Origin of the sequence: Pseudomonas sp. A2 (assembly GCF_023100865.1) — a bacterium.
GTDB classification, from domain to species: Bacteria; Pseudomonadota; Gammaproteobacteria; order Pseudomonadales; family Pseudomonadaceae; genus Aquipseudomonas; species Aquipseudomonas asiatica.
Window position 1 is genome coordinate 2,115,280 of sequence record NZ_CP039127.1, and the last position, 225,458, is coordinate 2,340,737.

General features: G+C 63.1%; 207 protein-coding genes, 7 tRNA genes, 3 rRNA genes and 1 pseudogene (2 of these 218 only partly in view). 143 read left to right on the forward strand and 75 right to left on the reverse strand.

The features are described 5' to 3' along the window. The 32 genes from E5221_RS09850 to E5221_RS10005 form a co-directional block, all read left to right on the forward strand. Nucleotides 1-750: the final stretch of a bifunctional DNA primase/polymerase gene (locus E5221_RS09850; RefSeq protein ID WP_247847263.1), read on the forward strand. It extends 2,019 nt beyond the left edge of the window; the window shows 750 of its 2,769 coding nt (coding positions 2,020-2,769); the start codon falls outside the window, past its left edge; it ends in the stop codon at nt 748-750. Beyond that, nucleotides 747-1,079: a hypothetical protein gene (locus tag E5221_RS09855; protein ID WP_247847265.1), complete on the forward strand. Its 333-nt coding sequence runs from the start codon at nt 747-749 to the stop codon at nt 1,077-1,079. The genes E5221_RS09850 and E5221_RS09855 overlap by 4 nt, the downstream gene beginning before the upstream one ends. After that, entirely contained in the window at nt 1,076-1,624 is a 549-nt protein-coding gene (locus E5221_RS09860; protein WP_247847267.1) for a hypothetical protein, read from the forward strand. The genes E5221_RS09855 and E5221_RS09860 overlap by 4 nt, the downstream gene beginning before the upstream one ends. 207 nt (nt 1,625-1,831) lie before the next feature. Further along, a complete protein-coding gene (locus E5221_RS09865) occupies nt 1,832-2,179 on the forward strand; it encodes a phage holin family protein (protein WP_125854740.1) in 348 nt (115 codons plus the stop codon). A gap of 160 nt (nt 2,180-2,339) precedes the next feature. Next, entirely contained in the window at nt 2,340-2,921 is a 582-nt protein-coding gene (locus E5221_RS09870; protein ID WP_196183247.1) for a terminase small subunit, read from the forward strand. Between the two features lie 4 nt (nt 2,922-2,925). After that, nucleotides 2,926-4,959 (forward strand): phage terminase large subunit family protein, encoded by a 2,034-nt coding sequence (locus E5221_RS09875; RefSeq protein ID WP_247847269.1) that lies wholly within the window; start codon nt 2,926-2,928, stop codon nt 4,957-4,959. Nucleotide 4,960: 1 nt separating this feature from the next. After that, nucleotides 4,961-5,167, forward strand: a complete 207-nt coding sequence (locus E5221_RS09880; RefSeq protein WP_021785548.1) for a hypothetical protein — start codon at nt 4,961-4,963, stop codon at nt 5,165-5,167. Further along, entirely contained in the window at nt 5,164-6,657 is a 1,494-nt protein-coding gene (locus tag E5221_RS09885; protein ID WP_196183249.1) for a phage portal protein, read from the forward strand. The genes E5221_RS09880 and E5221_RS09885 overlap by 4 nt, the downstream gene beginning before the upstream one ends. Next, complete coding sequence (locus tag E5221_RS09890) at nt 6,654-7,811, forward strand: head maturation protease, ClpP-related (RefSeq protein WP_196183250.1); 1,158 nt, start codon at nt 6,654-6,656, stop codon at nt 7,809-7,811. The genes E5221_RS09885 and E5221_RS09890 overlap by 4 nt, the downstream gene beginning before the upstream one ends. A 2-nt stretch (nt 7,812-7,813) precedes the next feature. Next, the gene (locus E5221_RS09895) at nt 7,814-8,161 is read left to right on the forward strand and encodes a head decoration protein (protein WP_019096806.1); all 348 of its coding nucleotides are present in this window, start codon (nt 7,814-7,816) and stop codon (nt 8,159-8,161) included. A 62-nt stretch (nt 8,162-8,223) separates the two neighbouring features. Further along, nucleotides 8,224-9,219, forward strand: a complete 996-nt coding sequence (locus E5221_RS09900) for a major capsid protein (protein WP_196183251.1) — start codon at nt 8,224-8,226, stop codon at nt 9,217-9,219. A gap of 2 nt (nt 9,220-9,221) precedes the next feature. After that, nucleotides 9,222-9,536 carry a hypothetical protein gene (locus E5221_RS09905; protein WP_196183252.1) on the forward strand — a complete coding sequence of 105 codons (315 nt, stop codon included), beginning with the start codon at nt 9,222-9,224 and terminating at the stop codon, nt 9,534-9,536. Continuing rightward, complete coding sequence (locus E5221_RS09910) at nt 9,533-10,195, forward strand: hypothetical protein (RefSeq protein ID WP_196183253.1); 663 nt, start codon at nt 9,533-9,535, stop codon at nt 10,193-10,195. The genes E5221_RS09905 and E5221_RS09910 overlap by 4 nt, the downstream gene beginning before the upstream one ends. Next, on the forward strand, nt 10,188-10,709 hold the full coding sequence (locus tag E5221_RS09915) for a hypothetical protein (protein WP_196183254.1): 522 nt from the start codon (nt 10,188-10,190) through the stop codon (nt 10,707-10,709). The genes E5221_RS09910 and E5221_RS09915 overlap by 8 nt, the downstream gene beginning before the upstream one ends. After that, a complete protein-coding gene (locus E5221_RS09920; protein ID WP_247847270.1) occupies nt 10,706-11,266 on the forward strand; it encodes a phage baseplate assembly protein V in 561 nt (186 codons plus the stop codon). The genes E5221_RS09915 and E5221_RS09920 overlap by 4 nt, the downstream gene beginning before the upstream one ends. 7 nt (nt 11,267-11,273) lie before the next feature. Then, nucleotides 11,274-11,576 carry a hypothetical protein gene (locus tag E5221_RS09925; protein ID WP_196183870.1) on the forward strand — a complete coding sequence of 101 codons (303 nt, stop codon included), beginning with the start codon at nt 11,274-11,276 and terminating at the stop codon, nt 11,574-11,576. A gap of 57 nt (nt 11,577-11,633) precedes the next feature. After that, the gene (locus E5221_RS09930; RefSeq protein WP_247847271.1) at nt 11,634-11,843 is read left to right on the forward strand and encodes a hypothetical protein; all 210 of its coding nucleotides are present in this window, start codon (nt 11,634-11,636) and stop codon (nt 11,841-11,843) included. Nucleotides 11,844-11,847: 4 nt separating this feature from the next. After that, nucleotides 11,848-12,174 carry a GPW/gp25 family protein gene (locus E5221_RS09935; RefSeq protein ID WP_108480868.1) on the forward strand — a complete coding sequence of 109 codons (327 nt, stop codon included), beginning with the start codon at nt 11,848-11,850 and terminating at the stop codon, nt 12,172-12,174. Then, entirely contained in the window at nt 12,171-13,151 is a 981-nt protein-coding gene (locus E5221_RS09940) for a baseplate J/gp47 family protein (protein ID WP_196183872.1), read from the forward strand. The genes E5221_RS09935 and E5221_RS09940 overlap by 4 nt, the downstream gene beginning before the upstream one ends. Continuing rightward, nucleotides 13,148-13,870, forward strand: a complete 723-nt coding sequence (locus E5221_RS09945; RefSeq protein WP_247847273.1) for a phage tail protein I — start codon at nt 13,148-13,150, stop codon at nt 13,868-13,870. The genes E5221_RS09940 and E5221_RS09945 overlap by 4 nt, the downstream gene beginning before the upstream one ends. Further along, nucleotides 13,867-14,553: a phage tail protein gene (locus E5221_RS09950; RefSeq protein ID WP_196183864.1), complete on the forward strand. Its 687-nt coding sequence runs from the start codon at nt 13,867-13,869 to the stop codon at nt 14,551-14,553. Before E5221_RS09945 ends, E5221_RS09950 begins: the two co-directional genes overlap by 4 nt. A gap of 7 nt (nt 14,554-14,560) precedes the next feature. Beyond that, nucleotides 14,561-15,298 (forward strand): hypothetical protein, encoded by a 738-nt coding sequence (locus E5221_RS09955; protein ID WP_215520934.1) that lies wholly within the window; start codon nt 14,561-14,563, stop codon nt 15,296-15,298. Between the two features lie 9 nt (nt 15,299-15,307). Beyond that, on the forward strand, nt 15,308-15,772 hold the full coding sequence (locus E5221_RS09960; protein WP_196183862.1) for a hypothetical protein: 465 nt from the start codon (nt 15,308-15,310) through the stop codon (nt 15,770-15,772). Between the two features lie 91 nt (nt 15,773-15,863). Further along, nucleotides 15,864-17,042, forward strand: coding sequence for a phage tail sheath family protein (locus E5221_RS09965; protein WP_196183861.1), 1,179 nt, complete (start codon nt 15,864-15,866; stop codon nt 17,040-17,042). A 12-nt stretch (nt 17,043-17,054) separates the two neighbouring features. Further along, nucleotides 17,055-17,564: a phage major tail tube protein gene (locus tag E5221_RS09970; protein WP_196183860.1), complete on the forward strand. Its 510-nt coding sequence runs from the start codon at nt 17,055-17,057 to the stop codon at nt 17,562-17,564. A 34-nt stretch (nt 17,565-17,598) separates the two neighbouring features. Further along, on the forward strand, nt 17,599-17,898 hold the full coding sequence (locus tag E5221_RS09975) for a phage tail assembly protein (protein WP_196183859.1): 300 nt from the start codon (nt 17,599-17,601) through the stop codon (nt 17,896-17,898). Nucleotides 17,899-18,022: 124 nt separating this feature from the next. After that, the gene (locus tag E5221_RS09980) at nt 18,023-21,103 is read left to right on the forward strand and encodes a phage tail tape measure protein (protein WP_247847731.1); all 3,081 of its coding nucleotides are present in this window, start codon (nt 18,023-18,025) and stop codon (nt 21,101-21,103) included. A gap of 9 nt (nt 21,104-21,112) precedes the next feature. After that, nucleotides 21,113-21,958 (forward strand): phage tail protein, encoded by an 846-nt coding sequence (locus E5221_RS09985; protein ID WP_196183541.1) that lies wholly within the window; start codon nt 21,113-21,115, stop codon nt 21,956-21,958. Beyond that, nucleotides 21,933-22,139, forward strand: coding sequence for a tail protein X (locus E5221_RS09990; protein WP_181381590.1), 207 nt, complete (start codon nt 21,933-21,935; stop codon nt 22,137-22,139). The genes E5221_RS09985 and E5221_RS09990 overlap by 26 nt, the downstream gene beginning before the upstream one ends. Nucleotides 22,140-22,199: 60 nt before the next feature. Beyond that, nucleotides 22,200-23,252, forward strand: coding sequence for a contractile injection system protein, VgrG/Pvc8 family (locus tag E5221_RS09995; RefSeq protein ID WP_196183540.1), 1,053 nt, complete (start codon nt 22,200-22,202; stop codon nt 23,250-23,252). Between the two features lie 18 nt (nt 23,253-23,270). After that, the gene (locus tag E5221_RS10000) at nt 23,271-23,822 is read left to right on the forward strand and encodes a glycoside hydrolase family 19 protein (RefSeq protein ID WP_196183539.1); all 552 of its coding nucleotides are present in this window, start codon (nt 23,271-23,273) and stop codon (nt 23,820-23,822) included. Beyond that, complete coding sequence (locus E5221_RS10005; RefSeq protein WP_196183538.1) at nt 23,819-24,379, forward strand: lysis system i-spanin subunit Rz; 561 nt, start codon at nt 23,819-23,821, stop codon at nt 24,377-24,379. The genes E5221_RS10000 and E5221_RS10005 overlap by 4 nt, the downstream gene beginning before the upstream one ends. 140 nt (nt 24,380-24,519) lie before the next feature. Here the strand turns inward: E5221_RS10005 and E5221_RS10010 are convergent, their stop codons facing one another. Continuing rightward, on the reverse strand, nt 24,520-25,686 hold the full coding sequence (locus tag E5221_RS10010; RefSeq protein WP_230385889.1) for a PAS domain S-box protein: 1,167 nt from the start codon (nt 25,684-25,686) through the stop codon (nt 24,520-24,522). 313 nt (nt 25,687-25,999) lie between these two features. Between E5221_RS10010 and E5221_RS10015 the strand changes: the two genes are divergently transcribed. Next, nucleotides 26,000-26,248, forward strand: a complete 249-nt coding sequence (locus E5221_RS10015; protein WP_196183537.1) for a hypothetical protein — start codon at nt 26,000-26,002, stop codon at nt 26,246-26,248. A 1,072-nt stretch (nt 26,249-27,320) separates the two neighbouring features. Here E5221_RS10015 and E5221_RS10020 read toward each other — a convergent pair. Further along, nucleotides 27,321-27,548 (reverse strand): DUF6555 family protein, encoded by a 228-nt coding sequence (locus E5221_RS10020; RefSeq protein WP_196183536.1) that lies wholly within the window; start codon nt 27,546-27,548, stop codon nt 27,321-27,323. A gap of 151 nt (nt 27,549-27,699) precedes the next feature. Between E5221_RS10020 and E5221_RS10025 the strand changes: the two genes are divergently transcribed. Next, nucleotides 27,700-28,041, forward strand: a complete 342-nt coding sequence (locus E5221_RS10025; RefSeq protein WP_196183542.1) for a hypothetical protein — start codon at nt 27,700-27,702, stop codon at nt 28,039-28,041. A 440-nt stretch (nt 28,042-28,481) separates the two neighbouring features. Continuing rightward, nucleotides 28,482-28,940, forward strand: a complete 459-nt coding sequence (locus E5221_RS10030) for a GNAT family N-acetyltransferase (protein ID WP_196183535.1) — start codon at nt 28,482-28,484, stop codon at nt 28,938-28,940. Nucleotides 28,941-29,885: 945 nt separating this feature from the next. Here the strand turns inward: E5221_RS10030 and E5221_RS10035 are convergent. Beyond that, entirely contained in the window at nt 29,886-30,755 is an 870-nt protein-coding gene (locus tag E5221_RS10035; protein ID WP_247847275.1) for an AraC family transcriptional regulator, read from the reverse strand. A 405-nt stretch (nt 30,756-31,160) separates the two neighbouring features. Here E5221_RS10035 and E5221_RS10040 point away from each other — a divergent pair, with 405 nt between their 5' ends. Continuing rightward, nucleotides 31,161-32,198, forward strand: coding sequence for a sterol desaturase family protein (locus tag E5221_RS10040; RefSeq protein WP_247847277.1), 1,038 nt, complete (start codon nt 31,161-31,163; stop codon nt 32,196-32,198). A 33-nt stretch (nt 32,199-32,231) separates the two neighbouring features. Here the strand turns inward: E5221_RS10040 and puuE are convergent, their stop codons facing one another. From puuE to E5221_RS10065, 5 genes are all read right to left on the reverse strand, one after another. After that, on the reverse strand, nt 32,232-33,125 hold the full coding sequence (puuE, locus tag E5221_RS10045) for an allantoinase PuuE (RefSeq protein ID WP_247847279.1): 894 nt from the start codon (nt 33,123-33,125) through the stop codon (nt 32,232-32,234). Next, nucleotides 33,125-33,997, reverse strand: a complete 873-nt coding sequence (locus E5221_RS10050; protein ID WP_139657595.1) for a GNAT family N-acetyltransferase — start codon at nt 33,995-33,997, stop codon at nt 33,125-33,127. Before E5221_RS10050 ends, puuE begins: the two co-directional genes overlap by 1 nt. 183 nt (nt 33,998-34,180) lie before the next feature. After that, a complete protein-coding gene (locus E5221_RS10055; protein WP_247847281.1) occupies nt 34,181-35,098 on the reverse strand; it encodes an amidohydrolase family protein in 918 nt (305 codons plus the stop codon). An 88-nt stretch (nt 35,099-35,186) separates the two neighbouring features. Continuing rightward, nucleotides 35,187-36,515 (reverse strand): MFS transporter, encoded by a 1,329-nt coding sequence (locus E5221_RS10060; protein WP_013971792.1) that lies wholly within the window; start codon nt 36,513-36,515, stop codon nt 35,187-35,189. A 78-nt stretch (nt 36,516-36,593) separates the two neighbouring features. Next, on the reverse strand, nt 36,594-37,571 hold the full coding sequence (locus E5221_RS10065; RefSeq protein ID WP_024086593.1) for a hydroxyacid dehydrogenase: 978 nt from the start codon (nt 37,569-37,571) through the stop codon (nt 36,594-36,596). A 235-nt stretch (nt 37,572-37,806) separates the two neighbouring features. Between E5221_RS10065 and E5221_RS10070 the strand changes: the two genes are divergently transcribed. Further along, nucleotides 37,807-38,484, forward strand: a complete 678-nt coding sequence (locus E5221_RS10070) for an RraA family protein (RefSeq protein WP_013971794.1) — start codon at nt 37,807-37,809, stop codon at nt 38,482-38,484. Between the two features lie 132 nt (nt 38,485-38,616). Then, nucleotides 38,617-39,798, forward strand: a complete 1,182-nt coding sequence (locus E5221_RS10075; protein ID WP_003256273.1) for an MFS transporter — start codon at nt 38,617-38,619, stop codon at nt 39,796-39,798. 4 nt (nt 39,799-39,802) lie between these two features. On the opposite strand, the gene E5221_RS10080 is transcribed toward E5221_RS10075, so the two are convergent. Next, nucleotides 39,803-41,137: an MFS transporter gene (locus E5221_RS10080; RefSeq protein WP_013971796.1), complete on the reverse strand. Its 1,335-nt coding sequence runs from the start codon at nt 41,135-41,137 to the stop codon at nt 39,803-39,805. 46 nt (nt 41,138-41,183) lie between these two features. Continuing rightward, entirely contained in the window at nt 41,184-42,104 is a 921-nt protein-coding gene (locus E5221_RS10085; RefSeq protein ID WP_247847284.1) for an SMP-30/gluconolactonase/LRE family protein, read from the reverse strand. 233 nt (nt 42,105-42,337) lie between these two features. Here E5221_RS10085 and E5221_RS10090 point away from each other — a divergent pair, with 233 nt between their 5' ends. The 6 genes from E5221_RS10090 to E5221_RS10115 all read left to right on the forward strand — a co-directional run bounded on the left by E5221_RS10090 (nt 42,338) and on the right by E5221_RS10115 (nt 50,275). Further along, complete coding sequence (locus tag E5221_RS10090) at nt 42,338-43,654, forward strand: OprD family porin (protein ID WP_182329991.1); 1,317 nt, start codon at nt 42,338-42,340, stop codon at nt 43,652-43,654. 247 nt (nt 43,655-43,901) lie between these two features. Further along, nucleotides 43,902-44,618 (forward strand): helix-turn-helix domain-containing protein, encoded by a 717-nt coding sequence (locus tag E5221_RS10095; protein WP_123084557.1) that lies wholly within the window; start codon nt 43,902-43,904, stop codon nt 44,616-44,618. Between the two features lie 533 nt (nt 44,619-45,151). Next, the gene (locus E5221_RS10100; protein WP_013971800.1) at nt 45,152-45,634 is read left to right on the forward strand and encodes a formate dehydrogenase subunit gamma; all 483 of its coding nucleotides are present in this window, start codon (nt 45,152-45,154) and stop codon (nt 45,632-45,634) included. Next, the gene (locus tag E5221_RS10105) at nt 45,628-47,196 is read left to right on the forward strand and encodes a formate dehydrogenase beta subunit (RefSeq protein ID WP_236222863.1); all 1,569 of its coding nucleotides are present in this window, start codon (nt 45,628-45,630) and stop codon (nt 47,194-47,196) included. Before E5221_RS10100 ends, E5221_RS10105 begins: the two co-directional genes overlap by 7 nt. Further along, the gene (gene fdhF, locus E5221_RS10110; protein WP_015269627.1) at nt 47,193-50,075 is read left to right on the forward strand and encodes a formate dehydrogenase subunit alpha; all 2,883 of its coding nucleotides are present in this window, start codon (nt 47,193-47,195) and stop codon (nt 50,073-50,075) included. The genes E5221_RS10105 and fdhF overlap by 4 nt, the downstream gene beginning before the upstream one ends. Next, nucleotides 50,072-50,275 carry a formate dehydrogenase subunit delta gene (locus E5221_RS10115; protein WP_013971803.1) on the forward strand — a complete coding sequence of 68 codons (204 nt, stop codon included), beginning with the start codon at nt 50,072-50,074 and terminating at the stop codon, nt 50,273-50,275. Before fdhF ends, E5221_RS10115 begins: the two co-directional genes overlap by 4 nt. Nucleotides 50,276-50,590: 315 nt before the next feature. Here the strand turns inward: E5221_RS10115 and E5221_RS10120 are convergent, their stop codons facing one another. Beyond that, entirely contained in the window at nt 50,591-51,454 is an 864-nt protein-coding gene (locus E5221_RS10120; RefSeq protein WP_182329997.1) for a universal stress protein, read from the reverse strand. A 154-nt stretch (nt 51,455-51,608) separates the two neighbouring features. Here E5221_RS10120 and miaE point away from each other — a divergent pair, with 154 nt between their 5' ends. After that, on the forward strand, nt 51,609-52,226 hold the full coding sequence (miaE, locus tag E5221_RS10125) for a tRNA isopentenyl-2-thiomethyl-A-37 hydroxylase MiaE (protein ID WP_013971805.1): 618 nt from the start codon (nt 51,609-51,611) through the stop codon (nt 52,224-52,226). A 22-nt stretch (nt 52,227-52,248) separates the two neighbouring features. Here miaE and E5221_RS10130 read toward each other — a convergent pair whose 3' ends face one another. Continuing rightward, on the reverse strand, nt 52,249-52,569 hold the full coding sequence (locus tag E5221_RS10130) for a DUF883 family protein (protein WP_003256286.1): 321 nt from the start codon (nt 52,567-52,569) through the stop codon (nt 52,249-52,251). Between the two features lie 129 nt (nt 52,570-52,698). On the opposite strand from E5221_RS10130, the gene E5221_RS10135 reads away from it, so the two are divergent. After that, a complete protein-coding gene (locus E5221_RS10135) occupies nt 52,699-52,962 on the forward strand; it encodes a hypothetical protein (protein WP_003256287.1) in 264 nt (87 codons plus the stop codon). Nucleotides 52,963-52,980: 18 nt separating this feature from the next. On the opposite strand, the gene E5221_RS10140 is transcribed toward E5221_RS10135, so the two are convergent. After that, nucleotides 52,981-53,463: an LEA type 2 family protein gene (locus tag E5221_RS10140; RefSeq protein ID WP_013971807.1), complete on the reverse strand. Its 483-nt coding sequence runs from the start codon at nt 53,461-53,463 to the stop codon at nt 52,981-52,983. A 135-nt stretch (nt 53,464-53,598) separates the two neighbouring features. On the opposite strand from E5221_RS10140, the gene E5221_RS10145 reads away from it, so the two are divergent. Beyond that, nucleotides 53,599-54,720, forward strand: coding sequence for a sigma-70 family RNA polymerase sigma factor (locus tag E5221_RS10145; protein ID WP_013971808.1), 1,122 nt, complete (start codon nt 53,599-53,601; stop codon nt 54,718-54,720). 213 nt (nt 54,721-54,933) lie between these two features. Further along, nucleotides 54,934-57,360 (forward strand): TonB-dependent receptor, encoded by a 2,427-nt coding sequence (locus E5221_RS10150; protein WP_247847732.1) that lies wholly within the window; start codon nt 54,934-54,936, stop codon nt 57,358-57,360. Between the two features lie 196 nt (nt 57,361-57,556). Here E5221_RS10150 and E5221_RS10155 read toward each other — a convergent pair whose 3' ends face one another. Further along, nucleotides 57,557-58,447, reverse strand: coding sequence for a LysR family transcriptional regulator (locus E5221_RS10155; RefSeq protein ID WP_023661939.1), 891 nt, complete (start codon nt 58,445-58,447; stop codon nt 57,557-57,559). A gap of 102 nt (nt 58,448-58,549) precedes the next feature. Between E5221_RS10155 and E5221_RS10160 the strand changes: the two genes are divergently transcribed. The 6 genes from E5221_RS10160 to E5221_RS10185 all read left to right on the forward strand — a co-directional run bounded on the left by E5221_RS10160 (nt 58,550) and on the right by E5221_RS10185 (nt 64,150). Beyond that, nucleotides 58,550-59,629, forward strand: coding sequence for an extracellular solute-binding protein (locus tag E5221_RS10160; RefSeq protein ID WP_039614158.1), 1,080 nt, complete (start codon nt 58,550-58,552; stop codon nt 59,627-59,629). Between the two features lie 25 nt (nt 59,630-59,654). Continuing rightward, a complete protein-coding gene (gene speB / locus E5221_RS10165) occupies nt 59,655-60,620 on the forward strand; it encodes an agmatinase (RefSeq protein ID WP_247847286.1) in 966 nt (321 codons plus the stop codon). Between the two features lie 208 nt (nt 60,621-60,828). After that, nucleotides 60,829-61,146, forward strand: a complete 318-nt coding sequence (locus E5221_RS10170) for a hypothetical protein (RefSeq protein ID WP_003256290.1) — start codon at nt 60,829-60,831, stop codon at nt 61,144-61,146. Nucleotides 61,147-61,169: 23 nt separating this feature from the next. Beyond that, nucleotides 61,170-62,318 carry a PQQ-dependent sugar dehydrogenase gene (locus tag E5221_RS10175; RefSeq protein ID WP_247847289.1) on the forward strand — a complete coding sequence of 383 codons (1,149 nt, stop codon included), beginning with the start codon at nt 61,170-61,172 and terminating at the stop codon, nt 62,316-62,318. Between the two features lie 129 nt (nt 62,319-62,447). Continuing rightward, entirely contained in the window at nt 62,448-63,554 is a 1,107-nt protein-coding gene (gene zapE / locus E5221_RS10180) for a cell division protein ZapE (protein ID WP_061551507.1), read from the forward strand. 14 nt (nt 63,555-63,568) lie between these two features. Further along, nucleotides 63,569-64,150 carry a DinB family protein gene (locus E5221_RS10185; RefSeq protein ID WP_061551508.1) on the forward strand — a complete coding sequence of 194 codons (582 nt, stop codon included), beginning with the start codon at nt 63,569-63,571 and terminating at the stop codon, nt 64,148-64,150. Between the two features lie 128 nt (nt 64,151-64,278). On the opposite strand, the gene E5221_RS10190 is transcribed toward E5221_RS10185, so the two are convergent. The 4 genes from E5221_RS10190 to E5221_RS10205 form a co-directional block, all read right to left on the reverse strand. After that, nucleotides 64,279-65,277, reverse strand: coding sequence for an alpha/beta hydrolase (locus E5221_RS10190; RefSeq protein WP_247847292.1), 999 nt, complete (start codon nt 65,275-65,277; stop codon nt 64,279-64,281). Nucleotides 65,278-65,352: 75 nt separating this feature from the next. After that, nucleotides 65,353-65,790, reverse strand: coding sequence for a YqaA family protein (locus E5221_RS10195; RefSeq protein ID WP_039614164.1), 438 nt, complete (start codon nt 65,788-65,790; stop codon nt 65,353-65,355). Continuing rightward, a complete protein-coding gene (locus E5221_RS10200; protein WP_015269641.1) occupies nt 65,790-66,218 on the reverse strand; it encodes a DUF411 domain-containing protein in 429 nt (142 codons plus the stop codon). Before E5221_RS10200 ends, E5221_RS10195 begins: the two co-directional genes overlap by 1 nt. Before the next feature lie 14 nt (nt 66,219-66,232). Further along, complete coding sequence (locus E5221_RS10205) at nt 66,233-66,463, reverse strand: hypothetical protein (RefSeq protein ID WP_061551510.1); 231 nt, start codon at nt 66,461-66,463, stop codon at nt 66,233-66,235. 24 nt (nt 66,464-66,487) lie between these two features. On the opposite strand from E5221_RS10205, the gene E5221_RS10210 reads away from it, so the two are divergent. After that, nucleotides 66,488-67,138, forward strand: coding sequence for a hypothetical protein (locus E5221_RS10210; protein WP_247847295.1), 651 nt, complete (start codon nt 66,488-66,490; stop codon nt 67,136-67,138). Nucleotides 67,139-67,147: 9 nt separating this feature from the next. Here E5221_RS10210 and yegQ read toward each other — a convergent pair whose 3' ends face one another. Further along, entirely contained in the window at nt 67,148-68,467 is a 1,320-nt protein-coding gene (gene yegQ, locus E5221_RS10215; RefSeq protein WP_039614166.1) for a tRNA 5-hydroxyuridine modification protein YegQ, read from the reverse strand. Between the two features lie 133 nt (nt 68,468-68,600). Here yegQ and E5221_RS10220 point away from each other — a divergent pair, with 133 nt between their 5' ends. Further along, on the forward strand, nt 68,601-69,665 hold the full coding sequence (locus E5221_RS10220; protein WP_123084544.1) for an AI-2E family transporter: 1,065 nt from the start codon (nt 68,601-68,603) through the stop codon (nt 69,663-69,665). A gap of 170 nt (nt 69,666-69,835) precedes the next feature. On the opposite strand, the gene phnX is transcribed toward E5221_RS10220, so the two are convergent. After that, nucleotides 69,836-70,663 carry a phosphonoacetaldehyde hydrolase gene (phnX, locus tag E5221_RS10225; protein ID WP_015269646.1) on the reverse strand — a complete coding sequence of 276 codons (828 nt, stop codon included), beginning with the start codon at nt 70,661-70,663 and terminating at the stop codon, nt 69,836-69,838. Between the two features lie 34 nt (nt 70,664-70,697). Next, nucleotides 70,698-71,804: a 2-aminoethylphosphonate--pyruvate transaminase gene (locus E5221_RS10230; RefSeq protein WP_247847297.1), complete on the reverse strand. Its 1,107-nt coding sequence runs from the start codon at nt 71,802-71,804 to the stop codon at nt 70,698-70,700. 112 nt (nt 71,805-71,916) lie between these two features. Here E5221_RS10230 and E5221_RS10235 point away from each other — a divergent pair, with 112 nt between their 5' ends. From E5221_RS10235 to E5221_RS10300, 14 genes are all read left to right on the forward strand, one after another. Further along, nucleotides 71,917-72,780, forward strand: a complete 864-nt coding sequence (locus tag E5221_RS10235) for a LysR substrate-binding domain-containing protein (RefSeq protein ID WP_015269648.1) — start codon at nt 71,917-71,919, stop codon at nt 72,778-72,780. A gap of 57 nt (nt 72,781-72,837) precedes the next feature. Then, complete coding sequence (locus E5221_RS10240; protein ID WP_247847300.1) at nt 72,838-73,860, forward strand: AraC family transcriptional regulator; 1,023 nt, start codon at nt 72,838-72,840, stop codon at nt 73,858-73,860. A gap of 78 nt (nt 73,861-73,938) precedes the next feature. After that, a complete protein-coding gene (locus E5221_RS10245) occupies nt 73,939-78,447 on the forward strand; it encodes an NEL-type E3 ubiquitin ligase domain-containing protein (protein ID WP_247847302.1) in 4,509 nt (1,502 codons plus the stop codon). Nucleotides 78,448-78,567: 120 nt separating this feature from the next. Next, nucleotides 78,568-82,998, forward strand: a complete 4,431-nt coding sequence (locus E5221_RS10250; protein ID WP_247847304.1) for a DUF6543 domain-containing protein — start codon at nt 78,568-78,570, stop codon at nt 82,996-82,998. A 122-nt stretch (nt 82,999-83,120) separates the two neighbouring features. Further along, nucleotides 83,121-84,767 carry an acyl-CoA synthetase gene (locus E5221_RS10255; RefSeq protein WP_247847306.1) on the forward strand — a complete coding sequence of 549 codons (1,647 nt, stop codon included), beginning with the start codon at nt 83,121-83,123 and terminating at the stop codon, nt 84,765-84,767. 13 nt (nt 84,768-84,780) lie between these two features. After that, complete coding sequence (locus tag E5221_RS10260) at nt 84,781-85,548, forward strand: SDR family NAD(P)-dependent oxidoreductase (RefSeq protein WP_013971831.1); 768 nt, start codon at nt 84,781-84,783, stop codon at nt 85,546-85,548. An 11-nt stretch (nt 85,549-85,559) separates the two neighbouring features. Continuing rightward, complete coding sequence (locus E5221_RS10265; protein ID WP_247847309.1) at nt 85,560-86,753, forward strand: acetyl-CoA C-acyltransferase; 1,194 nt, start codon at nt 85,560-85,562, stop codon at nt 86,751-86,753. A gap of 8 nt (nt 86,754-86,761) precedes the next feature. Continuing rightward, nucleotides 86,762-87,889, forward strand: coding sequence for an acyl-CoA dehydrogenase (locus E5221_RS10270; RefSeq protein WP_247847311.1), 1,128 nt, complete (start codon nt 86,762-86,764; stop codon nt 87,887-87,889). A gap of 13 nt (nt 87,890-87,902) precedes the next feature. Then, nucleotides 87,903-88,676: an enoyl-CoA hydratase gene (locus E5221_RS10275; RefSeq protein WP_023662690.1), complete on the forward strand. Its 774-nt coding sequence runs from the start codon at nt 87,903-87,905 to the stop codon at nt 88,674-88,676. A 669-nt stretch (nt 88,677-89,345) separates the two neighbouring features. After that, nucleotides 89,346-89,687 carry a hypothetical protein gene (locus E5221_RS10280; RefSeq protein ID WP_247847313.1) on the forward strand — a complete coding sequence of 114 codons (342 nt, stop codon included), beginning with the start codon at nt 89,346-89,348 and terminating at the stop codon, nt 89,685-89,687. An 8-nt stretch (nt 89,688-89,695) separates the two neighbouring features. After that, nucleotides 89,696-90,100, forward strand: coding sequence for a TraR/DksA C4-type zinc finger protein (locus E5221_RS10285; RefSeq protein WP_003259022.1), 405 nt, complete (start codon nt 89,696-89,698; stop codon nt 90,098-90,100). A gap of 178 nt (nt 90,101-90,278) precedes the next feature. Next, nucleotides 90,279-90,470, forward strand: a complete 192-nt coding sequence (locus tag E5221_RS10290) for a hypothetical protein (RefSeq protein ID WP_015269656.1) — start codon at nt 90,279-90,281, stop codon at nt 90,468-90,470. 409 nt (nt 90,471-90,879) lie between these two features. Next, entirely contained in the window at nt 90,880-91,350 is a 471-nt protein-coding gene (locus E5221_RS10295) for a hypothetical protein (protein ID WP_003259020.1), read from the forward strand. Then, nucleotides 91,347-91,559 carry a hypothetical protein gene (locus E5221_RS10300; RefSeq protein WP_003259019.1) on the forward strand — a complete coding sequence of 71 codons (213 nt, stop codon included), beginning with the start codon at nt 91,347-91,349 and terminating at the stop codon, nt 91,557-91,559. The genes E5221_RS10295 and E5221_RS10300 overlap by 4 nt, the downstream gene beginning before the upstream one ends. Before the next feature lie 12 nt (nt 91,560-91,571). Here the strand turns inward: E5221_RS10300 and E5221_RS10305 are convergent, their stop codons facing one another. The 7 genes from E5221_RS10305 to E5221_RS10335 form a co-directional block, all read right to left on the reverse strand. Then, nucleotides 91,572-91,937 (reverse strand): Na+/H+ antiporter subunit G, encoded by a 366-nt coding sequence (locus E5221_RS10305; protein WP_003259017.1) that lies wholly within the window; start codon nt 91,935-91,937, stop codon nt 91,572-91,574. Beyond that, on the reverse strand, nt 91,934-92,212 hold the full coding sequence (locus tag E5221_RS10310; protein ID WP_003259015.1) for a K+/H+ antiporter subunit F: 279 nt from the start codon (nt 92,210-92,212) through the stop codon (nt 91,934-91,936). Before E5221_RS10310 ends, E5221_RS10305 begins: the two co-directional genes overlap by 4 nt. Further along, complete coding sequence (locus E5221_RS10315) at nt 92,209-92,697, reverse strand: Na+/H+ antiporter subunit E (RefSeq protein ID WP_003259013.1); 489 nt, start codon at nt 92,695-92,697, stop codon at nt 92,209-92,211. The genes E5221_RS10310 and E5221_RS10315 overlap by 4 nt, the downstream gene beginning before the upstream one ends. Continuing rightward, complete coding sequence (locus tag E5221_RS10320; RefSeq protein ID WP_061551522.1) at nt 92,694-94,373, reverse strand: monovalent cation/H+ antiporter subunit D; 1,680 nt, start codon at nt 94,371-94,373, stop codon at nt 92,694-92,696. The genes E5221_RS10315 and E5221_RS10320 overlap by 4 nt, the downstream gene beginning before the upstream one ends. Further along, nucleotides 94,370-94,714: a Na+/H+ antiporter subunit C gene (locus E5221_RS10325; protein WP_013971840.1), complete on the reverse strand. Its 345-nt coding sequence runs from the start codon at nt 94,712-94,714 to the stop codon at nt 94,370-94,372. Before E5221_RS10325 ends, E5221_RS10320 begins: the two co-directional genes overlap by 4 nt. Then, on the reverse strand, nt 94,714-97,629 hold the full coding sequence (locus tag E5221_RS10330) for a monovalent cation/H+ antiporter subunit A (RefSeq protein ID WP_061551523.1): 2,916 nt from the start codon (nt 97,627-97,629) through the stop codon (nt 94,714-94,716). The genes E5221_RS10325 and E5221_RS10330 overlap by 1 nt, the downstream gene beginning before the upstream one ends. Before the next feature lie 150 nt (nt 97,630-97,779). Continuing rightward, nucleotides 97,780-98,730, reverse strand: a complete 951-nt coding sequence (locus E5221_RS10335; RefSeq protein ID WP_039615305.1) for a DMT family transporter — start codon at nt 98,728-98,730, stop codon at nt 97,780-97,782. A gap of 83 nt (nt 98,731-98,813) precedes the next feature. Between E5221_RS10335 and E5221_RS10340 the strand changes: the two genes are divergently transcribed. Continuing rightward, nucleotides 98,814-99,377 (forward strand): XRE family transcriptional regulator, encoded by a 564-nt coding sequence (locus E5221_RS10340; RefSeq protein WP_247847315.1) that lies wholly within the window; start codon nt 98,814-98,816, stop codon nt 99,375-99,377. Between the two features lie 142 nt (nt 99,378-99,519). Here E5221_RS10340 and E5221_RS10345 read toward each other — a convergent pair whose 3' ends face one another. Next, the gene (locus E5221_RS10345; RefSeq protein ID WP_061551526.1) at nt 99,520-100,068 is read right to left on the reverse strand and encodes a cysteine hydrolase family protein; all 549 of its coding nucleotides are present in this window, start codon (nt 100,066-100,068) and stop codon (nt 99,520-99,522) included. An 82-nt stretch (nt 100,069-100,150) separates the two neighbouring features. On the opposite strand from E5221_RS10345, the gene E5221_RS10350 reads away from it, so the two are divergent. Continuing rightward, nucleotides 100,151-101,134, forward strand: a complete 984-nt coding sequence (locus E5221_RS10350) for a helix-turn-helix domain-containing protein (RefSeq protein WP_247847317.1) — start codon at nt 100,151-100,153, stop codon at nt 101,132-101,134. A 106-nt stretch (nt 101,135-101,240) separates the two neighbouring features. Then, the gene (locus E5221_RS10355; protein WP_039615301.1) at nt 101,241-101,621 is read left to right on the forward strand and encodes an antibiotic biosynthesis monooxygenase; all 381 of its coding nucleotides are present in this window, start codon (nt 101,241-101,243) and stop codon (nt 101,619-101,621) included. Here the strand turns inward: E5221_RS10355 and E5221_RS10360 are convergent. After that, nucleotides 101,600-102,370: an alpha/beta fold hydrolase gene (locus E5221_RS10360; protein WP_075044261.1), complete on the reverse strand. Its 771-nt coding sequence runs from the start codon at nt 102,368-102,370 to the stop codon at nt 101,600-101,602. The two genes, E5221_RS10355 and E5221_RS10360, sit on opposite strands and share 22 nt — an antisense overlap. Continuing rightward, entirely contained in the window at nt 102,354-103,472 is a 1,119-nt protein-coding gene (locus tag E5221_RS10365; protein WP_247847319.1) for a DUF3182 family protein, read from the reverse strand. The genes E5221_RS10360 and E5221_RS10365 overlap by 17 nt, the downstream gene beginning before the upstream one ends. 220 nt (nt 103,473-103,692) lie before the next feature. Here E5221_RS10365 and E5221_RS10370 point away from each other — a divergent pair, with 220 nt between their 5' ends. Continuing rightward, a complete protein-coding gene (locus E5221_RS10370; protein ID WP_247847321.1) occupies nt 103,693-105,501 on the forward strand; it encodes an aminopeptidase P family protein in 1,809 nt (602 codons plus the stop codon). Nucleotides 105,502-105,542: 41 nt separating this feature from the next. On the opposite strand, the gene E5221_RS10375 is transcribed toward E5221_RS10370, so the two are convergent. Together E5221_RS10375 and rhtA are read right to left on the reverse strand one after the other, a co-directional pair. Further along, the gene (locus tag E5221_RS10375; protein ID WP_003259745.1) at nt 105,543-105,824 is read right to left on the reverse strand and encodes a hypothetical protein; all 282 of its coding nucleotides are present in this window, start codon (nt 105,822-105,824) and stop codon (nt 105,543-105,545) included. 190 nt (nt 105,825-106,014) lie between these two features. Next, entirely contained in the window at nt 106,015-106,902 is an 888-nt protein-coding gene (gene rhtA, locus E5221_RS10380) for a threonine/homoserine exporter RhtA (RefSeq protein ID WP_015269668.1), read from the reverse strand. A 794-nt stretch (nt 106,903-107,696) separates the two neighbouring features. Here rhtA and E5221_RS10385 point away from each other — a divergent pair. From E5221_RS10385 to E5221_RS10410, 6 genes are all read left to right on the forward strand, one after another. Beyond that, nucleotides 107,697-109,233, forward strand: a 16S ribosomal RNA gene (locus E5221_RS10385). 85 nt (nt 109,234-109,318) lie between these two features. Further along, a tRNA-Ile gene (locus E5221_RS10390) sits at nt 109,319-109,395 on the forward strand. 24 nt (nt 109,396-109,419) lie between these two features. After that, a tRNA-Ala gene (locus tag E5221_RS10395) sits at nt 109,420-109,495 on the forward strand. Nucleotides 109,496-109,738: 243 nt separating this feature from the next. After that, nucleotides 109,739-112,630: ribosomal RNA gene (locus E5221_RS10400) — 23S ribosomal RNA — on the forward strand. 131 nt (nt 112,631-112,761) lie between these two features. Further along, nucleotides 112,762-112,877, forward strand: a 5S ribosomal RNA gene (gene rrf, locus E5221_RS10405). The 16S, 23S and 5S rRNA genes sit together here with 2 tRNA genes alongside, the layout of an rRNA operon. A 194-nt stretch (nt 112,878-113,071) precedes the next feature. Next, nucleotides 113,072-114,880, forward strand: a complete 1,809-nt coding sequence (locus E5221_RS10410) for an ABC transporter ATP-binding protein/permease (RefSeq protein ID WP_247847324.1) — start codon at nt 113,072-113,074, stop codon at nt 114,878-114,880. Here E5221_RS10410 and E5221_RS10415 read toward each other — a convergent pair. Next, nucleotides 114,877-116,106, reverse strand: coding sequence for an MFS transporter (locus E5221_RS10415; RefSeq protein WP_247847327.1), 1,230 nt, complete (start codon nt 116,104-116,106; stop codon nt 114,877-114,879). The two genes, E5221_RS10410 and E5221_RS10415, sit on opposite strands and share 4 nt — an antisense overlap. 299 nt (nt 116,107-116,405) lie before the next feature. Here E5221_RS10415 and E5221_RS10420 point away from each other — a divergent pair, with 299 nt between their 5' ends. Further along, complete coding sequence (locus E5221_RS10420; RefSeq protein ID WP_061551438.1) at nt 116,406-118,640, forward strand: TonB-dependent siderophore receptor; 2,235 nt, start codon at nt 116,406-116,408, stop codon at nt 118,638-118,640. Between the two features lie 130 nt (nt 118,641-118,770). Continuing rightward, nucleotides 118,771-119,310, forward strand: coding sequence for a histidine phosphatase family protein (locus E5221_RS10425; protein WP_182330188.1), 540 nt, complete (start codon nt 118,771-118,773; stop codon nt 119,308-119,310). A gap of 3 nt (nt 119,311-119,313) precedes the next feature. Here the strand turns inward: E5221_RS10425 and E5221_RS10430 are convergent, their stop codons facing one another. Both E5221_RS10430 and E5221_RS10435 read right to left on the reverse strand, forming a co-directional pair. Then, a complete protein-coding gene (locus E5221_RS10430; protein WP_013971855.1) occupies nt 119,314-120,099 on the reverse strand; it encodes a sulfite exporter TauE/SafE family protein in 786 nt (261 codons plus the stop codon). A 217-nt stretch (nt 120,100-120,316) separates the two neighbouring features. Beyond that, nucleotides 120,317-120,910, reverse strand: coding sequence for an XRE family transcriptional regulator (locus tag E5221_RS10435; protein ID WP_182330186.1), 594 nt, complete (start codon nt 120,908-120,910; stop codon nt 120,317-120,319). A gap of 98 nt (nt 120,911-121,008) precedes the next feature. Between E5221_RS10435 and E5221_RS10440 the strand changes: the two genes are divergently transcribed. The 3 genes from E5221_RS10440 to E5221_RS10450 all read left to right on the forward strand — a co-directional run bounded on the left by E5221_RS10440 (nt 121,009) and on the right by E5221_RS10450 (nt 123,750). Beyond that, entirely contained in the window at nt 121,009-122,145 is a 1,137-nt protein-coding gene (locus E5221_RS10440; RefSeq protein WP_247847329.1) for an FAD-dependent oxidoreductase, read from the forward strand. Between the two features lie 12 nt (nt 122,146-122,157). Continuing rightward, nucleotides 122,158-122,535, forward strand: coding sequence for a RidA family protein (locus E5221_RS10445; RefSeq protein WP_061551434.1), 378 nt, complete (start codon nt 122,158-122,160; stop codon nt 122,533-122,535). Nucleotides 122,536-122,685: 150 nt separating this feature from the next. Beyond that, a complete protein-coding gene (locus tag E5221_RS10450) occupies nt 122,686-123,750 on the forward strand; it encodes a hypothetical protein (protein ID WP_247847331.1) in 1,065 nt (354 codons plus the stop codon). A 113-nt stretch (nt 123,751-123,863) separates the two neighbouring features. Here E5221_RS10450 and mcpA read toward each other — a convergent pair whose 3' ends face one another. After that, nucleotides 123,864-125,750 carry a methyl-accepting chemotaxis protein McpA gene (gene mcpA / locus E5221_RS10455; protein WP_013971860.1) on the reverse strand — a complete coding sequence of 629 codons (1,887 nt, stop codon included), beginning with the start codon at nt 125,748-125,750 and terminating at the stop codon, nt 123,864-123,866. Between the two features lie 142 nt (nt 125,751-125,892). Beyond that, a complete protein-coding gene (locus tag E5221_RS10460) occupies nt 125,893-126,771 on the reverse strand; it encodes a LysR family transcriptional regulator (RefSeq protein WP_061551432.1) in 879 nt (292 codons plus the stop codon). Between the two features lie 101 nt (nt 126,772-126,872). Here E5221_RS10460 and E5221_RS10465 point away from each other — a divergent pair, with 101 nt between their 5' ends. Continuing rightward, entirely contained in the window at nt 126,873-127,301 is a 429-nt protein-coding gene (locus E5221_RS10465) for a PACE efflux transporter (protein WP_247847333.1), read from the forward strand. Between the two features lie 122 nt (nt 127,302-127,423). Here E5221_RS10465 and E5221_RS10470 read toward each other — a convergent pair whose 3' ends face one another. From E5221_RS10470 to E5221_RS10490, 5 genes are all read right to left on the reverse strand, one after another. Then, nucleotides 127,424-128,485 carry a hypothetical protein gene (locus E5221_RS10470; RefSeq protein ID WP_013971863.1) on the reverse strand — a complete coding sequence of 354 codons (1,062 nt, stop codon included), beginning with the start codon at nt 128,483-128,485 and terminating at the stop codon, nt 127,424-127,426. Nucleotides 128,486-128,674: 189 nt separating this feature from the next. Then, entirely contained in the window at nt 128,675-129,343 is a 669-nt protein-coding gene (locus E5221_RS10475; RefSeq protein WP_247847336.1) for a GntR family transcriptional regulator, read from the reverse strand. A 16-nt stretch (nt 129,344-129,359) separates the two neighbouring features. Further along, complete coding sequence (locus E5221_RS10480; protein WP_015269682.1) at nt 129,360-130,064, reverse strand: FCD domain-containing protein; 705 nt, start codon at nt 130,062-130,064, stop codon at nt 129,360-129,362. Nucleotides 130,065-130,108: 44 nt separating this feature from the next. Beyond that, nucleotides 130,109-131,419 carry a C4-dicarboxylate transporter DctA gene (locus tag E5221_RS10485; protein WP_013971866.1) on the reverse strand — a complete coding sequence of 437 codons (1,311 nt, stop codon included), beginning with the start codon at nt 131,417-131,419 and terminating at the stop codon, nt 130,109-130,111. Nucleotides 131,420-131,694: 275 nt separating this feature from the next. Beyond that, nucleotides 131,695-131,868, reverse strand: coding sequence for a hypothetical protein (locus E5221_RS10490; protein ID WP_156485969.1), 174 nt, complete (start codon nt 131,866-131,868; stop codon nt 131,695-131,697). Nucleotides 131,869-131,923: 55 nt separating this feature from the next. Here E5221_RS10490 and E5221_RS10495 point away from each other — a divergent pair, with 55 nt between their 5' ends. Next, on the forward strand, nt 131,924-133,489 hold the full coding sequence (locus tag E5221_RS10495; protein ID WP_247847339.1) for a PAS domain-containing methyl-accepting chemotaxis protein: 1,566 nt from the start codon (nt 131,924-131,926) through the stop codon (nt 133,487-133,489). A 13-nt stretch (nt 133,490-133,502) separates the two neighbouring features. After that, nucleotides 133,503-135,188 (forward strand): GGDEF and EAL domain-containing protein, encoded by a 1,686-nt coding sequence (locus tag E5221_RS10500; RefSeq protein WP_247847341.1) that lies wholly within the window; start codon nt 133,503-133,505, stop codon nt 135,186-135,188. A 3-nt stretch (nt 135,189-135,191) separates the two neighbouring features. On the opposite strand, the gene E5221_RS10505 is transcribed toward E5221_RS10500, so the two are convergent. From E5221_RS10505 to E5221_RS10515, 3 genes are all read right to left on the reverse strand, one after another. Continuing rightward, the gene (locus E5221_RS10505; RefSeq protein ID WP_247847343.1) at nt 135,192-135,671 is read right to left on the reverse strand and encodes an Lrp/AsnC family transcriptional regulator; all 480 of its coding nucleotides are present in this window, start codon (nt 135,669-135,671) and stop codon (nt 135,192-135,194) included. Nucleotides 135,672-135,833: 162 nt separating this feature from the next. Next, nucleotides 135,834-136,898: an ornithine cyclodeaminase gene (locus tag E5221_RS10510; RefSeq protein ID WP_182330180.1), complete on the reverse strand. Its 1,065-nt coding sequence runs from the start codon at nt 136,896-136,898 to the stop codon at nt 135,834-135,836. A 220-nt stretch (nt 136,899-137,118) separates the two neighbouring features. Then, nucleotides 137,119-138,867 carry a sigma-54-dependent Fis family transcriptional regulator gene (locus E5221_RS10515; protein ID WP_247847345.1) on the reverse strand — a complete coding sequence of 583 codons (1,749 nt, stop codon included), beginning with the start codon at nt 138,865-138,867 and terminating at the stop codon, nt 137,119-137,121. A 224-nt stretch (nt 138,868-139,091) separates the two neighbouring features. On the opposite strand from E5221_RS10515, the gene E5221_RS10520 reads away from it, so the two are divergent. The 6 genes from E5221_RS10520 to E5221_RS10545 are packed head-to-tail and all read left to right on the forward strand — an operon-like array spanning nt 139,092 to nt 145,023. Beyond that, nucleotides 139,092-140,186, forward strand: a complete 1,095-nt coding sequence (locus E5221_RS10520) for an ABC transporter ATP-binding protein (protein WP_015269689.1) — start codon at nt 139,092-139,094, stop codon at nt 140,184-140,186. Beyond that, nucleotides 140,186-141,295 carry an ABC transporter ATP-binding protein gene (locus tag E5221_RS10525; RefSeq protein WP_061551423.1) on the forward strand — a complete coding sequence of 370 codons (1,110 nt, stop codon included), beginning with the start codon at nt 140,186-140,188 and terminating at the stop codon, nt 141,293-141,295. Before E5221_RS10520 ends, E5221_RS10525 begins: the two co-directional genes overlap by 1 nt. Beyond that, on the forward strand, nt 141,292-142,155 hold the full coding sequence (locus E5221_RS10530) for a sugar ABC transporter permease (RefSeq protein ID WP_039614302.1): 864 nt from the start codon (nt 141,292-141,294) through the stop codon (nt 142,153-142,155). Before E5221_RS10525 ends, E5221_RS10530 begins: the two co-directional genes overlap by 4 nt. Before the next feature lie 3 nt (nt 142,156-142,158). After that, nucleotides 142,159-142,959 carry a carbohydrate ABC transporter permease gene (locus E5221_RS10535; protein WP_247847347.1) on the forward strand — a complete coding sequence of 267 codons (801 nt, stop codon included), beginning with the start codon at nt 142,159-142,161 and terminating at the stop codon, nt 142,957-142,959. A gap of 12 nt (nt 142,960-142,971) precedes the next feature. Beyond that, nucleotides 142,972-143,244, forward strand: coding sequence for a DUF2160 domain-containing protein (locus E5221_RS10540; RefSeq protein WP_013971877.1), 273 nt, complete (start codon nt 142,972-142,974; stop codon nt 143,242-143,244). Between the two features lie 39 nt (nt 143,245-143,283). Beyond that, complete coding sequence (locus tag E5221_RS10545) at nt 143,284-145,023, forward strand: ABC transporter substrate-binding protein (protein WP_247847349.1); 1,740 nt, start codon at nt 143,284-143,286, stop codon at nt 145,021-145,023. A 186-nt stretch (nt 145,024-145,209) separates the two neighbouring features. Here E5221_RS10545 and folD read toward each other — a convergent pair whose 3' ends face one another. Next, nucleotides 145,210-146,064 (reverse strand): bifunctional methylenetetrahydrofolate dehydrogenase/methenyltetrahydrofolate cyclohydrolase FolD, encoded by an 855-nt coding sequence (gene folD / locus E5221_RS10550; RefSeq protein ID WP_013971879.1) that lies wholly within the window; start codon nt 146,062-146,064, stop codon nt 145,210-145,212. Between the two features lie 272 nt (nt 146,065-146,336). Here folD and E5221_RS10555 point away from each other — a divergent pair. From E5221_RS10555 to E5221_RS10605, 11 genes are all read left to right on the forward strand, one after another. After that, nucleotides 146,337-146,413, forward strand: a tRNA-Arg gene (locus E5221_RS10555). Between the two features lie 42 nt (nt 146,414-146,455). Then, a tRNA-His gene (locus E5221_RS10560) sits at nt 146,456-146,531 on the forward strand. A 52-nt stretch (nt 146,532-146,583) separates the two neighbouring features. Further along, nucleotides 146,584-146,668 (forward strand) — tRNA-Leu (locus tag E5221_RS10565). Nucleotides 146,669-146,712: 44 nt separating this feature from the next. Further along, nucleotides 146,713-146,788: transfer RNA gene (locus tag E5221_RS10570), tRNA-His, on the forward strand. A gap of 238 nt (nt 146,789-147,026) precedes the next feature. Further along, nucleotides 147,027-147,326 carry a DUF6388 family protein gene (locus E5221_RS10575; protein ID WP_247847352.1) on the forward strand — a complete coding sequence of 100 codons (300 nt, stop codon included), beginning with the start codon at nt 147,027-147,029 and terminating at the stop codon, nt 147,324-147,326. Between the two features lie 247 nt (nt 147,327-147,573). Continuing rightward, nucleotides 147,574-148,887: a trigger factor gene (gene tig, locus E5221_RS10580; protein ID WP_015269696.1), complete on the forward strand. Its 1,314-nt coding sequence runs from the start codon at nt 147,574-147,576 to the stop codon at nt 148,885-148,887. A 91-nt stretch (nt 148,888-148,978) separates the two neighbouring features. Beyond that, nucleotides 148,979-149,620 (forward strand): ATP-dependent Clp endopeptidase proteolytic subunit ClpP, encoded by a 642-nt coding sequence (clpP, locus tag E5221_RS10585; protein ID WP_003259400.1) that lies wholly within the window; start codon nt 148,979-148,981, stop codon nt 149,618-149,620. Between the two features lie 108 nt (nt 149,621-149,728). Then, the gene (gene clpX / locus E5221_RS10590; RefSeq protein WP_013971882.1) at nt 149,729-151,012 is read left to right on the forward strand and encodes an ATP-dependent Clp protease ATP-binding subunit ClpX; all 1,284 of its coding nucleotides are present in this window, start codon (nt 149,729-149,731) and stop codon (nt 151,010-151,012) included. 163 nt (nt 151,013-151,175) lie between these two features. Next, nucleotides 151,176-153,572, forward strand: a complete 2,397-nt coding sequence (gene lon / locus E5221_RS10595) for an endopeptidase La (protein ID WP_015269697.1) — start codon at nt 151,176-151,178, stop codon at nt 153,570-153,572. Between the two features lie 152 nt (nt 153,573-153,724). Next, nucleotides 153,725-153,997: an HU family DNA-binding protein gene (locus E5221_RS10600; protein ID WP_003259401.1), complete on the forward strand. Its 273-nt coding sequence runs from the start codon at nt 153,725-153,727 to the stop codon at nt 153,995-153,997. A 183-nt stretch (nt 153,998-154,180) separates the two neighbouring features. After that, nucleotides 154,181-156,052 carry a SurA N-terminal domain-containing protein gene (locus E5221_RS10605; RefSeq protein ID WP_013971884.1) on the forward strand — a complete coding sequence of 624 codons (1,872 nt, stop codon included), beginning with the start codon at nt 154,181-154,183 and terminating at the stop codon, nt 156,050-156,052. Between the two features lie 237 nt (nt 156,053-156,289). Here E5221_RS10605 and E5221_RS10610 read toward each other — a convergent pair whose 3' ends face one another. Next, nucleotides 156,290-157,330: a patatin-like phospholipase family protein gene (locus E5221_RS10610; protein WP_061551441.1), complete on the reverse strand. Its 1,041-nt coding sequence runs from the start codon at nt 157,328-157,330 to the stop codon at nt 156,290-156,292. A gap of 178 nt (nt 157,331-157,508) precedes the next feature. Between E5221_RS10610 and E5221_RS10615 the strand changes: the two genes are divergently transcribed. The 3 genes from E5221_RS10615 (at nt 157,509) to E5221_RS10625 (ending at nt 159,459) form a co-directional block, all read left to right on the forward strand. Next, the gene (locus E5221_RS10615; protein ID WP_003259403.1) at nt 157,509-157,787 is read left to right on the forward strand and encodes a hypothetical protein; all 279 of its coding nucleotides are present in this window, start codon (nt 157,509-157,511) and stop codon (nt 157,785-157,787) included. Nucleotides 157,788-157,804: 17 nt separating this feature from the next. Continuing rightward, nucleotides 157,805-158,584 carry a CHAD domain-containing protein gene (locus E5221_RS10620; RefSeq protein ID WP_013971887.1) on the forward strand — a complete coding sequence of 260 codons (780 nt, stop codon included), beginning with the start codon at nt 157,805-157,807 and terminating at the stop codon, nt 158,582-158,584. Nucleotides 158,585-158,661: 77 nt separating this feature from the next. Then, nucleotides 158,662-159,459, forward strand: coding sequence for a thioesterase family protein (locus E5221_RS10625; RefSeq protein WP_247847354.1), 798 nt, complete (start codon nt 158,662-158,664; stop codon nt 159,457-159,459). Nucleotides 159,460-159,627: 168 nt separating this feature from the next. On the opposite strand, the gene E5221_RS10630 is transcribed toward E5221_RS10625, so the two are convergent. From E5221_RS10630 to E5221_RS10640, 3 genes are all read right to left on the reverse strand, one after another. Next, the gene (locus E5221_RS10630; protein WP_015269702.1) at nt 159,628-159,996 is read right to left on the reverse strand and encodes an Mpo1-like protein; all 369 of its coding nucleotides are present in this window, start codon (nt 159,994-159,996) and stop codon (nt 159,628-159,630) included. A gap of 75 nt (nt 159,997-160,071) precedes the next feature. After that, nucleotides 160,072-161,550, reverse strand: coding sequence for a methyl-accepting chemotaxis protein (locus E5221_RS10635; protein WP_182330175.1), 1,479 nt, complete (start codon nt 161,548-161,550; stop codon nt 160,072-160,074). A gap of 218 nt (nt 161,551-161,768) precedes the next feature. Further along, nucleotides 161,769-162,566: a TatD family hydrolase gene (locus E5221_RS10640; protein ID WP_015269703.1), complete on the reverse strand. Its 798-nt coding sequence runs from the start codon at nt 162,564-162,566 to the stop codon at nt 161,769-161,771. Between the two features lie 155 nt (nt 162,567-162,721). Here E5221_RS10640 and E5221_RS10645 point away from each other — a divergent pair, with 155 nt between their 5' ends. From E5221_RS10645 to greB, 4 genes are all read left to right on the forward strand, one after another. Further along, complete coding sequence (locus E5221_RS10645) at nt 162,722-164,128, forward strand: transglycosylase SLT domain-containing protein (protein ID WP_247847357.1); 1,407 nt, start codon at nt 162,722-162,724, stop codon at nt 164,126-164,128. Nucleotides 164,129-164,242: 114 nt separating this feature from the next. After that, nucleotides 164,243-164,680, forward strand: a complete 438-nt coding sequence (locus E5221_RS10650) for a DoxX family protein (protein ID WP_015269705.1) — start codon at nt 164,243-164,245, stop codon at nt 164,678-164,680. A gap of 223 nt (nt 164,681-164,903) precedes the next feature. Continuing rightward, nucleotides 164,904-165,212 carry a hypothetical protein gene (locus tag E5221_RS10655; RefSeq protein WP_023661930.1) on the forward strand — a complete coding sequence of 103 codons (309 nt, stop codon included), beginning with the start codon at nt 164,904-164,906 and terminating at the stop codon, nt 165,210-165,212. An 11-nt stretch (nt 165,213-165,223) separates the two neighbouring features. Next, nucleotides 165,224-165,697 carry a transcription elongation factor GreB gene (gene greB, locus E5221_RS10660; protein WP_247847359.1) on the forward strand — a complete coding sequence of 158 codons (474 nt, stop codon included), beginning with the start codon at nt 165,224-165,226 and terminating at the stop codon, nt 165,695-165,697. A gap of 126 nt (nt 165,698-165,823) precedes the next feature. Here the strand turns inward: greB and E5221_RS10665 are convergent, their stop codons facing one another. Then, entirely contained in the window at nt 165,824-168,331 is a 2,508-nt protein-coding gene (locus E5221_RS10665; protein ID WP_247847362.1) for an FtsX-like permease family protein, read from the reverse strand. Beyond that, nucleotides 168,331-169,014, reverse strand: coding sequence for an ABC transporter ATP-binding protein (locus E5221_RS10670; RefSeq protein WP_003259775.1), 684 nt, complete (start codon nt 169,012-169,014; stop codon nt 168,331-168,333). The genes E5221_RS10665 and E5221_RS10670 overlap by 1 nt, the downstream gene beginning before the upstream one ends. A gap of 10 nt (nt 169,015-169,024) precedes the next feature. Between E5221_RS10670 and E5221_RS10675 the strand changes: the two genes are divergently transcribed. From E5221_RS10675 to E5221_RS10685, 3 genes are all read left to right on the forward strand, one after another. After that, nucleotides 169,025-169,630, forward strand: a complete 606-nt coding sequence (locus tag E5221_RS10675) for an arylesterase (protein WP_015269709.1) — start codon at nt 169,025-169,027, stop codon at nt 169,628-169,630. A gap of 58 nt (nt 169,631-169,688) precedes the next feature. Continuing rightward, nucleotides 169,689-169,979 carry a hypothetical protein gene (locus E5221_RS10680; protein ID WP_013971899.1) on the forward strand — a complete coding sequence of 97 codons (291 nt, stop codon included), beginning with the start codon at nt 169,689-169,691 and terminating at the stop codon, nt 169,977-169,979. Between the two features lie 111 nt (nt 169,980-170,090). Further along, the gene (locus E5221_RS10685; protein WP_003259779.1) at nt 170,091-171,068 is read left to right on the forward strand and encodes a L,D-transpeptidase family protein; all 978 of its coding nucleotides are present in this window, start codon (nt 170,091-170,093) and stop codon (nt 171,066-171,068) included. Nucleotides 171,069-171,200: 132 nt separating this feature from the next. Here the strand turns inward: E5221_RS10685 and oprI are convergent, their stop codons facing one another. Beyond that, nucleotides 171,201-171,452 (reverse strand): outer membrane lipoprotei OprI, encoded by a 252-nt coding sequence (gene oprI, locus E5221_RS10690; RefSeq protein WP_003259780.1) that lies wholly within the window; start codon nt 171,450-171,452, stop codon nt 171,201-171,203. 510 nt (nt 171,453-171,962) lie between these two features. Between oprI and E5221_RS10695 the strand changes: the two genes are divergently transcribed. Then, nucleotides 171,963-172,244, forward strand: coding sequence for a GNAT family N-acetyltransferase (locus tag E5221_RS10695; protein ID WP_003259781.1), 282 nt, complete (start codon nt 171,963-171,965; stop codon nt 172,242-172,244). A gap of 134 nt (nt 172,245-172,378) precedes the next feature. Here the strand turns inward: E5221_RS10695 and E5221_RS10700 are convergent, their stop codons facing one another. Beyond that, the gene (locus tag E5221_RS10700; RefSeq protein WP_013971901.1) at nt 172,379-173,455 is read right to left on the reverse strand and encodes a 3-deoxy-7-phosphoheptulonate synthase; all 1,077 of its coding nucleotides are present in this window, start codon (nt 173,453-173,455) and stop codon (nt 172,379-172,381) included. 231 nt (nt 173,456-173,686) lie between these two features. Here E5221_RS10700 and E5221_RS10705 point away from each other — a divergent pair, with 231 nt between their 5' ends. The 3 genes from E5221_RS10705 (at nt 173,687) to cysB (ending at nt 176,360) form a co-directional block, all read left to right on the forward strand. Next, nucleotides 173,687-174,634: a putative 2-dehydropantoate 2-reductase gene (locus tag E5221_RS10705; protein ID WP_247847363.1), complete on the forward strand. Its 948-nt coding sequence runs from the start codon at nt 173,687-173,689 to the stop codon at nt 174,632-174,634. Between the two features lie 124 nt (nt 174,635-174,758). Further along, complete coding sequence (locus E5221_RS10710) at nt 174,759-175,256, forward strand: universal stress protein (protein ID WP_013971903.1); 498 nt, start codon at nt 174,759-174,761, stop codon at nt 175,254-175,256. Between the two features lie 129 nt (nt 175,257-175,385). Continuing rightward, nucleotides 175,386-176,360, forward strand: coding sequence for an HTH-type transcriptional regulator CysB (gene cysB / locus E5221_RS10715; protein ID WP_013971904.1), 975 nt, complete (start codon nt 175,386-175,388; stop codon nt 176,358-176,360). A gap of 39 nt (nt 176,361-176,399) precedes the next feature. Here cysB and E5221_RS10720 read toward each other — a convergent pair whose 3' ends face one another. The 5 genes from E5221_RS10720 to E5221_RS10740 form a co-directional block, all read right to left on the reverse strand. After that, nucleotides 176,400-177,134: a phosphoadenylyl-sulfate reductase gene (locus E5221_RS10720; RefSeq protein ID WP_015269712.1), complete on the reverse strand. Its 735-nt coding sequence runs from the start codon at nt 177,132-177,134 to the stop codon at nt 176,400-176,402. Nucleotides 177,135-177,300: 166 nt separating this feature from the next. Further along, nucleotides 177,301-178,644: an aminodeoxychorismate synthase component I gene (gene pabB, locus E5221_RS10725; protein ID WP_061551411.1), complete on the reverse strand. Its 1,344-nt coding sequence runs from the start codon at nt 178,642-178,644 to the stop codon at nt 177,301-177,303. A gap of 211 nt (nt 178,645-178,855) precedes the next feature. Beyond that, on the reverse strand, nt 178,856-179,836 hold the full coding sequence (locus E5221_RS10730) for an alpha-L-glutamate ligase-like protein (RefSeq protein ID WP_013971907.1): 981 nt from the start codon (nt 179,834-179,836) through the stop codon (nt 178,856-178,858). After that, a complete protein-coding gene (locus tag E5221_RS10735; protein ID WP_013971908.1) occupies nt 179,836-181,371 on the reverse strand; it encodes an inactive transglutaminase family protein in 1,536 nt (511 codons plus the stop codon). Before E5221_RS10735 ends, E5221_RS10730 begins: the two co-directional genes overlap by 1 nt. 5 nt (nt 181,372-181,376) lie before the next feature. Beyond that, nucleotides 181,377-181,913: an ATP-dependent zinc protease gene (locus E5221_RS10740; protein ID WP_023662146.1), complete on the reverse strand. Its 537-nt coding sequence runs from the start codon at nt 181,911-181,913 to the stop codon at nt 181,377-181,379. A 329-nt stretch (nt 181,914-182,242) separates the two neighbouring features. On the opposite strand from E5221_RS10740, the gene E5221_RS10745 reads away from it, so the two are divergent. The 6 genes from E5221_RS10745 to prpD all read left to right on the forward strand — a co-directional run bounded on the left by E5221_RS10745 (nt 182,243) and on the right by prpD (nt 190,900). Further along, nucleotides 182,243-182,959: a GntR family transcriptional regulator gene (locus E5221_RS10745; protein WP_013971909.1), complete on the forward strand. Its 717-nt coding sequence runs from the start codon at nt 182,243-182,245 to the stop codon at nt 182,957-182,959. Further along, nucleotides 182,956-183,846: a methylisocitrate lyase gene (gene prpB / locus E5221_RS10750; RefSeq protein ID WP_003259689.1), complete on the forward strand. Its 891-nt coding sequence runs from the start codon at nt 182,956-182,958 to the stop codon at nt 183,844-183,846. The genes E5221_RS10745 and prpB overlap by 4 nt, the downstream gene beginning before the upstream one ends. Nucleotides 183,847-184,013: 167 nt before the next feature. Then, nucleotides 184,014-185,141, forward strand: a complete 1,128-nt coding sequence (gene prpC, locus E5221_RS10755) for a 2-methylcitrate synthase (RefSeq protein ID WP_013971911.1) — start codon at nt 184,014-184,016, stop codon at nt 185,139-185,141. A 191-nt stretch (nt 185,142-185,332) separates the two neighbouring features. Continuing rightward, a complete protein-coding gene (acnD, locus tag E5221_RS10760; protein ID WP_015269715.1) occupies nt 185,333-187,921 on the forward strand; it encodes a Fe/S-dependent 2-methylisocitrate dehydratase AcnD in 2,589 nt (862 codons plus the stop codon). Between the two features lie 133 nt (nt 187,922-188,054). Then, the gene (gene prpF / locus E5221_RS10765) at nt 188,055-189,245 is read left to right on the forward strand and encodes a 2-methylaconitate cis-trans isomerase PrpF (RefSeq protein WP_039614060.1); all 1,191 of its coding nucleotides are present in this window, start codon (nt 188,055-188,057) and stop codon (nt 189,243-189,245) included. Between the two features lie 170 nt (nt 189,246-189,415). After that, nucleotides 189,416-190,900 carry a 2-methylcitrate dehydratase gene (prpD, locus tag E5221_RS10770; protein WP_247847365.1) on the forward strand — a complete coding sequence of 495 codons (1,485 nt, stop codon included), beginning with the start codon at nt 189,416-189,418 and terminating at the stop codon, nt 190,898-190,900. A gap of 208 nt (nt 190,901-191,108) precedes the next feature. Here prpD and acnB read toward each other — a convergent pair whose 3' ends face one another. Beyond that, the gene (gene acnB / locus E5221_RS10775; RefSeq protein WP_023661205.1) at nt 191,109-193,718 is read right to left on the reverse strand and encodes a bifunctional aconitate hydratase 2/2-methylisocitrate dehydratase; all 2,610 of its coding nucleotides are present in this window, start codon (nt 193,716-193,718) and stop codon (nt 191,109-191,111) included. A 406-nt stretch (nt 193,719-194,124) separates the two neighbouring features. Here acnB and E5221_RS10780 point away from each other — a divergent pair, with 406 nt between their 5' ends. Continuing rightward, entirely contained in the window at nt 194,125-194,604 is a 480-nt protein-coding gene (locus E5221_RS10780; protein ID WP_182328817.1) for a DUF1289 domain-containing protein, read from the forward strand. A gap of 68 nt (nt 194,605-194,672) precedes the next feature. Here the strand turns inward: E5221_RS10780 and queD are convergent, their stop codons facing one another. Together queD and E5221_RS10790 are read right to left on the reverse strand one after the other, a co-directional pair. Continuing rightward, nucleotides 194,673-195,029 carry a 6-carboxytetrahydropterin synthase QueD gene (gene queD, locus E5221_RS10785; protein WP_015269720.1) on the reverse strand — a complete coding sequence of 119 codons (357 nt, stop codon included), beginning with the start codon at nt 195,027-195,029 and terminating at the stop codon, nt 194,673-194,675. Between the two features lie 53 nt (nt 195,030-195,082). Continuing rightward, a complete protein-coding gene (locus tag E5221_RS10790) occupies nt 195,083-196,162 on the reverse strand; it encodes a patatin-like phospholipase family protein (RefSeq protein ID WP_015269721.1) in 1,080 nt (359 codons plus the stop codon). Between the two features lie 278 nt (nt 196,163-196,440). On the opposite strand from E5221_RS10790, the gene E5221_RS10795 reads away from it, so the two are divergent. The 5 genes from E5221_RS10795 to E5221_RS10815 all read left to right on the forward strand — a co-directional run bounded on the left by E5221_RS10795 (nt 196,441) and on the right by E5221_RS10815 (nt 200,825). Beyond that, entirely contained in the window at nt 196,441-196,752 is a 312-nt protein-coding gene (locus tag E5221_RS10795; RefSeq protein WP_003256549.1) for a PepSY domain-containing protein, read from the forward strand. Beyond that, nucleotides 196,752-197,066 carry a PepSY domain-containing protein gene (locus tag E5221_RS10800; protein ID WP_013971918.1) on the forward strand — a complete coding sequence of 105 codons (315 nt, stop codon included), beginning with the start codon at nt 196,752-196,754 and terminating at the stop codon, nt 197,064-197,066. Before E5221_RS10795 ends, E5221_RS10800 begins: the two co-directional genes overlap by 1 nt. Continuing rightward, nucleotides 197,067-197,735, forward strand: a complete 669-nt coding sequence (locus E5221_RS10805) for a response regulator transcription factor (protein WP_013971919.1) — start codon at nt 197,067-197,069, stop codon at nt 197,733-197,735. It abuts the gene before it with no gap. Beyond that, nucleotides 197,732-199,051, forward strand: a complete 1,320-nt coding sequence (locus E5221_RS10810) for a sensor histidine kinase (protein WP_013971920.1) — start codon at nt 197,732-197,734, stop codon at nt 199,049-199,051. The genes E5221_RS10805 and E5221_RS10810 overlap by 4 nt, the downstream gene beginning before the upstream one ends. 619 nt (nt 199,052-199,670) lie before the next feature. Then, nucleotides 199,671-200,825: an HPP family protein gene (locus tag E5221_RS10815; protein WP_013971921.1), complete on the forward strand. Its 1,155-nt coding sequence runs from the start codon at nt 199,671-199,673 to the stop codon at nt 200,823-200,825. Here E5221_RS10815 and E5221_RS10820 read toward each other — a convergent pair. Then, nucleotides 200,799-201,665: a LysR family transcriptional regulator gene (locus E5221_RS10820; RefSeq protein WP_047932629.1), complete on the reverse strand. Its 867-nt coding sequence runs from the start codon at nt 201,663-201,665 to the stop codon at nt 200,799-200,801. The two genes, E5221_RS10815 and E5221_RS10820, sit on opposite strands and share 27 nt — an antisense overlap. A gap of 180 nt (nt 201,666-201,845) precedes the next feature. On the opposite strand from E5221_RS10820, the gene E5221_RS10825 reads away from it, so the two are divergent. After that, the gene (locus tag E5221_RS10825) at nt 201,846-203,735 is read left to right on the forward strand and encodes a propionyl-CoA synthetase (RefSeq protein ID WP_096010186.1); all 1,890 of its coding nucleotides are present in this window, start codon (nt 201,846-201,848) and stop codon (nt 203,733-203,735) included. A 112-nt stretch (nt 203,736-203,847) separates the two neighbouring features. Here E5221_RS10825 and zapE (E5221_RS10830) read toward each other — a convergent pair whose 3' ends face one another. Further along, a complete protein-coding gene (gene zapE / locus E5221_RS10830; RefSeq protein ID WP_015269727.1) occupies nt 203,848-204,918 on the reverse strand; it encodes a cell division protein ZapE in 1,071 nt (356 codons plus the stop codon). A 158-nt stretch (nt 204,919-205,076) separates the two neighbouring features. Here zapE (E5221_RS10830) and E5221_RS10835 point away from each other — a divergent pair, with 158 nt between their 5' ends. Next, entirely contained in the window at nt 205,077-205,502 is a 426-nt protein-coding gene (locus E5221_RS10835) for a DUF1810 domain-containing protein (RefSeq protein ID WP_003256418.1), read from the forward strand. Between the two features lies 1 nt (nt 205,503). Here the strand turns inward: E5221_RS10835 and E5221_RS10840 are convergent, their stop codons facing one another. Then, the gene (locus E5221_RS10840; RefSeq protein WP_013971925.1) at nt 205,504-205,746 is read right to left on the reverse strand and encodes a DUF465 domain-containing protein; all 243 of its coding nucleotides are present in this window, start codon (nt 205,744-205,746) and stop codon (nt 205,504-205,506) included. A 260-nt stretch (nt 205,747-206,006) separates the two neighbouring features. On the opposite strand from E5221_RS10840, the gene E5221_RS10845 reads away from it, so the two are divergent. Then, nucleotides 206,007-206,081, forward strand: a tRNA-Gln gene (locus E5221_RS10845). Nucleotides 206,082-206,174: 93 nt separating this feature from the next. Here the strand turns inward: E5221_RS10845 and E5221_RS10850 are convergent. From E5221_RS10850 to E5221_RS10860, 3 genes are read right to left on the reverse strand one after another with little or no spacing between them, the layout of a single operon-like run. Then, nucleotides 206,175-208,562 (reverse strand): hybrid sensor histidine kinase/response regulator, encoded by a 2,388-nt coding sequence (locus tag E5221_RS10850; RefSeq protein WP_247847367.1) that lies wholly within the window; start codon nt 208,560-208,562, stop codon nt 206,175-206,177. 13 nt (nt 208,563-208,575) lie between these two features. Beyond that, nucleotides 208,576-209,037 carry a response regulator gene (locus E5221_RS10855; protein ID WP_013971927.1) on the reverse strand — a complete coding sequence of 154 codons (462 nt, stop codon included), beginning with the start codon at nt 209,035-209,037 and terminating at the stop codon, nt 208,576-208,578. Between the two features lie 15 nt (nt 209,038-209,052). After that, on the reverse strand, nt 209,053-211,302 hold the full coding sequence (locus E5221_RS10860; protein ID WP_247847370.1) for an ATP-binding protein: 2,250 nt from the start codon (nt 211,300-211,302) through the stop codon (nt 209,053-209,055). Nucleotides 211,303-211,563: 261 nt separating this feature from the next. On the opposite strand from E5221_RS10860, the gene E5221_RS10865 reads away from it, so the two are divergent. The 7 genes from E5221_RS10865 to E5221_RS10895 all read left to right on the forward strand — a co-directional run bounded on the left by E5221_RS10865 (nt 211,564) and on the right by E5221_RS10895 (nt 217,892). Next, the gene (locus E5221_RS10865) at nt 211,564-212,091 is read left to right on the forward strand and encodes a spore coat U domain-containing protein (RefSeq protein ID WP_247847372.1); all 528 of its coding nucleotides are present in this window, start codon (nt 211,564-211,566) and stop codon (nt 212,089-212,091) included. Nucleotides 212,092-212,121: 30 nt separating this feature from the next. Continuing rightward, a complete protein-coding gene (locus tag E5221_RS10870; protein WP_003256412.1) occupies nt 212,122-212,658 on the forward strand; it encodes a spore coat U domain-containing protein in 537 nt (178 codons plus the stop codon). Nucleotides 212,659-212,676: 18 nt separating this feature from the next. Beyond that, entirely contained in the window at nt 212,677-213,207 is a 531-nt protein-coding gene (locus E5221_RS10875; RefSeq protein ID WP_182328638.1) for a spore coat U domain-containing protein, read from the forward strand. Between the two features lie 3 nt (nt 213,208-213,210). Next, complete coding sequence (locus E5221_RS10880) at nt 213,211-213,714, forward strand: spore coat U domain-containing protein (protein WP_015269734.1); 504 nt, start codon at nt 213,211-213,213, stop codon at nt 213,712-213,714. Between the two features lie 39 nt (nt 213,715-213,753). Further along, the gene (locus E5221_RS10885) at nt 213,754-214,530 is read left to right on the forward strand and encodes a molecular chaperone (RefSeq protein ID WP_247847374.1); all 777 of its coding nucleotides are present in this window, start codon (nt 213,754-213,756) and stop codon (nt 214,528-214,530) included. A gap of 99 nt (nt 214,531-214,629) precedes the next feature. Beyond that, nucleotides 214,630-216,927, forward strand: a complete 2,298-nt coding sequence (locus E5221_RS10890; RefSeq protein ID WP_247847733.1) for a fimbria/pilus outer membrane usher protein — start codon at nt 214,630-214,632, stop codon at nt 216,925-216,927. Continuing rightward, on the forward strand, nt 216,924-217,892 hold the full coding sequence (locus E5221_RS10895) for a spore coat U domain-containing protein (RefSeq protein WP_061550525.1): 969 nt from the start codon (nt 216,924-216,926) through the stop codon (nt 217,890-217,892). Before E5221_RS10890 ends, E5221_RS10895 begins: the two co-directional genes overlap by 4 nt. Before the next feature lie 193 nt (nt 217,893-218,085). On the opposite strand, the gene E5221_RS10900 is transcribed toward E5221_RS10895, so the two are convergent. The 5 genes from E5221_RS10900 to E5221_RS10920 all read right to left on the reverse strand — a co-directional run bounded on the left by E5221_RS10900 (nt 218,086) and on the right by E5221_RS10920 (nt 222,662). Beyond that, on the reverse strand, nt 218,086-219,234 hold the full coding sequence (locus tag E5221_RS10900; protein ID WP_061550524.1) for a M14-type cytosolic carboxypeptidase: 1,149 nt from the start codon (nt 219,232-219,234) through the stop codon (nt 218,086-218,088). Nucleotides 219,235-219,343: 109 nt separating this feature from the next. Next, nucleotides 219,344-220,117, reverse strand: a complete 774-nt coding sequence (locus E5221_RS10905) for a helix-turn-helix transcriptional regulator (protein WP_003256408.1) — start codon at nt 220,115-220,117, stop codon at nt 219,344-219,346. 36 nt (nt 220,118-220,153) lie between these two features. Continuing rightward, nucleotides 220,154-221,386 carry an MFS transporter gene (locus tag E5221_RS10910; protein WP_039614079.1) on the reverse strand — a complete coding sequence of 411 codons (1,233 nt, stop codon included), beginning with the start codon at nt 221,384-221,386 and terminating at the stop codon, nt 220,154-220,156. Between the two features lie 270 nt (nt 221,387-221,656). Next, nucleotides 221,657-221,890, reverse strand: coding sequence for a hypothetical protein (locus tag E5221_RS10915; RefSeq protein WP_013971936.1), 234 nt, complete (start codon nt 221,888-221,890; stop codon nt 221,657-221,659). Next, complete coding sequence (locus E5221_RS10920) at nt 221,880-222,662, reverse strand: VacJ family lipoprotein (protein WP_247847377.1); 783 nt, start codon at nt 222,660-222,662, stop codon at nt 221,880-221,882. Before E5221_RS10920 ends, E5221_RS10915 begins: the two co-directional genes overlap by 11 nt. Before the next feature lie 168 nt (nt 222,663-222,830). Between E5221_RS10920 and E5221_RS10925 the strand changes: the two genes are divergently transcribed. Both E5221_RS10925 and E5221_RS10930 read left to right on the forward strand, forming a co-directional pair. Further along, nucleotides 222,831-223,541: a response regulator gene (locus E5221_RS10925; RefSeq protein WP_061550521.1), complete on the forward strand. Its 711-nt coding sequence runs from the start codon at nt 222,831-222,833 to the stop codon at nt 223,539-223,541. Continuing rightward, nucleotides 223,538-224,893, forward strand: a complete 1,356-nt coding sequence (locus tag E5221_RS10930; RefSeq protein WP_247847379.1) for an ATP-binding protein — start codon at nt 223,538-223,540, stop codon at nt 224,891-224,893. Before E5221_RS10925 ends, E5221_RS10930 begins: the two co-directional genes overlap by 4 nt. A gap of 319 nt (nt 224,894-225,212) precedes the next feature. Here the strand turns inward: E5221_RS10930 and E5221_RS10935 are convergent. Beyond that, nucleotides 225,213-225,458: pseudogene (locus tag E5221_RS10935) on the reverse strand (LLM class flavin-dependent oxidoreductase) (its annotated part continues 3 nt past the right edge of the window); the annotation flags it as partial.

Below are 225,458 nucleotides of genomic sequence, written 5' to 3' on the forward strand. Positions count from 1 at the left end.
GTGTTTGAAGAGGTGGTGAGCCGTGACCAGCGCTACAACCAGGTAGGCAAGATCAAGCACATGATCACCGGCAAGACGGTGCGCATGGAATCCAAGTTCATCAACGGCTGGGAAGAATCCAACCACATGAACTCGGCGTTCTTGAGCAACGAGATCATGCCGTGGCCGATCAGTGAAGACGACCGCCGGATGCTAGTGATGTGGCCAATGGAGACTCTGCCCGCCGAAAGGCAAAAGGCTATCGCCCGAGAGTTGGCCAACGGTGGGGTGGCGGCCTTGTACGGGTGGCTGCTCGATGTCGACCTTGGGGGTTTCAACCAGCGCACGCGTCCGCCAAAAACTGAAGCCCGCCAGAGGCTTGTTGAGCTGAGTCGCACGGCTTGGCAGACCTTCTTCTACCTCTGGCGAAACGGCGAGTTGGGGCACGGTCTATGGGGCTGCTGCCTGACTTCCGATGTGTACGCCATGTTCCTTGAGTGGTGCTCCCACAACAAAGAGAACTCCATGAGCCACACGAAGTTCTCGCTGATGTTAAGCGCGAAGGTGGAGAAGACACGCCCTATCCCCTGGACTGATGGCAGTTCTCGCCGATTTGCGGCGTTCTTTGTGCCCAGCGAGGGTGATCCTTCCCTGCCCCCATCCATGAAGTCGGCCGAGCTGGGCAAGACCGTTGTCGAGTGGCGTGCCCGAGCAAAGCTGGCGGGCTGGAGCGTGGACAGTTGGGACCACATCAAGAGGCTTGCGGCATGACTCTGCCATTAAGTGTGTTGGGTGTGTTGGGTTTGTGTTGGGTTGGTTTCGGTAAGCCAACACACATTCAGGCCCCGGAATCTGTGGCGTTGGGGGGATGTGTGTTGGGTGTGTTGGGTTTGGGCGCACGCGCGCGCGCGCGATTTTTTTTAATCGCTGAAATCGAAGGGGGAAGAAATCTCTATGCGAACCCTGAAAAACCCAACACACCCAACACACTCAACACAGTTACTTCCAATCCATTGAATTCATTGAGTTCTGAGTGTGTTGGGTTTGTGTTGGGTTTGCCAAATGCGTGTTGGGTACTGGCCGGGGAGGGCTGGCGATGACGAAGGACCAAGGATTGCGCCTACAGGGGCAGGTGGATCACGCGCTGCACCGCATCGATATGGCGGCACTTATCGACCAGTCCGAACGCCTGCGTCTGGTTGCCGAGCTGATGAAGCATTGGGGAGAGCGGCGTGGACAGCTTGGGCTGGATGCCAGCTTGGGCAGTCAAATGGGCAGCATTATGGAATGGAAGGGGGCTGCACCGCGCGGAGGCTCATCCGGTTCGCGAATTTTGGTCGGCGGTGCAGGCCTTGATCACGCGGCAGCAGAGGTTGACGCGGCAGTGGTCCAGCTGGAGCGGCGTGATCCGCGCGGGGCTACGCTGGCCAAGCTGGCCCAACTGCGCTACCTGCATGGGGTCACGGTGCGCGAGCAGATGCGTGAGGTTGGGCTGGCTGAGGACGCCGACCGCACCTACCGAAACTGGGTTAAGGCCCTTCACCTGCAGGTGTTTGCCATCCTGGCCGCCCGCGCTGGCCGCGTCCGCCAGCAGACCGTTCGTCGGGTGAATATGCGACTTGCGTGCGACATTGATGAGACATAGCCACCACATGGCGACGAACCGAAAATAGGCCCTTTTCGGTTTTTCCGGTGGCATGTAAAAAGGCGCCACGATATCAAAAGTGCGCTTAGGCGCTTCCCCCACAAGCACTGTGCTGTGCAAGCCGCTCCGAATTGTCGGCGCACCGAGAACCCTGCCAACTGGCGGGGTTTTCTTTTTCCGGCGCCGTGCTTTGCCAATGAGGCTTACATGAACAGCGAGCAACAAACGTTAGCCGAACTGCCGATCTGGATGGTGATCGTGCTGTCCCTGGTCGGCGGTGTTTCGGGAGAGATGTGGCGGGCGGACATGGCGGGCGCTCGCGGTTGGGGGCTGATTCGCCGGTTGGCGTTGCGCTCTGGTGCCTGCGTGACCTGCGGTCTTTCGACCAACATGCTGCTGTACGCCCTCGGCGTTTCGGTATGGGCGGCAGCAGCTGTTGGTTGCTTGGCTGCGATGGCCGGCGCCGATGTCGCGATCAACCTCTACATGCGCTGGGCCGCCAAGCGGCTGGGGCTGGAGCAGGCGCCGCCTCAGGCCGGCGAGCCGGGGCAATGACCCGGCCGGCAGCCCCGGCGGGGCGGGGGACCCTGGCGATATGGCAGGGGTACGGGACGGGAAACCCGCGGCTCTTCGTTAGCGGGAGGTTCACCAGCTTAGTGAACTGCGGTGAACTGGTTAACCCCTTGAATCCATTGGGTGAACTGGACTTTTGAGCATGATCTACCTGACCAAATCGGAGTTCGCCGCCCGACGCGGATGGTCGAAATCCTACGTTTCCAAACTGGCCAGCCAGGACCGCTTGGTACTCGCGGACGACGGCAGGGTCGATGTTGTGGCCACTGAGGCGCTACTGGCCGAGTCAGCCGATCCCAGCAAGGCAGCCGTCGCGGCCCGGCATGAAGAAAACCGGGTGGAGCGGGATGTGCGCAGCCACCTTCAACCAGGAGGCGAGACACCTGCGGTGCAGCCAGTGGTCCAGCAGCCAGGCAAGGGGCTGGACTTCCAGAAGGCAAGGGCGCATCGCGAGTTCTACCTTGCCCAGCTTGCCGAGGCGGAGTTCAACAAAGTTCAGGGAAACCTGGTCGAGCGCAAGGCGGTAGAAGACGCCGCCTTCGCAGCTGGCCGTACGCTCCGAGACCTGATGTTCGGTCTTGCTCCGCAGCTCGCTGCCGAGCTGGCGGGCATGAGCGATTCCTGGGAAATCGAAAAACGCCTGACGGGCGCCTTCCGCCAAGTCTTCGAAGACGCGGCCAAGATGAGCGGCGCCGATCTCAATCAAGCCATGACACAGAGCTGACCTTATGCCCACCGGATACGCGGACGGTGCCAAGGCGTACCGCGAAGCGTATGGCCGGGGGCTAACGCCCGACCCTGAATTGTGGGTTGATGAATGGGCTGACGAGTACATGCGGATCCCGCGTGATACCGGTGCAGCCGAACCCGGCAAATACCGCACAGCACGGACGCCGTATGCCCGTGAACCCATGCGCTGCCTCTCGCCAGCGCACCCCTGCAAGCGCGTCATTACGATGGTCGCCTCGCAGCTGATGAAAACGCAGATCGCCCTGAACTGGATTGGGGCGCTGATCCACATGGCACCCTCCAACATCCTGACGTTGCTGCCCAGCCTGGCCCTGGCCAAGCGGGTGTCGGCCCGGATCGGTAAGACGATCGCCGCAACGCCTGAATTGAAGGCGCGTGTGGCGGCTTCACGATCCCGTGATGCCCGCAACACGATGGATACCAAAGAGTTCGAGGGCGGCACGCTGTACGCGACCACCGCTGGCTCGGCCTCCAACCTGGCCGAGCTTGCTGCGCGCTACATCTACGGCGATGAGATTGACCGCTGGGACGTTGACGTGGATGAAGAAGGTGACCCCGTCGATCTTGCCGAGACGCGGGGCAGTACCTTTGGACGCAATGCCAAGTTTTACTTCTCCAGCTCGCCGACCATCAAGGGCGCCTCACGCATCGCCGATCTGTTCGAAACCAGCGACCAGCGTTATTACTACGTGCCCTGTCCAACCTGCGGTCACATGCAGGTGTTGGAGTGGGAGAGTCTGCTGTACTCCGCTGATTTCCAGACCGTCCACTACAAGTGTTCTTCACCCGATTGCGATGTACTGATCGAAGAGCACCACAAGGGTGAGATGCTAGCCCAAGGGGAATGGCGCTCGCACGCCCGGGGCGATGGCGAAACTGTGGGTTTCCACCTCAACGCCCTCTACGCGCCGCTCGGTTGGACCTCATGGGCTGACCTGGCCAAGCAATTCGAGAAGGCCAAGCGCGCCCAAGACCGGGGCGACCTTGAACCCATGCAGGTGTTCTACAACACCCGTTTGGCGAAGGTATGGGACAGCGCGGTAGAGCAGACCAAGGCCGAAGTCCTGCAGGCCCGAGCGTTGCAGGAGAACTATGTGCTCGGCACCGTGACCGTTGGCGTGCTGGTACTGACCTGTTCCGTCGACGTGCAGGCAAACCGTCTGGAGGTGATGATCATTGGCTGGGGCGCTGGGATGGAGCGCTGGATCGTTGACTTCAAAGTCATCCCAGGTGATCCCGCAGATCAGCGTACCTGGGAGCTTCTGGATGACCTGTTGAAAGTGCGATACCGCCATCCTTGCGGTGTCTCCCTGGGCATCCTGGCTACGGGTATCGACTCCGGTGGTCATCACACCCACGAGGTCTACCAGTTCTGCCGCGTGCGCCGTTGGCGCAACGTCTTCGCGTTGAAAGGCGCAAGCAAGCCTGGGCGCCCCGTCATTGCGCAGCGCCCCTCCCTGGTTGATGTCACATGGCGAGGGCAGACCGAACGCAACGGCGCCGAGTTGTGGATGGTTGGTACCGACACGGCCAAAGACTGGATTTACAACCGTTACAGCTTCGAGTCGGGGCCTGGTGCTGTGCACTTCGCCAAGGACCTGCCGGACGAGTTCTTCCAGCAATGCGTGGCAGAACGCAAGATTGCCCGCTACGTGAAAGGGTACAAGCGAATCGAATGGGTCAAAGGCAAGGCCGACCGCAACGAAGCGCTGGATCTTCAGGTGTACAACCTGGCCATGGCGTACTACCTCGGCTTGCATCGTTACGGCGAGCAGGATTGGGAGAAGCTACGCCAGGCCCTGGCCCAAGCGAACCTGTTTGATGAGCCGACCCCTGCGAAGCCTCCGGCCATTGAGCAAGAAGACGACGACGCCGATACCGAAGTCGAGTCGCAAGCCCCGGCTCAGTCTCCAGCCCGGCCGGTCCCACGGCCCACGCCAACGCCGCCTTGCCCGGCACCTCAACCAATGCAACGCCGCAGCTCTAGCAGCGGCTATCTGAAGAGACGCTGACATGGCATACACCCAGGCACACCTTGCGGCTGTCGAAGGTGCGATTGCCCGTGGCGAACGTATCGTTCGCTACAGCGACCGCACCGTCGAGTATCGGACGGTGGATGAACTCATCAAGGCTCGCGATCTGATCCGCACCGAGCTGGCCCAGGCAGCTGGCCGACGCTCACGCGTGGTTCGGCTCTACCACGGAGGTAAGGGCTTGTGAGCGGCCGCTACATCTCCACGCGCTCAGGCCTGCTGGTACCGGAGCGCATCAAGGCCAGCTATGAGGGCGCCGCCGAAGGGCGGCGGTCCTCTAACTGGGATGCCCCTGATACGGGGCCAAACAGCCTGATCATGCCCGCGTTGCGCGGCCTGCGTTCGCGCTCGCGGGCAGCGGTGCGCAACGACCCGTATGCGGCCAACATCATCGACAAACGGGTCAGCAACCTGATCGGTACCGGCATCACGCCTCAACCGCGCTTGCTCGACAAGGCGCTGCGCAAGGCCATGCAGGTGCTGTGGGAGGATTGGGTGGACGAATCGGATGCGGATGAGCGCACCGACTTCTACGGCCAGCAGGCGCTGGTAGCACGGACGGTCGAGCAATCAGGTGAGTGTTTCGTCCGCTTGCGGCCGCGCCGGCTGGAGGATGGGCTGGCGGTTCCACTGCAGGTGCAGTGCCTTGCACCTGAATTCGTCCCGCACGACAAGTTCGAAGTGACGCGGTCCGGCAACGTCATCCGCGCCGGGATCGAGTTCAACAGCATCGGACGACGCGTTGCGTACTGGTGCTACCGCAATCACCCAAGCGACAAGGCCTCGCTCAATGCCGGCTACAACCCTCTGGTGAGGGTCCCGGCCGAACAAATGTTGCACATCTTCGAGCCCTTGGAACCCGGCCAGTTGCGCGGTGTGCCTCGGCTCGCGCCGATCCTGAAGCGCCTGCGCAGCCTGGACAACTACGACGACGCGGTGCTGTTTCGCCAGGAAGTGGCGAACCTGTTCGCCGGTTTCGTTCGCAAGCCCGCGCCGGAAGGGCCAGGGCATCCGCCGATGGACATGCTGACCGGCGCACCGGTTGTCCATGACCGAGATGCGTTCACGCCGATGGTGGCATTGGAGCCCGGCACCATGCAGGAACTCGGGCCGGGGGAACAGGTGGAATTCTCCGACCCGCCCGATGGCGGCAACAACTACCCCGACTTCATGCGGCAGCAACTGATGGCTGCAGCCGCTGGCGCAGGTCTGCCTTACGAGCTGATGACCGGCGACATGCGCGATGTGAACGACCGAGCGATTCGTGTGGTGCTCACTGAGTTTCGCCGCCGGCTGGAGCAGTTGCAGTTCCAAGTTTACGTCCACCAGTTGTGTCGTCCTGTGCGAGCCGCATGGATGGACATGGCTGTGCTGGCCGGGGCGTTAGAACTGGAGGACTACGTCCTGCGGCGGCGTGAGTACTTGCGCACGCGGTGGGTACCACAGGGCTGGGCCTACATCCATCCCGTTCAAGACGTTCAGTCGCGGATGCTCGAGGTGGGGGCGGGTTTCGCCTCGCGCACGGAGATGTGCCTTCGCTCTGGTACGGACGCGGAAGTCGTGGACGAAGAGAACGCCGCAGATATCGCCCGGGCCAAGGACCTGGGCCTCAACTACAGCAGCTTGTCGGCCATCAAGGATGAGCCGGATGAGCCCGACGAGAAGGGGAAAACATGAAACCGTTGATGCCGTTCCGCATCTTCAACAAGGCCAAGCCCATGCCGCAGGTCGAGGATGGGCACTGGTACAAGATCGCTGCAGCCGCCGAGGGCGAGGCCGGGGCCAAGGTGATCGAAGTCTATGTCTACGGCGAGATTGGCGCCTGGGGCATCACTGCGAACCAGTTCATTCAAGACCTCAAGGCGGTGGACGATGGCGTTTCGGAAGTGGTGGTGGCCTTCAATACCAACGGGGGTGATCTGTTCGAAGGCCTCGCGATTCACAATGCACTCAGCCGGCTGGGTGAACGCTGCACCGGCCGGGTCGATGCCCTGGCGGCCAGTGCTGGCAGCGTGGCGGTATGTGGTGCGCACCGCGTGGTGATGGCATCGAATGCCATGCTGATGATCCACAACCCCTACACCTGGGTAGGCGGCGATGCCGAGGACCTTCGGCGCGTGGCGGATGTTCTCGACCAGGCGCTCGAGGCCATGATCGCTGCTTACAAGGCCAAGGCGCCGAATGTCGATGACGCTGAACTGCGGCGTCTGGTCGATGCGGAAACCTGGCTCACTGCCCAAGAGGCCGTGGACCTTGGCTTGGCCGACGAGATCGGCAACGGCATCAAGGTCCAGGCTTGCTTGGGGCAGGGGGCCACTCTGGCGCGGTACCGGAATACCCCTCAGGCGTTGTTGGATCAGCTCCAGGCCAGCCAGGCCGAGTCAGAAACCCCGAGCGAGCCCGCTCCGGTTGATGAGCCCCCAGGGCCCAGCACGACTAACTCGACGGCGTTGGCATTGATGATCACCCAGGCTTGTGCGAAAGCGGGCATCAGCAACCTGGTCGAACCGCTGATCGCATCGACCAAGCTGGCCGACGAAGCCACGGTCCAGGCAGCGTTGACTCGTGCCAAAGCCGTGCGAGACCTCTGCGTAGCGGCGCGCTTGCCCGAGATGGCGGTCGAATATGTCGGCGCTGGCCTGGACGCGACCGTGGTTCGGGCGCGGCTGTTCGACAAGTTGGTCGGCTCGGGCAAGGGCTTCGAGATCGACAACACCCTTCCGCCGGCTGCCGATGAGCCTGAGACAGTCCAGGCGAAGCTTCCAAACCCCAGCAACATTTGGTCTGCGCGACGGCAGGCCGCTCAACAACGCACCGGCAAAGGAGCCTAAGCATGAGCAAAACCTATGTGGAACCGGTGCATGCCGGTGAATTCCTGCTGTCTGAGGGCGCAGGAAAGATCTCCCGCGAAGTCATCGAGCTAGCCCCTGGTGCTGCCTTGGTCGCCGGTCAGCTTCTCGGTCAGCTCACGGCCTCCGGCCAATTCGCTCCGTACAATCCCGAGGCTGCAGACGGTAGCGAGACGGCCAAGTGCATCTTGTTTGCGTCCGTTGGTGAATCCGACGTAGCCCGGCGCGGACGCGCGGTAGTACGCCTGGCCGAGGTGAGCGAGGGGCTGCTGACTGGCCTCGACCTTGATGCCGAGAAAGCCCTGGCCGCGCAATTCATCATCGTTCGCTAATAGCGAGCCCACCCTTTTTCAGCCCCGCCTAGTGCGGGGTTTTGCATTTCTGGAGGGCCTTCATGGCTGACATCGATATTTTTGAAGACAACGCTTTCTCGGTTCCCGCGCTCACTGCGGCGATCAACGAGCAGCCATTCGTGCCAGGGCGCCTGGCTGAATTGGGGCTGTTCGAGGAAGAGGGCGTGACCACGGTGACCGTCCAGGTCGAGAAGGACGGCGACACTCTGGCCTTGGTGCCAGCGGGCGAGCGGGGTACTTCAGGGCTGGTGGTCAACGGTAGCAAGCGGATCCTGCTGCCATTCAATACCGTTCACCTGCCCGAGCGCTTCGCCATCAAGGCGGACGAGATCCAGGGCATCCGCGCATTCGGTGAGCAAACTGAGCTGCAGGCGGTTCAGGATGTGGTCAACAAGCGCCTGGCGAAGGCTCGGCGGCAACTGGATGCCACGCATGAATTCCATCGCATGGGCGCGCTCAACGGCCACGTGCTGGATGCGGACGGCAAGACAGTTTTGCTGAATATCTACGCCCGCTTCGATCTTGATCCCATCGAGATCCCGATGGAGCTGACCAACCCGGACACCAATGTCCGGGTGAAGTGCGTGGATGCACTGGATGCGCAGGAAGATGCCTTGGGCGCCGCTACCACCAGTGGCGTTCGGGCTTTCTGCGGGAAGAACTTCTGGCGAGCGCTGATCGGGCACAAGAGCGTCGCAAAAACCTACGAGGGCACCCAGTACGCTGCGGCGTTGCGGGCTGACGGTCGCGAAACTTTCGAGTTCGGCGGTATCACCTGGGAGCGCTACCGGGGCAAGGTTGGCGGCATCGCCTTCGTCGCGGACGATGAGGCGCGGCTGGTTCCAGAAGGTGTACCCGGCCTGTGCATCACTCGCTTCGCGCCGGCTGACTACATGGACACGGTCAACACCGAAGGCCTGCCGTACTACAGCCAGTTGGAAATGATGCCGTTCAAGAAGGGTGTGGCCGGTGAAGCCCAGTCGAACCCGCTGCACCTGGTGACCCGTCCTCGCGCCATTCTCCGCTTGAAGCTCTGACCATGGGCTTCCGGGACCTGATAACTGACGTTGACGCCACGGTGTTCGAGATCCTGGGCGACACCGTGCTGATCGAGGGGCGCGAGGTGCTGGGCATGTTCTCAGCCCCTTGGTTGCAGCCCAAGCTCGGCCAGATAAGGACCGCGTTGCGTGAACCCCACCTGGTCATCCGCGTGCAGGACAACGTTGGCATCGAGGTGAAGCACAAGGTGTTCTTCGATGTGCCTCAGGAGGATGGCGGCGGCAATTATCTCATCACTGGCATTGAGCCGGGTGGCGATGGGCTGGTGACGCTCATTCTGAGGAAATCGTTATGAGTGTTGGTAGCTACTACAAGCAGTCGGCCTCCAGTGGAATGATCTCGCTGAGGATCGATCCGCAGGATGTGAAGGGCTTTCAGGACTTCATACGGTCGGTCCCCAAAGCTGTTGCTGCGGCGCAGCGTCGAGCCATCAACAAGGTGTTGCGCTGGCTTCGGACGCACATTGCTCGCGATGTCGGGCGTCAAGAGCGCATCGCGATTGCCGCAGTGCGACAGCGACTCAAGGCGTTCCCTGTCTCCAGCAATGGGCAGGGCCGGCTGTGGTTCGGCATCAACCCCATTGAAGCCAGTCGGGCTGGCCGGCCACGACAAACCCGCTCGGGCGTGTCGGTGGCCGGGCGGCGTTATGAGGGGGCCTTCTTCAAGCGTGTCTACGGCGGCAGCCCGGACATCTGGATCCGTACAGCCAGCAAGCACTTCGACGCGAGCGACTACCCCGACAGCGAGGTGTCAGGCGGTGGTGGCCGCCGGTCTGGTTGGATCTCTGAGAACGACAGCCGCTTCCCCTTGGCCAAGGCGAAAATCTCGCTTAATGACGCCCGGGCGCACTTCGAGGCCTGGACCAATCGAGCGCACGAACGCCTGCAGTTAGTGATGGAGCAGGAAATGAACTTCGAGCTGCAGAGGTATTTGCGGAGAGCGGGCAATGGATGACGATCCGATCCCCCTTGGCCAGGTGTATACCGCCATTGAGGAACATATCAAGGCGGCGATCCCTGGCCTGGCCTACGTCGGGACCATGCCGGAGAGCATCAGGGTTATCCCGCCGCCGGCAGTGGTGCTCGAGCTGGCTGGGTTCGAGGCTGCAGATAAGGACCCAGGCACCGGTGAAGTCGCGATGGAGGCGCGCTTCGAGGCCCGCGTGATCGTTGGCCAAGAGGAGACGAACTGTCTGCAGGTAGCGGCATTCGTCGCTGCGCAGTTGGCGGTGTTGTTGCGAATGCAGTCCTGGGGCTTGCCCGTTGAGTTTGCCGAGTTTGTGCGGGCGGAACGTGACTGGACGCGGCCTGAGCTGGATGGTTATGCCGTATGGGTCGTCGAATGGGTGCAGGTCATCTATCTAGGGACCGAGGAGTGGCCGTGGGAGAACCAACCGCCGGGCTCTCTGGTGTTCGCCTTCGACCCCGACAGCGAGCATAACTACCAGGCGCCGGAGGACATGGCATGAGCTATGTAACTGGGCAACACGACCGCATTTTGGCCGGCCTGGTTATTCCTTGCTATGTGGTGGGCGTCGACCTCGGGGCCGCCCGGGTGCGCGTCTCCGACGGCGGCGACTGGACCAGCGCCTGGGTGCGCTGGCATGCCTTGGCCGCCGGCAAGGCTCGCCACTGGCGTGCGCCAAGCTTGGGCGAGCAGGGCGTGCTGGTCAGCCCGAGCGGTGAGCCGGCACAGGGCACATTCGTGCCGGGCCTATACGGCAACGCCGGCGCGCCACCGGATAACCGCGACCATGTCGAGGTGTGGCGGTTCGATGATGGCGGCTCGCTGGTCTACGACTGGCAGGTCAAGAGCTACACCATCACGCTCCCCAGCGGCACGGCCAAGGTCAAGGTTGGCGGCAGCGAGGTGGTCGTTACGGATAACGCGATTGACGCCAAGTCCGGCGCGGTCACCATCACCGGCCCCGTCACCATCAACGGCACGTTACTCGTAACGGGCGATATCAATGGTGGCGGCCGAATCATCGACACGGCCGGTAACACGGCCAATCACGAGCACTGATAACGTCATGAGCCAACTTGAAACGCTGCCGGCGAAGCCTGACCGCTTCACGGTGGCCAAGCTGATCGAGCAGCAGATTGACCAGGTGTATGACCGCTTTCGGATGCGTCAAGCCTGGGAGCGCGTAATGGCCAACATCGAGCCGGCCGAAATGGCCGAGGGTATGTGTATGGCCCTTTCGCGCGGCGGTTTCACGCGTAAACAGGCGGCGCCGCAGGTCACGCTGAATATATCGGGCAACGTCGATCCCGAGGTGCTGGCCAGCGCGCTCAAGAGCGCGCTGAACGGTGGCCGGGCGGCGACCCTGTAACCCCACCATCCACCCCTAAAGCCCGCTTTTGCGGGCTTTGTCATTTCTGGAGGGCCTATGGCTACCAAGAAACCCACGGACGCCGAGCCCCGCACGCCGGCGTTGGTGACCTACCGCGACACCGTTTTCACTTCCCGCGTACTGATCGTGGGTGAGCGGCAGCTGAATGTGGCCGCTGGCAAGCTGCAGGTCGACGAGGTCGACGCCGAGGCGCTGGCCTACCTGGAAGCGCACGCCGACTTCGAGCGCCTGCCGCCGGCGGAGTAAGGCCATGATCGGGCTGGATCGTCGCACCGGGCAGCCGCTTTCCGGCGTGGCCCACCTGAAACAGTCCATTGAGGACATTCTGACCACGCCTGTCGGTAGCCGGCGCATGCGGCCGGAGTACGGTAGCCACCTGCGCCGTTACGTCGACCTGCCGGTTAACGAAGGCTGGAAAAGTGCAGTCCAGGCTGAGGTGGCGCGCGCCCTGGGGCGCTGGGAGCCGCGCTTGAAACTGGAGCGTGTGCGCGTGGTGGCAGTGGTCGGCGGGCAAATCACGCTGTCGCTGTCTGGTGCCTATCTCGGCGACGGCGTTGTACTTGAGGTGAGTGCATGATTGACCTGTCTTTGCTTCCCCCGCCTGATGTGGTGGAAACCCTGGAGTTCGAGACGCTGTATCAGGAGGTGCTAGGCATCTTCCGCGATCATATGGGCGATCAATGGACCGCGCTTCTGGAGTCCGATCCGGTGGTCAAGCTGATCGAGACCATGGCCTACCGCGAGTTGTTGATGCGTGCTCGAGTCAATGATGCGGCCAAAGCTAGTCTCCTGGCCTATGCCAAGCGCGCCGACCTGGATAACCGCGCGGCCGACTACGGCGTGCAACGGCTGACCATTCGGGCAGCTGATCCTGACGCGGTGCCGCCGGTGGAAGCGGTCATGGAGGGTGACAATGAGCTGCGTTACCGCACGCGGTTGTCGCTTGAGGCGTTATCGGTCGCAGGCAGCAGTGGGGGGTATGAATACCACGCCCTGAGTTCGTCGGCTGACCTGGCGCACGTTTCCGTCGATTCACCCCGTTTTTCCGGGGTGGCGGTAAGTGATGCGGTTAGGGCGCAGTTACCGGCCGGGGCCATCGTGGTGGTGTGTGACTACGCTGCCGGCCTGGACAGCCCGCTGCCTGGCGACGTATCGCTGACTGTTCTGGCGGCGCCGAACAGCACTACCCCCTCGGCGCAGTTGGTGGCCGGGGCTCTGGCCGCTTTGTCGGCGGAGGATGTGCGGCCGGTGACCGACCGCCCGCGTGTCCAGGCCGCGATCCCCACTGACTTTATGGTGGAGGCAGTGCTTTGGGTGGAAAACGGGCCAGACCCTAACGTTGTCCTAGCGGCAGCGCGGGCCAGCTTGGATGCCACCATTGCCGAGGCCCGGCGTCTCGCGGGTCAGTTGCCGCTTTCGGCGGTCTATGCCGCATTACACGTAGCGGGAATCAACCGTGTGGATCTGGTCAAGCCGGTGGAAGGGGTGGTGTGTGACAAGCGGCATTATCCGCGCGCTACGTCGATTACCCTGACCGCGAAGGTGGTTAAGTGAGCCTGCTGCCGCATAACGCCACGCTCCTTGAGCGAGCGCTGGAGGCGGCCAGCGAGCTGGGGGTAGACCCGGGGGTCATCCGGGGAGTGGCGGACTCGGCGCGCTGCCCGCCTAGTTTCCTGCCGTGGCTGGGCTGGGCACTCAAGGTCGAGGGCTGGGAGGCGGCGGATGCTGAGGAGCAGCAGCGCGACCTGATCCGCGAGGCAATCCCAGTGCACAAGACCAAGGGTACCGTTGGCGCGATCCGGCGGGTGCTCAAGGCTGTGCGGGTTAACGCCGAGTTCAAGGAGTGGCACCAGATTCCGAATGCCGCGCCGTACACCTTTCAGATCACCGCGTGGGCGAACGATAACCGGGGCGGCGAAGGCTCGGTTATCTCGCCGCTACTGGCTGATCGGTTGCGTGCCTTGGTCGATGCGGCAAAGAACGAGCGCAGCCACTACGAGTTTCGCCTGGGGGCGCGCTTCGACGGCGGTTTCGTCCTCGCCAATGCCGCGCAATCGCGCACGGTGCAGCGCCGAACGATGGAGCCGGCGGCGGTTCCGCTCGATCCCTCGGCGCAAATCCTGTTGCTGGCCAACGCCGCCAACGTGCTCGGTGTTAACCGGCGTACCGCCGAAGCACAGGGCGTTCCAATCAATGCTGAATCGGGCCTTGTTACTGCTAACGCAGTGCGGGGCTACGTCGTCGTGCGCGGCACGATGGAGGCTGTTTTATGAGTACCCCGTTACAACCCGTCATCACCAAGGCCGGCTTGGCGGCGATTTTCAGTGCAAGTAATGCAGGTTTTGCCGCTGAGATCACGCACATCGTCGTCGGCACTGGCTACTACACGCCCAGCAACGAACAGAAAACCCTGCGCAATCAGGTGGCCAAGTACCCGATTGCCGGCGGCGAGAAGCTGACCAGCACGTTGTTGCACCTGACCGCCGTTGCGGATGGTGCAGCCGCCTTTTGGGTCCGTGAAATCGGCTTTCTGCTGAGCGACGGCACCTTGCTGGCCGTGTGGTCGCACCCCACTGAGGCGCTGGCCTACAAGCCCGCTGGCGACCAGCTGCTGCTGGCCTACGACCTATCGCTGGCTGCATTGCCGGCCAATAGCGTCACGATCAACACCACGGCGGCCGGGCTCAACCTGACCTTGGCCGAGCCACTGGCGGCGATGGCATCCGCGCTGATGGGGGAACAGCTGCGCAACGTGCTGCAGCAAGACCAAATCAGCGAGTTAATGCAGGTCCAGCGCATCATGCTTGCACGATTGGGGCATCTGCAGACCCGCATCGAGCAGGCCGAACAAACCCATGCAGCGGACCACGACGGCCTGCTGAGCATGGGTATTGCCGCTACTGACTCCATTATCTCGACCCAAACACAACTGACAAAACACCTGTACGGAGCGTGACAAGACTATGAGTCTCGAAACTGAAATTGCTGCACTTACCGCGACCGCCAAGTCGCTGATCGACTATTTCAATCTCAAGAAAAGCGACATTGATAAAGCAGTGGCCGCTGCGGTTGCTGCCGTGCCCGCCATGGAGCGGACCTGGTACATCAACCAGGTGACCGGCAGCGACGATAATGCCGGTACCATCGCAGCGCCGTTTGCTTCCATCGACAAGGCCATCGCTAGCACGCCTTCCGGGGGCACCTGCAACATTCGTTTGATGTCCGACTACATACACACCAAGAGCACAGTAGTTTCGGTACGCAATTTACTGATTGCCAGCGATGTAACAGGAGTGAAGCGAAAATTCAGCCTGACTTATCAGATGGGCAGTGATGCGCAGTACTTTTTGTCTGGCTTCGCCATGTCGAGTTCGGCAACTGTCGCGTTCCTGGATGTACTTCAAGTCATGCCAAGTCCGGCGGGGCTTAACCCCGCACCAAGCGGTACCGCCAACATCATGTTCAGGTCTTTCAGCCTGCAGATTGCAGCGCTTTACGCAATCAAGTACGCATCATGCGAGATGCAAATGCCGGCCGATTTCGTGGGCTATCTGGCCCTGCAGCACACCAACGGGCTGGTACTGCAGGTGGTTTCCTCTAGCTTCCCCTCGGGCTTTGCAGGCCGCTATGCCTATGGCGTTCCGGCCGGTGCGCTATCGAAGGATTACCCGAACATCATGACCAATCTGAGTACTCTGTAAGGAATCGTTATGCAAAAGTTTAACCTGTCTGTCGACATGGGCGGCGGCATCATTCTGCAGGGCTACCTCTACGAGGAGCTGCCATTGGCGGCGGCTGTGAAAGCGGCGGCGCTGCAGATCGACCAAAGCGCTGACCAGGCGCGAACCAGCATTATCGGTGGCTCGCTGCGCGTGGTTGAGTATGAAATGGCCGAGCAGCAGGCCGCCGCGTTCAAGGCCGCCGACTTCCAAGGTGAGGTACCGGCCATGGTGCAGGCCGTGGTCGACGCGGAAGGCGTAGAGGCTCAGGAGGCCGCCGAATCGATGCTGGCCGAGGCCGAGGCCTGGCGCGGTGCGCTGTGCGAAATCCGCGCCATTCGCTTGAAGGGAAAGGCCCAGGTGCTCAAGGCGAACAGTCATGCCGAGGCCGAGGGTCTGGCAGACGCGGCGATTGCAGCGATTCGTGACAGTATCGCCGGCATCATCAAAGCCTGAGCCTGTTTCGTCCCCTTGAGCGCCCCGATTATCGGGGCGTTTTCGTTTCTGTAGGGCCGCCTAGTGCGGCCCTTTCTTTTGGAGCTATTCCATGGCTGGATTCTTTCACGGCGTTACCGTCACGAACGTCGACAACGGCGCGCGCACTATCTCCTTGCCGTCGACCTCCATCATTGGCCTGGTCGACACCTTCACCCCGGGGCCTGGTGCGGATAGCACCCCAACCGCCAAGGCGAACGACCTGGTTCTTATCACCAGCGAGCGTGAGGCCATCGCCGCCTTTGGTGCTGGCTCGGCCATTGCCAAGGCCTGTCAGGCGATCTACACCCGCGCCAAGGCGGTGATCGTCGCCTGTGGCGTGACCAAGGTTGAGGATGCGGCCGCGCAGACTTCAGCGATCATCGGCGGCGTGCTGGCCGACGGCACCCGTACGGGTCTGCAGGCGCTGCTCGATGGTAAAAGCCGTTTCAACGCTCAGCCGCGGCTGTTGGTGACCCCTAAGCACAGTGCCACCCTGGCGGTGGGCACGGCGCTGGTCGCCCTGGCTGACAAGCTGCGCGGTATCGCCATCATCGACGGTCCTGGCACTACCGACGAGGCCGCCCAGGCCTACGCTGCCGAGTTCGGCGCCAAGCGCGCGTTCATGGTCGACCCAGGCGTCAAGTACTGGGATACCACCGATTCCGCCACGGTGGATGCGCCAGCCTCGGCCTGGGTGGCCGGCCTGTTCGCCTGGACCGATGCCGAATACGGTTTTTGGGCCTCGCCGTCGAACAAGGAATTTGCCGGCATCACCGGCACCACCCGTTCGGTGGAGTTCTTGGACGGCGACGAGACTTGCCGGGCCAACCTGCTCAACAACGCCAATATCACCACCATCATCCGCGATGACGGCTACCGCCTGTGGGGCAACCGCACCCTGTCGAGTGATCCTAAGTGGGCCTTCGTCACGCGCGTGCGGACCATGGATATCGTCATGGACGCGATCCTGTATGGCCACAAGTGGGCGGTCGACCGTTCGATCACCTCGACTTACATCAGGGATGTGACCGAAGGCCTGCAGGCGTTCATGCGCGACCTCAAGAACCAGGGCGCAATCATCAACTTCGAGGTCTATGCGGACACCGAGCTGAACACCACCAGCCAGCTGGAGCAGGGCAAGGTGTACTGGAACATCCGCTTCACCGATGTGCCGCCGGCGGAAAACCCGAATTTCCGCGTCGAAATCACCAACCAATTCCTGACCGAAGTTCTCGACTCGGCTGCATAAGGAGCGCTTTACATGGCAATGATTCCCGAAACCCTGGCCAACCTGAACCTGTTCGTGGATGGAATCAGCTTCCAAGGCGATGTGCCCAGCCTGACCCTGCCCAAGCTCACCCTCAAGATGGAGGAGCATCGCCCCGGCGGTATGGATATGCCGGTGGAGATGGACCAGGGCATGGAAAAGCAGGAGGCCAGCTTCACCACCACCGGCGTGCGCCGCGAGTCGTTGAAGTTCTTCGGTCTGGCCGATGGTACCGCCTTCAATGGCGTGTTCCGGGGCGCCTTCAAGGGCCTCAAGGGCAAGATCAATCCGGTGATCGTCAGCCTGCGCGGTAGCCTCAAAGAGGTCGACATGGGCGACTGGAAGGCCGGCGACAAGGCCGAGATCAAGCACGCCGTCAGCCTGACCTACTACAAGCTGGAGGTCGACGGCCGCACGGTTTACGAGATCGACGCGCTGGGCATGCGCCGCGTTATTGAAGGCGTTGACCAGCTGGCCGAGCAGCGCGCTGCGCTCGGCCTGTAATCCAACCTCCCCACGAATTCAAGGAAGCACCCGCATGACCACCAAGAAAACCCCAGCCTGGCTGAGCCTGTCGGCCGACCGCGTTACCGTAACGCTGAGCAAGCCAACCGAACTGAACGGCGTGACGGTCGACACCGTCAGCCTGCGCTCGCCAACCGTGCGCGACATTCGTGTGGCGCAGCAGGGCGCCGGCGACGATGACGAGCAGCGCGAGCTGAACCTGTTCGCTTCGCTGGCCGAGGTCAGCGCCAAGGACCTGGAGGGCATGGCCCTCAAAGACTACACCCGCCTGCAGACCGCATATTTTCGCCTGGTGCAAGACGACGTCGTTTGATGCGGTCACGCAGAAGCGGCTGGCCAAGCGGCTGGCCGCCGAGCTGAATTTCTCGGCCGCAGAGATATCCGGCATGTCCTTTGCGGACATGCTGTGGTGGCTCACCGACTGAGTAGGGGGGTAGCTGATGGCTAAGATGAAGATTGCCCTGGAGATCGGCGGTTCCGTCGCTTCGTCGGTCGGTGCTGCGTTCAAGGACATCCAAGGCCGTATCCAGAAGCTCGAGCAGACGAGCAACAAGGCCAAGGTGCTCAAGGGCACCATTGGCGACACCATGAAGCTGCAGGCCGAGTGGAAGCGGGCGCATGACACCGGCGCCGCCGGCGCTGACAAGCTGCTGCGTAAGCTCCACGGCAATCTGGAGTCACTGCGTAAGCAGGGCGTGGAGGTCGGCCGGCTAAGCCGTGAGTATCAGCGCCTGGCACGGGAGGCGAAGGGTGCCGACTTGCAGCTAAAGGGGCATCAACAGATCAATGCGGGCAAGTCGGGGCTCAGGTCCAACGCAGCGGCGGCCGCCGTGGGCGTGGGCCTGGCGGCCGTGCCGACCAAGATCAGCGCCGACTATCAGGCGATCATCCGCGACATTGCGATCAAGGCCGATGCGGTCAACAAGCCCGAGGAGGTGCAGCTCAGCCGCACCGTGATTCAGACGGCCAAAGACACCGGCATGGGCCGCAATGATGTGGCCGACCTGATCAACCAGCTGGTCGGCGCCGGCATGGAGCTGGAAAAGGCCATGGCCTATGCGCCGACGGCGGCCAAGTTCGCCGTCGGCCAAGGCGCCTCGGGCGTCGACACGGCCAGCATGATCATGGCGCTGCAGCAAAACGCCAAGATCAGCGACCCCAAGGTCATGGAGCAGGCCCTGGAGGCCATCGCCTACCAAGGCCAGGCGGGCAGCTTCGAGGCCAGCGACATGGCCAAGTGGTTCCCGCAATTGCTCGCCGGCATGGAAAAGAACGGCATCACCGGCATGGACTCGGTTTCATCGCTGGGCGCCATGCTGCAGGTGCAGATGAAGACCGCCGGCAGTTCGGATGAAGCGGCGAACAACTTCAAGAACTGGATGGAGAAAATCGGTTCCAGCGATGTGGTCAAGGCCTACAAGGATGCAGGTATCGACTACCAGGCCTCGCTGAATACCGGCCTGCAGAAGGGCATGAACGTTATCGAGTCCTCCATGGCCTTGGCCATGAAGTACGTCGAAGCGACAGACCCGGCGAAAGCCAAGAAGATGAAAGAGGCCCAGGCCAACATCGACAAGGAAGTTGACCCGGAAAAGGCCAAGGCGGCGCTGGAGGCGCTGGAAAAGACCCTGCGCACCGGTGACCTGTTCGCCGACATGCAGGTCAAGGCGGCGCTGACCGCCTATGCGCAAAACCGGGGCCTGTATGCCGACCTGAAAGCCGACTCGCAGAAGGCGACGGGCATTCTGGATAAGAACCTGGCCGAGCGCCGCGAAACATCGTCCCAGCAATGGGCCGAGACGGCCCAGGCGGTCGACGATGCCATGCGCAGCATTGGCGATGCCATCCGCCCGGCCACCGACATGGCGGCGAAGGGGCTGACGGCGGTTGCCCAGGGCATCACCACGCTGTCGGACAAGTTCCCGGCGGTGATCATGGGGCTGGCTGGATTGGCGGCGGGCATCAGCGGGTTGCTGGCGGTCCGCAGCGGCGCCAGGGTTGCGCGGGGCGCGTTCAACGTCGCGCGCGGCCGCGCCTGGAGCGCTCGACGCGGCGGCAAACTTGATGAGGCCCCGGCTGAGGCGGCGCTACCCAAGACCGGCAACCGCGTGCTCGATGCCGGCGTGGGCGTGCTGGGCAAGGTGTTTGGCGCACCGGCCAGCAATGACCCGGCCCCAGGCGTCGGCAGCGAGCCGCAGCGCGTGTTCGTGGTCAATGCCGACGCTATCGGCCGGTTTCGCGGTAGCGTGGCTAATTCGGGCCCTGCAGAGGCTGGTAGCCGTCGTGCGCGTCGTCGCCGCAGGCGCCGCGCCGGGACCATGGCCGATGTGCGCCGCGCGCCGGGTGCGTCAGTGCCAGCGGCTAAGGCGCCTGCAGTTCATCTGCCGGCGGCCGGTGCGTCGGCGCTTGCTGGTGCAACGGAGGCGGCCGGTGAAGCGAACAAGCTGGGGCGGATGGTGCGCAGCGTGCGCGGCATCACCCGAGCCGCTGGCAAGCTGCCGGGTGGCAAGCTGATTGACGCGGTACCGGGCGCGCTCGATGTGGCGTTGAACGCCGAAACCCAGGACGAAAAGGCCGAGGGTTACGGCGGGGTGGCGGGCGGCATGGCCGGCGCCATGGCGGGTGCGGCCGCTGGTGCAGCGATTGGCTCGGTTGTGCCAATCCTTGGCACCGCTGTGGGTGGTGCCATTGGTGCAGCCCTCGGTGGCCTCGGCGGTGAGTCCGTCGGCGGCTGGCTGGGCAAGAAATGGTTCGGTGAGGAAAAGCCCGAGTCGGAACAGGTGGCAAGCGCCGAACCAGCGGCACCGGTGGTCAAGGAGTCCGCGCCTGTGCCGGCCCTGCCGGTTGCGGGCGTGATGCCGGCACCGGTGGTCAAGGACCTGGCGCCGGCGGCGGTCATCACCCGGCCGGCCGCGCCGTCCAAGCCAGTCGATCAGATGACTGACGCCGAAGTCGAGCAGGCCTATGCCAAGCTGCCGAAGTTCGCCCAGCGCGACCTGTTCGACGGCGTGGGTGGGTTCGGCGGTACCGGCGCGGGCCTGGGTGAGGACTTCGCCCCGACCTTGACGCTGGATGCCAAGCCCGCCAAGCCGCGACCTGAGCCGCCACCGGTGGATCAGATGCAAGCGCTTGGCATGGCTGTGCGCGAGCTGCAGAAGGTGCCGCAGCTGCCGCCGTCGATTGCCCCGGTGGTTTCGCAGGTGGTCAAGGGTGGCGGTGAGCCTGGCGCCATGGGTGATGTGGTGCGTTCCCTGGTGGCCTCGGTGCAGCCGCCGGCGGTGGCCCTCCCGGCGGCCGCCAAGGCCGTGGAGAAAGCCAAGGCAGAGCCGGCGAAGGTTGACCAGTCGTTTACCTTTGCGCCGACCATGCCCATCACCGTGCATGGTGATGTGAAAGACCCCAACCAGATCGTGCGCGAAGCCGAGCAGGCGCTGCGTGTGATGTTTGAAGGGTTCCAGCGCGAGGTGGCGGCCCGCCAGGCCTCGGTTAGCTTGTTTGATGCGGCAGATGTCGCTTAAGGAGGTGCCATGGCCTACATGGAGCTGATGGGCTCGACGCTGTCGTCACTGGTGGCGGCTGGCCAGGCCGGCCGTACCAGCCTCGACGGCATGCTGGGCCCGCTGAATGGGGCCGTCCGTGACATGACGGGCGCCGCCTCAGAGCTGGAAAGCCTGCCGATTGTTGGCCCGATGGTTGGCGAAAAGCTGCAGCGCACCATGCGGCAGATCAACGCGGCCCAGTCCGCAGTGGGGCAGGTGGCGGCGAAGTACAACAAGGCCGTTTCGGCGGCCTCCCAGGTGGAGCAGCGCCTGGGCACGCTCAAGGAGCAGGCGGCCAAGGCAGGGGCGGCGATCAACCGCATGGCCGGGAAGCTCAGCCCAAGCCTGGGCAACATCTTCCCGAGCAGTGTGCTCGGCACCGACATGACGCCGGCGGCCGAGGCGGTGAAGCCGTTCCCGCATCTGCTGATCATCCAGCCGCAAGACCCGAAGCTCAAGCCCTACTACTTCAACCTGGACACGGCCGCGTTTGACGAGCTGACGCGCAAGACCGCGTTCCGCTGGGCCGGGCAGGAGCGCCTGACGCGTGAGATTGCGCAGCAGGCGGTGGGGCAGGGTGAGGACAAGCTGACGATCAAGGGGGCGATCTTCCCGCTGTTCCGGGGCGGTATCGGCCAGCTGAACGAATTGCGCAGCATCGGCCGGCGCCTGCAGCCCCTGACCCTGACCACGGGTTACGGCGAGGTGCTGGGTACCTGGTGTCTATTGAGCGTGGACGAGGAGCAAGGGGCGCTGCTGCCCGGCGGCATCCCGCGCAAGCAGGGCTTTAACCTGGAGTTTGTCGCCTATGGCAATGACATGCAGAACGTCTGAGGGCGACCTGCTCGACAGCCTGTGCCACGCCTACTACGGCACCCTGGTGGGTACCGTCGAGGCGGTGCTACAGGCCAATCAGGGCCTGGCCGAGGAGGCGCAGCCGTATCGCGCCGGCGTGCTGATCTACCTGCCCGACCTGACAGTGGCCGAAACCGAGCAAGTCACCTTGTGGGATTGATCCCGCGTTACGCGTAACGAGCCCCGCCCTGTGCGGGGTTTTTCTTTTCTGGAGTAGCCCATGAAGCCCGTTTTTCAAATCGTCGCGGATGGCAAGGACATTACCGCGCTGATCAATGACCGCCTGTTGCTGCTGCGCACCTCGGACAAGCCCGGCATGGAGTCGGACGAATTCGAGCTGCGCATTGACGACCGCGCCCAGGCCGTCACGCTGCCCTCGCGCGGGGCCAAGATCGAGGTCTTTCTAGGCTACGGCGCGCAGGCCATGGTGCGTCTGGGTAGTTACACCGTGGACGAGGTCGAGGTGACTGGCCCGCCGGATACCATCACCTTGCGCGGCAAGGCCAGCGACATGCGCGGCAGTGGCAAGACCACCCGCAGCGGCAGCTGGGAGGACGTGGCGCTGGCCAAGATCGTCAGCGACGTTGCTGCCCGCAATGGCTGGGAGCCGGGCTGTACGGTGCAAACCAAGGTGCCACGCGTCGACCAGCGCAACGAATCCGACTTCAATTTCATCACGCGCCTGGCCAAGCAATACGACTGCACCGCCAAGGTGGCCAGCGGCAAGCTGGTGGTCCTACCGCGCCAGGGCGGGCAGAGCGCGAGCGGCAAGGCAATCAGTACCGTCACCATCAACCGCGCCGATGCGAGCCGCTATTCGTTCCGCCTAGGCGACCGCAGCACGCAGAAGGCGGTGAAGACCCAGCACCAGGACAAGGCCACCGGCAAGTTGAACGTGGTGGAGCTGGGCAACGACGACGCCCCCGCCGGCCTGCCGGGCGTGCACACCGACCGCCATATCTACCCCAACAAGAGCGCCGCCGAGCAGGCCGCCAAGGCGCGGCTGGCCGCGTTCAACCGCAGCACCGCCGCCGTGCGCCTGGAAATGGTCGGGCGTACCGACCTATTTGCCGAACGGACCATCAGCGCCCAGGGCTTTAAGAACGGGCTCGATGGCGAGTACCTGGTGGAGAGCGTCGAGCAGGTGTTTACCGCTTCGGGCTGGACCACCACCGTCGAATGCAATGGCGGCAAGAAGGGCAAGGCCACCGCCAAAGGCATGAAGAAAAAAGAAACCCAACCATTGCGCACGGTGGATGTTTCCCCGGCGTGACCCTTACGGAGATAAGCAATGTCGATCACCGAAAAACAGCTGCAGCAAATCCTCCCCAACGCCGGCCGCCAAGCCGGCGTTTTTGTTCCCGGCCTCAACGCCACCATGGGCAAGTTCGCCATTATCACTCGCCTGCGTATGGCTGCGTTCCTGGCCCAGATAGGGCATGAGTCGGGCCAGCTGCAGTACGTGCGTGAACTCGGCAATGACAGGTACCTATCGAGGTATGACACCGGGCGTCTGGCCCAACGTCTGGGTAACACGCCTGACGCCGATGGGGATGGCAAGCTCTTTCGAGGGCGTGGCCTCATACAGGTAACAGGCCGTTTCAACTACGAAGCCTGCAGCAAGGCTCTGTTCGGTGACAGCCGTCTGCTCAATACACCGGAGCTGCTCGAGCATCCAATCTATGCATCGATGTCGGCCGGCTGGTTTTGGCAGAAGGAGGGGCTGAACAGCCTGGCCGACAAGGGCGACATGCTGGCCATCACGAAGCGGATCAACGGCGGTACAAACGGCCTGGATGATCGCATGGCCATCTACAAGCGAGCCCTTGAGGTGCTGCAGTGACCGCCTGGGGAGGTCGCCTGATCGCCCTGGCGACCTTGGCGCTCGCTTGTGCCATCGGTGCCCGGGCAGCGTGGGTATGGCAGGTGAACGCCTATGGGAAGCAGCTCGCCGAGCAGGCTGACGACTACCGCAACCAACTGGCGGAGAAGGATCGCCTGCACAGCCGTGAACGTGAGGAGGCCGCTGCAGCTGCGCTCAACCAACTGGCAGAGCAGCAGGATGCGCGCCGCGTCCTGAAGGCTCGCCTGCAGGAACAGAACAGAACGTACTGGAAGGATATGAACGATGCTCAACAAGCTCAGGCTCGTCTGCGTGACCGGCTTGCTACCGCTGATCTGCGGCTGTCAGTCCTTGTCGATGCTGGAGCCCTTGCCGCCCAGGGTTGTGACAGTGGGGTGCGAGAAGCCACCAGCACCGGAGGCGTGGTACATGGAACCGTACGCGCCCAACTTGACCGAGCGCATGCTCAACAAATTGTCGCCATCACCGACGAAGGCGACCGGGGACTGATCGCGCTTCGGGCCTGCCAAGCTTACGTGAGGGAAATCACAAAATGAATCGAGAGGAGCGGCTGAAAAAGGCTCGCAACCATGCGATGCTTGCCGCTCTGAACAATACGTTCGCGAAACAGACGTACAAACAGTTATAATCCGATATTTGTGATGCCGCCATTCTAGAAGATTAAATTGTTTGTCTATCAGTCTCCTGCCCCGTTTCTCGATAACGAGCTGTTATCGATCGCTGGGAGATAAAGTCGTATGGTTGTTCCTCGGCCTAGCGTGCTCTCAGCCCGAATAGCACCATTGCTCTGTTTAGCGAATCCGTATGCTTGGCTGAGACCTAGCCCAGTGCCTTTGCCGAAGGGCTTGGTTGTAAAAAACGGCTCGAATATCCGTGAGATCACCTTAGAATCGATACCTTCACCATTGTCGTTAACTTCAAAACAAACGAACTTTCCGTGCAGATCCTCCACTGCATCGTTTAGCTCCACTGTCTTCACTGACGCGCGAATCAGCCCCCCGCTGTGAACAACATCCCGGGCATTAATTAGTAAATTGAGAAGCACCATTTCCAGCTGCGTGGCATCCACTTCGATACTTGGCAGATGAGATTCGACGTCCTCTTCCAGAGTGATCCCGGAAGGTAGCCCATGCCTAAACATGCCTAATGCGGACGCCAACAGCTTTTCGGGGCGATGTGCTGAGAGAGTCATCTGCCGATGGCGTGCAAAGCCAAGAAGCTGCTGAGTCATTTCGGTACCCCGCTGGCCTGTCTCGAGTATGAGTCCCAGCATACGCTTTACTCGGGCCTGATCTTTACTAGCCATAGCCAAGTTTGCAGCATTGACGATGATAGCTAATAGATTGTTGAAATCGTGAGCTAGCCCGCCTGAGAGCTGACCAAGCGCTTCCAGTTTCTGGGCCTGGAAAAGCTGGGCGCGGACGGAGTCGAGCTGCAGCGCTGCCTCGCGCCGATCGGTAATATCGCGGGTGACTTTCGCGAGCCCGATTATTTGTCCTTGTTCATCACGGATTACATCAAGCGCTGCCAAAGCCCAAAACTGGGACCCATCCTTTCGTAAACGCCAGCCCTCATCTTGTGCTACACCGTGCTCCAAAGCTTGATCGAGCAAGCGATCAGGTCGTCCCTCGGCTCTGTCCTGCGGCGTAAAAAAAAGGGAAAAATGGCGGCCGATCACTTCTGAGGCTTTGTAGCCTTTGATCCGCTCAGCACCGGGATTCCACGACACGATCTGGCCAGAAGGGTCCAGCATGTAAATCGCGTAATCTACGACTGATTGGACCAATTGTTCATAGCGGCTGGCAGGCATAGATGATGGTTCGTCTGTAACAACTGGATTCATACATCCTCACGCATGTCGGTAGAGCCAGGAATATTCAGCCTCAGATCTCGCCAGCTTACTTCAGGTCAAAGCCGATTATACTGGAATTCATGCTATCTATGGTCTCGGAAATCTTGTACAAAAAATCGTCTTCGTATAACTTTTTCCGGTTGCGATCCTACCCTGTTGGGCTATAGTGTTATGTTAGACTAGGAAGCTGTAATTTACGTCTGAATATGAGATTGCGTTGTCCAGTGAGATTAAGGATAAATCTCTTGTTGCGTTTCGCTTGATATGCAGGCGCAGTAGATAGAATCTTTATTTCGGGGGGCAAATGAAAACTCCTTTGATTTATCAAAATGATCTGGTTAAGTTGCGTTTGATGGATGCTCTCGAAGCGATTAGAGCTCATCGAGATGCAAGGGCTGGCGGGGCGCCTAGTGAAGAAATTGAACGACTTCGCCGGTTAGCAGATTCGTTATATAATGCCGTCTTAGACTGCCAGCTCTTAGTTGCGGAAAGCCAGAAGGAAAATTTAGACTATCAGTTCTTGATTGCTGAGAGTCCACAAGAAAAAAACTAGCACCAGTATTTACTGGGGCAACGATAGATCCTGTCCGGTTCGCTGTGATTATGCTGAGGGCTTCAGTGAATTATGTTTTAAAGCCAAGGAGTTCGGCCATGTTACGACTTAGTGAGTCTATCGTGCATGGCTTAGAGATGAAGCGAGCATTGTCGGGAAGCGCTTCGGAAGACAAGGTGGTATGGCCTGAGATGATGATAACTGGGAGCAAAGGATAGTGCGACCAGATAACGTTAGCCAGTTCTAAGCCGTCTATCTGCCCTGGCATCTGCACCCACTCGACTACCTGTTTATGTCTAAGCTATTGATGCAACACCCAGCCGTTATGAGACTAGGGGCAGCGGGGCGCTTGCGGAAATACACGAGGCTCAGTACCAGGGGTTCGGAACACCGATTGCGCTCGGTAGCTGAAACATCGGGGGAGAACCCGCATCCGTTAAACGAGCCGCAGTTCGGCTGGATAAGGATAGCGGCATAGTTCACCGGACTGGTGGAGGTGTTTTCAATTCCATCACATACTTACAACATCCAGCATTTTGGTGAGGTGCTTATGACCTGTCCTGTTTGTGGTGGAGATGCTGTGGTGCGCCGAATTGGTACTGGAGGCCTGCACATATATTGCAAGCGGTGTGGTGGCTTTTTCAGAATTAGCAGCACGCTTGAGGCTCTTATGAAGGGGAGGAATATAAATACCCCTGCTGCGCAGCGAGTTTTGTCTCAGCGTCGTGAAGCCCTTAAGACAGCAGGAATTGATGATGACGGCCCTAAGGACTTGGAACCAACGCTCTATGGAGGTGATTGTTCTACAGTGCTGATTCCTGTTTGATGAGTCTACAGCCGGGGTTTCACCTCAATCATCACAAGGCCGATGTGACGGGTGAATTAGTGGTCATGAACCGGCGTCCATTCTCGTTAGGCGGTTTTGTTCTAAATGATAGCTACATAGTGGCTGAAATCGTCAGCTTAGAAGCGCTCACGGCAATTGGTGTACGTGTCAAAAAATCTTCTGTGGTTGGCTAGGGCTGAGTCATCCCAGGTCCCCGTTAGGCTTGTGGCTTTCTCGACTTTGCATTCAAGAGGAGCGCCTCCACCTAACGTTGGTGATGCCATAGCGCTCCGCTAGGGGCCGGCTAACTTTCTTGATCTTCTTGTCACCGCCAAAGCGCGGAATAATACCCACCCCGGCATCGCAGCTGGCCCAATGCCAAGCCTCTTCGTTAGTCATTTTGGGATGCCGAATCATAAACGAGCGCGCCGTATTGTGCAGTGAGTACTCGATGACGTAGATCGGATCTGACATGCTTGAGTCCTAGGTGCATGGGTTGAACTACGTCCTAGATTGCTGCAAAAATGCTTGGATTGCCATGTCCCTGTGAAAACCGGTCTAATCTTCAAGAACCGTTTCGTTCCATCTCGGCGACGAATAAAATTGACTGGAGGGAATAATGGGCATGTGGCGGCGAGGTGATGTGTTTTGGCGCTGGGCAGACCCGAAGCTTCACCATAGGACGCACGATGAAATCCTAGAGAACGGATGTGCTATTGATGTTCAGGTGCGGTTGTCGCGTACCGGTGACACCCAGATTTTTATTGGTATCTACGCCCGCGAAGGACAATGTTTGCATGAGGAGAGCCACGATCGGCTGCCCGGAAAAACTATGAGCCGGGCCTTGGTATGGGGCGTGACCAAGGCTCGGGAGATGGTTCCCGTGCTCGGTGTGGGCGCCCCTCTACCATTGGCGGACGTGACCGCCGCGCCGAAGACGCAGCCAAACCGCGTCGGCGAGGCGTGAGTAAACGCATCAACCACAGTAGAGGACCTAAAAGCCCAAGCGCAACACGCCGCTGATATCCAACACCTGCGAACCCAGTGGCCACAGGTGTTGGCAAATATACCCCCCCGTGCCAAGCCGCTCTTTGGAGCGCCTGCTGATCAACCTGATGGAAAACCCCACTAATGCGCGATCGTTCGAAAGTGGCCTCGCCATAGGCTACACCTTCGCCGCCCAGCAATCGTTAGCAATCCTAATGATGCTCGATATAGACAGTGGTGACAGGCACCTGTCGACCCCAAGCAGATATTGGGAGTGTTTGAGCGGAATTACAATTTAAAACATTCGGTCGTTTGACATCACGAACCGGTTAGACGAATGTGGGGATTGAACTGGATGTCAGCTATTGCAGGCATTTCATATCCTTTGAATTATAAATCCGTCAATACAGTGATAAATTCATGGCTAACCTGACCTATCGTCCTGCCCACCCGGATGACGCCTCCCTGTGTATCAAAATCCGAGGGTTGACGCGAGAAAATGCATTCTCATCAGAGGAACTGCATGCGCTAGGCATTACCACCGAATCTTGGAGCACTGGCATCCGAGACGGCAGTTGCCCTGGCTTCGTAGCGTGTGAAGATGGCCGGATGATTGGCTACTGCTTTGGAGATCGGGATACCGGCGAGATCGTTGTTCTAGCCCTTCTTCCTTCGTACGAGGGGCTGGGAATCGGCAAAACGCTGCTTACGATGATGGTGGATCAACTCAAAAATCAAGGGCTTCCTCGCGTGTTCTTGGCTTGTTCCAGCGATCCGAACGTTAGGTCTTATGGATTCTATCGACATCTGGGGTGGAGCCCAACAGGGGAAAGGGATGACTCTGGAGATGACATTCTCGAACTAAAATTAAGTAATTGAATGATATCGATAGTTCTAAGATTAAACGGAGTGCGGAGCCTAGGCTTGGAATTCCCACCAGGCTTGCATGAGCGACCGCTATATTGGATCGCTAACGGGCTTCTCCTTAAGCACTGCTTACAAGTCTGCTGGGAAATTAAGCTAGGCTACTGTAAACCGAAGGCAGCGCTCAAATATCGGTGAGAAATCAGTGCGCTGCAGATTGCGCTGGGCAGGTGAAGCTGCTTTTCTGGCTCATCCCCGCAAGCGTTCGATCTCTGTCAAGATGGCTTCCTCGCGGGTATTCAATGCTATTAGAGCAGCCGTGACATTATCGTGGACATGGATAGAGCCACGTTAACCCAGAGCGAAAGCTCTTCTAGGGCTGCTCTGGTAGCAGCTTGGTTCAGTATTAGCAGCTCCATTAGTGTCTGCAGAGATAGCGGCTTGCTCGTCCATGCAGGTCTCGTGGGCCGGTTGCAAGGGCTCAGGCGAGGATAGCCTGTATTAGGGACTGCAGCGGCTTGTCGAGCGTGTCGGAATCACTTTCTCAGGTGAGCTTGGCTTACGCCCCTTTGGGCTTGCAGTCGCTGGAGCGTCAGCGAATGGTACAAAAATGGTACTAGCGCTTTCTGTGCGGGCTAACTGGCGCGCAATTTGGGCCTTTCAGGAAGAATGTGCCCAATCCATCATGGGTGCAACGCTGAAGCGACGGGAAGGCTCAGGGCGCGTGTTTGCTGGGTTAGAGCCTGGGTTTGTGGTCATATCGTTCAACGTGTCTTGTACCAAATTCAGCAGTTTCGAAGGTGTTTGTAGCAATCCGGTTGCGCGCCCTGGCAAAAGTCGACGGCAAGTGCTCGGTGACAGCCAGGGCAGGCAGCTAGTTTACCAAGAGAGCCGGGCATCCGTCTGGACTCGATCTATGCGCGGCCCTGCAGCCTTCTCCCAGATTAGCCACCAGCCAACTTACTTGAGCGGCACGTAGATATCCGTTTGCCATTGCTCCAGCGGCGTTTCCGGATACACGCTCAAGTAGTGAAAGAACAACGGATGATCCCGCAGTTCCTCGTCGCTCGAAGGCAGCCAGTCCCGATAAAGCGGATAGATGGTTTCGCCAATGTAGTCAGGCGAGCCGGTATGCCGGATCACGGCGCAGCGGCCCGCCGGGATGAAGCGTTCGTGCACGCCGAAATCGTTGGGCTGCACGGCTTCGCATATCTCGCCACACACGGCGAAGCGAAAGGCGTGCGCCGGGGTGGTGTCGGGGTTGTCGTAGGGGATGCCGAAGGTTCGGCAGCTGGCCACCGGTGACTGGCCGCTTTGAATGCGCCATTGGCGAAAACGCGCGACGCTTTCACTGACCAGGCCGGGCGCCCCTTGATGTTCGAGCGCGGCCACATGGGTTTTGGCGAAATCCACGATGCGGATCTGCATGGTGATACTCCTTGAAAGATGAGGAACAACGAAAACCGCACTCCAGGCCTGCCAGTTCGGGGCCTTGGCGAATACGCTCGGCGCCACGCCAAAAGCACGCTTGAAAGCCCTGGAAAAGGCTTCGGGGCTTTCGAAGCCGGCGCCGAAAGCTGCTTCCAGTACGGAGATGGCAGGCGAGGCGACCAGTTGGTGCGCCGCGCGTCGAAGCCTCATCAGTTGCACATACCGTGAAACCGGAACGCCCATGTATGCCGTGAACTGCCGATGGAAATGAAATGCCGAGAAGTGCGCGACGCGGCTCAGGGCATTTACCGACAGGTCACCTTCGAGGTGGCTGTTGATGTAGGCAAGCACGGCTTCGAACCGTTTCGCGTAGGTCGCTTTGTGCTGTGAATCAGTCAACGAACGGAATCTCCGGGAGGTGCGGTGAGCGCTAGCATCCGTTGTTCAGCCATGCAGGCGCCTAGCCGGGATTGCTGTATCGGGGATTGTCTTGACCGTGCCGTGGATGGCACCGGTGCTTTCGGTGTTCGCAGGGGAGGGCAGCAGGGTGAATGCGGTCGCTGGCCTTTCGTGCAAGGGGAAGCACCAGCGTAACCGGCCTGGCATGATCGGTCGACTGGGCGAAGCGGGTCGTTCACGCTGATCAATGAACTCCGAGCCTCGCCAGCGCACTCCGCCGCCCACTTTCAACTGCGGCAGTGCCGGCAGGCGGGAGCTGGTGAGGCAGCACCAGGCCTGCATAAAACCACTGGAGTAAATCAATCTGATTTACAATTGCGTCCCTTTTGCCGAGGCTGACGTTTCGTGGATGCCCTGTCGCTTGTCTTTGAGCACCTGACCGAGTGGGTAATTACGCCCGTTACCGACCAGTTTCTCGGCATTTTCAATATGAACGGCCGTTTCGGGGCCTTGTTCTTTTGCATCTCCTATGGCGCAGCCTACGGCCTGTTCCGTTTCAGGAAGCGGCGCGGCCTGAGCGACGCCCAGTCGTTCTGGCAATTCATCGGCGGCGCCCGGGTACATCTGCATCCCTCGGCGCTGCTGGACTACCGCTACTACTTCGTGCGGGGCATCCTCAAGGTTGCACTGGTGCTGCCCGTCGTCCATCTGGTCGACCCTTACATCCTGCGCTCCGGCGATTACCTGGCCTTTTTCAGCAACCTCTGGGGCGCGCGCCCGCGCCTGGGCGAGAACCTTGCACTGTCCCTGCTCTACGGGTTGGGGGTGTTCCTGCTCAAGGACTTCATCCATTACTGGGCGCACCGGGCCTTTCACTCCCGCTGGCTCTGGGCCTTTCACAAGGTCCATCATTCGGCGCCCGTGCTGGTGCCGGCGACAGCGAGCCGGGTGCATTTCGTGGAAAAGATCGTCGAGAAACTGAGCACCGGCATTGGCATCGGCTTCTACGCCGGATGCTTCGGGTACCTCTGCGGCGGTGAAGTCAGCCGCTACACCCTGTTCGGCGTGACCTACCTGGTGTTCATCTTCAACAGCCTGGCGGCCAACCTGCGGCATAGCCATGTCTGGCTGTCGTTCGGCCCGCAGCTGGAACACGTGTTGAACAGCCCGGCCCAGCACCAGATCCATCACAGTGACGCCCCGCGCCATTTCAACCGGAACTTCGGCACCAACCTGTCCCTCTGGGACTGGATGTTCGGCACGCTCTATGTCACTACATCAACGCCCGAAAGCATCCGCTTCGGCACCGGTGAGCAGGACCACCAGCGTTACCTGACGGTCTATAGCCTGATCGTCACGCCCTTTGTCGAAACCGGCCGTAAGGTCCTGATGAAATGCCAGCGCAAGGCTGTGCTCGGCGCGTCCGGCAGGGCAGGCCGTTAGCTGATCCCGTGTTTGTTGCGAACGACTGACCGCTCAGGCGGGGAACTGGGCTATCCAGTGCCTGGCAATCTCTTCGCGCCGGCAGACCCACACCTCGTTGTGGCCCTGCACGTAATCGAGAAAGCGCGCCAGCGCCATCGCCCGACCAGGATGGCCGCTGATCCGTCCATGCAGGCCAACGCTCATCATCTTCGGGTGGTGCGCGCCCTCCTGCCACAACAGGTCGAAAGCATCCTTCAGCAGCCGGAAGAAGTCTTCACCGCAGGCGAAACCATTGGGCAGCAGATAGCGGGCGTCGTTGTTGACCAGTGTGTACGGAACCACCAGGTGGGCGGGCGAGCCTGGGAGCCAATAGGGCAGATCATCGTTGTAGGCATCCGAGCTATAGAGAAACCCACCTTCCTCACGCAACAGGCGGCGGGTGTTCTGGCTGACCCTTCCTGTATACCAACCTACGGGGCGTTTACCGCAGACCTGCTCGATCACCTCGATGGTGAGGCGGATATGGCGCCGCTCCTGGTCTTCAGGCATGTCGCGATAGTCCAGCCAACGGTAGCCATGCCCGGCAATCTCATGCCCGGCAGCGCAGAGCGCATGGCCAACCGCCGGGGTCAGTTCCAGTGCTCGGCCAACGGCAAAGGCGGTCAGCGGCAGGCCCCTGGCGCCGAACAGCTCCAGAATGCGCCACACACCTGCACGCGATCCGTATTCGTACATGCCCTCGACGCTCAGGTCCGGTTCCCCCACACGCGGCGGGCGGCCGGGTAGCTCATGAAGCCAGGCCTCCGACTGTGCGTCGCCATTGAGCATGCATGACTCCGCACCCTCTTCGATGTTGAGTACGAACTGGACCGCGACGCGCGCCCCACCGGGCCATCGCGGGTGGGGTGGGTTGCCGCCATAACCGATCAGGTTGCGAGCGGACATCAGCCCAGCTCGAAGGTCGTGACGGCGAACACACGTTCGTGTGCGATCGCCGGAGGAGGGCCGAGGTACATGCGTGCGCAGCCGAAAACCTCGATCATGCCCTGTTGGCGCACAAGCGCCATCGCTGCGGGGTTGTTTTCTGGTGCATCCAGGAATAGCGGGCAACCTTGCGCAAATTCTGCCAGGTGTGCGTAGAGGGCATTGGCTGCCAGGGCGTCATCGGCGAACAGGGGGCCGATCTTGTAGCCTTCCCGGCAGCGCCTTGCCACGCCATAGCCGCTAAGCCTGCCCTCGCGGCGGCAACCCACGGCGAGTGCATCGGCCTGGGCTATCCACCCGCTCAGGAAGGCTGCGCGCGGGGCAGGGAAGCAGGTGCGGTCGTAATCGACCACCTCATCGAACGGGAAGGTGGCCAACGGAACGATGTCCTGGTTGTCTACCTGCGAAGGCGCCGGGCGTTCGGTGGCCTTGGCACGAAAACGCATGTTGCGATGGGAGAAGACGAACCCACCCTTGGCGTAGTAGTCCTGCATTGCGAACACGCCGTCCATGCCAATGCTCGCGCCTGGGCGCAGGCGGGCGAGGAGTCGCTCGCGGCGTGCGTGCCAGAGGGTATTGCCCAGGCCTTGACCGCGATACTCAGGCCGGACGATGAAAAAGCCCATGAAACCGAATTCGCCGTTGTAGGAAGTGATGGCACCGCCACCGATCAATTCACCGCCCCAGGACGCTGCAATGAAGGCGGCAGGGTCCGTGGCCCAGAACAGCTCGGCATCGTGAACGCCGGGATTCCAACCCTCACGGGCAGCCCAATCGACGAGCTCGTCCAGTTCGGGACGGGTCATGTTGCGTATGACCAGCTGATTCGACACCGCGAAGTTCTCCCAGTCGCTAACAGGGCGGATGGCTCATCGCCACTCGGAACCCTTTGGGTATAGCTTTAACGCGAGTATTGATCGAGGCCGTTACGACGCCTGCAGGGCATGTTCATCGCGATAGATCTGAGTAGTTTCGTCATTCGTCCGATGCGGGCGACCTTTCGGTTTGGCAGGTGATCAGAAGTCGTAAAGCTGGGCGGGGTTGTCGCGCAAGATCAGGGTCTGGGTTTGCTCCTTTGGTGCCCAGCGCATCAGCAGGTCAAGGATCTGCGCGTCGTCGGGTTTCTGCTCGGCGGCAAGCGTCGGGTGCGGCCAGTCGCTACCCCATAGCATGCGATCAGGGCGATGGCTGATCAGTGCGCTGGCGACTCGGCCGACGTCCTCGAACAGCGGTGCTCCGATTTTCGAGCGAAGATAAGGTGCCGACAGCTTGATCCATGCCCGGTCGGTGTCCAGCAACCGCACCAGTGCGGCGAAAGCCGGCGACTTCAGCGCGTCTGGCTGCGGCACATGGCCCATGTGGTCGATAACGATCTTGCCTGGCAAGGCCAGCAAGCGCGGGGCAACCTCGGGCAGCAGCGGCCCGGGAGCGACCTGTACGTTCCAGCCCAGTTCGCCGACCCGCGCGGCCAGGCTTTCTAGCCCATCGAGCACCTGGCTGCCAACGCTCAGGTTGAAGCGGATACCACGCACTCCTGCCTGGTGCAGTTCGGCAAGCTCTGCGTCGGTAATCGCATTGGACACAACCGCCACACCCCGGGCATCGCCGCGGCTGCGCAACAAGCCATCGAGCATCACCCGGTTATCGGTGCCGTAGGTCGATGGCGTGACGATGACCATGCGGCGGATGCCCAGGCGCTGCTGCAGTTTGCGGTAATCCTCCAGCGAGGCATCCGCCGGCAGCAGGGTAGCTCCGGGTGCGGCCGGGATACGGCTGTCGTAGAGGTGCATGTGGCAGTCGATGCTGCCTGCGGGCGGCGTCAGGCGCGGGTGCGCATCGCCCTTGCTGAAGGGCACGTCGGCCATGGCGCCCATGGAGGCGACAGCACCCAGTGCACCGGTGGCCTGCAAGAATTGACGACGAGACAACGTCATGGATATTCCTCGTTTATTGTTGTTGTGAAATGACGATGCCCACGTTCCTGAGGCAGGAAAGCGGGCATCGAAGTACGGCTTTTGCGGCTTATTTCGCGCTGAGGGCGCTGGCTGCCTCAGCTTGCTCGCGCTGGCGCTTGCGGCCAATCACCAGTACCGCGAGCCCGGCCACGGTGCACAGCGCGGCCAGCGGCATCAGCGCCAAGGAGTAGCTGCCGGTGGCATCGTGAATGGCGCCATAGGCATTGACCATGATGCCTCCGCCAATCAGGTTGGCCATGGCGCCCACGGCTGCCAGCCCCGCAGCAGCAGTCGAGGAAGACAGCCAACCCGACACCAGCGCCCAGAACGGCCCTTTCATCGAGTAGGCGCCCACCAGGACCATGGTCAGCATCACTACCGTTGCCGGCAGGGACGAGGTGAACAAGGTCATCAGCAGGCCTGCTGCAATCAGCAGCATGGTCATTGCGGTGTGCCAGCGACGCTCGCCGGTACGGTCGGAACTGCGGCCCCAGATGATCATCAGCACCGAGGCGATGCCGTAAGGGATGGCGTTCACCAGGCCGATTTCCATGGCGCTGAGGCCAAAGGTTTTCAGCAACTGCGGGGCCCACACGCTCATGGTGCTGCCAGCGGCAGAAGCGCCCGAGTAGATCAGTGCCAGCACCCAGATGTCTTTGTGGCGCAGCAGCTTCCACAGCGAGATATGGCCGATGGCGGTCTTTTTCGAGGCTTCATCAGCCAGGCGCTTGGTGAGCCAGCCGCGTTGCTCGTCACTCAGCCACTTGGCCTGCTCGGGGCGGTCGGTAAGCACGAACAGGCAGGCGATGCCCAGCAGTACGGCTGGAATGCCTTCGAGAATGAACAGCCAATGCCAGCCACGCATGCCCATCCAGCCATCCAGGTTCAGCAGCAGGCCCGACAGTGGCGAACCAATGAAGTTGGCGGCAGGGATCGCCACCATGAACAGCGCCACCATGCGCGCGCGGTAGGCAGACGGCAGCCAGTAGGTGAGGTACAGCAGCACGCCCGGGAAGAAACCGGCCTCGGCAGCACCCAGCAGAAAGCGCATCACGTACAGTGAATTGGCACCCTGAACAAACGCCGTGCCTGCCGAGATCAGGCCCCAGGTGATCATGATGCGGGCTATCCAGATGCGTGCCCCGTAGCGTTGCATGGCCAGGTTGCTGGGCACTTCGACCAGGAAGTAGGCAAAGAAGAACAGGCTGCTGGCGAAGCCGAACACCTTGGCCGTGAGCTGCAGGTCCTCGTTCATCTGCAGGGAAGCCATGCCGATATTGCCGCGATCGATGATCGCGATCAGGTAGCAGACGATCAGAAAGGGCAGCAGTCGCCAGGCGATACGGCGCATGGTGCTGCGTTCGAGTTCATCCGGCAGCGATGTTGCTGAAGTCATGGTGCTCTCCAATTGTTTTTTTTCTGGAGTGACGCGTGTGAACGTGCCCCGCTCACGAGAGGCACGCGAGGGGTGCGATCAGCTGGCGAAGAGGTGGCGGTTGACCACGCAACGCGGGTCCAGAGCATTGCCCGCCCACACATCGAGAACCTGCTTCAGCGCTACCAGGCCTACCCGTTCGCGGGCCTCGGTGGTGTTGGCGCCGACATGCGGCGTGGCGACCAGTGTCGGCAGGCCCCACAGCGGGCTGTCGGCAGGTGGCGGCTCGGGGCTGAAGGTATCCAGGCCGGCACCGGCGATGCGGCGTTCGCTGAGCGCTTTTACCAGGGCGTTGGTGTCGATCAGCTCACCACGGGCAGTGTTGATCAGGATGGCGCCTGGGCGCATGCGCTCGAGCTGGGCAGCGCCAATCAGGTTGTGGTTGGTCTCGGTCAGCGGGCAGTGCAGGCTGATGATATCGCTTTCAGCCAGCAGGCGATCGAAATCCTCTTCGCGCTCGACGTGCGGGCGCTCCGGCAGTTGCTTGAGGTAGGGGTCGAACACCTTGACCTTCATGCGCAGTGGCGCCACCAGGTCCATGAGGATGCTGCCGATCGAGCCCAGACCGATAAGCCCCAGGGTTTTGCCCGACAGCTCCATGCCGTTGGCCGAGGATTTGTCCCAATGCCCGTCACGCATGCGCGCATCCAGCAGTGCGGTTTGACGTGCCACGCTGAACATCAGGGCGAAGGCCAGCTCGGCCACCGACTGGGCATTGGCGCCCAGGGCGATCGATACCGGGATGCTGCGGTCGGCGGCGGCCTGGAGATCGATGGTGTTGTAGCCCACGCCGTGCTTGGCGATCACTTTCAGATTGGCTGAAGCGTCGATCATGGCGCGGGTCAGTTTGCCCTGGCGGACCACGATGGCATCGGGCTGTTCAGCGCGAATGATCGCTTCCAGTTCTTCGGCGGGCAGGTAGGGCGTAGTGGGGACGACTCTGACGCCCTGTTCGGCGGCAAGGTTCATGGCCTCGGCAGCAAGCTCAGGGCCGGTCAGCAGAATGGTACGGGACATCGTGGATACCTTGTTCTTGTCTGGGAGCGGTTCGGGCGCAGTCTGCCGCTCATCTGCGGCAATGGGATAAACCCTATCATAATGAAACGCTGTTGCAAGAAAATTAAGATGCTCGTCGATAGCAAGCAAAAATAGCCGACAAAAATCGATTGCCACGACTTTAATGAAATGACATTCTAAAAACAGATTCGGCAGTGGCCGATGACATCGAATAACACCAAGAGAGGTATGTCACATGAGCATTGGCTTCCAAGTGCTTGAGCGCGCACGTAAAGTCGGTGATGAGTGGGTTGCACGTTATCGTGAGGTTCCGGTTGCCAACGTCAGCGATTCGATGAACCGGATGACTGCAGGTGGTGCCCGCCTGCGCCCCATGCATCGCGAAGGTGTGCTGTGTGGCCCGGCCTTGACAGTCAAGGCGCGCCCAGGTGACAACCTCATGCTGCATTACGCGATCGATATCGCTCAGCCTGGCGATGTGATCGTGGTCGATGCCGGTGGCGATCTGACCAACGCCCTGATCGGTGAAATGATGGTGGCCTACGCGGTCAAGCGTGGCTTGGCCGGTATCGTCATCAACGGCGCCATTCGCGATGCAGCCAACATCGGTGCGGGTGACTTCCCGTTGTTCGCTGCTGGCGTTTCGCACCGTGGCCCATACAAGGACGGCCCGGGCGAGATCAACGTGCCGATTGCCATTGATGGTATGGTGATCGAGCCAGGCGACCTGGTGATCGGTGATGACGATGGCCTGCTGTGCGTGCCTTACGACCACGTCGCCGAGGTCTATGCTCGCGCCACCGCCAAGCACACTGCCGAAACCGCACAGATGGAACACATTGCCCAAGGCACCAACGACCGTTCCTGGGTCCTGGAGTCCTTGAAGAAGAAAGGCTGCCTGCTGCCAGGCTGATCCAGCATGCGCTGCGCACCTTGCGATGGGGTGTGCAGCGGCTGTTGGGTCGGTGTCGGTCGCGGGTTCTATTGAGGATTCGCAGACTTGTCCGATTCATCGTCACCGCATCGCAAGCGTTGGCCCGCCGCCGTGCGGGCGCTCGCTCATCGCAACTTTCAGATCTATTTCGCAGGCCAGGGTGTTTCCACTCTGGGCAAGTGGGTTCAGCAGGTTGCATTGGCCTGGCTGGCCTATCATCTGACCGGTTCTGCCGTACTGCTGGGGCTGATCACCTTCCTTTCGCTCGCGCCGCAATTGCTCATCGGCCCGTTGGCAGGAGCGTGGATCGATCGGCATGACAAACGCCGGTTGCTGATCATCGTGCAGCTTATCCTGATCGCGCAGTCGCTCGTGCTGGCGCTTGCAACCTGGCGCAACTGGATCGATGGTCCGTTCATTGCTGCCATGGCATTGCTGCTTGGCTTGCTCAATGCCTTGGAAACTCCTCTGCGCCAAGCGCTGATCGGCAGTTTTGTCGACGACCCGGCCGACCTGCCGAACGCGCTGGTGCTCAATGCCATGTTGATCAATGCCGCACGGTTCGTCGGCCCGCCATTGGCCGGTGGGCTCATTGCCCTGGCCGGCGAGGCGGCCTGCTTCGCCCTTACTGCCGTGGCTTTCATGGCCTTGCTGGGTGGCTTGCTGAAAGTGCGCGGTACTGCCGGCCCAAAGGCCAGTGGCTCAACCGCGCAAGTGTTTCGCGAAGGGGTGTTGTATCTGTGGCAAACGCGCAACGTTCGCCAGTTGCTGGTCAACGTGATCATGGTCAACTTGTTGGCATCCTGCTACGCGGCACTGCTGCCGATCCTGGCCAGGGCCGTGTTCGCTGGCGATGCGCGAGTGCTTGGATGGTTGTGGGGGGCGGCAGGCGCGGGCGCGTTCGTGGCCACGCTGGTGCTGGCGGTTGGCGGTGCAATGCCTCGCCTGCGGCAGTTCACCGATGCTGGAGCACTGCTATGCGCGGTTGCGCTGATCGGTTTGTGGATGGCGGGTGCGCTGCCACTGGCGTTGCTGGCGCTGGGCGTTCTGGGTTTCGGCATCACCCTGAGCAATGTCAGTACCAACATGCAGCTGCAAAGTGGCGCACCCAGCCATTTGCGTGGCCGGGTGATCGCTTTCTATATTGCCATGCGCTTCGGCTTCGAAGCTTTGGGCGGCATGGCGGCGGGGCTGATCGCGGCCCGCTGGGGAGCGCCGGCGACCTTGGGGGTCGCCGGAGGGTTCCTGGTGATCGGGCTGTTGGGTCAATACGGCATGCGTCGTCGCAGCTGAGCGGTCAGATTGTCTGGCCTTGGCCGTGAGGCGTCTGCTGCTTGGCGGGGTCGCCCAGCCAAAGCATCAGGCAGGTGCCGACCAGCAGGATCGATGCAACGGCAAAGAACGGCATGCTGAAGCTATGAGTGGCGTCCTTGATCAGGCCGATCAGGAACGGGCCTGTGAAGCCGCCCAGGTTGCCGATCGAGACGATCATCGCCAGGCCGCCAGCGGCGGCGCGACCGGTCAGGAAGGTCGAAGGTATCGCCCAGAACGTGGCCTGGAATGACAGGATGCTCGCCACCGCCACGCACAGGCTGGCGATCTTCAACACCGGCTGGTCAAGCAGGGCGGCGGCCACCAGGGCCACGGCGGCCAAGGCCAATGCACTGACCACATAGGGCAGGCGGTGACGGCTACGGTTGGCCAGCCGTGCCCACATCGTCATCGCCAGTGCCCCGAGCAGGTAGGGCAGGGCGACCACCAGGCCCACCACACCGCTATCGATGCCCAGGCCTTTGATGATCTGTGGCAGCCACATGCCTATGCCAATCGAGCCGACGATGCAGCAAAAGTTGATGGCCGCCAGGGTGAACACCTTGGGGTTGGTCAAAGCTGCGCGCAGCGTATTGCCATGAGATGCACCGATGGCCTGTTGTTCTTGGGACAGGCGCTGGTCAAGCCAGGCTTTCTCTCGCGGGTTGAGCCATTTTGCCTTGGCCGGTGTATCGACCAGCACGAAGAGGCAAGCGATGCCAAGCAGCACGGCCGGCATCGACTCGGTGACCAGCAGCAGTTGCCAGTTCTTCAGGCCCAAGACGCCGTGCTGTTCCATCAGCCAGCCGGACAGGGGCGAGCCGACGATGTTGGCCGCAGGAATGCCCAGCAGGAAGGCGGCAGTGGCTTTCGCCCGCCATTTGCCGGGGAACCAGTAGGTGAAGTACAGGTATACGCCGGGCGTGAAGCCCGCTTCGGCAAGCCCAAGCAAAAAGCGCGCAATGCTGAAACTGATTGGCCCGGTGGCGAACGCGGTGGCCATGGAGATCAGCCCCCAGGTGATCATGATGCGCGCAATCCACACCCGTGCGCCGAAGCGCTGCATTAGCAGGTTGCTGGGGATCTCGAACATGAAGTAGCCGAAGAAGAACAGGCCGGCCGCCCAGCCGAACATCGTCGCGGTAAGGCCCAGGTCCTGGTTCATGCTGATGGCGGCGAAGCCGACATTGGTGCGGTCGAGGTAGCTGATCACGTAGCAGATGAAGATGAACGGCACCAGGCGCCACAGCACGCGGCGCATCAGGCGTTCGCCCTCGGCGTCGCTGAGCGGCGCCTGGGCAGCGGGGGTTTCGTGGGTCATGTCGTCACTCTTTTGTAATTGTTGTGTGCCCTGACAGGGGGCTGGTTCAGCTGTGGGAATACATTGGCAGCCCAGGCGCAGTGGTGCGCACCTGCAGAATGCTGCCGGTTTCGGATTCGGTGATGAACAGGGTTTGCCCGTCATTGCCGCCGAAGGCCAGGTTGGTGTTGCTGATGCCTGCGCAGGAGACGATGCGCTGCAATGGCTCAGCGACTTTCGACAGCTTCCATACCGAGCCGAAACCGGTATGGGCGATGTACAGGTTGCTCTGCGCATCGAGGGCCAGGCCGTCGGGCCCGCCCAGGCCACCATGCAGCTGGGCGAAAACGCCCACCTTGCCGATGATCGAGCCGTTGCCCAACGGGATGCGCCAGATCTGTTGCGCGCGTGTCACTGCCACCAGCAGATGATTGAGGTGCGGGTCGTAGACGATGCCATTGGGGCTGGGGATGGTGCCAAGCAGGCAAGTCAGGTTGCCGCTGGCGTCGAGCTTGTACACGCGACCGCTGGCATCCTGCAGCCCGGTCTGGCCTTGGTCTGTGAAATACAGGTCACCGTTGGGTGCAAACACCAGGTCGTTGACGCCTTTGAAGCCTTCCGAACCAGCTGAGTCCAGCAGTGCTTCGATAGCACCGGTATCTGGGTCGAGCAGCATGATCCCGCGCTTGTAGTCGGTGATGAAGATGCGTCCGTCCTGGTGAATCTTCAGGCCGTTCGGCCAGCCATCGTACTGACACACCAGTTCCCATTCGCCCTGCGGCGAGATGCGGAAAATTCGCCCGTTGGGAATGTCGGTCACGTAAAGCCGGCCTTGACGATCGAATGACGGGCCTTCGAGGAACGAGTCGATGGCGCGGCCCTGGCGGTTGGCATTGGCCCAGGCGGTCGGGCGCGGGTCGCGGAAGCGGTCGGGCAGGCGGGTGAATACCGTGGTCTCCACGGTCGGCGGGGCAGCAAAGAAGCTCATGGGTGCTCCTGTAGGGCCGGGGACGCCTGGGCGTCCGATTGTTGTTTTGATGTATTTAATGCAATGGCGTTGCAAAAATAAAACAAAATCGGCCGAATGGTGAAGCTGTTTTTGCGGTGATTCCTGTTTTTAGGGTTTTCTGGCGCTGCCTGTTGACGGGGCTGCGATAATCTGCCTCCATATAAAGAAATGCCGTTTCAAAATAATAACAATGATCCTTTGGAGTCTCTTGCTTGAAATCCCTACCTTCCATCTGCCGCATTGCCTTGGCAGCAGGCGGCAGCGTCATAGGCTTGTCTGCCCAGGCCGACCTGATCGGTGACAGCCACGCGAACTTGTCGATGCGCAATTTCTACTTCAACAGCGATAACCGCGACGGCACGGCGCAGCCCTCCAGAACCGAGGAGTGGGCGCAAGGCTTTCTGCTCGACCTGCGCTCCGGTTATACCGACGGTGTGGTTGGTTTCGGCGTGGACGCCACGGCCATGCTGGGCCTTACGCTGGACAGCGGCAGAGGGCGGCATCAGGGCGGTAGCATGATTCCTTCCGATGGCGATGGCGCAGCTGACCGCTGGAGCAGCGCCGGTGCCACCGCCAAGATGAAGATGAGCCAGACCGAGCTGCGCGTGGGGCAGCTGATGCCCAGGTTGCCGATACTGGTGGCCTCTGATGGCCGGTTGCTGCCGCAAACCTTCCAGGGCGTGCAATTGCAGTCCAGTGACATCGATAACCTCACGCTCATCGGCGGGGCGCTGAACCGCGCCAGGGGCCGGGCTTCGACCGACCTTACCGGCATGGCCGTAAACGGCGGCACTCAGGAGAGTGACCGTTTCAACTTTGTCGGTGCCGACTACCGCGCCACCAAAACGCTGCTGCTGCAGTATTACGCCGGGCAACTCGAAGACTACTATCTGCAGCAGTTCACCGGCCTCAATCACACCCTGGCGTTGACCGATGACAGCTCGTTGACCACTGACCTGCGCTATTTCCGAACCCGTGCGGACGGTGCCAACGGCAGTAGCTCAGGGCGTAGCCAGGGCTATACCGTTGGTGGATACACCAAAGGTAGCGACGGGGAAATCGACAACGACCTGTGGACTGCGGCGTTCACCTATCGTTTGCGGGGCCACTCGCTGACCCTGGGTTATCAGCGTGTTTCCGACGATAGCAACTTCGTGCAGATCAACCAGGGATCGATCGACAAGGGGGCTGGTGGCAGCAGCCTGTATCTGTGGACGGACAAGATGCTGCTCAGCTTCACGCGCGCTGGTGAGCGTACCGGGTTTGCCCAGTACGGCTATGACTTTGCTGCCAACGGCATACCTGGGCTGAAGGCTTCGGTGATCTATTTGAAAGGCGACCACATCCAGGCAGCCGCAGGCGCCGAACAGTCGGAGTGGGAGCGAGACTTCTCGCTGGACTACGTGATCCAGGGCGGCACGTTCAAAGGGCTTGGCGTGGCCTGGCGCAACGGCAAATCGCACAGCGAGGCAGCGCGCAATGGTGACCAGAACCGCCTGATCATCAACTACACCCTGCCGCTGTTCTGAGCATCGGCCAGCGCAGCGAACAGGGCCGCATCGGCTGTAAGGTTCGCTGATTGCCAGGTCTGCGAATATTTGCCCCATACGATAGCGATCAACCTCTAGCCAGCAGGCGCAGATATATTGCCCTGCTGGCTTTTTTACCTTGCACGCACAGCGCATGCTACGTTGGCGGTGGCCGACCGTTGTCGGATAATGAGGTTTTTCCGCCCTTGCGTACAATCGAGGGCTTCGATCCTGTGAGGTTTTGCAAATGGTGAAAGCGCGGCCGCGTCCAGCGGTAAATGGTGTGGCATCGGCAGACCGTGTTTTGACCGTGCTGACCGCGTTTCAGATAGGCGACTCTGCGCTGAGCCTGGTTCAGCTGGTTGAACGTACCGGCCTCATCAAAAGCACGATCATGCGCTTGATGGTGTCCCTGGAAAACCATGGCTTCATCACGCGCATGGCTGACGGGCGTTATCAGCTAGCCAGTGAAGTCATGCGCTTGAACACGGTCTATCAAGAGGCACTGGACCTCGAAAGGCATGTGATGCCACGTTTGCACGATTTGGCTGAAAAGTCGGGTGAGACCGCCTCCTTCTATGTGCGCCACGGTGCATATCGGATGTGCCAGTACCGTGTTAACTCTTCCCATCGACTTCGCCTCAATCTTCAACCCGGCGACATGCGGCCGATGGATGAAGCGGCGGGGGCTCAGGCGTTGCGCGCGCCGTATCACATCGGTATTGCATTGCAAAAACCCTACTACTCGAAGGGAGCCACCGACCCGCATGCCGCTTCAATGGCGCTGCCCATCTACGGAGCGCAGCAGGAACTGATGGGAGCTCTTGTCATTTCAGGACCAGCAAGCCGTTTGACTGAGGAATATGCCGAAAGCCTCAAGCTCATGTTCTTCGAGGCGGCACGTGATCTGATGCGAAGCCTGGGCTTCAAGCCTGCGTCATTGGAGGCCGAACCGGTCCAGTAAGCGCGCCTCATGGGCCCGGCTTGCGGTGTCTTTGTCGAGCAGCCTGGCTGATTGAGGCGGCCAGGCACTGATTGACAAAGCCGTGCAGCGTTAAGCCGCGCGCAGTCATTTGTAGGAGCAGCCTTGTGCTGCGAAGAGGCCGGTACTGGCAATCCATATCTGTTGCCCGTATCGGCCTCTTCGCAGCACAAGGCTGCTCCTACAAACGATGCGCCAGGCGAGCGATCGTTGTTCTCTGCGCGGCAGCGCAGCCCAAAGGGGTGGGCCGTCTCCTGCAAGAGCAGCCAGTATAAGCATGGAAAACAACCCGCGTCGGTTTCAGGACGCGCCTGGTCGTTCGCACGCAACCCCCCGGCGCCACAAGTGCCATGCTTGCAGGATGCCTCGGACCAGTGCGCGCAGACGTACGGCCGCAGGCAAGGAGGCCGCTGGCTCCACGCAACCGTGACGTGGCCGGCGCGCCGCAGCAGAACACGCCGGATACCTGCCCTCACAACAATTCAGGCAGGGTCCGTGATGCCGAGGTCCGCTGTATGCCTGATGAATTGCTCCACCTGCCTGTGATCCAACGCATTCTGGCCCGTGACAAGGATACCCCCGGCGCGCTGTTGCCGATCCTGCATGCCATCCAGCACGACATCGGCTACATCCCCGATGCCGCTGTCGCCGAAATTGCCCATGCCCTGAACCTCAGCCTGGCCGAGGTGCGTGGGGTGATCAGCTTCTACCACGATTTCCGCACCACGCCACCGGCGCGCCACACCCTGCGCCTGTGCCGCGCCGAGTCGTGCCAGAGCCGGGGCGCCGAGGCGCTGGCCGCGCAACTGCGCGAACAGCTGGCGCTGGACGACCACGGCACCAGCGCCGACGGCGCCATCAGCCTGCGCCCGGTGTACTGCCTGGGCGCCTGTGCCTGCTCGCCAGCGCTGGAACTGGACGGCCAGGTGCATGCGCGCCTTACCCCGGAGCGCCTGCGCGCGCTGGTCAACGCTTGCCGGGAGGACGCAGCATGCTGAAGCTGTATATCCCCTGCGATTCGGTAGCCCGTGCCGTGGGCGCCGACCAGGTTGCCGATGCATTGCAGCGTGAGGCCGAGCGCCGCCAGCTGCCGCTGGATATCCAGCGCACCAGCTCCCGCGGGCTGTATTGGCTGGAGCCGCTGCTGGAGTGCGACAGCGCGCAAGGGCGCCTGGGTTTCGGCCCGGTCACCCCGGAAGACGTGCCGTCCTTGCTCGACGCCTTTACCGGTGAGCCCGGTGAACCTGGTGGCCACTCGCTGGCCCTGGGGCCGGTCGAGGACATCCCTTACCTCAAGACCCAGCAGCGCCTGTTGTTCGCCCGCGCCGGCATCACCCGCCCGTTGTCGCTGGACGACTACCGTGCCCATGGCGGTTTCGCCGGCCTTGAAGCGGCCGTGGCCCTGGACGGTGCCGAGGTGGTCGCCGCCGTGCTCGATTCCGGCCTGCGCGGCCGCGGCGGTGCGGCGTTCCCGGCCGGCATCAAATGGCGCACCGTGCGTGACGCCGGGGCCGGGCAGAAGTACGTGGTGTGCAACGCCGACGAGGGTGACTCCGGTACCTTCGCCGACCGCATGCTGATGGAAGGCGACCCGTTCCTGCTGATCGAAGGCATGATCATTGCCGGCCTCGCCGTGGGTGCCGACAAGGGCTACATCTATGTGCGCTCGGAATACCCCGACGCCATCCGCGTGCTTGACCAGGCCTTCGCCATCGCCCGTGACGCCGGCTATCTCGGCAGCAACGTGGCCGGCAGCGGCCAGGCCTTCGACCTGGAAGTGCGGGTCGGCGCCGGCGCCTATATCTGCGGCGAAGAAACCGCGCTGCTCGAATCCATCGAAGGCAAGCGCGGCATCGTTCGCGCCAAGCCTCCGCTACCCGCGCTGCAGGGCCTGTTCGGCCTGCCGACGCTGGTGCACAACGTACTCACCCTGGCCTCGGTACCCGTCATCATGGCCAAGGGCGCGGCGTTCTATCGCGACTTCGGCATGGGCCGCTCGCTGGGCACCATGCCGTTCCAGCTGGCCGGCAACATCCGTCAGGGCGGCTTGGTGGAGCGTGCCTTCGGCCTGACCCTGCGCGAGCTGGTGGAAGGCTATGGCGGCGGCACGGCCAGCGGCCGGCCGCTGAAGGCCGCGCAGGTGGGTGGCCCGCTCGGTGCCTGGGTACCGCCCAGCCACTTCGATACGCCGCTGGACTACGAAGCCTTTGCCGCCATGGGCGCGATGCTCGGCCACGGTGGTGTGGTAGTGGCCGACGACACCCTGAACATGGCCAGCATGGCGCGCTTCGCCTTGCAGTTCTGTGCCGAGGAGTCCTGTGGCAAATGCACCCCGTGCCGCATCGGTTCGACCCGGGGCATGGAAGTGGTCGACCGGCTGATCGCCACCAGCGACATGACCGAACGGCATGACCAGGCCCTGTTGCTGCGCGACCTGTGCGACACCATGCAATACGGCTCGCTGTGCGCCATGGGCGGCATGACCGCCTATCCGGTGGCCAGCGCGCTGAAGTACTTCCCCGCCGATTTCGGGCTGACCCACACGGAGGCCGCGCAGTGATCAATTTCTTCGACCCCGCTTCTGATAAAAGCAGCGACCTCGGCACCCCGGCCCGTGACAGCGAGGTACAGGTCAGCCTGAGCATCGATGGCCGCGCCATCACTGTGCCCGCCGGTACTTCGGTGATGCGTGCCGCGGCCATGCTCGGCACCAGCATCCCCAAACTGTGTGCCACCGACAGCCTCGAAGCCTTTGGCTCGTGCCGCATGTGCATGGTGGAAATCGAAGGCATGCGCGGTTATCCGGCCTCCTGCACCACCCCGGTCAGCGAAGGCATGGTGGTGCACACCGAAACCCCGCGCCTGGCAGGCCTGCGCCGTAATGTTATGGAGCTGTACATCTCCGACCACCCGCTGGACTGCCTGACCTGTTCGGCCAACGGCAACTGCGAGCTGCAGACCGTGGCCGGCCAGGTGGGCCTGCGCGAGGTGCGCTATGGCTACGACGGCGCCAACCACCTGGCCGAGAAAAAGGATGTATCCAACCCGTATTTCGACTACGAGCCGAGCAAGTGCATCGTCTGCAGCCGCTGCGTGCGTGCCTGCGAGGACATCCAGGGCACCTTCGCCCTGACCATCACCGGGCGCGGTTTCGAATCGCGGGTGGCGGCGGCGGGTGGTGAAAACTTCCTCGCCTCCGAGTGCGTGTCTTGCGGCGCCTGCGTGCAGGCCTGCCCGACCGCGACCCTGACCGAAAAGAGCCTGGTACAGCTGGGCCAACCCGAGCGTGCGGTCATCACCACCTGCGCCTATTGCGGCGTCGGCTGCTCGTTCCGCGCCGAAGTGAAGGGCGACCAGCTGGTGCGCATGGTCCCGGACAAGAACGGCGGCGCCAACCACGGCCACGCCTGCGTCAAGGGCCGCTTCGCCTGGGGTTACGCCACCCACCCGGACCGCATCACCAAGCCAATGATCCGCAAGCGCCTGGAAGACCCATGGCAGGAAGTCAGCTGGGACGAGGCGGTGACCTACGCCGCCAGCGAGTTCCGCCGCATCCAGCTGAAGTACGGTCGCGATTCCATCGGCGGTATCACCTCCAGCCGCTGCACCAACGAAGAAGCCTATCTGGTGCAGAAACTGGTGCGCACGGCGTTCGGCAACAACAACGTCGACACCTGCGCGCGGGTATGCCATTCGCCCACCGGCTATGGCCTGAAGCAGACCCTGGGTGAGTCGGCCGGTACACAAAGCTTCGACTCGGTGATGCAGGCCGACGTGGTGCTGGTGATCGGCGCCAACCCCACCGACGCCCACCCGGTATTCGGCTCGCAGCTCAAGCGCCGCCTGCGCCAGGGCGCGCGGCTGATCGTGATCGACCCACGGCGCATCGACCTGGTCGACTCGCCGCACGCCCGCGCCGAGCTGCACCTGCAACTGCGCCCCGGTACCAACGTGGCCATGCTCAACGCCCTGGCCCACGTGATCGTCACCGAAGGCCTGCTGGCCCAGCGCTTCATCGATGCCCGCTGCGAAACCGAAGATTTCGCCCGCTGGCGCGACTTCGTCAGCCTGGCGGAAAACGCCCCCGAAGTGCTTGGCCCGGTCTGCGGCGTGCCTGCCGAGCAGATCCGCGCCGCCGCCCGGCTGTACGCCACCGGCGGCAACGCGGCGATCTACTACGGCCTGGGTGTGACCGAGCACAGCCAGGGCAGCACCGCGGTGATGGGCATCGCCAACCTGGCCATGGCCACCGGCAACATCGGCCGTGAAGGGGTAGGGGTGAACCCGCTGCGCGGGCAGAACAACGTGCAAGGCTCGTGCGACATGGGCTCGTTCCCCCACGAACTGCCCGGCTACCGGCACATTTCCAACGAAGTTGTGCGCGCCGAGTTCGAGCAGGCCTGGGGCGTGACCCTGCAGCCTGACCCGGGCCTGCGCATCCCCAACATGTTCGAGGCTGCGCTGGACGGCAGTTTCAAGGCCCTTTACTGCCAGGGCGAGGACATTGCCCAGAGCGACCCCAACACCCAGCACGTCACTGCGGCCCTGCTGGCCATGGAGTGCGTGGTGGTGCAGGACATCTTCCTCAACGAAACAGCCAAGTTCGCCCATGTGTTCCTGCCGGGCAGCTCGTTCCTGGAGAAGGACGGTACCTTCACCAATGCCGAGCGGCGTATTTCGCGGGTGCGCAAGGTCATGGAGCCGCTGGCCGGGAAGGCCGACTGGGAGGCGACCATAGCCCTGGCCAATGCCTTGGGCTACCCGATGAGCTACCGTCACCCGTCCGAGATCATGGACGAGATCGCCCGCCTTACGCCTACCTTCCACCGCGTCAGCTACGCCGAGATCGACCGCCACGGCAGCCTGCAGTGGCCGTGCAACGACGCAGCGCCGGATGGCACGCCGACCATGCACATCGACCAGTTCGTACGTGGTAAGGGGCGCTTCATGCTCACCGGCTACGTGCCCACCGAGGAGAAGGTCAACAACCGCTACCCGCTGCTGCTGACCACCGGGCGCATTCTCAGCCAGTACAACGTCGGCGCCCAGACCCGGCGTACCGGCAACGTCGCCTGGCATGACGCCGACCGCCTGGAAATCCACCCGACCGACGCCGAAAGCCGTGGCATCCAGGATGGCGACTGGGTCGGCATCGGCAGCCGCGCCGGGCAGACGGTGCTGCGCGCCAAGGTCAGCACGCGGGTGGCGCCGGGTGTGGTGTACACCACCTTCCACTTCCCAGAGTCGGGGGCCAACGTGATTACCACCGACAACTCCGACTGGGCCACCAACTGCCCTGAGTACAAGGTGACGGCGGTGGAGGTGGTGAAAGTGTTCCAGCCGTCGCAGTGGCAGAAGCGCTACCAGGACTTCAGTGACGAGCAGCGGCGGTTGTTGAAGGAGCGTCGTATTGCCGAGAAAACCGAGGTGCGCCGATGAGCAGTGAGAATCTGGTCAAGATGGCCAACCAGATTGCCCATTACTTCGACAGCGAGCCAGACCGGGCGCTGGCGGTGCAGGGGATACGGCAGCATCTGCAGAGCTTCTGGACGCCAGCGATGCGCCGGCAACTGGCGGAATGGGCCGAGGCCAATGCAGGGGAGGGGCTGGACCCGAAGGTGCAGGAAGCGTTGGCCTAGCGTTTGGTGTCGAATGGGGCTGCTGCGCAGCCCATCGCCGGCAAGCCAGCTCCCACAGGTACTGCACATGACTCATTGGTTCAGCGAGGCTCTGTAGGAGCAGCCTTGTGCTGCGAAGAGGCCGGTACTGACAAAGCCTGTCTATGGCTTGTACCGGCCTCTTCGCAGCACAAGGCTGCTCCTACAAAGGACGCTTCAAACGAGCGATATTTGTTTTCTGCCCTACAGCGCAGATCAAAAGGGCTGGGCAATCTCCCACAGGTACTGTCGATGTGGGAGCTGGCTTGCCGGCGATAGGGCCCTGGCAGATTGAACTCAGCCGCGGGCCAGTTCCGCCAGATGGGCAATTGCCTCCTCGCTCTTGAGCACCAGCACATCCCCCTCCAGCGAATCCAGCACCACCTCCGCGGTATTACCAATCAACGCCCCGGAAATCCCCGTGCGGCACACCGTGCCGATCACCGTTACCACGGCATCGAGCTTCTTCTCGGTATGCGGAATCAGCACATCCGCCGGCCCTTCGGCCACATGCAGGCACTCATCGCTGATGCCGTACTCGGCCTGGAACGCCTTGCAAGCCTCGCGGTAGCGCTTCTCGATGGTCTCGCTCAGTTGGTACGCCGGGTCCGATGCCGACAGCATCGGCGACGGATGAGCGCTGATGACATGAAGCTCGCCCTTGGCCAGCCCGGCAATGGCATAACCATGGTCGATGATGCTGGCATGCAGGCGGCGGTGGTCCTCGTCCTGGTTGCCCACGTCCACCGCGGCCAGAATCTTGCCGCCGGTCCACGGCCGCTCGCTCTTGACCATCAGCACGGCACACGGGCATTGGCGCAGCAGCTTCCAGTCGCTGGGGGTGAGCAGGGCCTTTTTCAGCGGGTTGTCCGGGCGGTGTTCCTTGATCACCAGCTCGCAGCCCTCGGCCTGCTGCACGTAGATGATGGTGTCGTGCAGGTTGTCGCGCCAGGCCTCCTCATGGGTGACGCTGTCGTACCCGTCATCATGCAGCTGGCTGCTCAGCAGGCTCAGCAGCGCGCTGTGGTCATGCCTTTTGTCGCACATCAGCAGGTGCAGGCGGGCGCCGGTGACGCCGGCGATCAGCTTGGCCCGGGTCAGTGCCCGGCTGTGGGCGTGCTCGGGGTCGAGGACGACGAGGATGCTGCGGACGGCTTGCATGGGCGTTAACTCCCTTCAAAGGTGGCGACCAATGCCTGACTATAGTCGGCGCTTCCCCCGCTGGCGCTTGATGTACATCAAGCATAGTCACTGGCGCCGCCCGCCGCCGCCGGTATAATCGCCGGCCCTGCCAGTTCTTTGTGGTTGCACGCTCATGTCCCTGATCCCCGAAATCGACGCCTTTCTTGGTTGCCCGACACCAGACGCCTGGATCGAAGCGGCGCTCGCCGACCAGGAAACCCTGCTGATCGACCACAAGAACTGCGAGTTCAAGGCTGCCAGCACCGCCCTGAGCCTGATCGCCAAGTACAACACCCACCTCGACCTGATCAACATGATGTCGCGCCTGGCCCGCGAGGAGCTGGTGCACCACGAGCAGGTGCTGCGCCTGATGAAGCGTCGTGGCGTGCCGCTGCGCCCGGTGTCGGCGGGGCGATATGCGTCGGGGCTGCGGCGGCTGGTGCGCGCCCACGAGCCGGTCAAGCTGGTGGATACGCTGGTGGTGGGGGCGTTCATCGAGGCGCGCAGCTGCGAGCGCTTTGCCGCGTTGGTACCGCATCTGGACGAGGAACTGGGCCGCTTCTACCACGGCCTGCTGAAGAGCGAAGCGCGCCATTATCAGGGTTATCTGAAACTGGCGCACAACTATGGCGAAGAGGCAGACATTGCCCGCCGGGTGGACCTGGTGCGTGCAGCGGAGGTGGAGCTGATCCAGTCACCGGACCAGGAGCTGCGCTTCCACAGCGGTATCCCGATGGCGCAGGCCGCCTGATTCGCACCAGGCGGCCCAGGCGTCAGTGACGGCGGCCCAGCAGCAGGCCGACCACCAGCCCGAGGCCAGCGGAAATGGCCACGGTCTGCCACGGGTGGCCACCGATATAGTCCTGGGTAGCGTCCATCACCGGTTGCGCCTTGCTGCGTACCTTGTCGGCGGCATTGCGCGCCTGGCGTAGCTTGAGGCTTACCTGCGCACGCAGGGTTTCCGCCTCGTCACCCACAAGGGCGGCGCTGTCGTTCAGCAGTTTTTCCGACTCTTCGATCAGCGCCTGCAGTTCGCTGAATACCTGGTCCTTGATCTGATCGCTGTCGGTCAGCGGGGCGTTTTTCCGGGCCATGAACTCGTCCTCGTCGATGGTGTGGCTTGAACAATGGATGCCGGCGCGTCGGGAAAGTTGCGGCGGCTTTGGGCTGTTGCAGTACCTGGGTGTAAGATAGCGGCCATTTTCAAACCTGCAGGTACCTTCATGAGTTTCAATCTGGCCAACATGAGCTTCGAGGAACGGGCGCAGATCGAGGCAGAGAAGGCCCGGCTGTTCGAGCTGTGGCAGAACAACCTGGGCAAGGCCAAGGGCGAAGCGGCACGGTTAATCGCCGAGAAACCACGGCGCAAAGGCAAATGGGCCGAGTGGGTGCGCGCCGAGCTGGATGGCATGTCGCCGCCCGAATACGCCAACATGGTGCGCAGCGAAGTCAACAAGCTGATGGCCGCAGCCAGCGCCAGCCGCTGATCACACCCCGCCAGGCGCCTACCAGTAGGCGCCCTTGGGCAGGTCCAGCTTGCCCTCGTCGGTAAAGCGCACGGTCCCCAGCAGCCCGCCGGCCAGCTTGCCGCGCAGCACATAGGGCAGGCCTTGCAGCGAGTCCACCTGGCCCAGCCCATAGGCCTGGCGCAGGAAGGAAAACGCCGTGATGCTCACCGGCACCACGATCACCGCTTCGCCATAACGGCCGATGTGCCCCTGCTGGTCGCTCACCCCGGCAGCCAGAGGCTGGCCGTTCACCTCCAGGTTCAGGGCGATGCCGTTGTAGTCGATCGGCGCCTCGTTGGGGTTTTGTACCCGCATCTTCACCGCCATGCGCAGTTCCAGCTCCTGCCCGGGCAGCGGCTCGATACCGATCACGCTGATATTGACCGGGTCGCGTGCCTGGAACAGCGCACAGGCCCCCAGGCCGCAGGCCAGCAGCAGGACCAGGAACAGGCGGGCGTAGCGGTGCAGACGGGCAGCCATGGGGTGCGACCTTGCCAGAGTGGGCGAATGGGCAGTGTGGCAAATACGCGTCGGCGTTGAAAGTCACCGTCCAGATGAAAGATACTGTTTCTCATTAACGCCCGATAACTTCTCCTACTGGCCGTTCCCGAACCCATGCTGACTTCTCCCGCGCCGGGCCTGCTGGCAAGCTTCCAGGAGCACTACGACGACCTGCTTCAGTTCCTGACCCGGCGCATGAGCGACCGTCAGCGCGCTGCCGATGTCGCGCAGGAAACCTACCTGAAGCTGGTCAACATCGACCAGCAGGCGGTGCCGGTGCTGCACGCGCGCAGTTTCATCTTCCGCGTGGCCGGCAACCTGGCGATCGATGCCTTGCGCCGCGAGCAGCGCATTGCCGCTAGCCACGACGACAGCGAGCGGGCAGGTGAGGTCGCCTGCCCGGCGCCGGCCCCGGAGGCGGCCTTGCTGGCCCGGGAGCGCTTGCAGATCCTCGACCAGGCGCTGCTGCAGCTGTCCGACAATGCCCGCCAGGCGCTGTTGCTCAACCGCGTCGACGGCCTGACCCAGGCGCAGATCGCGCAGCGCCTGGGGGTTTCCGAAAGCATGGTGGCGAAATACATCGGCCAGGCCCTGCGCCATTGCCGCAACTGGCTCAAACAGGCGGGGGTGGCTGCTGCACTGGTGTTGGCCGTTGGTGTGGCGGGTTGGCAGAAGGCGCCAATGCTGCTGGCGGATTACCACACCGGGGTAGGTGAGCGACAGGTGATTACGTTGGCAGATGGCACGCGGGTGACGCTGAACAGTGCCACAGCCCTGAGCGTGGTGTTCAGCGACCGTGAGCGGCGGGTGGTGCTGGAATCTGGTGAGGCCTTGTTCGAGACAGCCGATGATTCACGGCCCTTTGTGGTCGATACGGCCGGTGAGCGGGTGCAGGGGAGTGCGGCCACCTTCAGCGTGCGTCGTGATGGCCGCGTGGTATTGGCCCATGGCGAAGCCAAGGTTGGCGAGCATGAACTGGCAGTAGCGGCCGATGCCGGTACGCAGATGGCCTGGCAGCGCGGCAAGCTGATCTTCAACGGCAAGCCGCTGGGGCAGGTGCTGGCGGAGCTCGAGCGTTACCGGCATGGGCGGATCGTGTTGTCCGATAGCAAGCTGGCGGCGATGCAGGTCAGCGGGGTGTTCGACCTCGATGAGCCGGAGGCCCTGTTGCGGACCCTTGAGCAGCGCTATGGGCTGAAGGTGACCTACCTGCCGTGGTTGGCCGTGGTTCATTGATTCGCCTGTGCCGGCCTCTTCGCAGCACAAGGCTGCTCCTACAGCGAACTGCGATCCCTGTAGGAGCAGCCTTGTGCTGCGAAGAGGCCGGCACAGAAATAAAAATATTTTCCATTTGGCACTGCAAGTTCCTGCAATCCAGATCGTCGTAGTGGGACTGATCAGCAACCAATTCTCATTTACGACTTGTCAGGAAGCTCATTCGTGCCTCTGATGCTCAAGCCCTTGCACCGCCGCCGCGGTCCGCTTCACCATGCCCTGATGTCCTGCAGTGCCCTGGCCATGCTGGTCGGCCCGCTGCAGGCGTTTGCCTCGACCGCCACCGAACAGGCCCAGACTCAGGCCCGCCAGGTCCAGCTCGACCTGCCGGCCCAGCCGCTGGACCACGCCCTGACCACGTTCGCCGACCAGGCCGGCCTGCACCTGCTGTACACCACCGGCGACGTCGCCGGCCAATCCAGCCCGGCCTTGCAGGGCAGCTACAGCATCGAGCAGGCCCTGCAGCAGTTGCTGTCCGGCAGCGGCATGAGCTGGCACTTCAGCGATGCCCGCACGGTGACCCTGCGCAAGGCCGACGCTGCGCCGCAGGCGGTCATTCTCAAGCCGATCGAGGTCAGCGTGGCCTCGCGCACCAGCACTGCGATCAGTGAAATCCCCGGCACCGTGTGGGTGGTCGACCAGCAGCAGTTGCGCGAGCAGATCGACAGCGGCGTCAGTTTGAAGGAAGCCATCGGCAAGCTGGTGCCAGGCCTCGACCTGGCGCCGGAAGGCCGTACCAACTACGGCCAGAACATGCGCGGGCGCAATGTGCTGGTGATGATCGACGGGGTCAGCCAGAACAGCTCGCGCGGCCTGTCACGCCAGTTCGACAGCATTTCGCCGTTCAACGTCGAGCGCGTCGAAGTGCTGTCTGGCGCCAGTGCCATCTACGGTGGTGGCGCCACCGGCGGCATCATCAACATCGTGACCAAGAAGGGCGAACCCGGCCCGGCGCGTTTCGAGACCCAGCTCGGTGCCAGCAGCGGCTTCAACAACAGCGACGACCTGGCCACCCGCTTCGCCCAGTCGATCAGTGGCGGCAACGAACGGTTCAACGCCCGCCTGGGGGTTTCCGGCGAGCAGAACGAAGCCTTCTACGACGGCGCCGGCGACCAGATCTTCATCGACAACACCCAGACCGACCTGCAATACAACCGCACCATCGACGTGCTCGGCACCTTGGGGATGCAACTGAACGACCAGCAGAGCCTCGACCTGCTGGCCCAGTACTATGACTCGGGCAACCATGGCAGTACCGGTATCTACTTCCCCAACCTGAATTACAACGCCCCGTCCGACCTGGAAGACGCCGAACTGCGTAGCGGCTACTCGTCGGACCTGGAGCCGCGCACCCGGCGCCTGCTGCTGAACGCCAACTACCACCACACCGACGTGCTGGGGCAGGACTTCTACCTGCAGGCCTCGTACCGCAAGGAAGACGACAACTTCTACCCGTTCCCGTACTACAACCGCGCCACGCCCACCGGCTCGCGCGGGGTGTACTTCGCCGCCTCGCAGCAGAACTTCGAAGTCACCAGCCTCAAGGGCCTGTTCGCCAAGCAGTGGGACGCGCTGAAGCTGACCTACGGCGTCGACCTGGACCGCGAGCGCTTCAATGCCGAGCAGACCACCTTCAACGCCCAGACGTCGTCCGAGTCGGGTGGCCTGGAGCTGGAAAAGGAAAGCAAGGCCGCGCGCTACCCCAGCTACCGGGTCGATGGCGTGTCGGTGTACGCGCAGCTGGACTGGCATGCCACCGAGAACCTTACCTTGTCCGGCGGCGCCCGGCGCCAGCAGATGGATGTGGACGTCAGCGACTTCAAGGGTGTGCCGGGTGGCAGCAACGATTACCAGGTCAACCTGTTCAACGTCGGTGCCATCTACGACTTCAAGAATGGCCACCAGGTATGGACCAACTACGGCGAAGGCTTCGACCTGCCCGACCCGGCCAAGTACTACGGCAAGCCCGGTCTGAGCGTGGCCGACAACCCGCTGGCCGGCATCAAGAGCCGCCAGGTGGAACTGGGCTGGCGCTATGCCGACCTGGACTGGGATGCCCAGGCGGCGCTGTACTACATCTGGTCGGACAAGATCATCAACGTCGACTCGCAGACGCTGACCATCAATGTGGAAGACCAGAAAAGCCGCGACTTTGGTTTTGAGGGCGCGCTGACCCGGCACTTCCAGACCGGCTGGGAAACCGGTGGCACCCTGCACCTGACCCGCTCCGAGGAGGAGGATGTCGATGGCGGCTGGATCAAGCGCGATGCCCGCTATGCCTCGTTGTCCAAGGCTACCGCGTTCGTCGGCTGGAAGGGCGATGGCCGCAGTGCGCGGCTACAGGCCAACCATGCCTTCAGCCTGAAGGACGATGCCGACCACGAGATCGACGGCTACACCACCTTCGACCTGCTGGGCAGCCAGGATACCGGCTTCGGCACCTTCAGCGCCGGCATCCAGAACCTGCTGGACAAGCAATACAGCACGGTCTGGGGGCAGCGTGCGACGCTGTTCTACTCGCCGACCTACGGGCCGGCGTACCTGTATGACTACCAGGGGCGCGGGCGCACCTACACGCTGACCTGGAGCATGGCTTACTGAGCCTGCGCGGTTCTGTGGGAGCGGCCTTGTGTCGCGAAAGGGGTGCGAAGCGCCCCCAGGATTTCGGCTCTGCAGCACATATTACTGGGGCCGCTTTGCGGCCCTTTCGCGACACAAGGCCGCTCCTACAGAGACCGCACATGCCTGGGGAAGTCGCGGTCCCTGTAGGAGCGGGTTTACCCGCGAAGAGGCCAGGTCAGGCAAACGACGCCAGCAAATCCTGCGCAAACGCCTGCTGTGCCTCGCCAACTGCTTGCGCCCGGTGCCTGGCCAGGGTAAACGGCACCACAAAGTCCAACCCCGGGTCCAGCGCCCACAACAGCCCCTCAGCCTCCCAAGCTTGCGCACAATGACATGGCAGATAGCCAATATGCCGCCCCGACAGAATGAACGTCAGCACGCTCTCGATCTGCTCCGCCACCGCCATGCTGCGCTGGCTCTGGAACGGCTCGCCGCCCTTGAGAAACCGGTACGGATGGCGCACCTGGTCCATCGCCAGCAACCGCTCCCGGCCAACGCCAGCCTCACCGAACAGCACATGGCCCTTGCCGCAATACAGCCGTTGCCGCTCCTGGAACAGCGGCTGGTAGTCGAAGGCTGCCTGGTTGCCGGAAAAGTAGCTGATGGCGTAATCCAGCCGCTGCTCCAGCAACAAGCGCTCCAGCTCTGCCGGTGGCGCACTGATCAGCTCCAGCTGCACCGCTTCCTCGCGCCTGCGAAACGCCGCAATGGCCGCCGCCAGCTTCAGGCTCACCGCCTTGTCCTGGCTCTCCGCCATGCCTATGCGCACGGTCCCCAGCAGCCGCCCGGCAACGCCATTGGCCTGCTGGCGAAACTGTTCGATGTTCAGCAATAGCCCACGGGCGGCGTCCAGCAACAACGCGCCCTTTTCCGTCAGGTGAAAGCCACCTTTGCCGCGGCTGCACAAGCGGTAGCCCAGCCGCGCTTCCAGCTGCGCCATGCGCTGGCTGATGGTGGGCTGGCTCAGGCCCAGCACGCCTTGCGCGGCGCTGAAACCACCGGCCTCGACTACAGTGACGAACAGCCGCAGCAGGTGCAGATCGGGGTCGTGCACTTGTCCGAGCATTACATTGCTCCTGATGAATGTCAGCTTTGAAAACTTGCCATTCCTGCAATGTAACCCGGCTGGCATGCTCGCGGCATCCACCCATTTGCCGAGGTGTCCGCCATGCGTCGATCGTTGTGCCTGCTGTCCCTGGTCCTGGCCTTGCCGCTGCAGGCCGAAGAAAAGGTCGTCAACCTCTACAGCTGGGCCGACTATGTCGCCCCGCAAACCCTCCAGCGCTTCGAGCAGGAAACCGGCTACAAGGTGCGCTACGACACCTTCGACACCACCGAAGTGCTGGAAACCAAGCTGCTGACCGGTGGTAGCGGCTATGACGTGGTGGTGCCGTCGTCAACCGTACTGGCCCGGGCGCTCAAGGCAAATGCCCTGCAGCCGTTCGATCCCCAGGCCATGCCCGGCTATGCCAACCTCGACAAGGACCTGCTGGCCAAGCTCGCCGAGGCCGACCCCGGCAACCGCCATGCCGTGCCCTACACCTGGGGCACCCTGGGCCTGGGGGTGAATGTGGAAGCGGTGCGCCAGCGCCTCGGGGATGTACCGCTGGACAGCCTCGACCTGCTGTTCAAGCCCGAGTACGCCAGCCGGCTGAAGGACTGCGGCATCGCCATGCCCGACTCGCCCCAGGAGGTGATCGGCGTGGCCCTGAACTACCTGGGCAAGGACCCTTACAGCCAGGACAAGGACGACCTGGCCGCCGCGCAGAACCTGCTGAGCCAGCTGCAGCCGTCGATCAGCTACGTCGCCAATGGCCGGCAGATCAGCGACCTGGCCAACGGCAGCGTGTGCCTGGCGCTGACCTACAACGGCGATGCGGCGATGGCCGCCGACCAGGCGCGTCGCGCTGGCAAACCATTCGAGCTGATCTACCGCATCCCCCGCGAAGGCACGCTGGTGTGGCAGGACAACCTGGTCATTCCCAAGGACGCTCCGCACCCCGAGGCCGCGCGGGCGTTCATCGCCTTCATGCTCAAACCCGAGTCGGTCGCCGCGCTGACCAACACGCTGTTCTTCGCCAACGCCAACCAGGCGGCCACGCCGCTGGTGGACGAAGCAGTGCGCAACGACCCGGACATCTACCCGTCGGCCGCGGTGCGCCAGCGCCTGTATGCCGACCGCAGCATGGCCCTGGCCGACCTGCGCCAGCGCAACCGCCTGTGGACCGCGTTCCGCAGCCGCCAGTAACCGATAACGACAAAGGAACCCGACCGTGGAGCAAGCCGCAAACAACGACCAGGCCCTGACCCGCGACAGCCTGTATGGCACCGCTACGGAAAGTACCTACGCCGGCATTACCAGTTTCTCTCGCCGCCGCTACAGCCGCGACCTGCGTGGTGTCGATGTGGTGGTCAGTGGTGTGCCGTTCGATACTGCCACCAGCAACCGCCCCGGTGCGCGCTTCGGCCCGCGGGCGATCCGCGCCGCCTCGGTGCAGCAGGCCTGGGCCCGGCACTGGCCGTGGGCGTTCGACCCGTTCGACCACCTGGCGGTGATCGACTATGGCGATTGCGCCTTCGACAGCGGCACCCCGCAGTCGGTACCGGACAGTATCGAGACCCATGCCACGCATATTCTGGAAGCAGGCTGCGCCATGCTCACCCTGGGTGGCGACCACTTCATCAGCTACCCGCTGCTCAAGGCCCATGCCCGCCGCCATGGCCCGCTGGCGCTGATCCACTTCGATGCGCACAGCGACACCTGGCCGGACGAGGAAGGCAAGCGCATCGACCACGGCACCATGTTCTGGCATGCCGCCCGCGAAGGCCTGGTGGACCCGGCCAGCTCGGTGCAGATCGGCCTGCGTACCACCAATGAAGACAGCCAGGGCTTTGCCATCCTCGACGCCCGGCAGGTGCACCGGCAGGGCACCGAGGCGGTGATTGCGGCGATTCGCCAGCGGGTGGGCGAGCGGCCGGTTTACCTGACCTTCGATATCGACTGCCTCGACCCGGCGTATGCGCCCGGTACCGGCACGCCGGTATGCGGCGGGCTGAGCACGGTGCAGGCGCTGGAGATCCTTGGCGGGCTGCGCGGCATCAACCTGGTGGGCATGGACCTGGTGGAGGTGGCGCCAGCCTATGACCATGCTGACATCACCGCGCTGGCCGGGGCGACCCTGGCGATGGAAATGCTGTGCCTGTATGCGGCGCGGCACAAGGTGGACAAGGGTCAGTAACCTGGGGCCGCTTTGCGGCCCATTCGCAGCACAAGGCTGCTCCTACAGGGAGCGGCCTTGTGTCGCGATGGGCTGCAAAGCAGCCCTCAAGGCCCATACTGAAACATCAGGAATCATCTCCACCCGCATTCACACTTTTGCCGCGAACCCTTCGCGCCTTAGGCTATCAAACCCACCAGGCGCGGCATTTTCGTACAGGAGGTGAAGCATGACCCCGACCTTGCCCATCCTGGCCCTCGGCCTGGTGCTGTGCCTGCCCGCGCAAGCGGCCCCCGAGCCGCCCTTGCAACTCGCCGCCGGCAACAACAACCCCTACAACAGCCCGATCCAGCGCGCCAACCCCAACAGCCGCCAGGGCAGCATGCCGGCCACGCCTCCCGTGCGCGGCCCGTCCACCGACCCGTACCAGCGCACGCCCACCCTGGACAACCGCGGCATCGGCAATGGCGACAACCTGCGCCGCCAGCAACAAACCCCGAACCTGGAGCCCAGCCGACCACCGCGCGACAACCCGCGCGCGCCATGAGCGCCCTACGAAAGGAATCCTGCATGCTTCGAGCACCCTGGCTTGTAACCCTGACCGCCGCCGCAATCCTGCCCCTGCTGGCGCAGGCGGCGGCCGAACAGCAGTTCCGCAGTGAGGAAGGCACCTTGACCGTCAGCACCCTGGCCGATGGCCTGCGCAACCCTTGGGCCCTGGCGTTCCTGCCGGGCGGCAAGGACATGCTGGTCACCGAGCGTGCCGGCAACTTGCGGGTGGTCAATGCCGAAGGCAAGGTCGGCCCGCCGATCAGCGGTGTACCCAAGGTCTGGGCCGAGGGCCAGGGCGGCTTGCTGGATGTGGTGCTGTCGCCGGAGTTCGCCAAGGACCGCACCGTCTACCTGTCCTACGCCGAAGAGGGCAGTGACGGCAAGGCCGGTACGGCGGTCGGCCGTGGCCAGTTGTCCCAGGACCGCGCCCGGCTGGAAAACTTCAACGTCATCTTCCGCCAGCAGCCCAAACTGTCGGAGGGCAACCACTTTGGCTCGCGCCTGGTGTTCGACCGCGACGGCTACCTGTTCATCGCCCTCGGTGAAAACAACCAGCGCCCTACTGCCCAAGACTTGGACAAGCTGCAAGGCAAGATCGTGCGTATCTTGCCGGACGGCGAAGTGCCCAGGGACAACCCCTTCGTCGGCAAGGACAATGTGCGGCCGGAGATCTGGTCGTTCGGCCACCGCAACCAGCAAGGCGCCGCACTCAACCCCTGGACCGGCAAGCTGTGGACCCACGAGCATGGCCCGCGCGGCGGCGACGAGATCAACATTCCCGAACCCGGCAAGAACTATGGCTGGCCGATTGCGACCCACGGCATCAACTACTCGCTGCTGCCGATCCCCGAGGCCAAGGGCAAGCATGTACAGGGTATGGTCGACCCGCACCATGTATGGGAGAAGTCGCCGGGAATCAGCGGCATGGCGTTCTACGACAGCCCTAGGTTCAAGGCCTGGGACCACAACCTGTTCATTGGCGCGCTGGCTACCCAGGAGCTGATCCGCCTGCAACTGGATGGCGACAAGGTGGTGCATGAAGAGCGTTTGCTGGGTGAGCTGAAGGCGCGTATCCGCGATGTGCGGGTGGGGCCGGATGGCTACCTGTATGTGCTGACCGATGACAAGGACGGCGCGCTGCTGAAAGTTGGATTGGGAGATAGCTGAGCCAAAGTCACATGCACCGGCCTCATCGCCGGCAAGCCAGCTCCCACAGGGATAGCGCATGGCTTGGGGCCAATGCGGTCGAGGTGGGAGCTGGCTTGCCGGTGATGAGGCCGGTGCAGATAATGCCGCATGGCTATCGATCCCCATTCCCTCTACCAGCAGGCCCTGACTACCCAGGGCTATGTCGCCGACCCCGCCCAGGCCCGCGCCGTCGAGGCGTTGCAGGCCTGTTTCCAGGCCGTCGAACAGGGCCGCCCCACCCAGGGTATCTACCTCTGGGGCCCGGTCGGCCGCGGCAAGACCTGGCTGATGGACCAGTTCCACCGCTGCCTGCGGGTACCCAGCCGGCGCCAGCACTTCCATCACTTCATGGCCTGGGTCCACCAGCGCCTGTTCCAGCTCAACGGCACCGCCGACCCGCTGCTGGCGCTGGCCGGGGAACTGGCCGGGCAGATTCGCGTGCTGTGCTTCGACGAGCTGTTCGTCAACGACATCGGTGACGCGATCATCCTCGGCCGCCTGTTCCAGGTACTGTTCGACCAAGGCGTGGTGATTGTCGCCACCTCCAACCAGCCACCCGAGCAGCTGTACCGTGACGGTTTCAACCGCGAGCGGTTCCTGCCGGCCATCGCCGCCATCCAGCGGCACATGCAGGTGCTGCCGGTAGCCGGCGAGCAGGACCACCGCCTGCACCCCGGCGCCGAGCGCCAGCGTTACTGGGTGGCGCAAGCGGGGCAGGCCAGCCAGCTGGGCGAGGTGTTCCGCCAGCTCAGCCCCGGCGACGAAGGCCACGATCAGCCCTTGGCGATCGGCTCCCGGCAGGTGCAGGTGGTGCGGCGCAGCGCGCAGGCCATCTGGTGCCGTTTCACCGACCTGTGCGAACAGCCGCTGGCGGCCATGGAGTTCATGGCCCTGTGCGACCGGTTCCCGGCCATCCTGGTGTCGGGCATTCCGGCGCTGGGGGGTGAACAGCGGGCCGGGCGTATTGCCCGGGGCACCGAGGATGCTGCGGCGCGGGTGGTGGCGGGCGACCGCGAGCTGCCGGCGCTGTCGCCCAAGGACGACGCGGTGCGCCGCTTCATAGCCCTGGTCGACGAATGCTACGACCGCCGGGTGGCGTTGTACCTGGAGGCACAGGTGCCGCTGGATGCCCTCTACACTCAAGGGTATCTGGCGTTCCCGTACCAACGGACCCTGAGCCGGCTACGGGAGATGCAACTGCAACGCTTCGCCTGAAAAGGAGCCGAACCATGGAGCCGCTGTCGCATCATCTGCTGACCCAGGCCTACAACAATGGCTGGGCCAACCACCGTCTGTACAAGGCCTGCCTGCAACTGACCCAGGACGAATTCGTCGCCCCCCGCTGCAGTTTTTTCCCGTCGATCAAGGCCACCCTCAACCACCTGCTGACGGTGGACTGGTTCTACCTGCACATGCTCGAGTGCGAGCAGCGTGGCGAGCAGCCCGACGCCGACGGCGAGCGCTTCTTCGACCCCGAACAGCCGTTTGCCACCTGCACCGACCTGCACGCCGAACAGGCCCAGGCCGATCACCGGCTGATCGCCTATTGCCGGGGCCTGCGCGATGGTGAGCTGGCGCGCTATGTGAGCATCGTGCGCCCCGAGCGGGTACAGCGCGAGCAACGGCTGCGGTTGTTGGCGCACCTGTTCGAGCACCAGATACATCATCGTGGGCAGGTGCATGCGATGCTCAGTGATACGGCAGTGAGGCCGCCGCAGCTGGATGAGTTTTTCTGCGAGGAAGAGGCGGGGTTGCGGGCGGCGGACTTTGCCGAGCTGGGCTGGACCGAGGAGCAGGTCTGGAAAGTGTAGGGGGCTGCTTTGCAGCCCTTCGCGGGCTCGCCCGCTCCCACAGGTACTGCACAGGTTTTGGCAGCTGTGCACTACCCGTGGGAGCGGGCGAGCCCGCGAAGGGCCGCAAAGCGGCCCCCAATTTAGATCTAGCGCCCTAACCACTCGACCAGCGTACGGTTGAACCGCACCGGCTCCTCGATCTGCGGCGCATTCCCCATGCCTTCAAAGGTAATCAGCTCACCCTTGGGGATCAGCTTGGCCACCTGCGGCCCCAGCACTGCATACTTGCCCAGCTTCGCTTTCACCTCCGGCGGCGCGATATCACTGCCGATGGCCGTGGTGTCCTGGTCACCTATCAGCAGCAGGGTGGGCATCTGCAGGTCCTTGAACTCGTGGTACACCGGCTGGGTGAAGATCATGTCGTAGATCAGCGCCGAGTTCCACGCCACTGCTTCATGCCCCGGCCCCTTGTTCAGGCCCACCAGCATCTGCACCCAGCGCTCGTACTCCGGCTTCCAGCGCCCGGCGTAGTAGGTCTTGCGCTCATACTCGCGCACGCCTTCGGCATCCAGCTTGAGCTCGCGCGCATACCACTGGTCCACCGTGCGGTAGGGCACGCCCAGGGCTTTCCAGTCTTCCAGGCCGATGGGGTTGACCATCGCCAGGCGCTCCACCTGCTGCGGGTACATCAGCGCATAGCGGGTGGCGAGCATGCCGCCGGTGGAGTGGCCGAGCACGATGCTTTGCTTCACGCCCAGCTGTTCGAGCAGGGCATGGGTGTTGCTCGCCAGCTGCTGGAAGCTGTACTGGTAATGCGCCGGCTTGCTGGAGCTGCAGAAGCCGACCTGGTCGGGGGCGATGATCCGGTAGCCAGCCTTGCTCAGGGCGTCGATGGTGGTTTCCCAAGTGGCGGCGCAGAAGTTCTTGCCATGCATCAGCACCACGCTGTGGCCGTTGGCCTGGCCCTGGGCGGGCACGTCCATGTAGCCCATCTGCAGGGCCTGGCCCTGGGACTTGAAGTCGAAATGCTTGAGCGGATGCGGGTAGCTGAAGCCCTCCAGCTGGGGGCCGTAGGTGGGCGATTCGGCGGCGATGGCCGAACTGCCGGCGAGGCAGGCCAGGGCCAGGGCGGTTGCGCGCAGCATGGGGGCACTCCGTGTAGGGCCATGTAGGAAGGGGCGACTGTAGCAGTCAGTGGACCACGCGGAACGTGAAAGGTGTTACCAGGCGTGAAACCAGCCCAGGGTAATCATCGCCAGCACCCCATAGCGGCCGGCCTTGGCCAGGGTCACCAGCAGCAGGAAGCGCCAGAACGGCTCACGCATGATGCCGGCGATCAGTGTAAGCGGGTCGCCGATCACCGGCATCCAGCTGAGCAGCAGCGACCATTGCCCCCAGCGCTGGTAGCGCTGTTGCGCGCGCTCCAGTTGAGCAGGGTTGAACGGGAACCAGCGCTTGTCACGCAGGTGCTCGATGGCCCGCCCCAGCACCCAGTTGACCACCGAGCCCAGCACATTGCCCAGGGTCGCCACCAGCAGCAGGGTGGCCCAGGCCTCGGGCTGGCGCAGCAAAAGGCCGACCAGCACGGCCTCCGATTGCAGCGGTAGCAGGGTAGCGGCGCCGAAGGCGCTGAGGAACAGCGCCCACAGGCTGAGCATCAGTAGTTGGCGACCACGGTGTCCTTGCCGTCCTGGGTCACGCCGATGACCTGGTAGGCATCCTTGTGGTCACCCATTTCCATACCGGGCGAGCCCATGGGCATGCCCGGCACGGCCAGGCCCTTGAGGTCGTTGCGCTTGGCCAGCAGGCGCACCTGCTCGGCCGGAACATGGCCTTCGACGAACTTGCCGTCGATCACCCCGGTATGGCACGACGCCAGGCGTGGCGCCACGCCCAGGCGTTGCTTCACCTCGCTCATGTTCGGCTCGACATGGTCGTTGACGGTGAAGCCGTTGTCGCGCAGGTGGCTGATCCAGGCCTTGCAGCAGCCACAGTTGGGGTCACGGTAGACGTCGATGGTCTCGGCAGCCTGGGCCAGGCCGGTGATGGCCAGCAGGCCCAGGGGCAGCAGGTGTTTACGCAGCATCATGAAACACTCCTTCAAAAATGTGGGCGGATACCGGCGACCAGGCCTGTGGCTTGCTCGCGCCCGGTGTCGTTGCGGCCCCAGGGGCGGTCCGGTATCCAGCGGTTGGCCAGCAGCATAGCGCAAGCGGCCTTCAGGCGCAGCGCGGCCTGTTGCCCTTCACCAGCGTTGCCAGGCAGCCAGTCTACCTGCCAGGTACTGGTTCCGGATGCCGGCCTGTCATCACGCTGGCTAACGTGCGGCACACCTATCTGAGAGCCTGCTTGATCATGACCCTACCACTGGACTGCCTGTTGTACTCCAAGACCAATCTGATCGGCATCGGACCAAACCTGTCCGAAGAGGAACGCCTGGACGTGCAAACGTTGCTGGACCATGCCGATGAGTTCGCAAGCCGCTTTCTCGACCGGGACGAGCTATGGAAAAGCTGGCTCGACCGCTTCCGCAATCGCCTGGAGAAACATGGTTGCGTAAGGACGGCCGCCCTGGAGTTACCGCCCCAGGTCATCAGGGGCCATGACGATTTCGATATCAGGCTCGAGCCCATCGGCACAGGCAGCACACCGACGCTGTTGGCCCAACTGGCGCGCGCATCCATGCAGGAACTGCGAATCAGTGCACACGCCAGCAAGTTCCTGCAGTCTGGTTGGCAGAACGACGTCGCCTCTTCGTTTCTGATCACACCCTGCCATAAGGATGAGGAGGGCCAGATCCATCTGGCGGTCTACTCGTTTCGCTTCAATGGCACCGTGGAGATGCGCGACTTCGGATTCTGGAGCGAGACCCAGCGTGACATCGTCGTGTGGAACACCGGCATTGTTTATCGTTTTGACGTGGAACGTTTTGCCGGTTTCCGTCAGCAGATTCGTAAAGAGTTGGGCGACCGACGGCTTGGTGCCGTTACCAGGATTGACCTCTAGCCACCTCGCTCAAGCTGGCAGGTCACGCATCAACAGGCCATATGCCAACGGCACCTGCTCGGGGACAGGAAGGTAGATGGTGTGGCCATCGCCTGGAGCGACCTGAAGCGGTTGCTGCTGGCCGTTGCTCATGTGCTCGAGATCGAAGTGGTAGTTGCCGCGCGGGGTCATCAGTTCCAGGTGGTCGCCCACGGCGAAGCGATTCTTCACCTTGACCTCGGCCAGGCCGTCGACGCGTGCCCCGGTCAGCTCGCCGACGAACTGCTGGCGCTCGGACACCGAGTTACCGCGCTGGTAGTTCTGGTATTCGTCGTGCACATGGCGGCGCAAGAAGCCTTCGGTGTAACCGCGTTGGGCCAGGGATTCGAGGTTGTCCATCAGCGAGCGGTCGAATGGTCGCCCGGCCACCGCATCGTCGATCGCCTGGCGGTACGACTGCACGGCGCGGGCGCAGTAGAAGTGCGATTTGGTACGGCCTTCGATCTTCAGCGAGTGCACGCCCATGGCGGCCAGGCGCCCGACGTGCTGTATGGCGCGCAGGTCCTTGGCATTCATGATGTAGGTGCCGTGCTCGTCTTCGAACGCCGGCATTTCGGTGCCGGGGCGGTTGCTTTCCTGCAGCAGGAATACCTGCTCGGTCGGTGCCCCCAGACCCAGGGTCGGCTGCACTTCGCGCACGATGTCGCCGGTGGCGTTCTCGGTGGCCGGTGTGGCGTCGTACTTCCAGCGGCAGGCGTTGGTGCAGGTGCCCTGGTTGGCATCGCGCTTGTTGAGGTAACCCGACAGCAGGCAACGGCCGGAGTAGGCCATGCACAGGGCACCGTGGACAAACACCTCCAGCTCCATGCCCGGCACCTGCTGGCGGATTTCCTCGATCTCTTCGAGCGACAGTTCGCGCGACAGGATTACCCGGCTCAGGCCCAGTTGCTGCCAGAATTGCACGCTGGCCCAGTTGACCGTGTTGGCCTGCACCGACAGGTGCACCGGCATCTGCGGAAAATGCTGGCGTACCAGCATGATCAGGCCTGGGTCGGACATGATCAGCGCGTCCGGTGCCATCTCGATCACCGGCGCCAGGTCCTTGAGGAAGGTCTTGAGCTTGGCATTGTGCGGGGCAATGTTGACCACCACGTAGAAGCGTTTGCCCAAGGCATGCGCCTCCTGGATGCCCAGGGCCAGGTTGGCATGGTCGAACTCGTTGTTGCGCACCCGCAAGCTGTAGCGTGGCTGGCCGGCGTAGACCGCGTCGGCGCCATAGGCGAAGGCGTAGCGCATGGTCTTGAGGGTGCCGGCGGGGGCCAGCAGTTCGGGCTTGGCGATAGGGGTCATGTGCGCACCGGAGCAAAAGGCGCGGATGCTAGGGCTGGCAGATACGGCGCGTATTGATTTGCATCAAGGAAATGGCAGCACTTTTGCCAAGGCGCGGTGCACTAATAACGCATAAGCCATGCGAGGAGCCGCGATGAACCAGACCGCCCTGCAGAACAAAGCCCTGGCAGTACTGCTGGCGCTGGTGACCATTGCCTTCATCTGGATCCTGCTGCCGTACTACGGTGCGATCTTCTGGGCGGTGATACTCGGCATCCTGTTCGCCCCGCTGCAGCGCCACCTGCTGCTGCGTTTCGGCCGAAGGCGCAACCTGGCTGCGGCGGCCACCTTGCTGGTGTGCCTGCTGGTGGCGATCCTGCCGGTGATCATCACCAGCGCGCTGCTGGTGCAGGAGGGAGCCGCCCTGTACCAGCGCATCGAGCACGGGGAGCTGGATATTGCCGGTTATGTCGAACGCGGCAAGGAGATGCTTCCGGCGTTTGCCCAGCAGGGCCTGGACAGCATGGGCATGGGCAACCTCGACGGGCTACGCGACAAGATCAGCAAGTGGGCCACCCAGGGCAGTCAGGTGCTGGCCAGCCAGGCGTTCAACTTTGGGCAGGGCACGTTCGAGTTCGTGATCAGCTTCGGCATCATGATGTACCTGTTGTTCTTCTTCCTGCGCGAAGGCGCGGAGGTCGCCCGCCAGGTGCGTCTGGCAGTGCCGCTGCCCGAACACCAGAAGCGCCGTTTGCAACTGAAGTTCAACCGTGTGGTGCGGGCGACGGTAAAAGGCAACGTGCTGGTGGCCATTACCCAGGGGGCGCTGGGCGGTTTCATTTTCTGGGTGCTGGATATCCCGAGTGCGCTGGTATGGGCGGTGCTGATGGCGTTTCTGTCGCTGTTGCCGGCGGTGGGGGCGGGGATCGTGTGGGCACCGGTGGCGGCGTATTTCCTGCTGACCGGTGCGATTTTGTCGGGGGTGATACTGACCGCGTTCGGTGTGCTGGTGATCGGTCTGGTGGACAACTTGTTGCGGCCGATCCTGGTGGGCAAGGACACGCGCATGCCGGACTACCTGATTTTGGTGTCGACGCTGGGCGGGCTGGCGGTGTTCGGGCTCAACGGCTTCGTGATCGGGCCGTTGATCGCGGCGCTGTTCGTGTCGAGCTGGGCGATCTTCGCGGCAACCAAACCCCGGGTGCAGTTGCCGGAGTAGCACTTGTTCGATAAAGGCCTGCCGATACGGCGATTCTTGTAGGAGCGGCCTTGTGTCGCGATCGGGCTGCGCCGCAGCCCCAGCAAATTTCGCATTGACGCAGCAACCCTGGGGCTGCGGCGCAGCCCGATCGCGACACAAGGCCGCTCCTACATCTATCGCGCAAACGTTCAGGATGTTTGCGGCATCTCACCCTTGGCCAGGCGCCGGTTGATGTCGGCGATCACTTCGGGCAGTTCGTTGATGGTGTCGATCAGGTAGTGCGGGCGGGAGCCGGCGAACAGGGCGTGGATGCGCTGGCGCTCGCTTTCCAGCTTCTCGGCGCTCAGCGCGCGGTAGCCTTCCCAGGTCAGCCCCAGGGCATTGCCCGAGCACACCAGGGCCACGGTCCACATGCCGGCACGGCGGCCTTCGAGAATGCCCGGCACGGTATCGTCGACCTTCACGCACGCCGCCACGTCGTCGATACCCAGCGCGATCACGTTGGCCAGGGCCTGGGCCGGCCATGGGCGGCCGTTCGGGGTTTCGTCGGTGGCCACCACATGGTCGGCCACGTAGCCGTTCTGCGCAGCCAGCTCCACCACCTTGTCCATCACCACCTTCGGGTAGCCCGAACAAGAGCCGATCTTCAGGCCGTCCTGGCGCAGCCCGGTGAGAGTGTCCAGGGCGCCGGGGATCAGCGCCGAGTGCACGGCGATCTTCTCGATCTGCAGCGGCATGAAGCGGTTGTAGATGGCGGTGACATCATCGTCGGTCGGGGTACGGCCGAACACCTTGCGGTAGCGCTCGGCAATTTCCGGCACATCGCACAGGGTGCGGATGTGGTCCCACTTGCCCATGCCCATCGGGCCACGGGCTTCTTCGATGGACACCTGCACATCGAATTCGGCAAAGGCTTCGACAAAGATCTGGGTCGGGGCGAAGGAGCCGAAGTCGACCACGGTGCCGGCCCAGTCGAGGATGGCGGCTTGCAGCTGGGTAGGGTTGCTGTAGTTCATGTGCGCTTGTTCCTGAAATTGGGTGGGCAAAGGGTCAGATGTCCAGCACTTCCATTTCCCGCAGCACCTCGGCCACGGCATTCACGGCGGCCTGCATGCCATCCGCTCCGACAACGCCGATGCAGCCGACACGGAAGGTTTCCACCTGGGTCAGCTTGCCCGGGTAGAGGATGAAGCCCTTGGCCTTGACCCGCTCGTAGAAGTCCTTGAACTGGTAGCGGGGATCGTTCGGTGCGTGGAAGGTGACGATGATCGGCGCCTGGATCTCGGCGGGCAGAAAGCTGCGCAGGCCGATGGCGGCCATGCCGTCGAGCAGGGTCTTGCAGTTGTCGGCATAGCGCCGGTGGCGTGCCGGCAGGCCTCCCTCCTCGTTGTATTGCTGCAGCGCTTCGTGCAGGGCAGCGACCACGTGGGTCGGCGGGGTGAAGCGCCATTGGCCGGTCTTGGCCATGTAGGTGTGCTGGTCGTGCAGGTCCATGGCCAGCGAGTGGGCGTTGCCTTCGGCAGCGGCCAGGGCGGTTTTCTCGGCAAACACGAAGCCCATGCCAGGTACCCCTTCCAGGCATTTGCCGGAGGCGGCGATCAGCGCCTCGAAGGGGATGGCGCGGGCATCGATCGGCAGTGCGCCGAACGAGCTCATGGCGTCGATGATCAGGCGCTTGCCGTGGCCTTTGACCACTTGGGCGATCTCGGGCAGCGGGTTGAGGATACCGGTGCTGGTTTCGCAGTGGATCAGCGCGACATGGGTGATGGCCGGGTCGGCGGCCAGCAGGCGGTCGACGTCGGCGGCGGTGGTCGGCTGGTCTTCGGCGGTTTCGAAGGTGCTGTAGGCACGGCCCAGCACTTTGCAGATCTTCGCCAGGCGCTGGCCATAGGCGCCATTGATCAGCACCAGGACCTTGCCGTCACGCGGCACCAGGGTGCCGATGGCCGCTTCCACGGCGAAGGTGCCGCTGCCTTGCAGGGGCACGCAGTGGTGGCTGGCGCTGCCGTCGATGATGGCCAGCAGTTGCTCGCAGACACTGACAGTCAGTTGGTTGAAGTCGCGGTCCCAGGAGCCCCAGTCCACCAGCATGGCTTGGCGGGTGCGGATTGATGTGGTCAGGGGACCGGGGGTCAGCAGAATCGGGGCGTTGCTCATTCCGTTATTCCTCACAAGCGGTGGGCTGAAACTACGGGGCCTAGGTTGCAATTGGCGCTGTCATCAATCAAATTGTTTGTTGTTATCCGAGCTATAAGTAAGGCCGATAAATATGAACCTGTTCCAGTTGCGTGCCTTCGATGCCGTGGCCCGTGAGGGCAGCTTCACCCGTGCCGCCGCACGCCTGTTCATCAGCCAGCCGGCAGTGACCGGGCACGTGAAGGCGCTGGAGGAGCACTACCAGATCACCTTGCTGCGGCGTACCGCGCGGCGGGTTGAGTTGACCGAAGAGGGCACCCGCCTGGCAGCCATCACCCGCGCCATGTTCGGGCTGGCCGAAGAGGCGCAGGCCATGCTCGAGGCTAATCGCCAATTGCTGACCGGGCGCCTGGAGGTGGCGGCCGATGGCCCGCACCGGGTCATGCCGATGCTGGCGCTGCTGCGCGAGCGCTACCCGGGCATTACCGTCAACCTGCGCTTGGGCAATGCCCAGGAAACTTTGGCGGCATTGCTCAGCGAGCATGCCGACGTGGCCGTGCTGACCGAGATCGAGCCGCGCAAAGGCCTGCATCTGCAGAACCTGTGCGAGTCGCGGTTGTGCGCCTTGCTGCCGGCGGGGCATGCCTGGGCCAGCGGCGAAGGTGATTTGCCGCTGGCCGAGCTGCACCAGCAGATCATGGTGTTGCGCGAGCCCAGCTCCACCACCCGGCGCACCTTCGATAAGGCCTGCAGCAAGGCCGCTGTGCAACCTCGGGTGCTGCTGGAGCTGGATAGCCGCGAGGCGGTGACCGAAGCGGTGGCCTCGGAGCTGGGCATTGGCGTGGTGTCGTCCACCGAAGTGGCCAATGACCCGCGGGTAGTGGCACGGCCGCTGGCCGGTGACGGCCTGGTCAACCAGCACCTGATCGGCTGCCTGGAGCGCCGCCGTGAGCTGCGCCTGATCCAGGCGTTCCTCGGTCTGGCGGCTGGGCTGTGATGGCTGTTTTCAATCGGGCGGCCTAAGATGGCCGGCATTGAGCCGACAGGACCGTTGATGAGCGAGAAAGACACCATTTCCATGCAGCTGGTACGCGAGGCGCTGTTGCAGACCTGCCCCGCTGGCGAGCCCGATATCGGCTTGCTGGCCCGGGCGGGTATCGCCGTCGAACAGCTGCACCTGCCTGCGGCGCGAGTCAGCGCCGAGTCCTATGCCCGGCTCTGGCGCCTGCTGGCGCGGCGCTGCAACGATGAGTTCTTCGCCATGGACCCGCGCGGTCTGCGCAGCGGCAGCCTGGCGTTCATGTGCCGTGCCAGCATGGGCCAGCCGACCCTGGGCGTTGGCCTGGAAACCGCGCTGGCGTTTCTGTCACTGATGCTTGAAGACCTGCAGCCAAGCCTGGTGCGCCAGCAGGGCCTGGCCGAAATCGTCATCAACGAACCGCGTGATACCCCGCGCCGCGCTTTCACCTATTTCACCTTCTGGATGATCGTGCACGGTGTGACCTGCTGGCTGGCCGGGCGACGTATCCCGATCCTGGCCATCGATCTGCGCTGTGCCGAACCGCCTTTCTGCGATGACTACCGGGTGATGTTTTCGGAAAACCTGCAGTTCGAGCGCCCGCGCACGCGCATGATCATCGCTGCTGAATGCCTCGACCTGCCGCTGCGGCGCAGTGAGGAGGAACTGCAGCGCTTTCTGGCCGAGGCACCGGGCAATATCCTGGTCAAGTACCGTGACCCGGCCAGCCTGGGGCGGCGCATTCGCACCGACTTGCTGCGCCTGGACCCGGGGCAGTGGCCCGATGGCGACAGCCTGGCACGGCAGTTGTGCCTGTCGCCCTCTACCCTGCGCCGGCGGTTGGCCGAAGAGGGGCAGAATTACCAAGGGTTGAAGGACAGTGTGCGGCGTGAGCTGGCGATTGCCTGGCTGAGCCAGGAAGACGCAGCCATGAGCGAAATCGCCGAACGCCTGGGTTTTGCCGACAGCAGTTCGTTCTACAAGGCGTTTCGCAAGTGGTTCGGCTGCAACCCCGGGCATTATCGAGCGCTGGTCCTCAAGCGCGGTAGTGGTGGCTAAGGGACCACGCCTTCCCAATGCCGGTCGCCACCGCTGGCGAGCATCGTGACAAGTCGATCACTGACCAGGAAATCGACGATGTCTCAACCTGCCTTGCACCCCAAGTTGCTTCACCCCGCCGAAGATTTCATCGCGCAAAGCTTGCCCGCCTGGTTGAAGGCGGCCAAGCCCAAGCAGCTTGCCAGGCTGCAACTGCGTTTCAATGCCTATCTTGCGAGTCAGCGGCAGATGGCAGGGTTCGCCGACCGCCTGCAGCCTCTGGACCGTTTTGCCAAGCAACTGTTCGAGCCTGCCTTGCGTCAGGACAGCCAGCTGAAGCTGCAGGTTGACCTGGACAAGCTGGTGTGGCGCGAAACACGCGCACGGCTGGATGTGAGAACCGGCTTGATCCCTGATTATCAACCGTACTTCGTGCGCATGCCGGCCTTGCAAAAGCTGTTGCAGAACTTCAAGGCCAACGAGTCCTTCTTCCTCGGCACCGCCTTGACCCTCCCGGGAGCCCACCAGGACGAGCAGGTGGTGAGCGAAGACATCGACCGGATTGTCAGCCTGTGCCGCCAGGTGGATGTCGGCAGCGCCTACCAGCGGCACCTGGCGCAGGTATTGACCCCTGACTATGAAAAAGCCCTGACCACCGACCGGCGCCTGGAACTGGCCGTGGCGGTCGAGATCGCGGCCATCAAGCAGCAGCTGGATCCGCAAGACCTGCTGCTGCTGCGTGTCGCGTGCAAGGATGAACACGCCGTGATCAAGGGGCCGCTGCAGCTGGAGATCGGTGCGCTTCAGGTCCTTGGCTGCCGGGTGGATGGCGCGCTGGCGGTTGAATTGATCGAGCAGTCCCGCCACCAGTCCACGTTTCCCTTCGGGGTACCTGGGCGCTTGAAAAGAGTGATCCTGTATACCCCTGACGATCAGGCGCAACCCCTGCGCGCGTTTACCAACTGGGATGAGGCGAACCGTGTCCTGGCCACGGCGATGGGCAACCGGGACTTTCGGCAGGCATTCGTGGGGCGCATTGCCTTGGGTGATCGCGCCACTTGTGAGCAGGCCCTGGCCACCCGCTTGCAGGATGCACAACCTGACCTGGAACCCCGCAGGGTGTTGGAAGCGGGGGACGGTTTTGCGTCGATGGCCGCCTGGCACATGCAGCGAATCAAGGCCGATGCACGTTTCCTTGCGGTGCCCACCGCCCAGGCCGATGACGCGGCTTCGGAGCAGCGCCTTGACGAGCTCAAAGGCGCCGGCCTGGTATTGCTGAACCTGGCAGGCCTGTTCGTGCCGGTCATCGGGGCTTTGCTGCTGGCGGACCTTGCCAGGCAACTGTTGACCGAAACTTTCGAGGGCGTGCGTGACTGGCAGTTGGGCCATCAGCATGAGGCCTTGGAGCATATGCTTCAGGTGGCCTTCAGCGTGGCAACTACCGGTGCGGTGGTTGTCGGTGTCCACCTGGCCCGCAGTGCATTCGTCGAAACACTGGAGCCGGTTATCACCGAAGATGGCCGGCAACGGCTTTGGCGCAATGAGCTGGCGCCTTACCAGGACACTACGCCACCTCTACAGCTGACGGAGCTCGACAACGGCTTGCTCGCCGAGGGTGAGCGCCATTGGTGGCGGTTGAATGGAGCTTTGTATCGGGTAAGGCAAACCGTCAATGGCGCTTGGCGCTTGCTGCATGCCGAAGGTGAGGCAGCGTTCGGGCCGGTGCTGGAACGCTGCTCTGCGCGTGGCTGGCGGCTGGCTTATGAGCGGCCACTGGAATGGCAGGGCGCCGCGCTGTTGCTCGGGCGGCTTTGGCCGGCTGCGGCCGCGATGGATGCTGTGCGGGTGGAGCAGGTGCTGAAAGTCGCGGATGTCGACGAGGCCTACCTGCGTGGCCTGCTGGTGGAGCGGCGAGCGATGCCAGTGCAGCTGCGCGATACCTTGCAGCGCTTTGCCGTGGACGCGCGCGCGCAAGCCTTTTTCAGCCAGCTGGAAGCGGGGGAGGCCGATACCGATTCCGACTTGTGGCAATGGTGCATCGAAAGGCTGCAGCTGCAGGATGAAACCGTCGAAGAACAGACGCTGTCGATCGGTGACGCGGCAGTCGAGTTGCGTGAGGCGATGCTCGAGCATTTCTCCAGGCTTTACCTGGCCGACGACCCGCTGCTGAGATTGATTCAGCGAGACTTCCCGACGCTGCCAGAGGCCTATGCCCTCGATGTGCTGGAGCATGCCACCGAGGCTGTGCGCTTGCGCATGCAGGCAGAGTCTCGCCTGCCGCTGGTGTTGGCCGAGCAGGCGCGGGTGGCCCTGCAGTTGGCGCGCCTGACCCGCATGCGCGAAGCGTTGTACCTGCAAGGCAGCTACCGGCCGGAAGTGGTGGCGCTGGCCTTTGCCCTGCTGCGTCGGCATGGCCCCGGCGCTGCCGGGTTCAACCTGGTGTTGCGTCGTGACCCGTATGCTGGGGCGGCGATGGAACGGCTGTTCGCCGAGACCGACCTTGAGCAGGACGTGGTGCTGGTCAGGCGGGAAGGGCGCTTCCAGCTCTACAACGACAGAGGCTTGCCGGATGAGCGCGAGGTCGCCGCCCCCGAGGGGCTGTTCGAGGTGCTGGCCGCTTGCCTGCCCGTGGAATACCGGGTGCGACAGGGTTGGAATGGCACCGATGCGCCGACCAGAATCCGCGAGCAGATGCAGGCCTGGCTACCCGGTGACCGGCAGGCCCTGCTGCGCCTGCTCGGCTGGCGGGAGGCAAGGCCCATGGCATCGCCCATGCAGCGTTTGGCCGATGGCCGAGCGGGCTATCCACTGGGTGGCTGCCAGTCGTGCATCGGCTCGCCGGAGCGTGTGGTGCGGCAGCGGGTGCGCGCCTTGTACCCCGGTATCGGGGATGTCGGCGTCGATCGCTATGTCCAGAGCCTGTTGGACATGCGCGGGGGCCTGTTCGAGAACCTGCTGCGTGTCGAGCAGGAATACCGCCGCCTGGATGACAGCTTGCTGGCTTGGGTTGCAGAGGTGGCGGGCAGCGCCAGCCGCGCACGCCGACGCGTCGCAGATTCGTTGCGGCGTGCCTGGCAGATGCGCAGCGACCGCGCCGTCGGCGCTATCGGCAACGATGCGGTGCTCAGCCTGAGCATCGTCGCCGTACCGGTGGGCAGCCTGCCCGTGTTGCCGGTCGGGACGGACTTCTCGCACGTGTCGGAATTGACCCTGTCGGCGCTCGGTCTGGATGCCATCCCGTCGGGGTTCCTCGCCTGCTTCCCCGATCTGCTGTGCCTGGACATGAGTGACAACGCCTTGCGCGCGCTACCTGCGGGGCTGGAGCGGTTGACCGCTTTGCGCCAGTTGCTGATGCCGCGCAACCGTATTCGTATCTCGGAGCCGCAGGCCAATGTGCTGACTGGCCTGGCGCTCTTGCGTTCGCTGGACCTGAGTGACAACCCGCTCGGCGACATCAGGCTACAGTTCGAGCGGTTGCCCAGCCTGCGGATCCTGCGTTTGAACCGCGTGCAGATGACGGCGCTGCCCCGGGGCCTGGAGTGGTGTGGCCTGTTGGTGTTCGCCGACCTTCGCAACAACCAGATAGCCGAGTTGCCGGCAGCCTTGTTTCAGGCCCCGTTGCAGTTGCGCCGTGCCATGCACCTGGAGGGCAATGCGCTGTCAGTGCAGGATCTCGATCGCCTTTATGCCGTCGAACGCCTGTTGGCCACGCCCCGCCCGCAAAGGCACGCCCCGGCCCGGGAACAATGGCTGCAGACCCTGGACCCAGCGGCGCGGCAGGAGCAGCAAGGGAAATGGGATGCGCTGAATGCCGAGCCCGGCAGCCTGGCTTTCTTCGAGCTGCTCAGGCAACTGACGACCACGGCCGAATTCAGCAAGGCGCCGGCCGAACTCGGGTTCAGGGTATGGGCAATGCTGGATGCCGCCCATGCCGATACCACCACGCGCATGGCGCTGTTTGACCTGGCAGCGGAGCCCACCACCTGTGTGGACAGCGTTTCAACCGTGTTCAGCCGCCTCGAGGTGCGCATGTATGTCGAGCAGGTCACCCGCGGCGGCGACCCGATTTCGACTCGCGCGGCACGCCTGCAGTTGGCCAAGCGGCTGTTTCGCGTGCACTGGGTAGAGAAAATCGCCCGACGCGAAATCGACGCCCGCTACCAGGACGGACGTTGGAGCCGCGGGAACCATGATGAAGAGGAGGTGGAGGTCAATCTTGCCTACCTCAGCGGCTTGGCCCAGCGCCTGGACCTGTTGGGCCAACCTCGCCACATGCAGTTTGGCAGGCTGGCCAACGTGTCGTCGCTGCAACTGGAGGAGGCCTTCAAGGAAGTGCTGGAGGTGGAGGCGGGCGAGCAACGGGTCGTGTTCATAAGCGAGCGTGATTTCTGGTTGCCGGTACTGCGGGCAGAGCATGCGGACGACTTCGAAACCCTGGAAACGCAATTCTCCCTGCGACTGGAAATTCTGGACGAGCAAAGGGAGACCTTGACCAGTGACGAGTACTGGAACCTGAGCAACGCCCTGCGCGATGAGCGCGAGCAGGCCCTGGCCAGCCTTGCCCAGCGCCTTACGCGCGAAGCGTTCATGGTGCCAGAGGCAAAGTGACGGCGCTTCACGGGTGGTACGCAGTGTGCCGCCCTGCTTCTACCGCAGGGGTTCCCTCTGCGCAAGCGCCGGCAGGTTGCACACCATGCGTGGCTTTCGACAGTCATCCAGGGACCTGCCATGACCCGCGAACCACACGCCCCACAGCCCGCCTCTGCGTCTTCCAGCCACTTGCACGACGGTTTTATCGGTGACCGGTTGCCTGCCTGGCTCAAACAGGCCACGCAAAGCCAGATACGCACCTTGCGCGAAAGCCTGGAAGCCCATCATGCCACCCAGGCCCGGTTGCGCGGGATCACCCTGGCGCTGCCGTCACCACAGCAGTTCGCCGAACGGCAATTCGCCGGTTTATTGCGCGAGCCGCTGCCGGGCGACGTAGCGTTCTGGCAGTTGGAGTGGCTGGAGGTTTCCCATCGTTTCTCGTCCACGCTCGGCGCTGAGCCGCCATTTCCTACGTACGGGCAACGGCGTGAAAACGGCTTGCTCCGCCTGATGCGCAACTTTGCCGCCAGCAACGATTTCTACCTGGGAACCGGGTTGGTCGCGCCTGGGCAGGAACGGGTACTTTCCCGAGGCAGCGATGAACTGGTCGAGGCTTGCCGCAAACTCGATGCCGGGCGCTTGTATCAGCAGGAGCTGGACCGGACATTCGATGCCACGGCTAAGCGCGTCCTGTGTGAAGACAAGCGCTCCGGGCTGCGCCTGGCCGTGCAGGTTGCCGCTCTGAAAGGCGAGGTCACCGAACCGGTCAGGGAGGCATTGCATGCCCTGGTGGATAAACCCGCAGATCGGCGATCCGCCAGCCTCACGGGCCACCCGGGCCTGCTCGAAGCCCTCGGTTGCCCAGTGGCGGATGGTGTGTGGATTCAACTTCGAGACACGCATGGGCAAACGCAGGGCGGCGTGCTCTACCTGCCCAGCGACCCGGTAAAGGCGCTGCGACACTTCGACAGCCATGCCTCGATCAACCGCGCGCTGGTGGCCGAGCTGCGTCATGAACCCTATCGCCAGGCGTTCAGCCAGTTGATCGGCCTGGATCAGCGTGCCAGGTTCATGCACAAGCTGCAGGCCCGCCTGGCGGATGACCAGCCGGACCTGGAGCTCGATGGCAGCGTGCCACAGCATGACATTTTCCAGGCGCTGGCTGCGCAGCAGACAAACCGGGTGAAGCTGGATGGCCGCCTGTTGCTGGTGCCGACTGCCGACGCCGATGAAGCCGCGTCGCGCGAACGGCATGAGGCGTGGAAGGCCGCCGGCCTTGATGTGCTCAATCTCGCGGGCCTGTTCATTCCGGTGGTGGGTGGCTTGCTGCTTGGGCAACTGGTGGCCCAGACCCTCTCGGAGGTTTTCGAGGGCGTGCAGGACTGGTCGCGAGGCCATCAGCACGAGGCGCTGGAGCACATGCTGGGCGTTGCCGAGATACTGGCGGGCACCGCCGCGACGGTGGACGGCGTCACCTTCGTGCGCAGCGCGTTCGTCGCGGCGCTGGAGCCGGTAAGGCTCGCCAATGGGGCGGGGCGCTTGTGGGCCGGTGACTTGGCGGTCTTTGCCTCGACACCTGGAACGGTCACCTTGGGCGCGGACGGTGCCTATGCCGATGGAGGGCGCCGCTGGATAAAGGCCGACGGAGTCTTCTACGAGGTTCACCGGCCTGACCCCGATGGTCCCTGGCGTCTGCGCCATCCCGGTCGCGAAGAGGCGTATGGCCCGGTCGTACTGCACAATGGCGAACGTGGCTGGCGCCTGATGCACGATGAGCCGCAGCGCTGGCGCGACCCTGCGAAGATGCTCGACACCCTTTGGCCGCGCAATCAACCTTTCGATAGCCAGCAGGCGCAGCAGATCTTGCGCATGGCCGGCATCGATGAGGACGAGCTGCGCGGCCTGCTGGTGGAAAACCGGCGAACGCCTGCCACCTTGCGGGAAACCCTCAGGGCATTCGATGCCGATGCTCGGATCGACACATTCTTTCGCGATCTGGAGCGCGACACTGTCTCCGATCAGGATTTGCAGCTGCTGGCATGGTGCGAGGCCCGACCGGGCAGTAAAAAAGGGCGTGCCGCAGTGCTTGCGGACCGACCAAGGTCAAGCGACCTGCTGTTCGCTCGGCTGACACGCCTGCCAGAATCGGCGGAGCCTTTGCTCAAGCCGCTGATGGCGCTGGGGTTGCCTGAACCCTATGCGCGCGATCTGGCCGATGGGGCAAGTCACGAGGCCCGTCAGCAGTTCGTCAACAGTGGGCAGCTGTCGCACAGGTTGGCCATCCAGGCCAGGTCATTGTGCTCGGTGGCGAAGGTGAGCAGGGCGATGGCAGGGCTTTATCTGCCGAGCGCGTATAGCGATGAAACGGGAATGCTGGTGTTGGCATTGCTGAATGTCGAGGCCATGGATGCGTTCAGCCTGGCATTGAGAAAAGCTGTTTCCGATGCCGTGGAGCTGAAGCGCATCGGTTCGGTTGCTGACGTGGTCGACCAGCGGGTGCTGGTGCGTGAGCAAGGGGTTTTTGCCCTGTACGACGGGCGAGGCCGAAAACTCGCGATGCAGCCACCTGCGTCCTCGGACGTTTTCCAGGCCGTGCTGGCCGCGCTCAAGTCGCGCAACCTGCTGGGGCGGTTGGGCCTGGCCGAGAACGCCAATGCCGAGCGCCTGCGCGAAAAACTCATGGCGCACCTGGGTACCCACGGGGAAATCGCGCGCATGCTGGGCTGGGCGCCGACGGAACGCTGGTTCAACCCCGGGCAGCGTCTTGCCGATGGCCGCGTCGGCTACCTGCTCAGCGGGCGCGCGGCGCTGCCCACCACGCCCAGGGAACAACTGCGTGCAGGCCTCAGGCGATTCTTCCCTGGGCTGGGCGATTCGCTGGAAACGCAAGTTGATCGCTGGCTGCTACAGAATGTGCCGGTCGCCGATGCGCTCATGGCGCTGCAGGATGATTACGAGCAGTTGAACCGCGCGCTCAATCGCTGGGTGTCCGCTGCGCTGGGTGACACATCGCGGGCGCGGCGTCAGTTGTTCGCCGAACGAATGCTGCGTGCCTGGCAGGCGCTTGGCGACCAAGTGGAGGTCGACAGTGACGGCAAGCGCCAGGGGTTGCGCCTGGTCCTGAATGACTTGCCAACCGATTCGTTGCCGGTCATGCCTGCACCTATCGATTTCTATCACGTAACCACCCTGGTACTGAGCGAGACGACCATCGGGGTGGTGAACGAGGAGTTTCTGCGGGCATTCACCTACCTGCAGGAGCTGGACCTGAGCCACAACCAGCTGTTGCGCTGCCCGCGCGGGCTTGGCTACCTGACCAACCTGCGCCGGTTGCGCCTGGGGCATAACCGCATTCGCCTGGATGCCCATGCCATCGAAGCACTGAACGGGTTGCCGCTGCTCAGCCACCTCGACCTGAGCTACAACAGCCCACTGGGGGTATACGAAATGCGCTTCCATCACCTGCCTCATCTGATCGAGCTGAATTTGCGCCGCTGCGGGCTCAGCGAGTGGCCCAGAGGGCTCGAGCTGTGTGGCTTCCTGCAACGAGCCGACCTGCGAGACAATTTCCTGCGGGGTGTGCCTGACGGCGTGCTGGCCATGCCGCTGGAGTTTCGCCAGCGCATCCTGGTCGATGGCAACCGCCTGAGCATGGCCGATTACGGCAAGCTCTATGCCTTGGAGCCGCTGCTGGAGGACCCGGAGGAAGAGATCGGCCGAGCCTGGTGGGTCGGTTCCGACTCCGCCAGCCACGGGCGTGGTGAGCTTTGGGACCGGCTGAGCACCCGCGACGAAAATGCCCGCCTGTTCGATCTGCTGGAGCTTCTGCAAGGCCTGGCGGACTACAGCTGGCCCAAGGCTTATCTGTTGCGCATGGGCTGGCAGTGCCTGTCGATGATGGAGACAGACGCCGAATTCGCTCGCCAGGTGCAACTGGCGGCAGCCGGTGCGGTAAAGGATGACAACGGTGCCATCGAACTGTTCAGCCGACTGTTGCGTCTGCATGCCGAGCGCGACGCGGCAGGCGATGGTGCTCAGACCCATGGTCCGAGGTTGCTGGCGTTGGGGCGCGCCTTGCACCGCCTGGACCGCCTTGACGAGTATGTCGAAGCCGAGCGGCAAAACCTCGAAGGCTTCGCTGAGCCTGCAGTACTGGCGACGTTGGCGATGCGCTACAGGGTGCGCTTGCGCACCAGGCTCAGGTTGCCGTTCCAGCCTGCCAGAATGCGCATCAGGGCGGCAGCCGTCGGGTTGAGCGAGCATCGGCTGCAGGCGGCAGAGGCAGCCGTGGGAAGGGCGGACGTTCTCGATGATGTAGTGGCCGACCTGTGCACGCGCGCGTTCTGGCAGCGCTTTGTGCAACAGCACTTTGCGCAGCCGTTCAACGACCTGGAGCAACTCGCCGGTGAGCAGCGGGCGGCACTGGCGGTACGGCGCGATGAACTGGGGGAGGCACAGTATCTGAACCAGGCACAGGCACTGGATGCGCAGCTGCAGGCCGATCGGCTGGCGTTGCAACAGCAGCTGACCCGGCACTACGTGATCAGCCTGGAGCGCGCACCGGGCTGATGGCCACCGGCCAAACCGGTCATCCAGTTTGACAACTTAGGCCATTGCCGCGACGCCAACGCGGCGCGAACATCGTCGGACCGATGGTTCAACTCCAAAAACAAGAAACCAGGAGTCCGACGATGCGCGATTACACCGAGGCCGCTCGTGCGTTCGACCATGGCCAGGCCGCTGCGGCGGCGCTGCATGGCAACCTCGAAGCCCTCAATGCCTGTGTCGAATGTTGCGATCGCCATGCCGGTGAGGGCAAGACCGCACTGGTTTGGGAAGACCGCGAGGGCAACAGCGAGCGGTTGAGCTTCGATCAGTTGCAAACACTGGCGGCCCGTTTCGCCAATGTGCTCCAAGCGCAAGGCGTTGGTGCGGGTGACCGGGTCGCCGGGCTGATGCCGCGCACCCCCCAACTGCTGGTCACCATCCTCGCCACCTGGCGCCTCGGGGCGGTGTACCAGCCACTGTTCACCGCGTTCGGCCCCAAGGCCATCGAACATCGTCTGGAGCAGTCCCACGCCCGCGTGGTCGTTACCGACAGCCACAACCGCGCCAAGCTGGACGATGTGCACGCCTGCCCGACCATCATCACCGTCAATGCCCGCAGTGGCGAGCTGGACTTCCAGCAGTGCCTGGACAATGCCGCAGACAAATGCGAGCCGGTCATGCGCTCGGGCAACGACCCGTTCCTGCTGATGTTCACCTCCGGCACCACCGGCCCGGCCAAACCGCTGGAAGTGCCGCTGCGTGCCATCGTCGCGTTCCAGGGCTACATGCGCGATGCCATCGACCTGCGCCCCGAGGACAACTTCTGGAACCTGGCCGACCCGGGCTGGGCCTATGGCCTGTATTACGCGGTCACCGGCCCGCTGTCGCTGGGCCATGCCACCACCTTCTACGATGGCCCGTTCAGTGTTGAAAGCTGCGCACGGGTGATCGACAAGCTGGGCATCACCAACCTGGCCGGCTCGCCCACCGCGTACCGCCTGCTGATTGCCGCCGGGGATGACTTCTCGGCACCGATCAAGGGCCGCCTGCGGGTGGTCAGCAGTGCCGGCGAACCGCTCAACCCGGAAGTGATTCGCTGGTTTGCCGACGAACTGGGCGTGACCATCCACGACCACTACGGGCAGACCGAGCTGGGCATGGTGCTGTGCAACCACCATGGCCTGCAGCACCCGGTACACCTCGGCTCGGCCGGCTTTGCCATCCCCGGCCACCGCATCGTGGTGCTGGACGAGCAGGGCAACGAACTGCCCGCCGGCCAGCCGGGCATCCTCGCGGTCGACCGCGAGCAGTCGCCGCTGTGCTGGTTCGCGGGCTATCACGGCCTGCCGACCAAAGCCTTCGTCGGCAAGTACTACCTCAGCGGCGACACCGTCGAACTGAACCAGGACGGCAGCATCAGCTTCGTCGGCCGCAGCGACGATGTGATCACCACCTCCGGCTACCGGGTCGGCCCGTTCGACGTGGAGAGTGCACTGATCGAGCACCCGGCGGTGATCGAAGCGGCGGTGATCGGCAAACCGGACCCGGAGCGCACCGAGCTGATCAAGGCCTTCGTGGTATTAGCCAGCGGTTACCAGGGCAGCGCCGAGCTTGAAGAGGCTTTGCGCCAGCACGTGCGCCAGCGCCTGTACGCCCATGCCTACCCAAGGGAAATCGAATTCGTCAGCGAGCTGCCCAAGACCCCGAGCGGCAAGCTGCAACGCTTCATCCTGCGCAACCAGGAAGTCGCCAAACAACAAGCGCAACAGGCCACCCCTGCCAGCGCCTGAAAGGAAACCGATCATGCAAATAGCCAACAAACACTTCATCGTCAGCGGCGCCGCCTCCGGGCTGGGTGCTGCCACCGCGCAGATGCTGGTCGAGGCCGGCGCCAAGGTCATGCTGGTCGACCTCAATGCCCAGGCCGTCGAAGCCAAGGCCCGCGAACTCGGCGAAAACGCCCGTTTCGCGGTGGCCGACATCAGCGACGAGCAGGCCGCCCAGGCGGCGGTCGATGCGGCCGTCAGCGCCTTTGGCAGCCTGCACGGGCTGGTCAACTGCGCCGGCATCGTCGGTGCCGAGAAAGTGCTGGGCAAACAGGGCCCGCATGGCCTGGCCAGCTTTGCCAAGGTCATCAACGTCAACCTCATCGGCAGCTTCAACCTGCTGCGCCTGGCCGCCGCGGCCATGGCCGAAGGGGCGGCCGATGAGGGTGGCGAGCGCGGGGTGATCATCAACACCGCCTCCATCGCCGCCTATGACGGCCAGATCGGCCAGGCGGCCTACGCTGCTTCCAAGGGCGCCATCGCCAGCCTGACCCTGCCGACCGCCCGCGAACTGGCGCGCTTCGGCATCCGTGTGATGACCATCGCCCCGGGCATCTTCGAAACGCCGATGATGGCCGGCATGACCGAGGAAGTACGCGCCTCGCTGGCCGCCGGCGTGCCATTCCCTCCGCGCCTGGGTCGCCCGCAGGAATATGCCGCGCTGGCCCGCCACATCATCGAGAACAGCATGCTCAACGGTGAGGTTATCCGCCTCGACGGCGCACTGCGCATGGCTGCCAAGTAAGGAGAGCGAACATGACCCTCGCCAATGACCCGATCGTTATCGTCAGCGCCGTGCGCACGCCCATGGGCGGCCTGCAGGGCGACCTCAAGAGCCTGACCGCGCCGCAGCTGGGCAGCGCCGCCATCCGTGGTGCCGTGGAGCGTGCCGGCATCGATGCTGCCAGTGTCGAGCAGGTGCTGTTCGGCTGCGTACTGCCGGCTGGCCAGGGCCAGGCACCGGCGCGCCAGGCCGCGCTGGGCGCCGGGCTGGACAAGCACACCACCTGCACCACCTTGAACAAGATGTGCGGTTCGGGCATGCAGGCGGCGATCATGGCCCATGACCTGCTGCTGGCCGGTACCGCCGATGTGGTGGTGGCCGGTGGCATGGAAAGCATGACCAACGCACCGTATTTGCTGGACAAGGCCCGTGGCGGCTACCGCATGGGCCACGGCAGAATCATCGACCACATGTTCATGGACGGCCTGGAAGACGCCTACGACAAGGGCCGCCTGATGGGCACCTTTGCCGAAGACTGCGCCCAGGCCGATGCCTTCAGCCGCGAAGCCCAGGACCAGTTCGCCATCGCCTCGCTGACCCGCGCCCAGGACGCTATCAAGAGTGGTCGCTTTGCTGCCGAGATCGTGCCGGTCGAGGTTACCGAGGGCAAGGAGAAGCGCGTCATCAAGGACGACGAACAACCGCCCAAGGCGCGCCTGGACAAGATCCCGCAGCTCAAGCCGGCCTTCCGCGAAGGCGGCACGGTGACCGCCGCCAACTCCAGCTCGATTTCCGACGGTGCTGCGGCGCTGGTGCTGATGCGCCGCTCCGAAGCCGACAAGCGCGGCCTCAAGCCGCTGGCGGTGATCCACGGCCACGCCGCCTTTGCCGACACCCCGGCACTGTTCCCGACCGCGCCGATCGGTGCCATCGACAAGCTGATGAAACGCACCGGCTGGAACCTGGCCGAGGTCGACCTGTTCGAGATCAACGAGGCCTTCGCCGTGGTCACCCTGGCGGCCATGAAGCACCTCGACCTGCCGCACGACAAGGTCAATATCCATGGCGGCGCCTGCGCCCTCGGCCACCCGATCGGCGCTTCCGGCGCGCGCATCCTGGTGACCCTGCTGTCGGCCCTGCGCCAGAACAACCTGCGCCGTGGCGTGGCGGCCATCTGCATTGGCGGTGGCGAGGCCACGGCCATGGCTGTCGAATGCCTGTACTGAGGTGAACCATGCTGGTAACTGACGAGCAACAACAGATCGCCGACGCGGTACGCGCCTTTGCCCAGGAGCGCCTGAAGCCGTTTGCCGAGCAATGGGACAAGGAACACCGCTTCCCCAAGGAGGCCATCGACGAGATGGCCGAGCTGGGCCTGTTCGGCATGCTGGTGCCGGAGCAGTGGGGCGGCAGCGACACCGGCTACGTGGCCTATGCCATGGCCCTGGAGGAAATCGCCGCCGGTGACGGCGCCTGCTCGACCATCATGAGCGTGCACAACTCGGTGGGCTGTGTGCCGATCCTGCGTTTTGGCAGCGAGCAGCAGAAAGAACAGTTCCTCACCCCGTTGGCCAGCGGTGCGATGCTCGGCGCCTTCGCCCTGACCGAACCGCAGGCAGGCTCCGACGCCAGCAGCCTGAAGACCCGTGCGCGTCTGGATGGCGACCACTACGTGCTCAATGGCAGCAAGCAGTTCATCACCTCCGGGCAGAACGCCGGGGTGGTGATCGTGTTTGCCGTGACCGACCCGGACGCCGGCAAACGCGGGATCAGTGCTTTCATCGTGCCCACCGATTCGCCGGGCTACCAGGTGGCGCGGGTTGAGGACAAGCTCGGCCAGCACGCCTCCGACACCTGCCAGATCGTTTTCGACAATGTGCGCGTGCCGGTGGCCAACCGCCTGGGCGCCGAAGGCGAGGGCTACAAGATCGCCCTGGCCAACCTCGAAGGCGGCCGCATCGGCATCGCCTCGCAGGCGGTGGGCATGGCCCGCGCGGCGTTCGAAGTGGCGCGTGACTACGCCAACGAGCGGCAGAGCTTCGGCAAGGCGCTGATCGAGCACCAGGCGGTGGCCTTCCGCCTGGCCGACATGGCGACGAAGATTGCCGTGGCCCGGCAGATGGTGCTGCACGCTGCCGCGCTGCGCGATGCCGGGCGCCCGGCGCTGGTGGAAGCGTCGATGGCCAAGCTGTTTGCCTCGGAAATGGCCGAAAAGGTCTGTTCGGATGCCTTGCAGACCCTGGGCGGTTATGGCTATCTGAGCGACTTCTCGCTGGAGCGGATTTACCGCGACGTTCGGGTTTGCCAGATCTACGAAGGCACCAGCGACATTCAGCGCATGGTCATTGCGCGCAATCTTTGAAGGAGCAGACTGCATGGCATTCGAAACTATCCTGTTGGATATCCACGGCAAGGTCGGCCTGATTACCCTCAACCGCCCGCAGGCGCTGAATGCGCTGAACGCACAGATCGTCGGCGAGATCAACCAGGCCCTGGACCAGCTCGAGCGCGATCCGAACATCGGCTGCGTGGTGCTGACCGGTTCCGCCAAGGCCTTTGCCGCTGGTGCCGACATCAAGGAAATGGCCGAGCTGCAATACCCGCAAATCTACGTTGACGACCTGTTCAGCGATTCCGACCGCATTGCCAACCGGCGCAAGCCGATCATTGCCGCGGTGTCCGGTTTTGCCCTGGGCGGTGGCTGCGAGCTGGCGATGATGTGTGACTTCATCCTGGCGGCGGACAATGCCAAGTTTGGCCAGCCGGAAATCAACCTTGGCGTGCTGCCGGGCATGGGCGGCACCCAGCGCCTGACCCGCGCGGTGGGCAAGGCCAAGGCCATGGAACTTTGCCTGACCGGTCGCCTGATGGGGGCTGAGGAAGCGGAGCGTGCCGGGTTGGTGGCGCGTATCGTGCCGCAGGCTGAGCTGGTGGAAGAGGCGCTGAAGGTGGCCGCGACCATTGCCAGCAAGTCGATTCCGGTGAGCATGATGGTCAAGGAGAGCGTCAACCGTGCGTTCGAAGTGACCCTCAGCGAAGGTGTGCGCTTCGAGCGGCGGGTGTTCCATGCGGCGTTTGCTACCGAAGACCAGAAAGAGGGGATGGCTGCGTTCATTGCCAAGCGCGAGGCGCAGTTCAAGGATCGTTGATTGGAATCGGCATTGCCGTTGCTTTTGCTTTTGCTTTTGCTTTGCTTCTAAGCGCACGGTAGCTCAGGCGCCGCCGATTGCGACTTCAGGAGGCCGAGCGAAGGGACTGCGGAGGGAGGTGACGGGCATGGATGCCCGTCAAGCGCTGAGGCCCCATGGATGGGGCCTGCAGCGCGTACTCCCGGGAGCAGGCCCGTAGCGAGGGGACCCCGGAGCGAAGCGTAGGGGCCGGATGATGGGAGCCAGCGTTTTTTGGTTACTTTTTGTCGCGTTTGACAAAAAGTGACCCGCCGTAAGGGCGGAAAGGTGATTAAGCGCCACCTTCGAAAATGAATGTTGACCTTGTTGTTGATGCCCACGCTTGAAAGCGAAGAGCGAAGAGCGAAGAGCGAAGAGCGAAGAGCGAAGAGCGAAGAGCGAAGAGCGAAGAGCGGAAACGTACTGGTCTTGATCTCGCGCATAGTCCATTTACGATGGCGACGCTTACTCACCTTTTCGCCCTTACGGCGAGTCACTTTTTGTCAAACGCGACAAAAAGTAACCAAAAAACGCTGCGCTCCCATCATCCGGCCCCTCCGCTACGCTACGGGGTTCCCTCGCTCCGGTCTTGCTCCCGGGAGGACGCGCTGCAGGCCCCATCCATGGGGCCTCAGCGCTTGACGGGCATCCATGCCCGTCACCTCCCTCCGCAAAACCTCTGCTCGGCCTCCTGAAGTCGCGAAGATCAAGATCAAGATCAAGATCAAGATCAAGATCAAGATCAAGATCAAGATCAAGATCAAGAGCCAGAGCCAGAGCCAGAGCCAGAGCCAGAGCCAGAGCAGAGGGCGCCGACTGGCGGAATGTGGGCACCGGAAGCAAATTCGCACCCAATTGCAGTTGCTCCACGCGACGTGGCGCCTTAGACTGCCGCCCCCTGTAAAAGAGTGCCGGTTGGCGCTTGAAGAATTCTGCTGCCGATGCCGAGGCGTCGGCGGCACCCGAATCGCCCAAATGCACATTTTTTCATAGAGAAATCGATGACCAAGGAACAGTTGCTGGCCATGTCGGCCGATGACTACATGAACGCTGACCAGCTGGCTTTCTTCGCTGGCCTGCTGCAGGCGATGAAAGTCGAAACCCATGAACGCATCGAGCTGAGCCGTGCCACCATCGAAGGCCTGGACACCCCGTCGGACCCTGCCGACGTGGCTTCGGTCGAAGAAGAGCGTAGCTGGCTGGTGAATGCCATCGACCGCGACCAGCGCCTGCTGCCGCAGCTGGAAATGGCCCTGGACCGTATTGCCGACGAAAGCTTCGGCTGGTGTGATGACAGCGGTGAACCAATCGGCCTGAAGCGTCTGCTGATCAGCCCGACCACCAAGTACTGCATCGAAGCCCAGGAGCGCCACGAGCAGCTCGACCGCCACCAGCGCCAGGTGTAACCCCGCGCGGTGTGCCAAGCCCCACGGAGCGATCCCTGGGGCTTTTTGCGTTTCTTGTCGGCGGCGGTTTTGTTGCCCTGCACGTAACACTGCTGTACCGGGATGCGCTGTTTCAGCGCCGTAAGCAGGCGTATCATCACTTTATCGTTAGGGTGCTAATTAAATTCCGGAGGGAATGATGAATAGCCGGGTCGATGTAGCCGTGATGATTGGTTCTGGTGTGCCAGCCTCGATGCGGGCGCTGGGTAAACGTATCTGCTGGGTGGTGCTGGTCAATGGCGAACGCCGTGGTACCGCATTTGCCACCCGTGAAGAGGCCTTGGAGTGCCAGGCGGCCTGGCAGCAGTTGAAGAAGGGCCTGGCTGCCTGAGCGCCGTGAGTGCTGCCGGCAAGCGAAGGGGTGTTGTTCAGGGCGTTCGCTTGTAAGAAATGTACTTTGCCTCTCGACGAATTTCGGTGTTTTCGTGCATATTCTTTCCCCAGTAATGCGCTGATGGATTGCAGGGCCCGTTCTTACGTGCGCTCTGGCATTGCCTGTCGCATTTTTTCTGGCGGTTTTGCTGTCAGACATTGCGCTTCCCGAATCGGGAATATGCCGAAAGCCTGTATTTGAGGCCAGATCTGGCAAGCCAGGGTAAAGATTCCCGCACGCTGCATCGCCAGCGGGCGCAGACATTTCGCATATCGCTTTATTACTCTTTTCGCCTATCGATAAGAAATGGCCGTGCCTCACCGAGCTTTGGGTGAGGGCGGGTTGTAACCGGTTGAGGATTACTTCATTGGCAGTCAGCACTCTTGATACCCATGCGTTGTTCGCCTTGGGCGACTTGCGCGGTAAATTGGCCCAGCTGTTCCAGGGCCGCTTTGTCTATGTTACGGAACAGAGTCCCGAAGGCCTGTACATGGCCGAAATCGACACCGAAAGCGCATTGGTCGTCGATGACAAGCAGCGTTTGGAACTGAAGGTCGGCGACCACTTTCGCGCCGCCGTGCTGCCCAGCCGCGAAGGCGGCAAACTGGAAATGCGCTTTCGCGAAATCAAGTTGAACGTATATGGCGTGGGCGACTATGCCTTCGTGTCGGTGCCTGAAGGCGAGGGCATCGTATTCCGTGAAGGCCACGGTGTGATGCTGGTATTCGCCGCACAGCAACAAGTGCAGGAAGGCCTGGGCAAGTTGCTCAAGGCGGTGACCGGCAAGGTTGCCAAATGGCGCAAGGGTGAGCTGACCACCTTCAAGGCCAGTGAATGACCCACAGTGACGACGCGCCTGCCACGCGTGCCGAGTTCCATCGGCAGCACCAGGCGGATGCCGTGGCCGAGGCCGAGCGTTTGCTGGCCAGGCGCGAAGAACTGCAAGGCGCCTGGTTGAACTGGGTGGCAGGGGAATTGTATCGCCTCGGCCCGCCGCCTTATGCGGCCATGGTCCGGCGCGAGTTGCAGCGCCTGGCCCAAGGGTGAGGCGGCGACCTGTCAGTTGCCTCGATCGCGGCCGCTGCTGACTTCCTCAGGGACCGGCTCTTTCGCCATGCGCTTGCGGAACAGCGCCGCCCGGGCCAGCAACAGTGTGGTCACCGGCACGGTGATCGACAGCAGGATCGGAATCAGCCAGGCGTGCAGCACCGGGGCTTCCTTGAGCCAGGAAAAGTAGATGATCGAAGCCAGTGCCACGCACCAGGCACCAATGGTCGAAGCCAGTGCCGGCGGGTGCATGCGCTGGAAGTAGTCCTTCAGCCGCAACAGGCCCACGGCACCGATCAGGGCGAACAGGCTGCCGGTCAGCAGCAGCGCGGCAGTGACCAGCTCCAGCCAGAAGGGGAGTTGCAGGGTTTCAGTCATTCGATCACCTCACCGCGCAGCAGGAACTTGGCCAGGGCAAACGAGCCAACGAAACCGAACAGCGCAATCAGCAGGGCACCTTCGAAGTAGGTGTCACTGGCATAACGGATTCCCAGCACCAGCATGGTCAGCATCGCCAGGATGTACAGGTAGTCCAGCGCCAGCACCCGGTCCTGGGCGGACGGGCCGCGGAACAGCCGGATAAGTGCCAGGGCCATGGCCAGGGCGAAGATGAACAGGCTGGCGAGGACAGCATTGGCGAGCAGGCCTGTCATTGGAAAATCTCCATCAGCGGGCGTTCGTAGGTGTCCTTGAAGTGCTGGATGAAGGCCGCCTCATCGTCCAGGTCGAACACATGCAGCAGCAACACGCTGCGGTCCAGCGCCAGCTCGGACCAGACCGTGCCGGGCACTACCGTGGTAATCATCGATAACGCCGCCAGGCCATGTGGGTCGTGCAGGGCCAGCGGGATGTGCACGAAGGCCGAACGCGGCGGCTGCTTGCCGGCGCGCAGCACGCCACGGGCAACCAGCAGATTGGACATGATCACATCGATGCCGACCCGGCCAATCAGCCGGGCGATGGCCAGCGGCCGTCGCACATGGGCATGCTGCGGGCGCAGCGGTGCCATCAGCAGCGGCGCAAGCACGCCGAGCGCGGCAGCCAGCAGCAGGTTGCCGGGGCTGACTGATAGGTTCAGCAACAGCCACAGGCCGAACAGCGAAACCGATAACAGCGGTGCCGGGAACAGTCGATTCATGGCTGCACCTGTACGTCGAGCGAGGTGGGGCCAGGAATCGGCCGGGCGGCCATCACGGCTTGGATATAGGTGTCGGGGGCCTGCAGGCTGGCGGCGGTGTCCTGGGTGTAGCGCAGCAGCGGCTCGGCCCTGAAGCTGAGGATGAAGCACAGGCCGAGCAGGATGACGATGGGCAAGCATTCATAGCGGCGCAGCACCGGCGATGGGCGCTCTTCAGGCTTCCAGAAGCGCTGGATGCCGACGCGGCCGAAGGCGATCAGCGAGGCCATGCCAGACAGGACCAGCAACGCCACCAGGCCCCAACCCGCCATGCCCAGCGGCTGCTCGGCAGGCACGCCCAGCCCTTGCGGGTTGAACAGCGCGCTGATCAGGTTGAGCTTGCCGACAAAGCCCGACAGCGGCGGCATGCCGATGATCAACAGGGCGCAGGCGATGAAGCTGAGGCCGAGGAAGGCCATGGTCCACGGGATGATCTGGCCGATCACCACCTTCTGTTCATCGTCGAGGTTGATGCCCTTGGGCGGGTGCAGTGATTCCAGTGGTGGCGGCATGGCGTCTTCTTCGTCGTCCAGCGGTGCTTCGTTGGCCGAGCGCGAACGTTCGACCAGTTCGGCGAGCAGGAATAGCGCGCACAGCGCCAGGGTCGAATTGACCAGATAGAACAACGCCGCGCCGGTCAGCGCCGATTGCGCAAAACCGACGGCGCCGAGCAGGGTGCCGGCTGAAACCAGGATGCTGAGGGCGGCCATGCGCTCCAGGCGCTGCGCGGCCATGATCGACACTGCCGCCACCGCCAGGGTGACCAGGCCACCGTACACCAGCCATTCACCACCGAAGTGCGCCGAGGCCCCGGCCTGCCCCGAGAACAGCAGAGTCCACAGGCGCAGCACGGCATACAGGCCGACCTTGGTCATGATGGCGAACAGCGCTGCCACCGGCGCGCTGGCCGAGGCATAGGCCGGTACCAGCCAGAAGTTCAGCGGCCAGATGCCGGCCTTGACCAGGAAGGCCATGGCCAGGATCGCCGCGCCAGCGTGCAGCAGGCCACGGTCGGCCTCCGGCACCAACGGAATCTTCAGCGCCAGGTCGGCCATGTTCAGGGTGCCGGTCACGCCATACAGCATCGCTGCGCCGATCAGGAACAGCGACGAGGCGAACAGGTTGATGGCAATGTAGTGCAGGCCGGCACGCACCCGGGCGCGGCCCGAGCCATGCAGCAGCAGGCCATAGGAAGCGGCCAGCAGCACCTCGAAGAACACGAACAGGTTGAACAGGTCGGCGGTGAGGAAGGCGCCGTACAGGCCCATCAGCTGGATCTGGAACAGTGCGTGGAAGCTGGCCCCGGCACCGTCCCAGCGAGCGCGGGCAAACAGCAGGGCACTGAAACCGATGATGCCGGTGAGGGTCAGCAGCAGGGCCGACAGGTGGTCTACCACCAGCACGATGCCGAACGGTGCCGGCCAGTTGCCCGGCAGGTAGACACCGATCGATTCCGCCTGGCCCTGGGTGCGCACCCACAGCAGCAGGCTGACCGCGATGGCCAGGCCGGCAAAGGTCGACAGCAGGTTCAGCCAGGCCTTTGTTTGCCGGTGTTTCTCGCCCAGCAGCAACATCAATGCCGCGGTAACCAAGGGCAGCAGGATGGGCGCGATGATCAATTGGCTCATGCCACTCATTCGTCACGCTCCCGGCCATCCACGTGGTCGGTACCGGTCAGGCCGCGCGAGGCCAGCAACACCACCAGGAACAGCGCGGTCATGGCGAAGCTGATGACGATGGCGGTGAGCACCAGGGCCTGCGGCAGCGGGTCGGTGTAGTGCAGCAGGTCCTGGGGCACGCCGTCCTTGATGATCGGTTCCTTGCCGATGAACAGGCTGCCCATGCTGAAGATGAACAGGTTGACCCCGTACGACAGCAGGCAGAGGCCCATGATCACCTGGTAGGTTCGCGGGCGCAGGATAAGCCACACTCCCGAAGCGGCCAGCACGCCGATGGCAACTGCAATCACTTCTTCCATCAGGCGGCTCCTGCTTGGCTGGTTTTCGCCGGGTTACCCGGGCGGTAGGCGCGCACCGACTGGTGCGCCAGGGCGGTAAGGATCAGCAGGGTCGAGCCGACCACCACAGTGAACACCCCGACATCGAAGAACAGCGCGCTGGCCACGTGCACATCGCCGAGCAACGGCAGGTGCAGGTGGGCGGTATGGGTGGTGAGGAACGGGTAGCCCAGCAGCATGGCGCCCGCGCCGGTCAGGGTTGCGCACAGCAGCCCGGTGCCCATCCAGCGCAGCGGGCGCAGGCTCATCTGCGCCTCGACCCACTGGGTGCCGGCCACCATGTACTGCAGAATGAACGCCACCGACATCACCAGGCCCGCAACAAAGCCGCCACCGGGCTGGTTGTGGCCACGCATGAACAGGTACATCGACACCAGCAGGGCGATCGGCAGCAGCAGGCGCACCAGCACCGCGGGCACCATCATGAAGCCCAGGGCGGTGTCGGTGGCATGCCGTGGGTTGATCAGGTCGGTGACCACGTCGGGTGCCAGCTGACGCTGTTGCGCCGGCAGTTGCATGCTTTCCTTGGGCGGGCGGAAGCGCCGCAGCAGGGCGAACACGGTCAGCGCCACAGCCACCAGTACGGTGATTTCACCGAGGGTATCGAAGCCACGGAAGTCGACCAGCATGACATTGACGACGTTGGTGCCACCGCCCTGGGGGAGTGCCCGGCTCAGGTAGAACGAGGAAATGTCGTTCGGCGTCGGCCGGGTCAGCATGGCGTAGGACAGCACGGCCATACCGCCACCTACCAGCACCGCCAGCAGCAGGTCGCGCAGGCGACGCATGCGCGCACGCTCCTGGCTGCCCGGCAGCGGCGATACGCCTTCGATCCGCCGCGGCAGCCAGCGCAGGCCGAGCAGGATCAGCACGGTGGTGACCACTTCCACTACCAGCTGTGTCAGGGCCAGATCGGGCGCGGAGAACCAGACGAAGGTGATGCAGGTCATCAGGCCGCAGACGCTGACCATGATCAACGCCGCCAAACGGTGATACTTGGCCTGGTAGGCAGCGCCGATGGCGCAGGCGATGGCGATCAGCCACAGCGCGACAAACACGCCCGAACCTGGAATCTTCGGCCGGTCGCCCCAGCTGAGACCACTGTAGAGCATGGGGGTGAGGCCGGCGAGGAAGGCGGCGAGCACCAGCATGAACAGCTGCGATTGCAGGCGGCGGCTGGTGAGCAGGCGCTCGATGCGCCGCGCCAGCAGCATTAGCTGCACCTGGCCGTGTTCGAACAGGCGCTTGCCATTGAAGCGTTCGATCACCGGTGGGTAGGGGAAGCGGCCAAGGCGCAGCTGCTTGCGCAGCAGCAGGTAAAGCACGATACCGCCGCTCATGGCCACCAGGCTCATGATCAGCGGCGCGTTCCAGCCATGCCAGATGGCCAGGCTGTATTCCGGTAGGGTGCCGCCCACCACAGGCAGGGCGGCGGCGGCCAGCAGCGGGCCGACCGACTGGGCAGGGAAGATGCCCACCACCAGGCAGGTAAGCACCAGCAATTCGACCGGCGCACGCATCCAGCGTGGCGGTTCGTGTGGGGTGTGCGGGAGGTCCTGCGCAGTGGGGCCGAAGAACACATCGACGGTGAAGCGCAGGGCATAGGCCACGCTGAAGGTGCCGGCCAGGGTGGCGACCACCGGCAACGTGGCCTCGACCCAGGCAGTGGAGCTGATGAACACCGTTTCGGCGAAGAACATTTCCTTGGACAGGAAACCGTTCATCAACGGCACGCCGGCCATCGAGGCGCTGGCCACCATGGCCAGGGTGGCGGTGTATGGCACCAGGCGTATCAGCCCGCTGAGGCGGCGGATGTCACGGGTACCGCTTTCGTGGTCGATAATGCCGGCGGCCATGAACAACGAGGCCTTGAAGGTGGCGTGGTTGAGAATGTGGAACACCGCCGCGACCGCGGCCAGCGGGCTGTTCAGGCCCAGCAGCAGGGTAATCAGGCCCAGGTGGCTGATGGTCGAGTACGCCAGCAGGCCCTTGAGGTCGTTCTGGAACATGGCGGCGAAGGCGCCGAGCAGCAGGGTGAGGGCGCCGGCACCGCCGACGATCCAGAACCACTCTTCGCTGCCCGACAGCACCGGCCACAGGCGCGCCAGCAGGAACACCCCGGCCTTGACCATGGTCGCCGAGTGCAGATAAGCCGATACCGGGGTGGGCGCTGCCATGGCATGGGGCAGCCAGAACTGGAAGGGGAACTGTGCGCTCTTGCTCAGGGCGCCGATAAGGATCAGCGGCAGCAGCACCGGGTACAGCGCATGCTGGCGAATGGTGTTGCCGGCAGCCAGGACCTTGTCCAGATCGTAGCTGCCGACCACATGGCCGAGCAGCAGTGCACCCACCAGCAGGCACAAGCCGCCCGCGCCCGTGACCATCAGCGCCATGTAGGCGCCGCGGCGGGCGTCGGCACGGTGGTGCCAGTAGCCAATCAGCAGGAACGAGAACAGGCTGGTGAGTTCCCAGAAGAACACTAGCTGGATCAGGTTGCCGGAGATCACCAGGCCGAGCATGGCGCCCATGAAGGCGAGGAAGAAGGCGAAGAAGCGCGGCACCGGGTCTTGTGGCGACATGTAATAGCGGGCGTACAGCGACACCAGCGTACCGATGCCCAGCACCAGCAGCGAGAACAGCCAGGCGAAGCCGTCCATGCGCAGCACCAGGTTCAACCCCAGGCTGGGCAGCCAGAGGAACTCTTCGCGAATCACGCCACCGTGGGCAACCTGAGGGTACAGCAGTGCTACCTGGACAGTGCCGACCAGGGCCACGAGCCCGGCGAGAATGGACTCCGCGTTACGTGCGTTGTGCGGCAGCACGGCTGCCAGGCAACTGCCCACGAACGGCAGAAGCAATAGCACTATCAATGACATAGCGTTCTATTCTGGAGAAGTTTGCAAAGAATCATACGTGCCGAGGGGTTGATCACCAACACGCAAGCTGTCGCAGAATCCTACAAACAGGCTGTGACAAGCTGTTTTTTTATAACAGATTCTTACAAAGCATAGCCGCAGTTGGCGGCTTTACAGGCCAGCCTGGCGTTCACCTTCATCCGTCACTTCCCGCGCTTCGGCCACCTCGCGCGGGCGGCGCACCTTGAGTTCGCTGACCACCACCGCGATCACGATCAGCAGGCCGCCGAGCAGTGCCACGCCCGGCAGGCGCTCACCGGCGATGCGCCCGACGATCCCGGCCCATACTGGTTCGCCGGCATAGATGAGGGTGGCGCGGGTGGGCGAGACCGACTTCTGCGCCCAGTTCATGGCTACCTGGATCACCGCGCTCATGGCGCCCAGGCCCACGGCACTGGTCAGCAGCAGCCAGGAAAAATCGGGTATGCGCTCCTGCGTCGGCACGATCATCAGGAACGCCAGCAGCGAGGCGGTCGCCAGCTGTACCACGGTGACCCGGCGCACATCGACCTGCCCGGCGTAGCGGCTGATCAGGATGATTTCGCCGGCAATGGCCACGGCGCTGACCAGGGTTACCAGCTCGCCTTCGCTGAAGTGCAGGCTGCCACCCTCCGGGCCGGCCAGCAGCATCAGGCCGATGAACGCCAGGCCGATACCGATGCTGGGCATAAGGCCGGGGCGCCGGCCCAGCACCAGCCATTGCAGCAGCGGCACGAACGGCACGTACAGCGCGGTGATGAACGCCGACTGGCTGCTACTGATGGTTTGCAGGCCCATGGTCTGCAGGCCGTAGCCGAGCATGATCGACACGCCGATCAGCATGCCGGCCTTCAGTTCGGTGAAGGTCAGCCCTGGCAGCGCCCGCGCCGAGACCACCCCGACGAACAGCGCGGCTGCAGCGAAGCGCAGGCCGACGAAGAACATCGGGCCGCTGACGCTCATCACGTTGTGCACCAGCAGGAAGGTGCCGCCCCACAGCATGGTGATGAACACCAGCACCAATTCGGCCTTGCTCAGGCGAAAGGCAATGGCAGGGGTCGGTTTGCTGCTGGGCTGGCTCATGGTCTTGCGCACTCGGAAGGGGCGGCGCACAATCGCCGCAAAGTGGGCAGTATACTGCGCAATACCGACCAGTGAGCAATATAGTGCACAAAGATTCCTCGCACCGGGCATCGGTGCTGCAACATGTCAGCCTCAATGTACGCAGCCTGCGCAACGCCGCGGGTATGAGCCAGACGGCGTTGGCGGAGCGTTCCGGGGTCAGCCGGCGCATGCTGGTGGCGATTGAGGCGGGCGAGAAGAATGTCAGCCTGACTACGCTTGACCTGATTGCCGAGGCCTTGGGCGTGGCTTTCAGTACTCTGATCCAGGCACCTGACCAGCGCGACCCCGGGCGTATCGAAGAGTTGGCCTGGGCCGGCGAGCACCCGCAGAGCCGGGCGGTGCTGTTGGGCAGCAGCGCGGCGCGGCGCGAGGTGGAACTATGGGAATGGACCCTGGCACCGGGCGAGTGCTATTCCAGCGAGGCTGATGCCGAAGGCTGGAGCGAGCAGATCTATGTGGCGCAAGGGCAACTGACGCTGATTATCGAAGGGGTCGAGCATCGCCTGCAGGTCGGACAGTTCCATGTGTTTCCCAGTAACTGCCGGTATGCCTATCGCAACGATGGGGCGGTGGCGGTGCGGTTTGTGCGCAATGTGGTGATTTGATCGAGAGGTGTTGCTGCCTCCAGGGCCTCATCGCCGGCAAGCCAGCTCCCACAGGTTCGCCACTGGCTCTGAGCCTGAAGGTGGACCTGTGGGAGCCGGCTTGCCGGCGATGAGGCCCGTATGGGCAACCCAAGGTTCGCGGTCAGTCTCCTATCAACTCATCGGTCCTGACCACCTTGGCATAGGCAAACGCCAATGCTGCCATCACCGAATCATGCACCTGCGCCGCCGGCACCCGCTTGCCATCGAACTCCAGTGGCAGCGTGGCACAGGCGTCGTGCGCCACGGTCACTTCGTAACCCAGGTCGGCCGCGGCCCGGGTGGCGGCGTCGATGCACATGTGGCTCATGCTGCCGACGATGGTCAGGGCCTCGACGCCATGCCGGTCCAGCGTGTGCTCAAGGTCGGTACCGAGGAAGGCGTTGACCTTGTGCTTGAGCACCACCGGCTCACCGGCTTGAGGCTCGACCTTGGCATGGATCGCCGCACCCTGCGAGCCTGGCGCGAAGAACGGCGCATCGGCGCTTTCGAACTCATGCCGCACATGTACCACCAAGTCGCCCCGTTGACGCGCCGCCGCCAACAGGCGGGCAGCATTGTCGGCCGCCTGGTCGGCACCATCGAGGGTCCATTTACCGCCCGGGAAGTAGTCGTTCTGGATGTCGATGATGATCAGCGCCTGCTTGCTCATGCTGCCTCCTGTGGCAGTAGTCGTTGGATGTCGTTAGTTATAGGCTGTGTGCACTGACCTGAGGATTGGCGCGAACGACACTATGCAGGCAAAAACTGACAACCCCGCCAGCCTGGACATCGGCCTGCTGCTGTACCCCGGCGCGCAGCGTGCTGCCGTGCATGGGCTGGCCGACCTGTTCCTGGTGGCCAACCGGGTGGTTGCCGAACTGGGGGCCGTCGAGTTGCCATCGGTGCGTATCAGCTTTTGGCAGGCAGACGAGGCGGGGCAGTTGCAGCCTGCCCCTGAGAGCCCGCCTGCCGCCGCGGTCGATCTGCGGGTGCTGATCATTCCGCCAAGCCTGGAGTCGGCACCGCAGGGTGAGCTGCTTGAGCGCCATCGAGCGTCGTTGTGCCAGTTGCACGGGCACGGCACGGTGCTGGCATCGGTGTGCATCGGGGTGTTCTTCATCGCCGCCAGTGGTCTGCTCGACGGGCGCCCGGCCTGTACACACTGGAACTACGTGCATTCGCTTGCCCAGCGTTTTCCCAAGGTACGGGTCGAGGCCCAGCAGCCGTTGCTGGACGATGGCGACATCGTCACCTCGGCCGGGCTGATGGCCTGGACCGACCTGGGCTTGCGCTTGCTGGAGCGCTTCATGGGCGCGACGGTGGCGCGGGAAACTGCCCGCTACCTGGCGGTCGACCCGGTCGCGGCGCCACTGCCCGGTGCAGTGTTCAACCCACGCCTGGACCATGGTGATGAAGCAGTGCTGAAAGTGCAGCACTGGTTGCAGGGCAACGGTGGGCAGGATGCCGACCTGGCCAGCATGGCCGCATGCGCGGGGCTGGAGGAACGCACTTTCCTGCGGCGTTTTCGTGCTGCCACGGGGCTACGGCCGACCGAGTACTGCCAGCAGGTGAGGGTGGGGCGTGCGTGCCGCTTGCTGGAGTTCACCCGGCGCAATGTCGAGCAGATCGCCTGGGGCGTCGGTTACCAGGACCCGGGTGCGTTTCGCAAGGTGTTTCAGCGCATCACCGGCCTGACCCCGAGTGATTATCGGCGGCGCTTCGCGGTATTGGGTTAGGGCGCGGGGGCGTTGCCGGTGCGGAAAACCGCTTGACCTTGACATAACTTGAGGTTTTACCCTGCTCTGCATCGCGCTGTAGGCGTCCGTCACCAGGAGACCGTTCATGACGGCAACATCCCATGCCCTGTGGTTTACCCAGATGATCGAATTTGAAGTGCCTGGCAAGTTCCAGCAGGCGTTGGCCCAGGCGCTGGTGGCGCGCAGCGAAGAGCTGGCCGCGCGTTGCGAGGGGCTGCAGGGCGTCAGTATTCAGGCCAGCGAAGATGGCAGCCGGGTGCTGCAGTACCTGCAATGGCAGTCCCGCCAGGCGTGGGCAGCTGCGGCCGTATATTTCGTCGGGGAACCTTTCCTCGACCTGCTTGGCCAGTACCAGGCGCGTGGCGTCAACTTTGCTGCCTACCAGACCCTGCGTAGCCTGGTGCGCGGCGCCGATGGCGGCCTGCATTGCCAGGTGGGCGAGCCTCAGGCATACCAGGGCGCGTAGTGCGGGTAGCGGTCCAGGCGGGCGCCAACGACCATTTCGCTGACCCATGCCGCCAGGATCGAACTGTAGGCTTTCTGGCTCTCTTCGCTGGACAACGCGTGGTCGGCACCGTCGACGATGCGGTGGGTGAGCGAATGGGCGCTGACGAATGCCGAGCGGTAGCTCATCAAGGTGCTGTGCGGCACATAGTCGTCCTGCTCGGACTCCACCAGCAGTACATCGCCACCGAACTCGGCACAGGCTGCCAGTGCGCGGTTGTCCGCCGGGCCGAGCGGGCGCTGGCGGTAGGCGTTCAACCGTTGCCGGTCGAGGGTTTGCTTGGGGAGGTTCCATTCGTCGTCCCAGTACATCGCGGGTACCCGCAGGGCCAGCCATTTGACCGGCCGCTCGCGGGTCAGCAGGGTGGCCAGGTAGCCGCCATAGCTGCTGCCGATGATGGCGATGGCACTGGTGTCGACGGCCGGGTGGCTTACCAACCGGTCGTAGGCCACCAGCAGGTCGGTCAGGTTCTGTTCGCGGGTTACCGTCAGCCGTTGGCTTTCGGTTTTTTCGTGGCCGCGCAGGTCGAAGGTCATGCATACGCAGCCCAGCCCGGTGATATGCCGGGCGCGGGCCAGGTCGCGTTGCTGGCTGCCACCCCAGCCGTGGACGAAGAGAATGCCCGGCATCTTGCTGCCGGGGCTGACCAAGGTGCCGACGATGCTGTCATCCTCGACCTGGAGTTCAACGGTTTCACTTTGAATGGTCATGTTCGCGAATCCGCGCAAATTTGCTGAGTTGTCCGAGTTCACTGTCGTTTCCTTGGTAAAAGAGGGTGGCGTCAGTGGGAAGTTCGGGGGTGCCGAACACTTCATGGGTGGAGGCACGCACCCGTTGCAATGCCGGGTCGTCGGCGAACGCCTGCAAGGCCAGCAGTTCGGCACTGCTGGCACCGCCCAGGCGCCAGGATTGCTCGAGTACGCCGCTGCGCAGGTGGCCCTGTGGGTTCACGCCGCGGGCAATGTCGTAGTTGCGCCGCGAGGCGATGAAGCCGGGGAAGTGCTGCTCGGCGGCCTGTTCGTAGGCCATCGCCTGATTGATGGCCAGGCGCAGCGCCTCATCCAGCGGCAGTTGCAGCAGTGCCTGGTAGTCACCGCGTACCACTACCAGGTCGGAGCCGCCATACACTTCCGTGCCCTGATGGTCGCGGGTAAGTTGCTGGGTGCCGTGATAGCTGCAGGTCAGGCCGGCGACACGTACCTGGCCAACGCTGAATGTTTGCACTTCGCTCAGGTCTTCCTCGAGCACCAACCCCCATAGCGCAAGGTCCTGGTCATCCATGCCGGCCAGCAGCGGTTCCAGCTCATCCGCCGTGGTTATGACCTGTTGCCCACGGCCTGCGCAGGCCAGTACCGGCTTGATTCGCAACGGGCCGTCCGTCAGTAACAGCTGTGCGGCGGTCCGTGCATCGGCCTTGCTGAATACGGTGTAGCCGCGCAGCAGGGCATCGCAGGCTTGCCGTGCGAAGGCATCGGTCCAGCCCGGCGGGAAACTGGCCCCGGCCGGCAGCGGGTGGGAAATCGCCTTGGTCGCCATGTAGGGGTGTGCGACCAGGCCACCGAAAAGGTCCTGTTCGCTGCAGATGCCGAGGGCGGCATGGCGTTCGGGTTCGACCAGGGTTTCGGTGGGCAGGTAGTAGTAGCCGTCGGTGGCGCTTGGTGGCTGGCTGGGTTGCACGTGCGGGCAACCCAGAAGGCGGGCCAGGCCATCGGCAAGCTTCAGGTGCACGGCATGCTCGTGGTCGGGGGTGTGCGCGCGGGTGTCGAGCAGCACCACGCCGCTTTTAGGGGCGCAGGCGTTGGGCATGGTCATTTGCCTGTGTGCAATGAATGTACTGAGTGTGAAGCCGGTGCTTTGTGGAAGTTCAGCGGAACTTGATCGGTGGTTCTGGCCCGTCTGTAGGAAATGTCCGGTATGCGCAGGGCGTCACGGGCAATGCATGCCGTGTGTCGGTCGCCAAGATTGCAGGGCTTCGGCGGCTGTTCCATTATCGGCACACTGGATAAACCGTGATGTAGCCGCAGGAGAGCGCATGAACGTTCAGATCACCCTTGGGCAAAGCGTGCCGCAGCGTTTGGCGCTGGTTCGCCAAGCCATGGCCGCAGAGGGCATCGATGCCTTGCTGGTACCTTCGGCCGACCCCCATCTTTCCGAATATCTGCCTGGTTACTGGCAAGGGCGCCAGTGGCTTTCGGGTTTCCATGGCTCGGTCGGCACGCTGGTCGTCACAGCTGGCTTTGCCGGGTTGTGGGTCGATAGCCGCTACTGGGAACAGGCGGAACACGAGCTGGCGGGCAGTGGCATCGAGCTGATGAAGCTGCTGCCGGGCAAGCCTGGTGCGCTGGAATGGCTGGGCGATCACATCGAGCCCAACGGCAGCGTGGCGGTAGATGGTGCGGTCATGGCGCTGGCTTCGGCGCGCCAACTGAGCGATCGGCTGAAGGCGCGCGGGGCGCGATTGGTGACTGACAAGGACCTGCTGGGCCAGGTCTGGGAAGGGCGCCCGGCGCTGCCAGGCAACCCGGTCTACCAGCATTTGCCGCCGCACGCCACGGTGAACCGTGCGGAAAAACTGGCGCAGTTGCGCCAGAGCGTGCAGGCCAAGGGGGCCGATTGGCATTTCATCGCCACCCTGGATGACATCGCCTGGCTGTTCAATCTGCGCGGTAGCGATGTTTCCTACAATCCGGTGTTCGTGGCCTTTGCCCTGATCAGCCAGCAGCAGGCCATCCTGTTCGTCGGCCAGGACAAGCTCGACGAACATCTACGCAAGGTGCTTGCGGCCGACGGTATCGAAGTGCGTGGCTACGCCGAAGCAGGCAAGGCCCTTGCCGCCATGCCGGCCGGCAGCCGATTGCTGGTCGACCCGGCCCGGGTGACCTGCGGCCTGCTGGATAACCTGCCGGCCGAGGTGGAGCTGGTCGAGGGCCTCAACCCCAGCACCTTGAGCAAGTCGTGCAAGGGTGATGAGGAACTGGTGCACATCCGGCAGGTGATGGAGCAGGATGGCGCGGCCCTGTGCGAATTCTTCGCCTGGCTCGAGGCCAACCTTGGTCGTGAGCTGGTTACCGAGCTGACGATCGACGAGCAGTTGAGTGCCGCCCGTGCCCGCCGCCCAGGCTTCGTGTCGTTGAGCTTCTCGACCATTGCCGCCTTCAACGGCAATGGCGCGATGCCGCATTACCGCGCCACGGAACAGTCGCACGCGGTCATCGAGGGCGATGGTCTGCTGCTGATCGATTCGGGCGGGCAGTACCTGGGGGGCACCACCGACATCACGCGCATGGTGCCGGTGGGCAACCCGAGCCTTGCACAGAAGCAGGATTGCACACGCGTGCTCAAAGGCATGATCGCCCTGTCGCGTGCCACCTTCCCGCGGGGCGTGCTATCGCCGTTGCTCGACGCCATTGCCCGGGCACCGATCTGGGCTGACCAAGTGGATTACGGCCACGGCACCGGGCATGGTGTGGGCTACTTCATGAACGTGCACGAGGGGCCGCAGGTAATTGCCTACCAGGCGGCACCCACGCCGCAGACCGCGATGCAAGTGGGCATGATCAGCTCGATCGAGCCGGGTACGTACCGCCCAGGGCAGTGGGGAGTGCGCATCGAGAACCTGGTGGTCAATCGCGAGGTCGGCAAGAGCGCCTTCGGCGACTTCCTGAACTTCGAGACCCTGACGCTATGCCCGATCGATACCCGCTGCCTGGTGCCCGAGTTGTTGTTCAGGGAAGAACTGGACTGGTTGAATGGCTATCACGCCAGAGTACGCGAGCGTCTGGCGCCGTTGCTCAAGGATGACGCGCTGGCCTGGCTGGAGGCGCGCACCGCGCCCTTGTAAGGTGGCAAATGAAAAGGGCAGCTTGCGAGCTGCCCTTTTTTCTACTTGCAGATGACGATCATGCTGCGGCTGGTGTAACCCGCCGGGTTGATGCCGAACAAGTAGTCACCGGGTTCTTCATCGCTATCGCCCGAGCGTGCAATGACCCGGTATCCGCGCGTGCTGCAGGAGCTTGCGGCCTTGCTGTAGCAGTTGTCCCACGAGGAAGACAGGCCGGAGCAATTGATATGCAGGCCTTTCTTGCCCTTTTTGACCTCGGTCTTGGCTGTGGCGGCACATCCAGCAATAGCCAAGATGGCCAGGATGAGCAAAATACGTTTCATTCCTGTCCTTAAATGCAGGGCGGATCAGCTGCCTGGCCCTGTCGTTATCGCTTTGGTTCTTCCTGAAATTTCCCCAGCGTCCGTGTTCGGTCCAGTAGATAGCGTAAAGATGATGATTCTGTGACAGCTTAATCAGCGAGACGGGTCGCTACAATCACTAATCCTGTCTCAAATGAAAATATTTCTCATATCAGTCAGTGGCAACGACCGGGCTGGGTTCCTTGCGCATGGACAGGGTGGTGCCGACAGACGCGGTGATGATCGCCAGAATAGCCAGCCACTGGGTAATCGTCAGTACCTCGCCCAGGAACAGCAGGCCGGACAATGCGCCGAATGCTGGCTCGATACTCATGAGGGTGCCGAAGGTGCGTGCCGGGATACGCGTGAGGGCAACCATTTCCAGGCTGTAGGGCAGGGCGGTGGACAACACCGCGACGCCTAGCGCCATGGGGATCAGGGCGGGTGTGAGCAATGCGCTGCCGGCGTGGGCGATACCGATGGGGGCAACGAACAGCGCGGCCACCACTACGCCCAGTGCGGCACTCTGGATACCATGCTCGGCCCCGGCACGTTGCCCGAACAGGATGTACAGCGCCCAGCATACGCCAGCGCCCAGGGCATAGGCAGCGCCGACCGGGTCGAGGGCCTGCCCGCCATGGCCGGCCGGCAGCAACAGCAGCAGGCCGACGATGGCCAGGGCAATCCACAGGAAGTCGATCGGCCGGCGCGAGGAGAAGATTGCCACGGCCAGCGGGCCGGTGAATTCCAGTGCCACGGCAATGCCGATCGGTACCGTTTGCAGGGCCATATAGAAGAGGAAGTTCATGCCGCCCAGCGCCATGCCGTAGATGATGACGTTGCGCAGGGTATTGCGGGTCATGCGCACACGCCAAGGGCGCAGGATAAGCAGCATGATGATGCTGGCGAAGATCAGGCGCAGGGTGGTGGTGCCTTGCGCGCCGATGATGGGGAACATGCTTTTGGCCAGGGAGGCGCCGGACTGTATCGATGCCATGGCGATGAGCAGCAGGCCGATCGGGAAGAGGGTAGCGGCCAGGCTGCGGGGCTGGGTGTTCATTTCTGCGCGACGATCCTTGAGCGGGATTGGGGTGAGCAATATAGTGCGCAAATACGGTGGGTGGGGGCAAGGTGCCCGGCGTTGTTATTTCGGTGCCTGTGAGATCGAGCGCCGCCCGCGCGGCGCTTCGCGGGACAAGCCCGCTCCCACATTTGTTGCAACGTGCCGAACCTGTAAGGTCATGTTTGCCAGCCATGGCGGGGCAGCTGGATTTCTGGATTGGCATTGCTGCCGTCCACCTGCTCAAGTCCTGCGCCAGGGCTGACAACGCCTTTCTCATAGGCATGGCCACGTTGCAACAAATGTGGGAGCGGGCTTGTCCCGCGAAGCGCCGCGCGGGCGGCGCTCGATCTCACAGGCGCTGCTGGGCTCGCGGCGAGCACCATGCGGCCCTGATGCAGTCTTTTTCAAAAAGATTCTAAATTATTGAAATTAAAGGTTGACCTCCTGAAACATCGCCCTATAATGCGCACCACTCCAACGCGGTAGCGAAGCAAAGCCAGCCACCATGTTGAGTCAAGTGTTTGAAGCTAAACGAGTTTCTCGCAAAAAACTTCAAAATAAACGCTTGACAGCAAATGAGGGAAGCGTAGAATGCGCGCCTCGGTTGAGACGAAAAGCTCTTAACCAAACGCTCTTTAACAAATCGAATCAAGCAATTCGTGTGGGTGCTTGTGAGTACGGACTGATAGTCACAAAGATTATCAGCATCACAAGTGGCCATGCGAGAAATCACATAGTCATTTGAGATTGCTGAGCCAAGTTTAGGGTTTCTTAAAAACCCAAGCAGTATTGAACTGAAGAGTTTGATCATGGCTCAGATTGAACGCTGGCGGCAGGCCTAACACATGCAAGTCGAGCGGATGACGGGAGCTTGCTCCTTGATTCAGCGGCGGACGGGTGAGTAATGCCTAGGAATCTGCCTGGTAGTGGGGGACAACGTTTCGAAAGGAACGCTAATACCGCATACGTCCTACGGGAGAAAGCAGGGGACCTTCGGGCCTTGCGCTATCAGATGAGCCTAGGTCGGATTAGCTAGTTGGTGAGGTAATGGCTCACCAAGGCGACGATCCGTAACTGGTCTGAGAGGATGATCAGTCACACTGGAACTGAGACACGGTCCAGACTCCTACGGGAGGCAGCAGTGGGGAATATTGGACAATGGGCGAAAGCCTGATCCAGCCATGCCGCGTGTGTGAAGAAGGTCTTCGGATTGTAAAGCACTTTAAGTTGGGAGGAAGGGCAGTAAGTTAATACCTTGCTGTTTTGACGTTACCGACAGAATAAGCACCGGCTAACTCTGTGCCAGCAGCCGCGGTAATACAGAGGGTGCAAGCGTTAATCGGAATTACTGGGCGTAAAGCGCGCGTAGGTGGTTCGTTAAGTTGGATGTGAAAGCCCCGGGCTCAACCTGGGAACTGCATCCAAAACTGGCGAGCTAGAGTACGGTAGAGGGTGGTGGAATTTCCTGTGTAGCGGTGAAATGCGTAGATATAGGAAGGAACACCAGTGGCGAAGGCGACCACCTGGACTGATACTGACACTGAGGTGCGAAAGCGTGGGGAGCAAACAGGATTAGATACCCTGGTAGTCCACGCCGTAAACGATGTCAACTAGCCGTTGGAATCCTTGAGATTTTAGTGGCGCAGCTAACGCATTAAGTTGACCGCCTGGGGAGTACGGCCGCAAGGTTAAAACTCAAATGAATTGACGGGGGCCCGCACAAGCGGTGGAGCATGTGGTTTAATTCGAAGCAACGCGAAGAACCTTACCAGGCCTTGACATGCAGAGAACTTTCCAGAGATGGATTGGTGCCTTCGGGAGCTCTGACACAGGTGCTGCATGGCTGTCGTCAGCTCGTGTCGTGAGATGTTGGGTTAAGTCCCGTAACGAGCGCAACCCTTGTCCTTAGTTACCAGCACGTTATGGTGGGAACTCTAAGGAGACTGCCGGTGACAAACCGGAGGAAGGTGGGGATGACGTCAAGTCATCATGGCCCTTACGGCCTGGGCTACACACGTGCTACAATGGTCGGTACAGAGGGTTGCCAAGCCGCGAGGTGGAGCTAATCTCACAAAACCGATCGTAGTCCGGATCGCAGTCTGCAACTCGACTGCGTGAAGTCGGAATCGCTAGTAATCGCGAATCAGAATGTCGCGGTGAATACGTTCCCGGGCCTTGTACACACCGCCCGTCACACCATGGGAGTGGGTTGCACCAGAAGTAGCTAGTCTAACCTTCGGGAGGACGGTTACCACGGTGTGATTCATGACTGGGGTGAAGTCGTAACAAGGTAGCCGTAGGGGAACCTGCGGCTGGATCACCTCCTTAATCGACGACATCAGCCTGCTGATGAGCTCCCACACGAATTGCTTGATTCATTGTAAAAGACGATGCTGTAACGCGACCCTGTTATAGGTCTGTAGCTCAGTTGGTTAGAGCGCACCCCTGATAAGGGTGAGGTCGGCAGTTCAAATCTGCCCAGACCTACCATTACATGGTTCAGCCGTAGAATACGGGGCCATAGCTCAGCTGGGAGAGCGCCTGCCTTGCACGCAGGAGGTCAGCGGTTCGATCCCGCTTGGCTCCACCACTTTCGCCGTAGGCAGTAGCTTGTCAGAACTTAGAAATGAACATTCAGTTCGAATGTTGATTTCTGACTTTTGTCAGATCGTTCTTTAAAAATTCAGATATGTGATAGATATAGACTGATGACCAGTTTCACTGCTGGTTAATCAGGCTAAGGTAAAATTTGTGAGTTCTGCTCGAAAGAGCAACATGCGAATTTTCGGCGAATGTCGTCTTCACAGTATAACCAGATTGCTTGGGGTTATATGGTCAAGTGAAGAAGCGCATACGGTGGATGCCTTGGCAGTCAGAGGCGATGAAAGACGTGGTAGCCTGCGATAAGCTTTGGGGAGTCGGCAAACAGACTGTGATCCAGAGATCTCTGAATGGGGGAACCCACTCAGCACAAGCTGAGTATCTTGTACTGAATACATAGGTGCAAGAGGCGAACCAGGGGAACTGAAACATCTAAGTACCCTGAGGAAAAGAAATCAACCGAGATTCCCTTAGTAGTGGCGAGCGAACGGGGACCAGCCCTTAAGTTGATTTGAGATTAGTGGAACGCTCTGGAAAGTGCGGCCATAGTGGGTGATAGCCCCGTACACGAAAATCTCTTGTCAATGAAATCGAGTAGGACGGAGCACGAGAAACTTTGTCTGAATATGGGGGGACCATCCTCCAAGGCTAAATACTACTGACTGACCGATAGTGAACCAGTACCGTGAGGGAAAGGCGAAAAGAACCCCGGAGAGGGGAGTGAAATAGAACCTGAAACCGTATGCGTACAAGCAGTGGGAGCCTACTTTGTTAGGTGACTGCGTACCTTTTGTATAATGGGTCAGCGACTTATATTCAGTGGCGAGCTTAACCGAATAGGGGAGGCGTAGCGAAAGCGAGTCTTAATAGGGCGTTTAGTCGCTGGGTATAGACCCGAAACCGGGCGATCTATCCATGGGCAGGTTGAAGGTTAGGTAACACTGACTGGAGGACCGAACCGACTACCGTTGAAAAGTTAGCGGATGACCTGTGGATCGGAGTGAAAGGCTAATCAAGCTCGGAGATAGCTGGTTCTCCTCGAAAGCTATTTAGGTAGCGCCTCATGTATCACTCCAGGGGGTAGAGCACTGTTTCGGCTAGGGGGTCATCCCGACTTACCAAACCGATGCAAACTCCGAATACCTGGAAGTGCCGAGCATGGGAGACACACGGCGGGTGCTAACGTCCGTCGTGAAAAGGGAAACAACCCAGACCGTCAGCTAAGGTCCCAAAGTCATGGTTAAGTGGGAAACGATGTGGGAAGGCTTAGACAGCTAGGAGGTTGGCTTAGAAGCAGCCACCCTTTAAAGAAAGCGTAATAGCTCACTAGTCGAGTCGGCCTGCGCGGAAGATGTAACGGGGCTCAAACCATGCACCGAAGCTACGGGTGTCATCTTTGATGACGCGGTAGAGGAGCGTTCTGTAAGCCTGTGAAGGTGAGTTGAGAAGCTTGCTGGAGGTATCAGAAGTGCGAATGCTGACATGAGTAACGACAATGCGAGTGAAAAACTCGCACGCCGAAAGACCAAGGTTTCCTGCGCAACGTTAATCGACGCAGGGTTAGTCGGTCCCTAAGGCGAGGCTGAAAAGCGTAGTCGATGGAAAACAGGTTAATATTCCTGTACTTCCAGTTATTGCGATGGAGGGACGGAGAAGGTTAGGCCAGCCTGGCGTTGGTTGTCCAGGTTTAAGGTGGTAGGCTGAAATCTTAGGCAAATCCGGGATTTCAAGGCCGAGAGCTGATGACGAGTTGCCTCTAGGCGACGAAGTGGTTGATACCATGCTTCCAAGAAAAGCTCCTAAGCTTCAGATAACTGGGAACCGTACCCCAAACCGACACAGGTGGTTAGGTAGAGAATACCAAGGCGCTTGAGAGAACTCGGGTGAAGGAACTAGGCAAAATGGCACCGTAACTTCGGGAGAAGGTGCGCCGGCGAGGGTGAAGGACTTGCTCCGTAAGCCCATGCCGGTCGAAGATACCAGGCCGCTGCGACTGTTTATTAAAAACACAGCACTCTGCAAACACGAAAGTGGACGTATAGGGTGTGACGCCTGCCCGGTGCCGGAAGGTTAATTGATGGGGTTAGCGCAAGCGAAGCTCTTGATCGAAGCCCCGGTAAACGGCGGCCGTAACTATAACGGTCCTAAGGTAGCGAAATTCCTTGTCGGGTAAGTTCCGACCTGCACGAATGGCGTAACGATGGCGGCGCTGTCTCCACCCGAGACTCAGTGAAATTGAAATCGCTGTGAAGATGCAGTGTATCCGCGGCTAGACGGAAAGACCCCGTGAACCTTTACTATAGCTTTGCACTGGACTTTGAATTTGCTTGTGTAGGATAGGTGGGAGGCTTTGAAGTGGGGACGCCAGTTCTCATGGAGCCATCCTTGAAATACCACCCTGGCAACTTTGAGGTTCTAACTCAGGTCCGTTATCCGGATCGAGGACAGTGTATGGTGGGTAGTTTGACTGGGGCGGTCTCCTCCCAAAGAGTAACGGAGGAGTACGAAGGTGCGCTCAGACCGGTCGGAAATCGGTCGTAGAGTATAAAGGCAAAAGCGCGCTTGACTGCGAGACAAACACGTCGAGCAGGTACGAAAGTAGGTCTTAGTGATCCGGTGGTTCTGTATGGAAGGGCCATCGCTCAACGGATAAAAGGTACTCCGGGGATAACAGGCTGATACCGCCCAAGAGTTCATATCGACGGCGGTGTTTGGCACCTCGATGTCGGCTCATCACATCCTGGGGCTGAAGCCGGTCCCAAGGGTATGGCTGTTCGCCATTTAAAGTGGTACGCGAGCTGGGTTTAGAACGTCGTGAGACAGTTCGGTCCCTATCTGCCGTGGACGTTTGAGATTTGAGAGGGGCTGCTCCTAGTACGAGAGGACCGGAGTGGACGAACCTCTGGTGTTCCGGTTGTCACGCCAGTGGCATTGCCGGGTAGCTATGTTCGGAAGAGATAACCGCTGAAAGCATCTAAGCGGGAAACTTGCCTCAAGATGAGATCTCACTGGGATCTTGAATCCCCTGAAGGGCCGTCGAAGACTACGACGTTGATAGGTTGGGTGTGTAAGCGCTGTGAGGCGTTGAGCTAACCAATACTAATTGCCCGTGAGGCTTGACCATATAACACCCAAGCAATTTGCTAGCGCAGATTGCGGTGGTGAAGACGAAACAACCGAAAGTTCGCAACATCACAAATATCGCATATCCGAATTCGCTGGGCTGTCCATCTGGACATTCTGGCAACAGAATTTCTTGACGACCATAGAGCATTGGAACCACCTGATCCCATCCCGAACTCAGTAGTGAAACGATGCATCGCCGATGGTAGTGTGGGGTTTCCCCATGTGAGAGTAGGTCATCGTCAAGATTCATTTCGCAAAACCCCTATCTGCACATGCAGGTAGGGGTTTTGTCTTTCTGGCCAATAAGCCCCAGACCTGTACAACGCTCCCACAGGGGCCCGCGTAGCTCCGAAAGCAATCATGAAATGTGCGTCATTTATGCCTGACGAATCACAGGTCAATGCTACGCTCGCGGAAATACTCAGCACGGATACCCATCATGGAAATGAACTGGCACCAGGCCTTGCAAGAGAGCCTGAGCTGGCTGGCAATCGCCTCGTTCATCACCCTTGTCTGCTTCATAGCAGCCGCCACACTGGCCGTACGTTGTACGCGCTGGGGCAGCCAGTTCTGGCAGCTTGCCGGGCCCTATTTCAGTTTCAGACGCAGTTGGCGACCGTTACTGGTGTTCGCCCTGCTGCTGGTTCTGACGCTATTCTCGGTGCGTCTGAACGTGCTGTTCTCATTCTGGTACAACGGCTTCTACAGCGCCTTGCAGGGCCTTGACCAAGCCGCTTTCTGGTACCTGCTCGGTGTCTTTGCAGTATTGGCCACCATCCATGTGCTGCGTTCGCTGTTCACCTTCTATGTAAGCCAGGCGTTCAGCATCCAATGGCGAGTCTGGCTGACCGAGCGCCTGACCCACGACTGGATGCACGGCGATGCCTACTACCGTGGCCAGTTCCTCGCCGAACCCGTGGACAACCCTGACCAACGTATCGAACTGGACGTCAACGCCTTTGTCAGCAACTCGGTGACCCTCGCCCTGGGCGCAGTCAGTGCGCTGGTTTCGCTGGTGGCGTTCACCGGCATCCTCTGGGGGCTGTCGGCGCCGCTGGCCGTTGCCGGTGTGGAGATTCCCCGGGCTATGGTGTTTGCGGTGTACCTTTACGTCATCGTCGCCACCTGGATCGCCTTCCGTCTCGGGCGGCCGCTGATCCGCCTGAACTTCCTCAACGAAAAGCTCACCGCCAACTTCCGTTACGCGCTGATGCGTCTGCGCGAAAATGCCGAGAACATCGCTTTCTACCAGGGCGCGCAGGTCGAGCGGGGCACGTTGCTGGGTCGCTTTGGTGCCTTGATCGTGAATGCCTGGGCGCTGGTGTTCCGGAACCTGAAATTCAGCGGTTTCAACCTGGGCGTGAGCCAGGTCGCAGTGGTGTTCCCCTTCATTCTGCAGGCACCGCGCTTCTTCAGCGGGGCGATCAAGCTGGGCGACGTCATGCAGACCTCCCAGGCTTTTGGCCAGGTGCAGGATTCGTTGTCGTTCTTCCGCGAGTCGTATGATGCGTTTGCCCAGTACCGGGCCACCCTCGATCGTCTGACCGGCTTCCTCGATGCCAATGAGCAGGCGAGCGCTTTGCCGCGCGTCATCACCGAGGACCAGGAGCATGCCTTGGCGATCAGCCGCCTGCAGGTGCTACGCCCGGACGGGCATGCCCTTATCACCGACCTGGACCTTGATCTGCATGCCGGCCAGGCGCTGTTGATCAAGGGGCCGTCGGGCAGCGGTAAAACCACGCTGCTGCGTGCGCTGGCGGGACTCTGGCCGTACGCCGAGGGTGAGGTCAGGCGCCCGCTGGGCCACCAGGCGCTGTTCTTGTCGCAGCGGCCGTACCTGCCGCTGGGCGATCTGCGCACGGTCATCGCCTACCCGGTGGCCAGCAGACCTGAGGATGAAACGCGGATGCAGCAGGCCTTGCGCCAGGTCAACCTGGCCCACTTGGCCGAGCGACTGGAAGTCCGCTGTGACTGGTCACACATTCTCTCGGTTGGTGAGCAGCAGCGCCTCGCATTTGCCCGGGTGCTATTCAACCGGCCGCAAGTGGTGTTCCTTGACGAGTCCACTTCGGCCATGGACGAAGGGCTCGAGCATGCCCTGTATTCTCTGCTGCGTACGGAAATGCCGGGGGCATTGCTGGTCAGTGTCGGGCACCGCAGTACACTGGCAGGTTTCCATACCCACCGGCTGGAGGTGGATGGACATGGCGGCTGGTCGCTACTGGAGCAGCAGCCAGCGCTGGCCTAGTTTGGATTGCCGGTGATCGGGGCCGGCCTGAGCAATACGACCCCGATCAGGGTGCCGCCGGCACACGCTGCGCCAAGCAGGAATGTCGCCTTGAAGCCGACTCCGTCCCACAACAGCCCGGCCACCACGCTCGCCACGAGCAGCGCCACGCCGGTCAGCAGGTTGAACAGGCCGAAGGCTGTACCGCGCAACTCCGCGGGGGCGCTGTCGGCGATCATGGCGGCAAAGATGCCTTGGCTGAACCCCAGGTGCAGGCCCCAGGCAGCCACCCCCATGGCCAGCCCGGTCCAGCCCGGCAGCAGGGCCAGCAGCAGGTCTGCGGCGACCAGCAGCCCCAGCCCGATCATCAGCACGCCGCGGCGGCCTACGCGGTCCGACAGCATTCCCGCTGGGTAGGCCGACAGCGAGTACACCATGGCCATGAGCACCAGCACTGCCGGCGCCCACAGCGGCGCCAGGCCCATGTCCTGCGCGCGCAGCAGTAGAAACGCCTCGCTGAAGCGGGCGAGGGTGAACAGTGTGGCCAGGCCGATCAGCCGCCAGTAGGCCGGGCCCAGGCGTGCCAATTCGAGCAGGGCCAGCGGTGAGCGCACTGGCCGGGTGGTGGCCGGCGTTTCAGGTTCGCGCACGAAGGCGATGAGGATGTACACCGCCACGAACGCCGGAAGCACCGCCACCCAGAACACCGTCTGGAAATGGCTCGCGGTCAGCCACATCAGCACGATCGCCAGCAACGGCCCAAGGAAGGCGCCCACGGTATCCAGCGCCTGGCGCAGGCCGAAGGCTGCACCACGAAGTTCTGCGGGCGTGACGTCGGCCACCAGTGCATCGCGCGGCGCCCCACGAATGCCTTTGCCGACCCGGTCGACGAAGCGTGCTGCGGTTAACCACCCCAGCCCGGAGGCCATGGGGAACACCGGCTTGGTCAACGCACCCAGGCCATAGCCCAGCACCGTAAGCAGCTTGCGCTTGCCCAGCCGGTCGCTGAGGGCGCCGGAAAACACCTTGGTGATCGAAGCGGTCGCTTCGGCAACACCTTCGATAAAGCCCACCGCCACTACCGAGGTGCCAAGCACGGTGACCATGTACAGCGGCAGCAGGGCGTGAATCATTTCCGAGGAAATGTCCATGAACATCGATACGAAGCCCAACGCCCAGACGCTGCGAGGGATCTTCGACAGGGACCTGGTGGCGTTCATGGCGTGGCTTTCTTCGTGGCTGCGCATCAGGAGGCTCGGCAGAGGGCTACGTTCGAAACTGTAGGAGCCGTCACGCAGGATGCAAATCGGACAGGTGTATGCAAGCATCAGCGCGAATAGCCGGGCTGCGCCGGCAACGCTGTCGTGTCAGCAAAGTTCCGTTACAAACATGTAAACTTCGTAAATAAGATTTAAACTCAGTTGCGAATCTCTATATTTACCATCCCTGTTGGCCACCAAACTGTGTTTGCGAGGCCGGTGGGCGAGGGCTCCCGGTTTCCGACAGGGATGTGCCGTTTCGCTCATGAATCGCAGGAGATGTACCCATGCAGTGCAAGACTTCACCCAAAAGCCTGGCCCTGGCGTTTGTCGCGCTGGCGTCATCGGCCATGGTGGTCACCGCGGCCCAGGCCGAAGAACAGCGTACGGGTGAGGTGCTGGAGATGCCGGTCGCCGACAACGCGCTGGTGATCCAGGACACCCTGGTCACCGCCGAGCGCGAGGCACGCCAGGCCTTGGGTACGTCGATCATCACCGCCGAAGACATCAAGCGCCACCCGCCGGCCAATGACCTGTCCGACATCATCCGCCGCGAGCCCGGGGTCAACCTGACCGGCAACAGCGCCAGCGGCGCGCGTGGCAACAACCGGCAGATCGACCTGCGCGGCATGGGCCCGGAAAACACCCTGATCCTCATCGACGGCAAGCCATCCAGCGCACGCAATGCCGTGCGCTATGGCTGGAACGGCGACCGCGATACCCGCGGTGAAACCAACTGGGTACCGGCAGAAGCGGTCGAGCGCATCGAGATCCTGCGTGGCCCGGCGGCCGCACGTTACGGCTCCGGCGCAATGGGCGGGGTGGTCAATATCATCACCAAACGGCCCACCGATGAACTCAAGGGCAGCGTCAGCCTGTACACCCAGCTGCCGGAAGACAGCGCCGAGGGCGCCAGCCGCCGGGCCAACTTCAACCTGGGCGGCGGCCTGACCGACAACCTCGGCTTCCGCCTGTACGGCGGTCTGGCCAAGACCGATGCCGACGACCTGGACATCAACGCCGGGCATGCAACCAGTGCGCTGGTGGCGGGCCGCGAAGGCGTGCGCAACAAGGACATCAATGGCCTGCTGAGCTGGAAGCTGAACGACGAGCACCGCCTCGAGGCCAGTGCCGGCTATAGCCGCCAGGGCAATATCTTTGCCGGCGACACCATGAACAGCAACGGCGGTGGTGACGTCGAGTTCGTGTCCAGCTTGTACGGCCACGAAACCAATGTGATGCAGCGCAGTACCTACGACCTGACCCACCTGGGCGATTTCACCTGGGGTACAAGCAAGACCGTGCTGGCCTACGAGTACGTGCGCAACTGGCGTCTAAACGAGGGCCTGGCAGGCCGTACCGAAGGTGCTCCCAATGCTGAAGGCGCCGCCATGTCGCGCCTGCGCAACACGCGCCTGAGCAGCGAAGTGAACCTGCCATTCGCCATGGGCAGCGCCGAGCATGTGCTGACCCTGGGCGGCGAGTACCTGTACGAAACGCTCAATGATCAGGGCTCGCTGCGCCCACAAAGCTCGGACCCCACGGGTAATGACGGGCTCGTCGGTTTCGACCGCAGCAGCTCGAAGACGACCGCCCGCAGCTATGCGCTGTTCGTCGAGGACAACATCATTGTCGGCGACACCACCATTACCCCGGGCCTGCGTTTCGACCACCACGAAACGTTTGGCGACAACTTCAGCCCCAGCCTGAACCTGTCGCACAAGCTGACCGAAGCACTGTCGGTCAAAGGCGGTATCGCGCGCGCCTACAAGACCCCGAACCTGTACCAGTCCAACCCCAACTATTTGCTGTACAGCCGCGGCAATGGTTGCAGCGTGCAGCAGACCAACAACGGTGGCTGCTACCTGCAGGGCAACGCCGACCTCAAGCCCGAGATCAGCGTCAACAAGGAAATCGGCCTGATGTACGACCGGGGTACCTGGCGCACCAGTGCCACCTACTTTCGCAACGACTACAAGAACAAGATCGTCGGTGATACCGATGTGTTGTACACCATCGGCACCGGCAGCCGCGTGACCCAATGGGACAACGCCGGCAAGGCGCGGGTGGAGGGTATCGAAGGCAACCTGTTCATCGAGCTGACCCCGGCCCTGGACTGGAACACCAACCTGACCTGGATGCTCGACAACGACAACCGCGAGACCGGCGAGCCGCTGTCGGTGATCCCGGAATACACCGTCAACACCACCCTCGACTGGCGCGCCACCGAGAAGCTGTCGTTCCAGGTGGCGGGTACCTATTTCGGCAAGCAGAAGTCGCCGACCTTCAACGACCGCACCCAGCAAAGCTACGACAAGGCCGCGCAACAGGATGTGGAAGCCTACGGCCTGGTGGACGTGAGCGCCGGGTACAAGTTCAACGCCAACTACGACGTGCGGGTGGGGGTGAACAACGTGTTCGACAAGCAGATCCTGCGTGGTGGCAACGCCAGTACTTCGGGCGCCAATACCTATAACCAGCCAGGCAGGGCGGTGTTCGCTGCGCTGAATATCACCTTCTGACATCGGGGTGCTGTACGGCCCATTCACCGGCAAACCGGGAAACACTGGCGCAGGCGGTGCCATATTTGTTGCGGCAAAAAGTGCCGCAGCATGCTAAACCTTGCGCCTCAACCCGCCATGAGAAAATCCGGTGAAAGCCGTCCGCCTGACGCTGATCTGCCATGCCCTGACCCAAGCCCAGAAGTCCGGGCGACTGCACCATGCCGAAGACGGCATTCTTCCACTGGGCCAACAGCCTTTCGCCGACCTTGCCGGTGTGCCGGTGCTGACTGCACCAGAGCGGCGAGCCTGCGAGACAGCGGCGTGGTTTTCTGGGCCGGTGCAGGTCGAGCCGGCATTGGCCGATTGCGACCTGGGGCGTTGGCAAGGGCTGACACTGAAGCAACTGCAGGCCGAGCAATCGCAGGCGTTGACCGAATGGCTTCAGAACCCGGCCAGTGATGTTCACGGCGGCGAGTCGTTCGCCGTGCTTTGCCAGCGTATCGCCGCCTGGCTGGCGGCCTTCGACAGGCCTGGTGAATGGCTGGCAGTTACCCACCCGATGGTGATGCGCGCCGTGCTTGTACAAGTACTTGGCTGCCCGATGAGCGCCAGCCAGCGGGTCGACGTGTTGCCCCTGTCGCGTCTGGAGCTGAGCTTTACCGGGCAGTGGCGCCTGCGCCTGGGCTGAAGGTCAGAACGCCAGCTTGTAGCCAATCAGCAACAGCATCGCCGCCAGGCACGGGCGCAGCACGCGGTCGGAAATCCGCCCGGTGAGGTGGCTGCCCAGGTAGATGCCTGGCAGCGAGCCCAGCAGCAGGTAACCCAGCAGCGACCAGTCCATGTTGCCCATCCCCGCATGGCCCAGCCCTGCCACCAGGGTCAGCGGCACCGCGTGGGCGATTTCGGTACCGACCAGGCGGCGGGTGACCAGGAACGGGTACAGCAGGAACAGCGCCACGGTACCCAGTGCGCCAGCGCCGATGGAAGTAAGGGTGACCATCACCCCCAGCACCACGCCGGTAAGCACGGTAAGGGTATTCAGGCTGCGGTCGCTGAGGTGATAGTGGTCACCGGCATGGCGACTGGCGAAGGCCTGCAGACGCGATTTGAACAGGATGGCCAGCGCGGTCAGGATCAGGACCACCGCCAGGCCTTGCTTGATGACGGCGTTGAGCGCCGATGTGTCGGTGTGCAGGGTGCTGAGGAACCACAGGGTCAGCGCCGCGGCGGGCACGCTACCCAGGCTGAGCAGGCCGGTGATCTTCCAGTCGACGTTCTTGTTGCGCGCATGCACCCAGACGCCACTGGCCTTGGTGATGGCGGCATAGAGCAGGTCGGTACCGACGGCCGTTGCCGGGCTGATGCCGAACCACAACAGGATCGGGGTCATCAGCGAGCCGCCACCGACGCCGGTCATGCCGACGATGAAACCCACGACCAGGCCTGCAATGGTGAAACCGAAAGAACCTACATCCATACGCTACTCGACCGCCCAACTTTGCCCGTTATCGGATGCAGCCAGCATATAGATTTTTTTATAGCCAAATAGACTTGTTCGTTATTAGGTTATAACCAGGTGCTGCCTGCCAGGGCTCTATCAAGCCGGCTCCCACACCCACCGCATCAACCTCAAGACCTGTGCCTACCTGTGGGAGCTGGCTTGCCGGCGATAGGCCCTGGCAGGCAGCACCGGGTCAGCGATCAGTCATCACCACCATCACATGCGCATCTGCGCCATCCTCACTTTCCGACAGGTAGATATGTCCCACCTGGCTGTCGAAATACGCCGTCTCCTGCGGCCCGATGCTCACCGCTTCCCCGGTTTCGAACTCGATACGAACGCGCCCGCTCAGTACCAGCGCGAACTCTTGGCCCGGGTGGCGGATAAAATCGTCGAACTCGCCACGTTCACGGGCAATGATGCGGGCATAGGCGGGTGTCATGCGCCGTTCAGGGAAGTCGCCGGCAATCGGGTGATAGTCATAGGTGCCGGTCGAGTAGCCAGCCGCCGCTGGCAGTGAATCGACCACCACCGTCACCGGCACTGGTGCGGTTACCGTGCCGCTGGCGCGCAACAGCTGGGCAATGTCGACGTTCAGCGCCCGGGCGGCGGCGGCGAGTTTTTCGTAGCTGACCGAGACCTGCGCCAGCTCCATCTTTGACAAGGTGGACAGCGGGACGCCACTGGCTTCGGACAATTGCTTGAGTGTCATCTGGCGCGCCTTGCGCACCTGGCGCAGGCGCTGGCCGACTACGGCACGGTCCAGCAAGGGTAGGGCAGCGGGCATTCGGGGGTCTCGGCATGCGGCGTTGGTCGGGCATCTTACCTTGGACCCTTGCGTATTCGTAAATTCTCATATATGAAAATTACCTAGCAGGAGCGTGCATGATCCCGACCTACGACACCCTCATCATCGGCGCGGGCATCGCTGGTGCATCCCTCGGTTATCGCCTGGCCGGCCGACAGAAGGTGCTGCTGCTCGAGCGCGAGGCGCAGCCTGGCTACCATTCCACCGGGCGTTCGGCAGCCATGTTCATGGAGGCCTACGGCACTCCGCAGATACAGGCGCTGACCCGTGCCAGCCGGGCCTTCTACGAAGCACCACCGCAAGGGTTCTGCCAGCACCCGCTGCTGGAACCGCGCGGCTGCCTGTACGTCGCCAGCCTGGAACAGCGCACGCTGCTCGAGCAGACCCACGCACAGAACCTGGCCAACGGCACCGAAGTCAGCCTGCTCGACCGCGACGCAGCCCTGGCCCTGGTACCGAGCCTGCGTGCCGAGAGCCTGGCCGGCGCGGTGCTTGAAGCGGGCGCAATGGACCTGGACGTACATGCCCTGCACCAGGGCTTCTTGCGCGGCTATCGCGCCGCTGGCGGTGAATTGCGCTGTAACGCCGAGCTGATCCAGGCCTGGTACCTGGATGACCTGTGGCAGGTGCAGTTGGGCGATGGCAGCCGGGTACAGACGCGCCAGCTGGTAAATGCCGCTGGCGCTTGGGCCGACCGAGTGGCCGAGCAGTGCGGGGTGGCGCGCATCGGCCTGCAACCCTGCCGGCGCAGTGCCTTCACTTTCCCCGGCCCGGCAGACCAGGATTTCGCCCGCTGGCCGGCGGTGATCGGCGTAGACGAAAGCTTCTACTTCAAGCCCGACGCCGGCCAGCTGTTGGGGTCGCCGGCCAATGCCGACCCGGTCGAACCCCAGGACGCCGCGCCCGAGGAGCTCGACGTGGCTTTGGGCATCTACAACATCGAAGCCATGACCACCCTGTCGATCCGCCGGCCGAGCCACACCTGGGCCGGGCTGCGTTCGTTCGTCGCCGACGGCGACCTGGTGATCGGTTTCGATGTGCACGCGCCAGCGTTCTTCTGGCTGGCGGCACAAGGTGGCTATGGCATCCAGTCGGCTGCGGGCGCCTCGCGCCTGGCTGCCGACCTGCTGCTGGGCCTGCCCCTGTGTCCCGGCCTTGTCAGCCAAGGGGTGGTGCCCGAGCGCCTGTCCCCGGCCCGTTTCCAGCAACCCTGAAAGGAGCATCCCATGAGCAATGATATCCAGCGTTTCCCCAGCAGCCTGCCGTTCCCGTTCTCCCGAGCGGTGAAAGCCGGCGGCTTCCTGTTCCTCTCCGGCCAGGTGCCGATGAGTGCTGGCGGTGAAGTGGTGCGCGGCGACATCCAGACCCAGACCCGCGCCGCCTGCGAGCGTATCGCCGAAAGCCTGGCGGCCTGCGGCGCGCGTTTCGACCAGGTAGTCAAGGCCACGGTGTGGCTCTCGGACATGAGCCACTTCGGCGGCTTCAACGAGGTGTACAAGGAATTCTTCGGCGCAGCGCTACCGGTGCGTTCGACCGTGGCCTCGGCATTGGCGCTGGGGGTGGATGTGGAGATCGAAGTGCAGGCGTTCGTCGGCGACGCCTGAGCGCTTCTGTAGGAGCAGCCTTGCGCTGCGAAGAGGCCAGTAAAACCCATGCATTTGCAACAGTCATACCGGCCTCTTCGCAGCGCAAGGCTGCTCCTACAAAAAGTATGCGGTGGCAGTGAGACAACAACAATAAATCCAGAGGTTCACATGCAAGAGCAGCTGAAGATTGCCGGCGCGTTTGTCGGCGTGATCGTGGGGGCGGGGTTCGCTTCGGGGCGGGAACTGTTGTTGTTCTTTGTCGATTTCGGTGTGTGGGGGCTGGTCGGTGCGCTGGTCAGCGCAGCCTTGTTCACCTTCCTCGGCATGGCCCTGGCGGGGCTGGGCAATCGCCAGCAGGCCACTTCGCACAAGGATGTGATCCAGGCCATCTGCGGCCGTCACCTGGGCCTGTTCGTCGACTGGCTGATCACCTTTTTCATGTTTGCCGTCACCGTGGTCATGCTGGCCGGTGGTGGTGCCTTGCTGGAGCAGCAGTTCGGTATCCCGGCGCTGGCCGGCAGCGTGCTGGTGACGCTGGTTGTGGTGGGCATCGTGTGCCTGGATGTGCGCAGGGTGATCCTCGCCATTGGTGCCATCACGCCGTTGCTGATCCTGGTGGCCTCGGCGATTGCGTTGTACGCCGTGTTCAGCCGGGGACAGAGCTTCGCCCAGCTCGACCAGCTGGCCAGCCAGCAACAGGCGGGCGCCCGTCACTGGCTGCTGGGGGCGTTCCTGTACGTGTCATACAACATCGTTGCCGGCGCGCCGATCCTGGCCATCCTGGGTGGGTCGGCCAAGGGCGAGCGAACCGCGGTATGGGGTGGGCTGCTTGGTGGCGCCGCACTGGGTGGGCTGATGCTGGTGATGAGTGCCGGGCTGTTGTCGCGCCTGGACAGCGTGGCTGAACTGCCGATGCCGATGCTGTCGATCGCCAACGAAGTATCGCCACTGCTGGGGCTGGTGATGTGCCTGATTATCTTCGGCATGATCGTCAACACTGCGGTGGGTACGTTGTTCTCGTTTCTCTCGCGGCTGATGCCGGCGGGTACGGTGAGGTTTCGCTGGGGCTCGGTGGTGACCGGCGTGGCGGCGTTCGGATGCAGCCTGGTGGGGTTCATCAGCCTGGTGGGTGAGGTGTACCCACTGTTCGGCTACCTGGGTTTCGTGCTGATGGCGGCGGTGCTGCTGGCCTGGGTCCGGCGGAGCAAAGTGGTTAAAGCGGCGGTGGCGTAGGGGGCTGCTGCGCAGCCCGATCGCGGCACAAGGCCGCTCCCACAAGGATCGCATGGCACCTGTGGGAGCGGCCTTGCGTCGCGATTGGGGCGCAGAGCGCCCCCCCTGGGCCATCAGATCCTGAAGCTGCCTACCAGCTGCTTCAGGCGCCCGGCCTGCTGGGCCAGTTGGTCACAATGGCGCAGGGTCTCGTTGAGGTTCTCCACCCCTTGCTGGTTCAGGGCGTTGATCTGGGTGATGTCCAGGTTGAGGCTCTCGACCACGGCGGTCTGTTCTTCGGTAGCAGTAGCCACCGACTGGTTCATGCCATCGATCTCGCCAATACGCTGGGTCACGCTGGCCAGGCGCTCGCCGGCCTGGTTGGCCACCTGCACGGTCTGCTCGCTGGAAACCTGGCTGGTGTTCATGGTGTGCACCGCTTCGCGCGAGCCTACCTGCAGGCTGGTGATCATGCGGTGGATTTCTTCCGCCGATTCCTGGGTGCGGTGCGCCAGGTTGCGTACCTCGTCGGCAACCACGGCAAAGCCACGGCCGGCCTCACCGGCACGGGCCGCTTCGATGGCGGCGTTCAGCGCCAGCAGGTTGGTCTGCTGCGAGATGCCCTTGATCACGTCGAGGATCTTGCCGATTTCGTCAGTGCTGGCGTTGAGCGTTTCGATTTGCGCGCAGGACTCGCTGATGCGCTGCGACAGGGCGGTCATGGCGCTGATCGCTTCTTCGACCACTTCACGGCCACCGTGGGCCTGCTCGCTGGCACCGCTGGCATGCTGCGAGGCATCGGCGGCGTTGCGGGCGATCTCCTGGGTGGCAGCACCCAGCTCGTTGATCGCTGCGGCCACGCTGTTGGTGCGCATGCTTTGCTCTTCGGAACCGATGATCGACGCATTGGAGGCATTGACCACCTTCTCCGACAGGTCGTGCACCAGGCGGGTTGCCGAGGACACTTCGCTGATCGAGGCATGAATGCGCTCGACGAAGCGGTTGAACGAAGTGGCCAGTTCGCCGAACTCGTCCTTGTTCTGCACGGTCAGGCGGCGGGTAAGGTCACCTTCGCCCTCGGCGATGTCGCGCATGGCGCGGCCCATGGTGGTCAGCGGGCTCATCAGTATCGGGATCAGCAGGCCGAGCAGGCCGGCGATGGCAGCCACCGCAATCAGCATCGCGATGATCGCCGAGGTGCGGAACTGGCTGAGCGCAGCGTAGGCCTTGTCCTTGTCGATCGACAGGCCGATGTACCACTGTGCCGAAGGCAGGCCGGCCACCGGGGCGAAGGAAATGATGCGGTCCTGGCCATTGAGGGTGACATCCTGCATGCCGGCGGCGACTCGCAGGTTGCTGCCGGGGTAGATGTCCTTGAGGTTCTTCATCACCTGGTCTTTGTCGGGGCTGACGATCACCTGGCCATTGCTGTCGGCCAGGAAGGCGTGGCCGATGCCGCCGAAATCGACTGAGTTGATGATCTCGACCAGGGTGTCGAGGGTGACGTCACCGCCGACCACGCCGATCAGCTCGCCATTGTTCTTGCTTTTCACTGGCGTGGCGATGGTTACCATCAGGCCGCCGACAGCCCCCTGGTACGGGGCAGTCAGCACGGTCTGCCCGGCGCTGGCCGCGGCGCCGTACCACGGGCGCTGACGTGGGTCGTAACCGGCGGGCATCTGCGCATTGGGGCGTTGGGTGAACGCACCGGTGGCCTGGCCCAGGTAAGTGAACAGGAAATTACGCGTATAGGATGGCTGCTCGATCAGTCCTTCCAGGGTATCGCCAGCGCCTTGCTGGGCGATGTCCTGGGCCAGGTTTTCCAGCACCAGGATGCGCCCGCTCATCCAGTTCTGCACACTACTGGCGGTCAGTGCGCCCGACTGCTGCACCGAAGCTTCGATGTTCTGGCGGATGGTATTGCGTTGCAGGTAGTCGTTGTAGAGCGTGAACAGGGCAAATGCCAGGACCACGACACCGCAGGCGCTGAGCAGGATCTTGTGGCGAAATTTCAGGTTCATGTTTCGAGACCTTGGGCCAATGAGGGGAGGGCGCAGCGCGCTCATGACGCATTGCGGAACCTATCGTTCGGGATATCGGCTCAAGGGGTAAAAGATTGAAGTGCTTACAGAAATTTCTTACGGTCATTTCGACGGACGGTATTCACTGGCTACACAACTGCTCGATCAACAGGCGTGCAGCCTGCTGCAACGGTTGTTGCTTGCGCCAGAAGATGTGTACCGGCAACTGCAGCTCGTTGCGGGTGTTGCGAAAATCCAGGCGCACCAGGCGCCCGCTGGCCAGGAGTGGCGCGACCCTCGACAGCGGCAAGTCGCCCCAGCCCAGGCCGGCCTCGACCATCTGCAGGGCGAGGTCGAAGCTGTCGGTTGACCAGTGCGTGGCGCCTATCAACGGGCGTGGGTCTGTCAGCGGAAGATCATGGCTACGCACCAGGATCTGGCGCACTCGGGTCAGGTCTTCGAGGTAGTGGATACGCCCCTCGCGCAAGGCCGGGTGAGCGGGGGACAGTGTGGCCACCAGCGATTCCATGCCGATGTGCTGGAAGCCGCGACGGGCATCGACCTGCAACCCGGCAAAAGCCACGCAGAGGTCGGCGCGGCCACTGTCCAGCAGGTGTACGGCCTCTTCCTGTGGGGCGCTGAGCAGGGCGATGTCCAGCAGCGGGTGCCGCTCACCCAGGTGAGCGATGGCCGCCAGCAGCGGGCGGTGGTCGATGTCCGGCACCACGGCCAGGGTCAGGCTGCTCTCCAGCCCCTGGGAAAGTTCCAGGGCATGCACCTGCAGCAGCCCCAGTTGTTCGGCGATCAACCGGGCATGAGGTTCCAGCGCCTTGGCCTCGGCGGAGGGGCGGACTTCCCGTGGGCCGCGCTCGAACAGGGTGTAGCCCAGTTCTGCCTCGAGGTTGCCGATGGCCATGCTCACGGCCGAAGGCACCCGCTGCAGGGCCCGCGCAGCGGCGGAAAACGAACCGCGGTCGAGCACGGCGAGAAACAGCTGGATATTGTCGCTGGAAAAGTTCATGGCAGCCTCCTGTCAGAAGATCTGACAGCTGCTGACTTTTGCTGTCAAGCACGACGAAGCATGATCGCGCCCCATCGCTTTGTCATCGGAGGTAATCCCGGGTGCAGGGACTCAAACGCAAACTCGTCTACATGACTTTCTATGAACTGATCGGGCTGTGCATGTCGACCCTCGGGCTGGCCTACCTGTCGGACACCCAGGCATCGCATACCGGGCCTCTGGCGGTGATGATCACTACCATCGCCATGCTCTGGAACCTGATCTACAACACCCTGTTCGAGTGGTGGGAAAGCCGCCAGGCAAAGCGCGGGCGCAGTGTGGCACGGCGGGTGGCGCATGCCATCGGCTTCCAGCTGACCCTGGTGGTGTACCTGATCCCGCTGATTGCCTGGTGGCTGGAAATGACATTGCTGGAGGCGTTGCTGGTGGACATGGCGTTCATCGTGCTGGTGCCGTGCTACACCTTTGCCTACAACTGGGCGTTCGACCGGATCTTTGGCTTGCCCAGCTCAGCCTTGGCAGCAGCCTGATTCAACCTGTTCCGGCCTCTTCGCAGCACAAGGCTGCTCCTACAGCGACCGCACAACCTTCAGGCGGGAGCGGTCCCTGTAGGAGCAGCCTTGTGCTGCGAAAAGGCCGACACAGTCAACCACTAAGGCGGCAGACGAATGATCAAAGGCTCCTGCTGCTGCTTCACCTGCTGCTCAACCGGTTGTTCCTCCGTCCTCGGTGCACTGGCCAGCAAGCTGTCCTCGACCTGCCCCGAAAGGTAGTACACCCCCGACATGGCCCCGCTCTGGCGGTTCTCCATCAGCTCCTGCCATTCCTGGTTCAGCGCCACGTTGAGGATCACCCGCAACTGCTCGACCATCTGCGGGTGTTCGCGGTCATGGGTCATGACCCCATAGCCGGCCGCCGCAATCGAAATCATCGCCCCCGCCACTTTGCCCACTGCCGACGCCACGGCACTGGCGATGCCGCGCGGAGCCAGGGTGGCGCCGAGCTTTTCGCTGGCCTGGTTGGCCACCGAGTTCAGCCCGACATCGGTCTTGCCCGGGCCTTTGCTGGCCTGCTGGTGCAGATGCTGGCGCATGGCTTGCCAGGCAGGTTGCTGGGCCAGCGACTTGGCCCGCAGCAGCTGGTAAAGGCTGGCATTGCGCGCATCCGGTGGCCCCAGGGCGATGGCGGGAATGCGGTTGAGGCGTTGGCTGAACTGCTCGGGGGGAGCGTTGTAGCGGCTGATGATGGCCGGCAGCTGCTGGCCGAGCAGTTGCAGGTACAGCTCGCTGGCGCGGTCGCGAATGCCTTCGGGGTTGATCTGCTCGGCCACCGGTTCGATCACCCGCTTGTGGTACTGCTCCTGCAGGTACAGCGCCAGGCGCTTTTCCGCCGGCTCCCGGCCTTCACCGCTGTCGATCTTGTACCAGGCCACCTTGAGGGTCAGCCACTGCTGGGTCCAGTAGCCGGTAAACCAAGGGATGAAGTCGCTTTCGGTACGCTGCTGTACCTGTTCCTTCCACACCCGCATGGAACGGCGTGCATAGTCGTTGGCCGAGCTGCCGGCGCCGACCGAGGCTTCGATCAGTTCCTGGTCGATGCGTTGCCAGGTGGCGGTGGTGAGCACCACCGGTGGCGGCGGGACAGGTGGGGGCTTGCCTGCGCAACCGGCCAAGGCCAGCAGCAGGCACAGTAGCAGGAGGGCTCGAGTGCTCACGCAACCGCCTCCCTGATAGAGGCTGGGGTGGTTCTCGGAGTATAGGGTGGGGAGTGAAGGGCTGCCGTGCAGCCTATCGGCCGTTCAGGATCAACGCAGATTTCTGCGTGAACGCGGTCCCTGTCGGGCGGCCCTTTCGCGACACAAGGCCGCTCCCACAGGGACCGCGTTCACCAGAAAGAGCGTGGGTCATTCCAGGTCGAGCTTTTCTTCCAGGCGGTCGAGGTGCTTGCGCATCAGGCCCAGCGCCGCCTCGGCATCGCCATGCTCCACGGCATCGATGATCGCCGCATGTTCCTCCCACGCGCAGTGGTCGCAGCAAGGCGACTCGTAACGGGCGATGATCAGCGAGGTCATCGGCACCAGCCCATTGAGAAACCGCGCCAGTGGCGCATTGGCAGCCACCTGCGCCAGTTTCAGGTGAAACTCGCCGCCCAGGCGGATCGCCGCACAACGCTCGCCGTTTTCATGGTGCTGGCGCTCGCGCTCCACCAGTTGCCGCAGCTGGCGAATCTGTACCGGCCGGGCGCGTTGCGCGGCCAGGGTGATCAGCGTGGTTTCGGCCAGACGCCGGGCGCTGAGCACCTGGCGTGCCTGCTCCGGGTCGGGCACGGCCAGATGCGCAGTGTGGCTGGGGCGTTGCACCACCACCTGCTGGTCGGACAGGCGCCCGAGCACACGGCGGATCACTGTACGGCTGACACCAAAGGCATAGCCCAGCGCCTGTTCGGGCAACAGGCTGCCAGGTGGCAAGCGCTGTTCGAGGATGGCATCGAACAGCCGCGGGTAGATCTGCTCGGCCGACAGGCGGGTTTCGCCGGCCGCGAGCAGGGCCGGCAAGTGAGGGGCGGCGTTCATGGTCGCTCTCCTGGGGTCATGGATGCGGGTGTTCGTCCGGGATGTTCAACGGGATGCCCATGCGCAACCCTTCGGCCAGGATGTGCTGGCGCATCTGGGCACTGGCCTGGGCGCTGCTGCGCTCACGTATGGCGCGCACCACCGCTTCGTTTTCCTTCAGCCGCGCGGCCAGGTGCTCTGGCGAATTGCGCAGCATGTCGGCGCTTTGCTTGAGGGCATTGCCGGTCTGTTGCACCACGCTCTGGAAGATCGGGTTGGTGGTCAGTGCGAACAGCGCTTCATGAAAGGCGATGTAGGCCCTGACGCCGGCTTCGCTGTCATCGGCCTCCAGCGCTTCACGCATGTCCATCAGGGTCAGGCGCAGCTGGCCGATGTCCTGGCTGTTGGCCGACTGCGCCACCAGGCCGACGATGAAAGGCTCAAGGGTGTAGCGCAGCTCCAGCACGTCGGCCAGGCTGGCTGCGGCGCTGGTGTCCAGGCCCGGTTCCTGGGTGGCGGCATCGACATCCAGTACCAGCACACCCTTGCCTGGCAGCGAACGCACCAGGCCCAGGGTTTCCAGCACGGTCACCGCTTCGCGCAGGCTGGGGCGGCTGATGCCCAGTTGTTCGGCCAGTTCGCGCTGGCCTGGCAGCATGTCGCCGGTGCGCCATTGGCCTCGGGCCAGGGCCTGGCGCAGTTTTTCCACCACTGAGTTGACGACGGTAGATGAGCTGATCACGGTTCGCTCCTGGAAGGGCCGGCGTCAGTGCCGGCCACGTTCCCTCAGAATTCCTGTTGATGGGGGTTGGGCTGCTTGCGTGGCGTGGGGGCGAAACCGGGCTTGCCGTCGAGCACGTTGTGCGCGCGTTCCAGGTCGATGTCCTTCTCCCAGCGGGCGATGGCCACGGTGGCCACGCAGTTGCCGATCAGGTTGGTCAGCGCCCGGCCGATGCCCATGAACCAGTCCACCGCCAGTACCAGTACCAGGCCGACCACCGGGATCGCCGGCACGGCGGTCAGGGTAGCGGCAAGGATCACCAGCGCCGAGCCTGGGATGCCGTGAGCGCCCTTGGAAGTCACCAGCGATACCAGCAGGATGGTCAGCAGGTCGGTCATTGCCAGTGGCGTGCCGGTGGCGTTGGCAATGAACACGATGGCCAGGGTCAGGTAGATGGAGAAGCCATCGAGGTTGAACGAATAACCGGTGGGGATCACCAGGCCGACGGTGGAGCTGCCGATGCCCAGGTGCTCGAGCTTGCGCATGATCTGTGGCAGTACGGCGTCGGACGAGGCGGTGCCCAGCACGATGGTCAGTTCTTCACGCAGGTACTTGATCAGCGGCAGCAGCTTCAGCCCCGACAGGCGCATGACCGTGCCCAGCACGATCAGTACAAAGCCGGCACAGGTCAGGTAGAACAGCGCCACCAACCCGCCCAGGTGCTGCAGCGATTCCAGGCCGTACTTGCTGGTGGTGAAGGCGATGGCGCCGAACACGCCGATCGGTGCCAGGCGCACGATCATGCCCATGATGCGGAAGATCACGTGGCTCAGTTCGTTGATCAGCCGCGAGATGCCGGCTGCCGAGTCACCCACCAGGTTCAGCGCGCTACCAAACAGTACCGAGAACAGCAGCACCTGGAGGATGTTGTTGTCGGCAAAGGCGCCGATCACCGAGGTGGGGATCAGGTCCATGAAGAACGCCGTGGCACCGTGGATGTGCTGGCCGCGCTCGGCCAGGCTGCTGGCGTCGGCGCTGGACAGTTGGTCCAGGTGGATGTTGGCGCCGCTGCCGATGCCGCTGGTGAAGGCGAACACCAGGCCGATCACCAGCGCCAGGGTGGTCAGTATCTCGAAGTAGATCACCGACTTCAGGCCGATGCGCCCGACCTTTTTCAGGTCACCGGCGCCCGAGATACCGCTGACCACCACGCAGAACACGATCAGGCCGATGAGCATCTTGATCAGCTTGATGAAGCCGTCGCCAAGGGGTTTGAGTTGCAGGGAAAGGTCGGGGAAGCTGAGACCGCAGGCGATGCCGAGGGCAAGGCCGAGCACGACTTGAAGGAAGATCGAACGCGAGCACCATTTGAGCATGGGAGGGATCTCTGATCGGTGTCCTTGCTTCGGTAGCCGCACGGGGCGAAAGAGCGCAGGACTTAATTATTGTGGTCTTACCGGTTTGTTCAGCGCGAAGCCATGAAAGCGCGAAAAATCCGACATTGCAAGGTTTTTTGGCCTTACCGGTCTGACCAGTTGTGGGGCAATCCAGCGTCTCTGGCTCTAATTCGGTGCATCTGGTTGGGTCGAGCCGCAGTGCGGCCGTTCACAGGTGAATCGCAGCGGGGAACCGCGTGCGCACATGAATCAGATCAGGCTTTGGCCAGTGCCTCGTGCAACATTGCAATCAGCTTGCCAAGCGCCATGCCGACCTCGATATTTTCGATAACGCCATGATTCGTAAGGTTTATTTGCATTCCTTGGCTGACCTCGTAGAATCCGCGCCCGACCGGGAAGTCACCAAAGGGTCGATTGCAGGGGTTCATCCTGATAATCGCCTCGCAAGCAGGCTCCCGGCGTTTGAATGAATGGAGTCTCATAGTGCGTCTCAACCTTCCGGTCACCCCGGTCGAGCAACGTTTTCCCCCCGATCAGCGATTGATTTCCGCTACCGACACCACCAGCCTGATCACCTACTGCAACCCCGAATTCGCCGCCATCAGCGGTTACAGCGAGGCGGAGCTGATCGGCAGCCCGCACAACCTGGTACGCCACCCGGACATGCCGCCGGCGGTGTACCAGTTGATGTGGAATTACCTGAAGGCCGGCAAGAGCTGGATGGGCATCGTCAAGAACCGCTGCCGCAACGGCGATTACTATTGGGTCAACGCCTACGTCACGCCTATTCTCGAAGCCGGGCGAGTGGTGGGCTATGAATCGGTACGGGTGTGCCCGACGCGTGAGCAGGTGGCCCGTGCCGAGGCCCTGTATGCACGCATGCGCAACGGTCAGGCTGTGTTGCCCTGGTCACGGCGCGCGACCATGCTGGCGCGTGACCTGGCCGTACCGCTCGTGGGCGGGGGGCTGGCTTTGGGGGCCAACAAACTGTGGCCCGGCCTGGTCGCGCAGGGGCTGACCCTGGGGCTGTTCCTGGCCTATGGCCTGTTGGCACGCAATGCCGTTGGGCGGCAGATGGAGCGCGTAGTGCAGGGCGCAGGCGGCACCTTCGCCGACCCGATCGCCGCCTTGACCTACAGCGACCTGCCCGGTGCTGGCGGACAACTGCAATTGATGCTGATCAGCGAGGAGGCGCGGCTGAAAACCGCGCTGACCCGGTTAAGTGACCTGGCGGCCCAGATGGCCGTGGCTGCACATGATGCCGGGGTGTTGTCGCGCAGCACCGAGGCGGCATTGCTGGAGCAGCGTGCGGAAACCGACCTGAGCGCCACTGCCATGAACCAGATGGCCGCTTCCATCGGTGAGGTTGCCAACCATGTGCAACTGACTGCTGCCGAAGCCCACACTGCGCACCTGCTGGCCGAGCAGGGCAGCCTGGTGGCCGACGCCAGCGGAACTGCAATCCGCACCTTGGCCGGTACCGTAGCCCAGATCAACCAGGCGGTCAGCCACCTGGCTGGTCAGACCGGTGCTATCGCCGAAGCCACCGGGATGATCCGCGGCATCGCCGAGCAGACCAACCTGCTGGCGCTAAATGCCGCCATCGAGGCGGCCCGTGCCGGTGAGCAAGGCCGTGGCTTTGCCGTGGTCGCCGATGAAGTGCGGGCACTGGCCGACAAGACCCGGCAGTCGACACTGCACATCCAGGCTATCATCGATGCTCTGCGCAGTGGCGCAGAAGAGGCCGTGGCGATTGCCAGCCAGGGCATCGACGGTGCCGAGCAGGGCGTTGCCCAGGTGCAGGAAGCGCGGCAGGCGTTGCATGGCATTCGTGATGCGGTGCAGCGCATCAGTGACATGAGCCAGCAGATGGCTACGGCTTCGCAGCAGCAGTCGGCCGTCGCCGAAGACGTCTCGAGGCAGATCAATGGTGTGGCCGGCATAGCCCAGCACAGCGCACACAGCGCCAACGCCGCAGCCTCTCGCGGCGCCGAACTGGAAGAGGTGTGCGCCGGACTGCGTGCCCTTGTGGAGCGCTTCAACCGTTAAGGCAGGATGCTTTATGGATGACAACTATCGTGCAGCCGTTGACGCGGCTGCGATCTTTTCCGAAACCGACCTGCGTGGAACCATCACTTACGTCAACCAGCAGTTCTGCAGCATCTCGGGCTACAGCCGCGAGGAGCTGCTAGGCGCCAACCACCGCATCCTCAATTCCGGCCTACACGAGCCGGAGTTCTTCGTCGGCATGTGGCGGGCGCTGGCCGCCGGCCGGGTGTGGAAGGGCGAGATCTGCAACCGCGCCAGGGACGGCTCGCTGTACTGGGTCGACAGCACCATGGTGCCACTGGTCGACCCGCTCACCGGAGAGGTGCGCAAGTACGTGTCGATCCGTTTCGACGTCACCGAGAAGCGCCAGCTGCTGCATACCTTGCAATGGCGTGTGGGCCATGACGTGCTAACCGGCCTGCCCAACCGCGCTTACCTGTCCGACCTGCTGAACCAGGCCCTGGCCTACTCGCGCCGTGAAGACATTCCGCTGGCTGTGTGCATGCTCGACCTGGATGGCTTCAAGGCAGTCAACGACGGCTACGGGCATGCCATGGGCGACCTGCTGTTGGTCGAGGTGGCGCAGCGGCTGAAGCACATCCTGCGCGATGGCGACGCAGTGGCCCGGTTGTCGGGGGACGAATTCGTGCTGATCCTGCGCAACGTCGAAGACCGCCAGTTGCATGCTGCGCTGCGCCGGGTGCTGCGGGCACTGGCGGCGCCTTATGTGGTACGCGAGCAGCGCCTGTCGCTCAGCGCCAGTATCGGCGTGACCCTGTACCCGCAGGACGACGAAGACGCCGACACCTTGGTGCGCCATGCCGACCAGGCCATGTATGTGGCCAAGCAGCGTGGGCGCAACCGCTATCACCTGTTCGATGTGTCACAGGAACAGGAACTCAAGGCTACCCACCAGACCGTGGCGCGGGTGCGCCGGGCCCTGCACAACGGCGAGCTGTGCCTGTATTACCAGCCCAAGGTCAACCTGCGCAGCGGCCAGGTGCTGGGCTTCGAGGGCTTGCTGCGCTGGCAGCGGCCAGGCCGCGGGCTGGTGCCGCCTGGTGATTTCCTGCCGGCGGTGGAGCAGACCGACCTGATCGTGGAAATCGGCGAATGGGTGCTCGACCAGGCGCTGAACCAGTTGCAGGCATGGCAACGTCAGGGGCAGCCCTGGTCACTGAGCGTGAACATCGCCGCGCGGCATTTGCAGCGTGGTGACTTTGTCGAGCGCCTGCAGCAGTTGCTGGCGGCGCACCCGAAGGTGGACCCGGCGCGGCTGGACCTGGAAATCGTCGAGTCGGTGGCCATCGATAACCTGCAGCATGTCAGCTACTGTCTCCATGCCTGCCGCGCACTGGGTGTGCGCTTCTCCCTGGACGACTTTGGCACTGGCTATTCATCGCTGAGCTACCTGAAGCGCTTGCCGACACAGACGATCAAGATCGATCAGTCATTCGTGCGCGACATCCTGCATGACCAGGACGACCTGGCGCTGACCGAAGCGGTGATCGGACTGGCCCGGGCGTTTGGCCGCGAGGTGATTGCCGAAGGGCTGGAGAGCGTCGAGCACGGCCGCGTGCTGATGGGCCTGGGCTGCGAACTGGCACAGGGTTACTGCATCGCCCGGCCGATGCCGGCCAGTGCGGTGCAAGCCTGGGCGCAGGCCTACCGGCAGCCGGTGCAATGGCGTGACCCTTGATCATCAGCGGGCCATTGGCTTGACCTCGGTCAGCACCGGGTGGGCCACCAGCTTGTCGATGTGCAGGGCGTCGTCGTTCATCCAGCTTTCGCTGAGCAGCCGGTAGTGTTCCATGTCGCGACAACGCAGGCGCAGGCTGTAGTCGAAGTGGCCGCTGATCAGCTGGCACTCGTGCACTTCCGGGCAGTTGCGCAGGTTGGCTTCGAAGGCCTTCTGCGCGGCCCGCCCGCTTTGGTTGGACAGGGCGACCAGCACCAGCAGCGACACCCCGGGCGCGACCTTCTGCAGGTCGATGATCGCCCCGTAGCCGCGGATCACGCCACGGCGCTCCAGCTTGCGTACACGCTCCAGGCAGGGGCGCGGGGTGAGGTGGACGAGGCTGGAGAGTTTTTCGAAAGTGATGCGGCCGTCATGGCGCAGGATGTCGATGATCGCTTCGTCGATGCGGTCGAGGGGGTGGGCGTTGGCGTCCTTGGTGTCCATGCGCTTGGGCTTCTTTCAGAAGAGGGCATGGGACAGGGTAGGCGGTAAAGGGGGCCGCTGCGCGGCCCATCGCGACACAAGGCCGCTCCTACAAGGGATACGCGGTCCTTGTGTAGGAGCGGCCTTGTGTCGCGATGGGCTGCGCAGCAGCCCCAGGATCCATCAGGCGCAGACAGAACCAGCCTTGGGCACCGCCCGCAACTCCACCACCCGCGGCTGCAACAGCCCATACAAATCCTTCGGATCTTCCAACACCGGCACCAGCCCGATGTCCGTGCCGATACCCAGTGCCTGCGCTGTGTCCAGCACATAGCGCAATGCCGAGTAATCCTCCAGGGCAAACCCTACCGAGTCGAACAGCGTCACCTGTTCGGTGCGCTCACGCCCCTTGGCTTCCCCGGCGACCACACGCCAGAACTCGGTCACTGGCGAGTCTGCAGGCATCTGCTGGATCTCGCCTTCCACCCGGCTTTGCGGTTCGTACTCGACGATCACCCGGGCCCGCTCCACAATCGCCCGATGCAGCTCGGTCTTGCCCGGGCAGTCACCGCCCACGGCGTTCAGGTGCATGCCCGGCTCGATCATCTCCGGGGTGAGGATGGTGGCGCAGGCCTTGTCGGCGGTTACCGTGGTGACGATATCGGCCCCGCGCACCGCTTCGGCCACGGAGCTGGCGATGCTCAGCTTGAGGCCGGGGCGGTTGGCCAGGTTGGCGACCAGCTTGGCCGAGGCAGCCGGGTCGATGTCATACAGGCGGATTTCATCGATGCCCAGCAGGGCATTGAAGGCGATGGCCTGGAACTCGCTCTGCGAGCCATTGCCGATCAATGCCATGCTGCGGCTGTCTTCGCGCGCCAGGTAGCGGGCGGCCAGGGCCGAGGTGGCGGCGGTGCGAATGGCGGTGGTCAGGGTCATTTCGCTGAGCAGCAACGGTGCACCGGTATCGACGCTGGCCAGGGCGCCAAAGGCCATCACCGTGAGCAGGCCATGGCGAGTATTCTTCGGATGGCCGTTGACGTACTTGAAGGCGTAGCGGCTGGCGTCCGAGATTGGCATCAGCTCGATTACGCCGTCCGCTGAATGGTTGGCCACCCGGGCGCATTTTTCGAAGGCGGGCCAGCGCAGGTAGTCCTGGCGGATGTACTCGGCCATTTCCAGCAGGCACGTGGGCAGGCCTTTGCGGTTGACCAGGCGGGCCAGGTCTTGCACATCGATATAGCGGGTCATGAGGGGTCTCCCTGCGGTCGACGCTTCCAGAGTGGGCTCTGGTTTCATTGTGCGGCGGGTGGGGAGGCAAAGCTGGCTGTAATGGGCTGTGGCGGCAGCGGCTTTGGCTGATTTCGCTGCGCTGGCAGCCGAATCGGCTGCAACGGTGGGCGATGCTTTCCGGTGTAGGAGCGGCCTTGTGTCGCGATCGGGCCGCAAAGCGGCCCCAGGGAATCAAGCATCACTGCTCACGCAGCCGCTTGTACAGCGTGGTGCGGCTGATCCCGAGCCCACGCGCCACCGCCGAGAGGTTGCCGTTGGCTTGTGCCACCAGCTCGCGCAGGTCCGCCTCTTCGGTCGCAATCGGCACAGGCACCTGAGCCTCGGCGAGAAAACCCGCAGGCAGGTGTTCCAGGCCGACAGGCCCATTGCCCGCCAAGGCCAGCGCCACCTGCAGCACACTCACCAGTTCACGCATATTCCCCGGCCAGGGGTGCTGATCGAGCAGTTCGATAATGGCCGCAGGCAGCCGCGCAGGCTGCCCGGGATCACGGTAGCGCGCATGCACCTGCTCGATCAGCTGCCGGCGGTCATTGCGCTCGCGCAGCGGCGGCAAAACCACTGCCAGCCCGGCGATGCGGTAATACAGGTCCTGGCGAAAGCGCCCGGCGCGCACTTCTTCGGCCAGGTCGCGGTTGCTCGCCGACACCACGCGGATATCCACCGCCACCGGTTCGCCGCTGCCCAATGGCTGGATGCTGCGCGTCTGCAGCACGCGCAGCAGGCGGGCCTGGGTGGGCAACGGCATGTCGCCGATTTCGTCGAGGAACAGGATGCCGTGGTGGGCCTTGCGGATCAGCCCCGGGTTGCCCTTCTGGTGGGCGCCGGTGAACGCGCCCTTGTCGTAGCCGAACAGCTCCGACTCCACCAGCTCTGCGGGGATCGCCGCGCAGTTGACGGCTATGAGCGGCTGGCTGGCGCGGCTGCTGGCCCGGTGCAGGGTATCGACGAATACCTCCTTGCCTACGCCGGTTTCGCCCTGCACCAGGACCGGGATGTCCTTTTCCAGCAGCAGGCCGGCCTGCGCCAGGGCTTTCTCCAGGCGTGGCTCGGCGCTGCTGGCGGCGGGGCGGCCGGGAGCCTCGCGCGGCGGCTGCCACTGGCAATGAAAGCGGTTGCGCCCGGTGGCTTGCAGGGCGAAGGGCTGTTGCCGGGGATGGCTGAGCAGCTGTTGCAGGGGCAACTGGAACAGTTGCGCGATGTTCTGCTGCAGCGGGTTGCCCCCGAGCAGGGTGTCGGCCCGGTGATTGGCGGCCAGCACCTGCCCCTGCTCATCGAACACCAGCAGGCCGGCCCAGGGGCTGTCGAGGTTGTCGGAGGCGCTGTTGAAGATCAATTGCGCATGCTGGTCGGCATGCTTGGCGAGGATCAGGCGGTTCTCCAGGCTCTGGCCCATCATGCGTACCAGGCCCAGGGTCTGGCTGGCGGGCAGGTAGCCGTCGCTGGCCACATCGAGCACCCCGACCAGCTGCCGTTCGGCGTCGAACAGCGGCGCAGCGGCGCTGGACATATAGCGGTTCTGGCGCAGGAAGTGCTCTTCCTGGCCCACGTGGATCGCCTCGGCGCAGACCAGCGCGGTGCCCAGCGCATTGGTGCCGACACCGCGCTCGTGCCAGTGGGCACCGGCGCTGAAACCATGCTGCTGGCGCGGCTCGATGAACCGCCGCGAGCCCCAGCTGTCGAGCAGGCAGCCGCTGGCATCGGCCAGCATCACCAGGTAGCTGGCATTGCCCAGCAGGTGGGCATATTGCGGCAGCACCGCTTCGCGGGTCAGGTGCAGCAGGGCCTGGCGCCGCTCCAGCAGGGCGCTCAGCTCGGCGCGGGTCAGGCAGTCGAAGTCCGGGGCGTGTTGGGGGTGCAGGCCGTGGTCGCGGCAGCGGGCCCAGGAGGCCTGGATCAGTTGGGCATGGGGCGAAGCGGATGCGGCCATGGGCCTGTCCTGTGTGATTGTTGTCATGGGGCCGACCGCTGTTCAGTGTCGTGCACGGTTGTTCAATGTCAAACCGGCAAGTGTTCAGTTGTTCAGTGCTTGTGTTCAGTTGTGAACCTGCGATTGACCGGCATTGCCGGCCAGGCCCCGGGCCAGACGGTTGCGGCGCATCTGGCACGAAACTGGCTGTGTCCGGCAGACAAAAACCACAAGAAGGCCACGCCATGTCCCTGGTGCTGGAACAGGTCAGCCGCAGCGTCGACAACCAGGCCTGGATCGTCGATGCCTCACTGCGTTTCGAACCCGGCTCGTTCAACGTGCTGCTGGGCCGCACCCTGGCCGGCAAGACCAGCCTGATGCGCCTGATGGCCGGGCTCGATCGCCCGGACCGGGGGCGGGTGCTGATGGATGGCCAGGACGTGACTGGCGTGCCGGTGCGCCAACGCAATGTGTCGATGGTGTATCAGCAGTTCATCAATTACCCGACCCTCAGCGTTTACGAGAACATTGCGTCACCGCTGCGCCAGGCACGCATGGACGAGCCCCAGATTCGCCGACGGGTGCAGGAAACCGCCGAGATGCTGCGCATCGAGGCCTACCTGCAGCGCCTGCCGCTGGAGCTGTCCGGTGGCCAGCAGCAACGCACGGCAATGGCCCGGGCGCTGGTCAAGGATGCCTCGCTGATCCTGTTCGACGAGCCACTGGTCAACCTCGACTACAAGCTGCGCGAGGGCCTGCGCCAGGAGCTGCGCGAACTGTTCGCGGCGCGCCACTGCATTGCCGTGTATGCCACCACCGAGCCCAACGAGGCGCTGGCTCTGGGCGGCACCACCACCCTGGTGCATGAGGGCCGTATCGTCCAGAGCGGGCCTACCGCCGAGGTCTACCAGCGCCCGGGCAGCGTGCTGGCTGCCGAGCTGTTTTCCGAGCCGCCGATCAACCTGGTACCTGGCCGTATCAGCGGCAATGACGTGAGCCTGGCCCAGGCCGTGCACTTTGCTCGCAATGCCGACTTGCAGCCGCTTGCCGAGGGTGACTACCGCTTTGGCGTGCGGCCCAGCCACATCAGCCTGGTGCCGGCGCACGACGACGACCTGGAATTGTCGGTGCTGGTGGAACTCGCCGAGATCAGTGGTTCAGAGACCTTCCTGCATGTACGCAACGAACACTGGCGCATGATCCTGCACCTGCCAGGGGTACACGAATACCAGGTGGACACGCCGATCCGCGTGTTCATCCCCACCCACAAGCTGTTCGTGTTCGACAGTACCGGGGCGCTGGTGCAGGCCCCGGGGCTGCGCCAGGCAAGGAGAGGTTGATGGCCGAGATCCGCCTGCGCCAACTGGCGCACAGCTACAGCCGCCAGCCCGCCAGCGAGGCGGACTATGCCCTGCACGCGCTGGAGCATGTGTGGGAGCAGGGCGGTGCCTACGCCTTGCTCGGGCCGTCGGGCTGCGGCAAGTCGACCTTGCTCAACATCATCTCCGGGCTGCTGACTCCTTCCCACGGCGAGGTGCTGTTCGACGGCAAGCCGGTCAACCAGCTGTCACCGCAGGCGCGCAACATTGCCCAGGTGTTCCAGTTCCCGGTGGTTTACGACACCATGACGGTGTTCGACAACCTGGCGTTTCCCTTGCGCAACCAAGGGTTGGACGAAGCCCGGGTGCAGGCCCGGGTGGAAGAGATTGCCGAGGTGCTCGACCTGTCGGCCGTGCTGCGCAAGAAGGCGCGCAACCTCAGTGCCGACGAAAAGCAGAAGGTCTCCATGGGACGGGGCCTGGTGCGCGATGACGTGTCGGCGATCCTGTTCGACGAGCCGCTGACGGTGATCGACCCGCACCTGAAGTGGAAGCTGCGGCGCAAGCTCAAGCAGATCCACGAGCAGTTCAACATCACCATGATCTACGTCACCCATGACCAGCTGGAGGCCTCGACGTTCGCCGACAAGATCGCGGTGATGCACGGCGGGCGCATCGTCCAGTTCGGTACCCCGCGCGAACTGTTCGAGCGGCCGCGGCATACCTTCGTCGGTTACTTCATCGGCAGCCCGGGGATGAACCTGATCGAGGTGCACGCCGAAGCGGACGGGGTGGCGTTCGGCGATATTCACCTGGTGCTGCCCGGGCAAGTGCGAGAGCACCTGCGAGAGCGCCTGGCGGCCACAGGCGGTGGTCGCCTGCAGCTGGGCATCCGCCCGGAATTCGTGCAGCTGTGGGACAGCCCGTTCGATGATGCCTACCCGGCACGGGTGCTGGACGTCGAGGACCTGGGCACCTACCGCATCGTCACCCTCGAGCTGGGAGGTGTCGCGCTCAAGGCACGCCTGGGCGAGGACCGCCCGCTGCCGGTGGCCCAGGCCTGGGTCAGCCTGCCGGCGCAGTGGCTGATGCTGTACCTCGACGATGTGCTGCTGGAGGCCGGGCCATGAACAAGGTGCCGAACAACAAGGCCTGGTGGCTGGTGCTGCCGGTGTTCCTGCTGGTGGCATTCAGTGCGGTGGTGCCGATGATGACGGTGGTCAACTACTCGGTGCAGGACATCTTCGACCAGTCCAACCGCTACTTCGTCGGCGCCGACTGGTACCGTCAGGTGCTGCGCGACCCGGCGCTGCACGATGCGCTGCTGCGTCAGTTCATCTATTCCGCCTGCGTGCTACTGATCGAAATCCCGCTGGGTATCGCCATTGCCCTGACCATGCCGACCAAGGGGCGCATGGCGTCGGTGTGCCTGATCGTCATGGCCATCCCGCTGCTGATCCCATGGAACGTGGTCGGCACCATCTGGCAGATTTTCGGCCGCGCCGACATCGGCCTGCTCGGCGCCACACTGGCCAGGCTCGGAGTCAGCTACAACTACGCCGGCGACCCGTTCGACGCCTGGCTGACCGTGCTGGTGATGGACGTGTGGCACTGGACATCGCTGGTGGCGTTGCTCTGTTACTCGGGGCTGCGCGCCATCCCCGACGTGTACTACCAGGCCGCTCGCATCGACCGCGCCTCGGGCTGGGCGGTGTTCCGCCATATCCAGTTGCCCAAGCTGAAGAACGTGCTGCTGATCGCGGTGATGCTGCGCTTCATGGACAGCTTCATGATCTACACCGAGCCCTTCGTGCTGACCGGTGGCGGGCCCGGCAACGCCACCACCTTCCTCAGCCAGACCCTCACGCGCATGGCCGTGGGGCAGTTCGACCTGGGCCCGGCGGCGGCGTTCTCGCTGGTGTACTTCCTGATCATCCTGCTGGTTTCTTGGCTGTTCTACACAGCCATGACCCATGCCGACAAGGACTAGGCCATGAGCACGCGCAAATCGCTGGCCCTGCTGCTGTACTTCTTCTTCCTGCTGGTGCCGATCTACTGGCTGCTGAACATGTCGTTCAAGAGCAACACCGAGATCCTCGGCGGCCTGACCCTGTGGCCACAGGCGTTCACCCTCGACAACTACCGGGTGATCTTCACCGATGCCAGCTGGTACAGCGGCTACATCAATTCGCTGTACTACGTGTGCCTGAACACGCTGATTTCGCTGCTGGTGGCGCTGCCAGCAGCATATGCCTTCTCGCGTTACCGCTTCCTCGGTGACCGGCACCTGTTCTTCTGGCTGCTGACCAACCGCATGGCGCCACCGGCGGTGTTCCTGCTGCCGTTCTTCCAGCTGTATTCGTCGATCGGCCTGTTCGATACCCATATCGCCGTGGCCCTGGCCCACTGCCTGTTCAACGTGCCGCTGGCAGTGTGGATCCTCGAGGGGTTCATGTCTGGTGTGCCGAAGGAAATCGACGAAACGGCCTATATCGACGGTTACAGCTTCCCACGCTTCTTCATGAAGATCTTCATTCCGCTGATTGGCTCCGGCATCGGCGTGACGGCGTTTTTCTGTTTCATGTTCTCCTGGGTCGAGTTGCTGCTGGCGCGCACCCTGACCTCGGTGAATGCCAAACCGATCGCCGCGGTGATGACCCGTACCGTGTCGGCCTCGGGCATCGATTGGGGCGTGTTGGCGGCGGCGGGGGTACTGACCATCTTGCCGGGCATGCTGGTGATCTGGTTCGTGCGCAACCATGTGGCCAAGGGCTTCGCCCTGGGCCGAGTGTGAGGAGGGCAAGGCATGGAGTGGATGGCCTGGACCTTGCCGACGGCGCTGTTCTTCGCCGCCGTTGGCGTGCTGCTGCTGGGCATGACCCTGCTCGAACTGCGCCGCCCCTGCGTGGAGCGACGCGGCTTCCTGCCGCTGGTCACCAGCCGTGGCGACCGCTTGTTCATCGGCCTGCTGGCCAGCGCCTACCTGCATTTGCTGGTGGTTGGCGTCAGCGAGTGGCCATTGTGGGTGGCCTCGCTGCTGTCGCTGGCGTGGCTGGTGGTGGTGCTGCGCTGGGGCTGAGCGAGCGGCCCTGTGGGATAACTGAAACGGGAGATCACAATGTTCGACAACAAGTACAACAGGCGACATTTGACCCTGGCCGCGTTGCTGGTACTGGCCAGCGTGCAGGGCACAGCCTGGGCCGACCAGTACGAGGATGCGGCAAGGAAGTGGCTCGGCAGTGAGTTCAAGCCTTCGACCCTTACCCCTGAACAGCAGTTGGCCGAGTTGAAGTGGTTCATCAAGGCTGCCGAGCCGTTCCGCGGCATGAAGATCAATGTGGTGTCGGAAACCATCACCACCCATGAATACGAGTCCAAGGTGCTGGCCAAGGCCTTCAGCGAGATCACCGGTATCCAGCTGACCCACGACCTGCTGCAGGAAGGCGACGTGGTGGAAAAGCTGCAGACACAGATGCAGTCGGACAAGAACATCTATGACGGCTGGGTCAACGACTCCGACCTGATCGGTACGCACTTTCGCTACGGCAAGGTGGAATCGATCACCGACCTGATGGCCAACGAAGGCAAGGACTACACCTCGCCGACCCTGGACCTGAAGGACTTCATCGGCATTTCCTTCACCACCGCGCCGGATGGCAAGGTCTACCAACTGCCGGACCAGCAGTTCGCCAACCTCTACTGGTTCCGTGCCGACTGGTTCGAGCGGCCCGAACTGAAGGCCAGGTTCAAGGAAAAATACGGCTACGAACTTGGTGTGCCGGTGAACTGGTCAGCCTACGAGGACATTGCCAGGTTCTTTACCGAAGACGTCAAGGAAATCGACGGTAAACGCGTCTATGGCCATATGGACTACGGCAAGAAAGACCCGTCACTGGGCTGGCGCTTCACCGATGCCTGGTTCTCCATGGCGGGTGGCGGCGACAAAGGTTTGCCCAATGGTCTGCCGGTGGACGAATGGGGCATTCGCGTGGAGGACTGCCACCCGGTGGGGTCCAGCGTGACCCGTGGCGGCGACACCAACGGCCCGGCCGCCGTGTATGCCACGCAGAAATACGTGGACTGGATGCGTGCCTATGCGCCCAAGGAAGCCCAGGGCATGACCTTCTCCGAAGCCGGCCCGGTGCCGGCCCAGGGCAACATCGCCCAGCAGATCTTCTGGTACACCGCGTTTACCGCCGACATGACCAAACCCGGTTTGCCGGTGGTGAATGCCGACGGCACGCCGAAGTGGCGCATGGCGCCTTCGCCGAAGGGGCCGTACTGGGAGGAGGGGATGAAGCTGGGCTACCAGGACACCGGTTCGTGGACCTTCTTCAAGTCCACTCCCGAGAAGCAACGCCTGGCTGCGTGGCTGTACGCCCAGTTCGTCACCTCCAAGACCGTGTCGCTGAAAAAGACCATCGTCGGCCTCACGCCGATTCGCGAATCGGACATCAACTCCCAGGCCATGACCGAGCTGGCGCCCAAGCTGGGCGGGCTGGTGGAGTTCTACCGCAGCCCGGCGCGGGTACAGTGGACACCGACCGGCACCAACGTGCCGGACTACCCGCGGTTGGCGCAGTTGTGGTGGAGCCACATCGCCGAAGTGGCCAGTGGCGAGAAGACCCCGCAGGAAGCGCTGGACGGCCTGGCCCGCGATCAGGACCGGATGATGGAGCGCTTGCAGCGGTCCAAAGCCCAGGCCACCTGTGCACCGAAGCTGAACCCGGAGAGGGACGCCCAATACTGGTTCGACCAGCCTGGGGCGCCGAAACCGAAACTGGCCAACGAAAAGCCCAAGGGCGAGACAGTCAGCTACAACGAACTGCTGAAGTCGTGGGAGGCGGCCAGGAAGTGATCGGCTGAGTAACGCGCCGGCTTCTTCGCGGATAAACCCGCTCCCACAGAGATATCGCCATCTTCTGGGACGGCGCGCAACCTGTGGGAGCGGGTTTACCCGCGAAGAGGCCGGTGAAGCAAGTGCATTGATCACGGGCAAAAAAAACGGCACCTGCCAGAGGTGCCGTTTTCATATCACGCGGTATTACTTGTGCAGCTCTTCAGCCGCATACAGCGTGTTCTCCAGCAGGCATGCGCGGGTCATCGGCCCGACGCCGCCCGGCACCGGCGTGATCCAGCCGGCGCGCGGCAGGGCGGTCTCGTAGACCACGTCGCCGACCAGCTTGCCGTCTTCCTGGCGGTTGATGCCCACGTCGATAACGATGGCACCTTCCTTGATCCATTCACCCTTGACCAGGCCAGGCTTGCCGGCGGCCACTACCACCAGGTCGGCGCGGCCGACATGGCCGGCGAGGTCCTTGGTGAAGCGGTGGCAGACGGTCACGGTGCAGCCGGCCAGCAGCAGCTCCATGGCCATCGGGCGACCAACGATGTTGGACGCGCCGACGATGACCGCGTTCATGCCGTACAGGTCCTGGCCGGTGCTTTCCAGCAGGGTCATGATGCCCTTCGGTGTGCACGGGCGCAGCAGCGGGATGCGCTGGGCCAGACGACCGATGTTGTACGGGTGGAAGCCGTCCACGTCCTTGTCCGGGCGGATGCGCTCGAGCAGCAGCGAGGCGTCCAGGTGCGCCGGCAGCGGCAACTGCAGCAGGATACCGTCGACGGCCGGATCGTCATTGAGGCGGTCGATCAGCTCGGTCAGGGCCTGCTGCGTGGTTTCGCTGGGCAGGTCGAACGCCTGCGAAATGAAGCCGACCTCTTCGCAGTCCTTGCGCTTGTGCGAGACATAGACTTGGGAGGCGGGGTCGGTGCCGACCAGGATCACCGCCAGGCCCGGCGTACGCAGGCCTTGCTGGCGACGCTCCACGACACGTTGAGCGATCTGCTGGCGCAGGCTGGCGGCGATCGCCTTGCCATCGATTAGGTGTGCAGTCATAGACGCGTGATTAACCATCGAGAAGGAAACAATTAAAGAGGGCGCATTCTCGCACGACATGGGCCAAGGGCAAAGGCGGGTGGTCGGGCAAATCCCCTAAGCCCTTAAATAATTTAAATTTTTTTGAGAAAGGTGTTGACGACTTTCAGGCTCGCCTATAAGATTCGCCGCACTTGTCGGGCACAGCCTAGCACTGGTTGGCGAAGTCGGGCAGAATGAGTGGTTTAGCAGTTACCTGTTAAAGGTCTCGTTCGGTTAGGCTTCAAGCTTAAGCGCCCGTAGCTCAGCTGGATAGAGCATCCGCCTTCTAAGCGGATGGTCGCAGGTTCGAGTCCTGCCGGGTGCGCCATTTAGGCAGCTTTGGCAAGCAAGTAGGCTGTAATGCAATATGGTGGGCGTAGCTCAGTTGGTAGAGCGCTGGATTGTGATTCCAGTTGTCGTGGGTTCGATTCCCATCGTCCACCCCATATTCTTCAAAGGCGCCTCGATAGCATCTGGCGCCTTTGTTTTAAGCGTTACGCGGACGTGGTGAAATTGGTAGACACACTGGATTTAGGTTCCAGCGGCGCAAGCTGTAAGAGTTCGAGTCTCTTCGTCCGCACCATGCTTCTGTAAGGTTGTACCGCAACATCGCAAGACCGCAATATGGTGGGCGTAGCTCAGTTGGTAGAGCGCTGGATTGTGATTCCAGTTGTCGTGGGTTCGATTCCCATCGTCCACCCCATATTTCTTCGAAGGCGCCTTGATCGTGAGATCGGGCGCCTTTTTGTTTTTGCTCTGTGTGTATGGTTTGAAGGTTCTGGCGCCTGTGAGATCGAGCGGCGCTGACAATTTCATGGCGAATCACCTCTCGGTCAAATCGCATCCCGGCCCTTGCAATCCTCTGGTGACGCCCCAATAAAAGCTGTTAGATTTCAGCCGGTTGAAACGCCGGCCCATTTGGCCGGCAGAGGAACAACCCGATGATTGCAAAAGAAGCCCGTCAGGCACTGGCGCTACAGCGCTTTGCCGAGGCCAGCCCGCAGCTGCTCGAAGAGATCCGTGAGCTGGATGCGCGCGAGCAGGCCCAGCAGATCGAGTGGGCGTTCGAGGATGCGGCCGAGGAGCAGGGTATCCAGCCTTGGGAGTTGGCCCTGCAACTGATCGCCGAAACCCCCGAGCAACTGCAGGCCATGCGCCTGGAGACGCACCGTGAGGTAGCCGAGGCGCTGGGGATGGAGTGGGAGGAGTACTGCCAGTTCAACGAAATCGAACCTGAATAAAGGAAGCGAATTCGTTGGTGGCAGTTGTTTGACAAGGTATTTCGGCTGCAGGTCGCCTGGTGGCGTCGTGCGGCCCCATTGAAGCAGGCCCGGCGCTATGTCGTGCGGGCCGTGAAAGTTAATCGACCGGCGTGGTTTCCCGTCGTCCCGAGTGGGGTGACTTCTGCTGCGCGACTCACTAGAATGCTTGCCCTTGATTCTGGAGTCGGGCTAACGCCGGCTAACGTCTGTGCAACGAGGAATATCCATGCAAGTTTCTGTTGAAAACACTTCCGCTCTCGAGCGTCGCATGACCATCGCCGTTCCGGCCGAGCGCGTCGAGAACGAAGTCAACAAGCGTCTGCAACAGACTGCCAAGCGCGCCAAGGTTGCCGGCTTCCGCCCAGGCAAAGTGCCGATGAGCGTGATTCGTCAGCGTTTCGAAGCCGATGCCCGTCAAGAGGCGTTCGGTGACCTCGTCCAGGCTTCCTTCTACGAAGCCATCGTCGAGCAGAAGCTGAACCCGGCTGGCGCCCCTGCGGTAGAGCCGAAGTCCTTCGAAAAGGGCAAGGACCTGGAGTTCGTCGCCATCTTCGAAGTGTTCCCGGAGTTCACCGTTGGCGGCCTTGAGTCGATCAGCGTCGAGCGCCTGAGCGCCGAAGTGGCTGATGCCGACCTGGACAACATGCTGGAAGTGCTGCGCAAGCAGAACACCCGCTTCGAGGCCGTCGAGCGCGCCGCGCAGAACGACGACCAGGTCAACATCGACTTCGTCGGCAAGGTCGACGGTGAAGTGTTCGCCGGTGGTTCGGCCAAGGGCACCCAGCTGGTACTGGGCTCCGGCCGCATGATCCCAGGCTTCGAAGACGGCCTGGTTGGCGCCAAGGCTGGCGAAGAGCGCGTTGTGAACGTGACCTTCCCAGAGGACTACCAGAACCTGGACCTGGCTGGCAAAGCCGCCGAGTTCACCATCACCGTCAACAGCGTTGCCGCTCCTGTGCTGCCAGAGCTGAACGAAGAGTTCTTCGCCCAGTTCGGCATCAAGGAATCGACCCTGGAAGGCTTCCGCACCGAAGTTCGCAAGAACATGGAGCGTGAACTGCGCCAGGCCATCAAGGCCAAGGTGAAGAACCAGGTCATGGACGGTCTGCTGGCTGCCAACCCGATCGAAGTGCCGAAAGCCCTGCTGGAAAACGAAGTCAACCGTCTGCGCGTGCAGGCTGTTCAGCAGTTCGGTGGCAACATCAAGCCTGAGCAACTGCCGGCCGAGCTGTTCGAAGAACAAGCCAAGCGCCGTGTGGTCCTGGGTCTGATCGTGGCTGAAGTGGTCAAGCAGTTCGAGCTGAAGCCGGACGAAGGCAAGGTTCGCGAAATGATCGAAGAAATGGCTTCGGCTTACCAAGAGCCTGAGCAGGTCATCGCCTGGTACTACAAGAACGACCAGCAACTGAACGAAGTCCGTTCGGTTGTGCTGGAAGAACAAGTTGTAGATACTGTTCTGCAGAAAGCGACTGTGACCGACAAGTCGGTCTCGTACGAAGATGCCGTTAAACCAGCACAGGCTCCAGCCGCCGCTGAGTAACAGGCTTCTCTCGTAGGAAACCCCCACAAGCCAGCCTTCGAGCTGGCTTGTGCGTATTCAAGCCATGACTATTTGGGAGTGAGCGCAGGACATGTCCCGCAATTCTTATATTCAGCAGAGCTCTGACATCCAGGCCGCAGGCGGTCTGGTCCCGATGGTTATCGAGCAGTCCGCCCGTGGCGAACGCGCTTACGACATCTACTCGCGCCTGTTGAAGGAGCGTGTGATCTTCCTGGTTGGTCCGGTAGAGGACTACATGGCCAACCTCGTCGTTGCGCAACTGCTGTTCCTTGAAGCGGAAAACCCGGACAAGGATATCCATCTGTACATCAACTCGCCGGGCGGTTCCGTCACCGCCGGCATGTCGATCTACGACACCATGCAGTTCATCAAGCCGGACGTCTCGACCATCTGCATCGGCCAGGCCTGCAGCATGGGCGCCTTCCTGCTGGCTGCTGGTGCCAAGGGCAAGCGTCACTGCCTGCCTAACTCGCGCGTGATGATCCACCAGCCGCTGGGCGGCTTCCAGGGTCAGGCCACCGATATCGAGATCCACGCCCAGGAAATCCTCAATATCAAGGCCCGCCTGAACGAGCTGCTGGCCTACCACACCGGCCAGGATCTCGAGACCATCAAGCGCGACACCGAACGTGACAACTTCATGAGCGCCTCGCGCGCGGCCGAGTACGGCCTGATCGACTCGGTCTACGACAAGCGGCAACTGGCCTCCTGAACCGGGGTGCCAGAGCAGGTAGGCGCGGAAAGCGCCTACCTGCGGACTTGAAAAAGCCCGCAATTGCCTTCATCTTGTGTTGCAAGCCTACCGGATTGGATCGATCGAATGACTGACACCCGTAACGGCGAGGACAGCGGCAAATTGCTTTATTGCTCCTTCTGCGGCAAAAGCCAGCACGAAGTGCGCAAACTGATTGCCGGGCCCTCGGTATTTATCTGCGACGAGTGCGTCGACCTGTGCAACGACATCATCCGTGAGGAGGTGCAGGAAGCCCAGGCCGAGAGCAGCGCGCACAAATTGCCTTCGCCGAAAGAAATCAGCGGTATCCTGGACCAGTACGTCATTGGTCAGGAACGCGCGAAGAAGGTGCTTGCCGTAGCGGTGTACAACCACTACAAGCGCCTGAACCAGCGTGACAAGAAGGGTGACGAAGTCGAACTCGGCAAGAGCAACATCCTGCTCATCGGGCCAACCGGCTCGGGCAAGACCCTGCTCGCCGAAACCCTTGCACGCCTGTTGAACGTACCGTTCACCATTGCTGACGCCACCACCCTGACCGAAGCCGGTTACGTGGGTGAGGACGTCGAGAACATCATCCAGAAGCTGTTGCAGAAGTGCGACTACGACGTGGAAAAGGCCCAGATGGGCATCGTCTACATCGACGAGATCGACAAGATTTCGCGCAAGTCGGACAACCCGTCCATCACCCGTGACGTATCGGGCGAGGGCGTGCAGCAGGCACTGCTGAAGCTGATCGAAGGCACCGTGGCCTCGGTTCCGCCGCAAGGCGGCCGCAAACACCCGCAACAGGAATTCCTGCAGGTCGATACCCGCAACATCCTGTTCATCTGCGGTGGTGCCTTCTCGGGCCTGGAAAAGGTCATCCAGAACCGCTCCACCAAGGGTGGCATCGGTTTTGGCGCCGAAGTACGCAGCAAGGAAGAGGGCAAGAAGGTTGGCGAGTCCCTGCGTGAGGTCGAGCCGGACGATCTGGTCAAGTTTGGCCTGATCCCGGAATTCGTCGGCCGCCTGCCGGTGCTGGCAACCCTCGACGAGCTGGACGAGGCCGCGCTGATGCAGATCCTCACCGAGCCGAAGAACGCCCTGACCAAGCAGTATGCCAAGCTGTTCGAGATGGAAAACGTCGACCTCGAGTTCCGCAGCGATGCGCTCAAGGCCGTGGCGCGCAAGGCCCTGGAGCGCAAGACCGGCGCCCGTGGCCTGCGTTCGATCCTCGAAGGCGTTTTGCTCGACACCATGTACGAGATTCCTTCGAAGAAGGATGTCAGCAAGGTGGTGATCGACGAGAGCGTCATCGATGGCACTTCGCAGCCGCTGATGATCTACGAAAACAGCGAGCCGCAAGCCAAGGCCGCGCCGGACGCCTGATCCAGGTAATGGCCGGTTGATGGTTGCAAGCAAGAAGGGGCCTACGGGCCCCTTTCTGCTTTTCCTGCGCTAGCGCTTGTAATTTCCCAAGCCTGCCCCCACATTAGGTCCAAGCATCATTTCCACCGGTTTCCGGCCATAAGGCCGCTGTAGAGGCGAAATCATGAAGACCACCCTCGACTTGCCTCTTTTGCCATTGCGCGATGTCGTTGTTTACCCGCACATGGTCATCCCGCTGTTCGTGGGGCGCGAAAAGTCCATCGAAGCCCTTGAGGCGGCGATGACGGGCGAAAAGCAGATTCTTCTGCTGGCCCAGAAAAACCCGGCCGACGATGATCCGGGCGAAGACGCCCTGTACCGCGTCGGTACCGTTGCCACCGTGCTGCAATTGCTGAAACTGCCCGATGGTACCGTCAAGGTGCTGGTCGAGGGCGAGCAACGCGGCGCCGTGGAGCGTTTCAGCGAAGTAGAAGGGCACATCCGTGCCGAAGTTTCCCTGATCGACGAAGTCGACGCCGCCGAGCGCGAGTCGGAAGTGTTCGTGCGCACGCTGCTGTCGCAGTTTGAGCAATACGTGCAACTGGGCAAGAAAGTCCCAGCCGAAGTGCTATCGTCGCTGAACAGCATCGAAGAGCCAGGGCGCCTGGTCGATACCATGGCCGCACACATGGCCCTGAAGATCGAGCAGAAACAGGAAATTCTCGAAATCGTCGACCTGCCGACCCGTGTCGAGCACGTACTGGCGCTGCTGGATGCCGAAATCGACCTGCTGCAGGTCGAAAAGCGCATTCGCGGTCGGGTCAAGAAGCAGATGGAGCGCAGCCAGCGCGAGTACTACCTGAATGAGCAGATGAAGGCCATTCAGAAGGAACTCGGTGATGGCGACGAAGGCCACAACGAAGTCGAAGAGCTGAAAAAGCGCATCGAAGCCGCTGGCCTGCCCAAGGACGCACTGGCCAAGGCCCAGGCCGAGCTGAACAAGCTCAAGCAGATGTCGCCGATGTCGGCCGAGGCCACTGTGGTCCGTTCCTATCTCGACTGGCTGGTGCAGGTGCCGTGGAAGGCCCAGAGCAAGGTGCGTCTGGACCTGGCCAAGGCCGAGGAAATCCTCGATGCCGACCACTACGGCCTGGAAGAGGTCAAGGAACGCATCCTCGAGTACCTTGCCGTGCAAAAGCGCGTCAAGAAGATCCGCGGGCCGGTACTGTGCCTGGTCGGCCCACCCGGCGTCGGCAAGACCTCGCTGGCCGAGTCGATCGCCGCTGCCACCAACCGCAAGTTCGTGCGCATGGCCCTGGGTGGTGTGCGTGACGAGGCCGAGATCCGTGGTCACCGCCGAACCTACATCGGTTCCATGCCTGGCCGCCTGATCCAGAAGATGACCAAGGTGGGGGTGCGCAACCCGCTGTTCCTGCTGGACGAAATCGACAAGATGGGCAGCGACATGCGTGGCGACCCGGCCTCGGCACTGCTCGAAGTGCTCGACCCGGAGCAGAACCACAACTTCAACGACCACTATCTGGAGGTCGACTACGACCTCTCGGACGTGATGTTCCTGTGCACCTCGAACTCGATGAACATCCCGCCGGCGCTGCTCGACCGGATGGAAGTCATCCGCCTGCCGGGCTACACCGAGGACGAGAAGATCAACATCGCGGTCAAGTACCTGGTGCCCAAGCAGGTCAAGGCCAACGGCTTGAAGAAGGACGAGCTGGAAGTCGATGTCTCGGCGATCCGCGACATCATCCGCTTCTACACCCGCGAAGCCGGTGTGCGCGGCCTGGAGCGGCAAATCGCCAAGGTCTGCCGCAAGGTGGTCAAGGAGCATACCGGGCAGAAGCAGGTCAAGGTCAAGGTAGCCAGCGAGCAGCTGGAGCACCTGCTGGGCGTGCGCAAGTTCCGCTACGGCCTGGCCGAGCAGCAGGACCAGATCGGCCAGGTTACCGGCCTGGCCTGGACCCAGGTGGGCGGCGAACTGCTGACCATCGAAGCCGTGGTCATCCCCGGCAAGGGCCAGCTGATCAAGACCGGCTCGCTGGGCGACGTCATGGTCGAGTCGATCACCGCCGCGCAGACCGTGGTGCGCAGCCGTGCCCGCAGCCTGGGTATCGCCGCCGACTTCCACGAGAAGCACGACGTGCATATCCACATGCCTGAGGGCGCCACGCCGAAGGATGGCCCAAGTGCCGGTATCGGCATGTGCACCGCGCTGGTGTCGGCGCTGACGCAGATTCCGGTACGTGCCGATGTGGCCATGACCGGCGAAATCACCCTGCGTGGCCAAGTGCTGGCCATTGGCGGGTTGAAGGAAAAACTGCTGGCGGCACACCGTGGCGGGATCAAGACGGTGATCATTCCCGAGGAGAATGTTCGCGATCTGAAGGAGATTCCGGAAAATATCAAACAGGATCTGCAGATCAAACCGGTCAAATGGATTGACGAAGTCCTGCAAATTGCGCTGCAATACGCCCCGGAGCCCTTGCCAGATGTGGCTCCGGAGATTGTCGCGAAAGATGAAAAGCGCGACGGCGATGCTAAGGAAAGAATTAGCACGCACTAGTAGTTTTTGGCTGGGGGGCTTTCCTTGACAGTTTTTTCGGGGCCTTGCTATAAAGCGGCACGCTATTGTCATCAGGCCACCCAGCGCACGTTTCATAAGCTTTTCATTACATACTTAGAAACAAACTCAATAGAGAAATAAGGGGACTTAGAGTGAACAAGTCGGAACTGATTGACGCTATCGCCGCATCTGCTGACATCCCGAAAGCTGTAGCCGGCCGTGCGCTGGACGCAGTCATCGAATCCGTCACCGGCGCCCTGAAGCAAGGTGACGATGTGGTACTGGTTGGCTTCGGTACCTTCTCGGTCAAGGAGCGTGCAGAGCGCACCGGCCGCAACCCGCAAACCGGTAACGCGATCAAGATCGCTGCCGCCAAGGTTCCAGGCTTCAAGGCTGGCAAAGGCCTGAAAGACGCCGTCAACTAAGTCGTCTCTTTCAGCCGGACCCGGCCTGGCCAGGTCCGAGCACGGTGATGGCGGGGCGCAAACGTTCCCGCCTGACACGTTTGCTAAGAAAAGGCGCATCCTCGGATGCGCCTTTCTTTTATCAGGTTTCTACCCACGCTCCGCGGTTGTCGACGCAGTGGTACAGCCGTTTCTGGGGGACGCATGCTGCAAAATATCAGGGACAATTCACAAGGTTGGATTGCCAAGACCATCATCGGCCTTATCGTCGTGTTGATGGCGTTGACCGGCTTCGAAGCCATTTTCCAGGCCGCCACCCATAGCCAGGACGCCGCCAAGGTGAACGGCCAGACCATCAGCCAGAACGAGCTGAGCCAGGCGGCCGACATGCAGCGCCGTCAGCTGATGCAACAATTGGGCAAGGATTTCGACCCGGCGCTGCTGGACGACAAATTGCTGCGCGAAGAGGCACTTAAGGGCCTGATCAGCCGCAAGCTGCTGCTGCAAGGCGCCGAAGATGCCAAATTCGCCTTCTCCGAGGCCGCACTGGATCAGGTGATCCTGCAGACGCCGGAGTTTCAGGTGGACGGCAAATTCAGTGCCGACCGTTTCGACCAGGTCATTCGCCAGATGGGCTATGGCCGCATGCAGTTCCGCGACATGCTCGCCGAGGAAATGCTCATCGGCCAACTGCGCACCGGCCTGGCCGGCAGCAGCTTCGTGACCGACCAGCAGGTCGATGCCTTTGCCCGCCTCGAGAAGCAGACCCGTGACTTCGCTTCCCTGACCTTCAAGGCCGACCCGGCCGCGGTCAAGGTCAGCGATGAAGAGGTCAAGGCGCACTACGACCAGCACGCCAAGGAGTTCATGTCGCCAGACCAGGTGGTGATCGACTACATCGAGCTGAAGAAGTCGGCGTTCTTCGATCAGGTCAAGGTGACCGACGAAGAGCTCAAGGCCCAGTATGAGAAGGAAATCGCCAACCTCGCCGAGCAGCGCCATGCCGCGCACATCCTCATCGAGGTGAACGATAAGGTCACCGACGCCCAGGCCAAGGCCCGAGCCGAAGAGATCGAGCAGCGCCTGGCCAAGGGCGAAGACTTTGCCGCGCTGGCCAAGGAGTTCTCCCAGGACCCGGGTTCGGCCAATAGCGGCGGTGACCTTGGCTTCGCCGGCCCGGGCGTTTACGACCCGGCGTTCGAGGATGCGCTGTACAAGCTGCAGGACGGCCAGGTCTCGGCGCCGGTTCGCACCGAGTTCGGCTACCACCTTATCAAGCTGCTGGGCGTGCAGGCGCCGGAAGTGCCGAGCTTCGCCAGCCTGAAGGACAAGCTGACCCGTGACCTGAAGATCCCGCTGGTCGAGCAGCGTTACGTAGATGCCAGCAAGCAGCTGCAGGATGCTGCCTACGAGGCTTCCGACCTGGCCCAGCCGGCCCAGGACCTGAACCTGAAGGTGCAAACTTCCGCAGCGTTCGGCCGCGAGGGTGGCGAAGGCATCACTGCCAACCGTTCGGTCGTGCAGGCCGCATTCTCCGAAGAAGTGCTGGAGGAGGGTGCCAACAGCACCGCCATCGAGCTCGACCCGGAAACCACCGTGGTGCTGCGCGTCAAGGAGCACCGCAAGCCTGAGCAGCTGCCGCTGGAAGCCGTGGCCAAGAACATCAGCGAGCACCTGGCCAAGGAGAAGGCAACTGCCGAGCTCAAGGCCAAGGCGGACAAGCTGATTGCCGGCCTGCGTGACGGTTCCATCGCAGCTGGCAGTGTGCACGAAGGGCAGGGCTGGAAGGCCTATGAAGCAGTTACCCGCGGGGAGGACGGTATCGACCCGGCCGAGCTGCAGGCGCTGTTCCGCCTGGGCAAGCCACAGGCCAAGGACAAGCCGGTTTATGGCAGCGTCGTGCTGCGTGACGGTAGCCTGGTGGTTCTGCAGCTCAAGGGTGTCAACGAAGGCGCTGCTGCCACCGACGAAGAGAAGCAGCAGATCCGCCGCTACCTCGCGTCGCGTGCTGGCCAGCAGGACTTCGCGGCATACCGCAAGCAACTTGAAGCCAAGGCGGACATCACCCGTTACTAAGATGATGGATGCATGAACGAACAGGCCGCCTTGAGCGGCCTGTTTCGTTTCTGTTGCTCATCGCCGCGCTTTAGGCCTGTTCGATACCCCTGTAGGAGCAGCCTTGTGCTGCGAAGAGGCCAGCAGAACAATAGATTCTCTTCGGCCCTGATGGCCTCTTCGCAGCGCAAGGCTGCTCCTACATGTGCTTCGCATGTCTTGACGTCGATGCCGGCAATGAGGCCAGTACAGGCCGTGTTAGCGTTTCACCCCTTCATGGATATCCAGCGTATCCCGCGCAATCTCCCGCCCCAGGGCAATCAGCTCCGGCGCCTTGTAGAACTCGAAAAACCGGCACACTCGTTTGGGCACGTTGATCAGCACATCCGGTGGATAGCCTGCGATCTTGTACTGTGCCAACGAGGTCTGCATGACCTCGAAGCTCTGGTTGATCAAGTCCAGCAGCGAAGCGGGCCCCACGTTGTCGATGATGAACGAGCCGGTCGCAGACTTTGGCGCACCCTCGCGCTCCGGTGCCGCCGCCGGTTGCTGGCCTTCCGGGTTGGCGGCATCGGCCAGCCACGGATTAGGCGGCGCCAGCCCTTCGGCGACGATTTCCTGCTCGATGCGTATCAGCTCCTCCGCCGGCTTGCGCCGGAACGGCAAGCGCGAACCCAGCGAACTGAGTAGCGCATCGAAGCGCATCTTGAACGCCGCTGGGCGTTCGATCACCGGTAGCTGGTACTGCTTCTGGTTGGTGGCATTGAGGTTGACCGCGATGATCAGGTCGCAGTGGCTGGACACCACCGGCACGATCGGCAGCGGGTTGAGGATGCCGCCGTCGACCAGCATGCGGTTGCCTTGCATCACCGGGGTGAACAGGCTGGGGATGGCTGCCGAGGCGCGCATGGCCTGGTGCAGGCAGCCCTCCTGGAACCAGATTTCCTGCTGGTTGGTGAGGTCGGCTGCAACCGCGGTGTAGGGGATGCGCAATTCCTCGATGTTGATCTCGCCGACGATCTTGCGGATTTGCCCGAACACCTTGTCGCCGCGAATTGCGCCTAGGCGAAAGCTGACATCGACCAGGCGCAACACATCCAGGTAGTCGAGGCTCTCGATCCAGTTGCGGTAGTCTTCCAGCTTGCCGGCGGCATAAATGCCGCCGATCACCGCACCCATCGAGCAGCCGGCGATACAGGCAATGTCGTAGCCGCGGCGCTCGATTTCCTCGATCACGCCGATGTGTGCATACCCCCGGGCTCCGCCCGATCCCAGTACCAGTGCCACGCGTTTGCTCATGAACATTCCCCGGCCAGTGCAACCATGGTCCTACAATGCACCCATCGCCACCTGTGCTTCAATGTGCATCGTGCTGAGCTACTGTAATAAAACTGGCTGGGCCAAGCTGGCTGGGCAGGGCACTTTTCAGCTGCCGGGGCGTCGAACAGCCAATGTTTTTTCCATTGAGGTATTACCGATGAAAGCCTGGATCTGCCTTCCACTGATCGCCTTGGCCCTTGCTGGCTGCGCGGGCAAGACGGCCTACCGCGAGAGTTGCGCAACCCAACTGGATGCCGCCTGGAAGGAGCTGGACCTGGCCAAGGCCGAAGGCTTTGCCGGTGCCGTGAGCTACTCCAAGGCCTTGTCGCTGCTGACCGGTGCCAAGACCCAACAGCAGTTCGAAGGTTATGAAAGCTGTACCAGAAAAGCCGAAAAGGCCCGTTTCTACATTCGTGAGTCTCGCGCCGGGCGCTGACCAAGGAGCGTCTTTCAATGTCTGCCATGCTCGATCATGTGGTTGCCCAGATAGTGGCCTTGCAGGTGCGCCTGCTGGCCTGCCGCGAGCGCCTGGCTGCCGATACCGACAGCGAGGCCTTGCATGACCTGCGCACCACCCTGCGGCGCCTGCGCAGCCTGCTGCGGCCGCTGCGAGGGCTGCCGGGGGTGGAGCAGCTGGAGGAGGCCGCCAGGTCGTTGGGTGCCCTCACCACGCCGTTGCGCGACCGTGAGGTGCTGGCGGCCGAATTGATCGGGCATGGTTTTGCCGAGGCCGGGCAGCGGCGCCTGGAAGGGCGTGCCAGGACATTCGCCAGTGTTGCCGCCAGCCCCGAGCTGACGCGGGTGCTCGCGATTGTCGACGCGTTTCCGCTGTTCATGCGTGCAGCCGGTCGCGAGGGCCTGGTCAAGGCGCTGGAAAAGCGCATCGACAAACGCCTGGGCAAGCAGTGGCGCAAATTGTACCAGGCGCTGCAGGACCCGGCCCACGACCGCCACCGCCTGCGTTTGCTGATCAAGCGTGCGCGCTATGGCGATGAGGCCTATCCGCAGCTCGACCATGCGGGCAAGCAGTTGCGGCGCTTGCTGAAGCAGGCCCAGGGCGACCTGGGTGACTGGCATGATCGCCTGCAATGGCTGCTGCAGGCGCGCGAGCATGCCGACCTGGCGCCGTGCAGGGTCGCCTGGGAGCAGGAATTGCATGAGGCCGAGCGCCATTCGGATGCGACGCTGGATGCACTGCAGCAGGCGTTGGCGCGGCGAAAGCCCGAAAAATGACCGAAATGCGGGCTGATCGGCATGGGTTTGCTGGCTAGGATGGGCAGACCTTATTCGCAGCAGGCAGGAGCCGGCCAATGAATTTCAACCAACTGCTCGACGCCGTGCGGGCCAACCCCGAAGCTGTATGTGTCCCGCCAAGCTGGGCCCAGGGGCGCGCCGCCTTTGGCGGGCTGATGGCGGCCATGGTGTATGAAGCCATGCGCCAGAAAATCTCCGATGACCGCCCCGTGCGTTCTTTGGCCATCAGCTTTGTGGCGCCAGCCGCGGCAGATGTGCCAATCCGCTTCGATGTAGAGGTGCTGCGTGAAGGCAAGGCTGTCAGCACCTTGCTGGGCCGTGCTGTTCAACACGGCCAGGTAGTGACGCTGGTGCAGGGCAATTTCGGTGCAGGGCGGCCGTCGGTGGTCGATGTGCCAGCCTTGCCGGCCGAGGAAATGAAAGCGCTCGACGATGCAGCTCCCGAGCTACCCCATATCAAAGGCGTTACTCCGGAGTTCATGCAGCATGTGGCCTTGCGCTGGGCGGTGGGTGGATTGCCGTTCAGTGGCAATCAGTCGCGGCAAATGGGCGGTTGGGTACGTTTGCGCGGGGTGGCCGAAGAACCGGTCAACGAGGCGCACCTGCTGGCGCTGGTCGATGCCTGGCCGCCAAGCCTGATGCCGTTTCTCAAGCAGCCGGCTGCCGGCAGCACGTTGACCTGGACCATCGAATTCATGCAGCCCAGGGCGCAGCTGTCGACCCTGGATTGGTGCCGTTATTGCGTGGAAACCGAGCACGCGCGGGATGGTTACGGGCACGCTGCCGCTGCGTTGAGGACGGCGCAGGGCAAGTTGCTGGCCTTGAGCCGGCAGACGGTTACCGTGTTTGCCTAGCAGATACCTGCAGGCCTGCACGCTTTCCTGTAGGAGCGGCCTTGTGTCGCGAAAGGGCCGCAAAGCGGCCCCGGCAATCTTCGCGGCGAAGCTGTAAATCCGGGGCTGCTGCGCAGCCCTTTCGCGACACAAGGGCGCTCCTACAAAAGATTGCGCGTGATTGGAGCATCAATGGCGATGCTTGTGTCGTTCCCGCCAGGCCTTCCACCAGGCCCCGCTCAGCAAGAAGCGCGGAAACGTGATGAACTGCTCGGTCAGCAGGCGTTGCACGGCATCCTTGCGGTTGGCGAAGGGTTCGGGTTGCTCGGCTTCCAGTCGATGGCCCTGGCGTTGCAGGCCCAGGCCGGCGATCAGCGCAATGATGCCAACGGCAATCTGGCCCAGGTCCAGACCGAACAGGCCGGACAGAATCAGCAACGTGCCAAGGATGAACAAAGGCACGGCGATCAGGTGCAGCACCAGGTTGGCCGGGTGGCGGTGGTTGTGGTGGTAGCCGCGCCATTGCCAGGCGGGCAGGTTGGGCAGGCGTTTGCTCATGGGCATTTCCTCTCGGTCATGCCCAAAGCTTAGTGCGCCCCCCAGGCGGGGGCCAATCGAGGCTGGCTATGGTGACTATAGCTTGAGCTGGCCAATGGCCTTGTTCAGTTCACCGGCCAGGGTTGCCAGTTCGCTGCTGGTGGTTGCCGAGCCCACGGTCTGTTGCACGGTCTGTTCGGTGACATCGCGGATACTCACCACGGCGCGGTTCATTTCCTCGGCCACCTGGCTTTGCTGCTCGGCTGCCACGGCAATCTGGGTGTTGCTTTCGCGCATCTGCGCCACGGCACCGGTAATTTCGGCCAGTGCTTCGCCGGCCTCCTGGGCCTGGCGGACGCAGTCGTCGGCCTTGTACGAGCTCTCCTGCATGAACTCCACTGCATCCCGGGTGCCCGACTGCAGGGCCGAAACCATGGTGGTGATCTCGTCGGTGGAGTTTTGTACGCGCTTGGCCAGGTTGCGCACTTCATCGGCCACCACGGCAAAGCCGCGGCCCAGGTCGCCGGCGCGCGCTGCTTCGATGGCGGCATTGAGCGCCAGCAGGTTGGTCTGCTCGGCGATGCTGTGGATCACACTGACCACGCCATTGATCTTCTGACTGTCTTCGGCCAGTTGACGAATCATCTCGGCAGTTTGCTGCACGCCGCTGGACAGCCCGGAGATCGAGTCCTGTACCCGGCTGACCACCTCCTGGCCGCTACCGGCCAGGGCGTCGGCTGTTTGTGACAGGTCACGGGTGGCGCCGGCATGCTGGGCGATGTGGTGCACCGTTGCCGACATTTCGTTGATGGCGGTAGCGGCCTGGTCGGTCTCGCTCTGCTGGCCGAGCATGCCGTGGCGCACCTCGCTCATGCTCGCGGCCAGGCGCGCGGCACCGGAGTCCAGTTGCGCAGCGGTGTGGGCGACAGTACTGACCACGCGGTGGTAGGTCGCCTGCATGGCATTGAAGGCCCCGGCCATCTGGCCGACCTCGTCACCACAGGCCAACGGCACGCGGGCCGACAGGTCGCCGGTCTTTTCCACGTGCAGCATCACATCCTTGAGGGTGTTGAGCTGGCTGAGCAGGAAGCGGATCAGCAGCTGCGAGGCGCCGAGCATGGCCAGCATCAGGATCAGTACGCATACCGCGTAGTTGCTGAATCGGTCGAAGAACACCTGGCGCAGGCTTGGCGACTGGGCCAGCACGGCCATTTGCTGATCACCGTTGCGCAGTACCTGCGCGCCCTGTAGCGGGTTGTTGCCCAAGAGTCGGGCGGCAGGCAGTTCGACCCAGCCTTGGGCATTGCGCAGGGCCTCCAGGGGTTCGCCCGCGAAGGTGGGCGTTTGCCCGGCTGACCAGCTGATGACGTTGGCCGGGCGGGGCAGCGGCTGGCCGGCCGGCCAGGCAGCAAGCAGTTGCGCCTGCGCGGCCGCCTGGGCCTGCGCGGCCTCGGCGCGGGCGCGCTGCTCCAGGTGCACGGCATAGAGCACCAGCAGCAAGGTCGTGACAAAGGCCACCGCGTTGACGGCCCAGAACTTGTACTTCAGGGAAACATTGCTAAGCCAGGCACCCATGGGCAGGTCTTCTCTGAGTTGAGCGGGAACAATATTGGCAAGGTGCCATCATTGTGCCTGCGTGCGCCATGGAGTTTGTTGATGCATATCAACACCAAGCACAAGCCCGTGTAGGAGCAGCCTTGTGCTGCGAAGGGCCAGGTAAGGCCAACCGAATGTAGTAGCTGTTATGGCCTCTTCGCAGCAAAAGGCTGCTCCTACAAAGGGTCGCGTCGGGTTCAGGGGAGTTGGAAAAACGCCCGCGCCGTTGCCGTGGTATGTGCCGCCGTGTGTTCGGTCGACTCACCCCGGTGCAAGGCCACTTCACGCAACACCTCTGGCAGGAACGCTGGTTCGTTGCGCCCGTTCTTCGGCTTGGGCCGCAGGCTGCGTGGTAGCAGGTAAGGCGCATCGCTCTCCAGCATCAGCCGCCCCTCGGCAATGTTGCCCACCAGCGGATGCAGGTGGGTGCCACGGCGTTCGTCGCAGATCCAGCCGGTAATACCGATGTGCAGGTCCATGTCCAGGTAGGCGAACAGCGCGTCGCGCTCGCCGGTAAAGCAGTGCACCACTGCGCCGGTCAGATGGTCGCGGTAATCCTTGAGGATCGCCAGCAGGCGTTCGCTGGCGTCGCGTTCGTGCAGGAACACCGGCAGACGCAGCTCGGCAGCCAGCGCCAGTTGTGCCTCCAGGGCTTTTTCCTGCAGCGGGCGAGGGGAGAAGTCCCGGTTGAAGTCCAGGCCGCATTCACCCACGGCGCGTACACGTGGTTCACTCAACAGCTGGCGCAACTGGCGCTCGCTGCCGGCATCCCAGGTTTTGGCATCATGAGGGTGTACGCCTGCCGTGGCGAACAGGTGCGCGCCGCTCGCATCCAGTTGCTGGCACAGCTCCAGCGCCTGTTCGCTGACCGCCAGGCTGGTGCCCGTCAGCACCATTTGCGTGACCCCGGCCTCAAGGGCGCGCTCGACGATTGCCGCCTGCTGGTCGTGGAAACTGCTGTTGGTCAGGTTGACGCCGATATCGATCAGTTGCATGGTGCTACCTCGTGCCGCGGGACGGCCAGCATAGCAAAAACCTTGTTTTTCTGAAAAAGCCAAGAACTTCATGCTGTTGCCGTGGTCTTTTGCCGTCATTTCTCTTGGCGGCACAACCCACGGATGCCGCCCACCGACAACGGACACGTTTTCGCATGCAGCGATGCTGGCTCATTTTCCTGCTGACGCTTGGGCTGACCCTGACCGGGCCTGCCCATGCGCGCGCGCCGGGGCCGCAGCAGAACATCGCGCCTGCCAAGGTCCGTGACCTGCAACAGGTTCGCACCAGCCAGGTGCTGCGGGTGCTGGTCAACCAGAGCCGCAACAGCTCCGGTGAGGTCAAGGGCGAGCCGGTCGGTATTGAATACTACCGCCTGCGTGCCCTGGAGCATTACCTCAATGCCCGCGCCGACGATGGCCAGGAGATCCAGCTAAAGCTGATCCCGCGGGCCAAGGAGCAGTTGCTGGGCGCCCTGGCCCGTGGCGAGGGCGACCTGGCCGCGCCGGGCGAGCTGCTCGACCCCGCCGTGGTGCGCGGGGTCAGCAGTAGCGCACCAGTGCTCGACCAGGTGCCGCTGCTGCTGGTGGGGCGCAAGGGCGAGCGCAGTTTCAGCCATGTCGAGCAGTTGTCCGGGCGTACCGTGGCCCTGACCAGCGCCAGCGCGGCCGGCCCGTTAATCCAGCAGGTCAACCAGCAGCTGGCGCTGCGCAAGCGCGCGCCGATCAAGGTGGAGTGGGTCGACTCGACCTTGGCGGTGGAAGATGTGCTGGAAATGGTCCAGGCCGGCATCTATCACCTGACCGTGGTCGAGCAGCCGATCGCCCGGCGCTGGGCCCGGGTGATGCCGCGCTTGAGGCTGGACAGCCGCGTAAAACTGGGGGCGCCGCAAGCCATGCGTTGGTATGTGGGGCGCGATGCGCCGCAGTTGCTGGCCACGGTCGATCGCTTTCTGCAGGGCTACCGGGCGCCGGACAACCAGGACGCCGCGTTCGAGCGCATCTACCGTCGCCAGTACCGGGTGCACGACCCCTTGGCCAGCAAGAATCGCCAGCGCCTCACCGCGCTGCGGGGGGTGCTGCAGAAACACGGCGAGGCGCAGCAGATCGACTGGCTCAACCTGGCCGCGCTGGCCTTCAAGGAGTCGACGCTCAACCCGGCAGCGCGCGGCACCGGAGGGGCCCATGGCCTGATGCAGATCACCCCTTCGGCGGCGCAGCGCGTGGGGGTGAGCAACACCGCCTCGGTGGATGGCAATGTCCAGGCCAGCGCCCGTTACCTGGCGCTGATCCGGCGCAAGTTCTTTGCCAGCGCCAAGATTAACGAGCGCGAGCGCATGGCCTTCGTCCTGGCGGCCTACAACCTGGGGCCCGAGCGGGTCCAGGCCATGCGTGCGGAGGCGCGGCGTCGCGGGCTGAATGGCGACCAGTGGTTCTTCCAGACCGAACGCATTGCCATGGAGCAGGTGGGCATGGGGCCAGTCAACTTCGTCAACAGCGTCAACAAGTACTTTGTAGCGTTCAATCGGGAACGTGCTGCGCTGGAGCGCGTAGCTAAGCGCTAACAAATCGATTTTGTCGATTGTTATGTTGGGTTTTTTGCGATTTTCATATCTATTAGATCGATTATGATGGCGCCCATCCCAACACAACTTTCCTCGCTTCAAGGAGTCTTCGACATGAACAACGCTACCCTCAACGCTCTGTTCTCCACCCGCGCCGGCGCTGGCCTGAGCGTCATCCGTATTCTGGTCGGCATCATCTTCATTGCCCATGGTGCGCAGAAACTGTTCGGCATGTTCGGTGGCTATGGCCTGGAAGGCACCGGCCAGTGGATGGAGAGCATCGGCCTGGCCCCGGGTTACCTGATGGCCCTGTTGTCTGGTAGTGCCGAGTTCTTCGGCGGCCTGGCCCTGGTGATCGGCCTGCTGGCCCGCCCGGCGGCCCTGGTGCTGGCGGTAACCCTGGTGGTGGCGATCCTCTCGGTGCACATCGGCAACGGCCTGTTCATGTCCAACAACGGCTATGAGTTTGGCCTGGCCCTGCTGGCTGGCACCGTCGCGGTGCTGATCGAAGGCGCTGGCCGCTTCTCGCTGGACCGCCTGATCGCCCGCTGATACACCGCAAATGCCAAGATACGAGCCTTAGGCCGATCACTTTCGGCTTGAGGCTTGTATCTTGCCGCTTGTAGCTCTAGCATACCGTCTGCGCCGATTTAAACAGCTACTTGCGGGGCGCAGGAAAGCCCCTCTCCGGGTCATCCGAAATACCGCTAAAGCGCTGGTTCGGTGACGCCTCCCACCGCTGCCCAGCGGGATTCGCGAGGCGGAGAGAAGCTCCATGAGTTGCCCACGTACCAGTGTCTGTTTGAGCCCCTTGCCTGCCAGCCAGGCGTCCCGCACACCGCGCATTCTGCTCGGCGGCCAGCATCAACCCACTCTTTTGCGTCACCTTGAAGGCCTGTCCAGGCGCAAGGGCCAGGCGCGTGCCTTTCTGATCCAGTTCGCCGATACCGGCTGCCACCTCGCGCAGTATGGCAATGACCGTTTCGACCTGGCCGTGATCCAGGCCCCGGCGCCGGACGAGGCCGCCGATATCATCGGCCACCTCACCCGTATCGCGCGCCAAGGCCTGATTACCCGCCGCTGAGGAGCGCGCTGTTGAGTACCAATATCATCACCACGGAAGGCCATGAGGCGCTGAAGAAAGAACTGGACCACCTGTGGCGGGTGTACCGCCCGGAGATTACCCAGAAGGTTACCTGGGCGGCCTCGCTGGGCGACCGCAGCGAGAATGCCGACTACCAGTACAACAAGAAGCTGCTGCGCGAGATCGACCGCCGGGTGCGTTACCTGCGCAAGCGTCTTGAGGATGTGAAGGTGGTGGCCTACTCGCCGCAGCAGGAGGGCAAGGTGTTTTTCGGTGCCTGGGTGGAGATCGAGAACGACGACGGCGAGACCATGAAGTTTCGCATTGTCGGGTATGACGAGATCTATGGGCGCAATGACTACATCTCGATCGACTCGCCCATGGCTCGCGCCTTGCTGAAGAAGGAGGAGGGTGATGAGGTGGTGGTGCACACACCTACCGGTGAAGCGACCTGGTATGTAAACAACATCAGCTACGGGCAGTGATGTGATGTTGCCTGTGCCGGCCTTTTCGCGGGTAAACCCGCTCCCACAGGTTCACCACAGTACTTGAAACCTGTGTCGGACCTGTGGGAGCGGGTTTACCCGCGAAAAGGCCGGCACAGGCTGTCATCAACTCTCGCGTAAAACCGCCAACGGGCTGGCATTCAATGCCCGCCGCGTCCCCAGCACCCCCGCACCACCTACCAGCAGCGCCCCTGCCAGCGGCAACAGCAGCAACCACACATGCGGGCTCCATTGCAGGTCGAAGGCATAGCGGTACAGCACCAAGGTAATCAGCTCACACCCGACCGCCGCCAGCAAGCCGCTGGCCGCACCCAGCAAGCCGAACTCGATCCGCCGCGCCTTGACCAGCAATGGCCGCGCCGCGCCCAGCGCACGCAGCAAGGCGCCCTGGCGGATGCGCTCGTCCAGCGTTGCCTGCAAGCCAGCGAACAGCACCGCCAGCCCGGCTGCCAGCACGAACAGCAACACATACTCGACCGCCAGGGTCACCTGGGCGAGGATGCTGCGCAGCTGATCGAGCAGGGCGTCCACCTGCAGGATGGTCACTGCCGGGAATGCCCGTGACAGCGCCACCACATCCAGGTCATGGCCCGGTGCCAGATAGAAGCTGGTCAGGTAGGTGGTCGGGAGCCCCTGCAGCGTGCCGGGTTGGAAGATCATGTAGAAGTTCGGCTGGAAGCTGTCCCAGTGCACGCTGCGCAGGCTGCTGACCCGTGCCTGGCGTTGCTGGCCGCCGATGTCGAAGGTAAGCAGGTCGCCCAGTTGCAGCTTCAGGCTGTTGGCCAGTTCCGCCTCCACCGACACACCGGGGATTTCATCTTCGGCGGGCAACGCCTGCCACCAGTTGCCTCCTGTCAATGCGTTGCCTTCGGGCAGCTCGGCCGCCCACGTCAGGCTGAGGTCGCGCTGCACGGCGCGCTCACCTGCCGAGTCCTTGCTGACCACCTGCTGCACCGGTTGCTCGTTGATTTTTACCAGGCGGCCGGGTGTCACCGGGTACAGCGGCGCCGAGGTGGCATTGACCTGCTGCAGGTGTTGGGCGAAGGGCTCACGATCATCCGGCAGGATGTTCAGGGCGAAATGGTTGGGTGCATCCTTGGGCAACTGCGCTTGCCAGGTGTCGAGCAGTTCTGCGCGCAGCAGCGCGACCAGGGCCATGGCCAGCAGGATCAGGCCGAAGGCCAGGGCCTGGCCGGCAGCGGCCATGGGGTGGCGCAGCAGTTGGCCCAGCCCCAGTCGCCAGGTCAGTGGTGCCCCGGCCAGCAATTGGCGCAGGCTGCGCAAACCGAGCAGTAGCAGGCCGCCGAGCAGCAGCGCGGCGACCAGGCCGCCACCGAGCAGGGCGAAGGTGAGCAGCAGGTCGAGGCTCAGGCGCCACATGATCAGGCCCAGTGCAAACAGGGCCGCGCCGTACACCAGCCAGCTGCTGGGCGGTATCGGCAGCAGGTCGCGGCGCAGCACGCGAAGCGGCGGTACCTGGCCCAGCGCGGCAATTGGCGGCAGGGCGAAACCGGCCAGGGCTACCAGCCCGGTAGCGATGCCGGCCAGGGCTGGGACGATGCCGCCTGCAGGCACCACGCTTGGCAACAGGCCATGCAGCAGGCGGAACAGGCCCAGTTGCGCCAGCCAGCCGAGCAGGGCGCCGGCCAGCGCGGCGACCAGGCCGAGCATGGCCAATTGCAGGCAGTACAGGCCCAGTGCCTGGCGGCGCGAAAGGCCCAGGCAGCGCAGCAGGGCGCTGGCGTCCAGGCGGCGTGCGGCATAGCGGCTGGCCGACAGGGCCACGGCAACGCCTGCCAGCAGCACCGCCACCAGGCTGGCCATGTTCAGGTAGCGCTCGGCCTTGCCCAGCGCGCCGCCGACCTGCTGGTTGCCGTCGCGGGTGTCGCGCAGGCGCTGGTTGGCGGCCAGGTCCTTTTTCAGTGCCCCGCGGTACTGGGCCAGCGCTTCGGCATCGCCGCGCCACAGGTCGCGGTAGGTGACCCGGCTGCCCGGCTGGACCACGCCGGTGGCTTGCAGGTCGGCCAGGTTCATCATTACCCGTGGGGTAAGGCTGTAGAAGTTGTTGGCGCGGTCCGGTTCGTAGGTCAGTACGCGGCTCATGCGCAGCGTCTTCATGCCCACGTCGATGCTGTCGCCAACCTTCAGCCCCAATGCCGCCAAAAGGCGTGGTTCGACCCATGCTTCGCCAGGTGCCGGGCCGCCGCCCGGGGTTTCTGTGGCATAGGGCTGCGCAGCACTGCGCACTTGCCCGCGCAATGGGTAGGCACCGTCGGCAGCCTTGACGCTGGACAGCTGGATGCCGTTGTCGCCGCCGACCACGCTGGTGAACTCGACGACCTGGGCGTGGCGCAGGCCCAGTGCCTTGCCGGCCTCGATCTGCTGGTCGCGGGCCGGGGCGCTGCCCTGCAGCACCAGGTCGGCACCAAGGAACTCGCTGGCGCGCAGTTGCATGGCGCCGTTGAGGCGGGCACCGAAATAGCCGATGGCAGTGCTGGCCGCGACCGCCACCAGCAGGGCGAAGAACAGCACGCGCACTTCGCTTGCGCGAATGTCGCGCAGCAGCTGGCGCAGGGCCAGGCCGCACAGGCGGGACAGCGGCATGTGGGTCATCAGGCCTCCGCCGGGGCCACCAGGCGGCCCGCATCCAGGCGAATCTGGCGGCGGCAGCGCCGGGCCAGGCGTTCGTCATGGGTAACCAGCACCAGGGTGGTGCCGCGCTCCTTGTTCAGTTCGAACAGCAAGTCGCTGATGCGTTCGCCGGTGTGGCTGTCGAGGTTGCCGGTGGGTTCGTCGGCAAACAGCACTGCCGGTTGCGCGGCGAAGGCGCGGGCGATGGCCACCCGTTGTTGTTCGCCGCCCGAAAGCTGGCGCGGAGTGTGGCTCAGGCGCTTGCCCAGACCGACCCGTTCGAGCAGGGTGCGCGCGTGTTCGCGGGCATCGCGGCGGCCATCCAGCTCCAGCGGCAGCATGACGTTCTCCAGGGCATTGAGGCTGTCGAGCAACTGGAACGACTGGAACACGAAACCCACATGTTCGGCGCGCACCCGCGCGCGCTGGTCTTCATCCAGCGGCCCCAGGTCGTGGCCAGCAAGGATGACCTTGCCGGCACTGGGCTGGTCGAGGCCGGCGAGCAGGCCAAGCAGGGTCGACTTGCCCGAACCCGAGGCGCCGACGATGGCCAGGCTGTCGCCTTGGGCCAGGTCGAGGGACAGGGCGTGCAGGATGGTCAGGTCACCTTCCGCGCTGGGGACCACTTTGCTAAGGTTCTGCGCAACGAGAATGCTGGGGCCCATGGAGAATCCGATGCGAGTGTGGTGGTTGAGTGCCGGTCTGGCCCTGTATTGCCTGGCCCAGAGCGCGGCGGCGGGAACACTGCTGGTTGTCGGCGATAGTATCAGCGCCGGTTTTGGCCTGGATACCCGCCAGGGCTGGGTTTCCCTGTTGCAGACCCGCCTGCGGGACGAAGGTTTCGACGACAAGGTGGTCAATGCATCGATCAGCGGCGACACCAGTGCAGGTGGCCAGGCGCGGCTGCCGGCGCTGCTTGCAGCGCACAAGCCGAGCCTGGTGGTACTGGAACTGGGCGGCAACGATGGCCTGCGTGGGCAGCCGCCAGCGCAATTGCAACAAAATCTTGCCTCGATGATCGAGAGCTCGCGCAAGGCCGGTGCCAAGGTGGTGCTGCTGGGCATGCGCCTGCCACCCAATTATGGCGTGCGCTACACCACCGCCTTCGCCCAGGTGTATGAGCAGCTGGCGACGGAAAAACAGGTGCCGCTGGTGCCGTTTTTCCTCGAGGGGGTAGGGGGCGTGCCTGAGTTGATGCAGGCGGATGGCATTCACCCGGCCCAGGCCGCCCAGCAGCGCCTGCTGGAAAATGCCTGGCCGGCGATAAAACCCTTGCTGTGACGCTTTAAACGGCGCCGGCTTTCGGCTAATGTTGCGCCCCCCGTTTCGAGTGCCACCGATGCCGCGCCCTGCCTGGTCCCTGTATGCCTACCAACTGATCGAGCCTGATGAGCAGCTCGACCTGTTCGCCTGCCAGGAAATCCGCGTCCACCTCGTGGCCCGCCAGCTGGAGCTGGGCGTGCCGGCCGACCGCACTTTGTGCGGTGGCCTGCTGCCGGCGCAACCGCGCTGGTCGGGGGTGCCGCGCTCGATCTACCGCGATGGCCGCCTGTGCGACCTGTGCCGCGCCATCCTCGATGCCCAGCGGCGCGGCATGCGCCCGGTGTGGCCAGAGCTGCAGGGCGGCTGAACGCCGCACCTTTCATCATCTGAAACGCTTGCATGGCGCCAATGCCTCCCGCTTGCATCGGCGCGGGTGTACAATCGATTCTCTTGACCCACCTTTCGAAGGATTTACCGGATGTTGCCGCGCTTTCCTGCCGTCACCCGTAGCCTGTCCCTGGCCGCCCTGCTGGTAGCAGGCCCCGCTGCTGCGCTGGAGCTGCCACTGCCACCACCCGGTGAAGACATCATCGGCCAGGTGCATGTGATCAAGGCAAAGTACGAGGACACGTTCGCCGATATCGGCACTGCCAACGACCTCGGCTACCTGGAAATGATCGCCGCCAACCCGGGTGTGGACCCGTGGTTGCCAGGTGCCGGCACCGAGATCATCCTGCCGACCCGCTACATCCTGCCGCCTGGCCCGCGTGAAGGCATCGTCATCAACCTGGCCGAATACCGTATGTACTACTTCCCGAAAGGGCAGAACGTGGTGCATACATTCCCGCTGGGCATCGGTCGTGAAGGCTGGGGTTCGCCGATCGCCAATACCAAGATCACCGCCAAGACGCCAAACCCGACCTGGACTCCGCCAGCGTCCATCCGTGCCGAGCACGCGGCTGACGGCGACATCCTGCCGAGCGTGGTGCCGGCCGGCCCGGACAACCCGCTGGGGCCGTTCAAGTTCACTCTCGGCGTGCCGGGCTACCTGATCCACGGTTCGAACAAGAAGTTCGGCATTGGCATGCGTACCAGCCACGGTTGCTTCCGCATGCTCAACAACAACGTGCTGGAACTGTCGAAGATGGTGCCGGTGGGTACGCCGGTGCGCATCATCAACGAGCCCTACAAGTTCGGTATCAGTGGTGGCAAGGTCTATCTGGAGGCGCACACGCCGCTGGACGACCAGGGTAATCCGTCTGTGGTCGATAAACACACTGCTGTTATCAATGCCTTGCTCAAGCGAGAAGACCTGGCCAATAACCTACGCATGAACTGGGACATGGTGCGTGATGTGGTGGCCGCGGAAGATGGCATGCCGGTGGAAATTGCCGTACCGACCGAAAACCAGGGTGGTGCGCCGATGGTTTCGAGCATTCCGCCCGAACTGCAGTAAGGTAATTGCGACACACCCGGGCCTGCCTTAGTGCAGGCCTTTTCGTTTCTGCCTGGCGCGTTTGCCTTGTGCGCAGGCAATAAAAAAGCCGACCCACAAGTGGGTCGGCTTCATAACAATCCGTGAGGATTATTACTTGCGGCTGGCTTTGTCCAGCATACGCAGAGCGCGCTCGTTGGCTTCGTCAGCGGTCTGCTGAGCCTTCTGAGCGGCTGCCAGTGCGTCGTCAGCCTTACGGTAGGCTTCGTCAGCACGAGCTTGAGCGCGAGCTGCTGCGTCTTCAGTCGCAGTCAGACGAGCTTCGGTTTCTTTGGATACGCTGCTGCAACCGGTAGCCAGAACTGCGGCCAGAGCCAGAGCAGAGAATTTCAGAACGTTGTTCATCGTGTTCCCCTTCAAGGACTTTCTATTAAATAGCCATCTCTCGGAAAAGAGAAACTGGCCGGCGTACATAGTACCCATTACTTGTAGTAAGTAAACTGACTAAGCGCAAGAACTGCAAAAAAAATGTTGCTTGACGCCTTTTCGACAAGATTTGCGGCACGCTCCGTGAAAAAAACGTGCAGGGCTCGCAAGCGACTGTAGTACAGGAACTTTTTTGTTGAACTAAGGGTGACTCTAACTGTCTGCCAGCGTCTTAAGCCCTAGTACATCCGGTTGCTGCAGGGCGTGCGGTCAAGAATGGCATTTGGCTGCATTTTCGCCATTTTTAACCGCCACCACCTTGAGCAATCCTGCCTGCGGCGCCTACTATCTTGTGAGTGCCGGAAGATCCGAACGATTGCAATCGTCCAGTGGTCGAAGTGGGCAACAGGTGGCGTAGAGGATTCTGTGCCGGATAAACCACCATCGGTTAAGGTATGGGTCTGCCGAGAAGACCTGCGAGGAGTAGTGATGAGCGAAGCGCTGACCATCCATCATGACCAGGCCGGTCATCAGTTCGAGACCAGCGTGGACGGTCATCGTGCCTATCTGACGTACATGGACCTGGGCAAACAGACGCTGGACATCTATCGCACCTTCGTACCCAACGCCCTGCGCGGCCGCGGGATTGCTGCCGCCCTGACCGAGCGGGCCCTGGAGTATGCTGAGCAGATGGGCTACACGGTGATTCCGTCCTGCTCGTACGTGGAACGCTACATGGAGCGCCAGCAGCGGCATTCGAGCAAGGTCTGATGCTGTAAAAAAGAGCGGGGCCGCTTCGCGCCCCATTCGCGGCACAAGGCCGCTCCTACAGTAAATCGCATAACCCTGTAGGAGCGGCCTTGTGCCGCGAATGGGGCGCGAAGCGGCCCCGCTCTTTTATTGCATCAGCCGCGCTTACGCTGCGGCAGCACATCCTTAAGCTTGGCACGCATGCTGCGCAGGGTCTTCTCGGTAGCCGACCAGTCGATGCAGGCATCGGTAATCGACACGCCATACTGCAGCTCGTCCAGGTTCTTCGGAATCGACTGGCAGCCCCAGTTCAGGTGGCTCTCGACCATCAGGCCGATGATCGACTGGTTGCCTTCGAGGATCTGGTTGGCGACGTTCTCCATCACCAGTGGTTGCAGGGCCGGGTCCTTGTTGGAGTTGGCGTGGCTGCAGTCGACCATGATATTGGCCTTGATCTTGGCCTTGGCCAGGTCCTGTTCGCAGAGGGCGACGCTGACCGAGTCGTAGTTCGGCTTGCCGTTGCCGCCGCGCAGTACCACGTGGCCGTACGGGTTGCCCTTGGTGGTGACGATCGACACGCCGCCTTCCTGGTTGATGCCGAGGAAGCGGTGCGGCTTGGATACCGACTGCAGGGCGTTGATGGCAACGGTCAGGCCGCCGTCTGTGCCGTTCTTGAAACCGACTGCCGAGGACAGGCCCGAAGCCATCTCGCGGTGGGTCTGCGATTCGGTGGTACGGGCGCCGATGGCCGACCAGCTGATCAGGTCCTGCAGGTACTGCGGGGAAATCGGGTCGAGCGCTTCGGTGGCGGTCGGCAGGCCCATTTCGGCCAGGTCCAGCAGCAGCTTGCGGCCGATGTGCAGGCCATCCTGGATCTTGAACGAGTCATCCAGGTACGGGTCGTTGATCAGGCCTTTCCAGCCGACGGTGGTACGCGGTTTTTCGAAATACACGCGCATGACCAGGTACAGCGTGTCGGACACTTCCTCGGCCAGCACTTTCAGGCGCTCGGCGTACTCGTGGGCGGCCTTGATGTCGTGGATCGAGCAAGGGCCGACCACGACGAACAGGCGATGGTCCTTGCCGTCGAGAATATTGCGCACCACTTCACGGCCGGCAGTCACGGTCTGCAGGGCCTTGGCGCTGAGGGGGATTTCCTTCTTGAGCTGATCGGGTGTGATCAGGGTCTCGTTGGAGGCAACGTTCAAGTCATCGATCGGTAAATCAGCCATCGTGTTACTCGTCAGGTCACGGGTGCCGGCCGCCAACTATCCCCGTGCGGCCCAGCAGCAAGAATAATCGCAGCGGGGAGCCGAACCTTAGCGCGTTACAGGTGGCGCGACAATGGGCTGGGCCCAGTCCGTGTGGGGTTTTTCCGAGATGGCAGGTGTTTGCCGTGCATGGGCTGCCCAGCGCCGCGCAACCTGTGTAAAAAGAAGGCTGACTTTTACCAGGAGATCGGCATGCACCCGCACACACCACGTATCGGCATCATCGGCAGTGGCGCCATCGGCGGCTTCTATGGGTTGATGCTGGCCCGGGCCGGCTTCGATGTGCATTTTCTTTTGCGCAGCGAGTACGAGGTTGTCCGCGACCAGGGGTTGACTCTGGAAAGTGCCGAGCATGGCAAACTGCAGATAAAGGTGCAGGCCTATTCCAGTGCCGCCGGCATGCCGCCCTGCGACTGGCTGCTGGTGGGTGCCAAGGCCACCAGCAATGACCAGTTGGCGCCGCTGATCGTGCAGGCGGCCGCACCGGGCGCCAAGGTGGTGCTGCTGCAGAACGGCCTGGGCGTGGAGGAGCAGTTGCGCCCGGCCTTGCGCAGCGACATGCACCTGCTCGGCGGCCTGTGTTTCATCTGCGTCAACCGCCAGGCGCCCGGCGTGATCCGCCACCAGGCCCTGGGCGCGGTCAACCTTGGCTACCACAGCGGGCCGGCAAACGATGGCGGTGCCGCGCTGGTCAATGAAGGTGCTGAGCTGTTCCGGGCTGCGGGCATCGACTCGCAGGCCATGCCCGACCTGGCCCAGGCACGCTGGCAGAAGCTGGTATGGAATGTACCCTATAACGGCCTGTCGGTGCTGCTCGGAGCCAGCACCACGCCGTTGATGGCCGACAGTAATGGCCGTGCCCTGATCCAGGCCTTGATGGCGGAGGTAGTACAAGGCGCGGCGGCATGTGGCCATGTGTTGCCCGAGGGGTATGCCGAGCACCTGTTCCAGGTGACCGAGCGCATGCCCGACTACTGGCCCAGCATGTACCACGACCATGTCCACAAGCGCCCGCTGGAGCTGCAGGCCATCTATGGCGAGCCGTTGGCACGGGCGCGTGCGGCAGGCTGCCGCTTGCCGCGCATGGAGATGCTGTACCAGGCGTTGGCTTTCATCGACCGGGGCGAACAGCCCCGCTGAGGGTGGCTCTGGCCCCGTCGGGGCGCTCCAGCCCGCATCGGCAGCGCGCCGGACGGCAAAGCGTGCGTCCGGCGCGCTGCTAAGCTGAAGCTTGCTCTGCCGCAGCGGCAGTCGAGGAGGTCGAATGATCCACTCCATGCTGTATGCCACCGACCTCGGTGTCTACGCCCCTTTTGTCATGCAACACGCGCTGGCGCTGGCGCGCACATTTGGCGCCGAGTTGTATGTGATCCATGCGGTGGAGCCCATGGGCCAGTTCGCTGAATCTCTCCTGCAGAGCTACCTCGATGAACAGACGCTCGACCAGTTGCACAGCCAGGGGGTGAATACGGTGATGGCCAATATCGAGCAGCGTGTGCTGGAAAACTTTCGCGACGAACTTGGCGAGGAGGCTGACCTGGCAGTGATCAAGGCAGTGCGGGTACGCCAGGGCGACCCAGCGCAGGTGATCCTGGACCAGGCACAGCGGCTGAGCGTCGATCTGCTGATTTTCGGTAGCCACAGTACCGGCGCCGGCGTGGATGTTCCATTGGGGCGCACGGCGGTACGGCTGCTGCAGCTGTCGCCGGTACCGGTATACATGGTGCCGCTGGCGCAGCATTTGGGGCGTAGGAAAGCATGAAGATGGCCGTAGGCCATTTCGGGGTGGTATGTAACAAAATAGTTCTAGATTTATTTCCAGAACCACTAATATAGTTATATATCGTCGCCGCCTGCTGCCGCGGACTCATCGCTGAACCGAGGGAAACCTATGAAGCTTCAACAACTGCGCTACATCTGGGAAGTGGCGCACCATGACCTCAACGTCTCCGCGACGGCGCAGAGCCTGTATACCTCCCAGCCAGGTATCAGCAAGCAGATCCGCCTGCTTGAGGATGAGCTTGGTGTTGAAGTCTTTGCCCGCAGCGGCAAGCACCTGACCCGCGTTACCCCGGCGGGTGAGCGCATCATCAATACCGCCGGCGAAATCCTGCGCAAGGTCGAAAGCATCAAGCAGATTGCCCAGGAGTTCTCCAACGAGAAGAAGGGCACGCTGTCCATCGCCACCACCCACACCCAGGCGCGTTATGCCTTGCCGCCGGTGATCAGCAATTTCATCAAGCAGTACCCGGAAGTCTCCTTGCACATGCATCAGGGTTCGCCCATGCAGATTGCCGAAATGGCCGCGGACGGTACGGTCGACTTCGCCATCGCCACCGAGGCACTGGAGCTGTTCGGCGACCTGATCATGATGCCGTGCTACAAGTGGAACCGCTGCGTGGTGGTGCCGCAGGGCCATCCGTTGACCAAGCTGCCGAAGCTTACCCTGGAAGCGGTCGCCGAATACCCGATTGTTACCTACGTGTTCGGTTTCACCGGGCGTTCGAAGCTGGACGAAGCGTTCAACCACCGCGGCCTCACGCCGAAAGTGGTGTTTACCGCGGCTGACGCCGACGTGATCAAAACTTATGTGCGCCTGGGGCTGGGCGTGGGGATCGTCGCCAAGATGGCGGTGGACACCAAACTCGACAGCGACCTGGTGGCCCTGGATGCCAGCGAGCTGTTCGAAGCCAGCATTACCAAGATCGGCTTCCGCCGCGGCACTTTCCTGCGTGGCTTCATGTGCGACTTCATCGAGAAGTTCGCCCCGCACCTGACCCGTGAAGTGATGGCCAAGGCCATTCAGTGCCATAACAAACAGGAGCTGGAAGACCTGTTCGAAGGCGTCGAGCTACCGGTGCACTGATCTAGAATCGTACGGGGCCGCTTTGCGGCCCCAGCTGTGTTATGCCTTGCTGATCAGGTTGCCCGCGTGCAACCCGCATTCCTTCTGCGTCGACTCTTCCCACCACCAACGCCCTTCGCGCTCATGCTGGTTTGGCAGCACCGGGCGGGTGCAGGGCTCGCAGCCGATGCTGATGAAGCCGCGCTCGTGCAGGCTGTTGTACGGCAGCTCCAGCATGCGGATATAACCCCACACCTCCTCGCTGGTCATCTGCGCCAGTGGGTTGAACTTGTACAGGGTGCGTTCGGGCGTGGAGAACGCGCTGTCGATTTCCACTGCAGCCACCTGGCTGCGGGTGCCCGGGCTCTGGTCGCGGCGCTGGCCGGTGGCCCAGGCGCTAACCGTGGCCAGCTTGCGGCGCAGCGGCTCGATCTTGCGGATGCCGCAGCACTCGCCGTGGCCGTCCTTGTAGAAGCTGAACAGGCCCTTTTCCTTGACGAACGGGTCGAGCTTGGCGCGGTCGGGGCTGAGGATTTCGATCGGCAGGTTGTACTGCTCGCGGACCTGGTCGATGAACCGGTAAGTCTCCGGGTGCAGGCGGCCGGTGTCGAGGCTGAACACCTTGACCTGCTTGTTCAGCTTCCAGGCCATGTCCACCAGCACCACGTCCTCGGCGCCGCTGAAGGAGATCCACAGGTCATCACCGAAGTGCTCGAAGGCAAGCTTGAGGATGTCCTGCGGGGACTTGTTGGCATAGGTCGCGGCCAGGGCGGCGACGTCGAAGGGTTGGCTCATCAGGCGGTTTCCATCTTGGCTGTGGCGCTGTGCGCTCGTAGTGAGGTGATGGTAACAAAAAATGCCGGGTTAGGCGGGCCTGGAGTCGGTGACGCCTGCGCCCACAGGTACAGCGCACATCTGCCAGTTGTGGGAGCGGGCGAGCCCGCGAAGCAGGCGCCGCCGATCACAAGCCCTGCAAGGTCTCCATCAACACCCGCACCTTGGCAATCGACTCTTCATATTCGGCCTGCCACTCGGAGTCGGCCACCACCGCGCCGCCGCCCCAGCAACTGACTTGTCCGCCCTTGACCAGCAAGCTGCGAATGGCAATCGAACTGTCCATTTCACCGCGCACATCCACATAGACCAGTGAGCCGCAGTACAGCGCCCGCCGCGCCGGCTCCAGTTCGTCGATGATCTGCATGGCGCGGATCTTCGGGGCGCCGGTGATCGAACCGCCGGGGAAGCTGTCGCCGATCAGGTCAAGGGCGTCCTTGTCGCTGGCCAACTGGCCGGTGATGCTGCTGACCAGGTGGTGCACGTTGGGGTAGCTCTCCAGGCTGAACAGCTCCGGCACCTTCACCGAGCCGATCTCGCAGGTACGCCCCAGGTCGTTGCGCAGCAGGTCGACGATCATCAAATTTTCCGAGCGATCCTTGGGGCTGTGCAGCAGCTCCTCGGCATTGCGCATGTCTTCTGCCGGGTTGCTGGCGCGCGGGCGGGTGCCCTTGATCGGCCGGGTTTCCACCTGGCGCTGGCTGACGCGGATGAAGCGTTCGGGCGAGAAGCTCAGCAGGGCGCTGCCGTCGGCCAGCTGCTGGTAGCCGGAGAAGGGGGTGGGGCAGGCTTTGCGCAGGGCCTGATAAGCGTGCCACGGGTCGCCCTGGCAGGGCGCGCGGAAGCGCTGGGTAAGGTTGATCTGGTAGCAGTCGCCGGCCTGGATGTAGCGCTGCACCTGGTCAAAGGCGGCCTTGTACTGCTCGGGCTGCAGGTCGCCGGTCATCGGCGCGAGTAGCTGGAAGCTGCCGCTTTCCGCGTTGTCGACACCTTCGAACAGGGCGATCAGGCGTTCCCGTTCGCTGCCCGGCAGGCTCGGGTGGAACACCAGTTGGCTGGTCGCGCACTGGTGGTCGGTCACCAGCGCCCAGGCATACAGGCCCAGTTGCGCGTCTGGCAGGCCAAGGTCGTCCACGGCCAGGCTGGGCAGGTGTTCCAGGCGGCGGCCGAAGTCATAGCTCAGGTAGCCGATCAGGCCGCCAGCAAACGGCAGCTCGCTGCCTGCGGGCAACTGTGCATGGCCCAGTCGTGCCAGGCCGGCGCGCAGGCGCTGGAGGAAGGTGCGGCCATCTTCGTCGGGCTGCGCTTGCAGGTGTTGCAGCGGCCAGGCGCTGAGCAGGTCGAAGCGCCCGCGTTCGGCGCCGGGGCGGGCGCTGTCCAGCAGGATCGCACCGGGGGCCTGGCGCAGGCGGGCGAAATAGGCGGCAGGGACGGGCTGGTAGGGCAAGGGGTGGAGCGTACAGGTCGGCATCAGTGTGGACGGCGATGTAAAAGCGAGGAGGGCGATTGTAGACCTGTGCAGGAAATGCGCCTAGCGCTGGGCGCGACATTCAACATTGTGTTTGGCGCCGGGGGCTGCTTTGCAGCCCATTCGCAGCACAAGGCTGCTCCTACAGGAGATAGCGTAAACCTGTAGGAGCAGCCTTGTGCTGCGAATGGGCCGCAAAGCGGCCCCCGGGTTGCTAGCGCGGATGCACGTGCCCGAACAAGCCTTGCGATACCCGCACGCGCTGTTCGGCATCTTCGCTGATGCCATCCTTGGCCAGCGCTTCCAGGTGCGCCTCGATGGCGTGGGTGCGCTGGGTCAGGCCGCAGTCGTTGGCGATCTGGATGTTCAGGCCGGGGCGGGCGTTGAGCTCGAGAATCAGCGGCCCCTTGTCCTGGTCCAGCACCATGTCGACACCGATGTAGCCCAGGCCGCACAGCTCGTAGCAGCCGGCGGCCAGCTTCATGAAGCCGTCCCAGTTCGGCAGTTGCACGCCATCCACCGCGTTGGTGGTGTCCGGGTGCTTGCTGATGATGTTGTTCAACCAGGTGCCGCGCAGGGTCACGCCGGTGGCCAGGTCGACACCCACGCCGATGGCGCCCTGGTGCAGGTTGGCCTTGCCGCCGGACTGGCGGGTCGGCAGGCGCAGCATGGCCATCACCGGGTAGCCCATCAGCACGATGATGCGGATGTCCGGCACGCCTTCGTAGCTGATGCTCTTGAAGATCTGGTCGGGGGTGACCCGGTACTCGATCAGTGCGCGGTCGCGGTGGCCGCCCAGCGAGTACAGGCCGGTGAGGATGCTCGAGATCTGGTGCTCGATCTCCTCGTGGCTGATGATCTTGCCGGACACCGTGCGGTAGCGGTCCTCGAAGCGGTCGGCGATCACCAGGATGCCGTCACCGCCAGCGCCCTGCGCCGGCTTGATGACGAAATCGTTGCGCCCGCCGATGATCTGGTCGAGCTTCTCGATCTCTTTCTCGGTCTCGATGATGCCGTACATTTCCGGCACATGGATGCCGGCCGCCAGCGCGCGCTCCTTGGTGATGATCTTGTCGTCGACGATCGGGTACAGGTGGCGCTTGTTGTACTTCAGCACGTAGTCCGCGTTGCGCCGGTTGATACCCATGATGCCCCGGGCCTCCAGGGCTTTCCACGTCTTGATCAGGCCAAACATCAGGCGTCAGCCTTCTTCAGGAATGCCTTGAAGCGCACGAGCTCGGTCAGGCGGTAGCCGCGGTAGCGACCCATTGCCAGCATGAAGCCCACCAGGATCAGCAGCACGGCCGGGAAGGTGAACACGAAGTACACCAGCTCCGGCACCATCATCAACAGGTGCGCCAGGGAAGCGGCGAACAGGGTGCCGATGGCAACCTTCATGGCATGGCCGCCGCCACGCTCTTCCCAGGTGATGGACAGGCGCTCGATGGTCATGGTCAGGATCACCATCGGGAACAGCGCAACCGACAGCCCGCGCTCCAGGCCCAGCTTGTGGCTGAACAGGCTGATGGCGGCAATCAGCACCACGACGAAGGTCAGGACCACAGACAGGCGTGGCAGCATCTGCAGCTTCAGGTGTTCCAGGTACGAGCGCAGCGACAGGCCCAGGGCGGTGATTACCGTGAACAGCACGATACCGAAGCCCAGCTGGGTCTCGCGGAAGGCCAGGGCGATCAGTACCGGGGTGAAGGTACCCAGGGTCTGCAGGCCGACCAGGTTGCGCAGCACCAGGATCACCAGCACACCGATCGGGATCATCACCATGATCATGAAGGTTTGCTGGGTCTGCAGCGGCAGGCCGTACAGCGAATATTCGAGGAAATCGGCGTCGGTATTCTCGTCGGTCAGCTTGGCCAGGCGGATGGCGTTCATCTCGCTGTTGTTCATGCTGAAGGTAACGTTGGCCTTCTTGCCGCCATCGACGGTGATCAGGTTGTCGTCACCGGTCCACCACAGCAGGCGATCGCTGGGCAGGCCCTGCTCGCCGGTGTCGGGGTTGAAGTACAGCCAGTCGGTGCCATTGAAGCTGCGCAGCCACAGTTCCGGGGTTTGCGGGGTGTCGGCCACCAGGCGAATGGTGTGCACCTTCTCCATCGGTACGTGGGCGATCGACAGAAGCAGGTCGATGACCTGGGCCTTCTTCATGGCAGAGGTGTCGCCGGCCAGCAGCAGCTTGACGTTGTCGTCGTTGAGGTTGTTGACCCGCTTGATGGTCTCGCTGACGAAGGTCTCGACGTCAGCCGAGTGCTGGCGAATCGGCGCCATCAGGGCCTCGGCGGCGATCTTCTCGGGGCCTTCCACTGCCAGGCTGTCACGGAAGGTCGGGCCTTTGACCGTGGTCTTCTCGTTGCTGTAGCGCTTGGTCAGCACCAGGCGGTAGTAGAGGGTCTGGTTGCCGCTGGCGCGGCGGGCCGACCAGGTAACCTTGCGGTTGCCGTCGGCACGGTTGACGCTCACCCCATAGTTGTTGGAGATGAAGCTCTCGTTGAGGCTGACGTAGTCGCGGTTCAGCGGTGGCACGAACATCTGCACCTTGACCGGGTCCTTGGTGCTGGCCACGAACTCGACCTTGGCGTCGATATTCCACAGGTCGTCGGTTTCATCCTCGGTTACCGGGATGCCGAGTACGAAGATCTGATAAGCCGTGACCGCCACGCCCAACAGCACCAGCACGGTGATCAGGACTTTCAGATGGAGGGTAAGAGAGCGCATCGGGATTACTCTGCTTTGGGAGCGTCGGTGGCACAGGCAGGTTTGCCGGCCGCGTATTTAAGGCTTGGGTCGACCAGCGCGTCGAAGTGCTTGAGCGCCTCGGAGCCGATCAGCAGCGGGAACTGGAAGGCGCTGCGGTCGGTGAGGTTGACTTCGATGGTGCGCATGGCCTGGCCCATGCAGATTTCAAGTTCGATGACCGGGCGTGCGGTGTAGGCCTTGCCCGATTCGGCATCATAGTCGCCGGCCCGGCGCTTGATCTTGCTTACGCGTGCCAGCGGGCGTTCGATGGGGTGCGAATGGGCGGCGTCGATGGCCAGGTAGAAGCGCACCCAGCTTTCGCCGTTGCGCTTGAAGCGCTTGATGTCGCGGGCGCTGAGCGACGCGGTCTTGGCGCCGGTGTCGAGCTTGGCGGCCACTTCCAGGTCCAGGTCGCCCAGGCGTGCATATTCGTTGAGACCGTACACGGTCTTGCCTGCGGCCTGGCCAAGGGCCGGCAGCAGGGTGAGGCAGAGCAGCAATGATGCGGGTGTAAGTCTCATATTCCTGGCGCGGTGCAGTGCAAGGTTCGGGGCTGTTTTCAAAGCCATGTTCAGAGCCGTGTTCAGGGCAAGGCGACTGGCAGCGACTGCGCAAGCTTCCTCGTTAATCTGTCAACAGCATGAATGGATGACAGACAGGCTATCCATACTCCATCGGAGGCGCGGCATTCTATCACGCCGGCGCCTTGACGCCAGCGGTGCGCGATCTGACAGCACCGGGCTGGCATTAGTTCGTTCTTAGACGATTGTCGACAATATTGATTTTGTCTTTGACTGCTTCGGTCTAATTCGCTAATTTCTGGCAAAGAGATTTTCAAGGTGTCGACAATATGCAGGACCTATCCACCCCCAGCCCGGTGCTGACAGACGAAACGGAAACCTTGTCCGAAAACGTCTTCCGGCGCATCCAGGCGGCCATCGTCAAGGGCGATATCGCCCCCGGCAGCAAGATTTCCGAGCCGGAGCTGGCGCGTACCTATGGCATCAGCCGCGGGCCGCTGCGCGAGGCCATCCACCGCCTCGAAGGCCAGCGCCTGCTGGTGCGCGTGCCGCATGTGGGGGCGCGGGTGGTGTCGCTCAATCATGCCGAACTGATCGAGCTGTACGAAATTCGCGAATCGCTGGAAGGCATGGCTTGCCGCCTGGCCGCCGAACGCATGAGCCAGGCCGACATCGACGAACTGCGCCGGGTGCTCGACACCCACGAGCGCGATGCCGCGTTCCAGGCCGGCCTGGGCTATTACCAGCAGGAAGGCGACTACGACTTTCATTACCGGATCATCCAGGGCAGCGGTAACCAGACCCTGGTCAAGATGCTCTGCGGCGAGCTGTACCAGCTGGTGCGCATGTACCGCATCCAGTTTTCCGCCACGCCCAACCGGCCGCGCCAGGCCTTTGCCGAACATCACCGCATTCTCGATGCCATCGCCGACCGTGACGGCGAGCTGGCCGAACTCCTGATGCGCCGCCACATCGGCGCGTCCAAGCGCAATATCGAGCGTCACTATCTGGACGCCCACAACAACAGCCCACGAGGTGAGAAATGACTGTGAAGAGCACCCCCGGTCAGCGTTTCCGCGACGCCGTTGCCGCTGAACATCCGCTGCAGGTGGTTGGCGCCATCAATGCCAACCATGCCCTGCTGGCCAAGCGCGCCGGCTTCAAGGCCATCTACCTGTCCGGTGGCGGCGTCGCCGCCGGTTCGCTGGGCCTGCCGGACCTGGGCATCAGCGGCCTGGACGATGTACTCACCGATGTGCGCCGCATCACCGACGTGTGCGACCTGCCGCTGCTGGTGGATGTCGACACCGGTTTCGGTGCCTCTGCCTTCAACGTCGCCCGCACCGTGCGCTCGATGAGCAAGTTCGGCGCTGCCGCCATCCATATCGAGGACCAGGTTGGCGCCAAGCGCTGCGGCCACCGCCCGAACAAGGAAATCGTCAGCCAGCAAGAAATGGTCGACCGCATCAAGGCCGCAGTCGATGCCCGTACCGATGACAGCTTCGTGATCATGGCGCGTACCGACGCCCTGGCCGTCGAGGGCCTGAACGCCGCCCTGGACCGCGCTGCCGCCTGCGTCGAGGCCGGTGCCGACATGATCTTCCCGGAAGCCATCACCGAACTGCAGATGTACAAGACCTTCGCCGACCGGGTGAAGGCACCGATCCTGGCCAACATCACCGAATTCGGCGCCACGCCGCTGTACACCACCGAAGAGCTGGCCTCGGTCGACGTGTCGCTGGTGCTGTACCCGCTGTCGGCGTTCCGCGCCATGAACAAGGCGGCCGAAAACGTGTACACCGCGCTGCGCCGCGACGGCACGCAGAAGAACGTGATCGACACCATGCAGACCCGCATGGAGCTCTACGATGCCATTGGTTACCACGCCTTCGAGCAGAGTCTCGATGCGTTGTTTGCCCAGAAAAAAGGTTGAGCCTGTGAGGGCCTCATCGCCGGCAAGCCGGCTCCCACAGGTACCGCACAAGGTTCGAGTCCTGTGCAAGACATTGTGGGAGCTGGCTTGCCGGCGATAGGGCCGATACAGCCACCCCCGAATTAGCCAGAAAGAATCCATAACAAGTTCAAGAAAGGAGAAACACCATGGCCGAAGCAAAAGTACTCAGCGGCGCAGGCCTGCGCGGCCAGGTGGCCGGCCAGACCGCGCTGTCGACCGTGGGCCAGGCCGGTGCCGGGCTGACCTACCGCGGTTACGATGTGCGTGACCTGGCTGCCGGTGCCGAATTCGAGGAAGTCGCCTACCTGCTGCTGTATGGCGAGCTGCCGAGCAAAGCCGAACTGGCCGACTACAAGCGCAAGCTCAAGGGTCTGCGCGACCTGCCGCAAGCCCTGAAGGAAGTGCTCGAGCGCATCCCGCGTGACGCCCACCCGATGGACGTGATGCGCACAGGTTGCTCGGTGCTCGGTACCCTGGAGCCCGAACTGACCTTCGAGGCCCAGCGTGACAAGACCGACCGCCTGCTGGCGCTGTTCCCGGCGGTGATGTGCTACTGGTATCGCTTCACCCACGACGGCGTGCGTATCGACTGCACCAGCGACGAAGACACCCTCGGTGGTCACTTCCTGCACCTTCTGCACGGCAAGAAGCCAAGCGAGCTGCACGTCAAGGTCATGAACGTGTCGCTGATCCTCTACGCCGAGCACGAGTTCAACGCCTCGACCTTCACCGCTCGCGTCTGTGCCTCGACCCTGTCCGACCTGTACTCCTGCGTCACTGCTGCCATCGGCTCGCTGCGCGGCCCGCTGCACGGCGGTGCCAACGAGGCGGCGATGGAATTGATCGAGCGCTTCCAGAGCCCGCAGGAAGCCACTGCCGAGCTGCTGCGCATGCTCGAGCGCAAGGACAAGATCATGGGCTTTGGCCATGCCATCTACAAAGAGTCCGACCCGCGCAACGAGGTGATTAAGGGCTGGTCGAAACAGCTCGCCGACGAAGTCGGTGACAAGGTGCTGTACCCGGTCTCCGAAGCCATCGACAAGACTATGTGGGAGCAGAAGCGCCTGTTTCCCAACGCCGACTTCTACCACGCCTCGGCGTACCACTTCATGGGCATCCCGACCAAGCTGTTCACCCCGATCTTCGTCTGCTCGCGCCTGACCGGCTGGGCGGCGCATGTCTTCGAACAGCGTGCCAACAACCGCATCATCCGCCCGAGCGCCGAGTATGTCGGCGTCGAGCAGCGCCAGTTCGTGCCGATCGAACAGCGCTGACAGGCCGTACCTGTGGGGGTCTGTTCCGGCCTCATCGCCGGCAAGCCGGCTCCCACAGGGACTGCACCAGCCTCAGGAGCAGTGCAATACCTGTGGGAGCCGGCTTGCCGGCGATGAGGCCGGAACAGCTGACACAGGGCTGCAACTAGAAAGCTATCCACGACCGTACCGTGACCGAGCCTGATAACGATATGAACACTGCATTCCGCAAGCACCTGCCAGGCACCGACCTGGACTACTTCGATGCCCGCGCGGCGGTCGAGGCCATCAAGCCCGGCGCCTACGATGGCCTGCCTTACACCTCTCGCGTACTCGCCGAGAACCTGGTGCGCCGCTGCGACCCGGCTACCCTCGACGCTTCGCTGGGGCAGCTGATCGAGCGCAAGCGCGACCTCGATTTCCCGTGGTTCCCAGCCCGCGTGGTGTGCCACGACATTCTCGGCCAGACTGCACTGGTCGACCTCGCCGGCCTGCGTGACGCCATTGCCGACAAAGGCGGCGACCCGGCCCAGGTCAACCCTGTGGTGCCGGTGCAACTGATCGTCGACCACTCGCTGGCCGTCGAGTGCGGTGGTTTCGACCCGCAGGCCTTCGAAAAGAACCGCGCCATCGAAGACCGCCGCAACGAAGACCGCTTCCACTTCATCAACTGGACCAAGAAGGCGTTCAAGAACGTCGACGTGATCCAGCCGGGCAACGGCATCATGCACCAGATCAACCTGGAGAAGATGTCGCCGGTGATCCACAACGACCGTGGCGTGGCCTACCCGGATACCTGCGTCGGCACCGACAGCCACACCCCGCATGTCGACGCCCTGGGCGTGATCGCCATCGGCGTGGGTGGCCTGGAGGCCGAGAACGTGATGCTCGGCCGTGCCTCGTGGATGCGCCTGCCGGAAATCGTCGGCGTCGAGCTGACCGGCAAGCTGGCGCCGAACATCACCGCCACCGACCTGGTGCTGGCCCTGACCGAATTCCTGCGCAAGCAGAAAGTCGTCGGCGCCTACCTGGAGTTCCACGGCGAGGGTGCACGTGCCCTGACCCTGGGCGACCGCGCCACCATTTCCAACATGGCCCCGGAATATGGCGCCACTGCGGCGATGTTCGCCATCGACCAGCAGACCATCGACTACCTGCGCCTGACCGGCCGCGAAGAGCAACAGGTCAAGCTGGTGGAAACCTATGCCAAGGCCACCGGCCTGTGGGCCGACAGCCTGGGCGGCGCAGTCTACGAGCGCACCCTGAGCTTCGATCTGTCGAGCGTGGTGCGCAACATGGCCGGCCCGTCCAACCCGCATGCCCGCGTTGCCACCAGCGACCTGGCGGCCAAAGGCATCGCCGGCAGCTGGGAAGAAGTGCCAGGGCAGATGCCAGATGGCGCGGTGATCATTGCTGCCATCACCAGCTGCACCAACACCAGCAACCCGCGCAACGTGATTGCCGCAGGCCTGCTGGCACGCAATGCCAACAAGCTGGGCCTGGCCCGCAAGCCGTGGGTCAAGTCGTCTCTGGCGCCTGGCTCCAAGGCCGTGCAGCTGTACCTGGAAGAGGCCGGGCTGGAGAAGGAGCTTGAGCAGCTCGGCTTTGGCATCGTCGCCTTCGCCTGTACCACCTGCAACGGCATGTCCGGTGCCCTGGACCCGGTGATCCAGCAAGAGATCATCGACCGTGACCTGTACGCAACTGCCGTGCTGTCGGGTAACCGCAACTTCGACGGGCGCATCCACCCGTATGCCAAGCAGGCCTTCCTCGCTTCGCCGCCACTGGTAGTGGCATACGCCATCGCCGGTACCATTCGCTTCGACATCGAGAAGGATGTACTGGGCGTGGTCGATGGCAAGGAAATCCGCCTCAAGGATATCTGGCCCAGCGACGAAGAGATCGACGCCGTGGTACGTGCCGCGGTCAAGCCGGAGCAGTTCCGCAAGGTGTACATCCCGATGTTCGCCATCGAGGAAGACCGTGGGCCGAAGGTGGCGCCGTTGTATGACTGGCGCCCGATGAGCACCTACATCCGCCGCCCACCGTACTGGGAGGGTGCCTTGGCCGGTGAACGGACCCTGCGCGGCATGCGCCCGCTGGCAGTGCTGCCGGACAACATCACCACCGACCACCTGTCGCCGTCCAACGCCATCATGCTCGACAGCGCTGCCGGCGAGTACCTGGCGAAGATGGGCCTGCCGGAGGAGGACTTCAACTCCTACGCTACCCACCGTGGCGACCACCTGACCGCCCAACGCGCTACCTTTGCCAACCCCAAGCTGTTCAACGAAATGGTGCGCAAGGAAGACGGCAGCGTGAAGCAGGGCTCGCTGGCGCGTATCGAGCCGGAAGGCAAGGTCACCCGCATGTGGGAGGCGATCGAGACCTACATGGAGCGCAAGCAGCCGCTGATCATCGTCGCCGGTGCCGACTACGGCCAGGGTTCGTCCCGTGACTGGGCGGCCAAGGGTGTGCGCCTGGCCGGTGTCGAGGCGATCGTCGCCGAAGGCTTCGAGCGTATTCACCGTACCAACCTGGTGGGCATGGGCGTACTGCCGCTGGAGTTCAAGCCGGGCACCGACCGCAAGACCCTCGGCCTGGATGGCAGCGAGACCTATGACGTGCTGGGCGCGCGTACGCCGCGGGCGACGCTGACCCTGGTGGTTACCCGCGCCAACGGCGAGCGCCTGGAGGTACCGGTGACCTGCCGCCTGGACACCGCCGAAGAAGTGTCGATCTACGAGGCCGGCGGGGTGCTGCAGCGCTTCGCTCAGGACTTCCTCGAAGCGACCGCCTAATCAAGAGCAGCGCGGTCCTCTGTGGGAGCGGGTTTACCCGCGAATGCGTCAGCAGATACAACATTGTTTTCTGATCGGACGCTTTCGCGGGTGAACCCGCTCCCACAGGGGGTGCGCAAGACAGGAATTGAACATGGCTCATGTACCGCAAGTAAAAATCCCCGCCACCTACATCCGTGGCGGCACCAGCAAAGGCGTGTTCTTCCGCCTGCAAGACCTGCCCGAGCAGGCGCAGATCCCCGGCCCGGCCCGCGACGCACTGCTGCTGCGGGTGATCGGCAGCCCCGACCCTTACGGCAAGCAGATCGACGGCATGGGCGGTGCCACTTCGAGCACCAGCAAGACCGTGATTCTGTCGCAGAGCATCAAGCCTGAGCACGACGTCGACTATCTGTTCGGCCAGGTCAGCATCGACAAGGCCTTCGTCGACTGGAGCGGTAACTGCGGCAACCTCTCCGCCGCGGTCGGTTCGTTCGCCATCAGCAGCGGCCTGGTCGACCCGGCACGCATTCCGCGCAATGGCATCGCCACCGTGCGCATCTGGCAGGCCAACATCGGCAAGACCATCATCGCCCATGTGCCGATCACCGAAGGTGAAGTACAGGAAACCGGCGACTTCGAGCTGGACGGGGTGACCTTCCCGGCCGCCGAGGTGCAGCTGGAATTCCTCGATCCGGCGGCCGACGAAGATGGCGACGGCGGGGCGATGTTCCCCACCGGCAACCTGGTCGATGACCTCGAGGTGCCGGGTGTCGGTACGTTCAAGGCGACCCTGATCAATGCCGGCATCCCGACCATCTTCGTCAATGCGGCGGATATCGGCTACACCGGCACCGAACTGCAGGACGCCATCAACGGCGACCCACAGGCGCTGCTGCGCTTCGAGACGATTCGCGCCCATGGTGCCGTGCGAATGGGCCTGATCGACAACGTCGACCAGGCTGCCGGGCGTCAGCACACGCCGAAAGTGGCTTTCGTCGCGCCGCCGAGCACCTACACTGCGTCCAGTGGCAAAGCGGTGCAGTCAGGTGATATCGACCTGCTGGTACGGGCCTTGTCGATGGGCAAGCTGCACCATGCAATGATGGGGACGGCCGCGGTGGCCATCGGTACCGCGGCGGCCATTCCGGGCACGTTGGTCAACCTCGCCGCAGGCGGGGGCGAGCGCAGCGCCGTGCGTTTCGGCCACCCCTCGGGCACCCTGCGGGTGGGGGCCGAGGCGCGCCAGGTGAATGGTGAATGGACAGTGACCAAGGCAATCATGAGCCGCAGTGCTCGCGTGCTGATGGAGGGCTGGGTTCGCGTGCCTGGCGATAGCTTCTAACGCACCACTGGCGCTCGGCTTTAGTGAGTTGGGGCCGCTTTGCGCCCCTTCGCGGGCTTGCCCGCTCCCACAGGTAATCACAGGTTTCGAAGGCTGTGGTGTACTTGTGGGAGCGGGCAAGCCCGCGAAGGGCTGCAACGCAGCCCCGGCAATTCTGAAGGGAGCTGGATATGAGCGCCAACGTAGACCTCAACGCCCGCCCGGACTACGACCGGGTGCTGCAAACCCTCGCCGATTACGCCCTCACGTATCGGGTCGAATCCGCCGAAGCCCTGGATACCGCGCGCAACTGCCTGATGGATACCCTCGGCTGCGGCCTGCTGGCCCTGCGCTTCCCCGAATGCACCAAGTTGCTAGGCCCCCAGGTGGAAGGCACCGTGGTGCCCAATGGCGCCCGCGTGCCCGGCACCGCCTACCGCCTCGATCCGGTCAAGGCTGCCTGGGACATCGGCTGCACGGTGCGCTGGCTGGACTACAACGATACCTGGCTGGCCGCCGAATGGGCCCATCCCTCGGATAACCTTGGCGGAATCCTGGCCGTTGCCGATCACCTGTCGCAGAAGCACGTGGCCGCAGGTGAGGCACCGCTGCTGATGCGTGATGTGCTCGAAGCCATGGTCATGGCTCACGAGATTCAGGGCGTGATGGCGCTGGAAAACGCCTTCAACCGCGTTGGCCTCGACCACGTGATACTGGTCAAGGTAGCCTCAACCGCGGTGTGTGCCAGGCTGATGGGGGCCAACCGTGAGCAGATGCTGAGCGCTCTTTCCCATGCCTTCGTCGACGGCCAGGCGCTGCGTACCTACCGCCATGCACCCAACGCTGGCTCGCGCAAATCGTGGGCCGCTGGTGACGCTTCCAGCCGTGGCGTGCGCCTGGCCGATATCGCCCTGCGTGGCGAGATGGGCGTGCCTGGCGTGCTCACCGCGCCGCAGTGGGGCTTCTACGATGTGCTGTTCAGCCACACCAACAAGGACCTGGCGCTCAAGCCTGCCGGGCAGCAAGAGCTGCGCGTGCCGCAGGACCTGGGTAGCTATGTGATGGAAAACGTGCTGTTCAAGGTCAGTTTCCCTGCCGAGTTCCACGCTCAGACTGCCTGCGAGGCGGCGGTAGCCCTCCACCCACTGGTGCGTAACCGCCTGCACGAAATCGACCGTATCGTCATCACCACCCAGGAGTCGGCGATCCGCATCATTTCCAAGAGCGGTCCGCTGGCCAATGCCGCTGACCGCGACCACTGCCTGCAGTACATGGTGGCAGTGCCGCTGATTTTCGGTCATCTGGTGGCCGAGCATTATGAAGATGCCTTCCATGCCAACCACCCAAGCATCGACCGCCTGCGCGAGAAGATGGAGGTGGTTGAAGACCCGCGCTTCAGCCGTGAGTACCTGGAGCCGGACAAGCGCTCGATCGCCAATGCGCTGCAAGTGTTCTTCAAGGATGGCAGCAGTACCGAGCAGGTGGTGGTGGAGTACCCGATCGGGCATCGCCGGCGGCGAGGGGAGGGCATACCGTTGCTGGAGGCCAAGTTCAGGGACAACCTGGCGACGCGCTTTGCGCGGCAGCGGTGTGGGGAGATCGTGGATGTGTGCAAGGACCAGCAGAAGCTGGAGCAGATGGCGGTGCACAGGTTTGTCGACCTGTTCGTGATCTGAGTCGGCCTGCACAGCGCTCAAGGCCTGTGCAACCCCTGTAGGAGCAGCCTTGCGCTGCGAAGAGGCCATTAAAGCTCAGGAGAGTCTGTCGCCTTGCTGGCCTCTTCGCAGCGCAAGGCTGCTCCTACAGGGATCTCGGCTGGTGCGGGCAAAACAAGAAAGCCCCGACATTTCTGCCGGGGCTGTCTTTTACATCTTACAACTCAGCTTACGCCTGAACCACCGGGATCTTGGCGTTGGCTGCCGCTTCGCGGAACTCGGCGATCTGGTCGAAGCTCAGGTAGCGGTAAACGTCGGCAGCCATGCTGTCGATGTCCTTCGCGTACTGCATGTACTCTTCGACGGTCGGCAGCTTGCCGATGATCGAAGCGACAGCGGCCAGCTCGGCCGATGCCAGGTACACGTTGGTGGCGTCGCCCAGACGGTTCGGGAAGTTACGGGTCGAGGTGGAGACCACGGTCGAACCGGTCTGCACACGTGCCTGGTTACCCATGCACAGCGAGCAGCCTGGCATTTCCATGCGCGCGCCAGCCTTGCCGTAGATGCCGTAGTAGCCTTCTTCGGTCAGCTGGTGAGCGTCCATCTTGGTTGGCGGAGCCAGCCACAGACGGGTCGGGATACCGCCCTTGACCTTGTCCAGCAGCTTGCCGGCAGCGCGGAAGTGGCCGATGTTGGTCATGCACGAACCGATGAACACTTCGTCGATCTTCTCGCCCTGTACCGAAGACAGCAGGCGGGCATCGTCCGGGTCGTTCGGTGCACAGAGCACAGGCTCTTTCACTTCGGCCAGGTCGATTTCGATGATCTCGGCGTATTCGGCATCGGCGTCGGCCGACAGCAGCTCAGGCTTGGCCAGCCAGGCTTCCATGGCCTGGGCGCGGCGCTCCAGGGTGCGGGCATCGCCGTAGCCTTCGCCGATCATCCAGCGCAGCAGGGTGATGTTGGACTGCAGGTACTCGGCGATGGCCTTCTCTGGCAGCTTGATGGTGCAACCGGCAGCGGAACGCTCGGCCGAGGCGTCGGACAGCTCGAAGGCTTGCTCGACGGTCAGCTCGTTCAGGCCTTCGATCTCGAGGATGCGGCCGGAGAAGATGTTCTTCTTGCCCTTCTTCTCGACGGTCAGCAGGCCCTTCTGGATGGCGTAGTAAGGGATGGCGTGGACCAGGTCACGCAGGGTGATGCCTGGCTGCAGTTTGCCTTTGAAGCGCACCAGCACGGATTCTGGCATGTCCAGCGGCATGACGCCGGTGGCGGCGGCGAAGGCCACCAGGCCGGAACCGGCCGGGAACGAGATGCCGATCGGGAAGCGGGTGTGCGAGTCGCCACCGGTACCCACGGTGTCAGGCATCAGCATGCGGTTCAGCCAGCTGTGGATGATGCCGTCGCCCGGGCGCAGCGACACGCCGCCACGGGTGCGGATGAAGTCTGGCAGGGTGTGGTGGGTGGTGACGTCGATCGGCTTCGGATAGGCCGCGGTGTGGCAGAACGACTGCATCACCAGGTCAGCGGAGAAGCCCAGGCACGCCAGGTCCTTCAGCTCGTCGCGGGTCATCGGGCCAGTGGTGTCCTGGGAACCGACGGTGGTCATCTTCGGCTCGCAGTAGGCACCTGGGCGCACGCCCTGGCCTTCTGGCAGGCCGCAGGCACGGCCGACCATTTTCTGTGCCAGGGTGAAGCCCTTGCCCGAATCGGCAGGCTGCTCCGGCTTCTTGAACAGGTCGGAGGCGCCCAGGCCCAGTTCGGCACGGGCCTTCTCGGTCAGGCCACGGCCGACGATCAGCGGGATACGGCCGCCAGCGCGGACTTCATCCAGCAGCACTTCGGTTTTCAGCTCGAAGGTGGTGACCAGTTCGTCGCTGCCGTTACGGCGCACTTCGCCCTTGAACGGGTAAACGTCGATGACGTCGCCCATGGCCAGGTTGGTGCAGTCGAATTCGATCGGCAGGGCGCCGGCGTCTTCCATGGTGTTGTAGAAGATCGGGGCGATCTTGGTACCGAAGCAGAAACCACCGGCGCGCTTGTTCGGTACGTACGGGATGTCGTCGCCGAAGAACCACAGCACCGAGTTGGTGGCGGATTTGCGCGAAGAACCGGTACCGACCACGTCACCGACGTAGGCAACCGGGTAACCCTTGGCCTTGACCGCTTCGATCTGGGCCAGCGGGCCGACCGAACCAGGCTGCTGCGGCTCGATGCCGTCGCGGGCCATCTTCAGCATGGCCAGTGCGTGCAGCGGGATGTCAGGGCGCGACCAGGCGTCCGGGGCAGGGGACAGGTCGTCGGTGTTGGTTTCGCCAGGCACCTTGAACACGGTCAGGGTGTACTTGTCGGCGATGGCCGGACGCGAGGTGAACCACTCGCCGGCAGCCCAGGATTCCAGCACGGCCTTGGCGTGAACGTTGCCGGCCTTGGCTTTTTCGGCCACGTCGTGGAAGGCATCGAACATCAGCAGGGTGTGCTTGAGCTGTTCGGCCGCGACGGCGCCCAGTTCGGCGTCATCCAGCAGTGCGACCAGCGTTTCGATGTTGTAGCCGCCCTGCATGGTGCCCAGCAGTTCGGTGGCGTGCTTGCGGTCGATCAGAGGCGACTTGGCTTCGCCTTTGGCGACGGCGGAGAGGAAAGCGGCCTTGACATAGGCAGCTTCGTCGACCCCTGGCGGTACGCGGTGGGTGATCAGGTCTACGAGGAAGGCTTCTTCGCCGGCCGGCGGGTTTTTCAGCAGCTCGACCAGGCCTGCAGTTTGTTCGGCGTTCAGCGGCTGGGGCACGATACCCAGGGCGGCACGCTCTTCGATGTGTTTGCGGTAGGCTTCAAGCACAGTTATTTCCCTCATCAGTGGTCCCTAAAGGGGGTCCGGGACGCTCATCCAGCATTCAATGCACCCATGCGCTGCCACGGCTTTGTGGGCCGCCCAGCCAGAGTCGCAAAGAATCCTTACAGAAGCTGCTTTCAAAGTTTTACGCCTGCAGAACGGGGAGCTGATGAGGGCTGGCACGGGCATGCGAGGGATGCATGGCCCGGGCCAACGCCGTTCTACCGGATGAACTGTGCTCGTGACGCTTTGAAAACAGCTTCCAACGGACATTGTTGCCTTTGAAAAGGCGGGATGATTCTACGGCAAAAAAAGCCCGAAGGTAAGGCGGCGAAGATGACTTTAACGAGTGACCCTGGTTAGACAAAGGGCTAACATGGGTTCGTGTTCCATCGCCAAGCTGTTGTTTTTCATGTCCAACAAGTCCATCAAGACCCCTTGCGTCGGCCTGTGCTCCACGGTTTACGGAGACACGGTTTGCCGTGGCTGCAAGCGGTTTCACCACGAAGTGATCAACTGGAACGGCTACGACGATGCGCAAAAGCGCGCCGTGTGGCTGCGCCTGGAGCAGCTGCTGGTGCAGGTGATGATGGCCAAGCTGGAGGTGTTCGACAAAGGCCTGCTGCGCCAGCAACTGGAGCAGCGTTCCATCCGCTTTGTCGAGCAGCAGTCGGAATATTGCTGGGCGTACCAGCTGATTGCCCGCGGGGCGCGGATGATCCGTGACCTGGAAGCCTATGGCATGGTGCTGTTGCCGGAATTTCGCGACTGGGAGCTGCCGCAGTTGCGCGACGCCATCGACCGCGAGTTCTTCCTGCTGTCCGAGGCGCATTACCAGCGCTACATCGCCCCCGGTTTCCTGCGCGATGGCTTGGAGGCGGGGCAGGGCTGAAGCTTTATTGGTGAAGCTGCCGGCCTCTTCGCGGGCATGCCCGCGAATGGGCTGGTGCGTTTACCAAATCAGTCGCCGGTATATTCGCAACCGCTGGTGCAGGTTTCGTGGATGCGCACCTTCGACAGTTCCGGCAGCAGCGGCTTGACCTGGTCCCAGATCCACTTGGCGATCACTTCACTGGTGGGGTTTTCCAGGCCCGGTATGTCGTTCAGGTAGTTGTGATCCAGTTGCTCGTAGATCGGCTTGAAGACCGCCTTGATCTCGGCGAAGTCGCGAATCCAGCCGGTGTGCGGGTCGAGCGGGCCGGTCAGGTGCAGGCCGACCTTGAATGAGTGGCCATGCAGGCGACCGCATTTGTGCCCGGCAGGGACGTGCGGCAGGCGGTGGGCCGATTCGAATGTGAATTCCTTGAAGATTTCCACGCTGTCATAACTCTATGTGAATCAAGAATGCGCGCAGTCTACCAGCATGGCCGCTACAAGGCTTGCAGGCGTTCATGCAACCGCCCGGTGGCAATCAGCTCCAGCAGCTCGTCGCCCAGCCGCTGGCTCTCGGCAATGGCCTTGTACCAGTAGCGCTTGCGGCCAGGCGCATCGCCCATGAAACGCTTGAAGTCATTGCGGTCGGGCAGCTTGCCGTAGGGCAGGGCAGCCAGGTACTGCGGCGAGGGCGTCATCAGCAGCACGTTCTGCAGGCGGGTGGCATCGCCCTTGCGCCAGGGCAGGGCCTTGTCGAACCAGCCGGGTACGACCTTGTCGGTGAAGTGCGGGTACAGCACCAGGTCGTCGCCGCGGTAGGGCAGGTCGAGGTGGTAGTCGAGCAGACCGCCGTCGCGGTAGGTGCCTGCACCTGCACCAGGGATGTCTTTCACGCCTTCCATGACCATGGGGATGGAGCCCGAGGCAAGCAGGGCATGGCGCAGGTTGGCCAGGTCCAGCGGCAGGCAGCGCGAGGGGAAGTCGGTCAGTGCGTCGAGCGGCGGCGTGGCGCGGCCGTCGTGCAGGATGACGCGCTCGAAGTGCCGTGCCAGGCGCGAGCGGCCGAGCAGGTTGCTGGCAATCACCGAACCCAGGCCGAGGCCCAGGCGGCCCCGATGGTCGTGGGCGAGCTGGCCATGGCTCTTCACCACCAGGATGTTCAGGCGATAGTGCGGGTTGGCCAGCAGCTGGCTGTCGCGGCCTTGCAGCAGGTCATCGAGCATGTGTTGGCAGCTGCGGCTGATTTCGGCCGGGGTGACGCCCTTGGCGAAATCCTGCTCGGTGTACAGTTCGCCCAGGCGACGGATGCCTGCGACCGGGTCGTCGAGGCAGGCACTGGCAAAGCGCCAGGCGCCGATCGAGGCGCCGATCAGCGCACGTTGGCGTGGCGCCGACGGCAGCCACTCACCGAACAGCGCCAGGTCCAGGCCCTGGATGCCCAGCGGCTTCGGCCCGCCAGCCGCACCCGGTAGCACACCGACATCGGCCGCCTGCAAGCCGCGCTCGCGGACCTGCCGCAGGGCACGTTGGCCGGCCTTGAAGGTGAGGGCGGGGTATTTGATGTGAATGGCGCTCATGGCGGATCTCTTGGGCAGCAGGCGGTCATTATAAGGCTTCATGCGAATACCCTGTGGAGCGGGTTCACCCGCGAAGCATGCAACGTGGTGTATGGCACCGGCTGCACCGGTGTTCGCGGGCCAGCCCGCTCCCACAGTGACCGCGCAGGATTCAGTGATGGCGAGACAGCAGCCTGACCTGCGCTATCATGGCGCCAGTTGTTTTCAGGTTGAATTAAGGACCGGTGGTTAATCTTAACCCCGTAGACAACTTGCACAGTTCTCAGGAGAGAAGAACGATGAAACGCATGACTGCCCTGTTCACCGTAGCCGCCGCCCTTGCCCTGGGCGCCCATTCCGCCATCGCCAAGGATGTGCAGCCCGACGAAGTGGTCAAGCTGGTAAATGCCAAGACCGTCAAGTCGCTGGATGAACTCAAGGCCGCCGCCGTGGCCAAGCACCCAGGAGCCACCGTCACCGACTCCGAACTTGAAGATGAGTACGGTCGCTACGTCTACAAGGTCGAGCTGCGCGACACGCAGAACGTCGAATGGGACGTGGCGCTGGACGCCAAGACCGGTGAAGTGCTGAAGGACGAGCGGGACAACTGATGATCCACCTACTGCGGCCGGCGCGCTACTTCGCGCTGGCGCTGCTGGCCGTCTGTTCCCTGGCCGTTGCCCGTGACCTTGACCAGGACGAAGCCCTGGAACTGCGCCAGAAGGGGATCATCCTGCCGCTCGAGCATCTGTTGGAGACCGCCCTGGGGCGTCACCCCGGGGCGCGCCTGCTGGAGGCCGAGCTGGAAGAAGACGACAATCGCTACGAATACGAAGTCGAGTTGCTGACAGCTGAAGGCGTGGTGCGCGAGATCAAACTCGATGCCAGCAGCGGTGCCCTGCTAAAAGACGAGGAAGACGACTGAATGCGCCTGTTGCTTGTCGAGGACAATGTACCGTTGGCCGATGAACTTACCGCAGGCCTGCAGCGCCAGGGCTACGCCGTGGATTGGCTGGCCGATGGCCGCGACGCGGTGTACCAGGGCCAGAGCGAACCCTACGACCTGATTATCCTGGACCTTGGCCTGCCGGGCCTGCCGGGCCTGGAGGTGCTGGCCCAGTGGCGTGCCGCCGGCCTGGCCACGCCGGTGTTGATCCTTACTGCCCGTGGCTCGTGGGCCGAGCGTATCGAAGGGCTGAAGGCCGGGGCCGATGACTACCTGAGCAAACCCTTCCACCCCGAAGAACTGCAACTGCGCATCCAGGCGTTGTTGCGCCGTGCCCGTGGCCTGGCCAACCAGCCGACGCTGGAAGCGGCCGGCCTGCACCTGGACGAAAGCCGGCAGTGCGTGAACCGTGACGGCGTGGATATCCAGCTGACCGCCGCCGAGTTCCGCCTGCTGCGCTACTTCATGCTGCATCCGCAGCAGATCCTGTCCAAGAGCCACCTGGCCGAGCACCTCTACGACGGTGAAACCGAGCGCGACTCCAACGTGCTGGAAGTGCACGTCAACCACTTGCGACGCAAGCTGGGCCGCAGCGTCATCGAGACCCGCCGCGGGCAGGGCTACATCTACGCCGGGAGCGCCGCGTGAAGTCGATCCAGGCGCGCCTGAGCCTGGGCCTGGTGGCGGTGCTGGTGGTGGTCGGCCTGGTGCTGGCGCAGCTGACCCTTTGGTTGTTCGAGGTCGGCCTGCAGCGCTACCTGGAGAATGGCCTGCGCAAGGAAAGCGAAAACCTGTTGGTGGCCCTGGTGCGCGGGCCTTCGGGTCTGCAGTTGGATGAGCGGCGTATCTCGGCCGCCTACCAGCGACCGTTTTCCGGCTATTACTTCCGCATCGATTTCGATAAAGGTACCTGGCGTTCCCGGTCGCTGTGGGATCTGGACATGCCCAAACCCGCCGCGCCGGGCCTTTCCGACAGCCACGAACTCGGCCCGGAAGGCCAGCAACTGCTTGCCCTGCGTGCCGACTACCGGCGCCTGGGCCAGGACATCTCGATCAGCGTGGCACAGGATTATTCACCGGTACGCGAAGGTTTCCGGCGCCTGCAGCAGATCGGCCTGGGCATGGGCCTGGTGGCGCTGATCCTGGTGCTGGTGTTGCAGCGCATCACCGTGACCCGCTCGCTGCGGCCGCTGGAGCGGGCACGCCAGCAGATCGCCCAGTTGCAGCAGGGCCAGCGCTCGCAGCTGGATGCCGAAGTGCCCAGCGAACTGGCGCCGCTGGTGGGGCAGATCAACCACCTGCTGAGCCATACCGAAGACAGCCTGCGCCGCTCGCGCAATGCCTTGGGCAACCTGGGCCATGCATTGAAGACGCCGCTGGCGGTTTTGCTGAGCCTGGCCTCCAGCGAGCGCCTGAAAGACCTGCCGGATGTTCGCGCGCAGATGCGCGAGCAACTGGAGCAGATTCAGCAGCGCCTGGCGCGTGAGCTGAACCGTGCGCGGCTGGCGGGGGATGCGCTGCCTGGTGCGCAGTTCGACTGCGACGTCGAGCTGCCGGGGCTGCTGGGGACACTGGGCATGATCCATGGCGAGGGCCTGCTGCTGGCCAGGGATGTGCCGCCCGGGCTGCTGCTGCCGTGGGACCGCGAGGACTTCCTGGAACTGCTCGGCAACCTGCTGGACAACGCCTGCAAGTGGGCCGACAGCGAGGTGCGGCTGGGTATCGCGCCGAGTGCCGATGGCTACCAGGTGTGGGTCGATGATGATGGCCCCGGTATCCCCGAGGGCCAGCGGCAGCAGGTGCTGGAGCGCGGCTCGCGGCTGGACGAGCAGGTAGACGGGCACGGGCTGGGGTTGGGCATCGTGCGCGATATCGTCGAGGCCTGGGGCGGGCGCCTGGCGCTGCTGGATAGCCCGTTGGGCGGGCTGCGGGTGAGCATAGACTTGCCGCGCAAGGCTCGGTAATACCAGGGTCGCTTTGCAGCCCATCGCCGGCAAGCCAGCTCTCATAGAACAACACATGACTCATTGGTTCGGCGAGGTTCTGTAGGAGCAGCCTTGTGCTGCGAAGAGGCCGGTACTGACAAAGCCTGTCTGTTGCTTGTACCGGCCTCTTCGCAGCACAAGGCTGCTCCTACAAAGGACGCGTCAGACGAGCGATACTTGTTCTCTGCGCGACAGCGCAGCCCAAAAGGGCTGGGTAATCTCCCACAGGGATCGCGCCAACTTTTAGAATTTGAGCAAGACAGTTGCTCCCGCGCCACCCGCATCGACCTCAAGCCATGTGCAGGACCCTGTGGGAGCTGGCTTGCCGGCGATGGGCTGCAAAGCAGCCCCATTGTGGGAGCCGACAAGCATGACCCCATGGGCCGTATCACCACTGCAAAAAAATTGCAGTACAGCCGCATTTTTTTGAATTAGCCCAATCTCACCCCACCCGGCAAAATTCCCCCACGAAACCTTGCGGTTTCCATCTCTCCACGGACGGAGCCCCTTGTGCTATTGCAACCGCAATACGAGGCCCAGGCCACCTCGGCTGGGCTTTCTTTTTAACCAGAAAAAACTACAGATTCCGATTACCTACATGCCTGCCTCGCGTTTCGAAAGTCGTTTGCAGCGGCTGTTGCCAGCGCCCCTGAATATTCCCCCCAAAGAATGGTTGCGTGCCGGTATCGGCGCGTTGTTCGGCCTGTTCCTCGCCGGCTGGCTGACCAGCATGGCCTACGGCCCCAGCATTGCCTTGCACCTGCTCGGCCCGCTGGCGGCTTCGGCCGTGCTGGTGTTCGCCGTGCACTCCGGCCCGTTGGCCCAGCCCTGGCCTGTGCTGGGCAGCTACGCCCTGGCCGGTGCGGTCGGCCTGGCCATGCGCCAGGGCTTCGGCCCGCAGCTGTGGGTTGCCGCTGCAGCCCTGGGTATCTCGATTCTGGTGATGTGCCTGCTGCGCTGCCTGCACCCGCCAGGCGGCGGGGTGGCGGTGAGCGCGGTGCTGGCCGACCCCGGGCTTACCGCCATGGGCGACCACCTGCTGGAGCCGGTGCTGCTCAACGCGCTGATCCTGGTAGCGGTGGCGATCCTCTACAACCGCGTCACCGGCGTGCGCTACCCGAAAGGCGCGGTGCCGCGCAAGGATCTGCACCACACCCATGACCCGCTCCCCAGCGAGCGGGTCGGCATCCGTGGGGAAGACCTGGACCAGGCTCTGGAAGAACTGGGGGAGTTCGTCGATGTCACCCGTGACGAACTGGAGCGCATCATCCTGGCCACCGAGCAACACGCCCTGCAGCGCAGCCTCGGCGGCATCACCGCGGCCTCGGTGATGTCCCGCGACGTGCAGTTCGCCACGCCTGACACCACCCTGGAGCAGGCCTGGAAACTGCTGGCCAGCCACCACCTGAAAACCCTGCCGGTGCTGCAGCAGGGCAAGCTGGTGGGAGTAGTCAGCCTCAGCGATCTGGTCGGCCCGGCCATGCAGCGTGGCCGCTTCAGTTGGCGTGGGTTGTTCGGCCGCAAGACGGTGCGCATGGAGCAGGTGATGAGCCGCCGGGTAATCAGCGTCAGCAGCCAGCACCCGCTGGAGCGCTTGCTGCCACTGCTGTGCGAACAGGGCCTGCATTGCCTGCCAGTGCTCGATGCCGACCAGTTGGTGGGGGTGATCACCCAGACCGATCTGATCGCCGGCCTCAAGCGCCAGTTGCTTAGCGAGGCCGAGGCTTCAGATAAGCGGGTCCCAGCGTTGTGACCAGTCGCTGGCGCCGGCGGCCACCAGCCGGCGCAGGATGGCGAAGGCCTGTTGCAGGGCTTCGCTGTCGCGTTTGCGCGGGTACACCAGGAAGGTCGGGTAGGTGAATTCCGGCGCCTGCGGTACCCGCTCGAACACCCCGCTGTCCAGATAGGCCTGCACTACCCGCGTGCGGAAGTAGCCACTGCCGCCCTGGTCGAGTATGAACTGCAAGGCCAGCGGGCCCAGGTTGAAGCTCAGCGCCGGGCGCGCGCAGTCGGGCAGGGCGGCATCGTGCTGGCGACGGAAGGCTTCTCCCCAGTCGATATAGATGTACGGGTCTGGCTGGTCGACCCGGCGCACACGTATCAGCTTTTCCTCCATCAGTTGCTCCACCTGCAGGCCCGGGCCGTAGGTCGGCTGGTAGACCAGCGCGGCATCCAGCAGGCCCATCTCGACCTTGCGCAGCAGCGATTCGCCGTCGCTCACCTCGCTGCGGATGGCATGGCTGGGCAGTTCGCGGTGCAGGGCACTGACCCAGTCGAGCAGCATCGGGTTGCCCAGGCTCACCTCAGCGCCCACGTGCAGCACTTGCTGGCAGCCTTGGGGCAGCGGGAGGTCGCGGCGCGCCGCTTCCCAGGTTTGCACCATCTGGTTGGCATAACTGACGAATGCCTCGCCGTCGCTGGTCAGGCTGGCGCCGTTGCGGCTGCGCACGAACAGCTGGCAGCCCAGTTGCTGCTCCAGGCGCTGCACCCGCGCGGTGATCGCCGTCTGTGACACGAACAGGCGTTCGGCGGCGGCGACCAGGCTGCCGCAACGCACGATTTCCAGAAAGGTACGAGCCTGATCGATGTCCATGAGCTGCTCGGTGGCTGAAGGGGTGGCCTATTCTAGAGGCTTCGCACCGTTATGGGGCGTTTTTGCGTTGTCTGCAAATTTGCAGGTCGGTTGTGACTTTAGTCCCATGGCGGCGCGGGTGTAGCGGTCCATACTCAAGTTTCGCCCTTCAATAACAACAAGTACCGGGTTTCTTTCGATATGAGCTACCAGCACAGCTACGCCCATTCCATTTCCGACCCTGCCGCTTTCTGGGCGGAGCAGGCCGCGCACCTGGCCTGGCACCGCAAGCCGGCCCTCACGCTGCAAGAAAATGCCGACGGTACCCACCGCTGGTTTGCCGATGGCCGCCTGAACAGCTGCTACCTGGCCCTCGATCACCAGATCGAGCAGGGCCGTGGCGAGCAGCTGGCGCTGATTTACGACTCGCCGGTGACCGGTGTGCAACAGGCCTACACCTACCACCAACTGCGTGACGAGGTGGCGCGCCTGGCCGGTTTGTTACGCCAGTTGGGGGTGAACAAGGGCGATGGCGTGATCATCTACATGCCCATGGTGCCGCAGGCGGCCATGGCCATGCTGGCCTGCGCGCGGATTGGCGCAGTGCACTCGGTGGTGTTCGGTGGCTTTGCCGCCAACGAGCTGGCCTTGCGCATCGACGATGCCCGGCCCACGCTGCTGCTGACGGCCTCCTGCGGGCTGGAGTTCGACCGGGTAATCGAATACAAGCCGCTGGTCGATCGTGCCCTGCAACTGGCCCGCCACCAGCCGCGCAACGTGCTGGTGCTGCAGCGCCCGCAGGCGCGTGCCCAGCTGCAGCCAGGCCGCGACCTGGACTGGCAGGCGGCATTGGCCAAAGCTGAGCCGGTGCCACCGGTGGAACTGGATGCGGGTGATCCGCTGTACATCATGTACACCTCTGGCACCACCGGCAAACCCAAGGGCATCGTGCGTGAAAACGGCGGCAATGCCGTCGCGCTGTGCTACGCCATGCGCCATATCTACGGCATGCAGGCCGGCGATGTGTGGTGGGGCATATCCGACGTGGGCTGGGTGGTTGGCCATTCGCTGATCGTCTATGGGCCGCTGATGAGCGGCTGCACCACGGTGTTCTACGAAGGCAAGCCGATCCGCACCCCGGATGCCTCGGCCTACTGGCGGGTGGTGGAGCAATACAAGGTCAACGCATTGTTCTGCGCCCCTACGGCCATGCGCGCCATCCGCAAGGAAGACCCTGAGGGCGAGCTGATCCGCAAGCACGACCTGAGCTCGCTGCGCCAGTTGTTCCTGGCTGGCGAGAAGCTGGATTCCAGCACCCACGAATGGCTGGAACGGGTCAGTGGCAAGCCGGTGCATGACCATTGGTGGCAGACCGAGACCGGCTGGCCGGTCACCGCGCCCTGCGTAGGGCTGGAGGGCAGCGCAGCGAAGCCGGGATCGAGCAACCGGGCGGTGCCGGGCTACCACGTGCGCGTGCTGGATGACGAGGGCCACCTGCTGGGGCCCAACCACCAGGGTTCGATCGTCATCGCCCTGCCATTGCCGCCCGGGTGCAGCCAGACGCTTTGGGGCGACCACGAGCGTTACCTGCAGGCTTACCTGCGGACTTACCCGGGGTATTACCACACGGGTGACGGTGGCTACCTGGACGATGACGGCTTCGTCTACATCATGGGGCGCACCGATGACGTGATCAACGTGTCCGGGCACCGGCTGTCCACCGGCGAGATGGAAGACCTGGTGGCACGCCACCCGGCAGTGGCCGAGTGCGCGGTGATTGGCGTGCATGACGAGATCAAGGGGCAGGTGCCGTTGGCGCTGGTGGTGCTCAAGGACGGCGAGGGCATTGCCGAGGCGCAGTTGCTGGTGGACCTGGTGGGCAGCGTGCGCGAGGAGATTGGCGCGTTGGCATGTTTCAACCGGGTGCGGTTGGTGAAGCGACTGCCCAAGACCCGCTCCGGGAAGATTCTGCGGGCGGTGCTGCGCAAGATTGCCGACGGGCAGGACTATGTGCCGCCTTCGACCCTGGATGACCCGGCGGTGCTGGGGGAGATCGAGGCGGTGCTGGCGGATTTGCCCAGGGCTGGCTGAGGGTTTGACCTTGCTGGCCTCTTCGCGGGTAAACCCGCTCCTACAGGGATGTCACAGGCCTTGAGAACTGTGCAATACCTGTGGGAGAGAGGCCGGCCTGGTCAATACAGTTCTAGGGTCCTACCTGATGCAGCTGTCCCAGCCGGCTGCGCGTACGCATCAGGTCGGCAAGCGGCCCGCCCAGGCTTTCTTCCAGTGGCCGCTTGCCGATCACCAGCACCTGCCGGTCCTGGTCATACAGCACATCCACCAGGTTGACGAAGCGCTGCTGCGCCGCCAGGGAACATTCCGACAAGTCATCCAGCCCATCGATGATCCACTCATCGTATTGCCCGGCCAGCACCAGGTAGTCGATCACTGCCGTGGCCTTTTCGCACAGGTCGTCAAAGCCCAGCACCACCCGCCGGCCGTCCACCGCCAGTGCGCGCAGCGGGCGCTTGTTCACTTCCAGCATCACCGGCTGCGGCTCGGGCACATTCAGCGCCTGGCGCTGCGCTGCATTGCCCGGCCAGACATAGTGGCCCCGGGTAAAGCGCTGATGTTCGCGGTTGGCCGGCAGGCTGCGGAAATCGGTATCGCCACCCACTTCCAGCACTTCCATCGCGCTGTTGATCAGGCGGATCACCGGCAGGAAGCGCTCGTGGTACAGCGGGTTTGGCAGCAGCCCTTCGGGTGCATAGTTGGACGTCACCAGCAGGAATACGCCACGGCTGAACAACGCATTGAACAGCCGTGTGAGCAGCATGGCATCGCCAATGTCGTGCACATGGAATTCGTCGAAGCACAGCACCTGGCAATCACCCACCAGCTCGTCGAGGGTCGCGCCCAGTGCATCATCCAGCGCCCGGTGGCGGTGCATGCCCTGGTGCAGGCGGGCAAAGAAGTCATGGAAGTGCAGGCGCAGCTTGGCCTGCACCGGCACGGCCTGGAAAAAGCCGTCGAGCAGCCAACTCTTGCCACGGCCCACCGAACCGTACAGGTACAGGCTGCGTGGCTGGCCTTGTTCGAGCTGCGCCAGCTGTTCGGCCATGCAGTGGATTACCCGGCGTTGGCCGTCGCTGAGTTGGTAACCGCGGCTGTGCGCCTTGTCCTCGAACCAGCCGAGCAGTTCGCTCTGGTTGGCGGCGGCGCCGCGCAGGCGTTGGCCAAGCTGGCGTAGCGGGGTAGGGATCCAGGCAGGCAAAAGCAAAGCTCCTTGGGCGATGGCAGGGCAGGGTGCAGCTTGCCCGAGGGCGGCCATTTTGACTAATACAGAAAGTGCGCGGCAATCATCGCCTGACGAGATAGGTTCGCCATGCAGGCGTACAGTAAAGGCTGGAACCGGTGCGAGGAGGGGCGAGCATGCACGCCGACTTTGATCTGCAGCGCTTCGTAGAGGCGCAGAACCCTGTGTATGACCAGGTGATGCAAGAGCTGCAGGCCGGGCGCAAGCGCAGCCACTGGATGTGGTACGTGTTTCCGCAGCTCGATGGCCTGGGCCACAGCGCCATGGCCGAACGCTATGCGCTGGCCGGTATCGACGAAGCCCGTGCCTACCTGGCTCATCCGCTGCTCGGCCCGCGCCTGCAAGCGTGCGTGACTGCGCTGCTGCAGCACCATGACAAGAGTGCCCGTGAAATGCTCGGCAGCCCTGACTACCTCAAGCTGCGCTCGTGCCTGACCCTGTTCGCCCAGGCCGCGCCCGGCAACCCGTTGTTCCAGCTGGCGCTGGTGCAGTTCTACGACGGTGAGCCGGACGCCCTGACGCTGGCCATGTTGCAGGGTTAGTTCAGGCCTTTTGCTCCAGTTGGCGCTCGATCATGTACTTCACTGCCAGCCGACGTTCTTTCAGGCGGCGCAAGTCTTCATCCTCGAAGTTGCCCGCCGAAATCGACTCGGCGGCCAGCACCTGATTGTCGATGTCCATGTATTCGTCCAGCAGACGGTCCAGTGCCTTGTCCTGCTGTCGGCGCTGCTGGACGATTTCGCGCGGGTAGTGCAAGTCCTGGTAAAGATCGTGGGAGACAGGCATGGGGTCCTCCTTGGTCAATGCAGATGGTTCATCTGATTGGAAGGGAGGAATGCGATTGTGTTGAAGCCAAGCGGGCGGAAAGCGACGGATGGTCGCCTCGCCAACCGCGAAAATGACTAACTCGCTGTTTTTTGGTAATTTTTTTTCATCAGGGGGTTCACAGACCGAAAGTTTGTTGTTAAAGTGCCGCGCATTCCAAGACAACAACCCAGTTGTCACTCAGTTGGAATTGTCAGAGCAGCAGATGCTGCATCCGATACAGGGGCGTCGCCAAGCGGTAAGGCAGCAGGTTTTGATCCTGCCATGCGTTGGTTCGAATCCAGCCGCCCCTGCCATTTTCTTGCTTCAAACGTATCTCGGTCCGGTGCTTGGAAAGACAAGCGCTGGGCTTTTTCGTTTCCGCAGGTTTTGCCGAAGGCTCTGTTCGGTCACCTGGCCGTTCCAAGCATCTCGTTCAGCAAGCGGGCCAGTTCATCGGCCTGTACCGGCTTCTGGATCACCAGGCTGCCCGGCAACTCCAGTCCCTGCAACTCTGCATAACCGGTAAGAAGCACCACCGGCAGGTGCGGGTAGCGCTCGCGCGCCGCCAGGGCCAGTTGCGCACCGTTGAACTCGGGCATGGCGAAATCGCTCAGTAGCAGGTCGATCTGCTCATCCAGCAAGGCCAAAGCCTGTTCGCCACTGTGCGCCTGGCGTACCTGGTAGCCGTACTGGCGCAACACATCACCAAGCATGTCGCGTACCAGATGGTCGTCATCCACCAGCAGCACGGTGCGATTACAACCGCTTTCGCTAGTCGAGTGGCTGAGCAGCGACGGCATCGGTTCGTTGACGGCTTCACCCTTGACTGCCGGCAGATACACGGCCACCTGCGTACCACGCCCCGGCGTGGTGTCGATGCGCACGCCACCCCCGGACTGTTTGGCGAAGCCGAATACCTGGGCCAGGCCCAGGCCCGAACCCTTGCCGATATCCTTGGTGGTGAAGAACGGTTCGAACACCTTGGCCAACACCTCTTCGCTCATGCCGCAGCCGGTATCGCGGATACTCAGCATCACGTACTCGCCAGGGTCCGGGTCTTCCGGGCGCTGTGGACGTGCGTCGATCCGGGTGTTGCGGGTCGACAGCGTCAGCTGGCCACCGTCGGGCATGGCATCGCGGGCATTGATCGCCAGGTTGAGAATGATCATTTCGGTCTGGGTCGGGTCGGTCAGGGCCTGCCACAAGGTTGGTTCCAGGTCCAGGCGCACCGAGACATTGCCGCCCAAGGTGCGGCGCAGCAACTCTTCCAGCCCGGCCAGGGTGCGGTTGAGGTTCAGCGCCACCGGCTCCAGGCGCTGGCGGCGGGAGAAAGCCAGCAACTGCGAGGTCAGCTTGGCGCCGCGCTCGCCGGCTTCGCGGATGTGCTTGAGCCGCGCACTGGCCTTTTCCAGGTCGGCTTTGGCCAGGTCGCGCTCAAGGAAGCTGGCGCCGGTGAGGATTACCGTCAGCAGGTTGTTGAAGTCGTGAGCCACACCGGCGGTAAGCTGGCCGACCGCTTCCAGGCGCTGCATCTGCTGCAGCGCGGCCTCGATGCGTTCGCGTTCGGCGATCTGCTCGCGCAGGCGGGCGTTGGCTTCGGCCAGGCCCAGGGCGGCTTCGCGCTCGCTGGTGATGTCGCGTGCCACCACGTACAGCAGGGTGTCTTCCGGCACCACCACCCAAGACAACCAGCGCTGCTGACCACCGGCATCCAGGATACGCCCGACAAAGCGGGCGCTGGTGCGACCATGGGCGAGGGCGGCCAGTTCGGTGAGCATCAGTTCCTGGTCATGCTCGGGCAGCAGGTGCAGCAAGGACGACTGGCTCAGACGTTCGCGGGACAAGCCCAGGCTGGCTTCCCAGGCGGGGTTCAGCGCGACTGGGGTCAGGTCCTTGTTGAGCACGGCCAGCAAGTCTTGCGACAGCTCCCAGGCACGGTCGCGTTCGCGGGTGCGGCGCTCGACCCTTTCCCCCAGCATTTCGTTGAGCTGGCGCAGTGCCTGGGTGGCCAGGCGTTGGGTGTGGATGTCCTGCAACACCCCGGAAAAGCGCACGCACTGGTCGTTGACGAACCGGCTCTGGCCGCTGCTGAGCAACCAGCGCGGTTCCAGGCCGTCGGGTTGGGCGATGCGGAATTCGACCCGATACAGGCCGCCACCTTCCGGGCACATGGCCTGTTCCACCGCCTCGCGCACCTGCGGCAGGTCGTCGGGGTAGATGCCGGCGTAAAACACCTCGAGGCTCATTTCAGTATCGGTGGGTAGACCGAACAGGGTCTTGCAGCGGTCATCCCACAACAACAGGCCTTCCTGCGGGCGCATGTCCCATGTGCCCATGCCGGCAGCGTCGATGGCAATGCGTGCACGTGCCTCGACGTCTGCCAGGGCCTCTTCGGCGCGGCGCCGGCGCTGGCGCTCCTGCACTTCGGTCAGGGCCCGGCGCACGGCCTTGGGCAGCAGAGGCAGGTTCTTCTTCAGCACATAGTCGGTGGCGCCCAGGCGGATCATTTCCACCGCATGTTCTTCGCCATAGATACCAGACAGGAAAATGAACGGAATGTCGGGTGCCAGGCGCTGGGCGATGGCCAGCACATCGGTGCCGGACGAGCCCGGGAGCACGCAGTCGCACAAGATCAGGTCGAAGTGGGCCTCGCTCAGGGCTTGCTCGACACCGGAATGGTCGAACACCAGCTGCGCCTGCACCTGCAACCCGCTGCGTTCCAGGCGCATCAGGGTCAGCTCGGCGTCCATCGAGTTGTCTTCGACCATCAGCAGTTTCAGCGGCGTTGGCTGCATCGTCGCGGGCACCTCAGATGCTGCCACGCCGGTTCAGGCGCAGCGAGCCGGGTGGCGGTTCGTTGAGTACCGCCCAGAACACCCCCAGGTCGGAAATGGCGGCGACGAATTCCTTGAACTCCACCGGCTTGACCACGTACGCGTTCACCCCCAGCTCGTAGGCGCGCAGCAGGTCGGGCTCCTCGCGCGAGGACGTCAGCATCACCGTCGGGATGCTGCGCAGCTCGGCGGTGGCGCGCACTTCCTTCAGCACCTCCAGGCCGTCGACCTTTGGCAGTTTCAGGTCCAGCAGCAACACGGCGGGGTTGCCATCGTCACGTTCGGCATAGGTATTGCGCCGTAGCAGGTAGTCAAGTGCCTCGGCACCGTCACGCAGCACGATGACCTCGTTGGCCAACTGGCTGCGTTCCAGCGCCAGGAGCGTCAGCTCCAGGTCCCGTGGGTTGTCTTCGACCAGCAGGATGGGTTTGAGCATGATGGTAGCGGTGCCTCAAGTGGTCGCGGGGTGGCGCGGGAGGGTGAAGTGGAAGGTAGCACCCTGGCCAACCTTGCCATGGGCCCAGACCCGGCCGTCATGGCGTTCGATGATGCGACGAACACTGGCCAGGCCGATCCCTGTGCCTTCGAAGTCTTCCATGCGGTGCAGGCGCTGGAACACGCCGAACAGTTTGCTGGCGTAGGCCATGTCGAAGCCCACGCCGTTGTCGCGAATGCAGATCTCGGTTTCGCCCGGGTGTTGCACGGCGCTGATGCCGATGCGCGCCGGGGTGCGCCCACGTGTGTATTTGATGGCGTTGGCCAGCAGGTTGTGCAAGGCCATGTTGATGAACGCCGGGTCACCGACCACCTTGGGCAACTGGGCGATGTCCCAGACAATTTCGCGGCTTTCGTAGTCGGGCGCCAGCTCGCTGCGAATGGCCTCGACCAAGGCGTTGAGGTCGACCTCGGACAGGCGCAGGGCCGAGCGGCCCATTTGCGAGAAGTTGAGCAGGTTGTCGACCAGGCTTCCGGCAAAATGCGCGGCTTCCTCGATGTGCTGCAAAAAACGCCTGCCGCGCTCGCTGAGGCTCTGGCCCTCGATTTCGCCGAGCAGTTCGGAGTAGCCGGCAATATGGCGCAGGGGGGCGCGCAGGTCATGGGACACGCTGTAGGAAAACGCTTCGAGCTCCTTGTTCGAGCGGCGCAGCTCCCCAGCCAGCTGCGCCAGTTCCTCGGCCTTGCGCAGGACAATGCCGAGCACTGCCGTGCGCAGCTCCTGCACGCCTTCGATGACCAGCGGGTGCCAGGGTTCGCAGTAGCCGCGCAGTTTTTCCTGCCAGCTTTCGAAACTGTGCCGCGGGTCGAGGTTGCCCTGCGGCCCGACCTGTTTATTCGGCTGCCCGGCCCAGTTCACCGTGCGCACCTGCTCGGGACGGAACCACAGCAGGTAGTGCGAGTGGATCTGCGAAATGGCCACTGCCAGCACACCGCCTGCATGGGCCGCGAGCTCGGGCAGTTCATCGATGTCGCGGCACAGGTTGTCGCTGTGGAACACGCTGTCTTCGCCACGCTGGGAGAGCCAGTGCACCAGGGCGTTTACCTGCGCCGCCGGGGGGGTCTTGCCGATCAGGTCGCAACGTTCGGCGGATATGACCGCGGCACCTTGGGCGCCGGCGAAGGCCAGCAGTACTTCGGGCAAGTCGCGCAGGCCGTCGCCGACACTGTCATGGTCGGCCATGGACGAAATCATGCGCACGATGTGCTGGCGCAGCTCCAGCAACTGGCGAGTGTTGGCGTGGGACTCGCGCGATTCGATCTGCAGCGACAGCACACTGGCCAGCAGTTCGCAGGCGGTACGGGTGCGCAGGTCCACCGGGCGTGGCTGTTCGTGGTGACAGGACACCAGCCCCCAGAGTTGCCCGTCGACCACGATCGACAGCGACATCGATGCCAGGGTACCCATGTTGCGCATGTACTGCAGGTGCACTGGCGACACGCTGCGTAGCGCGGCAAAGCTCAGGTCCAGCGGCTTGCCGGTGCGTGGGTTGGCAGCGGGCAGCAACGGCGAGGCCTGGTAGTTGGCGTCCTCGATCACGCGGATGCGGTTGATTCGGTACAGCTCGCGCGCCTGGCGCGGTATGTCCGAAGCGGGGAAACACAGGCCCAGGTAGCTCGGGTAGCCCGGGTCGGCCACCTCGGCCAACACCTGGCCGTTGCCTTCGGCATCGAAGCGATAGGCCTTGACCCGGCCAAAGCCGGTGATGCGCTTGAGCTGCAGCACTGCTTGCTGCAGCAGTTCCTCGAGGCTGCCGGCCTGGTGGAGGCGGCCCACGAAGCTGCGCACCAGCGGGTAGTAGTCGCCTTGCCCGACAAGATCGGCCGGCAGGCGAGGGGGTTCGAATTCGGCGATCAGCACCTGGTCGTGACGATGGACCAGCAGGTGCAGGTTGCCACGATATGGAGCGTCCTGGCGCAGGTGCACATCGCTGATGTGGAACGGAAAGACCTCGTCCTGCGGCAGGCGGGCCAGGTGCAGGCGCAAGTCGAAGGCCCCGCTGACCAGTTCGGCGAACTCGCGACCTATCAGTTCACTGGCCGGTATGCCCAGCCAATGCTCGACATTTTCACTGGCCTGGAGTACCCGCATGTCGGTTTCGTCCAGCACCAGCAGAAAACCGTGGGGCTGGATGCTGCCAGGTAGCTGGATCGGCTCCTGGGCGCAGCGCTCGAGGGCTTGGGTGAGCGTGCTGTCTGCAATCATCTATGAAAACGCTCCTGTCGTGTCCTTCCATGCATGCCGCATGAGTCTAGGCAGGATGAAAGGGATACACCCTAACAGAATATCGGTCCGGATAACGGCCTTTGGCCATTTGAGGAGAATGTCGGCGATGCGTTCTGTGTCGTGCGGCTTTTTTTTAGTGGTAGCGCTTTTTGGCTAATACAAAAAAATGGCTCGATGCCAGCATCGTGATGCCACCTCGCTGCTACGCTCAAGTCAGCAGATATCGACAAGGATAATAAGGTGAAGGAGCGCTACCTGGCCGCCCTGTTGGGCCTTATGTTGAGCAGCAGCGCCATGGCGGCGGACTTTCTGGTGGAGGTACGGGTGCTGGTGCAGCGTGGCTGCATGCTGGTCAACCAGCCCCGCGATGCCGGGGCTCAGGCGCTTGGGCGCATCGACCTGGGCGCTACTGCACGGCTGGATGGCCCTGCCGCACCGCTCACCGGCGCGCTGTTGAGCCAGCGCCCGCCACGCCTGGAATGCAATCCCCACACCCCCTATCAGGTCCGCGTCGATGGTGGGCAGCATGGCGGCGTCGGCGAGTTGCGCTTTCTGGCCAGTGACGATGACATGGCCCGGCTCATACCTTATCGCCTCTACCGCGACGCTGCCTGGCGCGAGCCGCTGGCGGTGAATGTGGCGCATTCGGCGCGGGTGCCGGACAGCGGTTCGGTCGAGCTGCCGTTGTATGCACGGATCGACAAGCTGGCCTGGGTACCGCCTGCAGGCCTGTACGCCGACCTGCTCAAAGTCACCGTCACCTGGTAGGGATGCCACCATGCTCAAGGACGCGACGCCATGAACCGCACCTCGATCCTGCTGCTTTCCCTGGGCCCGCTGCTGGTGCCCGGTGGTGCCGCGCATGGCACCAGCACCGGTTTCATCCAGGCGCGGCTGGTGATCAGCAGTGCTTGCCAGATCAGCAGCAACGAGACGCAACCGGCAACGGTGGGTAACCCCGGCGTGATGGACTTCGGCGAGCGCGGACCGAACTGGGACCAGCCGCTGCGCAGCCGGGTTGACGATGTAAGCGGCGAAGGCAGCCTGCAGATCAGTTGCACGCCCGAGGTGCGGGCGTTCAACGTGCGCATCAACGGCGGCCTGAATGGCAGTGACGGCATACGGCGGCTGAGCAACGGCCGCGAGCTGATCCCCTACCAACTGGCGATCGACCCAGGTGGTAACAGCCGCTACGGCATCGGCCAGGCGCGTGCCTTCACCATCAGCAGTACCCGGCAGATACCGATCCCCATCTACGGTGTGGTAGTGGCGCAACCGCGTGCGCTGCCAGCCGGCCTGTACCGTGACACCCTGAGGGTGACCCTGGACTGGTAACGACACAAGGAGACTTCGATGCGAACGAACCTTTCACGCTGCATCCTCGCCGGTCTGGGGCTGATGCTGAGTTACCAGGCGCAGGCCGCCACCACCGGGACTATCGAGTCGACGCTGACCTTGACCGCAGCGTGTCAGGTCAACGGCACCTCAGCCTCCTCGGGGGCAGACTTCGGTACCTTGGACTTCGGTACTCACGATGCCTTGTTCAACACCGCCGACGGCCAGGTAATCGGCGGCGGCGGTGGGGCGATCAGCATTCTCTGTTCGGCTGGCACGGTACCAGTCATCCGCGTGGGTGCAGGTTCCCACGATGGCCAGTCGGCCGGGGGCAGCCGTGCGCTGGCGGATGGCGTCGGCAACTTCGTGCCGTACGACTTCTACACCGATGCCGGGCGTACGCAGGTGTTGGCCATCAACGGCACCATCACCTTGCCGCTCAGCAGCGGTGTGGCCCAGACCGTCAACCTGTATGGCCAGGCGCGCGGCAAGGTCGGCCTGCCGGCGGGGGAGTACACCGACACAGTGTCCGTCGAGCTGTCGTTCTGAACCATGCGCAGCTGGCTGGCGGGCGGCATGAGCGTCCTTGGCGTGCTGCTGGCCGCGCCTCTGGATGCGGCGACCACCAGCAGCTTCCTGGTGACGGCGCAGATCGTCGCCGGGTGCCTGGTGGTGGGCGGCGTGACCAGCTACGGGACGCTCGACTACGGCTCGCAGTCGGCACTGGCCACCGGAACTCTCGGCACCTCGTTGGGCGGTACCACAGTGACCTTCCAGTGCACCCCGGGCGTGGCCTTGAGCATGAGCGTGGATGGCGGGCAGAACAGTGCCAGTGGCACACGCAACCTCAAACGCACGGGCGGCACGCAGGTGCTGGCCTACCAGTTGTACCGGGACGCGGCGTACAGCCAGAGCCTGGGGATCGGCCAGAGCGTGGCCGTGGGCTATACCGACCCGACGGCGATCAAGCTGCCGGTGTACGGGCGGGTTCAGCTGACCGGCACGATGCCGGCGGGGACTTACACCGATGTGGTGCAAGTGACGGTGACCTGGTGAATGCATCGGCACTAATGACCAGTATCCAAGGAGAGCTTCATGGGGGCAGGCGCGAAGTGGGCGCGAGGATTGATCGGAGTATCGTCGCTGGCGAGCCTGCCAGCCTGGGCGGCCACCTCGGTGCTGATCTGGCCGATCGACCCGGTGTTGGAGGCTGACCAGAAGGCTGGCGCACTGTGGCTGGAAAACCGCGGAACCGCACCGGCCAACCTGCAGGTGCGGGTGTTCGCCTGGCGCCAAGGTGACTACCAGGAACAGTACCAGGCACAGCGCGAGATCATTGGCAGCCCGCCGGTGGCCAACGTCGCCCCCGGGCAGAAGCAATTGATCCGCCTGACCCGCACCGGCCCCTCGCCAGTCGGCCAGGAGCAGGCCTACCGCATCATCATCGACGAAATCCCGCCCGCCATCCCGGTCGACAAGGCCGAGCCCGGCACCACCGCGGCGATCCGCCTGCAGATGCGCTACTCGGTACCCCTGTTCGTCTACGGCGAAGGCCTGTGGGGCAAGGCAGGCCCTGAGAGCAAGGGCAATGCCGAGGGCGTCGGCAAGCCGCAACTCAGCTGGCGTGCAGTGACCGTGCAGGGCAAGCCGTACGTGGAACTGCGCAACACCGGCCCGGTGCATGCACGCCTGACTGATGTGGTGGTGCAGCAGGGCAGCCAGAGCAAACCACTGGCCGATGGCTTGCTGGGTTATGTGCTGCCGGGGGCCAGCATGCGCTGGCCGGCACCGCTAACACCGAGTGCCGGCAGTGTGCTCAAGGGGAGGGTAAACGGCCAGAGCAGCGCGGACGCCATCCGCCAAAGCCAATGAGCCTGCGCCTGAATGCCGCGCACAGGCCGTGGAGAATCCGGCAATGGTTGGACACCGTGTGTGAGGTGGCTGACCCACCGTTGTTGCCTGGGGCTTGCCCTGGTCGGCCCTGGCCTGGTGCTGGCCGACGACCTGCCGCCACCACCCACGGAGATGTCTGCCATCGCCGATGCCACGTTGTACCTCGAGTTGCTGGTGAACCAGGTGCCCAGGTCTGAGCTGGTGCCGGTGCAGCAGCGTGCCGGGCAGTTGTACCTGGATAGCGAGGTGTTGCGGGCGGCCGGAGTTTCGCTGCCGGGCCTCCCCCAGGGCGAGGTGGCGCTTGAGGCCATCGTGGGGATGCATGCCGACTACGACAGCCAGAACCAGCGCCTGCTGCTGCAAGTGCCGCCGGCCTGGCTGCCCGACCAGCAACTGGGCGACCGCAACCTGTACCCGGCCAGCGATGCACGCAGCAGTTTCGGCACCTTGTTCAACTACGACCTGTACCTGAACGACACCGATGACGGCGGCAGCTACCTGGCGGCCTGGAACGAACTGCGCCTGTTCGACAGCTGGGGAACGTTCTCCAGCAGCGGGCAGTGGCGCCAGTCGTTCAATGGTGCGCCGACCGACGATATGCGCCAAGGCTTCTTGCGCTACGACACCACCTGGCGTTTCACCGACGAGCAGCGCCTGCTGACCTACGAAGCCGGTGACCTGGTGACCGGGGCCTTGCCCTGGACCAGCTCGGTGCGGGTCGGTGGCCTGCAGTTGTCGCGCGATTTCGCTGTACGCCCCGACCTGGTCACCTATCCGCTGCCGGCGTTCTCCGGTGAAGCGGCGGTGCCGACCTCGCTGGACCTGTTCATCAATGGCTACAAGTCCAGCACCAGCGAATTGCAGCCGGGTCCCTACACCTTGACCAACGTGCCCTTCATCAACGGCGCCGGGGAGGCGGTGGTGGTCACCACCGATGCCCTTGGCCGGCAGGTGTCGACCACCTTGCCGTTCTACGTCACCAGCAGCCTGCTGCAGCAGGGCCTGACCGACTATTCGGTGGCAGCCGGCAGCCTGCGCCGTGACTACGGGGTACGCGATTTTGCCTACGGCCCCGGGGTTGCTTCGGCCAGCCTGCGCTACGGGGTCAGCGACATCTTCACCCTGGAGACTCATGCCGAAAGCGCCGAATCGCTGATGCTGGGCGGCCTGGGCGGCAACATGCGGCTGGGCAACCTTGGCGTGCTCAACGCGGCCCTGGCGCAGAGCCGGTTCGACGGCGACAAGGGCCACCAAGTCGCCCTCGGCTACCAGTACAACAGCCAGCGCATCGGCTTCAGCTACCAGCGCCTGCAACGCCATGGCGACTATGCCGACCTGACCCGGGTCGACAGCCGGGACATACAGCTGAGCCAGCGCAGCGAGCAGGTCATGCTGAGCCTGAACCTGAACGAATACGGCAACATTGGCGCCGGCTATTTCGATGTGCGCGCCGGCGACGGCACACGTACCCGGCTGATCAACCTGAGCTACAGCAGGCCGCTGTGGGGCAACAGCAGCGTTTATCTGTCGGCCAACCGTGAAGTGGGGAACAGCCAGTGGGCAGTGCAGGCGCAACTGGTGATCCCGTTCGACCTGCACGGCACCCTGGCCCTGGGCATGGAGCGCAGCCAGCAAGGCGAAACCCTGCAGCGGGTCAACTACAGCCGCGCGACGCCGGTGGGGGGTGGTGTCGGTTACAACCTGGGCTACGCCGCCGGTAGCGAGCGCGATGCCTACCGCCAGGCCGATGTCACATGGCGCCTGCAGTCGGTGCAGTTGCAGGCCGGTTTGTATGGCAGCAGTGGAGAGATGACCCGCTGGGCCGACGCCAGTGGCTCGCTGGTTTGGATGGATGCCGGGCTGTTCGCTGCCAACCGTATCGACGATGCCTTCGTGTTAGTCAGCACCAGTGGTTACGCCGACGTGCCGGTGCGCTATGAAAACCAGGAGGTCGGCCGTACCGATGCCGATGGTCACCTGCTGGTGCCGTACAGCAGCGGTTACTACCGCGGCAAGTACGAGATCGACCCCATGGGCTTGCCGCCGGACATCCTCGCGCCGGAAGTGGAACAGCGGGTGGCGGTGCGCCGGGGCAGCGGCTACTTGCTGGAGTTTCCGCTCAGGCGCGTGCTGGCGGCCAGCCTCGAACTGGTGGACGCCGAACAGCAGGTACTCAAGCTGGGCAGCCGTGTCACCCATGCAGAAAGTGGCAGCCAGGCGGTGGTCGGTTGGGATGGCCTGGTTTATCTGGAGAACCTGACGCCGCATAACCGACTGCTGGTTGAGTTGGAGGGGGGCGGGCATTGCCAGGTGGCGTTCGACCTGCCTGAGTCGCAAGGTTCGATCCCGTTGATTGGCCCGTTGGTGTGCAAGTGAAGGCCTGCTGGCGTGGTTTGTGGGCATGCGCCTTGTTGTTGTGGGCGGGCTCGGCCTGGGCCAAGTGCACGTCAGTGTTGACTGCTCCGGCGGCGTTTGGTTCGCTCAACTCGACTCAGGTACGTGGCACGGTCCAGACAGCTTCCAGCACCAACTCGGGCCTGCAATGCAACGGTTCGGTGATCAGCGTGCTCAGTAGCACCGACTCCTTCAAGATCAAGATCACATCCACCACCAGCGGCCTGGTAGGGCCTACCGGGGATGTGATCCCCTACACCCTCTATGCCGACGCCACAACCAACTATCCGATCACCCGTGGCACCCCCTTCGAATTCAGGACCACCGGCATCCTCGACTTGCTCGGGTTGCTCAACGGTACACCGAAGAATGTGCCTATCTACATGCGCACGCAGGTGGGCAGCAACGTATCGGCGGGGCTATATCAGGAAATCCTCGATGTCGAATGGACCTGGGACTATTGCGACGGGATTGGTGTTGGCGGGCTTTGCATAGGGCGAGACCAGGGCTCCGGTACCAGAACCCTGCTGGTAAGCATGACGGTGACCAACGACTGCCAGATCACTACGCCCAGCATCAACTTCGCCAGCGCGCCGGTGGTGGCGGGGTTCGGCACGGTGAGCCAGAGCCTGAGCGTGTCGTGCACCAAGGGCAGCAACTACACGGTGGGCCTGGATGACGGGCAGAACGTGGCCAATGGTCGACGGCGGATGAAGTCGGCGGCCAACAACTACCTGGCCTATGACATTTTCAAGAGCGCCGGGGCGGTGCGCTGGGGGTCGACAGGGGCTGCGCGGCGGGCCAGTGCCGATGCCGATGTGAACCCCGGCACGGGGACCGGCACCGGTAGCCAGGTGTTCAACTACAACGCCAAGGTCTACACCGACCAGGCTACACCCCCGGCTGCGACCTATACCGACAGCGTGATTCTGGATGTGCAGTTCTGAGCGCAGGGACCTTGTGGGAGCGGCGGTCCGCGTAACCTGTGGGAGCGGCTTTAGCCGCGAAGAATCCAACGCGGTGCATGGCACCGGCTACGCCGGTGTTCGCGGCTAAAGCCGCTCCCACAGGGTCCCTGCTAATTCAATGAGTCATGTGCAGTCCTGTGAGAGCCGGCTTGCCGGCGATGGGCCGTTTCAGTCAGCGCAAATCGCCAACCATCTTCGCCAAGGTCTCAAGCACCGCCCCGGCCAACGCCTTCGAACGTGCCCCCGACCACCCGGTGACGGCATCCGGCGCGTCGTCATGGTCCTTGAACGGCATTTCCAGGGTCAGTGACAGGCAGTCATGCGCCATCCCCACCGCATTGCAGGCCAGCGTCGTGTTGGCTTGCCCCGGTTCGTCGCGGGTATAGCCATGCACGGTCTGGAAGTCGCGGGTCAGGCTGCACAGGGTGCTGCGGAACTGCTCCTCCAGTTTGGCCAGACGCGGCGTGTAGCCCGGGTTGCCCTCGCAGGCCGCGGTGAACACATGGGGAATTTCTTCGTCGCCATGCACGTCGATGAACGCATCCACGCCGTGTTGCTTCATCTGTGCCTGGGCGAAGAAGACCTCGGGGCTGAGCTCGACGCTGGCGTCTTGCCAGGCACGGTTGAGGTCCTTGCCCTTGAAGTTGGTGCGCAGGTGGCCGAGGAAGGCACCGTCGGGGTTCATGTTGGGGATCAGGTACAGGTCGGCCTTGGCCAGCAACTGCCGGATCACCTCGTCGTTGGCCTGCAGGCGGTCGATCACGCCCTCCATGAACCATTCGGCCATGTGTTCGCCCGGGTGTTGCTGGGCAATCAGCCACAGCCTGCGCTTGCCTGCGGCACCATCACCGGCACGCAGCAGGGGAATGTCGCGGCCCTGTACGCTGCGGCCACTGGCGAGCAATTCCACCCCCGGCAGTTGCCGTGCACGTTCGATCAGCTGGTTGTGACGAGCGCGCGGGTAGGGCTCGAAGTAGGCGAACCAGATGTGCGGCTGTTCGGCCTTTACCTCGAACGACAGCGCCGTGCCGTCGAACTGGCTGGGGACGCGGAACCAGGTTTGCTGGTCGTAGGAGGCCACGGCGTTGTAGCCGCTCCAGGCGTTCTTGTAGGAGGAACCGGAGGCGTTGTCGAGGCTGAAGCGATGGACCTGGCCTGGCGTCAGCCCGCTGACCTTGAAGTGGAACCACTGGTAGTGGCCGCTGTGGGTGTCCGGGCGGATGGCCAGGTGCACCCGGGCCGGGTTGCTGGCATCCAGCACCTGGATGTTGCCGGAGTCGAAATCGCAGTCGATCTGCAGGGGGGACAGCGTCACGGTCATGTGCCGGGCTCCTTCTGGGGGCTTTGTTGTGAGGGTACTGTACACGGCTTGACAGGGTTGCTGTGCGAGATCAGGCGACGCGGGGGCGATCTCATATGTTTCCTACAGGCTATTTGAAGAACTGACTCGGCGTGATACCGAACTGGCGCTTGAACATGCTGGCGAAGGCACTGGGGCTGTCATACCCCAGCGTCCCCGCCACATCGATGATCCGCTCGCCCAGGGCGATTCGCTCCAGTGCCTGCATCAGCCGCGCTTGCTGGCGCCACTGGCCGAAGGTCATGCCGGTTTCCTTGCGGAACAGGCGCTGGATGGTCTTTTCGTCCACCCCCAGCTGCTGGCCCCAGTCGGCCACGGTGGCGTTATCGTCAGGCCGCTCGTGCAGCGCGGAGCAGATCGCCTGCAGGCGCTTGTCGCCGGGCTGCGACAGCTTCAGCGGCAAGGTCGGCAGCACGCAGATCTCGTCGAGGATCAGGCGCATCACCCGGGCTTCACGGGAGTCTTCGGCAAACGGCGCGGTAAAGCCTACGGAAGCCTTGATCAGCTCGCTGAGCAATGGCGAGATGCTGATCGCCTTGCTCTGCAGGGGCAACTGCACTGCCGCGTCGGCGCGCACGAACACACTGCGCATCTTCACCTCGCCCACGCAGCGTATCGCGTGCACCTGGCCGCAAGGCATCCATACGCCGCGGCTGGGAGGCACGGTCCAGCGTTCGTTACCGGACTCGACGATCATCAGGCCTTTGGTGGCATAGATCAGTTGGTGCTTGGCATGGCTGTGGGGCTCGATGAACCAGTCGGTCGGGTAGTCCGTCGCACGGCTGCCCACCTCCCAGCTCCACTCATCCACCTCCACCAGCAATTCGTGCTGCGGCTTCAGCATTTCGACCTCTTGTACGGGCAGCCTGGCACGCCCACTTTAACAGCAGCGGCTGGGGCGGGCTTGCGAGCGGGTTGCCGGCAGCAGCGCGGTGGCCAACCCCAGCAGCGGCAGGAACGAGATGATCTGGTACACCCACTCGATGCCATGCCGGTCGGCCAGTTCGCCAAGCCCGGCGGCGCCGATGCCGCTGATACCGAACATCAACCCGAACATCACCCCCGACACCATGCCGACCCGGCCCGGCACGGCCTCCTGGGCATACACCACCAGGGCGGCGAAGGCCGAGGACATCACCAGGCCGATGGCCACCGCCAGTACCGCCGTCCAGGCCAGGTTGGCGTAGGGCAGGGCGAGGGCGAAGGGCGCCACGCCGAGGAACGAGACCCAGATCACCGCCTTGCGCCCGATACGGTCACCCACCGGGCCACCAGCGAAGGTGCCCAGGGCCACGGCCGCGAGGAACACGAACAGGTACAGCTGGCTGTGCTGCACGCTCAGGCCGAAATGCTCGATCAGGTAGAAGGTGAAATAGTTGGTGAACGAGGCGATGTAGACGAACTTGGCGAACATCAGCACGGCGATGACCGCCACGGCGCGCCACATGGCGCCACGCGACAGGCCGGGGGCCTGCTGGCCGGCGAAGGTCTTGAGCCGGGTCTGGCCGTGACGCACGGTCCAGCCGGTCACCCGCAGCAGCACGAATACCGCCAGCGCGGCCGCCAGCATGAACCAGGCGATGGCCGGCTGGCCGTGCGGAATGACGATGGCAGCGGTCAACAGCGGGCCGAGGGCCGAGCCGGTGTTGCCACCGACCTGAAAGGTCGATTGCGCGGTGCCGAAGCGCCCGCCGGAGGCCATCCTGGCCACTCGCGAGGCTTCGGGGTGGAAGGTCGCCGAGCCCACGCCGACCACCGCCGCGGCTACCAGTAGCATTTCATAGCTGCTGGCGAAGGCGAGCAGGGCGATGCCCACCAGCGTCACCAGCATACCGGCCGGCAGCAGGTAGGGTTGCGGGTGCTTGTCGGTGTACAGGCCGACCCAGGGTTGCAGCAAGGACGCGGTCACCTGGTAGATGAGGGCGATCCAGCCGATCTGGGCAAAGCTGAGTGCGAAATCGCTCTTGAGCATCGGGTAGATGGACGGCAGCACGGCCTGGATCAGGTCGTTGAGCAGGTGGGCGAATGCCGCAGCGCCGACGATGCGGACCAGAAAGCCCTGGGGTTGGTCGGCAGGTGTGGTGGCGGCCATGGAGGCGGTGGAGGTCGTCATGGGCGATCTTCTTCTGGCGAAAGGGAACAAGGCATTTGCCGAAGAAGGGTAGCCAGTGCCCGGTTTGCCTGTCTCACGCCGAACAGGCAGCCACTGTCGCGTTTCGGACATTCCGGGCCTGACGCCCTGAATTCGCAGGCGGTCCGCGTACCCTGTGGGAGCGGGTTCACCCGCGAAGAATCCAGCGCGGTGCATGGCACCGGCTGCGCCGGTGTTCGCGGCTAAAGCCGCTCCCACAGAGTCCCTGCTGACACTTGGCCGCCCTCGAATTCATCGTTCGTGCCGCGCCACCCAGCGCAGCAATGCTGCAATCGGTACGCTGCGGTGAGCCTCGTGTCGGTAGGGCTTGCCCTCGGCGGTAAAGCGTTCGCGATAGCGGCTCAGCACCAGGCTCCGGCCATCGGCGGAAACCCGGGCCTCCAGTTCATGCAGCAACAGCGGTTGCCGGGCAGCGCCTTCCAGGCGCCTGAACAGCAGCATGGCGCCTTGGGCATCATTCTTCATGGGCACCCCCTGCGCAATCCACTGGCCAGGTGCCCGGCTCGCCGGCCTTGCCTTCTGCCACCCGGTTGCTGCGCCGCTGCGCGGTGTAGTCACGCATCGCAACGTAATAGTCAGGCCAGGTGCGCAGCAGGTCGGTCAGTGGCAGTGCTTCGGCCCGTGCATCGACGATGCCGCCGGCCGTGGCTACGGTGCCCATGGTTTCGACGGTATCGCTGTTGCCGCCAAACGGGTCCAGTGCCAGGCCCAGCAGCGTGCCGGTGGCATCGCGCAGGTTGTGGGTGCCCAGCAGCGGCAGCTCGACGATGGGGCCAGAGGCGATGTTCCACACCCCGAAAGTCTGGCCAAAGTCCGAGCGATGCTGGCTCAGCCCCATCTTGCCAGACACGTCGACCAGCCCTGCCACACCCAGGGTGGTGTTGAAGATGAAGCGGGAGAGGCTGGTCATCGCCCGTTCGCCGTTGCCCTGCAGCAGGTCGTTGACGAACACCTTCGGCTCACCGAAGTTGCTGGCAAAGTTGTGCATGCCCTGCCGGGCAAAACCGGGCAGCGCGGTGTAGCCCCGTGCGACGGGGGCCAGCAGATAGTCGTCGACCGTGCGGTTGAAGGCGAATACGGCACGGTTGGCGGGCTCCGCCGGGTCACTGACCTGATAGGCGACATTGCCGCAGGCCGCCGTCGCCGGTGCACGTTGGCTGCAGCCTCCCGCCGCAAGCAGCGACAAGGCCAGCGCGGCTGAGCGCGCTGAGCGGGAGGCGGATGATGAACGGGACATAGAGACATTCCTGGCAAGAACTGGCAGCGATGCTGCGCAGTTTTCTTTGCCTGGTAATGTCCGGATTGTCTCGGCGTCGACACTTTGTTTCCGGGTTGAAATATATGACGGCTACGTGGGGATGGCCTTAAAGTACGGCTTGATAACCTTGTTTTGCGGTGCTTTTTTGTGAGCCATTTGCTGATAGTCGACGATGATGTCGAGGTGCTCGACCTGCTGCAGAAGTTTCTCTGCCAACATGGCTACGAGGTTGATGTGGCCAGGGATGGCAAGGCGCTGTGGCAGGCCGTCGAGCGGCGGGTGCCGGACCTGGTCATCCTGGATGTGATGCTGCCTGGCGAAAGTGGCCTGGTGTTGTGCCAGCGCCTGCTGGCCGAGCACAAGGTGGCAGTGATCATGCTCACCGCCATGGGCGAGTTGAGTGACCGGGTGGTTGGCCTGGAGCTGGGGGCAGACGACTACCTGACGAAGCCGTTCGCCGCCCGTGAACTGCTGGCCCGGGTGAGGGCAGTGCTGCGCCGTGCCGGCGAAGCGGCCGGGAGCGCGGCGGGCCATGCCTGCGCGACCCTGGAGTTTGCCGGCTGGCGGCTGGATGTGGTGCGGCGCGAGCTGCGTTCGCCGGACAACGTCATGATCCCCTTGTCCAACGGTGAGTTCGAGCTGCTGCTGGTGTTCGCCGAACATCCGCGGCGGGTGCTCAGCCGCCAGCAGTTGCTGGACATGGCCCGTGGCGATGCCTACGACGCCTATGATCGCAGCATCGACGTCCAGGTCAGCCGGCTGCGCCGCAAGCTTGAAACCGACAACGGCAACGAGCCCTTGATCCGTACCCTGCGCAACGCCGGTTATTTGTTCACGCCCACGGTCGCGAAGCGATGAAGCTGCTCGCCAGGGTTCGCCAGGCCCTGCCACGGCCCAGGATCACCATTGCCCGCTGGATCGCGCTGACCACCCTGACGGCGATGCTGTTCCTGTTGCTGCTCAAGGGGCTGTTCAGCCTGTTGCTGAGTGTCTGGGCGCAGCCACCGCTGCTGGAGAGCGGGGTGATCGAGAAGGTTGCAGCGGTCACTCGCATCCTCGACGTCGCGCCCATGGCGCAGCGCGCCAACATCGCCAGTGCGGCGGGCGACGGCTCATACTCCGTGCGCTGGCTGCGCCGCCATGACGAAGCGGGCGTACCCGTGCTGGTCGATGCCGAGTTCAGCGAGGGCACGCCTATCCTGCGCGCATTGCTCAAGCGCCCGGATGCCAGGGTCGAGGCTTTCGCACCGTCCGACATGCCGGAGTACGCACCTGACCGTGGTTATGCGCTGATGATCGAGCTGACCGACAAGTCCTGGGTGCTGTTCCGTGCCACCAGCCGTAGCTGGGGCCTGGACGAACTGCCGCGCAACCTGATCATCCTCGGGCTGATGCTGGTTTCCAGCCTTGTCGTCGCGCTGTTGGCCACCCGCTACCTGGCCAAGCCGCTGGAGCGCTTTGCCGAAGGTGCGCGGCGTTTTGGCAAGGACTTCAACGCCCCGCCCATTCCGGTGGTCGGCCCGCACGACCTGCGTCAGACCATTCTTGCGTTCAATGCCACCCAGGCGCAGCTCAAGCATTTTCTCAACGACCGTACCCAGATGCTCGCGGCCATCTCCCATGACCTGCGTGCACCGCTGACCCGCATGCGCTTGCGCGCCGAGTTCATCGACGATGCCCAGCTACAGGCCAAGTTGTTCAAGGACGTCGACGAGATGCAGGCGATGGTCGATGCGGCGTTGGGGTTCTTCCGTGATGACGCGCGGCTGGAACAGACGACCGTATTCGACCTCGGCGAATTGCTGCTGACCGTGGTGGACGACTTCAAGGATGCGGGGGTCGAGGTCGGCCTCAGCGGGCCGCGTCGCTGTGTGTATACGGGGCGGCCGGTGGGTATCAAGCGGGTGCTGGTCAACTTGATCGACAATGCAGCGAAATACGGCTGCGAGCCCACGGTGGTGTTGGCGGTAAACGCCAGGCAGATCGAGATTACCGTGCAGGATCGCGGGCCGGGCATTGCGCCGGAGCTGCACGAGCAGGTATTCGCGCCGTTCTACCGTATCGAAGGTTCACGCAACCGCAATACCGGTGGCGTGGGGCTGGGCCTGCCCGCAGCACGTGCCATCGTGCTGGAGCAGGGGGGCAGCATGTCCCTGGGCAACCGCCCGGGTGGCGGGCTGGAAGTCAGAATCATGCTGCCGCAGGGCTGATCAGAGCCCCAGTTCGCTGAGCCTGGGGTGATCGATGGGGCAAGGGGGGCTCTATCAGGCTGCGTCGGCTGCAGTTTTCCCGGCAACCTTGCTAAGCCCAACCAGCCGGCAGCAGGCCCATCGGGGTGAACTCGGTGGGGCCGATGCCGAAGGCGCCGATGGCCAGGGCTAACAGGACGCGCCCGCCCTTCATTGCGCGTGTGCCTGTCTTGGGGTGGGCTCCGTCAGTTGGGCTTTTTTCTCATGGAATTGTGGCAATACGTATTCGGCAATTTCGCGCAGGGTTTCGTCCAGCGGCCGCACGTTACGAGGCAAACACCTCGAACACCTGGGCGGCATCGCCGAACGACGGGTCGTACAGCGGCACATCGCGGACCCACAGGGCGCGGTAGCCCAGGCGATCGGCCAGTTGTGCCAGTTCTGCGTGGCGGGCCAGGTCCGGCTCGCCGAACTGGCGGCCATCGCGGCGCCGCGCCTGGTCGCCGGCGGGCGTCCAGTCGTGGTCCAGCGGTGCTTCCAGGCCGATGCTGAAGCCGCCAGCGGTCAGGCGTTCGAGGGGCGTGGT

What these genes read in the sequence shown, in the direction of transcription:
- E5221_RS10375 (WP_003259745.1), bottom strand. Translation starts at nt 105,824, where the DNA reads ATGAAACGTATTTTGCTCATCCTGGCCATCTTGGCTATTGCTGGATGT.
- E5221_RS10685 (WP_003259779.1), top strand. Translation starts at nt 170,091, where the DNA reads ATGTTGCCGCGCTTTCCTGCCGTCACCCGTAGCCTGTCCCTGGCCGCC.
- E5221_RS10880 (WP_015269734.1), top strand. Translation starts at nt 213,211, where the DNA reads ATGCGCAGCTGGCTGGCGGGCGGCATGAGCGTCCTTGGCGTGCTGCTG.
- E5221_RS10260 (WP_013971831.1), top strand. Translation starts at nt 84,781, where the DNA reads ATGCAAATAGCCAACAAACACTTCATCGTCAGCGGCGCCGCCTCCGGG.
- acnD (WP_015269715.1), top strand. Translation starts at nt 185,333, where the DNA reads ATGAACACTGCATTCCGCAAGCACCTGCCAGGCACCGACCTGGACTAC.
- E5221_RS10500 (WP_247847341.1), top strand. Translation starts at nt 133,503, where the DNA reads ATGGATGACAACTATCGTGCAGCCGTTGACGCGGCTGCGATCTTTTCC.
- E5221_RS10105 (WP_236222863.1), top strand. Translation starts at nt 45,628, where the DNA reads ATGCTGAAGCTGTATATCCCCTGCGATTCGGTAGCCCGTGCCGTGGGC.
- E5221_RS10790 (WP_015269721.1), bottom strand. Translation starts at nt 196,162, where the DNA reads ATGAGCGCCATTCACATCAAATACCCCGCCCTCACCTTCAAGGCCGGC.
- tig (WP_015269696.1), top strand. Translation starts at nt 147,574, where the DNA reads ATGCAAGTTTCTGTTGAAAACACTTCCGCTCTCGAGCGTCGCATGACC.
- E5221_RS10255 (WP_247847306.1), top strand. Translation starts at nt 83,121, where the DNA reads ATGCGCGATTACACCGAGGCCGCTCGTGCGTTCGACCATGGCCAGGCC.
- E5221_RS09905 (WP_196183252.1), top strand. Translation starts at nt 9,222, where the DNA reads ATGGGCTTCCGGGACCTGATAACTGACGTTGACGCCACGGTGTTCGAG.
- E5221_RS10545 (WP_247847349.1), top strand. Translation starts at nt 143,284, where the DNA reads ATGTTCGACAACAAGTACAACAGGCGACATTTGACCCTGGCCGCGTTG.
- E5221_RS10235 (WP_015269648.1), top strand. Translation starts at nt 71,917, where the DNA reads ATGAACCTGTTCCAGTTGCGTGCCTTCGATGCCGTGGCCCGTGAGGGC.
- E5221_RS10905 (WP_003256408.1), bottom strand. Translation starts at nt 220,117, where the DNA reads ATGCTGAAGCCGCAGCACGAATTGCTGGTGGAGGTGGATGAGTGGAGC.
- E5221_RS10670 (WP_003259775.1), bottom strand. Translation starts at nt 169,014, where the DNA reads ATGGGCCCCAGCATTCTCGTTGCGCAGAACCTTAGCAAAGTGGTCCCC.
- E5221_RS09975 (WP_196183859.1), top strand. Translation starts at nt 17,599, where the DNA reads ATGACCACCAAGAAAACCCCAGCCTGGCTGAGCCTGTCGGCCGACCGC.
- E5221_RS10420 (WP_061551438.1), top strand. Translation starts at nt 116,406, where the DNA reads ATGCAGTGCAAGACTTCACCCAAAAGCCTGGCCCTGGCGTTTGTCGCG.
- E5221_RS09995 (WP_196183540.1), top strand. Translation starts at nt 22,200, where the DNA reads ATGAAGCCCGTTTTTCAAATCGTCGCGGATGGCAAGGACATTACCGCG.
- E5221_RS09960 (WP_196183862.1), top strand. Translation starts at nt 15,308, where the DNA reads ATGCAAAAGTTTAACCTGTCTGTCGACATGGGCGGCGGCATCATTCTG.
- mcpA (WP_013971860.1), bottom strand. Translation starts at nt 125,750, where the DNA reads ATGAACCTGAAATTTCGCCACAAGATCCTGCTCAGCGCCTGCGGTGTC.
- prpD (WP_247847365.1), top strand. Translation starts at nt 189,416, where the DNA reads ATGAGCGCCAACGTAGACCTCAACGCCCGCCCGGACTACGACCGGGTG.
- E5221_RS10025 (WP_196183542.1), top strand. Translation starts at nt 27,700, where the DNA reads ATGTGGCGGCGAGGTGATGTGTTTTGGCGCTGGGCAGACCCGAAGCTT.
- E5221_RS10130 (WP_003256286.1), bottom strand. Translation starts at nt 52,569, where the DNA reads ATGGCCCGGAAAAACGCCCCGCTGACCGACAGCGATCAGATCAAGGAC.
- E5221_RS10740 (WP_023662146.1), bottom strand. Translation starts at nt 181,913, where the DNA reads ATGAGACTTACACCCGCATCATTGCTGCTCTGCCTCACCCTGCTGCCG.
- E5221_RS09925 (WP_196183870.1), top strand. Translation starts at nt 11,274, where the DNA reads ATGAGCCAACTTGAAACGCTGCCGGCGAAGCCTGACCGCTTCACGGTG.
- E5221_RS09900 (WP_196183251.1), top strand. Translation starts at nt 8,224, where the DNA reads ATGGCTGACATCGATATTTTTGAAGACAACGCTTTCTCGGTTCCCGCG.
- E5221_RS10320 (WP_061551522.1), bottom strand. Translation starts at nt 94,373, where the DNA reads ATGAGTGGCATGAGCCAATTGATCATCGCGCCCATCCTGCTGCCCTTG.
- E5221_RS10870 (WP_003256412.1), top strand. Translation starts at nt 212,122, where the DNA reads ATGAACCGCACCTCGATCCTGCTGCTTTCCCTGGGCCCGCTGCTGGTG.
- E5221_RS10605 (WP_013971884.1), top strand. Translation starts at nt 154,181, where the DNA reads ATGCTGCAAAATATCAGGGACAATTCACAAGGTTGGATTGCCAAGACC.
- pabB (WP_061551411.1), bottom strand. Translation starts at nt 178,644, where the DNA reads ATGCCGACCTGTACGCTCCACCCCTTGCCCTACCAGCCCGTCCCTGCC.
- prpF (WP_039614060.1), top strand. Translation starts at nt 188,055, where the DNA reads ATGGCTCATGTACCGCAAGTAAAAATCCCCGCCACCTACATCCGTGGC.
- yegQ (WP_039614166.1), bottom strand. Translation starts at nt 68,467, where the DNA reads ATGACCCCTATCGCCAAGCCCGAACTGCTGGCCCCCGCCGGCACCCTC.
- E5221_RS10120 (WP_182329997.1), bottom strand. Translation starts at nt 51,454, where the DNA reads ATGCAAGCCGTCCGCAGCATCCTCGTCGTCCTCGACCCCGAGCACGCC.
- E5221_RS10115 (WP_013971803.1), top strand. Translation starts at nt 50,072, where the DNA reads ATGAGCAGTGAGAATCTGGTCAAGATGGCCAACCAGATTGCCCATTAC.
- E5221_RS09915 (WP_196183254.1), top strand. Translation starts at nt 10,188, where the DNA reads ATGGATGACGATCCGATCCCCCTTGGCCAGGTGTATACCGCCATTGAG.
- E5221_RS10010 (WP_230385889.1), bottom strand. Translation starts at nt 25,686, where the DNA reads ATGAATCCAGTTGTTACAGACGAACCATCATCTATGCCTGCCAGCCGC.
- E5221_RS09920 (WP_247847270.1), top strand. Translation starts at nt 10,706, where the DNA reads ATGAGCTATGTAACTGGGCAACACGACCGCATTTTGGCCGGCCTGGTT.
- E5221_RS09855 (WP_247847265.1), top strand. Translation starts at nt 747, where the DNA reads ATGACTCTGCCATTAAGTGTGTTGGGTGTGTTGGGTTTGTGTTGGGTT.
- E5221_RS10085 (WP_247847284.1), bottom strand. Translation starts at nt 42,104, where the DNA reads ATGAGCTTCTTTGCTGCCCCGCCGACCGTGGAGACCACGGTATTCACC.
- E5221_RS10345 (WP_061551526.1), bottom strand. Translation starts at nt 100,068, where the DNA reads ATGAGCAAGCAGGCGCTGATCATCATCGACATCCAGAACGACTACTTC.
- E5221_RS10020 (WP_196183536.1), bottom strand. Translation starts at nt 27,548, where the DNA reads ATGTCAGATCCGATCTACGTCATCGAGTACTCACTGCACAATACGGCG.
- E5221_RS10850 (WP_247847367.1), bottom strand. Translation starts at nt 208,562, where the DNA reads ATGCAGCCAACGCCGCTGAAACTGCTGATGGTCGAAGACAACTCGATG.
- clpX (WP_013971882.1), top strand. Translation starts at nt 149,729, where the DNA reads ATGACTGACACCCGTAACGGCGAGGACAGCGGCAAATTGCTTTATTGC.
- E5221_RS10460 (WP_061551432.1), bottom strand. Translation starts at nt 126,771, where the DNA reads ATGAACTTTTCCAGCGACAATATCCAGCTGTTTCTCGCCGTGCTCGAC.
- E5221_RS10190 (WP_247847292.1), bottom strand. Translation starts at nt 65,277, where the DNA reads ATGCTGCGCGCAACCGCCCTGGCCCTGGCCTGCCTCGCCGGCAGTTCG.
- E5221_RS09970 (WP_196183860.1), top strand. Translation starts at nt 17,055, where the DNA reads ATGGCAATGATTCCCGAAACCCTGGCCAACCTGAACCTGTTCGTGGAT.
- E5221_RS09865 (WP_125854740.1), top strand. Translation starts at nt 1,832, where the DNA reads ATGAACAGCGAGCAACAAACGTTAGCCGAACTGCCGATCTGGATGGTG.
- E5221_RS10290 (WP_015269656.1), top strand. Translation starts at nt 90,279, where the DNA reads ATGAATAGCCGGGTCGATGTAGCCGTGATGATTGGTTCTGGTGTGCCA.
- E5221_RS10720 (WP_015269712.1), bottom strand. Translation starts at nt 177,134, where the DNA reads ATGAGCCAACCCTTCGACGTCGCCGCCCTGGCCGCGACCTATGCCAAC.
- E5221_RS10430 (WP_013971855.1), bottom strand. Translation starts at nt 120,099, where the DNA reads ATGGATGTAGGTTCTTTCGGTTTCACCATTGCAGGCCTGGTCGTGGGT.
- E5221_RS10475 (WP_247847336.1), bottom strand. Translation starts at nt 129,343, where the DNA reads ATGAACGCCGCCCCTCACTTGCCGGCCCTGCTCGCGGCCGGCGAAACC.
- oprI (WP_003259780.1), bottom strand. Translation starts at nt 171,452, where the DNA reads ATGAACAACGTTCTGAAATTCTCTGCTCTGGCTCTGGCCGCAGTTCTG.
- E5221_RS10575 (WP_247847352.1), top strand. Translation starts at nt 147,027, where the DNA reads ATGATTGCAAAAGAAGCCCGTCAGGCACTGGCGCTACAGCGCTTTGCC.
- E5221_RS10875 (WP_182328638.1), top strand. Translation starts at nt 212,677, where the DNA reads ATGCGAACGAACCTTTCACGCTGCATCCTCGCCGGTCTGGGGCTGATG.
- E5221_RS10305 (WP_003259017.1), bottom strand. Translation starts at nt 91,937, where the DNA reads ATGACTGAAACCCTGCAACTCCCCTTCTGGCTGGAGCTGGTCACTGCC.
- E5221_RS10210 (WP_247847295.1), top strand. Translation starts at nt 66,488, where the DNA reads ATGACCCTACCACTGGACTGCCTGTTGTACTCCAAGACCAATCTGATC.
- E5221_RS10070 (WP_013971794.1), top strand. Translation starts at nt 37,807, where the DNA reads ATGAGCATTGGCTTCCAAGTGCTTGAGCGCGCACGTAAAGTCGGTGAT.
- E5221_RS10445 (WP_061551434.1), top strand. Translation starts at nt 122,158, where the DNA reads ATGAGCAATGATATCCAGCGTTTCCCCAGCAGCCTGCCGTTCCCGTTC.
- E5221_RS10000 (WP_196183539.1), top strand. Translation starts at nt 23,271, where the DNA reads ATGTCGATCACCGAAAAACAGCTGCAGCAAATCCTCCCCAACGCCGGC.
- E5221_RS10135 (WP_003256287.1), top strand. Translation starts at nt 52,699, where the DNA reads ATGAGTTTCAATCTGGCCAACATGAGCTTCGAGGAACGGGCGCAGATC.
- E5221_RS10325 (WP_013971840.1), bottom strand. Translation starts at nt 94,714, where the DNA reads ATGGAAGAAGTGATTGCAGTTGCCATCGGCGTGCTGGCCGCTTCGGGA.
- E5221_RS10170 (WP_003256290.1), top strand. Translation starts at nt 60,829, where the DNA reads ATGACCCCGACCTTGCCCATCCTGGCCCTCGGCCTGGTGCTGTGCCTG.
- E5221_RS10630 (WP_015269702.1), bottom strand. Translation starts at nt 159,996, where the DNA reads ATGAGCAAACGCCTGCCCAACCTGCCCGCCTGGCAATGGCGCGGCTAC.
- E5221_RS10350 (WP_247847317.1), top strand. Translation starts at nt 100,151, where the DNA reads ATGCAGGCAAAAACTGACAACCCCGCCAGCCTGGACATCGGCCTGCTG.
- E5221_RS10645 (WP_247847357.1), top strand. Translation starts at nt 162,722, where the DNA reads ATGCAGCGATGCTGGCTCATTTTCCTGCTGACGCTTGGGCTGACCCTG.
- E5221_RS10910 (WP_039614079.1), bottom strand. Translation starts at nt 221,386, where the DNA reads ATGACGACCTCCACCGCCTCCATGGCCGCCACCACACCTGCCGACCAA.
- E5221_RS10525 (WP_061551423.1), top strand. Translation starts at nt 140,186, where the DNA reads ATGGCCGAGATCCGCCTGCGCCAACTGGCGCACAGCTACAGCCGCCAG.
- E5221_RS10650 (WP_015269705.1), top strand. Translation starts at nt 164,243, where the DNA reads ATGAACAACGCTACCCTCAACGCTCTGTTCTCCACCCGCGCCGGCGCT.
- E5221_RS10285 (WP_003259022.1), top strand. Translation starts at nt 89,696, where the DNA reads ATGACCAAGGAACAGTTGCTGGCCATGTCGGCCGATGACTACATGAAC.
- E5221_RS10140 (WP_013971807.1), bottom strand. Translation starts at nt 53,463, where the DNA reads ATGGCTGCCCGTCTGCACCGCTACGCCCGCCTGTTCCTGGTCCTGCTG.
- E5221_RS09895 (WP_019096806.1), top strand. Translation starts at nt 7,814, where the DNA reads ATGAGCAAAACCTATGTGGAACCGGTGCATGCCGGTGAATTCCTGCTG.
- E5221_RS10150 (WP_247847732.1), top strand. Translation starts at nt 54,934, where the DNA reads ATGCTCAAGCCCTTGCACCGCCGCCGCGGTCCGCTTCACCATGCCCTG.
- E5221_RS10655 (WP_023661930.1), top strand. Translation starts at nt 164,904, where the DNA reads ATGAGTTGCCCACGTACCAGTGTCTGTTTGAGCCCCTTGCCTGCCAGC.
- E5221_RS10885 (WP_247847374.1), top strand. Translation starts at nt 213,754, where the DNA reads ATGGGGGCAGGCGCGAAGTGGGCGCGAGGATTGATCGGAGTATCGTCG.
- E5221_RS10705 (WP_247847363.1), top strand. Translation starts at nt 173,687, where the DNA reads ATGCACCCGCACACACCACGTATCGGCATCATCGGCAGTGGCGCCATC.
- E5221_RS09890 (WP_196183250.1), top strand. Translation starts at nt 6,654, where the DNA reads ATGAAACCGTTGATGCCGTTCCGCATCTTCAACAAGGCCAAGCCCATG.
- E5221_RS10370 (WP_247847321.1), top strand. Translation starts at nt 103,693, where the DNA reads ATGAACGTTCAGATCACCCTTGGGCAAAGCGTGCCGCAGCGTTTGGCG.
- E5221_RS10415 (WP_247847327.1), bottom strand. Translation starts at nt 116,106, where the DNA reads ATGCGCAGCCACGAAGAAAGCCACGCCATGAACGCCACCAGGTCCCTG.
- E5221_RS10780 (WP_182328817.1), top strand. Translation starts at nt 194,125, where the DNA reads ATGTCCAACAAGTCCATCAAGACCCCTTGCGTCGGCCTGTGCTCCACG.
- E5221_RS10300 (WP_003259019.1), top strand. Translation starts at nt 91,347, where the DNA reads ATGACCCACAGTGACGACGCGCCTGCCACGCGTGCCGAGTTCCATCGG.
- E5221_RS10360 (WP_075044261.1), bottom strand. Translation starts at nt 102,370, where the DNA reads ATGACCATTCAAAGTGAAACCGTTGAACTCCAGGTCGAGGATGACAGC.
- E5221_RS10250 (WP_247847304.1), top strand. Translation starts at nt 78,568, where the DNA reads ATGACCCGCGAACCACACGCCCCACAGCCCGCCTCTGCGTCTTCCAGC.
- E5221_RS10015 (WP_196183537.1), top strand. Translation starts at nt 26,000, where the DNA reads ATGAAAACTCCTTTGATTTATCAAAATGATCTGGTTAAGTTGCGTTTG.
- puuE (WP_247847279.1), bottom strand. Translation starts at nt 33,125, where the DNA reads ATGTCCGCTCGCAACCTGATCGGTTATGGCGGCAACCCACCCCACCCG.
- E5221_RS10695 (WP_003259781.1), top strand. Translation starts at nt 171,963, where the DNA reads ATGAGCGAAGCGCTGACCATCCATCATGACCAGGCCGGTCATCAGTTC.
- E5221_RS10635 (WP_182330175.1), bottom strand. Translation starts at nt 161,550, where the DNA reads ATGGGTGCCTGGCTTAGCAATGTTTCCCTGAAGTACAAGTTCTGGGCC.
- E5221_RS10220 (WP_123084544.1), top strand. Translation starts at nt 68,601, where the DNA reads ATGAACCAGACCGCCCTGCAGAACAAAGCCCTGGCAGTACTGCTGGCG.
- E5221_RS10055 (WP_247847281.1), bottom strand. Translation starts at nt 35,098, where the DNA reads ATGACGTTGTCTCGTCGTCAATTCTTGCAGGCCACCGGTGCACTGGGT.
- zapE (WP_061551507.1), top strand. Translation starts at nt 62,448, where the DNA reads ATGGCTATCGATCCCCATTCCCTCTACCAGCAGGCCCTGACTACCCAG.
- E5221_RS10265 (WP_247847309.1), top strand. Translation starts at nt 85,560, where the DNA reads ATGACCCTCGCCAATGACCCGATCGTTATCGTCAGCGCCGTGCGCACG.
- E5221_RS10515 (WP_247847345.1), bottom strand. Translation starts at nt 138,867, where the DNA reads ATGGCCGCATCCGCTTCGCCCCATGCCCAACTGATCCAGGCCTCCTGG.
- E5221_RS10185 (WP_061551508.1), top strand. Translation starts at nt 63,569, where the DNA reads ATGGAGCCGCTGTCGCATCATCTGCTGACCCAGGCCTACAACAATGGC.
- E5221_RS10155 (WP_023661939.1), bottom strand. Translation starts at nt 58,447, where the DNA reads ATGCTCGGACAAGTGCACGACCCCGATCTGCACCTGCTGCGGCTGTTC.
- E5221_RS10280 (WP_247847313.1), top strand. Translation starts at nt 89,346, where the DNA reads ATGCCCGTCACCTCCCTCCGCAAAACCTCTGCTCGGCCTCCTGAAGTC.
- E5221_RS10245 (WP_247847302.1), top strand. Translation starts at nt 73,939, where the DNA reads ATGTCTCAACCTGCCTTGCACCCCAAGTTGCTTCACCCCGCCGAAGAT.
- E5221_RS10510 (WP_182330180.1), bottom strand. Translation starts at nt 136,898, where the DNA reads ATGACCCGCTATATCGATGTGCAAGACCTGGCCCGCCTGGTCAACCGC.
- cysB (WP_013971904.1), top strand. Translation starts at nt 175,386, where the DNA reads ATGAAGCTTCAACAACTGCGCTACATCTGGGAAGTGGCGCACCATGAC.
- E5221_RS10700 (WP_013971901.1), bottom strand. Translation starts at nt 173,455, where the DNA reads ATGGCTGATTTACCGATCGATGACTTGAACGTTGCCTCCAACGAGACC.
- E5221_RS10680 (WP_013971899.1), top strand. Translation starts at nt 169,689, where the DNA reads ATGCCGCGCCCTGCCTGGTCCCTGTATGCCTACCAACTGATCGAGCCT.
- E5221_RS10520 (WP_015269689.1), top strand. Translation starts at nt 139,092, where the DNA reads ATGTCCCTGGTGCTGGAACAGGTCAGCCGCAGCGTCGACAACCAGGCC.
- E5221_RS10610 (WP_061551441.1), bottom strand. Translation starts at nt 157,330, where the DNA reads ATGAGCAAACGCGTGGCACTGGTACTGGGATCGGGCGGAGCCCGGGGG.
- E5221_RS10100 (WP_013971800.1), top strand. Translation starts at nt 45,152, where the DNA reads ATGCCTGATGAATTGCTCCACCTGCCTGTGATCCAACGCATTCTGGCC.
- E5221_RS09910 (WP_196183253.1), top strand. Translation starts at nt 9,533, where the DNA reads ATGAGTGTTGGTAGCTACTACAAGCAGTCGGCCTCCAGTGGAATGATC.
- E5221_RS10310 (WP_003259015.1), bottom strand. Translation starts at nt 92,212, where the DNA reads ATGACAGGCCTGCTCGCCAATGCTGTCCTCGCCAGCCTGTTCATCTTC.
- E5221_RS10730 (WP_013971907.1), bottom strand. Translation starts at nt 179,836, where the DNA reads ATGTTTGGCCTGATCAAGACGTGGAAAGCCCTGGAGGCCCGGGGCATC.
- E5221_RS10620 (WP_013971887.1), top strand. Translation starts at nt 157,805, where the DNA reads ATGTCTGCCATGCTCGATCATGTGGTTGCCCAGATAGTGGCCTTGCAG.
- E5221_RS09860 (WP_247847267.1), top strand. Translation starts at nt 1,076, where the DNA reads ATGACGAAGGACCAAGGATTGCGCCTACAGGGGCAGGTGGATCACGCG.
- E5221_RS10815 (WP_013971921.1), top strand. Translation starts at nt 199,671, where the DNA reads ATGCCTGCCTCGCGTTTCGAAAGTCGTTTGCAGCGGCTGTTGCCAGCG.
- E5221_RS10355 (WP_039615301.1), top strand. Translation starts at nt 101,241, where the DNA reads ATGACGGCAACATCCCATGCCCTGTGGTTTACCCAGATGATCGAATTT.
- E5221_RS10490 (WP_156485969.1), bottom strand. Translation starts at nt 131,868, where the DNA reads ATGAACCCCTGCAATCGACCCTTTGGTGACTTCCCGGTCGGGCGCGGA.
- E5221_RS10335 (WP_039615305.1), bottom strand. Translation starts at nt 98,730, where the DNA reads ATGAGCCAGCCCAGCAGCAAACCGACCCCTGCCATTGCCTTTCGCCTG.
- E5221_RS10710 (WP_013971903.1), top strand. Translation starts at nt 174,759, where the DNA reads ATGATCCACTCCATGCTGTATGCCACCGACCTCGGTGTCTACGCCCCT.
- E5221_RS10270 (WP_247847311.1), top strand. Translation starts at nt 86,762, where the DNA reads ATGCTGGTAACTGACGAGCAACAACAGATCGCCGACGCGGTACGCGCC.
- E5221_RS10080 (WP_013971796.1), bottom strand. Translation starts at nt 41,137, where the DNA reads ATGACCCACGAAACCCCCGCTGCCCAGGCGCCGCTCAGCGACGCCGAG.
- E5221_RS10030 (WP_196183535.1), top strand. Translation starts at nt 28,482, where the DNA reads ATGGCTAACCTGACCTATCGTCCTGCCCACCCGGATGACGCCTCCCTG.
- E5221_RS10535 (WP_247847347.1), top strand. Translation starts at nt 142,159, where the DNA reads ATGAGCACGCGCAAATCGCTGGCCCTGCTGCTGTACTTCTTCTTCCTG.
- E5221_RS10615 (WP_003259403.1), top strand. Translation starts at nt 157,509, where the DNA reads ATGAAAGCCTGGATCTGCCTTCCACTGATCGCCTTGGCCCTTGCTGGC.
- E5221_RS10060 (WP_013971792.1), bottom strand. Translation starts at nt 36,515, where the DNA reads ATGACTTCAGCAACATCGCTGCCGGATGAACTCGAACGCAGCACCATG.
- rhtA (WP_015269668.1), bottom strand. Translation starts at nt 106,902, where the DNA reads ATGAACACCCAGCCCCGCAGCCTGGCCGCTACCCTCTTCCCGATCGGC.
- lon (WP_015269697.1), top strand. Translation starts at nt 151,176, where the DNA reads ATGAAGACCACCCTCGACTTGCCTCTTTTGCCATTGCGCGATGTCGTT.
- E5221_RS10920 (WP_247847377.1), bottom strand. Translation starts at nt 222,662, where the DNA reads ATGTCCCGTTCATCATCCGCCTCCCGCTCAGCGCGCTCAGCCGCGCTG.
- E5221_RS10735 (WP_013971908.1), bottom strand. Translation starts at nt 181,371, where the DNA reads ATGCGCTCTCTTACCCTCCATCTGAAAGTCCTGATCACCGTGCTGGTG.
- E5221_RS09935 (WP_108480868.1), top strand. Translation starts at nt 11,848, where the DNA reads ATGATCGGGCTGGATCGTCGCACCGGGCAGCCGCTTTCCGGCGTGGCC.
- E5221_RS09880 (WP_021785548.1), top strand. Translation starts at nt 4,961, where the DNA reads ATGGCATACACCCAGGCACACCTTGCGGCTGTCGAAGGTGCGATTGCC.
- E5221_RS09870 (WP_196183247.1), top strand. Translation starts at nt 2,340, where the DNA reads ATGATCTACCTGACCAAATCGGAGTTCGCCGCCCGACGCGGATGGTCG.
- E5221_RS10410 (WP_247847324.1), top strand. Translation starts at nt 113,072, where the DNA reads ATGGAAATGAACTGGCACCAGGCCTTGCAAGAGAGCCTGAGCTGGCTG.
- E5221_RS10530 (WP_039614302.1), top strand. Translation starts at nt 141,292, where the DNA reads ATGAACAAGGTGCCGAACAACAAGGCCTGGTGGCTGGTGCTGCCGGTG.
- E5221_RS10095 (WP_123084557.1), top strand. Translation starts at nt 43,902, where the DNA reads ATGGTGAAAGCGCGGCCGCGTCCAGCGGTAAATGGTGTGGCATCGGCA.
- E5221_RS10800 (WP_013971918.1), top strand. Translation starts at nt 196,752, where the DNA reads ATGATCCACCTACTGCGGCCGGCGCGCTACTTCGCGCTGGCGCTGCTG.
- E5221_RS10440 (WP_247847329.1), top strand. Translation starts at nt 121,009, where the DNA reads ATGATCCCGACCTACGACACCCTCATCATCGGCGCGGGCATCGCTGGT.
- E5221_RS09875 (WP_247847269.1), top strand. Translation starts at nt 2,926, where the DNA reads ATGCCCACCGGATACGCGGACGGTGCCAAGGCGTACCGCGAAGCGTAT.
- E5221_RS10795 (WP_003256549.1), top strand. Translation starts at nt 196,441, where the DNA reads ATGAAACGCATGACTGCCCTGTTCACCGTAGCCGCCGCCCTTGCCCTG.
- E5221_RS10805 (WP_013971919.1), top strand. Translation starts at nt 197,067, where the DNA reads ATGCGCCTGTTGCTTGTCGAGGACAATGTACCGTTGGCCGATGAACTT.
- E5221_RS10625 (WP_247847354.1), top strand. Translation starts at nt 158,662, where the DNA reads ATGAATTTCAACCAACTGCTCGACGCCGTGCGGGCCAACCCCGAAGCT.
- E5221_RS09955 (WP_215520934.1), top strand. Translation starts at nt 14,561, where the DNA reads ATGAGTCTCGAAACTGAAATTGCTGCACTTACCGCGACCGCCAAGTCG.
- E5221_RS10365 (WP_247847319.1), bottom strand. Translation starts at nt 103,472, where the DNA reads ATGACCATGCCCAACGCCTGCGCCCCTAAAAGCGGCGTGGTGCTGCTC.
- E5221_RS09985 (WP_196183541.1), top strand. Translation starts at nt 21,113, where the DNA reads ATGGCCTACATGGAGCTGATGGGCTCGACGCTGTCGTCACTGGTGGCG.
- E5221_RS10540 (WP_013971877.1), top strand. Translation starts at nt 142,972, where the DNA reads ATGGAGTGGATGGCCTGGACCTTGCCGACGGCGCTGTTCTTCGCCGCC.
- miaE (WP_013971805.1), top strand. Translation starts at nt 51,609, where the DNA reads ATGTCCCTGATCCCCGAAATCGACGCCTTTCTTGGTTGCCCGACACCA.
- E5221_RS10825 (WP_096010186.1), top strand. Translation starts at nt 201,846, where the DNA reads ATGAGCTACCAGCACAGCTACGCCCATTCCATTTCCGACCCTGCCGCT.
- E5221_RS10915 (WP_013971936.1), bottom strand. Translation starts at nt 221,890, where the DNA reads ATGAAGAATGATGCCCAAGGCGCCATGCTGCTGTTCAGGCGCCTGGAA.
- E5221_RS10930 (WP_247847379.1), top strand. Translation starts at nt 223,538, where the DNA reads ATGAAGCTGCTCGCCAGGGTTCGCCAGGCCCTGCCACGGCCCAGGATC.
- E5221_RS10200 (WP_015269641.1), bottom strand. Translation starts at nt 66,218, where the DNA reads ATGCTGCGTAAACACCTGCTGCCCCTGGGCCTGCTGGCCATCACCGGC.
- E5221_RS10820 (WP_047932629.1), bottom strand. Translation starts at nt 201,665, where the DNA reads ATGGACATCGATCAGGCTCGTACCTTTCTGGAAATCGTGCGTTGCGGC.
- E5221_RS10145 (WP_013971808.1), top strand. Translation starts at nt 53,599, where the DNA reads ATGCTGACTTCTCCCGCGCCGGGCCTGCTGGCAAGCTTCCAGGAGCAC.
- E5221_RS09950 (WP_196183864.1), top strand. Translation starts at nt 13,867, where the DNA reads ATGAGTACCCCGTTACAACCCGTCATCACCAAGGCCGGCTTGGCGGCG.
- clpP (WP_003259400.1), top strand. Translation starts at nt 148,979, where the DNA reads ATGTCCCGCAATTCTTATATTCAGCAGAGCTCTGACATCCAGGCCGCA.
- E5221_RS10900 (WP_061550524.1), bottom strand. Translation starts at nt 219,234, where the DNA reads ATGACCGTGACGCTGTCCCCCCTGCAGATCGACTGCGATTTCGACTCC.
- E5221_RS09965 (WP_196183861.1), top strand. Translation starts at nt 15,864, where the DNA reads ATGGCTGGATTCTTTCACGGCGTTACCGTCACGAACGTCGACAACGGC.
- E5221_RS09930 (WP_247847271.1), top strand. Translation starts at nt 11,634, where the DNA reads ATGGCTACCAAGAAACCCACGGACGCCGAGCCCCGCACGCCGGCGTTG.
- E5221_RS10485 (WP_013971866.1), bottom strand. Translation starts at nt 131,419, where the DNA reads ATGCTCAAATGGTGCTCGCGTTCGATCTTCCTTCAAGTCGTGCTCGGC.
- E5221_RS10505 (WP_247847343.1), bottom strand. Translation starts at nt 135,671, where the DNA reads ATGGACACCAAGGACGCCAACGCCCACCCCCTCGACCGCATCGACGAA.
- E5221_RS10665 (WP_247847362.1), bottom strand. Translation starts at nt 168,331, where the DNA reads ATGACCCACATGCCGCTGTCCCGCCTGTGCGGCCTGGCCCTGCGCCAG.
- E5221_RS09940 (WP_196183872.1), top strand. Translation starts at nt 12,171, where the DNA reads ATGATTGACCTGTCTTTGCTTCCCCCGCCTGATGTGGTGGAAACCCTG.
- E5221_RS10315 (WP_003259013.1), bottom strand. Translation starts at nt 92,697, where the DNA reads ATGAATCGACTGTTCCCGGCACCGCTGTTATCGGTTTCGCTGTTCGGC.
- E5221_RS10065 (WP_024086593.1), bottom strand. Translation starts at nt 37,571, where the DNA reads ATGTCCCGTACCATTCTGCTGACCGGCCCTGAGCTTGCTGCCGAGGCC.
- E5221_RS10745 (WP_013971909.1), top strand. Translation starts at nt 182,243, where the DNA reads ATGCAGGACCTATCCACCCCCAGCCCGGTGCTGACAGACGAAACGGAA.
- E5221_RS10195 (WP_039614164.1), bottom strand. Translation starts at nt 65,790, where the DNA reads ATGCTCAGCCTGTGGGCGCTGTTCCTCAGCGCCTTCGGCGCCGCTACC.
- E5221_RS10175 (WP_247847289.1), top strand. Translation starts at nt 61,170, where the DNA reads ATGCTTCGAGCACCCTGGCTTGTAACCCTGACCGCCGCCGCAATCCTG.
- E5221_RS10835 (WP_003256418.1), top strand. Translation starts at nt 205,077, where the DNA reads ATGCACGCCGACTTTGATCTGCAGCGCTTCGTAGAGGCGCAGAACCCT.
- E5221_RS10230 (WP_247847297.1), bottom strand. Translation starts at nt 71,804, where the DNA reads ATGAGCAACGCCCCGATTCTGCTGACCCCCGGTCCCCTGACCACATCA.
- E5221_RS10860 (WP_247847370.1), bottom strand. Translation starts at nt 211,302, where the DNA reads ATGATTGCAGACAGCACGCTCACCCAAGCCCTCGAGCGCTGCGCCCAG.
- E5221_RS10640 (WP_015269703.1), bottom strand. Translation starts at nt 162,566, where the DNA reads ATGCAACTGATCGATATCGGCGTCAACCTGACCAACAGCAGTTTCCAC.
- prpB (WP_003259689.1), top strand. Translation starts at nt 182,956, where the DNA reads ATGACTGTGAAGAGCACCCCCGGTCAGCGTTTCCGCGACGCCGTTGCC.
- prpC (WP_013971911.1), top strand. Translation starts at nt 184,014, where the DNA reads ATGGCCGAAGCAAAAGTACTCAGCGGCGCAGGCCTGCGCGGCCAGGTG.
- E5221_RS10435 (WP_182330186.1), bottom strand. Translation starts at nt 120,910, where the DNA reads ATGCCCGCTGCCCTACCCTTGCTGGACCGTGCCGTAGTCGGCCAGCGC.
- E5221_RS09990 (WP_181381590.1), top strand. Translation starts at nt 21,933, where the DNA reads ATGGCAATGACATGCAGAACGTCTGAGGGCGACCTGCTCGACAGCCTG.
- folD (WP_013971879.1), bottom strand. Translation starts at nt 146,064, where the DNA reads ATGACTGCACACCTAATCGATGGCAAGGCGATCGCCGCCAGCCTGCGC.
- E5221_RS10450 (WP_247847331.1), top strand. Translation starts at nt 122,686, where the DNA reads ATGCAAGAGCAGCTGAAGATTGCCGGCGCGTTTGTCGGCGTGATCGTG.
- E5221_RS10840 (WP_013971925.1), bottom strand. Translation starts at nt 205,746, where the DNA reads ATGCCTGTCTCCCACGATCTTTACCAGGACTTGCACTACCCGCGCGAA.
- E5221_RS10160 (WP_039614158.1), top strand. Translation starts at nt 58,550, where the DNA reads ATGCGTCGATCGTTGTGCCTGCTGTCCCTGGTCCTGGCCTTGCCGCTG.
- E5221_RS10855 (WP_013971927.1), bottom strand. Translation starts at nt 209,037, where the DNA reads ATGCTCAAACCCATCCTGCTGGTCGAAGACAACCCACGGGACCTGGAG.
- phnX (WP_015269646.1), bottom strand. Translation starts at nt 70,663, where the DNA reads ATGAACTACAGCAACCCTACCCAGCTGCAAGCCGCCATCCTCGACTGG.
- E5221_RS10275 (WP_023662690.1), top strand. Translation starts at nt 87,903, where the DNA reads ATGGCATTCGAAACTATCCTGTTGGATATCCACGGCAAGGTCGGCCTG.
- E5221_RS10675 (WP_015269709.1), top strand. Translation starts at nt 169,025, where the DNA reads ATGCGAGTGTGGTGGTTGAGTGCCGGTCTGGCCCTGTATTGCCTGGCC.
- E5221_RS10330 (WP_061551523.1), bottom strand. Translation starts at nt 97,629, where the DNA reads ATGTCATTGATAGTGCTATTGCTTCTGCCGTTCGTGGGCAGTTGCCTG.
- E5221_RS10240 (WP_247847300.1), top strand. Translation starts at nt 72,838, where the DNA reads ATGAGCGAGAAAGACACCATTTCCATGCAGCTGGTACGCGAGGCGCTG.